Raw genomic sequence first — 230,686 nt, forward strand, 5'->3', positions numbered from 1 at the left:
AATCAAGTACAACTTCCAAAGTACCGCTGCTGCAGACATCAATCCTGCATTGGCAGATGGTTGTGCTAATATGACAAATGGTCAGGTAGAAGATTACACAATTGATTACAAAGATGCGCTTGCAGTTTCTGATGTAACTAAAGCTGGTATCTCTGTATATCCAAATCCATTCGCTGATGTTCTTAGAATATCTGACGTGAAAGGTGTTAAATCTGTAACAGTTAATGATATCTCTGGAAGACAAGTTAAAACACTTGCTCCTTCTGCAGAACTTAATCTCTCTAACTTGAAATCTGGATTATACATCGTTAACCTTCAAATGGAGGATGGAAGCGTAAAATCTTTCAAAGCGATCAAAAAATAATTCTTTAGAATAAGATCAATATGAAGCCCACTCGATCGAGTGGGCTTTTTTTTGTTTATAATTACAAAAGCAAGCTTGTTATCATGTAATACAAAGCTTACTTTGTGTAAAGACTACGCTTACTTTTACATAGAAGTAAACGTACTTTTATAAGATCAGTAGCTTCACGTCTATACATGGGTAGCCTTTCATCCTTCAATCGCACACGTGCCATCGACCAACGCCACCTGTGCCATCGACTTATAGTACCTGTGGTTTGACACAAGATGCGGTGTGGTTTTTATTAATAAGCTCCTGAAAAAGTAATATTTAAAATTGACATTGGCATTAATTCAAACAAAAAAAAGTCCCGCGAAATTCACGGGACTTTAATTTTATGATGTGGAGCTGATTACCAGATCTTCACTCTTTCTTCTGGTTTTTTGTAAAGCTTGTCGCCTTGTTTCACATCAAACGCTTTGTAGAAAGCCTCTGTGTTCACCAATGGTCCAAAACTTCTGAAGAAACCTGGAGAGTGTGGATCCGTCTTCACCTGATTGGTCATAAACTTCTCCGTAGAAAGCGTTCTCCAAACGGTTGCCCAACTTAGGAAGAATCTTTGATCCGGCGAGTAGCCATCAATTTTACCTGGATTCCCTTTATCTTTAAGATACATCTGAAGGGCGTCATAAGCGATGTTTACACCACCAAGATCGGCAATATTCTCTCCGTTGGTGAAAGTTCCATTCACGTGAACATCCTTCACTGGCGAATAAGTATCGTACTGAGCTGCAAGACTTTTTGTCGCTTTCTCGAAGTTGGCTTTGTCCTCTGCTGTCCACCAGTCTGTCAAGTTACCATCTCCGTCGAACTGTGCACCACTGTCATCAAAACCGTGCGTCATCTCGTGACCGATCACCGCTCCAATTCCTCCAAAGTTGACCGCTGCATCAGCATCAGCATTGAAGAAAGGCGGCTGAAGAATCGCGGCAGGGAAAACGATCTCGTTGTTTACCGGATTGTAGTATGCGTTCACAGTTTGTGGAGACATTCCCCACTCTTTCTTGTCCACTGGTTTTCCAATTTTTTCTAATTCCTTAGCATAATGCCAGCTAGACACGTTTTGAAGATTTCTATAAAGTGTTCCACCATCTTTTTCAGATTTCAAAGTCAATTTGGAATAATCTTTCCACATATCAGGATAAGCGATCTTAACAGTGAATTTATTCAATTTTTCTAAGGCTTTGGTCTTGGTCACAGAAGACATCCAAGTCAAGCCATTGATGTGAACGGCGAAACTTTTCTTAAGATAATCGACGTAGGTCAACATCTGCGCCTTAGCTTCCGGAGTGAAATATTTCTCGACATAAACCTTTCCGAAAGCCTCTCCCACAACTCCATTGATCAAGCCAAGCGCTCTTTTGTTCATCGCTCTTTGCTCTTGCTGGCCTTGTAGATATTTGCTGTAGAAATCAAACTTCATCGTATCCAACTTTTGGTTCAGATAACCTGCGCTTCCAGAGACCAAATTGAATTTAAGATAATCTTTGATCAAAGGAATATTTTTCTCCGTCAGGAACGTATCAAGATTTTTGTAATAGCCAAGCTCTCCGATGATCACTTTGTCGGTTTTAACACCTACCTCAGCCAAATATTTTGGAAGGTCGATGTTTTTCACCAATGATTTTAGCTCCGGTAAAGTCTTAGGATTGTATTGTAAAGTTGCGTCACGCACCTGTTCGTTGGTCAGTAAGGTCTTAGCAATTTTCTTTTCAAAATCGACGATCTGACCAGCTACAGCAGCAGAATTTTTGTATCCGATCTCAGTAAGGACCTGAGCTACATATTTCTTGTACTCCTCTATGGTTTCTGTATTCTTTGGAGAATCTTTTTGGTAATAATCTCTACCAAGCCCAAGAGATGCATCGCCTAAATAAACGGCGTTCATCTTAGAATCTTTAAGGTCGCCATCAACACCCCACTCGTAGAAAGAGTTGTCGCCTCTTTTCGTGGCGTCGATCAGATATTTTTGAAGATCAGAAAGATTCTTGATCCCATCGATCTTTGCAAGATCAGCCTTTATTGGATTCAGACCATCAGCATTACGCTTGTTCATATCCATGTAAGTCTGGTAAAGCGCTTGGATCTTCTGACCTTCGGAACCATTTTCGAATTTTTCTTTTAGAATATTGTCCAAAAGTCCAAGAGAATTATTATCTGTCGTCTCTCTCAATTGCGTGAAAGAACCCCAGCTTGGCTTGTCTGCAGGAATCTTGGCAGTCTTCATCCAAGTCCCGTTGACATAGTTATAAAAATCATCTTGCGGACGAACAGTGGTGTCCATATAGGTCAATTCCAAAGCGTTTTGCTTTGATTGGGCAGAAACGGTGCTTACCAAAGAAGCTAACATTAATGCTGTAAGTGAGATCTTTTTCATTTCTTGATAAAAATATTTGTTCTATATGTAGTTTTAAAGCGGAGTTTGTTACAAATTAACATCCTAAATTTCGAAAAACTAAAATTAAGACTTATTGCCTAAAATACTTCTATAACTGATTAATAATTAAAGTTTTAATCGAATCAATAACAACACTGCATTTAATATTATAATTAATTGATCTATGATATAGGAATTTAGTAGAGAGAATGATATTTTTACAGCTTCATTCAATACAATTCTTACACAGATGCATCATAATTTATTATTGGTATTAGCCCTATTGTTCTCAGTTTTCATGATGGTAATGGTGGCCCGGAAAATGAAGATCGCCTATCCCATATTCTTGGTCATTGCCGGACTGGCCATCAGCTTGCTTCCCGGGATTCCGGAAATAGAGCTGGATCCAGAATTGGTCTTTTTGATCTTCCTTCCGCCATTGTTATACGAAGCTGCTTGGTACACCTCATGGAATGACTTCTGGAAATGGAAAAGACCGATTTCCCTCTTGGCGTTCGGCTTGGTCTTCGCAACTTCTATGATCATTGCCTATCTTTCTCAGGCTATGATTCCAGGTTTTACTTTAGCGTTAGGATTTTTGCTTGGTGGGATCATTTCGCCGCCTGATGCTGTGGCTGCTACTACAGTTTTGAAGGGATTACCTGTTCCAAAGCGTATTGTGAGCATATTAGAGGGTGAAAGTTTGGTGAATGACGCTTCATCTTTGATCGTCTTCCGATTTGCTTTGGCGGCAATTCTGACTGGCAGTTTCTCTATGCACGAAGCTGTGGGACAATTCTTTTTGGTTGCCGGGATGGGAATCGTTTGTGGTATTGTGGGTGGCGGGATCATGTATCTCATCCACCGCTTTCTCCCAACCACCTCAGCTATTGATGCGGCATTAACGATCATGACGCCTTACATTTTATATCTTGGTGCAGAGCAATTTCATTTCTCCGGCGTGATGGCGGTTGTGACAGGCGGACTTTTCATCTCCTACCGGTCGCACGAGATCTTTAAAAACGGAAATACGCGACTTAATATGCTGGGCGTTTGGACAACCGTTATTTTTGTGATGAATGCCATGGTTTTCATATTAATTGGACTGTCGTTGCCATCCATCATTCACGGACTGGAGGAAGCGTCGTTGATTCAAGGGATCAAATATGGTGTGATCATCAGTATTGTCGCTATCGTGATCCGGTTTTTGTGGATCTATCCAGCGGCTTTTGTTCCCAGATGGCTTTTCAAATCAGTAAGAAAAGAACAAAATCCTGGTTGGAAAGGGCCACTCGTGATTGGCTGGGCAGGAATGCGTGGTGTGGTTTCCTTGGCAACAGCACTCTCAATCCCTTATCTTTTGCCCGATGGCTCGCCTTTTCCTCATCGTAATTTGATCTTGTTGATCACATTTGTTGTCATCTTTATTACCTTGGTTGTACAAGGATTGTCTTTGCCATTCCTAGTTAAAAAACTGGACATGCCAGCGATGGATGTTGTACTACCACAGGAACAGCAGGAAGCGCAGATTCAAATCAGACTCAACAGATTGGCATTGAGTCATATTAACAATAATTACAGCGAAGCATTGGAAAAAAGTAATCTGCTGAAAAACTACAGAATGCAGATCTCATTGGAAACAGAAAATACAGAAAATCAACTGGACTTGATGGAGTGCAATAATTGTACGACCCAAGAGATTGATAACTTCGAAACTATATTGAAAGAGATCTATGACAAACAGAGGGTAGAGATTTTCCAAATGAGAAGAGAAAAATATTATGAGGATGAGGAGATCAGAAAAGCCGAACTCCAATTAGATCTGAACGATCTAAAGATCAATCCGGATTTTCATTCGTAAAAAGTTAACATAAAAAAACTCTTCCATTCTTAGGAAGAGTTTTTTATTTAAATTGAAAGTGAAGTTTGCAAAACTGAATTTATTTCAAATTCATATAGTGCGCTACTTTCTCTTCAAGATCTTCTAAGTTAAAAGGTTTTGCAACAAAATCATCTGCCTGCGCACTTTTTGCCAATGTTGCAATATCGTTGTTTGCTGTCACGTAGATCACAGGAATATCTTTGAATTCCTCATGGCTTTTCAGAAGTTTTGTAGCTTCTACGCCGCCGATATTCGGGATCCAATTGTCCATCAAAATCACATCTGGGCGGAACTTCGCCACTTTTTCTATGATATCATGCGAGGTCTCGGAGATCTCTACTTTGTAGCCATTCTCTTCAAAAATGATGCTGATGACCTCGAGAATGCTTTCGTCGTCGTCAAAAATTAAAATCTTATTCATTGTCTATATAGTTATTTATTTTAATTGGTTAATACGCTTCGCCAGATCATCCGGTTTCACGATGAGATCATACTCCACATTTTGGACCGCTTGTCTCGGCATATAATCTACATCGGCGGTTTCCGGATCTTGGATCCAGACCTTGCCATGATTTTTCTTGATATATTTCAATCCTTCCACACCATCCGAATTGGCGCCAGATAAAAGCACACCTACAACACTTTGTCCGAAGATCTCGGCAGCAGATCTGAAAGTGACATCAATCGACGGTCTCGAATAATTCATTTTTTCTGAACCATCCAGAGAGACCGTATTTTTGTCCTCAAACAAAAGATGATAGTCCGACGGCACTATGTAGATCTTATTATTCTTGATTTCAGTTTTGTCCTCAATCTCCAGCACATCTATCAAAGAGAACTGTTGCAACAACCTCGGAAGAATACTTTCGGCCTGAGCCTTGCGATGCAGGATCAAAACAATCGGAAAGTTGAGATCGCCATTCAGATTTTTGACCATTGTCAGGATCACCTGCAGACTGCCTGCAGATCCGCCAATGACCACTAAATCCGTTATGAGACCTTTCGTTTCCATCTCTTAATTCTGATCTACTTTTTTCCAAATCTTCTGATCATCGATCTGATGGTAAAACTTACCCAAATTTGAAAACCTCAAAGTTTCCTTGGATCCTAAAGCCAAGTAGCCAAAATTCTCCAGGCTTGCATCAAAAAGGGTGAAGACACGCTCCTGCAGTTCCTTATCAAAATAGATCAACACATTTCTGCAAATGATCAACTGAAAACTATTGAATGAACTGTCTGACACCAAATTGTGCGTAGACAAGATCAGTTTTTCCTGAAGTGCCTTATCAAATCTGGCACTGTCGTAGTTGGCAGTGTAATAATCAGAGAAATCTCTTTTACCACCCGAAAGCATATAATTCTCCGAATAGGTTTTCATATGATGCATTGGGAAAACGCCTGATCGTGCACTTTCCAATACAGATGGATTGATATCTGTTCCGTAGATCAGACATTTATGATAAAGTCCAGCTTCCTTCAACAAAATAGCTATTGAATAAGCTTCCTCGCCTGTGGAACAACCAGCAACCCAAATCCTGATCAAAGGAAAAGTACCTAACTGAGGCAGGATCTTCTCTCTAAGTGATTTGAAAAAAATGGGGTCGCGAAACATCTCTGTCACATTGACCGTGATCTCTTCTATAAAATGTTTGAAATAGTCCGCGTCGTTCAAAACCTGATAGCGCAGTTCTGCATAGCTGGTAAATCTATCTATCATACATATCCGATTGACCCTTCTGGTGAAAGAAGCGCGGCTGTACAGCGAAAAATCATAACCGTAAGATTCATAGATATCTTTGATCAGATGTTCTATTTCGTTATCTTTTACGATACTTGGTTCCAGCATTAGCAATGTTTTTCTATAGCCGTCAATAACAGATCAACGTCTATGGGTTTCTTTATATAATCTTGTGCGCCTGCCTCCAGACACTTTTCGCGGTCGTCGTCCATTGCCTGTGCTGTGACTGCAATGATCGGCGTTTCGCTGATCTCAGGTGTATTCCTAATAATTTTGATGGCCTCATATCCATCTATTTCCGGCATCATCATATCCATCAGTACGACACAGAAATCTTTATCTTCTTTCAGAATTCGGATCGCTTCGTCTGCCATCATACAACTTTCGAGTTGGTATTTTCGGGCTTTCAAGGTTAATCTTAGGGCAAAAATATTGTTGGGATCGTCATCCACAATTAAAATTTTCTTACTCATAAAAAATTCAAACAGTTTTTAATTCTCATATAACCAAACACGTAGCAAAGATAGCAATTGATCGATATCCACAGGTTTGGTAATGTAATCCGATGCACCAGCCTGCAGACATTTGTCCCGATCGCCGATCATCGATTTTGCAGTGACTGCAATGATCGGCAACCTCTTGAAGCTCGGCATTTTTCTGATTTCCTGGATTGTTTCGTAGCCATCCATCTCCGGCATCATCATATCCATCAAAACGACATCGATATCAGGATTCAGTTTGATCTGATCCAAGGCCTGCTTGCCATCCATCGCCAAAACCACTTCTACCTTGTATTTTTCCAGCGCTTTGGAAAGTGAAAATATATTGCGGACGTCATCATCTGTGATCAGGATCTTCTTCCCACTCAGGACTTCCGTCAATGATCCCAAAGTTTTATTTCTGATGGTCTCCACAGAACTGTTTTTCTCCTCCACCAAATGTAGGAACAAACCGACCTCATCTAAGATCCTTTGGTAAGAATGGGCAGTTTTCACCACTATAGAATCTGCGTACTGTTTGATCTTCAGTTCTTCTGATTTAGATAAATTGCGCTCGGTAAAAATAATAATGGGTAGGTTTTCCAGACCTTCGTAGGTCTTTATCGATTCGATGATCTGATAACCATTTCCTCTGGCTGGTCCAATATCCAAGATCACACAATCAACCTCGTTGGAGGTCAAAGCTTTCACACTGTCTTCCAAATTATCTTCGACAGACAATGAAATATTAAAATTGCTCAGGAAATATGATAATGCATTCGCGTGTCTTGCATTTTCCTCCACGATCAATACTTTCTGCGGTGACCGTTTCAGTGCATCTTCGATCTTGGCAAAAACCTCCGACATCTGTTCCATCGCGACAGGTTTATTAATAAAATCGATCGCGCCTTTCATCAAACTTTGTTGTCTTACGTGCAAGGAAGACATCATATGGACAGGAATCGGTTTGGTTTGAGGATTGGCCTTCAGCTCGTCCATCACTTGCCAACCATCTTTCACAGGAAGCTGAACATCCAACAAAATTGCAGCTGGACGATATCTCAAAGCTGCAGAAATCGCATGATCACCTCTCACAGCTACAATGCCCTTATAGTCCTGACGTCTTGCATATTTCAGTAACGCTTTGGCAAAATTGGTGTCATCTTCTACAATCAGAATGACTTTATCATCTTCCTTAATGTTATCCCGATCATCGGCAACATCTTCCGGGATCTGCAAATCATTGATCGGCGTTGAAATGCCGTATTCGTTGTAATCGATGATGTTTTTCACTTCCTCTACATCTTCCTGACGGATGACCTGATCGGTGATTTGGTCCTTTTGAACTTTGTTGATCTTCGTTTTTTCGTTTTTTGGAATGATTAGACTAAACTCGCTACCTTCATTCACTTCACTTTCCAGAACCAATTCGCCTCCAAGTAATTTGGCAATCTCACGGCTGATGGAAAGTCCGAGACCTGTTCCTCCGAATTTCCTTTGCGTCGATCCATCGGCTTGTTGGAAGGCTTCGAAGATCACCATTTGCTTCTCCTGTGGAATTCCAATTCCGGTATCTTTTACAGAGAAGATAATGAGGTCTTCATTCTTCGGATCTTGTTTAATACTCAATTCAACGCTACCTTCTTTTGTAAATTTCATAGCATTGGAAAGAAGATTCCTCAACACCTGATCCAGACGCAAACGGTCTGTCTCGATTGTTTTTGCGAGATCATTTTCAATATTGATATTAAATTCGATGCCTTTGTTTTTGGCTACTGGACCCATTAGATTTTTAAGGTCTCTCAAGACATTATCCAAAGCTACTTCCTCATATTCGAGGGACATTTTTCCAGATTCGATTTTCGCCAGATCTAGTATTTCATCAATTAAGGTCAATAAGCTTGTTCCTGAACTTTGGATCACTTTTGCAGATTCGACCTGGTCTTCGTTTAGATTGTCATCAGAATTTTCTGCCATCAACCTGGACAAAAGTAGAATGGAGTTCAGCGGTGTTCTCAACTCGTGGGACATATTCGCCAGGAACTCAGATTTGTATTTGGTGCTTAATTCAAGTTCTTCCGCTTTCTTCTGAATTTCTGAATTTCGTTCAGCGATCAGGTGATTCTTTTCTTCCAACAATTTGGATCTTTCCTCCAATTCTGTATTGGTCTGCATCAGTTCTTCCTGCTGCACTTTTAGTTCTTCTTCGGAGGCCTGAAGTTTTTGGGTCTGCGCTTCCAATTCTGTATTCAGATTTTCCAATTCGGAATGCTGCACTTGCAACTCCTCAGATTGTGCTTGGGTTTCTTCCAACAAACGCTGCTCTTTCTCGCGGCCTTTTGCAGCATTGAGTGCGATAGCAATGTTTCGGCTACTTTCAGCAAAATACTCGATCTGTTCTTGTTCAAAGTTTGAATTAGAGCTTAGTTCCAGAATTCCTATACTGTCGTTATTCAACATGATCGGGATCAAAGCGATTCCATTGATTTTCACTTTTCCGGTTGCAAAGGTTACGGCGAAATCATTTTCATCAAGGTCATTATAAACCTTTGGTGTTTTTTGAACAAAAGCCCGACCGACCATTCCTTCTCCTGGATCAAAGGTCTGCTTCATATTGTTTTCCAATCCGAAAGCTGTGGTAAGTCTTAAAACACCTTCTTCGAACAGATAAACGGCTCCATTGGTACAATTTCCGTACTCAATCAATTGGTTTAAAGAATCGATGGTTACTTGGCTTACAGACTTGTTTCCGACCAAAGATTCATTGATCAAAGCCAAACCTTTCTGATGCCAATCACTTTGGTTGATCTTGTCAAATGCTTCCTTCAAGGAATCTGTCATATGATTCAGAGACTCAACGAGGTCGCCCAAGTCACCATCAAAATCATCAGTTAATCTTTGCGTATAATCGCCATTTGAAACTCGGTTTGCCACCTGTTGAATGACACTGACACGTCTGGAAATCTCCAGGTCTTTTGCCTTGAGTTCCTTCTCAAGTTTTTCTCTCCTCAGTAGATCGTTGCGGAGTTTGATATAGAAAAACACGGTAACAGCGATGGCTGCCAGTGCAGAAAATAGGATGAATAAAACGGTTGTATTGGATGAACTGTCGAGGTCCTTGTTCTTTTGCGCCAACTGTGCCTCTTCGAACTGTACGAAATTATGGACAAGAATTCTGCATTTGTCCATATACACTTTGCTCAGCATCATCTGATCCTGGGTCATCGCGATGCCGTTGCGCTTGTTCTGGACAAATTGTTTCAGATTGCTCATATTGCCATCCACATTCTGCTCCAGACTTTTCAGGCGTTCAAGCTGTTCTTTGTTATCAATATCAAATGACTTGGCCAGCGCTATCGCTTTAGAATATTCTTTGATACTGCGGTTGTAAGGCTCCAAGAAGCCTTCTTTTCCCGTTAGTTGAAATCCTCTGTTCCCTGTTTCGGCATCCAAAAGCGCGATCAAAACATCCTTCACAGCGGTCATAGACTTTCTGCTTTTGGAAACGTTTTCCCGATGCTGCATTTGTTTTTGGATGCTCCAATACGATGCAATTGAACTCGCAATTAATATAAATAAAGAAAATCCAATCCCAACTTGTAGATTTCTGATAACTTTTCTCGGCATAAAATTAATTTAAAGGTAATGTGAAATAAAATGTAGAACCTTCCTCTACCACACTGGATAATCCAATCGTTCCATCGTGTTGCTTGATAATTTCGGAACAGATGTAAAGACCAATTCCCATTCCCTGGAATTGCAGGGAAGACTCTTCCACACGGTAAAATTTCTTAAAAACAGCATCCTGTTTGAAATCTGGAATCCCGATCCCGAAGTCTGTTACGCTGACTCTCACTTGCGTCTCATCTACAAACGTTGTGACAATCACCTGATTGTTTTCGGGCGAATATTTGATAGCATTGGTCAAAAAATTAATTAAGACCTGCTCAATTCTTATCTCATCAAAAGGAATTTCGATATCCGGAATGAAGCCGTGTCTGCTAATTTTGACTTTATCATCGTGTGTCTGGATGATTGTATCGATTGCATTATTAATCACATTCTCCAGATTGCCTCGTTTTTTATTGATCTTCAGTTTTCCGTTATCGATTTTGGAAACATCCAAAAGATCAGTGATCAGGCTATTAAGTTTTTCCACCTGTGACAAGGCTTTGCTAACATAGTTGACCTCCGCATTTTCTTCATTGGTCCTAAGTTTACGTTCCAGCAGCTGCATGTAAGCCTTGATACTCGTCAGCGGTGTTTTTAGCTCGTGGCTAGCGATACTTAGGAATTCGTCCTTTTCTTTTTCAACTTTCTTTTGATCGTCGATATCCGTGAAAGTTCCGACCCAGTTTTTAATAGATTTCCCATCGAAAACCGGCGACATTCTCAATAGATGATAGCGGAATTCTCCTGTTTTAATATTCTTGATCCTGATCTCTAGTTGTAGAGCTCTTTTATTTTTTCGACAACGCTCAAATTCCATCAGAATGCTATGATCATCTTGATGCGCCACTGGAAACACCTTTTCGGAAACCGAATATTCGTACCATTTGCTGTTTACAAAAGTCACTGCGCCGTCTGCATCCAAAGTGAAGGCGATCTGTGGCAACGCTTCCAACATCAGGTGGAAGTGGTCGATCTCAGATCGCATGGTCACTTGGGCTTCCCTTCTGCCTTGCACTTCCAACTCCAGACTTTGCTGGCTTCTGCGCATTGCAATATTATTCTCCTGAAGATTGTAGAATGTTTTTACCTTGAGCAAAAGGATTTCCGGATCAATTGGTTTGGTCACGTAATCGATACCGCCAGATTCGTATCCACGGGTGATAAATTGTTTTTCTGTATTGACAGCTGACAAAAATATGATGGGAATATCCTTGGTCTTGCTGTATCCGGCAAAAGATTCTGCGACTTCGAAGCCATCCATTCCTGGCATCTGAACATCCAAAATAATCAACGCGTAATTATTTTTGAGTGCTTTGACCAACGCCTGTTCGCCAGATTCCGCCGTATCTACCTGAAAATCTTTCGACTCCAGTAATTTTTTTAATGAATAAATATTGTTCTGATTATCATCGACAATTAAAATCATAATATATAGTTGGTCTAATACCTGGTTTACATTCCTTAATTTCAAAAATACTCACATATTTTCAAAAAGCACGCCATTATCACAAGTATATTTAGGAAATAAATCATTTGAATAAAATTTTGATTATTCATAATATATTATTATTCAATTATTCCAAATGCTTCCACTGAATTGATATTGATATAAAAATAAAACACGTGAAAATATAATTTAAAACGTTCCTGTAAATACTTCTTTGACTCACAACTAAATCATGTTACAGATATCAACTACACGAACAAAATGTGATTTTCCCGAAACTCATTCTAACAAAGGATTCCAAATCAAAATAAAAAATCACATTGCTTCATATTAACAATAAAATATTTTTTCACTAATTTTAACACTTTAATTAAATCTTCCTCCATTAACTTAAAATCGTTTTTTATTTTAATGGAAGTAGGCAAAAAAACGATACAATAACCACCTAAAATAGACAGACATTTCTTGAAATCATTAATGAGATATTTTCCGGATAATTTGTCTATTGTGGTCAGCTCAATCTAAATCAAATTCAAAATGAAAAAAAAATATATTTTCACAATGCTGATGATCAGTTCCTACACTTTTGCACAAGTTGGAATTAATAATGATTCCCCAAAAAGCACATTGGACATTACCGCAGCACGCCCAACTGGAACCCTGAACCCAGAGATCAAAGATGGCATCATCATCCCGAATATGGATAGAGCCAGAGCGCAGGCCATAGGAAACAACAGCACGCCTGCTACAGCACATTCTACACTCATCTACGTGAATAGCATAGCAACTGGAACTTCTTCGCAATCCGCCATCAACATTGGCTCGACTGGATTCTACTATTTTGACACCAAAGAACTTCCCGCACCTGGCTTATGGATGCCTATCAAATCCTCTGTAAATCTTGATATTTACGGTGCTCAACTCAGAATACCACCTCATAATCAATTTACAGATGATTTCACAAACCATTCTGTGAGCACCTACGATAGTGACAATTGGTTGGTGATTTCGAAATCTTCCACAAACTCCGCCGCAAATACCCCAGCAAAGATGATCATTGTTTACGAGTTCCAGGGAAGTCCATTCAATCTGACCAACCTCTATCCTCAGTTGACTGTGGGAAACAATTCTGCATTGCCAGATGCTTATGTAGCAAATGTGATCTCGATTCTTAATAATGGAACTTCGGGAAGGACAAGATTAACTGTATCTGCTGTGCGTATTGATAATTTGACAAACAGTTGGGCAGGTACTTTTCTACTCAATGTACTTCTAAGTAGAAGACTCAATTAGAAATCATAGAATTTAAAAATAAAAAAACCTTAAGCAAATTGCTTAAGGTTTTTTTTGATGAATAATGAAAATCATCTGCGATCCGGACGGGACTTGTTCTTATTTGAAAAACTCCCTATCCATAAGCTTTATGTCGTTCTCTTATTTTTAGGTCACCGAATAGGTCACTTTAATAAACAAAAATAGAGTGCGTCGTTTTTACTGGTGCAAAGATATGTTTTTTTTTATTTTTCACAAATAAATGTAGATCTTTTTTCTATCTCTTCCATAATCCACAGATTTTCAAATAACAAATATACCCTGCCCTAATCATTTTTCGCTTTTGATATAAATCCCCAAACCAAAAATCATTAATGAACTATCATCCTTTTTATCTTTGGTAAGTTTAGATGGTAAAATTGTATAATTTACAAAAAATAATTACCTACTACTATTAAGACGGTCAACCTTAGCACTTGGCAACCAACTGTTTCGTCTGGCTATTAAAATTTGTACACTAGGACTGTTCAATATCCACATTAATTTACTATGCGATAAAGGTTATTGTTTTTCAAGAAAAATATCCTAACAGCACATATCCTGAGATTAAATTCCGTTTCAAATTATCTAATCTTTATTTATAGTGTTTGCTATAAATGCACAGCAGTCATAAAAATAATTAGACATAGCGAAATAAAAAGTTAGATTAATCTAACTTTTTATTATATTTGAAAAAAAAACGTGAGCAAGAGATATATACCTATTATTATAATTTTCTATCTTCTTTTTCTGATCGTACAAGCTTGTGATAAACTTCAGCCTGAAGCGATAGATGAGAGTGAATTACTTGATGGCTCCATTGTGGGGTTATCATATGCTGAAAACCAACAATTTTTGCGAGGGGATATCGCCTTTAACGATGAAACCTTCACGGTCGGGAAAGGTCTTGGTCCAACCTTCGTGGCAACAAGTTGTGGAAGCTGTCATGCTGGTGATGGAAAAGGGACTCCCTTTACTACTCTTATACGTTTTGGACAGACTGACGAAACAGGAAATTTATTTTTGCTTTTAGGTGGTCCTCAATTGCAAAATAGGGCGATACCAGGTTATACTCCGGAAGCAATTCCTCCCGGAGCAACATTTTCTAAATTTACTCCGCCTGCCAATACCGGATTAGGTTTTATTGAATTGGTTTCTGATATGGATATTTTGGCAATGGCTGACCCTTGTGATACAAATAATGATGGCATCTCAGGAGTCCCCAATTATATTGATCTTCCGGCATATCAAGCACCATTCTTCTTTGCTGTAACAAAAGGAGGGAAGTATATCGGAAGATTTGGTAAAAAGGCATCCACATACAGTTTACTACAACAAACCGTTAATGCTTACAATCAAGATATGGGCATTACTTCAACTTTTAATCCTCACGATGTTTATTCAGGAATGAATGTTGATCCCGAAGTTTCTGATAAGACCATCGCAGATGTTGTATTTTATCTTCGTACATTGAAAACACCTATTCAGCGAGACGCAGAAAATAGTATCATTAAACAAGGTCAGACTATATTTTCTCAGATAAGTTGTAATAAATGTCATGTCCCGGAACTGAAAACTTCATCCTCCTCAATTTCACCATTATCCAATAAAAAGTTTTATCCGTACACAGACTTATTACTTCATGATATGGGTGCTTCTTTGGATGACAACTATACGGAAGGCACTGCGAAAACTTATGAATGGCGTACGCCTGCACTGTGGGGGTTAGGTTTATCTCCAAAATCACAAGGCGGTCAATACTTCTTAATGCATGATGGCAGGGCAAAAAGTATAGAAGAAGCAATACAGCTTCACGGGGGAGAGGCTGCAACCAGCAGAACCAATTACACTCAATTACCAGTCCAAGAAAAAGAAGCTATTATTAAATTTTTGAAATCCTTATAATTATGGACAGACTTGAATTTCTCAAAAAATGCAGTTTGGTCTGTTTAGGCTTTACTGCAATTCCTCCCATTCTTTCAGGGTGTATAAGCAATAAAATGATTTCAGGAGCGATTAAAGACGATTATATCATATTGCCTTTGGAGGATTTTATGGATACAAAATATCCTGACAAAAAATTATCCTATGTAATTATTCAAAATGAATCTCTCAAATATCCCATTTGTGTATTTCGTTTTTCGGAAACTGAGTATGAAGCATTATGGATGCAATGTACCCATCAGGGTAGCCAGTTACAAGTATTTGGAGATAAGCTACAGTGTCCTGCACATGGTAGTGAATTTTCCAACCAAGGTTTAGTACAAAACGGTCCTGCTGATCAGACCTTAAGAAAATTTCCAGTATACATAGAATCGGATTTTTTGAAAATTTCTTTAAAAAAACCGGTATGAAAAAAATTATCTATCTAATTATAATTTTAATTTTTCAGGAAGCCACAGCACAGATAGATTCTGAATTACTAAAAAGAATACCTGTAGACAGTTCTCGCTCTTTGAACATGGATGCCGTTTACAAGCGTCCCTTCTTAGGATTAGGGAAAGTGCCTGTCTCTATTGGTGGCTATGCGGAAGCCAATTGGCAGCATATCAGCACTGATGGTATATCTGATGGACATCAATTTCAATTACGTAGGATGACACTTTTTGTATCTTCTACAATTTCCTCAAAAATTAAATTTCTGAGTGAAATAGAATTAGAAGAAGGAGGTAAAGAGATTAATATTGAATTTGCTGCCATTGATGTAGAGTTTAATCCCTTGCTTAATTTGAGAGGAGGAATTATTATGAATCCAATTGGTGCTTTCAACCAAAATCATGACGGTCCGAAATGGGAGTTTACCGATCGTCCTATATCTGCTACAGAAATGTTGCCTGCTACATTCAGTAATGCTGGTTTCGGATTTTATGGAAAAATGTATAAAGCCGAGTGGATGTTCGGATACGAGGTATATCTATCAGGAAATTTTGATAATTCAATTATTGACAATAATCAAAACAAAACGTACTTACCTGCTGCCAAAAGTAATCCTGAACGTTTTGAAGAAATTAACAGCGGTGTTCCTCTTTTAACAGCAAAAATTGCCACAAGACATGAAAAAGCAGGAGAATTTGGAGTCTCTTATATGGGAGGAATCTATAATAAATTTCAGGATGAAGGTCTTCAGGTTGACGATAAAAGAAGGGTTCGGGTATTTGCATTGGATTATAATAATACACTTCCAAACCTTGGAACTTTAATTACTGCAGAATGGGCTTGGGTTAAAGTAGATGTCCCGGAAACTTATACACAACAATATGGAGACAGGCAGCATGGAGGATTTATAGACATTGTTCAGCCAATAATTAAAAGAAAAATTTTGGATTGGGAAAGAGCAACCGTTAATCTTGCATGCCGTTTAGAGTATGTAGATTGGAACGTAGGTCATTTCAGAGAAGACAACAGCAAAATTGGAGAAGATTTATGGAGTATTATGCCTGCAATCAGTTTTAGACCCAATGCACAAACTGTTTTTAGACTTAATTATAGATTTCAGAAACAGAAAGACATTTTTGCGAACCCTGCGGCAAAAACTGTAGGCTTCAGCTTTGGTATTTCAACGTATTTCTAATAATTTGCCTCCGCAGATCTTAGGATTGAGCAAAAAGTCATTCTTGAGTTAATACTCCGTGGATATTCTTTATGTTTTTGTTAAGGGACAAAAAGCAAGAAAGACTGTTTCGTAGGATTACTGGAATTAGCGAATTCAATCTAGATTTTATACATAACGACTCAATTAAATATTAATATTTGAAAATGCTCACTTATGAAGAAAGATTAAAATACGGTACATTATATTATTAAAAATATACTGAATTCCAGTATTGAAATTCAGTATTTATAAGAACTATGCTATTTACTTCTTATTCTCATCATGATGTTCTTTCTCATCGTGATGTTCTTTTTCTTGATGATGCTCGGCCTCATCGTGATGCTCCGGCTCATCTGCATGTTCAGGACCCTCGTGATGTTCCTTGTGCGGATGATGTTCTTTGTGTTCGTGATGTTCTGGATGGTCGTGTGTCTCTTTTTTTTGATCTTCGCTGTTCATAACATTTTAATTTAAAGGTGAATATTAATTTATATATGTTGTTATTTGTGAAAGGCAAATAAGATGCCAAAACAAAGCTATAATCTACTGATTTTAAATACTTTCCATTGTTTTAAACAATATTGCTTCAAACATCTAAATAATTTTAAATGTCCTTTAAAAACGTGATATGTTAAAACATTACTCTAAAAAAATATTATTTCTATCTGTCCATAGTTAACTATTGATCGTTTTAGGAAGTAGATTGATTAGTTTTTACTTTGATGATATTTAAAATGATGGTCTTTGACAGGATGAAAATATTTCTTAAATCCATATGTTATAAGAGATAGTATCAGGATACTAAAAACTATCAAATAGAATATATCTTCTGACGCAAGCCGATGCTTTCCCCTCCTGATTATTCGTCTCCTAAATCGTCTTTTAAATCCCATAATTTCTCATTTAAAAAAATAGCTGGTAATTCAAACCCAAACTTTTCTGCTGATAACTCTTCTGGAAATAAGGAGAAATCATAGATAATGTTTTTTCATTCTTACTTTTAAATAAAGTTTTGATCTTTGGATATAACCAATATGCTATCTCAGTAGAAAAAATTCCGATACCAGCACCAGACAGGACATCTGTAACCCAATGCTTATTATTGATGATTCTGTACACACTAGTAAAAATGGCAAACGGATATCCTGACAGACTGATCCAATAATTGCTGTCCCTATATTCTCTGAACATAAACTGTGCAGTTGAAAATGCGATCGCTGCATGACCTGAGGGAAATGACATATAATTTGATTGATCAGGCCGCTCCCTGCCGATCAATGATTTTGAAGGAATAACTATTGCCAATAAGATAGCTTGTGATGTTGCTAAAATGATCGTTCGATCTTTTAAGTTATGTTTCCCTCGAACACCCGCTATGTTTAAACCATAAACGAGCGCAGCTGGTACAAATAAGGTATAGTTGTCTAATTTTGAATTGTTTAATGTATGATCGTTTACCTCCCTTCTCACATCATAATCAAACTTTTTGATTTCAGGAATTGTAAAACCAATTGCACCTGCCGATATCAAGCTAACCGGAACAATAAGTTTTTTATAATCCAAAGTATCATCTCTTATTATTAAAGAATCTTGTTGAGCAGTTTTTTGCAATGACAAACTATCCTGAGCATAAATACTTAGAGAGAATTTCAGTAAAAGGATTAGTATTGAGTTTTTTTTTACATAAGTCCACATAAAAATTATATTTCTGATTTTTATTGTTCGGATCTAACATTAATAGTATTCAATTTTATATCGTAAAATTGGATGTAACTTCCCTGTTCCCATCTTTTATGGGAACTCAATCTTAATAATATGAGTGGAGGCAAATTTTCCTTAGAATTGTAATATCCTAAGGAAACAGGATACTAGAATTTGCTCTATTTTTATCTGTGATAATCTCTTTTAAAATTTCATTCTTTGAATCCTGACTGCATTGAGTATTGCAATCAAAGCAACTCCCACATCAGCAAATACAGCTTCCCACATCGTAGCCAGTCCACCAGCTCCAAGTACGAGCACGATGGCTTTTACAACAAAGGCAAGAATGATATTCTGCCAGACGATCCTTTTGGTCTTCTTTCCAATATTGATCGCCATAGGTATTTTTGATGGTTTATCATCCTGGATCACAACATCGGCAGTTTCGATGGTCGCATCGCTGCCAAGTCCACCCATTGCTATTCCAACATCACTTAATGCTACTACAGGCGCATCATTTACACCATCACCAACAAAAGCCACACTTTCATTTCTTGCTTTGATTTCTTTGACCTTGTTGACCTTATCTTCCGGAAGCAGGTCTCCAAAAGCATTGTCAATACCGATCTGCTCAGCCACATATTTTACTACAGTTGTCTTGTCACCACTTAGCATAGTCGCTTTTACATTCAAGCTATGAAGTTTTTCAACTGCTTGCTTTGCATCGTCCTTGATTCGGTCGGCAATCGTAATGAATCCTGCAAATTTTCCATCATATGCGATAGCTATCACCGTATATACGATTTTGGATGGGTCTACATCATAACCGATCTTAAATTTATCCAATAGTTTAAAATTACCCACCAGGATTTCCTTCCCATTAGCTCTCGCTTTAAGCCCATGCCCTGCAATTTCTTCAGTATCCTCTAAATTGATCGAATTGTTGATCTCTCCTACAAACTCGTGAACAGCAGTAGCCACAGGATGGGTACTTTTACTTTCAACAACATTGACCAATTGGAGAATCTCATCTTTGTCAAATTCCTCTTCAATGGTAACGTCCTGAACTTTGAAAACACCCTCCGTCATAGTTCCGGTTTTATCCATTACCACATTCTGAATCTCAGCGATTTTATCCAAAAAGTTGCTTCCTTTAAATAGAATACCGTTGCGGCTCGCGGCTCCGATACCTCCAAAATAGCCAAGCGGAATAGAGATCACCAATGCACACGGACAAGAGATCACTAAGAATATCAATGCTCTGTACAACCAATCTCTGAAAACATAATCATCAACAAAGAAATAAGGTACAATGCAAATCAAAACAGCTAACGCTACTACGATCGGTGTATATATTCTCGCAAATTTTCTGATAAAAAGTTCAGTTGGAGCTTTTTGAGCTGTTGCATTCTGTACAAGTTCGAGGATCTTGCTGAGTTTGCTGTCCTCATAAGCCGTATTAACCTTAACCAAAGCTACACTGTTCATATTGATCATTCCGGCTAAAACTGTTTCCCCTTTATTTTTAGAATCAGGTTTGCTCTCTCCAGTTAATGCTGCGGTATTGAAAGACGCAGAATCGGAGATCAGTTCTCCATCCAATGCCAGTTTTTCACCTGATTTTAGCTGAATAGTATCCCCGATTTTTGCTTCGGCAGCTTTGATTTTTTTAGGCTGATTATTTTCAATAATCGTTACCTCATCAGGACGTTGATCTAAAAGAGCCTTAATATTGGTCTTAGCTCTCGACACAGCCAGAGTCTGAAAAACCTCTCCTACTGCATAGAACAACATAACCGCTACTCCTTCAGGAAATTCTCCGATAATGAATGCTCCAATTGTTGCAATGCTCATAAGGAAAAATTCTGAAAACACGTCACCTTGTTTGATACTCTCAAAAGCCTCTTTTAAAACAGGTAGACCTACCGGTAGATAAGCAACACCGTACCAGACAATTCGTACCCAGTCTTTAAACCATTCAGGCTTAATGTAATTGTCCAATGCAATGCCTGCTAATAACAATACCAAAGAAATAATCGCAGGCAAGAACATCTGAAACGCTGTTTTATCAGTTTCTGCATGATCATGTCCATCATCATCTGTATGTTGATGATCTTCCGTTTTCTTCTTTGGAGCGCAGCATCCGTCTTCTTCAACTAATTTTTTGGCTCCAGCATCTTTATAGATTTTGCCTTCCTGTGGAGTACAGCAGAGCTGCTTTCCATTTTCGTCGTAGATGTGTTTATGTTCCATAATAATATTATTTTTATGATTTTTAGGTTACTTTATATATATATCCTGGTCTGATTGTCTTCCGGTTTTTAGAATTTTTTTATACCAGCCAAATTTGTTAATACTTAAGATGAACAAGGTAAGAACAGTTGCTAAAAAAGATAACAAAAACATGTTCAGTGCAAGGGCAGATCCTATTGCCGATGCAGCCCATAAAGCAGTGGATGTTGTAAGCCCCTGCATGCTTTTGGAACTATCTTTAAATGCCAGTCCAGCTCCGATAAATCCTAAACCGGCAGGTATCGCCGCCAACATTCTCGCTATTGCAGATTTATCATCTGTAAGATGCGAGGCAACTGCCACAAATAAGCAAGAAGCCATACAGAGAACGCCAAAAGTGCGAACCCCTGCATCTTTATGGGCAGTTTCTCTTTCGAAACCTATTATCGCGCCAAAAAACAGTGCTAATAATAATTTTCCGGCAAGTAAAAGTTCAAATTTTAGATCCATTTTATATCACTTTATCTAGTTGTGGTTATATTTCCCTTTTTAATCCGCTTCTGTTTTAATCCTTCATTCTTGAAAAGATAGTAGGCCGACTGATAATTTGCTATCGCTTTTTTTACATACTGTTCAGACAGCATCTCTGGATTTTGTTTATTTTTCTCCTTGTCATACAAATACGTCTCTGTTTTTTGCTGTGGACCTAGAATAACCAATTTGTTGTTTTCCATATATCCAAGTTTCTGATAGGTACTTACAAATATTCTTGGAATATAGCTTTCGCCTAAAACATTTTTACCATAAAGATTACTCTGATATGTCCAACCTAAAAGTGCGAAAAGTGTTGGATACAAATCGATCTGAGAGCACATTTTTTCAATTCTGAATGGTTCGTTGTCGTTCAGGTTGACAATCATTGCAGGGATATGGTATTTTGCGACATCGATATCGTTCTTGCCCGCACTGCTGGCACAATGATCTGCAACAATTATAACAATGGTATTTTTGTACCAGGATTTATTCTTTATCTTTTTAAAAAACTGACCGATCGCATAATCTGTGTATTTCACGGCGCCTTCCCTTCCCGATCCCGAGGGAATATCAATCTTTCCTTCAGGATATGTATAAGGACGATGATTGGAAGTGTTCATTACAAAATCGTAAAAAGGTTTCCCCGCTGCAAATTTTTGATCTGCTTGCTTTATCACCTGATCATAAAGATTTTCATCACTAATACCCCAGGCATTTTCAAAAGTGACCTCCTTGTCTTCTATTGGTATTCTTGGAGACTGATAATCTTCCCCTACAAAAGAATTTCTTTTCCGGTCTACAATTGTGTATCCATTATTACCGAAATAATTATTCATATTATCAAAATAACCATCACCACCATATAAGAAAGAAGTATCATATCCCTTTTGACTGAAGATCGATCCTACAGTGCTCAGATTATCATTTTCTTTCCTGCGGACAATACTATTCCCCGGTGTAGGCGGAACGGCAAGTGAAAGTGCCTCCATTCCTCGCACGGTTCTTGTTCCGGTAGCATACATATTGGTAAATAAAATGCTTTGATTCGCCAATGAGTCCAACGTAGGTGTCAGATTCTGATTGTTGCCAAATGTTTTCATAAAGTCTGCACTGAAACTTTCCAATGTGATCATAATAACATTGGGCTTCTCATAGGAGTCAGCTCCCTTAATGTTACGTAAGATTGAGAAATCATTTGATAAGTAATCTGAGTTAGATTCCTGGAGATCAGTTCTCACAATATTAAACGCCACCCTATTATCGATGAGTTTATAGAAGTGTTCATAATTGATCTCGTTATTTTTATATGCAGAAAAAAAAGAATAGATTCCTGATTTTGACAGCTCATTCCGATACCTGTTTTCGCTATTCTCTGCTAAACTGTTGTCAATAAAAAATGCATAAATGACTGAAATGAAAAGCAATCCGAAAAAGATAAAGAATCTTTGTAAAAAAGGTGTACTGCCCTTAAAATTATCTGTGAAGTAATGCCTTTTATAGAAAAGTAAAAACACCAAAGAAGTCATTATTAACATGGCTGTAATGAGCAATGGCAAAGGATATGATTCATTAATATTATTGATTACTTCATAGGTATAAACCAGATAATCAACTGCAATAAAATTAAACCGGCTTTCAAATTCCTGCCAGAATGTTACTTCAGCAAAAAATGAAAACAACAATATAAGCACAGCTACATTAAAGCAAAAAAAAGTCATAGCTCTATTGAAAAGCGAATTATTATATTTCTGAGGAAATAAAAGCAGGTACAGACTGTACGGTAGCACAAAAAACACCCCTACCCCTATATCAAATAAAAATCCCAGAGCAAATACATTCAGCAATGAAAGAAAACTAATCTCTGCCTTTTGAAGGCTGGCAATAGAAAATCCTATCCTGAGGACAAAGGAAAAAATTATATATAATAAGAAAAAATTAATGAGCAGGCTATAACTGCTTCGCTTAATTTTAATTAGTTTCATAAACAAGTTTTATAAGTGATTACATCATTAATTCTTTAGAAATCAATTTTATTTGATATAGAAATAATCATTTAGATTTCATTTCATTTTCAATCTATTCTGATCATTCATCTACAAGTGTATTTCAGTTTCATCATAACCTTCATATTCGATTTGAAAAGTGGTATGGGTTATTTTAAAATCTGTCGTTGCTTTATCTATTAATATTTGCAGGAGTTCATTGCGATTTTTGTTATCATCTGCAATCACATGTGCGCTCATGGCATTAACGCCTGATGTAAGCGACCAGACATGTAGATCGTGGATTTCCTTGATTCCCGAAAGTTCTTCCAGTGAAGATCGAAGCTTGCTGATATCTACATCTTTCGGTGTACCTTCCAATAAGACATTAACCGCTTCCATAAGCAACTTTAAGGTTCTGGGAATGATTAATAGACCTATTGCCGCAGAAATGATCGGATCTGCGTAATACCATTGTGTTGTCAGCATTATCACACCTGCGATCATTACTCCTACGGATGTCAGCATATCCGACAAGACCTCAAAATAAGCACCTTTCATATTAAGACTTTCATTGGAGTCCTTTCTTATGATAAGGATACCGATGATATTGACCACAAAACCAATTCCTGCAACGATCATCATGGAGCCACTTTGCACTTCAGGAGGATTTTTAAATCTTTGAAATGCCTCATATAAAACAAATAATGAGATACCCAATAGCACAACAGCATTAATCACAGCAGCCAAAATCTCTGTGCGATAGTACCCAAATGTTTTTTCAGGACTAGCCTTTCTCTCACCAATTTTGATTGCAATAAATGCTAGGAGTAAACCGACAACATCTGTTAGCATGTGAGCAGCATCCGCAAGCAATGCAAGACTTTTTGTTGCAATTCCTCCAATGACTTCAGCAATAAGATAAGTACCACTTAGTGCTAGGACGATGAGTAAATTTTTCTTATGTCTGCTTGATGCAGATCCAGTCTGTTTATTTGTGTCGCTCATAATTTTATGTATTTACTAGATTGACTCTACATTTCGAAGTAAGTATTATTTTCTTTTTTAACAGGAATATCATTTTCTTTGATCATCTGTAAAATATTGATTTCTATAGTTTGTGCAATAGATGTCATTGGCGTATCCACAGGAGTATTCTCGAAAGGATCCTGCATGATGATTGCTGTTTTCTCAATGGCTATAAATAGCAGAGGAATAGTGATCGTTGTAATAATTTCCAAGGTGAGCTGGGAATCTTCCAATCCGAAAGGGAGTATAAAAGCAAAAACATATATAAGAGTATGCAGTAAAATACTATAGGCACGTGGAAATACCGTATTTTTCAATCTTTCACATTTTCCCATATTGTCACACAGCCTCATGAGAACTTCGTTAAGCTGAACCTCCTTGAAATCTGATACCAATCCTTTTTCGGCTATTTGTCTTAAGTGATAAGAATGTTCATCCAAAATTGCATTGGGTATATTAACAGCGTTAATCTGATGCATATTCAAATACTCCCCTACTTTACCGGAAAAAGGCTGTTTTCTTAATGCTTCGCCTAACGCATAGACCCATACGATTTGTCTTTCTGCAAATATTTTAACGTCCGCACTATCCTGAGGAATGAACTGAATAATTAATCGGATAAGAGACCTGGAATCATTAACAATAGCACCCCAAACGGTTCTTGCTTCCCACCATCTCTCGTATGACTGCGCCGTCCTAAATGCAAGTAGCAGTGATACAGCAGTTCCTAAAATTGCGGGAATGCTTAATGGAATTGATATTTTTTTGAAAATAGGATGCAGATCCAACAAACCTATACCTACAGCAAGTATAACAATCAGTAATATTTGGCTTTTAATTTGATCAATAAAATACCAGATTGAAATTTTCTTGTTTAGTAACATAACTTTTGTTTATAGATTTGATATAACATTATGATACGTAGTTCACGATTTAATTCGATTCGTAGCATAATGTTATTTTTTATTACAGCTGAAACTTTTATATAAAGGCTTTCGTAATAATAAATCTAATCTTCATGCCCTCCTGAATTAGATAATTTAGCATTGACGAAGAATGCACCTTTTACCACAATGTTTGTATCAGGTGCAATTTTGGTCACTGGAGTGATTGCAGTATAACCTAGATCTGAAGAACCTTTAACAATTTCTATTTTCTCAAAATTCAATGTTTTTCCTTGATTCTTGGTATGCGCTGCCTCTTTTGTACCTTCCTCTTTCTCACCCCCTTCTTCCTCTTCAGCATGTTCTTCAGGCTTTTTAGAAGTCTGTATGAAAACATAGAATTTACCGTCAGCTTCCACGATTGCTTCATCAGGAACGGCAGCGGTGCTTGAGTTTCCAAGGCTTACCATTCCGGTAACATTCATCCCATCGATCAACCCCACTTTATTTCCTGTAACACTCGCATGTACAGAGATCGTTTTACTCTCATTTTCGAATGACGACCCGATACTAAATACGGTAGCGTTATACAAAGTTTCCGGATTATTGGTCAGCTTAAACTGTACAGTTTGTCCAACTTTCATTTTAGGTAGATCCTTTTCAAAAACCTGAAGATCTAAATGGATAGAACTATTATCAATAATATCAAGAACTGGTGATGCCACATCAACATAACTTCCAATCTGCGCATTGATACTGCTTACGGTTCCACTGATCGGTGAAGTTATAACCAACCCAGATCGTAGATTACCATTGCTTACTTTACCCGGGCTGATCCCCATAAGCTGGAGCTGTCTCTGTAGTGATGATCTTTGGGTTCTTAAACTTTTTAATTCAGCATCAGAGCTTTGCAGATTCTTTTTTGCTCCGGCATCATTATCAAATAGTTCACGTTGCCTTCTATATTCCTGTTCAGCAAACGCGATCCTGCTGTTCACTGTAAGATATTGCTCCTGAAGCTGAATATACTCGGGATTATTGATTGATGCAATTACCTGCCCTTTCCTCACATGATCTCCTATCTGTACATTTAATGTCTTAATCACCCCACCATACAGAGAGGTAACGGTAGCTTTTCTATTGTTGGGAACACTCAATACACCATTGGCTTTAACAAGTGAGGTCAGATCTTTCATCTCAATTTTACCTAAGGAGATTCCGACTGCTTTCATTTGTTCTTCTGTTAATGCCGCGATCGTTTGCGGTGCCTCTTCATGAGCCTCCTCTACCTGTTCGGTTTTTGCTTTTACTTCCGTTTCCTCAGAGGCTTCTTTTTTTCCACAGCTTAAGACTAAAAAAGAAATTAACAGCGTAGATACTATATTATATTTAATTTTCATTTTATTTGTTTATGATAGAATTAATGGTAATAACAGATTGATTAACCTGTTGAATCGATTCGAGATACTTTAATTGAATATTGGTAGAAGTCTGAAGCGCAAAAAGATATTCAACGTAGGAAATTTCTCCTGTTTTATATCCCAATTGTCCGGCTTTAGCTATTTTCTCAGCATTGGGTATAGCCTGATTAATATAATAATTATATTGCTCTACATCCTGCTGATATTGATTCAAAGCGTTTTCCAGTTGCGCTTCCAGCTGTTTTTGCTGTAATTTTGCATTAGATTCCGCTACTTGCTTTTGGAACTCCCAAGATTGCATTCTCGCTTTTGTAGCACCGAAAGTCAGGGGAATCGTAACGCCAATAGTTGCTGCGTGAAATCTATTTCCCGCATTAAAATTCCGATCCATACCATTGATCGTCTGGGTACCGATTAAAGACTGATTGGTGTAACCTATACTGAAATCAGGTAGGCCCAGAGACCTTTCAACGTTTTTATTTTTTTCTGCTATGGTCATCTCCTGATAGTAAGACCTTACTGTTGGATGATTCGCTATTGACGCGCTGTCAAATACATAATTAGCTTTCAGGGGCTCATAATTTGTGTTATAAGGAACCGAGATGTCTCCCGAAGTATTCAATAAGGTTTTTAAGTTTTTGTATGCATTATTCAAATAAACTTCATTTTGCTTCAACAACAAATTGATCTCCCCTTTCTGAGTTTCTGCAGTATTGATCTCTATCTTTTTAATATCTCCTGATTTAAATCTGACCGTAGCAATTCTTATAAAATCCTGATATAAACTATCCAGATTTTTTAATTTTGACTGGTTAAATTGCAGATATTCGATCTGATAGTAATAGGTCCTAACCTGTCTTGCAAGTTCGTTGACCGAAATCTCCTTATTGATCTGCTTTCCTTTGATCTGTTCAGCGATAAGTTCTCTTCTTGCTTTAAACAATGTTGGAAACGGAATACTTTGAGATATAGAAAAAGATTGATCGAATTTTTTACTGTTGTATTGGCCTAACTGAGCATCTAAACTCATTTTTGGAAGTTCTTTAGCAGTAGGTTTCAGTGCCTCTGTTACTTTAATATCCAAATCTTTCGACCGCATTAAATTATTGTTGGTCAATGCGATGCTCGTAGCTTCCTCAACTGTAACAGGGGTACCTTGTTGTGCGTTAAAGGTCTGTCCAATGAATAAAAAACCTAAAACTAAAACCGCTGTCAGTGGCTTATTACCTGAAGGCTTTTTGATTTTTAGTTTAGTACTGAAGATAATGTATAACATCGGTAAAACAAAAAGAGTCAAGAAAGTTGCTGTAACCAGTCCCCCGATTACAACGGTCGCCAAAGGTTTCTGAACTTCTGCCCCGGCTCCGGTTGAAATTGCCATAGGTAAAAATCCTAATGATGCGACTGTGGCTGTCATTAAAACAGGTCTCAGACGAGTTTTAGTTCCTTCCATCACACGTTTTAAAATATTGGTTTCACCTTCCTTCTCTAACTCGTTAAATGTTCCGATCAACACAATACCATTAAGTACCGCTACACCAAATAATGCAATAAACCCAATTCCCGCGCTGATACTAAAAGGCATACCGCGAAGCATTAACGCGAATATACCGCCGATAGCACTCATTGGAATTGCCGTAAAGATCAAGGCAGCCTGCTTTAGCGAACCAAAAGTAAAATATAACAGCATAAAGATCAAAAATAATGATACAGGTACAGCAATGGTCAGTCGTTTACTGGCAGCTTTAAGATTCTCAAATTGTCCGCCATATGTATAATAATATCCTGATGGTAATTTTTCTTTATTAAGCTTCTGCTGGATTTCTTCTACTACACTTTCTACATCTCGGCCTTTTACGTTAAAACCAATGACGATTCTCCTTTTACCTGCCTCACGACTAATCTGTGCGGGGCCAAGTTTATAATTGATATTGGACACCTGTGAAAGCGGGATCTGTATTCCTGTCTTCGTAGACACCATCAGATTGTTGACATCATCAATACTGGTTCTATGTAAACTATCCAAACGAACCACCAGATCAAACCTTCTTTCATTCTCAAATACCTGACCTGCAGCCTGACCTGCAAAAGCAGTACTTACAGCAGTATTTACGTCTTCAATATTCAGCCCGTAATTAGCCATTCTTGTGCGGTCATATTCAACATTAATTTGCGGAAGACCACTAACACGTTCGATCTGTGGAGCACTCGCACCATTAACAGACTGAATAATTTTTGCTGTTTTATCCGCATATATCGCTAAAGAATCTAAATTTTCACCGAAAATTTTAACCGCTACATCTTGTCTGATTCCTGTCATCAACTCATTGAAACGCATCTGGATCGGTTGATTTTTTTCGAAAAATACCCCGGGAATAGCTTCAAGCTTTTCAGAGATCTCATCTGCTAATTCATCATATGATTTTTTTGTTTTCCATTCACTTTGCGGTTTTAAGATCACCATCATATCAGTAGCTTCAGGAGGCATTGGATCAGTAGGCACTTCAGCAGCACCGGTCTTCCCTACAACCATTTTAACTTCGTCAAACTGCTTGATCAGCCTGGAGGCCTGCATAGAGGTTTCAATACTCTGACTTAATGAACTTCCCTGTGGAAGAATACAGTGAAAAGCAAAATCACCTTCTTGGAGTTGAGGGATAAACTCGCCCCCCATTCTTCCAAATATAAATAATGAAACTGCAAATAATGCAACAGTAACACTTACTAACCAATATTTTACTTTTAAAGCTTTCTCTAGTAGAGGTTGATAGATTTTTTGGAGTCGGTTCATCATTTTATCTGAGAAATTTTCTTTATGCGAGATTTTCTTCGATAAAAAAAGTGCACTCATCATTGGAATATAGGTCAATGATAATATCAATGCACCAAAGATTGCAAAACCTACAGTTTTAGCCATCGGAGTAAACATCTTACCCTCAACACCTACTAACGTTAAAATAGGAATGTAGACAATCAAAATAATAATCTCCCCAAATGCTGCGCTGCTTCTGATTTTAGAAGCTGAAAGAAATACCTCTTCATCCATCTCAGACTGGGTAAGAAGACGTGTTGTTTTCCGCAATCCTAAGTGATGAAGAGTCGCTTCAACAATAATAACAGCTCCGTCGACAATTAATCCAAAATCAATCGCCCCTAAACTCATTAAGTTGGCACTTACTCCGAAAACGTTCATCATTCCCAAAGCAAAGAGTAAGGACAACGGAATGGCAGATGCCACAATAAGACCGGCTCGTAAATTACCGAGAAATACTACCAGCACAAAAATCACTATCAACGCTCCTTCGATAAGATTTTTCTCGACAGTATCAATAGCTCTGCCAACTAGATTAGTTCTGTCTAAATAAGGCTCAATAATCACATCAGTAGGTAAAGATTTTTGAATAGTTGGTATTTTTTCTTTGATTAATTGCACTACCTCATTACTATTAGCACCTTTAAGCATCATCACCACTCCACCTACAGCATCCACCTCACCATTAAATGTCATGGCACCATATCGAACCGCACTTCCCAAACGAACCTCAGCAACATCTTTAATGAATATAGGCACACTCCCTGTTTCATTTTTAACTACAACATTCCCAACATCTTCAAGAGAGGTCACAAGTCCAATTCCACGGATAAAATAAGCATTAGGCTTTTTGTCAATGTAGGCTCCGCCTGTGTTCTGATTATTTTTTTCAAGAGCTGCAAAAATATCAGAAATACTAACTCCCATCGCTCGTAGACGATCAGGGTTAACAGCGACCTCATATTGTTTTAGCTGTCCTCCGAAGCTGTTAATCTCTGCAACTCCGGGAGTACCATTAAGCTGTCTTCGAACGATCCAGTCCTGCATTGTACGAAGTTCTTTGGAATCGTATTTTTTCTCACTTCCTTTCTTTGGATGAAGGATGTATTGATATACTTCCCCAAGTCCTGTACTTACCGGAGCCAACTCTGGTGTGCCAATTCCTTTTGGAATTTCTTCAGCAGCCTGCTTCAGCTTTTCACTGATCAATTGGCGGGCAAAATAAACGTCAACCTCTTCTTTAAATACAACAGTGATTACAGACAAACCGAATCGTGAAATACTTCTGGTCTCCTCAATATCAGGAACATTAGCAATACTCTGTTCTATAGGGAATGTCACCAACTGTTCAACTTCCTGACCGGCCAAAGTAGGACATACCGTGATTATTTGAACCTGATTGTTGGTGATGTCGGGTGTGGCATCGATCGGAAGTTTGGTTGCGCTCCAAACTCCCCAAATAATCAACAACAAGGTCATTATACCAATGACAATCTTGTTCTTGATGCTAAATCTTATGATTTTATCTAACATGAGAATATAATTTTTATTGAATGTCACAACTACCTTTTGGAACAACTATTTGTTCTAAAAATCGAGCGACAAAAATGAGTAAGAATACAACGCAATGCTATTGCAATGTTTCCATAACTGTTTTGACGAAAGACAATTCTTCCGTCTGATTAACAAAAATTATATTTTAGGAGGTTGCCATATCTGATCGTACACCAAATATGCAAAGTCATTCTTTATGAAAAGAATTTTTTTAGAATAGTACTCTTTTATCTGTTTACGATATTCTAAAACAGGATTTATTTTGAGCGAAGTAACGCTGATTCTGCAGCAATTACAATAACAAAAAGGAGAACAAGAATCTGTTTTTGAATGAGCATCGTTTTGCTCAGATTTTATATAGGAATATGATACATTTTCATTTTTTGATTGCGCTTTTGCAACATCCATGCATGGCATTAATGATAATGCCATGAAGTAGACTGTAAAAAGCAATCTTAGAAAATTCATGCGACAAAGTTAATTATTTTATATTTATAAATATATATTAAATTTTATCTATTTTTTTAAAATTTATTACTAACAAGACTTTTAAAAAAAATTATTTATACTACAGTATCTTACAAAGCACAAATCTCTTTTAATAATCCGTACTAAACAATCAATATAAATATATCTTACTAAGCTATATACAAATAAATAACTACCTTCTTCGGACAACATTCTGAAAATTATCTAAGTAAATATTCTCTTTTTGGTTTAATACTTTATCTATAAAATCTACTGTTGTTAAATTGTTATATAAAACTGTATTTTCCCTCGCTCTTTCTCTCACATAATTTCTATTTTCATTCGCTTTAAGCTGTTCCTCTTTTTCTATTCTGTATTGAACTACTAAATTTTCTCTAACTGCTGGAAGCTCTTCCAGCTTTTTATCCAGTTCCGCAATTTTATCTTCAGTCATTTTGGTTTGATATTCAATTTGAGTAACATCTATTCCTTTCTGAGCTAAATTTTCAATTACTTCTTGTACTTGAACTTTATGAAGTTCAATTGTTTTTTGATATGATGGTAATTGGGTTGCCCAATATTCAGCATTTGCATCGCCATTTTTCGAATAGCCTTCAATTCTATTATATGAATGCTCGGCTTGGGTTACCAATTCTTTTACTTTCAAAACATCTTCATATTTTCTCAGAACAAATGCACTATCGGCCAAATGTTTATTTTTTTCACTTTCAATCTTCTTTTTAATGAGTTCGATTTCGATATTGGCTCTGGTTTCGGGATTGGTAATGATGGAGGTTTTTAATTCTTGAGTCCTGATGTCTGAAATATCCAAAACATCGGCTCCTTTTTTCATTGCTTCTAAATATCTTGCCTGTTTGGATTGCAGTTTTTGAAGCATAAACACATCAATACTGTCATTGGTCAGCATAAAATTAACCCGCACATTTTCGTTCTTGTTTCCTTGCCTCCAGGCTCGTCCTTCCACTTGTCGGAGTGACGTAAAATTATATGGCAACGTAAGCATATAAACATCGGTTGTGTTTTCCTGAAGGTTCATTCCTTCCTGAATGGCTTCACTTCCAATAACTACTTTTATTTTTCCTTCATTAAAATCATTTTGAATAGAAATTCTTTGGTTTTTATTGGTCGCCCCGGTAATGATTCCGATTTCTTCGGGTTTGTAACCAATTTCTGTTATGAGATATTCTTTTATTTTTGGAAACTGAGCAACTGCTAATTCAGAATACACAATTTGTCCTGAGTCAGGAAGATCTTTTTTGTTCTGCCTTATCAAATCCATCGTGTCTTTTAACTTCGGAGAATTTTCTATGAATTTTTTTATTGAAGGTTCTTCGCCATCATAAAATGGCGATAAATACGGTGAAATAGCAATCAATCTGGCATTGAGAATATGTGTTAAAATTGCTCCTTTTTCAGTCTCACTGAAATTTTCATTGAGCAGCTCATACTGTTCTCTTGTGAGATCATTCTGTTCAATTTTATATTCTTTGTTAATTTTGTTGGGACGAATTAATTCAGGATTGTCTTCTTCTCCTTTTATATCAATGAATTCCGAAAGTAATTGTTGAAACAGCGAATTATTTTTAAATCTCCGAACGTTGGCTTTAAATTTCACATCACCCTTTGCATCAATTTCCATATCATTATCCGCTTCCATAAAGGTCTCGAAGAAAGTATTGACGTTGAAATATCCCGATTCTTCTAATCTTTTATTTGCTATTAAAGAAAGAATGGAATAATATTCCAAAGGCTTGTTGGTAAAAGGCGTTGCGGAAAGCAAGGTCACATTTCTTCCGTCGTTTTTGTCTTGAATGTACTGAGCTGCCATCCAGGTATTGATTCCCAGTTTGGAAGTCTGTTGGTTTTGACTTCTAAAATCGGACGCAAATCTTCGGTCCTCAATTTTTACTTTTCCTACAATATGATTGGCATTGTGAACTTCGTCGTAAGTCAAATGGTCGAATCCAAAATCTTCCCAGTCATAGATTTTACCACGCTTCATTTTTCCCTCAATCTCCTTTTCTTTCTGAAACTCAATTTGGAGGTCTCTTTCGGTATTGGTAACGCCCTTCATTTCACTTGCAGAGATGTAACTGAATTTTGACGAAAGTTCTTCGGTTATTTCTGATGAAAATCCAATATTGTTAAAACCTTCATAAGTAACGATGGTTATTTCTCCGTCTTTATTATCAAATTTTGAAAGGTCATAATCTTTCCCCAAATTCCCTAAAACATTAACTTTCGCGTTGGGAATCGTTTCAAAAATCGTTTCCACCCATTGTTTCATAATGCTGTCATTCGGAACTACGATGATTGGTCTTTTCGCATTTCCTCTTTCCATTGCTTCGTGCATTGAAAGGATTCCGGACAATGTTTTTCCATAACCCACTTCGTGCGCTAAAAGTCCTACGCCTTTTGTGGTCTGTCTTCCGATTCCCGCCTTCTGAACCTCTGCTAATCTAAATTCCTTTCCTTTGAAATTCTTATGAATCTTTGAAAACAATGGGAATTTAGAATAATCCGGAACGTGGATGTTATTGTAATTGCGGTTAAAATCTTTTACAAAACGAGTTCTAATGTCATCTGATAATTCTTCACGTACAAATTTGTAAAACAAATCATTCGCAGCAGCTTTTCGTCTTTCTCTGACTAACGCATTTCGCTCTTTATCGCTTCCTGTAACCGTTTCATTATCTACAAAGCTTCGCACTTCCCAAGCTGAAGAACCCGCAAAGGCTTCACTTGACAAAGTGCCTACAAAGTCTTTGAATCTTTCCGCAAGATTGTAATCTACAATGACTGATTCGGTACGTTTTGTAATATGATTATATTGGTCTTTTTCTATTTGGCCTAACTCAAATTTGTGCACGAACTCGTGGTTCGGACTGATATAAATTTCATCTAAAGATTTCGCTTTTGGTAGAACATTTTCTAATAATGCTTTTTGTTTTTCGTACTGATTTTCCGTTCCACCAACAGCATTTTTATCTGCAAAATCTTTTTCGAGCTGCTCTAACTTCGCATAAATATTTCCTTCTGCATAATAAAAATCGTGAATCCAAACTCCATCAGAATAATTTGAAAATTTGGAATGTTTTTCGTGATTGTTGAGCGTTCCATCGTAAGATGTATCTCTGAATGCTTCAATTTGTTCTTTCGTAATGTTTGAACTATTTTGCAAGGAAGTATTTACAATTTCATCCTGTTTGGAGAATTGATATTTTAAAATTCCTTTCTTTATGGAAGGCTCCGTTTGGACTTTATATTCCTTCTCAGTTCTCGTATTGTGAATAGAAATTATTCTATCACTTTTTTCTATCAATTCTTTTAATTTTTCTTCTGAAAACGATGCTGGTTTTGTGATTAAATCTTCGCGCAGTTTTTCATACTTTCTTATTTCAGTCGTAATGGTGGGAGATTTAAACTTGATGTTATTGAGTTTAGAAAGTACCAATTCAATTTTTTCTTGAGTTTCTGTTAAATTCAACTCATCTATTTTCTCCGCAATAATTTCTTTTTTTACAGGAACTTTTGTAACAGAATTGGACTCAGTATTTTCTAAAAACAAATCTTCAAAAAGATTTCCGATTCTCTCGGTTTCTTTTTTATTTTTAAATTGTTCAATCTTAAAGAGAGCTTCATCCAAATTTCCGTGGATATAATTTTCCAAACGCCCAAAACGATTGGTTTTCTCACGGTTTTCCCCGAGAACTCTTGTGTGATTATTTTCAAAATATTTGGAAATATCCGCAGAAATCTGGTGATTGTTTTTTTTGAGAATGATAATATCCGTTCCGATTTGTGTTCCTGCAAAAGCGCCATTGGGTAAACGGAAACCTTCCAAAACACTAGCATTCTGTAAATTCTTTTGTCGGTTGAGCCAACCTGATGGAAGAACCATCGCCAAAACGCCGTTGGGTTTCAAAGAATCTAATGACCGTTTAACAAAATAATCTTCGTATTTTGAAATTTTAGGTTCTTCGCCTAATCCTTTGTAAAGCCCACGATGTTCGCCATAAGGCGGATTTCCGATGACCAAATCATATCTTTCTGAAAAATCTTTTGAGTCTTTTTTATTACCTCTGTCATCAATAAATTCAGTTTCAAACGAACGAAGGTTGATCTCGACTTCGGGATGTAGAATTTTTGCAATTTTCGCCGTGGTTTCGTTGATTTCAAAGCCTGTAATTTTAGAATTTACAGATAATTCGCGAGTGGCATAGATAAAATTTCCTGTACCAACGCTGGGTTCTAAAACAGAAATTTCTTTTTGAGTTTTGAAATGGTCTTTGATTAAATTGCGGACTGCATCGACAATTTTATCTTGTGTGTAATATTCATCTAAAATCCCTCTGCCTTCTTTTGCGGTTCCGCCACTTTGGAATTGATTGCAGATTTCTTTTAAATCATCCGTGACTTTCAGATTTTCTTTGAGAAGAATTCTGTTGTCATTAGAAACAAAACAAGCTGCAGAAACTACTTCCGCAACTTGTTCATTATTAAGTTTTCGCCCTTTATATTTTGAAATGAGAACATCTAGCTCTACCTTATTTGTTGAATTTTCACTTACCTCGGAAGGTCTTCTATCGGATCTTCTTCTATCGGATATAGCTCTCCCGGATACGATTCCGCCCAAGGAATATTCTCTTCCCTCATTTTTTTCATCATTTTGCGGTTGTGTTCCTCCATTGGATCCTCTTCCTCGGTTTCGGTTTCCCAAATCGCTCCGTTCTGTGCCTGCAAGTCCATTTCCAGCATTGTTGCTGCCCACTGCTTGTCCGCTTTCGTAACTTCCGTTTTGCTCGGATTGGATTTTTGAGCCAAGTTCTCCAGTGTTTTGTTCAGGTGTTCCGTTTCCCACTTGCTGAGGATCGGATGTTGTTCCGGATTCAATTGCATTGCTTTCATTTTCAGAAATTTTTGGTTCAACTAAATTAGTATTTTTATCTTGAAAATTGAGTTTATTCTCTAAATATTCGGTCAGGTCTTGATTCCCATTTTCAGAAATTTCATACAACGGACGAACGTCTTTGATATTTTTGCCATTAAATTCTGTAAGAATTTTTCTGGTTATTGCATTTCCTGTTCTGTCCCCGCTCAGACATAAAAACATTTTGCCATCATAATTCTGGTATCTATTGAGGAACTTTTTGCTATTGGAACCGGAATTTAAGGTAATAATTGTTCTATTATTGACTTGCTTGTTCAATTGAAGAAGCTCCAAGAATGAAAGCATATCCTTACTGTTTGTGAAAACAATAAGTTCCTTTTTATTTCCTTCAACTACAGAAATGTCATCATTTATCTCATTAAAAAAATCTTCATCTTTCACTTTTTTCTGTTTTTTATGAAGTGGTTAAATTCAAAAATTTCTTTGGCTTCACTGTCCCAGTTTTTTCTTGATATTAATTGAAGCGTCACGAATATGTCCGTCTTTTTATTGTAAGAATCAATCCTTTCGAGCCTTCCGTGGTAGTCCTTTTCCGCGTGTTTGTAAATAGAGTACGGTAAAATAGTATCCGTTGGATAAATGTAAAACCGGGTGTACATCCAAGGTGAGTTGATTTCAAATCGTTTGTATTTTTTCTTAAACAAAACCGTATCATTCAGATTTTTTCTGTTTCTGTAATTGGGGATTTTTTCCTGAGAAAACAATGTTCCTCCTTTTTTCTTTTCAACCGAAAGCGGCTTTTGTTTCTTTATGATGTCTGACAGAATAATTTTGCCGGGATTTTCATTTTCAATAGTATAGCACAATGAATCTTTAATGAAATAAATCTGTTGGGTTATTTCGGGAGCATCAACATCCGGAATCCTTTCTATTATGGAATCTCCTGAATAATTAAGGCTTGACAAATGAAAACTTTGGATATTGTTCAGATTTTTGGAAACATCAAAATATACATTGGAGACAACATCGATTCCTCCTTTTTCGGATTTGATTTCTTTGTGGCAGGAAGTGCTTACAAAAAGAAAAAACAAGCTGGGTAGTATTAAAAGTTTTTTCATAGATATAGGGTTTAAAAAAGCGGCAGCCTAATTAATTTGACTTACCGCTGGGAAATAAATGATTGGTTGTAAGTGTTATCTATCGTTTAATACTTTGTTCTTTCACGTTATTTTTTTCGTGCTTGTTGTCTTGTTCCAAACCTTCTAAAGGCTTGTTGGTATTGATTCTGTTCATATCAGAATCATACAGATTCAGATTTTTGTATTGCGGATTCAGCACCGCTTTGCCTTCTATTACTTTATCATCCAATTCAAATTTTACCTTCACGATATTTCCTTTTTCCAAAGATTTTATGGTACTTTCCTTCCATTCCGGCTTATCGAAGATCAGTTTGGATTTTTCTACGATCTGAGCCGTATCAACTCCATAATTTTTGTAAAAATTCTGGAAATTGTAATTTCCTTTTTCGGTTTTGGGTTCGTTAAAATTCAGTTTGGCAAATGCAGGTTCTATTTTTTCTGTTTTCGGATTGTGAAATTGTATTTTTACCGTACGCCCTTCCAAAAGGTTGACTGCTTCTTTAGCAGTAAATGTATTCACCCTGTTAACAGGAAAATTGTGGGAGATAACGTCGCCATTTGCTTTAGTGAGTTTAGCATTATAAAAATTCATAAAGACACTTCCATTTTCTATCTTATTGAATTTTAACGTGAATTCCATTTCATTTCCGGGCATCGTTTTGTCGGAAGTGGTTTTAATTTCGAACTCTTTTTCGGGAGCATTAATTCCGTTTTCTAAATCTTTGTGCAGTTGTTCTCCTTCTCCGAAACCAAGATATTTTAATTGAAATTTCGGATACTGAGATGGTTCATATTCGTTCTGTGTTTCCATAATGTTTGGGGTTTGATTGTTAAATTTTATATCATTCATTGTTAATATTCTGTTTCTTGAAAAAACATTTTCATCCAGATAATTTTTTAGAATTTCACCGCTATCCAATAATTCGTAGGATTCCCCATATAGCTGTTTTTCCAATAGGCCGAAAGCCAATTCGTATTTGTCATTTTTTGACAACGTATGACCATCAATAACATTTGGGATTGTGTCCATTTGTGCCTTTGTAAGAGAATAATCTCCATCTGTTGTTCCGAATTCCATTTTCTCTGAATAAGCTTTTCTTTGGCTCGCTGTGATCTGCAAGTTCTCCAGTATGAATTCGTTTTCTTTCATAAAGATCCTGTATTTGAGAATATCATTTTTTTCCTCTTCGGAAAGTTTCGGATAAAGATTATTTTGCACCGCTTTTGCTTTTAAGTCGTTTTCGACATAGCTTTTGAATTCGTTCAAACTTTTTGGAGCATCATAAAAATCTCTCATACCTGTCCATTCTCGCCGACCGTACGGTAATGTATATTCCTGAGTTTGCAGATCATAGCTGTAATACCTATGACCGCTTGGACTCTTCAGCGAGCCACTCCCATCATCGTAATCGTTCCAGGTCCAGCCGTCCGGAAGGTCAGATGCAGGGGTTAAATTTTCTTCAAAGCCTTCATCTGAAAAAAAGTCTGCATTTTCTTCCAGATCAGTCATTTCAATTTGATGAACCCCTTCTAATGATAACTTTACAGCTTCAACTTCATAATTTCGATAATGATGAGCTTGCTTTTCATCAATTTGCGTATAGGTCAATCCGGAACTTAAATCAGTTTTTTTCTCCAATTCCTGAGCCCAGAGATCAGAGAGAAATTTCTGTTTTATGGACTCATTACTTATAGCAATTTCAGTAGACTCCCTGTTATTTTGCAAAATCAAATGTTTATTGGCTAGTTGCTGCTTTTCAATAAATCTGACTAATTCAGCGGTAGTATTAAATTTATCCTCAATAGGGAAACCCTGATTTGAATTGAAAAATGTTTTCAATGTAAAATTTGAACCTTGAATAAATTCTTTTCCCTTAGATTGATGAATTGCCATAAACTTTTTCTCTCTATCGGTAAACAGCCTCTCTCCGTCCCGAAAAAACTGTTCAGGTGAAGTGTTTTCAATTTCCTTCACAAAATTTTTATAAGCCTTCGTTCTGGGAACTATATTCTTATCAAACCAGGTTAGATTGTCTTCCATTTTTTCCACCTATTAAGCTATCTTCTAAAACCTCTTGACTTTGGTATTTCCTCGTCCTGCTCTTGGCTTTCCTCATCTCTCATTCGATTGGCATCCTGATAGACATCAGGGTCGTTCACATTTAGTTGTAAATCTGATTTTTCCTGCTTTTGAGAGTGATTTTGCTTTTCAGAGATTCCAGCAACTGTATTAAATTCTTTGGATACAATATTCAAATCATTCGTAATTTCTTTTGCCATTTCTGGGAACTGAACAATTTTATCTTGCAGAAAAGATTTAAGTTTTAGAAGTTCTGCTATGTAACGGTTAAGTTCTTCTGTATTTTTTTTATCTGCAATAATTGCGGTCAATTCTCTTGCATTTTTAATGAAATCAAATTCAACTACTTTTTCGGTCTCTTTGTCAAAAATGAAAGCTTTTTTTTCGAAACTCAGTTCATTTTCAGATTTAGAAACATTCTTGACATCAGTATATTGAATATTATTTTTACTGTTTTCGAGGATGTCAGAAATACTTTTATCTCTTTCCAAAAAGATGACCTTCAGTTTAGTATTATTATCAGTCAGCTGAAAAGTCGCCCTGTTTTTGTCGTGGTCTGCAACGATGGTATATCCTTGCAGAAATTTCTGAACATCCTCTATATTTAGCTTTTTAGAGAAAGAATTATCCTCATTAATAATTCCGTATTTTTTCAGTTCATCGGTAGGTAAGGTTATGTTATTCATTGTATGTTGCTATTAAATTGTTTACTTTTATGAGGTCATTTAAAAAATGAGAAGGATTGATGTTTTGTCCGAATTCTTTCACCGAAAAATGCAGATGTGGTCCTGTGGAGTTTCCGGTATTCCCGCTTTTTCCGATGACAAATCCAGCTTTTACTATTTCTCCAGCTCGATAATACATTTCTGAAAGATGTAGATAGGAAGTTTCGAAACGGTTAAAATGTTTTACCTTTATGAAATTCCCTCCGCCTTTAGAATCCCAACCGGTTGCTGTAACAATTCCATCCATTACAGAATAGACATTCTCATAACTGGCTTTAAGGTCGATGCCGTTGTGCGTTTTTTTTGTTCCGAAAATAGGATGAGTTCTTGTCCCATAAGAAGATGTAATGGTGATCTTGTTTTTAAGAGGCATTACAATTTTTGAAAAAGATGCTGCAGGTTCGTCTACAAAATCATACGTTGTAAAAAAGTTTTGTTTTTTTGATGCTTTCTTTGTTTCTTCTACTCTATTTTGTGCTTGCAGCATCAAAGAATCTTTCAGTTTTTCAAACTCATTTTTTCGTATTTCTTTTACACTGCTATACTCTTTAATCAGTGTTTTCAGTGAATCTATTTGACTCGTTAACCACTTCGTCGAACCTTTGGTTTCATTTTTTAAATCTGATTTTGTGGTGATATTTAAAACTTGCTTCCAAGATTTCTTAGCCTTCTTTTGTTTTACCGGATCTTCAATATTAGATTTTTCGGATACCTTTGGATTTTCAGATTTTTTCGGTATTGTTGGTGTAATCGTATTGAATTGGGCAAAGCATAAGCAGCTGTAAAACAGCGCCATCAATGTAAATGTGTATTTTAGTTTTTTCATTTTACGCAGCTTTAATATTTTCATTCACAATGAGTTCCACTTCTTTGTTGATCTTTCTAAAGTTGGTCATCAGCACTTCTTCTTTGCGGTTAACCCCTTTTTTATCTACAAAAGAGTAATAAGATGGCATTTTAACATAGTTTTTTTCTTCTTCTTGAATCGCTTTCATATCCAGGTTAATTTTACCACTAATTGCAGACGTTTTATATTCCTCAGCATCATTTTCTTCTCCCTGTGCGATCATTCCAACCATTTCTCCGGTTTTCAGAGCCGCAATTTTTCCGGCAGGAATCATATTGTCCATCTTTTCATTAATACTGGTGGTCGTCCCTTGCTGTGAAATTGATTGTGAGTATGATTTCTGTTTAATTTTCCCAAATAGTTTTTCCAACCAATCCAATGTATTTTTGTCTCTGGCAGAACCGGAAATAATATTTCCAACAATCGCAGAAATAGTATCTGCAACTTCTTTTTTGTAGAACTGTCTGAGCTGCGGAATTTCTTGTAATCCAAGCATTACAGCAACTTTATTGCTTCTTGCAGTGGCCACGATGTTATCAATTTTATGAATATAAATCGTCGGAAATTCGTCTGCGATAATTCCTCCCGGTAAATTGTGCTTGGAATTGATCAATCTTAAAGTCCTGTTTAACACCGAGGAATAAAGGGCTGAGTTAATATCCTGTGTTCCCGGATCTGATGCTAATATGATAATGGATGGATTTTCACGATCAGTAATCTTCAATTCCACTTCATCTCCCGAAAACACCCAAAAGCTTTCTTTAGTTGCCAATCGGGAAAGGAATATTTTCAAAGTTCCAATTTGTCCTTCCAGCTGATCAAACGCTTTGTTGTCATACGCCGTTTTGAAAGGCGAAAGCAAAGAGAAAATTTCTTCGTTGGTAAAAAGTGTGTCAAAAATTTCTTTATAACTGCGGTTCATAAAGGAAAGAATATGAGGCAGATCAGAATATTTTCCATTTTCAAATGTTGCAAAAAAATAAATACAGGAAGACAGAAAATTGATGGCGGATTGGGTAAAGAAAGCTTCAGAACCACCTCCGGAACTCGAACCTCCCTTCTGTAGAGATGAAACCATTGATTCTGCCATTTCCTGGGCTTCTGCTAAAGTTTGGATGTACTTTTTGTGAAATGGATTGACTCGTTTTGATTTTTCAACCTCTTTCAGATTAATGACGTGGAAATTGTAATCGTAGTCTGCTTCCTTACTTTTTTTCAACAAATAATGGTAGTATGCAATCTGTGCTAGATCAGGAAATTTAAAATCGTAGATGCAGAGACAGAAACCTTTTGCAATCATTTGTCTTATGGCAGGATTGATCACACCAAAAGATTTACCAGAACCTGGTGTTCCAATGACCATCGTTCCTCTAAAAGGATTGATGTTCATCCAACCTTTATTGCTTTTGTTTTTGTAACGGAACAAGTATGGAATATTGATTGTGACATCCGATGTTACCAATTCCTGATTTTGGTCGAAAGATTCTTCTTCAACATTCCATCGGTCTTTTCCCATTTTCTGCTGCATCAGTTTTGAAATACTATCTGCACCCATTTGAAGAATAACTGCCCCTAAAAAAGAAAGAACTGCATAGATTCCCTGATAGAGATTAAATCCGGGAAACACTCTTGGAAGTTTTTCATTTCCTGCCTCATTCTGCCAAACCAGTGAAGAAAAAATCATCAGCAATCCCAAAATCATAGGAGCAATAATCTCTTTACTAATATTAAGGTCTTTCTTTTTCTTGGCTTTTGTTCCGACAGCCACTAATCCAATCAGAATCAATGTTGCAAATTTGGCATTGATAGGAGGGTAGATAAAACTCAACTTTGAAAAATTTTTCAACAAGTTTGATACTACCGGAACATTGGCATTAAGGTAGAAAAGCGAAGCACAATCGAGTGCTACGACTGCGTACACCGCTTTTTGTAGAAAGCCATAGATCTTTATTTGGTGTTGTTGCTCTTGCATTAAGAATAATTTTCGAAATATTGATTCAGTAATTTGTGTTCTTCCAGTAAACTATCGTGTAGCTTCTGTTGCCGTTCCTGCAAATTTTTATGATGTTCCTGTATTTTAACAAGTTTGGCATTCAACAGATTCAATTTATTTATTAATTCATTTCCTCTTTTTTCGACACTCTCGATAATGTATGAGTGACCTGGCTCTTCAGATATTTTATCACACCAATCTTTAAGGTTTAACACCCTTTTATAGGCAATGATAAATTCTTTTCGTTTTTTATAAATAATAATTATAGCAACAGAATGGTAGGTAAATAGTAATATCACCAGTGCAAAACACAGCATAACTGTAAAATTTTCCATAGTCTTAATATTAAAAGGTATCTGCTTTCAGAATATCTGAATAGTTGACTTTCATTTCTATGGTGCGCCCCGAGAGCTGTTCTTCAATCAAGCGAATCATCATCACTTTACTGTTTGGGTAAGTGAATTTTTTGAAAACATAAATATTCCTGAAATTTTTTCTGAAGTGTTTCTGCGGATTGAGCTGTAAAATGGGTGTTAGATCTACACTTTGGTTATTGGTGGCTTTGTGTATTTTTTTGTCTTCCAAGGAGAATTTCAAATCCTCAATATCATAGTTCAGATTAGAATTATTCTTGATGGTCATATCTAAAAAAATATAAGCACTCATCACATAGACATTATTGAGCTGGAAGCTGAGTTTTAGATTTTTTTCTTCTCTAATCGGATTTTTTTCAGATTTTTTTCGAATAATATCCATCGAAAATTTTCTCAGTTCAAGATTAGAGAACACCATTTTATCAAATTCTACAGGCTGCATCGCTTCGGGCTGTATATGAATATTGGTAATCGTATTGAGGTTATCCTGATTTCTATGCACCACTTTATACTGTGCAATGAAAGATTGTGCGACAACGGTAATGATCCCAATAGTATTTCCATTAACAAAAACGGAAGGTATATTGATTTTTCCTTTCTCGTCAGAATCAGGATGGTCTGTGATCTTTATTCTGGCAATGTTTGTAGAAGGCAAATCTCCAGTCAGTTTTTCTGTTGACAAATCCACGTACTGAATGGGCTCAGGCGAGATAATATGCAGGTTGATGCCTTCGGTAATTTCAATCTCAGGTAAATCGGAAACAATCTGTTCTTTGGTTGCAGTTTGAGCCGTGAAAAATTGAGCTGTGAATATTAAAAGGGTGTATAATAAAGTTCTCATTGTTTTATTTTTTTTGTTGGTTTTGTGAATCTTTCAATTGATTTTCGTCGATCAAAAAGACATATGAGTTGTATTTCAGTTTTGCTTTATTTTCTTTGATCAGGTTGGCAATAGATTTAGATGTTGATGTAAACAGGCTGGATCCAATGCTTGAGAAAAATCCTTTTCCGCCCATATCCATCTGAGTTCCTTGTACTGAGTTACTTCCCATTTCCCGCATCATATCTCTGAAAACGCTTTGCGGAACGTACAATCCCTTCATCCCGTCAACATCATAAATCGAAAGATTGACAGGATAGATTTCTCCTTTTGTGAATACAGATACAATGTTGAGATTGACTCTCTGCATTGAAAATCCTGAGATTTGTCCGTATAATATCGAACCTTTGATTATTTTTTTGTTCCCGACAAAGATGTCTTCCAACAATCGGAACCTAATCCTGCTTCCAAGAAAGCCTTTGTTATTTTCGTCAATGACCGCTTTGATAAAGCTGTTTTCTTTCTCCTTATAGAAAGCATTGAAACCACTGTTGATTCCGGATTTGCTCACATTGAAAGTTGAATTAAGAAAATCTTCCATTTTCTCTTTATTGGACTTCAGTTTTTGTTCTGCTGCGAGTTTACTTTGGTACTCAGGATCACGGGATTTTTCTAAAGAATCCATCACGAGCATTTGTTCTTTCAGATATTTTACAGGGTCTGGTTGGACACTTTGTGTCTTTTCTTTTGGTGTATCTGCGTATTTATCTTCTTGGTTCCCGTAAGATTTGTCATTCAGCATTTTAATGATTTCTGAAGACCTGTTGTAATCTTTGTCATCCCTCTGTGATTGATTTGGTTTGTAATACGAGGATTGATTTTCTTTTGCCTGGTATCTGTTTTGTCTTCCGTTTTCTGCTTTTAAGGAGTCAATTTTTCTTTTTTGGTCCAGTGACAATTGGTCATCATAGTTCAATAAACTATCTTCTTCTTTATCCAAACCACCAAGCATCGTTCTGTTATCCTCTTTTTTGAAAAAAGCATCATACGCATCATTTTTGGTCATAATGGAATCTTGCGTATCGCCGAGTGATAGTGACAATTCTTTTGGTTTATTTTTTTCAGAAGTATCTTCTTTGAGAAACTGTGCTCCTACGTAGCCGAAAAGAAAAAGAAATGGCAGAGCCAAAAGAGGCAGAACATATTTTTTTTCTTTAAAATTTATTTTTTTAATGTCCATTTTTTAATTTTTGGTATTGGTTGAACAAGTAGTCAATTCGTAAACTGTCTTCTTTTTTCAGTGCGTTTTTGTCTCTTTTCACTTTTAAAGTTTTCAGTTCTTGTACTATTTTTTCCATCTCTTTATCATTGTTGACAGATAGATTTTGACTCGACTTATTTTTAGAATAGAGAACCGGAGGTCTTATTTTAAATGCTGTTTCGGAAGGGAAAAAGATACCTTGAATTAGAGACCCTATAAATGAAACCGACAGTAGAATCATTGAATACGTGAAGAATTTCTTTGGATTTTGAACTGCCCACTGCAGCCATTTCTGACCCTTTTGTTTTAATGTAGTTTCCATTTTAGTAAGAATTTTTATTTTGATTGGACAGTTCCTCGTTATTGATGATTCGCCAGTTTTTAAGAATCACACCGTGAGGATTATTGGGACTTCTGATGATGTCTTCAAAGAAACCTTCGGTGATGAGCTTCCTCGTAATGACAGAAGATTTTCTTGTGATCATCTGCTTACCGAAAAAGCTAAATTTCTTTTGTTCCATACTAAGCGTAATCGAATCGGTATGGATACTGACCATCGAACTGGAAGCTATTATTTGATTGTAAAATCCTTTTTCCCTTAGGTTCGTATATTCCTTTTTTCCGCTGTCATCAATAAGATACAATGACTTTTGAATATTATCCTTGATATAGGTATCATCGGGAGCGAGTGTGAAAAACAATCTGTGGAATAATTCAATTTGAGCTTTATATTCAACAGGTCGGTTCAGCAGGACATCAGTCTGCTTGGCAAGAACCGGAACGCCATTGTCTAAAATGTAAATTGATTTTCTGGAATCCTCGATCATTCTGTATGCAAAGAAAAATCCGGCAATGACAATGAAAACAGCAAAAGCAATGGTGGATAAAGAAATGACCTTGTTGATCTTGATTCTTTGTTCTATATTTTTGATAAGCATCTTTATTTTAGTTGTTGGTTGATAATGTTTGGTTGTTGGTCATTCGTACAACATTTATTTTCCTTTTTTCATCGCTCTTTGAACTCTGCCTGATGCTGAACCTGCTGCTGCACTTGCTGCTACAGAAGCTCCTCCTGTTTTGGCAGCCAATATTGCTGTTTTAGCACTGCTTGCCATTTTTCCTGCTGCACTTTTCATTTTCGTCATTGCTCCCGCCCCTCCTGCAGAAACAATACTGTCTGCAATGGTTGGGGTCATTAGTACTCCGATTCCCGTAACAACATAGGCAACACAGGTGAAAAGCTGATTGTAGATCATTCCGGAGTTGCTCACATAGACCATCAAAGCGTCTAAGTTGGTAATGGTTCCATTGGATAATAAGGTATCATACCTTTCGATCTCCATTGTATAACCGGAAGCGATCAATTGCTGACCGATGTTGATGATCGTATAGGCAACAAAAGTGTAAAGATTAATGTTGATGAATTTTGATACCCAACTGTATAATGAATTTTCAAATCCGGGAATAAGAGCCATTCCAACAGCTATCGGCCCCAAAATAATTAAAATGTAAGACCATATTTTTTGAATGAAGAAAATGAGATATACACAAATCCGAAGAATGGAAAGACAACAAAATTCAATGAGTTCTGCTACTAATTTTTGCATTTGGAACTCCATTCTTATCGACCATTCCTTGATGGGCTGAATGAGTTTATCCAATCCTTCGCTGATGTCATACCACGAATCATCCGCATCTTCAGTAGTATTCTCAATGACTTCCTGTTTGGCATCTTCTTCCGCCTTTAATTTGATGACAGCATCCAGTAATTGTTGCTGCTTTTTAAATCTCTCGACCCGTAAATCATTGACTTCCGATTCTATATCGTTGAAAATTGAGATTCCGGGTTCGGCAATGGCCTCAAATGGCGCTTGAATCATACTGACAAATCCACTCCAGTAAACAAGGGTAAATCCGATAAGAATTGGTTTCAACATCGGTGTGATTTCCCATTCTCTATCTCCGGCTGCCATTTGCCAACCCATGTACCCGAGGTACATCAGAGCGCCTAAACCGCCTATTGCTTTTCCTACCAAAGCTGAACCGGCGGCGCTATCCTGCACACTGTTGTCCAGTTTTGTAAAAACTTCCATAAACCACTTTTCAAAGGCACCATCTCCCTTTAAAAATTGGAGTAGATTGCTGTAATCACCGTCTGTCTGGGCGAAACCCATAACAGGTAAAAGAATTGTTAATAAGCAAAAAGTTAATGTTATCGTTTTATTCATTTTTAAAATCGGTGTTTATAATGATTCATCAAATTTTGAACAATTTGCTGGTCTGAAGCGGGTGTCCAACCAGGTGGCAAAGCATAATTTGAATGGTTCTTTAAAATATTTTTGTAATCTGTAAGAAGTGTTGTCTTGTTATTGTAATCCCTTAACTCTCGCACAAATTTTCTCCATTTAATAAGGGTTTCGTGGTACATAATGAACCGTTTTCCTCTTGGCATATCCATACTTCTGGACATTGCGTATTTTTCTTTGATGAGATCCAGCTCTTCCTTAAGCCTTCTAATGGTTCCTGTCGTATTGAGCGTTTCAAACGTTTGTTGGTCTTTCAATCTCCATTCAATAAAATTTTGTGGATGGTCGGGGAATTCGGTAATTGGTTTTAACATTCGTTTGTAATACAAAAGCCAAAGAGGATCGGCATCAACAGTAGCGGACGTCCAATGGGCAAAATCCTGAACACTTCTTTTATGAATGGTATCTGAAGCTGCTTTTATTTTTTTTGCTTCTTCCTCCTGAAATTTTAACTGGGCGAATCTCTGATTTTGCACCCCTGTAGGTTTTAATGGTCGAATATCTTCACCGTCTTTATAATCCCTGTTGATCTTTGGAGCCCATATTCCCCAGACTGTTGCGTAGGCAAAATTGGTTTGGATTCCCAAAAAATATTTTGGATATGGTCTCCAATCTCCCCAATCTTGAAAGACAATTCTTTTATGTTGAGCAACAATGGAAGGGTCATTCAATCTCTTTACACTCAATTGTCCAAACACAGTGGCTGTAAAAAAGAGCAACTGAAATAGACTGATTTTTTTTAGTAGATTTCCCATAATTTTTTAATTAAAGAGGTAATGGTATTTAGTGATGATGTCGCCAACAATGGCTTTGTCTATATTGATGTAATTGCGGAGAACCGGAACCTGATACAGATAAGGGATTTTCTTGGCATTCTCTAACCGTAAATTGATGTACAGAATATTTCCGTTGATATTTCTGACACGGGTAAATATCTTTTCAATAAGCATTTCCCTATCCATTGCATCCATCAGAAAATCTTTGTCTTCATTGAGAATATCCTGGGTAACTTCCTGCTGAAGCTTCATCGTCTGCTTGCCTATTTCAACATAATATTTTGAAATGAGTACGGAATATTCAGGATGCTGCGCTGATAGATCCAGCATTTTATTGGAGTTCGTCACTATTTTACCTAAATATTGATAGAGATAAATAAGTTTCTTGCTCTGGGTCAAAGCTGAATTCACATTTTTCAGTTGTTGATAGATATACTCCTGAATGGCTATGATCTGCGTGATTTTATTGTTGATGTCATCATACAATTCTTTTTGCTTTTCATAGGAATCCAAAAAAGCTTGTTCGCTTCCCAATCGAACACCGTGATTTACGGTGATCTGCGAAAGGAGTTTATCATTAATGACTATTTGCTGGCTTTTTACCGATGCAACGGAGAAGAATAAAACTCCGGAAAGAAATATTTTTTTCATTTTAGAAAGATTTGATGTGACTCATTATGTTCTCAACCACCTGCTTATCTTTGTTGACATAATATTGAAAGGCTCTTTTATTGCGTTTTACTTTGGCTTTAATATCCCTTATCTTCAGAAGCATATGCGTGGAATTCCTGCTCAATGTTTTTATTTCGCCCAAAGCATATTCTAATAATACTTTACGTTCTGATTTTTCCATTTGATTGATGGCTCCGTAAGACAAAATGATCCCGGTTACAAGCCGTGTTACCATTTGCAGATCATCAACAAACTGAACTTGGGAAGGCAAAACGGATATAATGGAATAAGGAGCATCGTTTATTTCATTGATAATAGCAGTCTGATTGTTGGTTATTTTTGTTATTTCCCTGCTCATTGCTATTCCTGTTGGTATGGCTTGAATGGCAAATGAAACAATTCGCAATCTGTCCTGAACTTTGGTGATTTTTTCTTTAAAATTGTTCCATTGGTTTCTATTGGCCGTTTCTACGGTGGCATTCGCAATTTGTTTTTGTCGCATTTCTTTTTGCCTGTCGTGTTCTTTCATCGTGGCATTGATTTCTATATCCATCATCGGAAATGATACATTTTCCTGTTGCCATGCTGGTGTAGAACCACCACCGGAGGATGTCAACACAAGATAAACAGCCGGAATAGATAGGCTAAGAAGAATCTTCTTTAACATTTTGTAATTTTTTAAAAATTCCGTTTGTACCTGTTCATTATATTTTCAACAATAGCTTTGTCTGTATTGATGTAGCCTGCAAATGGATTAATGGAATTCCAGAATCCTAGTCGATTGGCTTTTTCCAGTCTTAATTTAATCGCCAAAAGCCAAAGCTTCAGATTTTTGACGTTCCCGGAAATATTATGCAAGATTTTATATCGATCTCCTGCAGTAGCCAGATTCAGCTCTCCGGATGCGAGAATATCAGATACATCTGTCACGATCTTTAGACTTTGCTCATAGGTCTTTTGTGAAGCTTTCACCCCAAAAATGGCATACTCAGGATGTTCTGATGCTAGTTGTACCACTTGTGAGGAATAACTATAACATTTATTGAGATCTGAGTAGATCTCCTGTGCCTGAATTCCGTTTTGTAATGTTCCTGAAACTTCTTTCAAGCCTTTCAGAATTTTATTCTGAATGTCATTGGCTGCCACCATCTGTGTTCCTACCCAGATCTGAGCATCTTTTAACTTTGAGGTCTCTTCGATTACTTCATTTTGTTTGGCTTTTAGATTTTCAGAATACAGAATCATTGCCGCCGTTACGGTAGGGTCGATGTAAGTGTTTTGAGCGAATCCAATTGTCCCCCATAGGGAGAAAATGAGTAGAAAAACCTTCAATCTAATGTGGTTCGCCAGAGATGAAACGTAACGAAATCCTCTTGGAAAATTTATAGCTTTAAAGGTTTTCATAAGCGTAATTTTGTTTACTGATTAATTCTGAAAAAGTGATTTGGCGGTCTTCTAATTCCTGTGAGATGACTTTGAAAACATTCTTCCCTTTGTGTTCTTTTTTCATTATTCTGTAGAAAGAATTGATTTTTTTATCTAATGGATTTTGATATAAGTTCACGAGTGACACTAAGTTTTCCAGACTGTCTCCGAAGACTTTGAGATCACCAACTATTCTGCGCAATGCTTCATCATAGTCGCCATATTGATGTACATAATATTCAACTGCCGATTTCTCCGGTTTTTCTGTGGTATAGGTTAAATATTGCTCCAGAGATACTTCATTCCCATAGACCTCTCCTTTCGAACCTCTCTTTAAATAGAATTCTTTGAATCGGCTTCGCCCGAATTTGTTGTTGAGATTGTTGATGGTGAAAATCTTGTTTTGCTCTACTTTATTAAGTGAAAGAAGCGAAGCTATCTTGTCGAAATTATCTTTGAACTTCGTCTGATCCAGCAATATAAAAGTGTCCGAATTATTGATGATGGAATCTTTAACCACCGCATTTCCAATAATATCATCCAGTTCCTGCGTTACCACCACCGCTTCTCCCCAAAATTTCCTCACCGTTTTGTACAAATAAAGGATGTATCCTCCCATCAGTTTACTCGCAATGGCCTTCCACGCTTCTTCGATGATGAGTGCTTTTCTACGGTCTTTTCTTAACCTCATTTTCTGAATAAAGGTGTCCATAATAATGAGCGTTACTATCGGAAACAGTTTGGGATTATCCTTCACATTATCAATTTCAAAAACAATAAAAGATTCGTCAAAAAGCGTATTATCGGCACTTTCATTTAAAGTCGTTCCATACCTTCCGCCTTTGTAAAAATCTTTCAGGACAAATAAATAGGTGCGCAGATTGAATTCCTTCTCTATAATATTGTGTTTTTTATTATTTAGGTAAATAGGAAGAAATTGATCACAATAATCATAAAACCCATTGAACGAAAGTTCTGTTACAACCAGCTTTTCTTCCAGTTCTTTTATTTTTCTGATAATGGCTTTTCTAAAGGATTCATTCCATTCTTCAGCTGATCTGGGTTGCCTGATGATGTCATTCGACTTGATTAAAATTAACTGTGTCTCATTGTATATTTTCCTTCTTTCTTCATCGTTCAGCGTGTCATACGCTTCATAGACTTTATAGAAATTTTCACTTTCATATTCAGGATTATTGATGTTCTTATCGGGATGATAGAATTTTAACAATTTTCTTCCCGCTTCTTTTATTTCATCGGAACTGGCATCGAAAGTAATTCCCAAAATGTCATAGTAAGTATGCTGTCCTTTGGCTTCATTCTCATATTCAGAAAAAAGATCATCTTCGTGAATGTTGTATTTTCCGAGATATAGAATCAGTTCTTCAGAAGTTTTATTTTCATACCATCGAGTTCCAGCATTGAAATACCCGTGGTAAAACGACATCAACACATTGTCTAAAATGGATTTTTGTGCGGAAGACATTGAAGAATCCGGACCTTGCCAAATCAAGAAGATCAGGTTGGTTAAAAATTCTATTTTTTCGATATTAAATTCTTTTTGATCCATAAGAAAAGGATTCATCGTGATTGGTTTTTCTTCAGTGTATTGGATGTATCTGCCTCCCTTATATTTGCACGTTCCCGAATACGAATCTCCTGTATCAACAATGACCACGTCATAATTGTAGGTCAAATACTGCTCAATAATATTGTTCATCAGGAATGATTTCCCCGAACCTGACGGTCCTAATACAAACTTGTTCCTGTTGTTTATTCTTCCTGTTTTCATCGGTAGATCCGATGGGTCAACTTTTAGCGGAACACCTTGTCTGTCGGTGAATCTCAGGTAGAAATTGGACTCTTCATTGACGGGGTAACTTTCCTTAAAAAAAAAACACAAGGCCGCTTCGCTTGTCGTCATAAATAAATCATACTCCCTAAGTTCTGTTCCATTGCCCGGAATAGCTGACCGAAAGAGTTCCAATTGGTTATAAGCGTTTTTAGAAACAATGATTCCTTTCGTAAAAAGCTTGTTTTCAATCATTGACTGAATATTTTCCATTTTCTCCAGTGTCTGTGCTGAAAAAAGGATTGAAAAATGAGCATTGACAACGAGCTGTCCGTCAATGGCTATGTTATGAAGCAGGGTCTGGATTTCATCTGCTATAATGGCGTTGGACGGAGAATTGTTGGCTGCTCCTTCGTGCTTTTTCTTTTTTTTGTCGAGTTCCCTCTGCTGTTGTGCCTGAAGCGGAATCGTAATGATCTGATTGTAGACAATGGTCTCATAATCTTCTAGTTCATTGATAAAACTAAAATTATCAACTGCTGTTTCTGCTGCTGCACCGTTACCGCCGAGAACAGAGTAAGGCTCAATTTCTGAAGGAAGATCAATATTTTCTACATCCACGTAGGAAATATTTTTTACAAACCTGTTTCCGATCTGCAAAAATTCGTTGGTGCTTTTGATATTATCAAATATGGGAGAATCGGAAAATTGCATCGACAAAACACCTGATATATAATATTCAAAATCTTTCTCAAACAAAAACTGCGGTTCAGAGTCATTCTGCTTCAAAAGCATCAATACTTTCTGACATTTGTCCCGTAGTTCTTTATAGCTTTTTTCAGAGAAATTGTAATGCTTATTTTTCTTTTTCAGCTTGTCATCAATAATATCGGTAAAGAACAGAACCGTTTCAATGGTTTTGAAAAGTCTGCCGTCAAAATGTTCCGAATATTTTTGTTGTAGAAATTGGTTGGATTGTTCGGCTGAATATTTCTTTTTTGAAAAAATATCGAGCTTCTGAACAATTCTTCCTTCTCCAATGATTGATACCACCTGATTTAAAACCGTGTGGAAAGTGAGATAGCTGTCAGGATCTGCCGAATATTGCTCGACAATGTTTTTTATCTTGATCCCGATAATAGGGTTTCCGTATTGTCCGAAAAGTACATCAAAATCCCAATTGAAATCCTTTCCAAGATCATATCCGATAAAAGGAATGCTAAATGCCTGTTTTTTTGTTGTTGCCATTCTTTAAAAGTTTATTACTGTCTAACCTTTTGGGAAAAATTAAGATGTGATCGAAGTTTTTGGTTTTGTCATACAAACCATATTTGTCCTGTCTTCTGAAGATAAGATAAACTCCGCCTGCGGTGACTGCAAGACCAAGTAAAGAGCCTAAGAGACCGAACTTCGAGAGTACCAATGCTGAAATGACCCCGCCTCCGATGACACCAACTGCGTAAAAGATATATTTCCCTTTGAGTCCGAAGAATATAAGGGGCTTTTTCAGCCCCTTATAAAGGTAGAATCCCATATTAGGCAAAGAATGCTGTTACGAATTCCGGAACTACAATCAAGAAGATCATTGCTCCCCCATAACCAAGGATCTCTTTGTTGACGTCCTGGTCACCATTCGTCCATTTATTATACACTCGGAGACCTCCGATAAAACCGACCAATCCTCCTACTGCTTTCAAAATCAGCTTGACCGGATCCCAATAATCAGTGATATCACTTGCGGCATTTGAAATAGCGGTTGCACCACCTTGTGCAAATGCTGGAGTTATCGCCATAATTGCCAAGGCTAGGGTTAGAACTTTCTTTGTTGTCACGTTTTTTGTGAAAAAATTTTTCATCATAATTCAAAAAATTTATAAAGGGTTAATAATCAATTGAGTGTTAAATTTTGGGCATAGAAGTCCCGGACAACGGATGGAAATCCGCTGTTAAGTCTAATAATCAGTACGTTAGATTTTGTTTAAGTTGACTAACTACATAATGGATTGATAAACCTTATATCCATCGTGATTTGCAACCAATTGAACCAGGGTTTCAGAAAGATTCAGCATCGCCTTCCAATCTTTAATTCTGGAAGTTTTCTGGTCTGCACTAACCGTGATCGGGTTTTCGCTAATCACTTCATTAGGTTTCTGATTTTCCTTTTCGGTTGATATTTTTTCCTTTTGTTCAAAATACTCTTCGCTTGATTCAGCATTTTCAGGATGTGATTGGTTTTCAATTTCGGTAAAATCCTTTTTTGATGGATTATCGAATTCATCCAGATCTTGTTCAGATTCAAATTGTTTTCTTAAATACTCCAGATCTTGTCGTTCTTCATTTCCTTCAGTGATATCAGAATGGATTACATTTTTATTAAAGGACTTGGGAGTGTTGAGATTTTCTACATCTTCAATCCCTATAGTTGCAGTAAGATCTTCGTACTGTTCGGAAATTTCGGACAAAGAAAATTCCTCCGTCTCTTCTTTATAGGTTTCTCTTTCTTTTTTCAGAAACAGATCGTATAAGATATTACCTGCATAATACATCAGATAAACAGCCAGAATGGTAAGTGAGATTTTTATCATTTTTTATTGATTTAGTTGTCAGTCGATCGTTGTTTTATGTTGGTATTGAATCTTTTATTTTTTCCTTCTTTTTAATCACTTGTATTTTGATTTTTGAGGTTTCATTGATGTATTTTATAAGTTCATCGAATGTATGTTCTACTGCATATTTTTGTTTGCTTATCAGGCTTCTGGTATTAATAGTTTGTAGGCAGTTTCTTTTGAATACCGGACTTGGCAGCAGCATTCCATATTTTGCGAGCTCAATGTCCATTGCTTCCTGATTCAGATACTTGTAGCCTTTATCATATTTGGAACGGATAAATACTCTTTCAGCCTCACTTTCCAATAGTCCCAGCATATTGATAAAGACCAAAGTCGATTTTACAGAAACATCGGAATACTCAAAAGGTGTTACGATAAAATCACTGTATATGAGCAAATCACTGTATTTTGCATCGAGCGTTCCGGCCAAATCAAAGAGGTTAATCTCATCGCTTTCTTTTAAATTAATGAGAGTTTCAAAGTCTGAAAAAGGCTGATCTTCTTCCTCGCCAATAATTTCTACATCGTACAATTTTGGAATGTCCAATAGCTCATCATCTTTCCATTTGTAGTAAAATGATTTCTGATAATCAAAATCGAAAACATTGATTTTCCTTTCTGAAATAGCGGTAATGTAATTGGCAAAAGCGATGGCTAATGTCGTTTTTCCGGTTCCTCCTTTTTGGGTAGCAAATGTGATGATCATAGGTTTTAGTTGATTTTTATTGGACTGAAGATGATTTTTCCATCAACTTTATCGTCTCTTTTTTCGTCTTTTTTTGAGTTCATTTTCGGCAGGGTCTTTTGCAGTTCCCGAACTTTTCATCAACTCAAAAAGCATTTCGTTGACGGCTTTGTTTAATTCTGTTTTTTCATTATTTTCAGTCCGGTTTTCTGTCTGCACTTCATTGACGCTTATGGGATTCAGAAATTTTTGATATTCCTTTTCTCCGATTAATGGTTGAAGTTCACCCACGTAATGAAATCTGGTATGAACAGCATACAGCTTTCCATCTTCGCCTTTTGTTATAGAAATATCTTTTTTTTCATCATTTGTGTTTTTGTTATTTCTAATAAAGTCCTTTACTTCAAACTGGACTTTTCGGTAGGTTTCCAAATCTTTCTTCCCTCGGTTTTCAAAAAGCATAAAGTCCTTGATTTCTGCTTCCGGATTATTCTTCTTAAAAAATTCAAGCAGGATCTTTTTTGTTTCCTGGCTGCGAATATTATAATCCTTCAGTATTTCAAAAGTCTTCTTATCCACCTTGTCAGAAGTAAATTCAAATACTTCATTCATTTTCATAATATCACTTCCTTTGTATACTTCTCCTGTTTTATGGTCGATCACGGTGTAGCCGAAAGGATTTTTATCTTCTTTATGATGAAAAACCATATCGATCCCGAAAACATCTTTCAGCTTTTTTTGGAGCTCGCTTTCAAAGGCAATCTTCATTTTTGAATCATTTCCTCCGTCAGTAGTCTTCTCTTTTGGAAGCACTGCTTCATTTTTTCTATTATCCACCACTTTAAAAACCTTATTGGAATACAATTCTTTGTATTTGCTTAATATGGCTTTCATCTGCTTAGCCCTTTTTTCATTTTTGCTGTTATCAAAAACAATCTGATCCCCTCTAATAGATTTTTGGTTTACTCCGTTTTTTAAAATGTTAAAAGAATTTTCATCACTTGTGTTTTTGCCTATCTTGTAACCATTTCTGCTGAGTAGAGTTTCCAACTGATCAAGCGAACTTATTTTGTAGTTCAGCAGCTTTTCCAGTTCTTCTTCCGGTTTCTGACCATATAATTTTTCCATTGTAACGCTTAATGCTTTTTGGGCTTTAAGCCTTTCATAACTGTCATTGATCTTTTTCCCTGTCTGTTTATCAACCCGGGTTGAAACAATGTGTACGTGATTATTATCTGTATCCTTATGAAAAACCACAATGAAAGGCTGTTCGCCATATTTCATTTCATCCATAAAATTCTCCGTTATCTTAGTAAGCTCTTCTTTCGAATGCCCTTGAAATTTTGTAGAGATCATCGCGTGAAATTGAGGCTTCAACACTTTTTTATTCCCGATTGAAATAGCTCTTAAATAGTTTCTTACTTCTTGCTTGCTGCTTGATTCGTTAATGAATGAAGGAAAATTTTTCATCAGCATTAATTCTCCAATGCCTTTATCAATTTTCTTATCGTTATAATGAACTCCTGGAAAACTCGGACCTGCCGGATCCATGATCTTAACAATCATCTTGATAGCTTTGCATAGATTTTTGTAAAGATTTCGTTCTGTTCTTTTTTCAGAATTATGATCTCTGATAACTTATCCGAAAAATTTCTGAGTTTATTTTCGCTGATAAATTTTTGACCATTTGCTATTTTTGCTACCTGATTGATATTATTTTCAATTTTTCCGAAGATGTTATCCTGTTTTTCAATGAACGCCAATACTTTTCGTCTCTCGTCATCCATCATTCTATTCTCTACGGAATTGATGATTAGACTAGTCAGGGAAATTTGTTTATTGGAACAGATTTTTTTCCAATCTTTCTTCTTTTCACTCTTAATTCTGAAAAAAATAACTTCATCTTTTTGCTCATCAATATTCATCTTTCAAATTCAAATTTGATTTTAAAAATGTTGTTTTCTATATTGGAACAAAGATGACCGCCGCAATTGCCATAATGCCTACAACGATAGAACTAACGACTTTTACTTTTTTCACTTCCCTGATTTGTTTTTTATCTATTGAAATCGTCTCTCCTTTTTTGGAAATACCATAAATATTGTTGCCATCAACTGATGTGATTTTTATTTTGTGGATTTTTGCAGTGAAATCCTGAACGTCATATTTGTGATTTAATGCTAAAGAATTATCTTTTAATGGTTTGCCAGGATTCGAAACAATAGACCTACAAGATGTTAGTGAAAGAGTGATCATCAGGCATAAAAATTTGAAAAAGTTTTTCATAGTTTATGATTAAGGTGTTACCCAACTTGTCAAACCGTTTACGCTTTTTAGAATATATGTTCCGGTAGCAGGCGGAGTTGGAACTATCTCTGTTGCAAAACCAAATGAACCATCTGTTTTGGCAACTACTTTTTTCGTATAGGATGAATCTCCGTCTGCATTGGGCATTTGGGAAGGTGTAACGCTGAGCTTGCCATTGATATTTAACCATCTTTCAGAAAAATCCCCCGAAATCAAAGCAAATTTGTAATCCGTATAATTGTTCGTGATACTATCCCAAAAGCTGGTTGAACTTGTTGTAACGCGGGTTGAATGTATAGCTAGTTTATTACTTACGCTTCTGTTTCCTGTGGCCGGGCTACCAGCGCCAATGCCGATGAAAATATTGTTAGACCCTGTTCGGTTTCCTGTTCCTGACAGATAGCCAATAGAGATGTTATCATTTCCTGAAGTAATGTAGGACATAGCTCCCGGACCAATTCCAATATTTCTACTACCGGAGATTACGCCGTTTGCGATGCCATTCAAAGCAGAAACTCCTGCAGCATAATTAAGTTTGCCTGTAACTTCTCCTTGAGACATTGCATAAGCACTAGCGGAATTTCCTTTTCCAGAGGTTATATTAGAGTCGGTTGCAAAAATAGAATTGTAGTCACCGGTGATTGGACTTCTGGAATTTCCCAGTATGTAATTTTCTTTCTCATCAAAATTAAGATGCAGACTGTTCTTGACAATAAGTTCAACCGTAGAAGTGTTGCCCTTGAGTGCAACTGTATTTAGTGGGTCTTCTTTTATAAATGACTTCCATAGATCACCGTCAAAATAATACAACCCGGACTTTGTGATATGAATAACCTGACCGGATAAATTAGTAGCTGGAGATGTTACAAACACGACAGCTCCTTTTTTTGCAGATGAATATGTTTTTGCTGCGAGTTGGTTACCTGTAATCCTTGGAGGAATAATCCCGTCATAATGATTGGTGTCATTTGGTTTCCCTACAACTTCTAAAGTAGCCTCGGGCGTCTGGGTGTTGATGCCAATCTGTCCCTGTATTGTTGTTGCTATGAAAGGCAGAAAAAAATAAATTAATGTTTTCATTTTATTTTTTATTAAAATTCATTTGGTCTTAAGAATCGTATTAACTGTGTATAATTTGTATTAATTGCTATAATTTTAGCGTCCTAGTGTAGATAGGGTCTGATCCAATTTGAGTAGCCCTGAACTTCTCCATAAGTATAATATGATGTTGATATTGCGCCTAAAGAAGCTTGAGGAATTTTTATGGTGAAATTTTCAAGCAAGGCAGGAATAAGCATTGTTGAATTCTCAGGATGTAAAAAAACAATCTGGTTAGGAATATACCCTATGTCACTAAAGATATCCGGAATATTTATAAGTGCGTCGGAAGTAATTGGTTCTGAATCAGTCGACCTGAATATTTGAAATTTTACATTGACGATACCATTAACTTTTCTGAATGATACGGATCCTTTTAAGCCTCCATAATTTTTGGTCCCAATGGTATAGTATTTAGAAGCGGTTAAATAATTATTTGTATTTCCATTATAATTAACCGGAGCGGACCATGTAGAAGTTGCACTAAGAGCCGCAGTACTGGTATGGTCAAACGTCAATAGAATTCTATATTCAGTGGGTTGCTTTTCTTTTGAAAATGTTTGCCACAAATTGCCATCAAAATAATATAATCCGGGTTCAGTTATTTGAATGACTTGTCCTGATAAATTGTTAGCCGGAGATGTTACAAAGACGACAGTTCCTTTTTTTGTAGATGAATATGTCTTTGCAGCGAGTTGATTTCCTGTAATTCGTGGAGGAATAATTCCGTCATAATGATTGACATCATTTGGTTTTCCTACCACTTCTAAAGTCGCCTCTGGAGTTTCGGTATTGATGCCGACCTGACCTTGGATTGATACTACTATTAATGCCAGTAGAAGATGACTCAATTTTTTCATTAGTATTTTGATTAAAAATTTTGTGACAAAATTGGGCGTTAAAACCTTCTAAAACAATAGTATTCAATGGGTTTGGGCTAAATAAGAATAATCTGGATTAGTTTGGAAACTTCCCAGGATTAAAAAAGAATGATTTGGATTAATTTGGATTCTTGTACCAAAATTTAATTAAAAACAAAAAAACAAGTTCCGCAGTTTTTTTCCCCTTTTTGAAAAAAAGGCAAGATCGTCTTTGGATATAAAACTTGAAAAGTTTGTATATACAAAGACACATCTTGCTCAAAAAAAGCCGCTTATTTTTCGGAGTTCTGAAAAACGATTAATAGTATTGATAATCAGCAGTTTTGATTCTTTTATTGTTTTTATTGGAAATGTGTGGAAGTGAAGTCTGAGCATACGAAAGTAAATAATAAATCCTTTCAAAGTGATAATTTATCTATCGTATTGTAGATCAAATCGTAAGGATTTTGACCTGTACTTATCTTAAGCAGGTGACCTGTATATGATTTACGCAGGTATGAACTCCAGCTGTATGTGTATTACGCAGGTTTGATGATCGGCATGATTCTATTTTATGATGATGATCTGTATCTTATTTACACAGGTATGAATTTAAAGCTGTATTTATTTTATGCAGGTTGATGACTAGTATAATCCTTTTTATACAGTTTGCAGGGAAAGCTACAGCAGAGTTCACAATACATTCCGTCAAATTAAAAAAGGGAAGAGAACCTGACATCCCCTCAAAGCTTTTTTGTTCGGAAAAACGTAGGACTTTAGACTTTGGAATTGCGTTTTGCAAAAAAGCGAAGTGGCTTTGAAAGGACATCCAACAAAACCAACCCTAAAAGCAACCGCCATCATTGCCCGGAAATCAACAACAGGATATCTTTACTGAATTACCGCCAGATAAAAATAAACATTGTAAATATTATTGAAAATGAAAAAGAGCGGATAAAAAAAATGATCCGAATTTGCAACATTTGGTGCAACAGGGGTAAACTTCACTAAATATTTTTTTAAACAATTTTGGTAGTTAAAATATTAATCGTAATATTGCGATGTATAATTTTTGATAAAAATGGGAGTTACAAAAACTGAAATATACACGGAACAGCAGAACCGTTTAGCAACTTCGCTAAAGGCATTGGCTCATCCTGCACGCATAGCTATCCTGCAATATATCATTAAACAAAATGCCTGTATTTGTAATGACTTGGTAGAGGAATTGGGATTGGCACAAGCTACCATTTCGCAGCATTTGAAAGAACTAAAAAACATTGGTATTATCAAAGGAAATATAGAGGGAACCAGTGTATGCTACTGCATTGATGAAAATGTCTGGCAGCAGATTAAGAAGGAACTCAATACTTTCTTTGTTGACGATATAGGTATTGATAAATGTTGCTAAGCATTTATTTTAACCAAATCAATCGTAATAATGCAATATAACAATTAAATAATGAAATTATGAAACTATCAAAAATCAAAGAAATCTTACCAACATTAGAGCATGTTGAATTTCAATTAGAGAACGGAACGTTTGTTCCCGAACATTTCCACGTTACCGAAGTTGGGCAAATCAATAAAATTTTTATTGATTGTGGTGGTGTAATCCGCAATGAAAAAGTTGTCAATTTCCAATTATGGAATGCTGACGATTACGAACATAGATTGAAGCCAACCAAACTATTAAATATCATCAAACTATCCGAAGAAAAATTAGGTATGGAAGATGCCGAAATTGAAGTAGAATATCAAATTGATACTATCGGGAAATATGATTTGGATTTCAACGGAAAAACATTCGTACTGAAAAGTAAAACAACAGCTTGTCTTGCTCAGGATGCTTGCGGTATTCCTGTCGAAAAGCAAAAAATAAAATTATCAGCGTTGAATAATGCTTCCTGCACACCTAATTCAGGATGTTGTTAAACCCTTTAAATCAATCAAAATGTATAAGAATTTAGTTGAAACAATAAACAATGTTACTACTTTTCAAAACATCAGTGAAGAACGCAAAAATATATTACGACCACTGATAGATTTTGTACAGCAAAAAGTAAACAATAGTCAGGAAATAAGTATCAACTTCATTTGTACCCACAATTCCCGAAGAAGCCATTTATCGCAGGTTTGGGCACAGGTAGCAGCAGCACACTATGTTATCCCAAAGGTACATTGTTATTCGGGTGGTACAGAAGAAACGGCATTATTCCCGAAAGTGGCAGAAACATTGACACATCAGGGATTAAGTATTTTCAAAATAGCAGATACCGACAATCCTGTATATGCCATAAAGTATAGTGATAATTCTTTGCCGATTGTTGGTTTCTCCAAAAAATATGATAGCCCTTTCAATCCTGTATCAGCGTTTGCAGCTATTATGACCTGTTCACAGGCAGACGGCGGATGCCCTTTTATTGCAGGAGCAGAAAAGAGAATACCTATCACATTTGAAGACCCTAAAATTTCAGACAATACACCGGAACAATCAAAGGTCTATGCTGATAGAAGTTTACAGATAGCAACGGAAATGTTCTATGTTTTTTCAATGATTAAAATGTAGCCGATGCAACCAAAACTAAAATTCTTAGACAGATACCTTACCTTATGGATATTCCTTGCAATGGCAGTAGGTATAGGATTGGGATATATTTTTCCCGGTATTTCAAAAATTACAAATGCGCTATCCGTAGGCACTACAAATATTCCGTTGGCAATAGGTTTAATATTGATGATGTATCCGCCATTAGCAAAGGTTGATTATTCATTATTGCCTATGGCGTTTAAGGATAAAAAAGTAATTGGTATATCCTTATTGCTGAATTGGGTTATCGGTACAGTGCTAATGTTCGGGTTAGCCGTTTTATTTTTAAGGAATGAACCCGATTATATGACAGGTTTGATACTGATAGGTTTGGCAAGATGTATCGCAATGGTAATCGTTTGGAGTGATTTAGCTAAAGCAAACAGAGAATATACAGCTATGTTAGTTGCATTAAACAGTATCTTCCAGATATTTACTTACAGTTTTTTAGTATGGTTATTCATCAACGTATTACCTGCAAAATTAGTATTAGCCAATTTCAATGTAAGCGTATCAATGAAAGATGTTACCGAAAGCGTATTGATATATTTAGGTATTCCTTTCTTGGCAGGTTTTTAAGCCGATACATCCTTGTAAAATCAAAAGGTATAGAATGGTATAACCGGAAATTTGTACCCAAAATATCGCCCATTACATTGTATGCTTTACTGTTTACTATAGTATTGATGTTCAGTCTGAAAGGCGATAAAATAGTAGAGTTGCCAATGGATGTAGTAAAAGTAGCAATACCGTTAATCATCTATTTTATACTTATGTTTTTCGTGAGCTTCTTTATCAATAAATCTCTTAAAGTTCCTTACGATAAAAACGCATCCATCGCATTTACAGCCACAGGAAACAATTTTGAATTGGCAATAGCCGTAGCGATATCGGTTTTCGGTATTCATTCGCCACAGGCATTTGTGGGCGTTATCGGCCCATTGGTGGAAGTTCCTGTACTGATATTATTGGTACGTGCAAGTTTGTGGCTAAAGAAGAAATATTATGACCAAAATGCTCATTGATGCTTTGAATAAAGAAATGATATAAAGAAAATCAGCAAACTACTTGACCAGTTTTCCATTTGGCAGATACAAATTTAAGCAATATTAAAAATGAAGAATTGGACAACGCAGTGGATAAATACATCAATTGACAACTGTTCTACAATTACAAGAAAATATTAATTGTAATTTTATAGATCCTATTTTAAGCTAATTTCAAATAAAGCACAAAATATATGACAACACTCTTTATAAAAAATATGGTTTGCAACCGTTGCATTATGGTAGTGCAGAATGAATTGGACAAGCTTGGCTTAGACGTAAAAAATATAAAGCTCGGCGAAGTAACATTAGATAAAGAGCCAACAACCGATGAAAAAAATAAATTGGATAAAGCCTTAATTCTATTAGGATTTGAACTCATTGATGATAAAAAAAGCAGGGTTATCGAAAAGATAAAGAACGTCATTATTGACTTGGTTCATCATCAGGACAACAATACCAAAACTAACCTTTCAGATGTATTAAGCAGTCAATTGCACCACGATTATAATTACTTATCCAACCTGTTTTCAGAAGTAGAAGGTTCTACTATTGAAAAGTATTTTATTGCCCAAAAAATAGAGAAGGTAAAAGAATTATTGGTATATGATGAACTATCTTTGAGTGAAATTGCTTTCCGTTTAAATTACTCAAGTGTAGCCTATTTAAGCAACCAATTCAAAAAGGTAACAGGACTTACCCCAAGTTATTTCAAGCGAATACGAGAGGATAAAAGAAAACCTTTGGATAAGGTCTAAGTAAATCTTACAAATCATTCCCAAAATTCCACAACGAAAAAATGGAAACAATACGGAACTTTGTATCATAAAACTCATACAAAATGGTACACAAATATCAAGTAACAGGTATGACCTGTGGAGGTTGCGAAGCAAAGGTGAAATCGGCTTTATTAAAGGTTGAAAATGTGACAAATGTTGAAGTTTCAAAAGATGAAAACTCAGCTACCCTGACAATGGATAAACACATTCCAACTACACAATTGCAAAAAGCATTAACCGCTGTTGGAAAATATACCATAGAAATGAGCAATAACAAAAGCCCACAACATACCACGACAAATGAACCAGTGGCAAAATCCTGCTGCTCTGCTCATTCTCACGATGATAAAAAAACAATCGAAGTGACTAGCAATATAAAAGGCAAATACTATTGCCCAATGCATTGTGAAGGCGATAAAACTTATGATAAAGCTGGCGATTGCCCTGTTTGTGGAATGCATTTGGTAAAAGAAGCAGAATTGAATGTAAAGAAAACGATGTACACCTGCCCAATGCATCCCGAAGTTATTCAAGATAGTCCGGGTTCATGTCCTATATGCGGAATGGATTTAGTACCCATGGAACCAAGCGATTCCGAAGAAAAAAAAACCTATCTGGATTTGCTTAAAAAAATGAAAATTGCAACCCTCTTTACGGTGCCAATTTTTATTATTGCCATGATGGAAATGTTACATAACAATCCGTTATTTCAAATAATGGACAGCAACATGTGGAACTGGGTGCAATTTCTGTTTTCAATTCCTGTTGTTTTCTATGCTGGTTGGATGTTTTTTGTACGAGCTTGGAAATCCATAATCACTTGGAATCTAAATATGTTTACCCTTATCGGAATAGGAACTGGAGTTGCATTTTTGTTTAGTATTGTAGGAATGCTGATTCCGAATATCTTTCCGGAAGAATTTAAAACCGAACACGGAACCATTCATCTTTATTTTGAAGCAGCAACAGTAATCATTACACTGGTCTTGTTGGGACAATTGTTAGAAGCAAGAGCACATAGCCAAACCAGTGGAGCTATAAAAGCGTTATTACAATTAGCACCAACCGAAGCTACTTTGATTGGTGAAGGGGGCGATAAAGTGATTTCCATTCATGATATTAAGAAAGGTGATTTATTACGCGTAAAACCAGGAGATAAAATTCCAGTTGACGGAAAAATAACCGATGGTGAAAGCAGTATTGATGAAGCAATGATTACAGGAGAACCAATTCCCGTTGACAAAAAGAAAGACGATAATGTAATTTCGGGAACAATCAACGGGAACAAATCATTTGTAATGATGGCCGAAAAAGTAGGTTCTGAAACATTACTTTCTCAAATTGTACAAATGGTTAACGATGCTTCTCGTTCAAGAGCACCCATTCAAAAATTAGCCGATAGTATTTCTAAATATTTTGTACCCATTGTAGTAATCATTTCAGTAATTACCTTTTTTGTTTGGGCACTATTTGGTCCAGAACCAGCGAAGGTTTATGGATTTATAAATGCCATTGCAGTTTTAATCATAGCTTGTCCTTGTGCTTTAGGTTTAGCCACGCCGATGTCTGTGATGGTGGGTGTGGGCAAAGGAGCACAATCTGGAGTATTAATTAAAAATGCCGAAGCCTTAGAAAATATGAATAAGGTGGATGTTTTAATAACAGATAAAACAGGAACGCTAACTGAGGGAAAACCTTCTGTAGAAAAAATTTACGCATCAACTAATAACGAGGATGATTTATTGCAAAATATAGCTTCCTTAAACCAATACAGTGAACATCCATTGGCACAAGCAGTAGTCAATTATGCCAAAACAAAATCTATTTCATTAATTGGAGTCAAAGATTTTGAAAATGTTACAGGAAAAGGAGTTACAGGAACGGTTACCAATAGAAAAGTAGCATTAGGCAATAAAAAACTAATGGAACAGGTTAAGGCAACTATTTCTGACGATTTAGAAACCAAAATTATTGCAGAACAAAAACTTGGTAAAACGGTTTCTTACATTGCTGTTGATGATGTTACAGTTGGTTTTGTTTCAATTACCGATGCGATAAAAACTTCGAGTGCAGCAGCGATAAAAGAACTAATGCTCCAAGGTGTAGAAGTAATTATGCTTACTGGCGACAATGTTAATACAGCCAAAGCAGTAGCGGATGAATTAGGTTTATCTTCCTATAAAGCAGGATGCTTACCCGAAGATAAACTCAACGAAATTAAACGTTTACAAGCAGAAGGGAAAATTGTAGCTATGGCTGGTGATGGTATAAATGATGCTCCGGCATTAGCACAAGCCAATATCGGAATAGCTATGGGAACTGGAACTGATGTAGCCATAGAAAGTGCCAAAATAACTTTAGTAAAAGGCGATTTATTAGGTATCGTTAAAGCAAAAAATTTGAGCCATGCTGTTATGAAAAACATCAAGCAAAATTTATTCTTTGCCTTTTTCTACAATGTGCTTGGTGTTCCAATTGCAGCAGGTATTTTATATCCGTTTTTCGGAATTTTATTATCTCCAATGATTGCAGCTTTAGCAATGTCTTTAAGTTCTGTATCGGTAATCGTAAATGCATTGCGATTACGCAGTTTTAAACTTTAAATGAATTATTCAATAAACAAAATGGAAAAGAATAATCAAGACTTACGATTCAAAACAAATATTAACTGTGGTGGATGTGTAGCATCTGTAAAACCTCATTTGGATAATACCATGGTATAATATGCCATTGGGAAGTAGATACAACTAAAGACAAGGTGCTTACCGTAAAATCAGAAGGAATTACACAAGAACAGGTAATTGAAACTGTACAGAAAGCAGGTTTTAAGATAGAACCATTAAACAAAGATAATTTCCTTATCCTAATAACCTGTTTAGTTATTTAACTTATAACAAACACTTTAGGTAATTAACTGTATATTTATTTTAATAAGCATAAAAAGGACTATGCAGACTAGTGATTTAGATATTTTATCTATAATTCTGTGTTTGCAGTTCACGAAAGTGCAAAATATAGCAATTAAAAGAAATAATTTCATAATTTTGTAGTGTTGAAAAATTTGAGTAAACATATCAGCTTTGTCATCTTACTATGTTTGGGCTTTTTCCTAATGCCAAGCATAAGCTATGCTTGTGCAAAAAAAACAACTAAGACAGAGCAAAAGTCCTGCTCAAAAGATCAATCTGCAAAAGCAGAACATAAAAGCAGTTGCAAGGACAAGTCCTGTAAAAAATGCAAAAATGGTCACGACTGCGACGGCAATTGTAAGCACAGTTCATGTGGATGTAGCACTTCTTCATCTTCTGTAAGCTTACCAATACCAATAGATTTAAAAACAGCTAACCCTTTTGCTGAAATTAAAAAGCAAAAATTCGGTTTCAAAGAAGCCTACTATTCTTCAGGCTACTCTTCCATTTGGCAACCACCTAAAATAAGCTAAAACGATGGCTTGTTAGCCATACGTGTGCCTTGTCGAAAGCTGAATCCAGTTTTCGCAAACTCTTCGTATATCTTATTAAATTAAAAAAAATAAAAATGAAATCAATATCAAAAATATTGATGGTAATCATCGTATTACTATCAGCCGTAAACAGTTTTGCACAAATCAAAAATGCAAAAACAGAAACTGTAAAAATATATGGCAACTGCGAAATGTGTAAAACAACCATCGAAAAAGCAGGAAATTTAAAAAATGTAGCCACGGTAGATTGGAATAAAGATACCAAGATTGCTACACTCAACTATGATGGTAAAAAAACAAATCAGGACGAAATATTGAAACGCATTGCCTTAGCAGGTTATGACAGTGAGAAATTTTTGGCTCCAGATGATGTATATGCAAAATTATCCGACTGTTGCCAGTATAAAAGGGAACTAAAACCAGTTGCAAAAACCAGAGATGCAGGTATGGATATGAAAAATGAACACGCCAACCATAACCAAAGCGATATGGCTCAAAAAAATACCACTGAAACACAAAATGTACCGCAATTAAAAGCCGTTTTCAATAACTATTTTTCAGTGAAAGATGCGTTGGTAAAAACTGATGCAGGTACTTCTTCCGCAAAAGCTACCGAATTGGTAAAAGCCATTAAAGCAGTAGAAATGACAAAACTTTCCAACGAAGAACATACCGTTTGGATGAAAGTAATGAAAGATTTAACTGCTAATGCAGAAAAAATTGCTATAGCAAAAGATGTTACCAAACAAAGAGAAATTTTCGCTTTACTGGCTAATAATATGTACGAATTAGCCAAAGTTTCAAAACAAGAAACACCTGTTTATTATCAACATTGCCCAATGTACAATAATGGTAAAGGAGCAAATTGGCTAAGCAAAGAAGAAGCAATTAAAAACCCGTATTACGGCTCCAAAATGCTTACTTGCGGTAGCGTACAGGAAACTATTAATAACAAATAAAACGCTATTGTTATGGAAAGTATGGAAAACCAACACGAAATGCAACATAACCATAAGAATGAAAAGCATAATACTAATCACTCTTTAGCAATGTACAAACGCTTTGCTGTAATGGCTGTTGCTATGTTCATAGCTATGTACTTCATTATGTATGCTATGATTGACGGCTTACAGAACCTTATCCTGAACATCAATAATTTGTATATGACTTTGCTGATGGTTTCTGCAATGTTGATTATAGAACTATTGATAATGAAAGGAATGTATGAAAGCAAAAAAATCAACTGGGCAATCATAACGGTTTCCCTTGCGATTGGTATCTTTTCTTGGTTTGGTATTCGGGAGCAATTATTTGTGGGAAATAAAGAGTTTGTAAAAGGTATGATACCACATCACGCAGCAGCAGTATTGATGTCTGAAAAAGCTAAGCTTACCGACCCCGAATTGATACAGTTACAAAAAAACATACTGGAAACACAGGCACAAGAAATCGAATTTATGAAGCGTAAGCTAAATGAATTTGAAAACAAATAAATAAGACAAATTTCTTCAATAATATCAAAAATAAATAAAATGAAAAATATAATTTTCTCAATCATTACATTAGTAACAGTTGCAGCGGTAACAATTTCCTGCAATCAATCTTCAAATAAAAATAGCGACCAGCAAGCTAATGATAGCACAACAATTGCTGCAACTCCGGAGTTACAATCACCTACACACAATGATACGGTAGCAACTGTTACTTCAACGGATACATCTTCTCAAGAGGCAGAAAAGTCCGATGTGAAGCAAGCTCAAAAGTTTACTGTCGCACCTATAATTAAGGATTATTTGGCTTTAAAAAATGCACTTGTTGCAGATAATGACAAAGCAGCGGCTAATGCAGGAAAGCAATTGTTTACTACCTTAAAAAATGTGGATATGAACGCTATCCCAGCGAATAAACATAAAGAATATATGGAAATAGCGGAAAATGCCAAAGAAAATGCAGAGCATATTAGTGACAATGCTGGTAAAATAGACCACCAGAGAGAGCATTTAGCATCGCTAAGTAAAGACGTTTCTGACCTTATCACATTATTTGGAACTACCCAAAAATTATATCAGGACTACTGCCCAATGTACAATGATGGTAAAGGTGCGGTTTGGATTAACGAAGCTAAGACTATCAAAAATCCTTATTATGGCAGCAAGATGCTTACATGTGGCTCTGTAAAAAAAGAGTTCTAAAAATGAAGAGAGTATTAAAGATAATGTTGACAATAGTGCTGTTTATTTTTATTGCTATTCAATTTTATCAGCCTGCCCTTAATGTAGATAAAGGGCAGGTTTACACAACCGATTTTACCCAAGCGTATAAAATGCCTGTTGAAGTAAAAGCGATGCTTCAAACCTCTTGCTACGATTGTCATAGTAACAATACTAATTATGTTTGGTACGACTATGTGCAACCTATGAGAGCATTAGTAGAAAACCACATAAAAAACGCAAAAGAGGTTTGAATTTCAACGAATGGGGTACATACTCAAATAGGAAGCAGGAAAGATTATTAAACTCAATTAAAGAACAAATCGAAACTAAACAAATGCCCTTAGCATCATATACAATGATGCATAAAAACACAAAACTGAATGATGAGCAAATCAAAGTTTTAACCAATTGGCTAAAAGAGCAGGATTAAGTTTCAAGAAAAAAAATATCAAAATGAATATACCTAAAAATGTTACGATCAGGTTGCTGCAAGCAGTTTTTATACTGTTATGTTCGCAATCTCTCTTTGCACAAAAAGTAGTTCGTTACGAGTTGTATGTAAAAGATACGCTTGTAAACTACGCAGGCAAAGAAAAAAGAGCCATTTCCGTAAATGGTCAAATACCAATGCCAACGCTCACTTTTACCGAAGGCGATACAGCCGAAATCGTTGTACATAACCAATTAAAAGAAAGTACCTCATTGCATTGGCACGGAGTGTTCCTGCCCAACAAAGAAGATGGTGTGCCCTGGCTTACACAAAAACCTATTAAGGCAGGCACAACCTATACCTATCGCTTCCCAATTATCCAACACGGAACGCATTGGTATCACTCACATTCTGGTTTGCAGGAGCAAATTGGGATGTATGGCAGTTTTATAATGAAGAAAAAGGATGATGATAAAACCTTTAGAAAAGGAATTGACGATTTGCCGACTGTACCCATCATTTTAAGCGAGTGGACAAATCTTAATCCCGACAACATCAACAGGATGCTGCATAATGCCAACGATTGGGCAGCTATTAAAAAAAATGCAACACAGTCTTATGCAGAAGCTATTAGAGAAGGACATTTCAAAACAAAACTAACCAACGAATGGAAACGGATGTTGGCAATGGATGTAAGCGATGTGTATTATGACAAAATTTTAATCAATGGAAACCATACGACCGATTTAAAAAAGGTGGACGGCAAAACGCTAAAAGCGGGCGATAAAGTACGATTGCGAGTTTCAAACGGTGGTGCTTCGTCCTATTTTTGGTTGCGGTATGCAGGCGGTAAAATTACCGTAGTTGCAAATGACGGTAATGATGTAGAACCTGTGGAAGTAGATAGATTAATCATTGCGGTTTCTGAAACTTACGATATTGTAGTAACAATTCCTGAAGATGGTGTTGCTTATCAGTTTCTAGCTACTACTGAAGACAGAACACAATCCGCAAGTTATTTTGTGGGCAATGGCATCAAACAATTAATATCACCACTTCCTAAATTAAAATATTTTGAAGGGATGAAGATGATGAACGATATGATGAAGATGAATGGAGATTTGGACGATATGGGAATGAAAATGAGCCTGAACCAAATGGATATGAACGTGGTAATGTATCCTGAAATTACTGGAGAGGCAAAACCAAAAGAAGACCATAGTCAACACAATATGAATATGGAAAATGATCCCAACCGTTACAATGCAAATGCTTTGGGAGAAATCAAAACGCTGAATTATGCAATGCTACAATCTCCTTCCAATACGGAACTTCCTAAAGATGCGCCAGTAAAAGAATTGAAATTTACCCTTACCGGAAATATGAACCGTTATGTGTGGAGTATGGATAATAAAATACTTTCAGAAGTTGATAAAATACCTGTGAAAAAAGGAGAAATTCTTCGAATTACCATTCATAATAACTCAATGATGCGCCATCCAATGCACTTGCACGGTTTTGATTTCAGGGTAATCAATGGCAAAGGCGAAAAATCACCACTAAAAAATGTTATAGATATAATGCCAATGGAAACTGATACCATTGAGTTTTTAGCAAACGAAGAAGGAGATTGGTTTTTCCACTGTCATATCCTTTATCATATGATGTCAGGAATGAACAGGGTATTTGCAGTTGACGATTATCAAAATCCGAATTTACCTAACAAAAAACAAGCATATAATATGTTGCAAAGAGAAAGCAATATGCCACACTTAATGGCTCAGAATGATTTTGCTAGCAATGGAAATGATGGTGATGCGATGCTTCAGAATTCAAGATGGAGTTTAGGGACAGAATGGCGATTAGGCTATAACGATATGCACGGTTATGAAGTAGAAACACATTTAGGAAGGTACATTGGAAAAATGCAATGGTTTATGCCGTTTATAGGTTTTGATTGGAGGTATCGTAAAATGGGTATGGATGAACACGAAACCAATTTATTCGGACAGAAAAATGAAAAAGATACACGTAGAGCTATTAGCTTGGGCTTTATGTACACATTACCAATGTTAGTAAACTTTCAGGCAGAGGTATATCACGATGGAATTGTACGTCTTTCTTTAATGCGTGAAGATATTCCCATCACAAAGAGATTGAGGGCTGGTTTTATGGTCAACACCGATATGGAATATATGACAGAGCTAAAATATATTATCAATAAAAATGTGGGTATTCGTACACATTATGATAGCGATATGGGCTGGGGTATTGGGTTATCTTTAAATTATTAAAACAAAGGATAAACAGCTAAGCCAGGAAACCGAAAACGTTTTTTCAATCCGTTTGAGCTGTCTCAACTATATACCACAATATTACAATTTAAAATTGCACATGACAATGATAGAACTGATAAAGGCAACACCCGCATTTCCTGTCAGGGAAATTGACAAAGCAGTTCAATTTTACAAAGACAAATTTGGTTTTGATTGTCGGCACAAGGAAGACACTTTTGCAATTTTGGTTCGGGGCAACATAGAACTGCATTTGTGGGCTTCCTGCAATTATAGTTGGAAATGGAAAAGCATTTTTCTATTTCTAAAACCGATTAGTAGTGGGGCAGAAAGCTTTTTAGCAGGAACACACAGTTGCAGAATTGAAGTAAAAGGAGTTGAAGAGCTGTATAAAGAGCTAAAAGAAAAAGAGGTGCTTCACAATGAAAAAACAGAGATAGAAAGTACCTATTATGGCACAAGAGAATTTGCAGCATTAGACTTATACGGAAATCTTTTATCCTTTTATGAAAATGTATAAAAAGATGTTTTTGTATTTTAGTATTTGCTTAAATAAACAATTTGCTTATCTTTGTACTTATGGATAATCTTTCTTGTATAAGGCAGCAGGCGGACGTTAAGCAGATAATGCGTTGCAAAGACCGGATTAGTGAAATCAAAGGAACAGTTGATTATTTATCCAGCGGACTTGAGTTAGCGGGTAACAATGTAAGACTGAAAATACTTTTTCTTCTTTATGAAGAAAAGAAACTTTGTGTTTGCGACCTAAGCGATATTCTCAGTATGACCATTTCGGCAGTTTCTCAGCACTTGCGAAAACTCAAAGACAGAAAACTCATTGAAACGGAAAGACAAGCGCAAACTATTTTCTATTCGTTGGCAAAAGAGTATGAAAAAATGCTCAAACCTTTTTTCAAAATCCTTAACGAAAACAAAATTTTGGAAGCAATATGAAAACAGAAAAAAAATTAATCGGTGCAGGACTTTTGACAGCAATTGCTTCGTCCTTGTGCTGTATTACGCCAATTTTGGCTATAGTTGCGGGTTCAAGCGGAATTGCTTCTACCTTTTCGTGGCTCGAACCTTTTCGACCTTATTTTATTGGTATGACTGTTTTAGTTCTTGGCTTTGCTTGGTATCAAAAACTGAAACCTCAAAAACAAATTGACTGTAATTGTGAAACAAATCAAAAACAAAATTTTATGCAAACGAAATCATTGTTAGGAAGTATTACCGTAATATCAGTTTTACTTCTATCATTTCCGAGTTATGCTCACATCTTTGTTCCGAAGACAAAAATCACGGCAATTGTTACTTCGACTTCTAAAATTCAGAAAGTTGAATTTACTATTAAAGGAATGACTTGTTCAGGATGTGAACATCATGTAAAGACAGAAATTAGCAAACTAAAAGGCATTGTTGAAGTTATTGTTTCTTACGAAAAAGGCAACGCAATTGTAAAGTTCGACAACAAACAAACCAGCATCGAGCAAATCGAAAAAGCTATCAACTCTACTGGTTACAAATCACTAAAAAGCAAAATTATTTCATAATGGACATCATTTTAATATCCGAAATAACTTGTCCAACCTGCGGACATAAGAAATCCGAAGAAATGCCAACTGATGCTTGTCAATTTTTCTATCAGTGTGAGAGTTGCAAAACAACTCTAAAACCTATAAAGGGAGATTGTTGCGTGTTTTGTAGTTACGGTACAGTAAAGTGCCCACCTATTCAAGAGGGAAATGCTTGTTGTAAATAACTAAACCACTATGGACTTTCAGTCCATAGATTTGAACAACGAATGAAATTCGTTTAAAAAACTCCACAGATGCACAGATAATAAAATATTAAAAAATTCATTTTATTATCTGTGCATCTGTGTCGAATAAAAAATTTATAGAAACTGAAATTCTTGCACTGAAAGTGCATAGTTTCAACTAACTATTTTAATGCTTAATTGAAACTATGCACAACGAGTTTTCTATAGTCAGTTAATACTTACAACCTTTTTTCTAAAACAAACCAAAGCCAAAGTCCGGAATTGTTTTAGAAATGGGGTTGTTCCGCTTTCCGCAAAAATACGTTTCCGACCGCAGGGAGGAATTGCATTTTTGCCGCCCAACTTTTGGTCAGGCGGTTTTTTATATTTTTATCAGTTGAGAATGGAAATTTTTTAGATTAAGGAAAAAACCTCTGTTTTCAGTCAGTCCGTTGCGAAACAAGTTCCACAATAGAGAACATCCCATTTGTGCTAATGTAGAATTAATAAACAAATCCTGCTTTTCTAATGCTTCTGCTAAACTGCAACTTGGTGTATCATCTTGCGTTTCAGACTGCAAAAGCAGTTCTCCAAATTCTTCCGTCACATAAGGAAGATTCGACGTTGTTTGATATTTTTCGGAATCAGGTTGTTTTATATTCTCAACTGTAGAAAGCAAAACCTGTCCAGAATATCGGTTGTTGCCAAAATCCATCCAATATTTAGCCTGGTTTCTGTATAATCTCCTACCCTCTTTCAATTCATTCAGAATATCAGCAATTTCAAATCGTGATTTGACATTATCAACACACGACATATAAATTGCGGACTGCATATTCTCTTGGATTCTTCCTAAAGAATCTCTTTCAAACTTTCTGACTTCGGCTTTCAAATTCGTTCCAGACCATCGGTTTGCCCGATTTATCAGTGCAACTGCCTTTGGTAATCCTACTTCACATTCTGCAAAACGCTGTCTGCCTTGATTCGCTTCTGTGACAATATCATCATCCCACAACCGCACCTGTAATCCTGCGTGTCCCAATTCAATCAATGAATGGTTCATTTCCATCAAGGCGGTCAATACTTTTGAACCTGTTCCACCTGCACCTATGAGGTTTACCATTACAGGATTGGTAGGATTTAAAAGGCTATCATCGGTAAAATGGACTTTTGTTTTTTCAGATTGTATCATTAGAGTAGATTTTTTAAAGTTAGATTTGAATTGATTAGAATATCTGTCGGAAACGGCTCTTTTGAATCAATAAGGCTTTTCCAAAGGATTACCAAGTTTCCTTTAATCGGATTATGGCTGTTGACCAAATGGCTGAAATAAGAATTGAAAAAATAGTTTTCCCATTTCTTAGTAAACTCTTCGAGTGATGCGGAACTTTTAATGTTTACGTCGACCGTTCCCATACAAACACTTCCGCTTTCGTAAACATTAAAGAACGGAGCGTGAAATAGTGGTGTATCTGTATTGGGGCGTTGGTCTGTCTCCAATGCGAATATTTTCATTCCCTGCTTATTAGCACACCATACCAAAGGTGGCACATTCGCTAATCCGTTTGGAATCGAAAGCTTCTCGGTAAATAATAAATGTCGTTCCTGTGCTTTTGTGTACCAGACCACTTTTCCATTTTCCGACGTATCTATTAAAAGTATAGTTTCAGAAATAACTCCACTTGGTCTTAGAAAATCTTTGTCTTTCTTATTTTGGATATTCAGCATTTTCGATAAACGCTGTGCTTCCCTTAAGGTCAAAGGATGGGAATTGATGGGATTTCCATTGCGGTCAATATCAAAATGTTCAACATAACCATCGGGATTATAATCTTCTGTCTCATAAAAGACCAATGCTGATTTAGGATGGTAGAGTGTTCCAAAATTATTGGTTATGTCAGTTTCTTCATTTTCAGTTGTATTGATTGTATTTCTCATAGCTTGTTATTATAATTTGCTTTATTTATATGTTTGACAGATTAGTTAAGCAATCGACACAATTCGTTCAAGACCTTAAATAGCTGATTTTCAAAATCAAGATTTTTATCGGTTATATCACTTCCGTTAAATGTTTTAAAAATCATTGGTTCCTGTGTTTCAGCATATTCGTTGAACTCGTTATTGACCATACTCGTTAGATTATCATAAATTAATCCGTCACTCTCGGCAAAAAAGGAAATATATTTATCCATTGCGATAACAGTTTCCTCGTTGTAATAGTCATCTTCGTCCATATCTTCGGATTTGACCGCATTGTTATAGTGGGCATTTCTGAAAATGCTTTCATTAGGGTAATCACAATAAAGTTTAAAGGCTTTTTCTGCCAATTGAAGGCATTCTTTATCAAACCTGTTTTTCGGTCTAAAACGTTTCAGCCGTTGCTCAAAAAAGATAAGATTTCTGCAGTCGGCAATCTTTTGTCCCATCATATCTCCGATGATTTCTGCACGTTGAAGGTCTTTTTTGCGGTTGTGACTATCCTCTATTTCTTCGTCCTGTTGAAGCCAATCGTTAAGCATTTCGTAATTATAATAGAGATAAGAATCCTCCTGCCTATAATATGGAATATCTGCATTTCTATACAGATAAGCGCATACTGATAACAGTAAACAGGCTGCTTTTCTGTGTACCTTATTGTGGAGAAATTGATAAAGCGGTACGACAGGAACATAAAACAAGGTTGCCCCTGTGTTGCATCTCTCTTCTATTGCGAAGTAGGTCTTACTAGCCTTTTCTATCAGTCGGATACTCTGCCAATTTTCACTCTTGGTTTTCAACTGCGCTTCAATATCTCTCAAAGCAAGGCTGATATTATAAGGATAATTAAAATGCTGTGTCGGCATCGTAGTTATATCATAATGCTTTGCTAATTGAGAAAGGGACTTATAAAAATCCCTTTCTATTTTAGCAGACTTACGTTTGGTCTGTTTTATGGTTATGTCATTCTCCTCTAATTTCGGCATAAAGCAGGTTTTCAGAAAAGCATCGGAAGTTGAGAGATTGGAACTGATTTCCGTTGGTCTTTCTGAACTTCCGAGCTGTCTTTCATTTGATGCATCCACTCTGCGTATTCCCTTAGTTGTCGGTGCAGTTGTTTTTGTTTTTTTTCTTCGGGTGGTTGAATTGTTCCCGATATTGTTTTTCGTTGCATTCATTTTTTGTTAATGGTTGTTGGTTGATAGTTGATAACCTTTTAGCAACAGCTTTTGGCGGACGGCTTTATACAGTTCTCATTTCGTTAATCTAAAAGCTATCCACCATTTGCCTGTTATCCTTTTGTTCCAACTACACTCTCAAATTGGTATTCAACGGCATCATCCTTGATTTTCGGTGCTGAAATTTTTGAAGTGGTTAGAATCGGGTATGTGTTGGCGTAAAAATTCATTACGGCTTCTACACTCCATTTTGGTTCGGGGTCGGTCAAGCGGATTTCCTGCCCGTTATCTTTTAATATAAAAACTCTGTCTAATAGTGTTGCGAGTAACATAATTTTTGATTTTTAGTTTAAATTTCGGTTGATTGAGGTTGATTTTCAGAGAAAAGACTTGGGGCAAAATGCCCTTCGTATTCATCCTGCTTTTTGCGGATTTTCTCAGCATATTCAGGAAATTCCGAACCTTTCGGAAGTGCAGACCACGCTTCTTTATACTTGCCCTCCTTTTCGAGTTCTTCAGCTTTCTGTAAGGCTTCGCCGTACTTTTTATCTTTGACTTCCTTTTCTTTTTTCTCCTTATCAGATTTCTCTTTTTCCATTGCCGATTTCTTCTTGGCTTCTTCGACCTGTTTCATAAAACTTTCCATATCTACCATTAAACCCGATGCGGTTTGTAATGGAGTGGAAATATTCTCAAAAAATCCATTGTCCAAATCTTCTGCTGTCCCACGCAAATTAAGGGGCGGAATCGTTTTCCTTGCATCGTCTCCGCATTGCTCATTGGTGAGCAATACGGAAAGAACAAAGTTGTTTTCTGTGGTCGGTCGGAGTGTGATTTGCAAATCTCCTGTAAGATTGAGTTTGGCTATCTGTCTGAAAAAATTGGTTTGCATAATTGTAGGTTTAAAGTTGATGGTTGTTGATGTTTCCTGTTTGGACTATTTTGTCAGTTCCCATAATGAAAATTCTTTAGTCCAAAACTCTTCCCCTGTATATTTTCCAAAAGCATTATAAATAGCGTTTCCATTCTTGAATACCTGCATTTGATAACAGTTTAGATTATTTTCGGGTTGAAGGAGTTTTTTTAATTCGTCAGTTTCCAATTCAATGAAAACGCTGTCTTTTTCAGAAAGCCATTCTTCTATTTCGGGGTGTGTTTCCTCCGAAAACCTGAAAAATTCGACATTGGTATCAGCATAATTCAGCCATTTTAAATCATAGTCATTTTCCAAAGGCTTTACAGCTTCGAGCCTTTTCTTTTGGGTTTCTTTCCATTCTCCCGTAATGTGGATAATGGCAAAATCGCCATTATCCCATCCGCTGTTGGTCATTGTTTTTATCAGTAAATATTCTGTTTGTTGAAGTGATCTTTTCATTTATGCAATTTTTTGTTTGTTATTATTTATTTTCCTGTCTAATAGGATTCTCATAATCTCATCTTGGTAATCATAGCTTGTACCCTCAAATTCGTAACAATCCGTATCTACATTGTAGATACAGTCTTGAAAGTCACATTGATTGAGAAAATAATCCTGTAAGATTTCGTTTTCGTAAATGGTCTTGCCGTAAACCATACAGCCAGATTCTTCGTAATCCAATACAAATCCGACATTGTAGTGAGTTGCAACCATCCATAACGATTCAATATTTGGACTCCATCTTGTCTCATAATGGAAAGAACATTCATCAGTCTCATCACAATAAATTTCAAAGAAGTAACCGTTTTTGCTCTCAATAAAATCGGGTAACTGCCCGATATTTCCTTTACTTTCCTTTTCAATCATTTCTTTAAACAAAGCCAAAACTTTGTTTAAACTGTCCTTATCTCCATTGAATGTTACTTTATTGTTGCACCAATTTGCCATAATATTTGTTGTATTAATTGTTGTTTTCGTAAATGTATGTTCCACTCGTTTTCAAAGGGTCTTTTCCCTCTGTAAGACGGATTTCTGATTTGAATTTTCTTGAAAGACTTTTTGCATACCGTATTGCTGTCGTTCTCTCGCAATAGAATTGGGAAAAGACCTCCACCTTTTCCCAATCATTCTTATCACTTTTCGGCTTCATCTGAAAGTTATATTGTGCTTCCATATTTGTGAATGCTTTTAGAATGGTAAATCATCATCTGTATCTTCTGCAAAAACATTGGATTTCTGTGGTTGTGAAGCTGGTTGTTCATCTGTGTCAGACTTTTTCCCACCTCCGTGTACTTTGATGTTTGAAGTATGAAAATTCAGTCCCGACTTTATTTCTCCATCTTTTCCAATCCACCCACTCGAACTCGCCCTGCCTGTCAATTCAACTAAAGTTCCTTTGGTTAAAATCTTAGCAACATTTGGACTTAGCCAATAAGAACAGTTGTAATAGGTGGTCTGCTCTCTTCGTTCGCCTTGCTTAGTCTTGTAGCTGTCATTGATGGCTACTGAAAAATTAACGACCTGCTTGTCGTCTTTTAAATGGTTGATTTCTGCGTTTCTTGTAATTCTGCCAACGATGTTCATAATGTTAATTTTTGATTGTTAATAATTGATTTGTTGTTAATTGTAAAATTTTCGATTAAATTGATTTGGTTTCGAGGACACTCGTTTTTTTTCTTTTTTCTGCTTATATCCAATTGGAAAACAGTATTCTTTGTTGTTGTTTTGTTTTTTTTCCGTTGATGTCAATGACCGTCTTCGATTTAATTGATTCGTATAACTGAGGTTCCGTCTTTTTCTTTGCCGATGATCATAGGAAAGTAACAGGCATATAAAACCACAATCCTCCAAAGCTTTGGAGGATTGTGGCTCGAAATATTTTTGTCCGAAGGATTCAGGAGTGTCTGAAAAAATTATTGGAACTCGTGGAAAGAATTTTTATAGAAACCCAAAAATATTTTTTTAGGTGAATGATGCTGTCCTACATTTGCAATAGTAAAAAGCCAAACATCAGTTAGAAGTGATTAACTAGACGGTTTTGACGCCGGTAAAATCAAAATAAAACATTCGATAATTAGTTTGTCTAATGATTTGAATTGCAATATTCATTTAATTTTGGGTTAATAATTCTTGAATAAAAATACTTTTTTGATAAATTTTACGGAGTTTATTATTACTTTACGGATTTTCTTAATTTTCTCTCACTTACTTTGATTATATTTGTCAAAATCACAAATAGATAGCTGGATTTATGAATATTCAAATACTTACCATCGTATTAAAAATCAATGTTGATTTTTAACTTGACTAGTTTTTTGCCTTTGATATATTCTATGAGCTATAAATCATAATAAAATTACACTGTGAATGAAATTTGAAATTCTACTAAATGAAATTTTTGATGACGTCAAATTAGACGACACTTTAAAAATCACCAACAACAAATCAGTTCTTGGAATAATTAACGATTTTGAAAATGGAGAATGGAGATATGATAAATTTCAAAAATTCATATGGAACAACATAAAGGAAACTGCATTAAGTCATAGTGAAAGGAAAGCACTTTTGGATGATGGAGAAGGTTCAATTTTAACAGAATCTGCAAAAAAATTACGTTTAATTGAGTCTGTTGATGCAATTGGAAGAGGTAGTGAGATTGCAGAAATTGTACTTTACGGAATAATGAAAAATCACTATTCTGCATTGCCAATTGTCCCTAAAATTTTTTACAAGCAAAATCTAAAAGATGAAGCTAAAGGTTCAGATAGCGTTCATATTGTTGTGGAGTCAGAAGATTCTTTTTCATTATGGTTTGGGGAATCAAAATTTTATAACAGTATAGAAAATGCGAGGTTAGATACAATTGTTGCTTCTGTAAAAGACTCTATAAGTCTAGATAAAATCAAAAAAGAGAATAGCATAATAACGAATTTAAGTGATATCAATGATTTTGATGAAATCTCTGAAGATTTGAGAATTAAAATAAAAGCTAGTCTTTCACAAGAGGAATCAATTGACAACATAAAGCCAATATTAAACATTCCAATATTATTGTTGTATGAATGTGAACAAACAAAACTTGGAACAAGTTTGACCGCAGAATATAAACAAGGTATTATTGATTATCACAAAGACAGAGCAACTCAATATTTTAAGAAACAAATTCAGAAATGTGCTGACGTACATTTATATGAAAAAATTAATTTTCACATAATTTTATTTCCAATTGCAGACAAGGAAAAAGTCGTAGATAAATTTATTCAAATCGCTAAAGCTTATAGAGATTAGTTATGCAAGAACAAGTTTTTGACAGATGCCATATAATTAATGGACTTTTAATCGATAACCAAGAAAATGAAGCAAGACAGGAGCTCATTAAATTGTTAGATTTTCACAACACTAATCAATTAGCTTACAATCCATTAGTTAATCATTTAATAAGAGAAACAGGTCTTTTTCCATACTTGGAGTTAGAAACCTCTAATTGGGAAGAAAGATTTATCTATAATGCCTTTAAAGTTGATGTCGGCGAAGAAAATCCCTTAACTCTACATAGAGAACAATCTTTTTTACTTAAAAAGCTTTTGGAAGGAAAAAATATTGCTGTAAGTGCACCAACAAGTTTCGGTAAAAGCTTTGTAATTGATGCGTATATTAAAATTAAAAAACCAAATAATGTTTTAATAATAGTTCCAACATTAGCACTAACAGACGAAACTAGAAGACGATTATATAAAAAATTCGCTCACGAGTATAAAATCATAACAACCTCTGATGTTGAATTGTCAGATAAAAACATATTCATATTTCCACAGGAAAGAGCTATGAATTACATTAACATCGTGGAGTCATTTGACATTATGATAGTTGATGAATTCTATAAAGCCAGTAGTAAATTTGATAAAGAAAGGTCGCCAAGTTTAATTAGAGCGATGATTAAACTTGGAGCAAAATCAAATCAAAAGTATTATTTAGCTCCAAATATCACGTCATTAGAAAACAATCCATTTACAGACGATATGGAATTTATAAGGCTTGATTTTAATACCGTTTTTTTAGAGAAACACGAACTATACAATCAAATCAAGAATAATGATGAAAAAAGCGAAGTACTCTTAGAAATCCTATCTAAAAATAAAGGAAAATCTCTGATTTATGCTGGTACATATTCCAATATTGATAGCCTAACTATTTTATTTCTTGCGACATATGAGCCAGTTAAAAATGAACTTCTTGAAATGTTTGCAAATTGGCTTTCTAAGAATTATGATTTCAATTGGAGCTTAACAAAATTAGTTAGTCGCGAAATTGGCGTTCACAATGGCCGACTACATCGTTCTTTAAGTCAAATCCAAGTAAAACTATTTGAAGAAGGAGAGGGAATACGAAATTTAATTTCAACATCTTCAATCATAGAAGGCGTTAATACATCTGCTGAAAACGTGATAATTTGGAGAAATAGAAAAGGAAGTGCAAAATTGGACGATTTCACTTATAAAAATATTATTGGAAGAGGTGGCAGAATGTTTAAGCACTTTATAGGTAAGATTTACATTTTAGAACAACCACCAGAAGAAGGCTTAACTCAATTAAGCATTCCCTTTCCAGATGAAATACTAGGAGATTTAGAAGAATCAAAATATGATGGATTATTAACTAAAGAGCAAGTTGCAAAATTAAAGTTCTATAATGATGAAATGGCTGAGCTTGTTGGAGCTAAAGTCTATGAAGAACTAAAATCAGAATCCATTTTTCAATCGAGTAACTCTGATTTGATAAAGGCTATAGCAATTGATTTGACTAAAAATCCTGACGAATGGAATGGCTTATATTACTTGAATGAATTTAAGCCTGAAAATTGGGATAGACTTCTTTATAAAGTGATAAAGTTACAACCAGGAAACTGGGATTGTAGCTATAAAACCTTTGTCGAATTTATAAAAATAATGGCTTACAATTGGACTAAATCTATTCCCGAACTGCTAAAAGAACTTGAAGATTATGATGTTGGGATTGATACTTTTTTTCTACTAGAAAGAAATGTCACATATAAATTTTCAGCACTTTTAAATGATTTAAATACGTTACAAAAACGAATTTTAAAAAATAAGCAATATGATATTTCTAAATTCATAAAGTGGTGTTCAAACGCATTTCTACCTAAAGTTGTATTCCAACTTGAAGAATATGGTTTGCCTAGAATGATTTCAAAAAAAATTCACGAATCTAAAGTTATTGACTTCTATGATAGTGATTTAACCATACATAAAGTAGTTGAAAAATTTAACGAAATAGGAAAAGAAATGACTATTGAAAAAACAAATAATTTGGACGAATTTGATAAATATATTTTGAATTATTTCTTTGACGGAATAAAAATAATGAACGCCTAAATTAAAATTTATTTTCCGTAGTATTCATACAAAACCATTCATTCAAATCTATAAAATCCTTGTACACCAAAGAACAATCTTCTACATTTTTATACTTTTTTTGAATAGTTTCTCTAGTTGCATTTCCATTTGGGTCATTGTCCAAGAAAAGTGAAATTCTATCATATTCTTTCAACGATTCTTCAACTCTGAAAAGCATCGCCGTAGAATTGAGAATCAAACAATCTGAAATTGAACTTTCTGCACTTTCCAAATTTTTAAAAGTCAGATAATCAAAAAAACCTTCAAAAACTACAATTTCATTGGAAGTATTCAAATCATTTTTTATCAAAGTGACATCTTTTTTGCCCAAACAGATTTTTGAATATTTACTTCGGATTTCAACTCCTCCTGAATTATTAAAAAATCCGATTCCAAAATATTTCTTACCATTCAACATATACTCAATTTGTTTTACCAAATCTTTTTGTTCGCAAACTTTTCGGGATTTTAAATATTGAATTAAAGCAGGGTGCTTAATTTCATTTACTTTTATGATTTGATAATTTTTTACTTGGACAGTATCTTCAATCCGAATATGATTTTGAACTGAGAAGTCAAATTTTTCAAGATACTTCAAAGCATCAGAAACTGAACATCGATTCATTTGCTGAACGATTGAAATCACATCATAACTTTTCCCGGTTCCGAAATCAAATGCTTTATTTTTAACGAAATCAACCGAAAAACTCGGGATTTTTTCTTCCCTGTCAAGCGCAAAGTACAATGCAGTTTTCCGATTCTCTTTAACAGGAAAAAGGCTGAACGATTCCAAAACTGTTCTTATATTCACTTTTTCTTTTACTTCTTCGCAATTCATTTTTTTTCTTTTTTAAAGCAAATTTTTTATCCACATTTTCCTTTTTAATAAAAAAAAACTTTTTAATTACTTTTAATATACTTTTAATGAGGCTTTGTATCCTCTTATGACAAAGGTTTTGAGCCGCTTTTAGGGTGAGCGCAATTCCGAATTCTGGTGAGTGCAATTCCGAAAATAGAGTGACCGTAATTCCGAAAAGACAACTGTTTTAGGGTGAGTGCAATTCCGAATTCAACTTTCTATTTTCATTCATTTTTAATACAATACTCGTAGTTATCCACATTTTTTTATGGTTATCCATATTTTTAGTGAGTTTTGAATTTCGGAGTGAGCGCAATTCCGAAATATCACTCAAAAATTTTGGCACTTTAACACTTTCTTAACCTCAGTGACCGCAATTCCGAATTCCGGGTGAGCGCAATTCCGAATTCAAATAATTATCGGGTAACCATTTGGTAATAATTCTCCCATTTTTGTACGTCGATAAATTTGTATAATGTGTTCCTGAATTTCATTCAGAAACAAGTTTCCTTGAAATTCCGTAGATTTAATTTCTTTCAATCGAGCTGTTCGGATAAATTCTTTGAATGCCTTTTCTATCAAAACTCTGGTTTGTGGAACGTTTCTGTATTGATGGGAAAACTGTAGCATTTCATTAGCGTGCAGACCATATCTTTTTCTGATGTAACTTAATCTTTGGGCAATTTTTTCACTATGGTCAAGATACGCTTCGCTTGATTCCAATTGTTCTCTTGTGTTTCGAGATAAATTGTTGTTCGAAATGGTTTTGGTTAAATAAGGAATAATAAAAATTGAATCCCCTCTGTACTTGTAATTGAAGGAAAGCGTATTGAATGTATTCAAACTGATTCTTGCAGGTTTTAAAAATTTGAAGCAAAAATCCTTGGAAGTTTTATACTTCAATCCAAATTTCTTGTTCAGTGTTGAGAGTTTTAAAACAGCTCCATTTTCAGGCAGTTTTGCAAGCCAGATAGCGAAAATAATATGCTTATTGTTCCTGATATTGTACACCAAATTGTACAAAACGTAATTGTATTCCGGAATAACCATCAGTTTTTTAAGCCAATAACTACTGATTAAAAACGTGGTGTAACCTCTCTGGTCATAACTAGGTATAGAAATTAGTCCACCAAAAGTTTTGATTTCCTTGCCTTTGGAATTAGTGGATTTATACCAGCTCATTTTGAACTTCGTAAGAAATTCATAAGCATCTACCACCTGCTTTGTAGATCCGCTTGGCGAAATTTTATTGTTCCTGATTTTTATGGAAGCGAAAATATTGTTCTCGGTTTCAAACTCTTCATCGAATAAGGAAAGTTGTTTAGGTCGGTCTTCCGGACGAAATTGCTCATTGCTGATAATAGAAACAATATTAAATATCACCCTAAGAGCATTGATGGGAATATCCGCAGCCTCGTGACCTTCGAAAATAAAATCGTCCACGAAATGGTTTCCCAACCGAATTCTCTCAGGATTTACTTCATTATTATTTTCAAATTCCTTGCGGATTAACCGTAAATCCTTTTCCGGGACAGCCATAACATTGCTTTAAATTGGGATTGAAATTTTTATTCTTCTTGATACATTTTAAATGATTACTCGATTAGTAATTTTATATCAACTCGATTTTCTCGCTTACGAGGGTTTTGGCTCCTTCATTGAGGTTATAATATTTGTAAATATTAATGCCTTGACCTTGGAAGACCCTTTTCTCGACTTTACCGAAATTTGGGATCTTCACTTTTTGAATTCCTTTGTACTCGGCAAGCATTCCGTTGATGGTTACTTTTTGACCGGGTTTTAAATCTGATATTTTCATAATTTAATTTTTTAGTGTGTTTTTACCCTAGACATTTGCCTAGGCTTCAAAGGTTGCCGTTTTGGGATTTAGGACGTTTGATATCCGGAATGGATTGAAGTGAAAGTTGATGGCTTTCCGTTTGACTTTTCATAAAAGGTAACGTACTTTTCAATGAAGATCTCCAGTTGGTAATAGGTCTATCAGAACTATTTTTCCATCCATTCTTTTTCCAATTCTCATATTTCGATTGTATTTCAGAATCTAACTCAGGCTCGTAAATTTTTAATGTTTCCGCATACGTCATAAATTCTTCCAAAGACGGAATATTTTCATCGTTCCCTTTTTGATTTGTTGGTTGTGGTTGTGAGGATTGTATTGTTTGCGATAAATAGCTTTCAATTTCCTGATCAATGGTGTTTTCAGAAAAATTTTGAACGGGACGATCTGTAAGTAATGAAACTCCGGATTCTACTGTTTTTTGAATAGATTCCTCCTTTCCAATTTCTTTTTTTCTTACCATTTCAGGCTCAGAAATTTGTGAAGGATAATCTCCTATTAACCTGTATTTACACGCAAGTCCGCTTGTTGTTTGGTATTGAATCAATCCTAAATTCCGGAGTTTTTCTTTAGTGGATTTTACCGTTTTTCTAGTCACCCCTAATTCTATGCTTATGACAACATCAGAAATTTGAAAATCACAAGAGTCATTGTCAGAACCAATTTTCAGCAGGTATAGGTACATTGAAATTCCCGTTGTTCCAATTGATTTTTTTTGGTTAAAATCCCAAAACCGCTGCATTAATTCAAGGTGATGCATCTTATTTTTGTGCGAAAAGCGCTAATGCCTTTTCCTTATCAATGATGATAATGTTTCCTTTTTGAATGATGGCGTCATCCAACAGTCCTGAAGATTTTATTTCTGAGGCTTTCGAAATAGAACATCCCAGCATTTTCGCCAAACCTTTCAATCCATATTCATATTTTTTTTCCGAATTAATTTTTTTGGAAACCTCCAAAAATTCTTCAACAGTTAGTCTCCATATCGGAGTTTTGGGATCTATATTCTTCATTTGTTCTTAATTTATAGATTTTTTCAGTTCAGAGATCCAATTCCTCGCAGCAGCCTGCCAGCATTTCATCGGTTTCTCATTACTCAATTTCCAGTTTTTAAATCGATAAAAAGAAAAAAAACGATCTGCCTCAGCAGATGGGAGATCCCGTTCAGTAAAATATAACTCAACTTCATTGAACACCGGAACTAAAAACCGAATCTCATCTTTTAGTAAGAAATTTTGATTTTGAGATATTTTTTTTTCACCTGCTTTTTCAGTGCCAAAATCAATGATCTCGACCAAGCTTCCTTTGTATGAGTTATAACTTGGTGAATACCGTATAAATCCTGCGCGATAAAGTTCTCTGATGCATTTATGGTAGGTAGCGATTGACCTGATCTTACTTAACTTCATCACATCTTCCCTGCTGATCCGAAAAGGATTCTGAAACCGGTTCAAACTCCAGAACTGGAAAAGTGAAACATACATACTGATATGAGAGGGATACAATCGATCATCTTCAATAACACGCTCAAAAAAGCCGATGATATTTTTATTATTCTTCATAATTCCGTATTAAAAATTATTGTTTTTTATCCGCGAGTAATTTTTGGATGTCTTTATAATTGTAATACAAGGAGCCTCCTATCTTGCTGTACGATAATGTTCCATTGATCCTCAGATTTTGTAAGGTTCCTGAAGATATGTTAAGAAGCTTCTTGACCTCAGAACTCCGAAGCCATAATTTTTGCTCGGTCGTCTTACCCTTGAGTAATATTTCAATGCCTTCCAATAGTTCAATTTTGAATTGCTGAAGGTCTTCTTTGGTGATAATAGATATTGCCATTTGTCAATTATTTTGTTCGACAAAATTTCAAAATCACGCTTAATATCTTTCGGTAGTTTCTCGGTACTACCGAAAGACTCTTTTGTACATCCTTTGAATACAGAGTCTTAGATCAATGGTTACTGGTGATTAAACTGATTTTTTTTGAAATTGGAAAAAAAACCTCCAATGCATTGCGATAAGCAACACTTTTATTGGATTATAATTCAATATTTATATAAATTTTTTATTCCTTCCCATTAAGACTATAGTTTTCCCGACATTTTTAAGAATTAGCTTGATCGAATTCAAATTAGCTTGAAGTACTTTTAACTATCATCTAAGTAGAAATCTCTTTGATAATGGTGTGTGTAAAGTTTCTCTATGAATAAATCACACAGAAGATCTTTCGGTAGCTTATCGATACTACCGAAAGATTACAATTACAATTCCTATGAAATACTATTTCATAGGTCAATTGTTGGAATTATAAACGATAAGGACTCTTAATTTATAGTACATCAAGATTAAGGCAGCTTAAGATGTTATAAGTTTTAATAGGTGAAAATAGAATATGGTCTTATTTGAAATTGGAGAATTATGTGTAGAAACTAATTGTTCTCCTATAGGTCTAAGTCATCCAAATACTGATTAAAATTATGCTGAAGCAATGACAGAAATTTTGTTCTATCCGTTTTTCTTAACCGTATTTCGCTGAATGTTTTATGATAATTCCCTAAACCAATATTTAATGAATTTTCTGCCCAACGGAAAATTTCCGCCAGATCTGAATGACCTCCATTAAAACACTTCGTTTGATGAAGTGCATACAACAGCTCAATAAGGGCAACTTTCGGGGCTGTCCATTCCAGATTCTTAATATGGTCAATAGAGTTTTCTTTACTGTCTTTTGAATCAATTTTATTTGTTAAATATTGTTCAAGAAGATCATTTGCCATTATTTGAGACACAATATGGTCGTGGGAAGTGGAAAATTCCTCATCATAACTGTACAATTCCGGACTGAGCTTCAACTTAAAATCAAATTTGAACCGAACGAAATATTTTTTGTCCAAGTATGTAGATTTACGACGATAATAACTGATGAATTCTCTTTGCTCATTATAGAAATATAAAAGATTGGATCTCTCGTTTTCATAATACGATCTTAACGCCTGCGAATCAGCATAGGGTTTTGAGGCTTCTATGGCAAGCACTTTGGAGTAGTAAATATAAACTGCTACGAACTGCGGTTTGGTATTTTTAAAGAAATATATTTCGTTACTCCAGTCCGGAAATTGATATTGGCGCAATAGGTCTTTCAATTGTCTTATAGAAGCGTCTGTTTCCATCAGAATTTCTTCTGCCCGAATCACAATATCATTCTCACTTCTGTTGATCTGATCCACTGCCGTTGTAAGATCTTTCCAAAGCTGATCCACTTTTTTTTTAAAATTTTGTCCGTTCATACGTTTTTCAATTTTTTGTTAACGTAAAAATCGGGCTAAAAAATAATAAAGTCAGGTCTTCTTTAATTCTTCCTGTCTCATTCTAATAAAATCTCTAGGCCTGATACTGTTGATCTCGAGAAAGTGTGCTGAGAAGATCTGCCTGTTCGCCATCCCGCATATTTTGGCGAGTGTTTCAATTTTATAACTAAGATATATAGTTTCCTCTACAAGTAAATTGGTGATATATTTGATTCTTAAAGCTTTAAGGTATGTTGGAAATGTTACATCAAAGTGTACATTGAGTACATACGATAAATGGGTGCGGTTGCTTCCTATCATTTTGGCAACAATGTCAAGTGTTAAATTCTGCTGAAGAAATTGTTTTTCGTCTTCAAAAATCTTTAGATTTGTTTTGATGTCCTCGATAATTTCTGAACTGTATAAGTCTAAACTGTTTTCATCAGATGAAGCGGGTGCTATGACGTCGAAAGTAATGGTTTCTTTTGAGGTATTTAATTTTTCCAGCACTTCCTGATACCTGGCATTCAATTCCTTTTCTCTTTTCCTGAACCTCCAAATTAAAAAAAACAAGATTACCAGTCCCGCACCAATGAAAGAATATAAAATAACTTGATGACCTCTGATCATCTGCTTCTTCTCTTCTATTAAATTGTCCGTATCATACTCGCTATAAATTTTGTCCGTGAGCATCACAAAGTCAGCATTAATAATGGAGTCGGCCTTTAACAACTGATCCGCGTAATATATCTTCCGTTCAGAATTCCCATTTTTTTTAGCATCATCGATCAGATACAGGTAACTTGATCTGATCTCAGGGGTAATAAACCAAAATTTATTAACCAGCGAATCAACTTTATTAAAATAGTTTAACGATTCAGCTCTGTTTCCCTTTGATCTATATAGTTTCCCTATATAAAAATAGACGCTCGTCAAGGAAGCGTAATCCTGATTGTTGCTCAGAATATCTTGAGACACTTTAAAGTGCTTCAATGCTTCATCTGCTTTTCCCTTTCTAAGTAACTGCACTCCCCTTCCTTTCTGGAAGTACCCAAACTCAATCATCAGCTCGCTGTTGTTATGAAGCCTTTCCAGCCCAATATTAATGAGGGAGTCTTCCTTATGATATAATTTCAGATTTCTATAACAAGTGCTTAAGCGATAAATACTGTTAAAATAACCTGATTCATTATTGAACCTGATGTTCCGATCTAAACTCTGTTTGGCATTTTTTTCAAAAAAATCAGCTGTCTCTTCAAAATGTAAGGCTGCATATTTATAGTATCCCAAATAGCTTTTGATCATTCCCAAATGATAGATGATCTTATTTTTAAGGTAACCATCTTTTGAATTTTTTGAATATTTGAATGCTATTAAATATTCTTCTAAAGCTTTTTTATATTGTCTTAGATTATAGTAATAAATAATTCCTTTTCCTGCGTAGGCTCTTGCGATCTGATCCTGGTCGTTTGATTTTACAGCGGTGACAATGGCACTGTCAGCGTATGATAATTTTCTGCTGGTTTCTTTGCTGTAATAGATGGCTTCTTCGTAACCTCGGATTAGTTTTTTAAGGTTATGGTCATTTTTTGCTTTGTCAATGTACATTTTGACAAAAACCATTGCTCTTTCGTCATTCTCTGAGTAGGAATTGATCAATCGGGAAATCTCCTTGTAAGATTGTTGTTGTATCTCTTTACCTTGTGTCATAAACACAAACAAAGTGAACAATAGTGGTAAAATTCTATTACAATAATACATTATGATAAGATATATTCAAATTTAATAAAAAAGACACAATTAAACGCTTTTTCAAACTTTACAATCAAAACAATAAACTGATTATCAATGATATACAAATAAATTTTGTTGGTAGAATTGATCAATAGTGACATTTAATGTATCAATTGATGCAACAATAGTTTTTTTTAATTCCCTAACCCTCCTAATTTCGACATCAGAATTCTAATCAATATCAACAACCGGCCGGGATAAATTTTAAAACCATTATTAAAAAAATGAAAAAGTATATCTCACTTTTAAGTCTAACAGCTATGCAGTCTTGTGAAAGAACCGAATCTGTTTCTGACATGACAGAACAGAAACAACAAAGTATTGAAATTCCAAACAATAAAGAATCTTCAAAGAATGCAGATGGATCTTCAGAAACAAATGGCTCTAATAATTTTGAGACCGGTGATGATGATGAACCAAAAAAAGATAAGCAGCACTGGAGGATAGTGAAAGATACGATCTGATAAATACGACTTCTGCTAAACTGAAACAGTTTCAAAAAATGGAAAATCAGAAAGTGATCTTAAGTACCGGAAAGAAGTGTACCGAAAGTGGAAAATGGGAGATTGAAGGAAGAATAAGCACTGCAGTTTACGTTTCAAAAGGCGAAGTAATGCCCGCCTACTGTGGAAAAAATGTCAAATGGATTTTAGTCAGAAAAGGATAAAAAAGAAAACTATGAAAACCTTCAGAACAAGATTTATAGAATTTGTCAGCTATTTTTTCATATTGCTCTTCTGCTATGCAAGTATCAGTAAAATGATGGATTTTGAAAATTTTCAGATTCAGATTGCACAATCTCCCCTATTGAGTGCATTTTCAAATGTCATGTCTTACGGAGTTCTAGTCATTGAACTTGCAATATGTATTTTATTGATCTTTGAGAGATCCAGAAAAATCGGATTATACAGTTCTTTTGTTCTGATGGTTTCATTCACTGTATATATCTACATGATACTGAAATATAGCGAGTTTATTCCTTGCTCTTGTGGTGGAATCTTAGAAAAAATGGATTGGAAAACCCATCTGATCTTTAATATTGCCACTGTTATCATAGCTGCTTTTGCAGTTATTTTATATTCAGATTCTAAACGACAGGAGATTTTTAAATCTGTGAGTCTGCTGCTCGTCTTATCAATAGTAAGTTGTTCAGCAATTATTCTGATGTACAGACAATCAGAATTTATGATCAAAAAGGAAAATAATTTTACACGAAGGTTTTTACAGCATCCGATAACAGAAGAAAAACGGTCCAATCTTCAGATCAACTCCTATTACTTTGCGGGCATTTCAAAAGATTCAGTATATCTGGGGAACTATACCGCTCCATTTCTACTGACATCAACTGATTTGAATTTTAAAGCAACGAAAGAAAACAGGGTATTACCGGATCGTTACAACTTTGATTTTAAAAGAGTACAGCTGAAAGTGAATGCCCAGAATTATTATCTGTATGACGGAAGTGTTCCTGTAATCTATCAGGGAATCTTGGGAAATCATCAAGCAAAGACCTTGAGCTTAGGACAGGCGTACTTTAGCCAATTGGTGAATATCAGTAAAGATGCCTTTGCAATCAGCACTTATTTCAAAGATTCAGAAAAGCAGACTTTAGGATTGTTGAATCCTTTGCAGAAAAATCCTCTGAATCTGAAATCGGGAATTCTTGGAAAAACCAATGACGGAATCTTTGATACTGATGGACAACTACATTTTGACCCGCTCACTCAGATTGCTGTTTATGTACACTATTACAAAAACCAGCTCTTGATAATGGATGACCATCTTACCGTCAAAGCGAAGTATAAAACCATTGATACGATAAGCATTCCGCAGATTAAGGTTTCTGAACTTTCGGACGGAAAAAAGAAGATGAGCAAACCCCCATTGAAAGTCAATAAAAAAGCATTTGTATATGCAGGTCTGCTATTCATAGAATCAAATCTCATCGGAAAATTTGAAGACAGGGACCGATGGAAAAATTCTTTTATTATTGATGTTTATTCAACTGTAAAACAAGGATATATCGGAAGTTTTTATCTACCAAATCCCAAAAAGGAAAAAAAGGTACAGTTTCATATTACAGATCAGCATCTTTATGTATTAACAGGAAATGAAATCATTAAATATCGTTTTGCGCAGAACATCACTCAACATTTCATTGCAGGGGAAGCCGAAAACCTGAACCAAGAGTAGGCACCAAATTTAATTTTACATCATGAAAAAAATGAGAAAAATCGCATTGCCCTTAGCAGTTTTGCTTTTAGGCGCAGGGAGTGCGTACGCTACAAGCGTTGTGAAAAAAAACAGTTTAGTGGAAAACGGTTATCGTTTTGATCCGTTAGCACCTGTTGAAAAATGTATTATGACGGAAAAGTCATGTCAGGCTGATATTTTAGGTGAAGTATGTACCTGGTCAGACGGAGTCAACACTCATAATCTATTCCAAAATGCAGGCGGAACCTCGTGCGGGAATCCACTGTATGAAATTCCTAACTAATTAAAAAGGTGAAGGGTGCTACAACGCACCCTTCATTTGTTTATCAATCCATTCAACACCATTCTTACCTTTCAGAAAATAATCCAGCCATTCAAGCATTCTTACAGATAAATCTTTTTGTGCAATTTGTTGAAGAAGCGAATGACCTTCTTCCTGATAGAACAATGCTATCACAGGTTTGCGGTATTTTCTTAGAGCAACAAATAATGAGCGGGTTTCCTCACGGTCTACATTACTATCTTTTTCGCCTGTCCAAAGTAATATGGGTGCTTTAACCTCCGAAGCAAAATACAACGGATTGTTATCCATGTATTTTTGTTTATTTTCTACAAAGCTGCCACCCATACGCATTTGACCATATTCATACCGCCAATAGTCAGGACTTCCAAAATCGTAATTGAAAGAAAAAGGAGTATGAACAATGTCCGACACCGATGCTCCCGAAATAAATGTAGCAAAACGATCTGAGTGCGTTGCGATAAAGTTGGTCTGATATCCCCCGAAAGACTGTCCTGTCAATGCAATTCGCCTCGCATCTACTTGTTCTATTTTTACCAATTCATCCAGAACATTATGAATAGACTCAAGTGCTGAAAGACCTGATCCTTTATCTGCGTATGTAATATCCGGAATGAGCACCATATAGCCTGATTCCAATAGCAACCTTGCATTAAAGCCTCTCCCGTTTTTTAATGTCGGAAGCAAAAAGGCTGATGTACCTTTCTGCTGTTTTTCGTAAATATTAAGTACGACAGGATATTTTTTACCCGGATCATAATCATGTGGTAAAAATAAAGTTGCAGTTAAAGATTCTTCTGTTGCTCCTTTGTAAAACAGCTGAATTTTTCTTATTTTTTCTGCAGTTTTGTCATGAGCATTGGAAGTGAATACGATATGATCTTTCTTTCGTTTTTGTTTAAATACAATGGATGGCGCTTCATTGTAATTTTCTTTCGTCCACACAAAATTTGAATGATTATCTGTATAGGTGAAATTTCGTATTTTATCTGTAGTTTCAGCTATAATTTTTTTTATTGTACGATGATCCCACTCTACATATGATTTCAACAAATCACCTTTTGAAATGCGAAATAAATAATTATTGTCAGGCACTGAAATAATTTCTCTAGGAAGCCCTTCCGTAATCTTTTGGTGTTGACTGTTGATAATTTCAACATTGTCACCATCTAAAGTTACTTTCCTCTCCAGTTTGCCGTTCAAAATATTTTGTTGCCATACATTATTACCTTTTACCCAGGTAATAAGCTCAGTTCCTTTAAAGTATGGCGAAGCTTCAGGATCTGATATTTGTTTTTTAGTTTTCAGGGTAAATGTGTTTACAAGATTCCAGCCATTATTATCAGCCGTAAGAACCCATTTTCTATCAGGTGAAACATACAGTCTTTCATCAATCACGCAAAGAAAACGATGTTCATTTGATCTTGAATTCCATACAAACAAGGAATCTCTTTTGGGCATGAAAAAATCATCTTTCTTATCTACAAATGATTGGTCTTTCTTTATCTTCAAAAAATTACCGGAATTTCCAATCGCTATTTCTGTATGAAACATCGAATCCATCGGAATTACTTTACCTGTTTGGGGATACCACAAAAAATTTTCTTCAACCTGCATATCTTTAATATGATGAGTGAGATCTTTTTCAACGCCGTACCAAAACTCTAAAAGTTTTTTTTCTTTCGGAATCTTTCTGATTAGCTTGATAAATAATGCATCAGGATCTGATGAATAGTCAAGATTTACGTAATGGTAATTTTTACTCCGCATCAAATCAAGGTTTCGAGGAATCTGTAAACCATCAACACAATGCTTCAATGTATATTCATGCTTGTCTTTACCAAAGACGGTATATCCTCCTTCCGTAGCAGTGCCTTTCCATACTTTCAAGACTTCATCGAACGCGCGGGCTATGATCTTTTTATTTTTTGTATCAACCCTCAAAACGTCAGTCTCATTTTGATCATTTTTCTGAAAAACAATGAGTTCTTCATCAACAGTGCTATATCTAATAACATTTTCTAACTCATGAATCTTTCTGCCGTTTTTACCGTAAACTTCCAGTCTGTTATTTTGATGCTCATCATAATGAATCAAAAATAAAGATTGCGGTTTCATCTGATCAATCGTCTTTACATGATCTTTTGTTTCAATAGTTTGATCTATTAGATTAATTAGTTCTAATTGCTCACCACTCAAAAAAGCGAATTTTTCACTACCCATAAAAAATGAAGTCCTGATTGATTTTCGTTCAAACTTTTGAGTCTTATCATGTACATTTTGTAAAATGTACATCGGCGATTTACTTTCATATTTCATCAGCCAGCTTACCCATTTTCCGTCATCAGACATTTTCAGAAAATCAGGAACTTCAGCTTTTTCTGCCAATGCTTCCAATTTTTTCAAATCATGTTGCCCGTTGAGTGGTAGTGGTAACAATAGAAAAGTAAACACAATGAGGAGCAACAATATTTTTTGAATCGTATTTACTGTCTTATTACTTTCAAGTATGTTTTCCCTGTTCTTCATCATATTTTTCCAATTTCTATTCATCATCAATATCCTGTATTTTGGGGATTAAGGTTTGGATTAAGCAGCAGTTCTTTCTGGGGTATCGGCCATTGAGCATGGTAGCTTTTCCAATTGGTTTTTACAGGAATCAACTGATCAAGCAATCCCCATCTTTTCAAATCAAAAAAACGGATGCCGTGTTCCACAAAAAACTCCCTGCGTTTTTCTTCTCTCAATTCTGCGGTTGCTGCTGAAACCGTCAGTGAAGTGCTCAATGCTGGTAATCCTGCCCGTTGGCAGGAACGGTTGATATACGGAACGGCTTCTACTGCTTTATTTTGCTCGATCAGGCTTTCCGCCATCATGAAATTGACTTCGTCCAGACGATAGATTATTGAATATTCATTGGGATTATTGACCGCAAGGTTTTTATATTTTGAAGAGCGGTAATTGAGCTGTTGGTTAAAAGGTACTGCCGTGATATAATGCTGTCTCCGCAAATCTCCCGAAGAAAATGTATTGATGAGATTCAGATTGAGAACAAACGATAAAGGTGCGCCTGTAAAGTTATACAGTGATGCCTCTTTGGTCGCATCATTCGTGTTTTTTGGCTTCAATTGCCAAATGATATGGGTTCCATTTTTTTGAAATACTTTTGAAGGGTCGGTTTGAAATGTATATTGAGATGATTGCAATACCGTACTGCAAAGCACTTCTGCTTCCGCCCATTTCTTCAGTAGCATTTTCATCTTTGCCAATGCCATATATCCTGCAAATTTGTTGGGATAGATTCTTTCTGCATTTCTGTAAGCGGATGGTAAAAGATTAACCGCCTCAGACAAATCGGTTTCTAGTTTTATGAGTAACTGATCTTTATTCATTCTGCCCAATTGGCTGTTGATGACATAATTGGTTGTTTCTGTGTAAGCTATTTCTCCAAAAATCTGATAGAGATTAAAGTAGATGATAGAGCGCACGAATAATGCTTCACCTTTGATTCGGTCTTTGGATGCCTGGCTTAATGATTTTGAATTGGTTACCCCTTCAATGATGCTGTTGGCAGCATAAATCTGCCCATAAGCATTCGTCCAAGCCGTCGTTACAACGGTATTTGTAGCCACCTGCTGATTGTTTGCTATATCTAAAATACCGTTTGATCCTGATGTGTACACACAAGTCAGATCATCAGCATACGTCCCCATCAAAGCACCCATCCCGTCGATGCCTCCCGAAATAAGTGAGTTAGTCCAAAGTCCTGCATACAGTCCTGCCAATGCCGCTTCAGCGGTTTGCTCGTCTTCAAAAACAACTTCTGTCGGAAGCTGGTTATTGGGAAAATCGGTTTCTACAAATTTTTCGCAGGAAATTGTGGTAGTTAGTACAGCAGATAATATTGCTGCCACAATAATATGTTCTATTCTTGTTTTCATTTTTTCAATTTTTTAAAGATTTAATTTTTATTCAATTCTTAGAATGTGAAATTTTTACATCATCTGACTTTTAATTTTCACAGAAAACCTACATTCAACAAGTCTCAAGTTCTTAAAGGATTAAATTTTACAGTATCTAATTATTGCTTCTATAAAACTTTACCTTTTTACATTGTCAGATTCTAAAAAGTTTAACATTTTAAAAGGTTAGCTGAAAGCCTAGTGAGTAGGTCTTCAGTGGCGGTAAATATCCTGTCAGTACAAATTCAGGGTCGACCCCAAAATATTTAGTAAAGGTCAAGAGGTTTTGTCCCTGCACATAAATCATCGCTTCTCTGATTCCGAATTTCTGAACGGGAATGCTGTAATTAAGTTGTACATTTTTCAGTCTGATGAATGATGCATCGCCAATGGCAGCAGTAGAATTTTGGAACAAAACGTGCGAAGCATTTTTCTGCGCATTCGCTCCTGAACTGTACGGCATATACATTCCCGAAGGATTTGAAGGTGACCAAACATCCAAAACTTCTACAGGCTGATTGTTCATAGAACCCGGTACCAGCATCTGACGATTATAATTCCAGTTTCTCTGCTTCACAAATTGCCAAAGAAATGATGCCGACCATTGTCCGTAGCGGAAATTGCTCAACCAGCCTCCGAAAAATCTCACGCCTATTCTTTCAATCACTTTATTGTCATTGGGAGAATTGATCTTTCCGTCTCCGTCAAAGTCGGTAAATTGGTATAATCCTGTTGCCGGATTAACCCCTTCAAACTGATAGACTTTAACAAGTGACATCGGATATCCTAAAACATACTGATTGGCATAGGTTGATCCTTCCAGATTGGGAAATTCCAGTAGCTTACTCTGCGGAACAGAAAGATTGAATGACGTGTCGTATTTGAACTTGCTTTGTCTCAAAACCTGCATCGATGCTTCAAACTCCCAGCCTGTATTCTGAACCTTTGCAGGAAGATTCGACTGTATCGTAACAAACCCTGTCGTCGCAGGCAATGGAATACCGACCAATTGATTGGATGATGTATTGTTGTAATACGCCGCTGAAAAATTAATTCTGCTTTTCAGAAATGATAATTCCAGTGCTACTTCTTTTTTGAGTGTTTTCTCCCAGCTGAAATTGGGATTGTACAGTCTTGAAGGATTCAGAGCGGTGATGTTGTTGTAGATATTGGATGAAATCGTATAGGTATTGAGATACTGATAATCTCCAATCCGGTCATTGCCGGAAGTTCCCACACTTCCTCTGATTTTGGCAAAGTTTAACCACGGGATATTTTTCATCCAGCTTTCCTCTGAAACAAGCCACGCTGCACCCACTGCACCAAAGTTTCCGAAACGGTTGTCGGGACCAAAACGGCTTGAACCGTCCCGTCTGCCTGTAAGGTTGACAATGTATCTTTTCATGAATTGATAATTGATTCTTGCAAACGCAGCATTGTAGTAATACTGGTTTCTAACCTGATCACTGATGACTTTTGTTTTGGCTGCTCCCAAATTCTGAATCAGGGCATTGCTCTCAAAGCCATAACCTTGTATTGAACCCTGATTGGTTTCAGATTGCTGTAATGTGGTTCCCAACAACATTTCGAGGCTGTGGTTTCCCCAGCTTTGATTGGCAACCAATTGCGGTTCCAGAATATAAGAGAATGTGGAACTGCTGTTTTTAAATGAAGTGGAACTTGCGCTCGTCAATCCTGATGAGGGATTGTACATCGTATGGGGCTTGAGTGAAAACTCTTCAAAATTCTGATACGTTAAACCTCCGTTGAATTTTAGTGTAATGAACGGAAATAAGCGGTACGAAATCTGCGCTCCGCTGTTTATAAAGTTGGAAGAATTGAGATACTCGCTTTTAAAAACACCCAGAGGATTCGTAAACGTATTGTTCTCCCAATTCAATGAACCATCCTGATTGTAGAGTGCTGGAGCATTCGGACTAAGAGTTAAACTTCTCTTTGTTAAATCATCATTCAGGACATTGTTACTTTGAAACGAAAAGGTATTGCTGAGATTGACTTCCAGTTTTTTATCAGGTGTTCTGTAACTGAAATTCCCTGTTAGATTATTAGTTTTGTATCTGAAATCTGCAGGAAATACCGTTGTCTGTTCGTTATGTCCGTAGCTGATTAAGTAGGAGGTGTTTTCAGAACCTCCGCTTAAAGAAAGCTGGACTACAGACGCATCTGCCGTATTACCAATGAGTTCTTTTTGCCAGTCGGTGTTTCGGGTCTGATCCCACACACCGTTGAAATCATACGCTGCCGCAGGAATTGTGGAGATGCCGTCATTCTGAAATGCTTCTTTTCTGATCTTAATATACTCATCAGTGTTCAGCAGCTTCAATCGGTTGGCTACCGTACTGAGAGAATAAGAGGTATTAATCTTGAAATCGGTTCTTCCTTTTCTTCCTTTTTTGGTCGTCACAATGATGACTCCGTTGGCACCTCGTGATCCGTAGATTGCCGTGGCATCGGCATCTTTCAATACCTCGAAGCTTTCTATATCATTGGGATTGATGGAATTTAGAGGATTTATGGTAGCGTATGGTAAAATTGCAGCACTGTACAACGAGGGAGTTTCTGAAAGAATTGGAACACCATCAATAATATACAATGGTTCATTTCCTTCTCTTCGGATGCTGTTCTTCCCTCTGATCTGAATATCAAATCCTCCGCCCGGAACTCCTGAATTTTGGGTAATGCTCACGCCCGACATTCTACCCTGTGCAGCGGAAAGCACATTGATAACAGGTTGGTTTTCGATGTCTTTTGAAGAGACTTTGGCAATGCTTCCTGTTCTTTCTTTGTCTTTGACTTTATAATACCCTGCGTTGAGAACGACTTCCTCTATCTCTTTTTCTTTACCTAATGAGATATTGACGTTTATCCTACTGCCTAAAGTGATTTTTCGTTCGGGATAGTCCGGATGGCGGTAAATAATTACGGGTTTCTCTCCCGATACCTGAACACGGTAAACGCCTGCTGCATTGGTCACAGCCACTTCTTCACTACCCTCCTGGAATACGGAAACTCCTTTGACTGGCTGGTTATTTTCCGAGACAGTGCCTGTAATGGTGCGCATCTGCCCTATTGCTACGCCGGAGACGAGCAAGGTGAAGCCAAAAGCCAATTGAAGATGACTTAGGCTGCAAAAGTTTTTTTTCATACTTTTGAATAGGTTTAATTCGTTAGACTTTGCTCTTTCCTACGCTAGCGGTCAACTTTTGTGGAAAGGGCTTTTGTTTTTCTATGGTTACATTCTACTTTCTGTTTCTTGAATATGTTTTCAGCGTATCTACTTGATGATGCTTGGGAGGAAGCTTCAGTAAGGACATATCAAAACCTCCTTCCCAAGCACATCTTGAAATAATATGAATGAAATTGTGTCCCGTGTAAGCTGTAAAGCCGCAATGAGTTTACTCATTGTAAAGTGTCATTTCTAATAAGAAAACATTCTATTGAAATCTAAAAACAGCCGTAACCATCTGCATTATTCAGACCGTTGAATTTTTTTGTCTTCAGTATTAAATTCCCTTCGTTCTGAAAATAATTTGGAATATCAAAAGAAAGCGAGTACTTTTAATGTGCGAGATTAAATTGTAGTCTGGCTTTCCTTTTACTTTTAAAGGAATTTCGGAGTTTGTCGATAATAGCCAGGTAATACCAATCCAGCATTTTGCAAGCAAAACTGGCATAAAGCCGTATTTTTTTTCTGTTATGCTGGCGGACTACTCCGGTGGGCAAATTAGAAGAATGGTTGAAAATGTCGTCCTCATAAATATTATTTTTATATATGGAACGATGCTTTTAGATATGAGAATTATACGCAAAAATAGCATGCGGCGGTCTCACACTCTAGAATCAGGGCGACCAACCCACTTTAAACCGAAGATTAAAGTTTCCACCTAAAGTATACGTGAGAACCGCTCGCATGCCGTATACAAAAGTAAGAAACTTTTAGACATGGAGCGATTTCACGAGGTTCTCGATGGAAAATTGGTCTTTTTGATTCGAGATACATCGTTCATTTTACCTTGTTGAAGGTTAATGATTTATTCGCTAAAGCAAAAATAATAAATATTTATTTAACACCCAACATATTGGGTTATTTTTTTTAAAAATATATGGAACAAATTACTTATTTAGAAACAACACAATTCGATTTGGATTTTATTAATCACGTAAGAAACATTCGCAAAGCAAAAAAACTAAGCAAAGATCAGCTTAGCCTAAAAATGGGTTTGGCCAAAAGTTTTGTTAGTAATGTGGAGTCATTAACACAGCGACATAAATATTCTACTCGTCATATAACATTACTTTGTAAAGCCTTTGATTTTAAAAATATTTCAGATTTAATGAATTTTCCTACTCCTAAGAATGATAAAATTAAAGTTACAATTAGACAGAAGATGAATGATACAAATACAAAAGTGGTTAGTAGTGAGGTAGTAAAAATCGAAGTTATTTAAAGTTAATGAAAAATAATACGGATAACTAATGAACATATATACATACTCTGGAAATATTGAGCATCTAAAAGCTTTTGATAAGGATTATCAATTAAAAAGTATGTATACTCCTCCAATAAATAATCAAAGGCGTCCTCTAAAAAAAATATCAGAAAGAATCTGTCGCTTCTGTGGTAAAAAGTCCGATGCAACAACCTTTAAAAGCAAGCCTCACATTATTTCAAGATTATTTGGAAATAATTCTGGGGTGTCAGATTACGAATGTGATAAGTGTAACAATCATTTCTCAGGTTTCGAAAGTGATATGGCAAATTTTTTAGGTTTGAATAGAAGTGTTAATGCCTTAGGAGCACAAACTCCTCCAACATTTAAATCATACGATGGTAATATTGTAGCTAAAAAAAATAGTTTTAATGGTTTTCATGGCATTGATATAGAATCAAATAAACAAGGGGTAATTAAAAAAAATTAGATGGAGGTATTATAGAATTTAACGTTATACATAATCCTTATATACCGATTAACATTTTTAAATGTTTACTGAAAATTGCCTTGACTGTAATTCCTGATGTTGAAGTAGACAACTATAAATTCTGTTTTGATTTTCTGATGAGAAATAACAATGAGGCTTATTTTGTACAGCATGCCAAACAGATTCATAGGGGGGCATCTGGTTTTAATGTAAAATTTCCCTATGTATTAATTTTCAAAAAAAGAAATTTAGAAAGTAAATTGCCTTCTCACTGGATTAAACTTTATTACCAAGATTCGTACATTCAGTTTTACATACCTTGCCATAAAGAAGATGAAGTTTTACTTCAGGGTGAAGAATTAATTTATTCACTTTGCCCACCATTAATTTTCGCTGAAACACAGCCACAAGGAATTGCAAAGTATTATGAAAAGTTAGATCTATCTTCAAATGTTATGACTAAGGGAAAGACTTCAAAACTCAATTTAACTTTTGATGAAAATCTTTCAAGGGAAGGGAGTAACAACAATCAGGAAACACACAATTCTGATAATTTTAATTCAGATGAAATTATAAAAGTTTTTCTTACCAAAAATTCAGGTTTATTAGAAGAATAAGACCGGCTCATATTATTACTGTGTGTTACCTTGCATATTAGTAAAACACAATTCTTTTATTTTGCCAAATTTAAATATTCTGGTTGCGTTATTGTCGCGACAAACTTTTTTCATATTGAGAGGAAACCGTAATTTTCTAACAATATCTTTTGTATATTGAGGTCTAAAGTGATGGAGAATATCAATATCGAAAAACACAAGTTGATTGTTTAAAGGTTATCCTTTTAGGTAATCAGAATAGCTTGCAAAATTCTAATTTTCTACATTTTATCAACGAATATTTTAAAAACATCCAAAATCGACTTAGATATATGAAAACATTAGCAATTATAATTGGCAATAACAACTACTTTAAAGGAAATGAATTAACTAACGGAGAAAATGATGCAAATCAAATTGCTGGAATCTTTAAAGATTACAATTATGAGGTAAAATTATATCTAAATATCGATCAAAAAAACATAGTTGAAATTTTACAAGAATATAGCGACTTACTAAAAGATTTTGATGCATCTATTTTTTATTTTGCAGGTCACGGATTCGAAGTAGATGGAGAGAATTTTTTGGCGAGTATCGATTCGCAAATTCCTCCTGAAAATAAATATGTGGCAAAACAAAATTGTATTACTTTAAATGATTTATTTGACATATACAGGCAAAATCCTACTAAATTAAACATAGTGATATTAGATGCTTGCAGAAGATCATTTGGTCGCGGGACTGCACTTGGATTTAGTCCAATTATAGCTCCTAAAGGATCACTAATAGCATTTTCAACATCTCCAAATGAAGGTGCTTTAGATGTCGGATATGAGAATAATAGTATTTATACGGGCTCACTAATAAAGCACCTCTCGTCCGAAAGGATAGCTGTCGAAGATCTATTTAAATCTGTAAGAAAGACAGTTTTTGCATTGTCAGGAGGAAGACAAACAACTTGGGAACACACCTCATTAATTGGTGATTTTTACTTTTACAAACATCAAAAGCTAAATATTTTAAGCCTACCTTATAATCCGAATGTTTTGAAAGATGAAAATTATTATGAAGATTCAGAATTTTACAAAAAAATTAAAGAACTAAAGACCTACAATTGGTACAAACAAAATCCTGCAATTGATTATTTAATAACAATACCAGTAAGTCAATTAGATAAGGACCAAATGTTCATTTTAGGAAGAAATTTATTACAATGCGCTATTGGTGGGGCAAATTCCGCTATGACATTTTTTGAAAATCTTAATAGGTCACTACTAGATTTTCAAATAAACTCCGAGAATCATATTCTAAATGGAATTCTATTTGAAATGTATTACGACAGCAAAGGTGAATTCAGATTTAATAATTTTAAAGGAAATTATAGAGAAGAAATTTTTAAATTAAGAGATAATCCAGCATTCAATCAATCATTCGATTTCATAAATGGTATTTTAATTCAACAGGATTACTCTGTATTATTTTTACCAAATTCGCAGACAATAAATATTGAAATTAAATGCAGCCAAAAAACAACAAACGATGGTTTTGGAGATAGAATAGTCCAGGTGATCGAATCAATAATCTTTAACGGAAATGATATTAAAAAAGAAATATCGAAGTATTATATTGATGGGTATAATGAAAATGGATTAAAGACAGTCCTAGCCAAATATCTTAATGCGCCAGTTGAATCGATAAGAATTAATTCGAATTTTGAACTTAGATACATTAGATTTATTATATAAAAAACACATTAAAATAGTTTAAAATTATTTTATCTAAATCATTGAAGATGCTTAAAGCCGGAAAATGAAAACCCAACTACCTGCATAAAAATAGAATATGAATATTGAAAAATACAAAGAAAATGCCCTGAAAATATTATTTCCAATAAAGCAAGTCGATGATAATACAAAAGCAAACGAAAAACTATTATTTTTTGCTGAAAGAAGTGATGCAGGAAGGGAGATACAGGATTACTACTTAGTTTATTTTCTATTTGTAAATTTATTAGGTTTCAAAGACACAGGAAGATCTGAAAAGCTGGCTTGGTCTATTCCAATTGATTTTAATGGTAAAGCATTTCTGATTGAACACAGGAAAATGGGAGTTGGGGTTTTTATTCAAAATAAGGAAGATGAAGAAGATGCGAAAATAATTACTAAGAAAATTAACGGTGCGATAAAATCTTCAAGACCATATTTTAACCACTTGGCAGCAGAGGCTATCAAGAGTTCCGAAATAAATATTGTAAATAATAATGGATATTTATTTGAACGATTTAACTATTTTCTAAATCTATATAAATCAGAAAATAAGAAACTAGAAAAATTATCTAAAGAAAGGATTTCTATTGATGGCACTTTTGTTCTAGGTTCCAAAAATTACTACAAGATACGGCAAAGCACAAAATGGTTAGCAATTTCAACTATTGAATCATTTTTTAGCTGGACAGAACATCTATTTATTCATCTTGCTATCCTTACACAAAAAATAAAAACAGGGGAAGAAGTCACAAAATTAATCGATGCCGAATGGAAAACTAAATTCAATACTGTCATATCTGACGATATGTTAAAGGAATATTATATTGAATTACTGATGATAAGGAATCAGGTAAGGAACTTTGTTGCTCACGGTGCATTTGGAAAAGACGGCAATGCATTCCACTTTCATTCCGGAGCCGGTGCTGTACCAGTAATGATGAACTTTAATAAGACTAAAAATAGGTTTTCTTTTCAAGGCACACTGGAATTTAAAGATAATGAAGTTATATGTTTGATAGAATCTTTTATCTCTGATATGAATAGCAGCAATTTAAAACCTGCACTCACATATACCCAAGGGCAAGGTTTGATCACAATATTACCTTATGCAAGCAATGGGATGTATGAATCTGCAATGCACGATAATGATATTATGGAAAAATTTTGTGATCATTTGCAGGGAATATTTGATAACTCAGCAAATATGGATTGGTAATCTAAATCTATAAATAAACTTACAAGCCAATGACAAAAATTGAAAGGGTAGAGCAATACTTACACGAATTTTTTACATATAATATTTTTGAGTTCAATGATTTTTATAGGAAGTTTATTACTAGAGACTCGTTGTAGTTTATCTCTTAAAAAAATATTGTGGAAAATTTCAATTTGAACGATTAATATCTCACAGATTTCCTACGATATAAAACCTACTTTATTTTTACAAATATTTTTAGATTATATTAATAATAAAACAGACTGAACTTGAATGATGCCGCAGACGGATCAGTCATCACTCTAACAGGATTTACTAATCTGGAAAACTTTATCAACAGCCTGATCTTATAGCAACATTCAATCATCGTAATTGCCCAGCACATAAAATAAAAGGCAGAGGATCTTCGGATCTTCTGCCTTTATTTCAGACCAAAAGAAAAGAATCTTCAGATCTTTCAATGTGAAAATTATTCTCAAGATAATATGTCATTGCTGTTATGGCATTAGATCCTGTCTCTGTGCGGTTTTTCCCATATTTCTTTGGAACATCCTGCTCGGTGAGGAAAGCAACTTTGTAAACCTTGTCTTTTTGTAAATGTCTTCCCTGAAAATAGATTTCCTGAATTCTGTAACCCGGCGGATTTTCAATGCGCATCAAAATTCTCAATCCGTTGCAACGCTTAACATAACCTCCCATTTGTTTCATCGGCTCTGCGGAAAAGGTCCGCTCCAGATTTTCTTCTAACATTTCAAAGATCTCTTTTCCAGTAAGCTCTGTGGTGGAAATAGGCGGATTCATCGGCACGATTTTGTATAAGTCCCAGAGGGTAATATTTCCGACATTTATAGGTGCACCATAGCGCCATCCGTTGGAAAAGGAGATCTCAACGTCCGTCGCAAAATTGACGGCAGACAGAAGAAAGTCATCCATAGTAGAAGACAGCGTGGAATAGCGGTGCAAAATATGTTCTGTCGTCCCCAATACTGTACTTTTCATTTCAGCAAAAGACTGTAGACTTTTTTCCACCAGATCTTTAACTTCTACATCTTCATCAATACTGTCGTCAGTTTCAATGATCTTGTAATCAAAATGTGTAATCATTCCATTTTGACATCAAGCTTTAGATTTCCTACAAATGATCCGTGGCAGCCACATTGGATGATAATGCAGTTTCCTGCTTTTTCTGCTTCGTACATCCTGTTATGGGTGTGTGCACTGAGACAAATATCGATTCCTTCCACTTTTTTGAGCAGTTCGATATCTTGCGGATAACCATTGTGCGACAAAAGAATAATAATGTCCACAGCATCCTCTCTTAATTCTCTGACGCATTGATTCGTCTCTTCAATTCCATCGGTCACCGTTATGCCTTCACTGAACTTCTCCGGCATTGTCTTATCGATAATATTGGAACAGATCCCGATTATACCAATTTTGAGTCCTCCAATTTCAGATATTTTGTAAGGTAGTAGAAATCGTTTTCCCTGCTCATCAAAAACATTGCAGCCCAAGACGGGATAATTGAGCTGGCTTTCCAGTTTTAACAGATGTCTTGGTGTATAGGCAAAGTCCCAGTGTCCTACCATTGCATCAAATCCAAGTTGGTTAAGTATGGGAATCAAGACCTCTCCTTTCGACTGTACCACCGGAACTGTTCCGTGAAACGTATCCCCTCCGTCAAAGAGCAATGCGTTCGGATTTTCTGCCCTGATCTTTTTGAAGATGGTCTGAATTCTGGCATAACCTCCTGCACTTTTAACATATTCTTTCTGATAGTCATAAAACAGCTCTGGATGGGGTTCCATATAGCCGTGCACATCGTTGATGAATCCTATTGATAATTTCATAATTTCCAATTTTAGGGTTTAACTATTGCCCATCCTTCATCCTGTCTCAAAATCATTTCCCCGTTTCCGCTGGGGGTGTAATTTACAAACTCAAATAATTCGGACTTTTCGATCTTTTTTTCACGAAGGGTATTTTCGCACTGTACCATCACTACCCCCTTATCTTGCAGACCTGTAAGAAGTTCCCCGTAGGGGTTTTTCTTTCTGAACATTTCCACTCCGCCCCCAAAGGCCAGCAGTTCGACCTTCAGTTTGCCTTTCAGCCTGGGATCTTCCATCGCGTTATTGATATTTCTGATAATGACTCTGATTTTCTGGTCATCACCTTCATTGATCACATACAAAGCCTTGTACTCCTTATTAATAGATTTTGCAGGTTCGTAAACTGTTGCCTTTTGCGCAAAACCCATAAACCCTGTCAGGAAAACTGAGAAGGTCAATATCTTAATTAAGTTTTTCATTATTTTTCATTTAAAAGTTGATTGATTTCTTGATAGAATGATTCTTTGCTGTAGTCTGCCATTCCCGCATGATGCATCCTAATTTTTCCTGATCTGTCCAAAACGACGGTCGTAGGAAGTGAACCATTAAAAAAAGCAGTTGGAATCGAACCTTCTGCAACTAAAAACGGAACAGTGAATTGTTCTTTTTCAAGATACATCTTACCCAAGGCGGTCTGCTCATCCAGATTGACTGTAAGAAAAACAAGATCTTTATTGGATTTAAATCGGACGTAGAATGTCTGAATCGAAGGGAATTCCGCACGGCAAGGCGGGCACCAGGACGCCCAGAAGTTAATAAATACCACTTTTCCCTTGAGGTCAGAAGTATTGATGATCTCACCTTTATCATTTCTGACACTGAAGTTTTCAGTACTGGACAAAGGAGTCGACTCAACGGCCGGCTCTGTTTCCTTTTCTTCAATCTTTGAGTTCATAAGACCGGTAGAGATGATCTGGCGCATCAGCCAGGCTTTTGCATCGGGACTCACAAGCAACACGATGAATATTGACACCAAAAGTGCCGTACTCCAGTTCTTCCGAAGCCATATTTTAAATTTTTCCATTGTTCTTATTTTAATAAATTATTGTCCGGTTAACTTTTTCAGCGCTTCATAAATCTCAGGTCGGTCAAAATCTTGCCCTCCCTGCATCTGTGCTTCGAGTTCTCCTTTTTTATTAAAGATCAAAGTCGTCGGAATTGCTCCCTGAAAGTACTGCGAAGGAATAGTGTCTGCTGCTACATACACCGGAAGATCGTAGTTTTTATCCTTCATAAATTTCTTAGACTTTGTCAGGTTGGCTTCCACATTGAGAAGGACAAAAACGATATTGTCATTTCCCTTGAATTTGTCTTTCAGGTCTCTGATGCTCGGCATTTCTTCGACACAAGGCCTGCACCATGTGGCCCAGAAATTTACAAAGACCACCTTCCCTTTCAGTTCACTCAAAGCAATTTTCTTTCCGTTCTCATCGATTAAGATGATATCCTCATTATCATTTACATTATTTTGTGGGATGGGCCCATCCTGATTCTCAACTCTTGATTGCATCGCACTCAAAGAAAAAGAAAACAGGGTCATCATAAGAATGAAAATAGGTGTTTTAAATTTTAAGGTCGTTATCATTATTTATTTTTTTTTGGGGTTGATATCTTTCCTTCCTCAATTTCTTCGGAAGGTTTTACTAGAACTTTGTCATGGCCGAATAGTGCACCAAAGACCTCGGTCATTTTTTCGTAGGTGATTCCTTCTTTCACAGCAACTCTGCTTACCGTATTATCATTGAAGGTCATCACAAAGGTTCCGGATTGAGTCTGCAGAATACTTTTCGTGGGTACAAAAAATGTAGGTGCACTTCTTTTCAGATTGAGCTGGACCTGTGCATATTCCCCCCCTTTTAAGACAGTGCCCGGATTTGGAACGTCAAACTCAAGGGTCATCGAACGGTTTTCCTGACTGATAACACCGGAATTCCTTGAAAGATGCGCTTCAAAATTTTTTCCCGGGATAGAGTTGACCGTAAATTGCGCCACTATCCCCTCATTGACACTTGATGCATGTTTTTCAGGAAGAGATACCGTCAGTCTCAGCTTATTTTTCTGAGCAATACTGAAAAGAGCCATTCCTGAATTGGGACCAACCAAGGCTCCTACCGACAGATTCCTATCCATTATCACACCACTGAAAGGTGCCGTGATCCTAAGGTACTGATTCATCTGTGAAGACCTACCGGTGCCCGCTTTTGATGCCTCGTATGTTGCTTTGGAACTCTGCATAATGCTTTTAGCCCTATCCAGTTCTATGTCGGCAACAGCTCCTTTTGTACTGGCCGCGTCCTGCAATCGCTCAAAAGCCTGTTTAGCATAAAGATAGTCGGTGTATGTTTTCTGCTGTGAAGATTTATCGGATAGGTAATCCTGATTCATTTCTGGTGCTTCCAGAACTGCAAGAAGCTGACCTTTGGTCACAACTGAACCTCTGTCAACATAAATTTTCTTGATAAATCCGGCAACCTTCGCAAAGATCTGCACCGATTCATAAGGTTTCAGTTCGCCTGGAACGGAAATCTGATAAGTGGGATTTATCAGCTTGATTTCTGTGGTCACGAAAGACCGAGCAGGCTGAACTGTTTTTTTTGTTTCATTTTTACTTTCCTTTTCGCCCGAGCAGGAAGCCATTCCCAAAAGAACGACCGGAATGAAGATGTATTTTATTTTATTGATGATTTTCATTATTTTTTAATTATTTAAGATTGTACGAAAAATTTACTTTCCTCATCTTCCGGATCCAAGGAAGGATTTGAATGTCCTGCATTGGACATTACTGCTGCAAAAAAATGCGGAACCAAAAGCAGAATGGTAAGAGTGGATGCGATGATACCACCGATAACAGCTCTACCAAGTGGAGCAACCTGCTCAGAACCTTCCCCGATACCGATTGCCATAGGAATCATCCCGGCAAGCATCGCCAAAGCGGTCATCAGTACAGGGCGGAGTCTGGACGCCGCTGCCATTCTCGCAGAATGAAGCGCACTGATATGGTAATGTTTACGGTAGTACTCTGCCTGATTGATAAGTAATACGGCATTTGAAACCGAAACACCGATGGACATAATCATCCCCATATATGACTGGAGGTTGAGCGTACTGCCGGTAATGAAAATCAAAACAAGACTTCCCACGATCACGGAAGGAATCACGGAAAGAACAACAAAAGGTACTTTAAATGACTGATAATAAGCAGAAAGCATTAGGAATATCGCTAGTACTGCCGCCAAAAGTCCCATTGCAAGACTGTCGAGTGTATCATCCAGTAGCTGCAGTGTGCCTTCTGTCCAGACAGAAACACTTTTTGGAGGTTTTCCGGTCTCACTGATGGCATTTTTTACCGCTTTGGAAGCAGAGCCCAGGTCTTTTCCGTACACATTTCCGATAATTGTTACATATCTCATAGGTCCCTTTCGGTTGACCTGTGCAGGTGCGGTCGTTTTTTTAACTGTAGCGATATCTTCAAGAACGGGTCTCGGGCTGTCTTTTTTCAGTGGAAGTGATTTCAGGATCTCTTCAGAGTTCATTATACTTTCTGGAATCTGGACCTGTGTCTGAAAGACAAGTCCTGATTTTGGGTCGACCCAGAGGTTCTTGTCGGTGTAGCGGGTTGAAGAGGTAGCGGTCACAAGACTGCGTGTCACATCCTGCATCGTCAGTCCGAACTGCGCAGCGAGATTTCGGTCTACGTTGATCTGTAACGTCGGATATTGAAGTGGCTCTGCAATGCGGACGTCTCGCAGGAAATCGTTGCTTTTCAGCTTTTCCTCTATTTTTTTTGCGTGAGATGCCGCCAGTTTCAGATTCGGAGATCCTACCTTGATTTCTATCGGGGTCATCGATCCCTGTCCAATAATTTTTTCGGTAAGTTCCATCGGTTCAAAATTGATTTGTGCTTCAGGATGCTTTTCAGCAATCTTCTTGCGGATCTTTTCTTTCAGATCTTCCATAGACCCTGAAAAGATCTCCTTATTTACAGAAACCTGCAAAACAGACTGGTGTGTTCCGTTGGTGAAAAGAAATATGGGATTGATCGGCGTTGCTGCCGGATGTAAACCGACATAGGCCGAACTGATGCTGACCGCATTTTCCGGCAAAATACCTTCAATATCTTTGAGAATATCCTTCACCAGCTTTTCAGTTTTCTCCAGACGGCTTCCCTGTGGCGCATCAATTCTCATCTGAAAATCACCGCTGTTGGAAAGAGGCATAATATCGGTTCCCAATGAGCGCATCATTAAAAATATTAAAAGGCCCGAGAAAATGATATAGGCCGAAAACAATACCAAAGTCCTTCCCGACCATTTTCTCATTTTGTGACTGTAGCCCGTTCTGAATCGATAGAAAAAACTCCTGTTTTTAACATAATGCTTCTCAATATGCTTATTCTTCATCATCCAGTTAGCCAGGATCGGAACGAAGGTCTGGGATGCCAGAAAGGAAGCTATCATTGCGAATGCAACTGCAAAAGAAAGCGGAAGAAACATATCTTTTGGAATGCCCGTCATAATGAAGGCAGGCGTAAGAACGGCCAGAATACATAATAATATCAGCACCTTCGGAATGGAAATTTCAAGTACTGCATCAAGAATGGCTTTGGGTTTGGTTTTCCTCATTTCCATATGCTGGTGGATATTCTCGATCGTGACCGTAGCTTCATCTACCAAAATTCCGATGGATAGGGCTAACCCACTCAAGGTCATTATATTAATAGTATATCCTGCAAAATAGAGCACACAGACGGCTGTTAATATTGCTATGGGAATTGTAAAGACCACGATCAGTGCACCTCGAAGGTCACCAAGGAAAAGAATAATGACCAGTCCTGTAAAAAGTGCACCCAAAAGTCCTTCATGAATTAGATTTGAAAGGGAACGTTCAATATATTTTGACTGGTCAAATTCATAACTCACCTTCGCATCATCCGGAAGCTGATCTCTCAGTTTTGGCATTGCTTTTTTTAGATTTTCAACTGCTGTCAGTGTTGAAGCATCTGATTTTTTGATCACCGGGAGATACACAGAGCGTTTCCCATTGACCAATGCATATCCAGATGTCTGGTCAGCTCCATCCTGAACATTGGCTACATCACCCACGTAAAGAGTTCTACCGTCTTGGGTCTTTATCGGGATTTTAAGAAACTCCGCAGGATCTTTGGCTATGGAATTGATCGGTGCCATATAATTCGTTTCGCCCATTCTGATATTTCCTGCTGGCGAAGGATGGCTGCTTTTTGTGATCGCCAAAGTAATTTCTTCCGGACTTAGTCCGTTACTCTGCATTGCAGCCGGGTCAATATTTACAACGATCGAACGGATGTTACCCCCAAAAGGTGCCGGAGCCGTAATACCGGGAATCTCAACAAACATCGGCCGGATTTTGGTTAGGACCATTGTCTGAAGCTCTGTTACAGAGTGATTGTCACTTTCAAAGACAAGTTGACCGACCGGGAGTGAATTACCGTCAAACCGCACAACCATAGGCGGTACTGCACCGGGTGGTAAAAATCCCATTGCCCGTGAAACCTGCGTGGAAACCTCACCTGCAGCCTGCGCCATATCGGTGCCTGGATAAAAGGTCAGTTTCATTAAGGTCAGTCCCTGAACACTTTTGAAATCAATATTCTTGACACCATTCACAAAGAGTAAAACTTTTTGAAATTCATTGGACATAAAACCATCCATATATTGAGGTGAAAGCCCTCCGTAAGGCATCGCAATATACATTGACGGCAACTCTACCTCCGGGAAAATATCTACTTTTATTTTTTTTATAGCTGTAAGCGAAAGCACAATGACCGACAGGAAAACGACCATGACGGCAATGGGCTTTCTGAGCGCAAAACGTATTAAATTCATTCTAAAATTTTAAAGTTGGGTAAATAAATAATCAAAATCGCCGGTGAGTTCAGCCTTTGCTATGACCTGCTCCCAGAATTCTTTTGCGGCATCGATCTGACTTTTTTCTGCATTTTCAAGAATCTGACGGATCTGTAACAGTTCAGTGAGGGTAATAAGACCACTCTTGTATCTTGCTACATACATTTCGTAGGCATCTGATGCGCCTTTCACAGAAGCACTTTCTTTCTTAAGTTGTTTTTGCTGTTCTACAATCCTGCTTTCAAGGGCTTTAATCTCAGTCTGCATTGATAGCTGATACTGGTTTTCGAGATAACCCAGACGTTCCGCTTCTTTTGACAGCATATTGGCTTTTTGCCTGTTCGTATGAAGACTGCTGATATTCCACGTCAATCCAAGTCCAACAAGAGCATTGTTGGCAGAATTGGAGAAACCATCGGTAAATTTCCCTGAGACATTGCCATATGGATCGGATCCTGAACCTCTGTAAGCATAACCTCCCAAGATCTTAAGCGACGGAAGTGATGATCTTCTCTCTGTTTCCGCTTTGGTCTGATAGTATTCGGACTCCTGATGGATGGACTTTAAAAAAGGATGTGATGGATTAACCTTCTCACTGTTAAAAGAATTTATTTCAGGGTCAAGAAAATGACTGACCTGGTAATCCTCTACTTTAAAATTATCAATGTAAAATTCCTTAAGTTTTTCTGTGGCTGCCTGCTGCTTTCCAAACCAATTATCTTGCATTGCCAATGCCTGAACGTACGATGAATAGGTAAGTACAGAATCTGCTTCCGGTTTGAGACCGGCACGCGAAAGGGCTTTGCTTGAACTGTGGATTTCTTCGAGCCTCGTCGAGTTTCTCTCTGCCCATCTGAGCTTGGCGCCATTAAAGACATAGTCAAGATAACGTTGTGATAGCAATTTTTTGAGCCTCAGCAAATAGGATTCTTTATCTGTCCTGAGCTTTTGTGTGAACTCATTTGCTGATCTTTCCTCGGATCTCTGACGCCCGAAGTTGTAGATCTCGTACTCCGCAATGGCTGAGCCGAAATTGTTTGAGGATAAAGAGGAGCCCGAATTCCTGTTTCCGGAAACATTAAAAAAACCGGACTGTGGGAAAAAACCACCACTGCTTCCCTCTAATGTTCCGTAGGTATTTTGATATTGAAGCTTTACCTGTGGTAATGCCTTGGATTTTACTGTCTCTTCGTTATATTCTGAAGATTCTATTGCAGACTCGGCTGCACGGATCCCTGAATAGTTTTTTTGTGTTTCTGTCCATATTTTACCCAAAAGTGATTCTTGCTGGGCATAAAGGACAGACTTCTGAGTAATCAGCCCAAAAATAAGGACTGAAAGACTTTTTCTTATCATTGTATGAAAGATTAACAGTTACCGAAATGATTCCGATAAGGATTAATAAAAATTTAAAATCAATCGTTTGAGTCTCTACAAGAAGAGACCAATTAAATTTTAAATCAAATGATAAGTTTGCGGTATTGTATGAAGATGGGAACCGTAATTCCAATTTTGGAAGTACTGTAAAATGGATGTTCTCTAAGATTTATAAACAGAAATGCCCCTGCAAATAGAATGAATGTAAATGCAGCAAGCTCCTGAAATTCCGCCACTGAAAAATGGGTATCATTTTTAGCGGTAATTTCTCTTTCCTTGCAAAAGTTGCAGACAGAGGCCGTGGTTGTGTTGGTGGTAAATTTCTCCTTTGGTGCGGAGGTATGACTTTTAGCGGAAGGCTGCAGACTGAGTAGGTTTTTGATACCGTATTTTACAGCGCAGGAAGAAATTAAAATACATATAATGAAAAACATTGCAATAACGCTTTTCATTATATGATTGGTATTTAATTTCTGATAAGTCATTCCTGCAAATATAAATTTTTAATTACTAAGGTCAAAAACATTAACAGAATTTATATGAAATACATTATTGTGCAATCTTGTTTTTCACTTCCTGCTCTGTTGCAAAACCTAAATTATCCCAGACTAATTTATCGTTTTTATACAGCTTCAGGACCGGTAGTGCAGAAACATTCAGTTCTTTGCAGAGTTCTGTATTTGCATCTGCATCTATTCTTAAAATTTTCACCTTATCCGGCATTTCAGCAGCCATCTTTTTAAGGTAAGGCTCCATCTTTTTGCAGGGAGCGCACCATTCTGCATAAAAATCCACCAGAACGGGAGTATTGCTTTTCAACATTTCCTTATACTGGGCAAGACTAATTCCTGTAGCAGTTGATGCTTTGATCTCCGGAAGCTCAGCGTTCCTCCACTTCATCATTCCTCCCTGCATTTCATATACATTTTTAAAACCGATTTCCTGAAGTTTTGCAGCGGCGGCCGTACTTCTGGGTCCGCTCATACAATACACAAATACAGGTTTATCCTTATCGAGCGCTTTTGCTTTCTCTGTGAAGTCATCTGCATTCCAGTCGATGTTCATTGCACTTTTAAGATGACCGTTACGAAATTCTCCAGGTGTTCTTACATCAACCAATTGTGCATCTTTGGTCTGGTCCAATTTTTTAGAAAATTCTTTGGCAGGAAGACTGCTCTCGCTTTTGTTACTCTGAGCTTTTCCGCATCCTGTAATTGCGATGAGAAAAAATACAACGATTAGGTTTTTATACATTTTAAAGGTTTTGCTTGATTAATCTTTCCAGTTCATCCGCCTGAAAAACACCGGATTGTTTCCATTTTACTTCTCCATTTTTCAAGATCATCAAAGTAGGAACACTTCGGATTCCGAATTGCGAGGCAACCGCCTGGTTTTTGTCGATGTCAATTTTAACAATGCTTGCTACATCACCAATATTCTTTTTGAGATCCTGAAGAATAGGCGCCTGCATTTTGCATGGACCGCACCATTCTGCAAAGAAATCTACCAATACGGGTTTCTCCTGACTGATTAGTTCCTGAAATTTATTCATTTTTCAGATTTTATTTGATTTCTTCATATTCAACCTTATCCCCATTTTTTTTTGAATTTCTTGTTGGGACAGAACAGTTTCCCGCAGCACAACAGCCGATATTGAATAGTGGCATTACAACAAAAACCATTCCGACAGCCACCAAAATCCACATTCCAGATTGTGTGGCTTCTACAACAAGGAAAATTCCCATTGCCAGACGAAGCAACCTTACAAAGTTCCAGTTTTTAAATAAATTATCCATACTTTTCTTTATCTTTTTGTACCAAAAAAGCGTACAACCGAAGCTTTTCCTTTGTGATAAGCGCCTTCACTCAGTATGGTTTCGGAAATATATGCTTCCTGAAAATCGAAATCGGAAAAATCAGTTTTCAGTTCTTCTAAATCATAAAGCATTTCCCAATGTTTTGGTCCGCCTGCATTTGGATTTTCGTCTTGAAATTTAGAATGCTCTTTACTGAAACCTTCCAGAATAATTCCCCCACCTTTCTTCACAAGCGATGAAAACCATCTGTGCAAATCCCGCCTCAATATTTCAGGAAAATGGGCAAAAACCATTACTAAAAGGTCAAAACTTTCTTTTTTATAACCTATTGTATCTGCCGAAACCGTTGTGTAATTTATTTTCACCGAGTTTATTTCAGCAAGCTGCATCGCTTTCTTTTTGCCTTCTTCACTTTGGTCAAAAGCCTCAACTTCAAAACCCTGAATTGCCGCATAAACAGCATTCCTACCCTCTCCTTCAGCAGGAAAAAGAGCTTTTCCGGGAGTGAGTTCAGCCAATTTTTCGGCAAAATAGATATTTGGTTGATCTCCGTACACAAAATCTGACTGGCGGTATCTTTCGTCCCAAAAATCTTTCATTATTGTTCCGTTAGTTTTATCATATTCTGTACACTGCCACCGTTGAGAACATTCGTGATTCCGTTTCGTTCCAATGTTCCTTTTGCCATTGCGCTACGGTTTCCACTTCTACAGAAAACAATGATGTTTTTCTTATTCCTGAACTTGGAAATCTGGTCTTTGACGACATCCAAAGGTATATTAACAGCCCCTTCAGCACTTCCCGAAGCAAATTCTACGGGCGTTCTTACATCTACCAAAAAAGCACCTTCTCCCAACGCAGTTTCCAGCGCAGCATTGTCTTTTTTTCCGAATAACATTGATAATAAATCCATCTTAATTTTTTACAGGGTTTGCTTTTTCTGTCCATTCTTTCATTCCGCCAGAGAAATTTTTGACGTTCTCAAAACCGTTTTTCTTCAGTAGAGAATAGGCAATTGCTGCTCTGTCGCCACTTTGACAATGAATTACAATTGGTTTTTCATGGGAAATTTTATCCAGATTATCCTCCAAAGTTCCCACAAAGACATTCTCAGCATTCTCAATACGTCCTGCGTCATATTCGGTTTTATTTCTTACATCAACCACCTGAATATTATCTCTGTTCAGATAAGATTTGAATTCCTCAATATCAATAATATCGGCAGTCTGTAATTCTAAGTCTAAATTTTTCACGTCATCAATATAGCCCATCATTTGATCCATCCCGATTCTCATCAGTTTTCTGGTAAGATCTTCCATTTGTTCTTCCTGAGCAACCAAAATAAACGGCTCGGAATAATTGACAATCCATCCCATCCACGTGGAAAATGAATTATTACCCTGAATATTGATGCTGTTTGGTATAAAACCTTGGGCAAAATCTACTTTATTTCTCGTGTCTATAATTTTAACTCCATTTTGATAAGCTTTCAAAAATTCTTCTTTGGAAAGTTTCGGATGTTTTGGAACTTCTTTTAATAAAGGTCTTTCCACTTTGTTGAGTTTTTTCATCATTGCAAAATATTTTGGAGGTTCCGGCTGTCCTTCCAGCAGATATTCTACAAAACCTTCCTCATCTTCTTCATATTGAAAAGCCCAGTTTCTGATTTTTTCATAACCTACCGTTGAACTCGGAACTGCACCCAAAGCTTTTCCGCAAGCCGAACCTGCACCGTGTCCCGGCCAAACTTGGATAAACTCCCGCAATCTGCTAAAATCCTGAACAGAATGAAACATTTCTTTCGCTCCTTTTTCCTGAGTTCCTGTAATTCCGGCCGCCTTCTCCAATAAATCTGGTCTTCCTATATCTCCCACAAAAACAAAATCTCCTGTAAAAATCATCACCGGTTCGTCCGTTGCAGGATGATCGGTCAATAAAAAGCTGATGCTTTCCGGCGTATGTCCCGGCGTGTGAATGACTTTTAAAGTTAAATTTCCAACTTTAATGATATCTCCATTCGTTAATCCGGTATGTGGAAACTGATATTGCCAATCTTCACCACCTTCATCCGAAAGATACATTTTTGCACCCGTCACTTCCGCAAGTTCTCTAGAACCCGACAAAAAATCGGCGTGAATATGAGTTTCTGTAATATGTGTAATCGTGAGATTATTTTCTTTGGCAATCTGAAGATAGGTATCGATATCTCTTTTGGCATCGATAACAATGGCTTCACCTTTTGCCTGACATCCTATTAAATAGCTAGCCTGCGCAAGGCTCTTATCATAAATATGCTGAAAAAACATAATGTAATTTTTTAGGGTTATACTTTTTTAATATTATAGTACAAATTTCGGGGTTTACAAAGTGTTATACCGCTACTTTTGTTACATAAGTTAAATTTTTCAAAACCAATAATTCGTAATTAAATTTAACTGATTATAATTGGTCTTTTGATAGACTGCAATTGGGTTTGAGCTTTGCAGATTTCTTTTAAAAATGTAAAGCAAATCAACTTCCAGTTTATGACTGACTTTGTAAGCGACAAAGCTATTCCATTGCAAAAAATCATCTGTATTGTACTTATTATTTTTAAAATCATTTTCGGAAACTCCGTTGCTGATGCTAAAATCTGAGTGAGCCGACCATTTTCCATGATGAAATAAGACCGAAACTTTTATAATATCAACATTTCCAAAACCTTCCAATCTGCTTCTCGGAAGCGATGTGAAAAACTGATCTCTTCCCAATTCTTTCGGAAATAAAAATCTGCCGGTATCAAATGCTTTAGAATAAGCAAACTCCAAAGCGAAATTTTTGATCTTATATCGAAACAAAAAACTTGCAACCTGACCGTTTTCATCTGGCTGGACATATCTTTCGTAATATTTTAATCGACTTTGGTAAGAATCCGGAATCTGATAACTGTAAATCAACCCAAAATCCCATTTAGGAAAATTTAAACCCAGCTGAAACCAAGATGTATTGAGTGTTTTATCTAAATGTATGTTGTAAAAATTAATATCTGCAATTCGAAATTTTCTTCCGTAGTGAAAGATGGCAACACCTGTGCTGTTATTTTCACTGAGATAATCTGCTTTTGAGCTGTCTGGTTGAAATCCGTTATCCAATACTCCGATTGCGTCTTTCATTTTTGACCATTCTGAATTTGAACGCATTGAAACAGAATTCAGCAATGCTACATCAACCTGTGATTTACCGGAAGTAAAATTCCAGCTCAATCCGCCATATTCTATAGGTAACATTCTGCCGTCACTTGGATTGATAAGCGGAGAATATTTAATCGGAATTTTTCCTATCGTAAATTTTGATTTCCCTTTCTCGTATTGTAAATACAACTGATTAAGCCTTGAAACGGCATAAAGATTCTGAGGAGAAGATAAGTCAAAAAGTTCCCGTTCCCACTTGGAAGATTTTCCGGATTTCAAATCCTTTTCTTCCAAATCTGATGATGCAACTTTAGAAAGATACGAAGCAGAAACTCCAATGGAAATACGTTTTACGGGTTTGTATTCAACCTTTAAATTTCCTGCTAAAGCATCTGCCCAATAATCGGTACCTGTAAGATTGTCTGTTGACATCAAAAAGTTTCGTAGATTTCCTGAGATGATGACTTTATCACGATTATCTAAATTAACAGATTGCGTTTTAACCATTGAAAAAGCAAACACCAAAATTATTGACGTAACTTTTTTGGTATACATTTCAAACTTCTTTTCCTTTCAGCATTTTGTTCCAATAGAGATACGGGAGAATATATTTCTTGAGAATCCAAAGTCTCCAATGCTCTTTTGAACTGTCTGAAATGAGCATCTTTTTGAGATTCGGGTCTGGTGTGAACTCATTTTTATAGTTAAATTCTGCCAAAACCATTTTTCCGTAACCTGTTACAAGCGGGCACGAAGAATATCCATTATAAGATTTGTTATCTGGTTTTGCACCTAAAATCATATTGATGAGATTAGAAACCACTACAGGAACTTGTTTTCGAATTGCAGCACCAGTTTTTGCAGTTGGAAGTCCGGCTACATCTCCTACTCCGAAAATATTTTGAAATTTATTGTGCTGAAGACTGTTAATATCAACATCAAGCCAGCCTGCCTCATTAGCTAAAACTGAATTTTTAATAAAACGTGGAGCTTCCTGTGGCGGCGCAAGATGAAGAAAATTAAACGGAATCTCAACAATACGATCTTCGTTTTTGAAATAGGCAATTTTATTCACCGGGTCAATCTTAAAAAGTCCGTGCAGTGTTTTTAAATCGATATGGTAACGGTAAATGACTTTCATCAACGTTTCAGCGACTTCTTTTACGCCAAAAATAACACCACCGGGAAGCGCAAAAGTAATTTTTACCTTATCTGAAATACCTTTTCTCCTAAAATAATCTGCGGCAAGATACATTATCTTTTGCGGCGCGCCTCCACATTTGATGGGCGTTGTAGGCAAAGTGAACAGCGCATTTCCTCCTTTAAAGCTCTGAAGAGATTTCCACGTAAACTCGGGATCTATATAGTTACTGCAAACAATACCCGTTTTCACCGCCTCTTCTAAACCTTCTACCAGAGAAAGATTATTCACCAGCCCAGGTGCAACCACGAGATATTCGTAAGAATAACTCGTGCCATTATCTGCAGAAATCTTGTTTTGTTCGGGATGAATTTCTGTAACCTTGTTTTTAAGCCAGGTTACACCATTGGGAATTAAATCTTTTGTCTGTCTTGCTGTGTCTTTAAAATCGTAAGTTCCAGCTCCTACGAGAGTCCACGCTGGTTGGTAATAATGTTTCTCGGAAGGGTCTATGATGAGAACATTGAGGGATTCATTGGTATTTATGAGAGAAGCAGCAGTCATAATTCCTCCTGTTCCTGCTCCGATAATGATGATTTGAAAATGATTTTCCATAGCCAGACTTTTTGATGATTTGTAAAGCTAAATAATCTGATAAAAACAGTAAGTAACATTTGTTACATAAGCTAAAAACTAAGCATAAAATATAAAATAATTTAAAAATAAACTCAAAATACCTCAATATTAACAACAGTCATCAAATAATATTGTAAAAAAGAGACTGATTCAAAATTGAATCAGTCTCTTACGATTAGATTTTTACTGAAAATATATTAGTGGGGCAATTTATCCCTCAAATATCCATAGACCCAAGTTCCAAAAATGGCACTCAGCAAAGTAACTCCAACAGCCAATGCACCTGTTCCAATCTGTGCGAAAAGAGGTCCCGGACAGGCACCCGTCATTGCCCAGCCAAATCCAAAAATCAGCCCGCCATAGATTTGTCCTTTGTTAAATTTCTTCGGTGTAATTGAAATCCTTTCCCCGTAAATTGTTTTGATGTTGAATTTCTTAATAATAAACACTGAAATCATTCCTGTAAGAACTGCACTACCGATTACGCCGTACATAAAAAACGACTGCAAACGGAACATCTCCTGAATCCTGAACCAGCTGATGATTTCTGCTTTTACAAATACAATCCCAAATACAATTCCTACCAAAAGGTATTTAAGATTGTAATACCATTTGTGAGTAAGATGACTTTCGTTGGTGCAAACGCTGTCCTGATGACGTATATCTTTTTCTGTTGCCATATTTTTTTAAATTAAAGTGAAAGAATTATCGGCAAAATCACGTTCGCCATTAGAAAACCTCCTGCCATAAAGCATATTGTGGCAATAAGTGATGGTAACTGCAAATTTGCCAATCCCATAATGGCGTGTCCACTGGTACAACCACCTGCATAACGGGTTCCGAAACCTACCAAAAATCCACCGACAACCATAGTAATGAAACCTTTTATCGTTAAAAGACTCGCAAAATTCATCAATTGAGCAGGAACGAGATTGCTGTAATCGGTAATTCCGTAGGTTGCAAGTTCGGCTTTCAGATTCGGATTAATCGATAATTCTCCAGGATTCATAAGGAATTGAGATGCGACAACTCCACCGAGCAAAATCCCAAAAACGAAAAACAAATTCCAGAGTTCTTTTTTCCAGTCGTATTTGAAAAAAATAATGTTGGCTGGAATACACGCTGCGCAAATATGCCTTAAAGATGAACTGATTCCAAAAGATTTGTTACCCAGTATCAGCAAAGCCGGAACTGTAAGCCCTATTAACGGACCCGCAATATACCACGGCCAGGGTTGTTTTATAACTTCTATCATTTTAATTAATTTATTTCAAAAATATATGTTTAAGATTACATATACGGTTACTTTTGTTACAGAGCAGTTTATTTCTCTTTTCTAAAATACAAAATAGATTTTTCGAATAAAAATAACTGAATTCTTTTATTGAGAATCAGCGAACCTGGATGCAATAATTTTCCGACAAACTCACGCTGCAAAAGATGCTCAAAAGCTACATTAAAAGCTCTCTTACAATAATGTAAATTCCCATTATTAAGATGAACCAGCCGAAAGCAGGTTTGAGTTTTCTACCGTCTATTTTTTTTGACAATTGTGCTCCTATAATAATCCCCACTATGGAAATGGATGAGACCGTTGCAAGTAGTTTCCAGTTGATCGGGACGTTGTGCATTGAAGTGAAAAATCCGATAAGGGAATTCAGGGAAATGATGACAAGCGAGGTACCGATGGCTACCTTCATTGGTGTCTTGAGCAAATTGACGAGTGCAGGAATAATCATAAAGCCACCACCCGCACCGACCAAACCAGTAAGCACCCCGACAACCGACCCTTGCCCTGCTGCCAAAAGATTGTTATTTTTATTAAAATGAATCGATTCTATCTGCGGCGCTACTCTACTTTGAATCATTTTGTACGATGCGAGAATCATTAATAATGCAAAAATCAGAAGTAATAAGATATCTTTGGTAACCACTAAAGTACTGATTGTAAGAACTTCATCAGGAATCAGAGGCAAAATAAAATTTCTGGTCAAAAAAATAGATATTATTGACGGGACACCAAAAACCAAAGCTGTTTTTATATTAACCAGCCCTTTCTTAAAGTAGGAAAATGAACCTACCACACTGCTGATTCCAACTATGAAAAGTGAATATTCTGTGGCTACGAAGGCATCTATACCAAAGAGATATACTAAGACAGGCACAGTAAGAATACTTCCCCCTCCTCCTATCAGCCCTAAGGAAATACCAATAAATATTGCGGCAATGTATCCGAAAATTTCCATCTCTTTAATTTTATATGACAAAAATGGATATTTCTATTTTACTGCACCGCTACTTTTGTTACATAAGAAAATTTTAGTTCAGATCTGAAAAAATAATTTTGTTTCTTCCCAATTTCACTTTTCCAGAATCTTCCAATTGCTTTAGAAGTCGGGAAACAACAACTCTTACTGTTCCAAGTTCATTCGCAAGCTGCTCGTGAGTAACGACTATAGTATTTGAATTTGCTATTTCTGCTTTTTTAGTAAGAAGATTTAGTAGTCGCTCATCTACCTTTTTAAAAGCTATAGCATTAATAATATCCAGTAATTCTTCAAAGCGTTTGTGATATAGTCTGAAAATATAGTCCAGCCATTCCGGATATTCTTTGATAAAGAGCGAAACCTTTTCTACAGGTAAGAAAAGTATCTCGGAATCTTCTTCAACTTCTGCCTTTACAATACTCTTTTCATTATGCATTCCACCAAGAAAAGACATAATGCAGCTTTCACCTGCTTTAATATAGTATAATAATATTTCTCTTCCATCTTCTTCCGTTCGTATTACTTTCAACAATCCCTTCATTACAAGTGGTATAGATCGGATCGAAGCATTTTCATCTAAAATGATTTCACCTTCCCGGTAGGTTTTTATATTACCATTTTGGTAAAGCTTATCAAGTAATTCCTGTGAAGAAATGACATCGGAAGAAAATTCAGTATGTTCCATTGCAAAAATATTTCTTCTAATATAATATATTTCTTCTGAATATAAACCGTCAATATGTAACCTAGAACATTTTATTTTGTTGCAAATTACTAATAGATAAAAAATCTATTTCAAACTTAATTTGTAAATTTGGTATTGTTAGCTATTGTAGGCATAAGATAAATTTTGAATAAGATATGAATAAAGATAAACCAAATCATACCAGTGAACATTTGGCAAATGAAAGAACATTTCTTGCGTGGATGCGAACATCGATAGCATTGATGGGTTTCGGATTCATACTAGTTAAATTTTCCCTATTTCTTAAGCAGATACCTTTAGTTGCAGAAGCTAAAAACACAGTGCACGCTCAAAATGGACATTCCAGTCTTGTAGGGATTGTAATTGTCATTGTTGGAGCTATAGTTTTATTATTTTCATATATTAATTACTACAATAACAAAAAACGTATTAATAATAATACATTTTACGAGAACAACATTTTCTTGCTCATAGTCACCACTGTTTTATTTTTGCTGAGCATTTTTTTAATACATTACTTATTAAATAACATATAAATGATACTCACAGATTTCAATTAATTAGCTATTATAAATCAATAAAAATCGAAAGAGTGTTTCACATAGATGATGGGAAAACGCAGTCCGATTTCCTTGAAATTAAGGTTTTTTCCAGAGTTCAGTAGATAATCTTTATTATTACAATTATCAAGAATCCTTCAGCAAAAATGAGTTACCTAAAAAATTACAACAATTTCCTTATTAGTAAATTTTTGCTTCAATTCCATCATATCCTCACTGACTTTTTTATCAAGTATTTTCGCATAATGCTGTGTTGTCTTAATGCTCTTGTGACCTAGCATTTTACTAACACTTTCAATGGAAACCCCATTAGATAAAGTTATCGTTGTTGCAAAGGTATGTCGTGCAATATGATAGGTCAATTCTTTGTTAATTCCGCACAGGTCGGCAATCTCCTTAAGATATGCATTCATCTTTTGATTACTCAGAATAGGCAGCAACTTTCCATTATTAAGACATACTGGATGATTTTTGTATTTTTCAATAATTTTCTCTGTTTGAGAAAGTAAGGGAATATTAGAAGTAGTTTTAGTTTTCTGACGTTTTGTATAAATCCATTGAGAGCCATCAAGTCCCAAATTGATATTTTGATATGTTAGTTTTTGAGTATCAATGTACGCTAGTCCGGTGAAACAGCTGAACAGAAAAATATCTCTTACCAAAGACAATCTCTCATTTTTAAAATCTTTGGCAAAAAGTACTTCTATCTCCTTTTCATTAAGGAACATTCTTGTCACTTCATTAAACTTAGAATGATAGTTCATAAAAGGATCTCTTTCCATCCATCCATTTGCAAGACAGATACGTATAATCTTACCAAAATTCTTGATATATTTTACTGCAGAATTATTATTACAGGATCTTTCAGTCCTTAAAAAAAATTCAAAATCGTTTAGAAAAGCATAATCGATCTTTTTTATTTCAATGTCGGTAATACTATATTTCCATTTCAAAAAATCTTTGGTATGTTTCAGACAGGTCTTATAACGGGTTAACGTTCCTTGGGCAAATTCTTTGTCTATAAGTTTCTCCATTCGATCATTATGATCCTGAAAAACGGGAATGAGTGTTCGGGTTATTCTACCTCTACCTACTAACTTATTCTTAATAGCCTCAGAAGTTACGGCTTCCTTATCTCTGATTAATTCGTGATAGGTATCGTAAACTTTTTGCTCAAATGTTTTCAAATAATAATTAAGGGATCTGCATTCTTCCGAAGAGCCACTAACCTTCTGCATTGCAGAATTCCATTTCGTAGGCTTTACTGTACGCTTTGTGCTTATTTCGGTTATTTTGCCGTCGATGGTAATCCGCAAATAAATAGGAGACTCTCCTACAGAATTGATTTTCGATTTCTTCACATAGAAAAGTAAATTGAATGTCTTGTTCATATCGTTTAGCTTTTGAGATTTAAAATTAACCTTAGTAAAAACTTAACACAAGATGTTCAGTTGCTGAACCAGCTGCTGAAAAGGGTTTGTCTGAATTTCCAGTGACCTTTTTAACCTATTTCAACAGGTCACTGAATAGGTCACTTTCAGATTATGCTTTTTTAGTTCTCTTTGAACAGACATAAAACAAAAAAAGCTTTAAAACATACGTTTTAAAGCTTTTTGTACTACTTTGATATTGTAGTTGCGATCCGGACGGGACTCGAACCCGCGACCTCCGCCGTGACAGGGCGGCATTCTAACCAGCTGAACTACCGGATCAATTTTTTGAAAAGTAATTGATAAAACTTTATGCGATCCGGACGGGACTTGTTATTTTTTCAAAAAAGCCCTATCCATAAGCTTTATATTGTTCTCTTGTCTAAGAGGTCACCGAATAGGTCACTTTTTTAAACAATCTAGAGATCGTCGTTTTTACTGTTGCAAAGATATAGATTTATTTATTTTTTGCAAATAAATTTGATCTTTTCTTTCGCAACATATTATAAACAATAGATTTTCAGATACTAAAATTTAAAAAGCATACGAGTCAATCAACCAAAGAAATCTTCCTGAGCTTTTTTTCTACAGCTAGATTATTTTTCAAAGCTAAAAATCCTTCCTTAAGATCCAGATAAGGAAAACCCGTTTCGTGGTTTTTTCTACTGATTTCTGCCATTATTTTCCAGTGTTTGGTGATTTCTTTCCAAGCAAAAAATAAGGAGTGTTTTGGGTCGTACATATGTGTTGGTTCGCTTTTAGCACCGTTTATTTCTATGATTTTAAAGCTTGTACCTTCTTGTAATAGTTCCAAATTTTCATGCATAACATCAAGCCTTCCGAAATAAAAACCATTCACTTTTGTACAAATTTCATCTATTTTTTGCTCTAATTTTCCAGTAACTTCACTTGAAACATCAATAAACTTTGCACCCCTCGTATGACTTCCAAACGGAATGAGAATAATTTCCTCATTTTCAGGAATTATTTCCTGCATCCCATTTACCATTTTTTGTTCTATGGCTTTGATTTGGAAGGCACTTCTCGGATTTTCCAGCACCAGTTCTCTCAAGGTTTTTTCACCATTTCCTTTTACGGATAGAAATTCTTTTTTCACCATTCCTGTGATTTTTCCTGATTTTTGGTCTGGAAATCTGTGGTAAAAAATGCCGACTTCATTCTGATAATTTATTTTTTCCTGAATCAGAAAATCGCAATCGCTGTTGTTCTGATAATCTTCCAATTCATTTAAATCTTCGAGCTGAACAACTCCTAAACCTTTCAATCCGATGTTTGGTTTTACAATAACAGGAAAGTTAATGACTTGTGATTTTAATTCAGATAAAATCTTCTGAAATGGGATTTCTGAGGAAGCAAAAATGGTTTTCGGAATCCAGTTTTTGGGAATCAAATCGTAGATTTCTTTTTTGCTTTCCATCGCCATTCCGCCATATTTTATAGAAGGATTCGCACCGTGGAAGAACAACAGTGTTCTTGCTTTATATGCACAGTACAGCCAAACCGGAAAAAGCGGCAGGTAAATGGAAAAAGTAGACCAGTATTCCCAATGTGCAATTTTATGAAGGCGATGTTTGAGTTTCATTTTTAAGGGAAATTTTTTCGGGTTTTGAATCTGGGTTCAGTCGGTCGTAATGTTTCAGTGTCATTTCATCGGAAATAACGAGCTGTGTCGTACTGATGGTTTGTATCGTATTTTGCCTTTTGATAGTAATTCCGTTTTCCAGATCATCGGTTTTCTGATGGTGGAAATCTAAAATATCTTCATCGGAAATCTTCTCGTTTTGCAGAAATTTCTGAAAAATTTGTTCCCTTTTTTCTCTTGCCGATTTATCATACAATGTTGCGGAAGACCAAATATGTGGACAATTTATATCTAACATTTTAAAATATTTTCCACTTCCATCCCAACGAAATTCTGCCAGTTGGTTTTCCTGAAAAATGACCAGTGTAAAAGGTTCAATGTTTTCCAAATCAATTAATTCCATTGACTTGAAAATGTTCTCTTCCTCTATCAAATCCAAAACAATCAGTCCTCGGCTTTTCTGGTAATTCGTTTTTTCCGGATGATTTTCAAAAGCACCGTTTAATAAAATTAGGGCATTTCCGCTTTCGGAAACCGCAAACCAAGTTCCGTTTTTGGTGGCATCTTTCGGATAAAAAACACCTTTTTCACTATGGATTTCTTGTGCAGAACGATTGGGTTTTTCGTCCCGGTTGGAAGTCAGAACAATTTTATTTTTAAGCGGAAAATACGTTACAGTACACATTTAGTTTAAATTTTGAGTTTCTCTGTATTGAATCGTTGAAGGGGCAATTCCGAAATTTTTGTTGAGTAAATGACTCATTTTCATTTCATTAAAAGCTACTTTTATCAATGCTTGATGATGAATGCAATGCTCAATATTGTACAATAATTCCCGATAGAAATTAGTCGGAATTTCTAAAGAAACAGTTCCTACGGTTTGCTTTAAAATTAAATTTTTGTTCGGCAAATCGATGTTGGAAAGTATTTCGAAAATCACTTCCATCGCTTTTTCAGGATTTTTTTCTAATTCCAGATTTCTTTGTCTTTCGTCATAATTAATCTGATTCGTATGATAAGAGTTCCGTAAAATTTCCAGAAACTCAATAATGTGTCTCGTGTGTCCACCAATCGTAGAATTGTCTAAAGATGGAATTTGATGAGTGTATATTTCTGTTGAAACTTTTTGCAAAAGCTCTTGTTGCTCGGTAAGAATCTCGTGTAAGATGACATAAACCGATTCGTCTTTATTCATACTTTAGCTTTTTTAAATTTAAACAGAAGAATTACACAAAAAACAAGAACGGTAAGCGCAAGATAAAATAATTTTCCGCCATCGTCATTGGTGTCAATTCCTAGAATGAAAATGTGTGAGGCAATTGCTCCAATCATCGTTACAAATCCCAGAACAGCTCCCCAAAAAGTGGTTTTCGGGTTCAGAATCAAAACTGCAGTGATGAGTTCCAGAATACCTGAAAAAATTCTTCCAAATGGTTCTGCGTGAAGTTTAGAAAAAATAGCAACAGAATCAGGATGTGCCGTAAACTTAAAATACAATGTTTGCAGTAAAATAACGGCGGGAATTAATCTTAATGCCCAATTGATATAGTTTTTCATCGTTTTATAATTATTTTTTTTCTAATAAGGCGTAAGAAAACAGATGATTGTATTGTTGACAATGAACGACTGCGTATTTGTACTCATCGAAGTTTACGGAACCCGTAAAAGTGTAGGTTTGTCCGCCGTTCACAGATTTTAGCAAGCCCAAAGAAATAAACTGCGACGGTTCCTGTTCTTTGCTTACACAAACGTATAAATCCGGACCGTTGCTAACCGTGAAACCATCATTAAAAACCAAAGTATAAATTCCGTTTTTTTCATAGATTTCGGCTTTTCCGTTGACGTTATTTCCGTAAGGTCCCTGAATAAAATTTCCGGAATATTTCAGAGTAGCATTTTCGGGAGCCATTTCCATTAAATCTTCTGTTGCGGTGTTTTCTCTGATGCAGGAAACTAAGAGAAGAGAAGAGAAAATAAAGGTGATCATTGTTTTCATCATTTTAATTTTTTAGTAATAATTAATTGGTCAGTTTCTTCCAGTTTTGGTCTGCGCTTTTTTTCAGTTTGACTTCGTTCTTATTCCACGAAGTCAGCGTATTGTTGAAGAATTTATTGTAGAACAGATGCGTTTTTCCGTCAATTATTTTAAAAGTCGTAGGATTGATTTCCACTTTTTCGCCATAATCTCCCAATGCAAAAGCGCACCAACCGCCGTAAACAGGTTCGTATTTGGCTGGATCTTTTTTGAGGAGTTCTTTGTTCTTTTCCGAAGAAGTATAATAAATGGCTCCGTTTACATTAACTGCGAATTCTTTTTTACCTTTTACCGCTTTTTTCTGTTCGATGTAAGAAACAGGATCATACCCCTGAATTGCCAGTTTGTTTTCTAAATTTCGGTGTTCATTTTTTTGAGCCAATACAAAAAAAGGAAGCAGAAAAACGAGAATGAGTGTAAATATATTTTTCATAATTTTTAAATTAAAGTTGTTTTAAAATATCTTCCAATGAAGCTCTTTCTTTATAATCAGGATTGAAATGTCTCCAGATAATTTTTTGATTTTCATCTAAAATGTAGGTCGCAGAAACTGGTAATCTTCCAGACTCATCGGAACGGCTTTTCTTGAAATCATCTCCTAAATGTTTTTCGTAGAAATCAATCGTTTTCTTTTCTGGTGTGTAAAGCACATCAAAAAGTTCAGCAATTTTGTAGTTTTCATCATACAAAACGGAATATGAGGTTTTGGTTTTGCTGATGGTTTTCTCTATAAATTCAGGCTTTTCGGGAGAAATGATTACCAATCTTGCGTTTTTAGATTGTAATTCGGGAGCAAGATTTTGAAGACTTTCGATGTATTTGTTACAGTACGGACACCATTGTCCACGAATGAAAACCAGCACGGTTTTCTTTTTTTCTGCCGACAAGGAGAAGTTTTTGTTAAATTGATCTTTTGCTGTAAATTGGAAATAGTTTCGCCCACCATTTTTCCCTTTACCTCATCTAATGTTGGTGTTTCTTTATTTGCGGATTTCTTTTTAAGAACCGATTGTCCTACATTCAGAAATTGAGTTGCGTTGTAATATCCATATTCGTACTGCACCAATTCGCCGTTTTGGTCTAGGAAAAGAAAGGAAGGATAATTAACAATTTTGAATTTTTTTGCAAGTTCTGTCCCTTCTTTTTCAGCATCAATATAAAGGCTGATGAAATTTTTATTGAAAAATTCTCCCAGTTCAGGATTCGGAAACGTATTCTTTTTCATCAGTTTGCACGGACCGCACCAAGTTGTGTACAGATCGATGAAGATGAGTTTATTTTCCTGTTGTGCCAGTTTTTTGGCTTCATCTAAATTTTTAGCCTGAAAATCGATTCCGGTTTTGCTTTGTGCGGAAAACGAAATGGCAACTAAGAAAAAGAATGTATAAATTATTTTTGTGAACATAAGATAAAGTATTTACTATGAAGTTCCCAAAAACAAAAAAAATCACCCTGTGAAAAGGTGATTTTTTTAACAATTCTATTTAAAGTATTGATAATCAGTTTAAAAATTATCTTATTTTTTTTTATTTTCCGGATTTGCTCTACACATTTATGCTTTTGGTTTTGCGCATTGTGCTTGCTGGAATACTTGTATTTTTCCTGTATTTCTTCGATATTTTTATTCTTCATAAAAATATCCTGGATGAGGTTTTGGCAGTGCGATGAGATTTCATTAATATAATCATTGAGTTTGTCCCAATAATCTCTCTCGTTTTCTATAGCTTGGTTGATTTCTTCTTTGTTTTCAAAATAATAGCTTTCGTGAATTTCCACAAAAAAGTTTCGGTTGCGTAATTTTTTCAACCACAGGTTTTTAGAAATTCCGGTGACGTAATTGGCAAGACAGGTGTAAGCTTTGAAATCATCATCGTACAATTTCTCATACAAAATAATCAAAGCATCCTGAAAAACATCTTCCGCATCTTCCAGATTTCCTTTGTTTCCAAGAACAAATTTCCGTGTATAGCCAAAATATTTTTGATACAGAACACCAAAGGCAACATTATTGTCTTTCTGGAAATCTTCCACTGCTAAGGCGTTTGTTGTTCTCTTATTCATATCAATTGATAAGTTTGAAAATACAAAATATTTTTCTTAATGGCGACACGTATTAATTATGTTTTTTAACGACTTTAATTAATTCCTATCTAAGCATTCTTAATAGCAATTATTAACGGAATGAATTGATTAAATCAACTTAATGCTTATAAGAATTAATAAAATCTTCTATTCTATGTTTTTATTCTTCTTCAATCAAAATTAAAATCTAAAGAATAAGCCTGACTCCTCCAAGTTCATCAACTCTGTAACTGAATTTTTCCCCGGGACTGCTGATAAACATGAAGTTCTTTGGGATTCCCCATTTGTTACTAAGCTCTTCCACAAGTTCAGGCGTAAAGTTGCCCAAAATGGTAATATACTCCATATCGACCTCAGGATAGGCACGGTCCAAAGTGTCAAAATCAGCGAGGAATTTTGGATCCGGTTGCTGTTGTTCTTTTAATACCGTAACGATCTTCATATTGTTTGTCACCTCATTTTCGTGCAGGTACATCATCACCTTATTAAGGGTTGCTATATCATCACCTTTTGAGAAGAAAACAAAATCCTGCTCATAGAGTTTTTTCAGGCTTCGGTACAAAGATCTTTGTCTTGTGAGCGTGTATTTTTTATAGTTCTTCGACAGCGACTGCAGCAGATTAACAATAAAATGCATAATATCCTTTCGCAGCAGCATAGCCAAAATGATCAGTACCGAAGGAATAAAATATTGCAGAAAGGTGACAAGATATTGTGGCTTGGTCATGATGTTCCCATATAAAGCAATGATTATGGCTGCAAAAGCCAACAGCACAACTCCGGGTTTGGCGTATTCCGGACGTGGCAGACGAGACCTTCTGAGTTTAAGCAGGATATTTCCTAACGCAAATGATGCCATGACAGTCAGGAAAGACAGGGCATAAACAGCGGCAAGTGGTGCCAATTGTCCTCTGGTCACCAATAGCACTGAAAGACATAACAGAAAGAAAAGGATCAGGATCCTGTATGTACTGCCCCTTTTATTTTCCTTCAGAAAATAATTTGGTAATATTCTATCCAAAGTCATCCTTTTGATAAGACCATTGACCCCAACAAATGAAGTTAATACCGCACCACTTAAAACAGAGACCGCATTGATCGAAATGATCGTAGCGAGCCATTTTCCACCAGTCAAAGTCCCAATATAACTTAAGAAAGAATTTTGGTGTGATTCTACTGCCGATATGGGAATGATGCATATCACAAGAAATGCAATCATCGGGTTTAGCACTGATACTGCGATCCACATATTTCTTAATGTTTTCGCAAAAACACCTCGCTCCTGCTCCTCCACAAAATTTGAAGAGCTCTCAAAGCCTGAGATCCCAAGCATAGCAGCTGAAAATCCAAAGAAAATAGCGGTTAAAATACTTCCATTTCTGGCAGGAAGATGGAAATTGTCGATCAATATTGAGAATCCGTGCTGCCAGACAAAGAAAAAGCAGGAACCAATTAACAGTCCCATTGTTGCAAGATGGAAAACAAAAATGACCAGGGCAACCACTGAACTTTCAGAAATTCCTAAAATAGTCAGCTCTAAAAATATGAGCAAAAGCACGAATGTTGCTATATTCACATTGAAATATGGCAAAATATGATGTAGGTAGTGCATCGCCTCGCTTGAGGAGATCACTGCCGTTGCCATGTAAGATAATATGGTAAGACAGGCTGCAATAGACGCATTACTTTTCGTTGTAGTATTTAACAATACGTTATATGCACCACCATTGAGGGGCAATGCTCCGACCACCTCGCCATAGATCTTTCTGAATAGAAATAGTACCACGGCCACCATCAAAAGAGCGACCCATGCATACTGACCTGCCGCTACAATAGCCAGAGCCGAAACATACAGACAAGATGAAGTTATATCATTGCCGCAGATCGCAGTGGCATACCATTCACTAAGCTTTTTTGTTGACATTTTTTTATAGATTAATGAGATTTCAAGCGTATAATATTAAACAAATTAATTTTAAAACGTTCATTCTTTTCTGATAATTAACTTTAAAATTACAATTGACCACATATGACATATTCTTTTTAATTCTTTACAAATTTCCGAGCTAAATATCTAAGTATATTAAAAATAACTTTCGCAATGTTCCTCTATTTTTCCCTTTAGTATTCATAAATTTGCAGTTATCTATTTTATTAAACTATGATCAAAAGTTACCTCACAAAGCCGATCGACAAGATCACACAGCCCGTTCAGCGATTTATCCAACAGGAAAAGTCGGGAGGATTACTTTTAGGGATCAGTGTGATCATTGCTTTGATTTTGGCCACTTCACCATTATCCGATGGCTACCATCATTTTCTGGAGCAGACCTTTGGATTTCAATGGAATGGAGAAAGCTTCTTCGATTTCAGTGTACATCACTGGATCAACGACGGATTGATGTCGGTTTTCTTTTTCGTGGTGGGGCTTGAGCTTAAGCGGGAGATCATCGGTGGTGAGCTTTCCAATCCGCGAAAGGCCATGCTGCCCATTGTTGCGGCAGTTGGGGGAATGGTAATGCCGGCATTGATCTTCCTGCTACTCAATACGACCGGGGAAATGCACAAAGGTTGGGGAATACCTATGGCCACGGATATTGCTTTTGCATTGGGCGTGCTTTTTCTGTTGGGAAAGAAGATCCCACTTTCCCTCAAGGTATTTTTAACTGCCTTGGCAATTGTGGATGATCTGGGAGCAGTCCTGGTAATCGCATTTTTCTATACATCGAACATTGAAATGACGTATTTGCTGATAGGACTTGGCATTCTTGCAGTGATGTACCTGGGGAATAAGCTTGGCGTCAGATCGATCCTTTTTTTCGCATTCCTTGGCATCTGCGGTGTATGGACATGCTTTGTAATTTCAGGCGTTCACGCCACGATCGCTGCTGTCTTGGCTGCTTTTACCATTCCGGCAGATGTGAAGATCAAGGAAAATCTGTTCATCGCCAAGATCAGCAGCTATCTGGAAAGGTTTAAAAATTTAGACCCTACTGAAAATACACCTACATTGACCAACGACCAGCTGCATGTTCTGGAAAAGATCAATGAGGCGACAAATGCCGCCACTCCTCCCCTTCAGATACTGGAACACGCGATGCATCCCGTTGTAACTTTCGTTATCATACCGATTTTTGCAATAGCCAATGTCGGTGTATCTTTAAATATTGACCTTAACAGTTTATTTGACACCAATATCGCATTGGGTGTGGCATTGGGATTGTTGGTCGGAAAGGTCTTAGGTGTTGTAGGCTTCACTGCTGTTTTTATTAAACTAAAAATTGCTCAATTACCTGAGGGGATGAATATCCGTAATCTGCTCGGACTTGGTTTTCTGGCATCCATTGGATTTACAATGTCCCTGTTTGTAACCTCCCTTGCCTTTAGCCACGAAGAATACCAGACACAGGCAAAGATCGGCATATTTGCAGCCTCCTTGATCGGAGGAATTATAGGCTATATCATTCTTAACCAAGATTCTAAACCAACTCAAACCGATGAATAATATCTTTAATTTTATTAATCTTCACAATGGTGAAGAGAAAAAGGATAAGGTACTGGAAAATGTCACGTCCAATATTTCATTCAGAGGTTCCAATCTCTGGATCCTAGCCTGTGCGATCATTATCGCATCCATAGGCCTTAACGTCAATTCCACTGCGGTTATTATTGGGGCCATGCTTATTTCTCCGCTAATGGGTCCTATTGTCGGAGCAGGATTTGCGCTTGGAACCTATAATTTTCCTCTGCTTAAGAAATCTTTTAAGAACCTTCTTATTGCAACGGTAGTAAGTTTATTGGTTTCAGGATTCTATTTTTACATAAGTCCCTTCAAAGATGTACAATCAGAACTTTTGGCAAGGACTGCACCCAACATCTACGATGTTCTGATCGCTTTTTTTGGAGGACTGGTAGGTGTCATAGCCATAACAAGGGTAGAAAAAGGAAATCCTATTCCCGGTGTTGCCATTGCAACGGCATTGATGCCTCCCCTGTGTACGGCCGGATTTGGTCTTGCTACTTTTAATTTTTCTTATTTCATCGGCGCATTCTATCTTTACAGCATCAATTGCTTTTTTATATGCATTGCTACTTTTCTTGTCGTGAAATATCTGCATTATCCTTCCTCTATTGTCGACAACAAATATGAAAAAAGGATCAGATACAGCATATCGCTGTTAATACTGGTAATGATCGTTCCCAGCTCGTATTTAGCCTACAACCTGTACAATGAAAAGAAATTCACGAAGACCGCAGAACTTTTCCTCCAAAAAGAATTTGAAAAGAATGGATATACATTGATCTATAAAAAGATAAACTACAACGCCAATCCCAAAACCATCGACGTTGCATTCCTAAATAAAAAATTCACTACTGAAGAGATCAAGTCTTACAACAAGATGCTTTCTGATAACGGGCTTGCAAACACAAAGATCAACATCAGGCAAAACAATTCCGATCTGAAATCAGAGATACTGAGTGAGATCAACAAAAACAATACAAACCTGTCAGAAAAGGACATAGCTTTATCCAGCCTGCGGTCAGAACTCGACAATTATAAAGTTTCAGACTCCACATTACGCAAAGAGATACAAATCCTATATCCGGATATGTCCGGCGTTTCCTACGGAAAAATTGCCCAATATCCTGAAACGGACAGTGTAAGGCTGCAATTCGTGATGATTTATTCGGGAAAGAAAGTGAATGAATTACAGCTTAAAAGCTGGCTTGAAAAAAGGCTGAATGAGAAAAATGTCAAACTTTTAAACAATACTGAAAACTAGATTAAAATAGCCTTCAAAAAATGCCATTCCAAAATTGGAATGGCATTTTTTCAATTGATAGATTTTAAGATAACATATCTGGAGTCTGAGCGAAAAAGTAAGGTCGCAGGATGTCTTCAAAATTATATAATCCTTTCAGTTTGCTTTTAAGGTTCTCAGCGACAAATAATGCACCGCTTCCAAATGCTTCCCGTGATATGGATTCGTGGACAAGACGAACGGTCTGGTAGGGAAACCCAAATATGACCTCGTGTTTTCCAACGATACCGCCAGCCCTGACAGAGTTGATGCTTTCTGTCTCTATATCCAAAGTTTCCGCAATTTTCACTGCTGTTCCCGACACGCCGGATTTGGCTTTGAAGTGTTCCTCGACCACCTCTATATCAACACCAGGCGCTATATTTTTTAACAGCGATGCCGCAAACAGCAGGTAGTTGACGCCTAATGTGATGTTTGGCGACCAAAACACCACAGTGTCAGTTGCAAGTTCTTTCAGAACTTTGATCTCATTTTCTCCGTAATGCGAAATGGCTGAGATGATCTTGATCTTTTTACGGGCTGCGACCTTGCCATAAAGATGAATGCTTTCTTCGTTGGAAAAATCAATAACAAAGTCTACAGGATGATCCTCAAGTAATGTTTCAATGTCCGTGCTGCTTTGAGAATAGATCAATGCGTCATCCGATGCTGAGATTCCAAGAATATCTTTTGCAGAAAGCTTATTCAGCATATCAGTTTTCTTCAGAACCCATTCCAATGAAAAATCCTTGTGCTGAAGAATAACATTTGCAACCGCTTTACCTGCCTTCCCAAATCCTAATAATCCTATTTTCATAATTACAATTTTTATATTTTTAATTGATGATTTCGAATAATTGACCGTAGTAAGATACAAAAAAAATGAAAGATCGTTTTCTACCATACTTTTAGGATACAGATCTTATTGATTTCGCAGATATAGAGATGCCTATCCCATAAGCTTTTGGTATATTTGCAATAACCCTAAAAATTGCGCATTCTAATCAAGATCCTAGCGCAAATAAAAGCGATTATAGTAAGTGAATATCAACAATAAAAAAAGATATATAAGTTTTCTCAGGTTCAAGAGGGACTTCCAAAAATATGGACTTGAAAAGGCCCGCAGCTATGAATTGATCCTCCACTGGCTCAACAACAGGCTCAGCCGCAGCCAGTTTTTACTTCTCTCCGGAATTCTAGTGGGCTGTACAGCAGGTCTGGCTGGTGTCCTGCTGAAAACAATAGTACACAATATCCATTTCTTTATCACGAACAAGGTTCATTTTGAATATCAGATCCTGTTCTATATCATTTTTCCGTTTTTGGGAATCGTATTGACAACCAGCATCGTATTGACGATATTCAAAGGACAGGACAGAAAAGGGATAGGTGCCATATTGTATGAGATCGCTCAGAATTCGAGTATCGTCTCATCCGTGAAGACCTATTCACAAATTGTCCAAAGCGCAATAACCGTAGGCCTCGGAGGATCTGCCGGTTTAGAAAGCCCTATCGCTGTGACTGGTGCGGCCATTGGTTCCAATTACGCGCAGACCTACCGCCTGAATTACAAGGAACGAACACTACTTTTGGCAGCCGGAGCCACAGCTGGTGTTGCCTCGGCTTTCAACGCTCCTATCGCAGGGGTCATGTTTGCCTTTGAAATCCTACTGACAGGCGTGGTCTTTACGGATTTTATCCCGCTGGTAGTTGCTGCGGTATGTGGTAGCCTCTTATCCAGAATTCTGCTTCAGGAAGATATCCTTTTTAGGTTCCATACCAGAGAAGCATTTGATTACAGGAATCTTCCCTACTATCTTATATTAGGTATTGTCACAGGACTGTATGCAAGATATTTTTTAATGGTTACCCAAAAGGTAGAGCATTTTATAAAAGGTTTGAAAATGTCCAGATTGCGGAAGGCAATGCTGGGCGGTGCCATCCTATCGTTACTCTGCGTGCTTTTTCCGCCACTATTCGGCGAAGGGTATGACACAGTCAAGGCCTTTACCAATGGCAGTACAAACTCGATCATTGAAAACAGTCTCTTTAGATACTTTGATATCAAAGAATAGACGATCATTGTATTTCTGGTTTGTGTATGTCTGTTAAAAGCTTTTTCAACATCTTTCACCATTTTCAGCGGTGGAAATGGAGGTAATTTTGCACCATCACTTTTTGCAGGAGGAACCGTCGGATTTTGATTTGCCGTAATCTGCCAGCAGATCGGCTTTAAGGACGTTCCTGTATCAAACTTAGTTCTGGTAGGAATGGCCGGTGCGATGAGTGGTGTCCTTTACGCCCCGCTAACTGCCATCTTTCTAATTGCTGAGTCCAGTTTTGGATACGACCTTTTTATACCTTTGATGATCGTTTCAGTGATCTCCTATCTCATTGCAAAATGGTTTTCACCAATATCCCCAGAACTAAAATCTTTGGCCGACCAGGGTAAGATTTTTACGAATCAGCATGACGAGAATCTTCTTTTCTCACTCCATACAGAAGATTTCATTGATAGATATTCCCAAACAATTAATGAAAATGCTTCAATAGAAGAATTGTCTGATTTAGTTAAGAACGGGAACAAGAATTTTTTTGCAGTTATCGATAATGATAAAAAGTTGAGAGGTATCTTAACTTTAGACGATATCAGACCTTATTTTTTCAATGATGAAAATTATTTGCCGCTTACGATAACAAAAATAATGAGAGCCCCGGCAGCTTTCATCCATCCCGAAGATAAGCCGAGAGAGATTCTCCAGGTCTTTGACAATACGGGTACGTGGAGCTTGCCTGTCGTCGATCAGCAGAATATCTTCCTAGGGTTTATTTCGAAATCATCGATTTTAATGAGTTACAGGCAGTTGCTGAAAGGATACTCCAATTAAACATTACTATCAAAAGGATCTTAAATTATGTACCTATTAGTAGACAATTGGAGTAGGAATGAATTTTGTTATGATTGAGAAAAAAAATGGAAGGAAAGCAATTATTTAATTACGAAGACAGCGAAAGTAAAGATAATTCAGCTGAAGACAGACAGAAACCTGATGTCAATATTTTTTTAAAAGTCATTCAAATTATCTTGAGCATCATCTTAGGCGCAATGCATGTTTAAAAATTTAAATATTTCATATTGGTTTATTGGAGGGCTTATCATTTGGGGAATTATCGCATTACTGAGAAGGAATGGAATAATCGTACCTCTCAATGATCATCTTACTGATCTATACAGTGTCCCTATGTTCAGCTATACTACAATGAAAATCATGAAGCTCACCTATTATCCGGATTGGAGACCGGATCTGAAGTTTTTGCTGGGAGCAGCACTTAATCTGACCATTGTATTTGAAATTATATGTCCGTTACTATCAGCAAGATATACAGCTGATTTTATGGATATTATCTGCTACTTTTCAGGTGCGCTAATATATCATTTAGTATTACAGAGAATTTATTATGTAGATTCAAAATCATTGTAATTGAATTCAAGGCCATCAATACGCTAAGGATACGTTACTGTGGTCAGGAACAATGTATTTCTTAAAATGTGAGGCTCTTTTCTGTAGAACCCTGTATTACTGATCCTATGCTTCTCTTTTAAGATATTCCATGACACGCGTCGCCGTAAGGCCATGAATCAAAATTGAAAAGAGGATCGTTAAAGAAACAGCAGCCCACAATTCATCCTGATGGTCAAAATTATATTTGCTGAAAGCAAATGCAAGATAGAATATCGAACCCATTCCACGGATGCCAAAATCCGATCGCCAGCCTTTCTTTGTTTTTCATTTTTGATGAATTCAATGCCAGCCATCCAAAGACAGGTCTTACTATTAAAAGGAAAGCTACTCCGTCATTTAGTCCAGGCTCTGATGTGAGCGCAAATTTGGTCTCTGATTTCATTCCCTCATTTGGAGGCCCCACCTGTACATCCGATGCGAGAACAGGATCGGTTGGAGCAATAACAGTACCCAGCAATACTGCCGACGCAAGACCTAAACCTAAACCTAAAAAATAATACCCCGTTGCCGTTGCTGCACCAATACATAATAACATGGTAAAACCTACCAGTATCAATGGTGATGATCAGCTCTTGAAAGAAAATTTAAGTTCGATCTTGATACCCGTACCCATAAGCGAGATAATAACAATTAATTCGGCTAAATGAAGAGTCAGGTTTTCATTTTTTTGAGAGAGCGGATATATGCCTTTTTTTAGTTTTTCCAAAAAAAAGATAATTTTCGAGTTATATATTTCACTAAACCACAGACTATCAAAGATAAAAATTTCCTATTTTTTTTAGATTTATCACTTTAGACCAAAGCGATAGAAATAAAATTAATATATATTACCCATAAAATATATACTTATTAGTTGTTCTTTTGTTATTAACGCTTATTCCTCTTTTAAAAGCTTTAGCCTTCGGTTTATGTAGATTAAAGTATTTTCTCTAAACTCTTCATACCAAGAATCAGACAATATATCTGCAGGGTCTACTTTTTCAAATCCGAAATTCGCACTAATTAATCCTACTTGAATACCAAATTCGCGAACTGCTATATTAGGATATTCTAAATAAGTATGCGTCATTATTGCTACTGCTTCATCTTGAGTGTATTCTTCATCGGGAATCAGTTCAAAAATGGCACTAGGCAAAAAAGACAGTGCGTTCAATATCGCTTCGCCAATTAGATTCATATTTCCAACTTTATAATATTCTTCAATAGCATCACTAAAACCTTTTGCAAAAATCAAATCCATTATCTCATAAAATTCTGACGATATTGAGTGATTTTGGGACATAAGATGATTCAGATACCTGTTCAATGGATAAGTTTGTCGAAGGGTTAAATATTTATCATAATGCAATAGAAATTTTAATAAGTCTTGTAATTTTAACACACATTTTGTAAGTGTACTTGAATCAGCAAATTTGACGATTGGAGTATACTTTTTAAGCAATACAAGAATTGTTTTTTCGTCATGAATTTCTTTAGCTTTAATCAAATAGTATAAGCTTTTGAAATGGTTATCTAATTCAAGTCGATATTCAAAAAATTCAATAGCAGTATTCTTTAAATTATCATCTTTCTCAAAATTAGAAGCTAATAAATTAGTTTTAAAATCAAGCATAAATAAATTCTCGGGATCAATGCTCAAACCTTTATCAATAAAGTATAATGATTCATCAATCTTACCGAGTTTCTCATAAGTATATGCAATCCAAAAATATCCAACCGGATATCCATTCATCATTTCTTCTTCCTGTTCATTTGATTTTAACATGAGGGATAATCCCTCGGTATGTTTTTTATAAATATGAGAGAGGGTTACACCTTTGCTAAATAATGCCTGTGGAAGTTTGGGATTAATTTTTAAAGCTTTGTCATAACAAACAATTTCTTCCTCATGATTATGTAAGTCATAGTATATTGAGCCTAAATTTTTCCATGCTTGGGCATTGTTTGGATTTATCTTTAAGCATAGTTTATATTGTTGAACAGCTTCTTCCAGTTTACCCAAACTTTTTAAAGTATTAGCAAAATTGTAATGTCTAACTTCATTATCATTTCCCTCTAAAAGATACTTATAAAAAATATTTTTCGCTTCAATGAGCTTGCCTTTGCTTCCTGTTGCAGCACCATCTTCTGCCAAAATACAAGCTTTTGTTAAATATTGATTTTCTGTACCAGCATTTTCAATACATTTATTAATCGTTTGTAATGCATCCTTGTAATTAAAGGACATATATTGACTATGTGCCAAACCTTCAAGTATTACTACATAATTTTTATGTTCTTCCTTTAAAAGGCTTCTAAAATAGAAAGAAGCATCCTCATATTTACCAGCATAATAATTTCGCCAAGCTAAAACCTCTGTATTCGACAATTCTGTATATTCTAATGCTCTTACGCCGTCAATTAATGTTTTTATGCTAAAAATATCTTGAACATATTTTGTAACAACATTCCAATCAATCTGACTTAACTTATTAGCCCTTGGAATATTAATCCTAACCATTTTTTGTACTTTAGTTAGGTCAAGATTTAAATCGTTGTACCAATACCAATAAGCTTCCTTGTCCTCTTGCACGTATGCAACCAGCAAGACAGGTTCAAGTTTAGTATTAAACAATCCTAATGTTGACTGTTTAATAGATATTGAAACATGTTCTTTGTTAGATTCTTTCTCTTTGCTTTTTAATTGTACAGAAAAATTTAATCCTGTCACTTGTCCATTTACAGATATGTGGGTTATGTAATCTATTCCATAGTCGTGGTCTGGTTTATCTGCAAACCATTCATTCGGCAAATAATTATTATAAAACTTGTTGGACTCTGTTTCTAAAATGTGGTTTCTATGTCTGTTTGGTTTGCTCATTGGAATAAAGTTCTCGACTCAATTAGTGATGAGCATAAAAATACATATTGCGGTAAACATATAAAAATTATCTACAGGGTATCATAGTGTCTCAACTTTATTTTGCATCCGATCGAAAAGATAAGTGGGATAATTGCATTTCCTCAAAAGATATTTTTTTCCACAAAACAAAAAAATTAATTTTATTGTTCATAGAGAAGTAAAATTAATTTTTCAGTGTAAAAATAGGTCTGGTACGTTTAAGTATATAGTAAAAAATAGTTTTGCAAACTTGATTACGCATTGTTATTAGGAGAAAAGTCCAAAGTACGATAAGATATTTTAGGATTTTTGCTTAGCAAAACATAGCTTAAATACCATATAATACGTTCAAAATATTATCAAGCAATTCCAATAATTATTATTGCCTCATTGGGTTTTGTTGAACTTAAATTGGCGAGATAAAGAATGTAACAGATAAACTATCTTAACAATTTTAAAATATTTATCTTAAACATTTTCCCAATTGGAATTTGGTAATTTGAAATAAATATAATGTTTCCTTCTATACTGTTAATCTGCTTTGGAGCAACGGCAAATGATTTATGAACTTGCACAAAATCGTTTTTGGGCAATTGTTCTAAAAAAGTAGAAAATTTTTCACGAATGGTAATGGTTTCAGTCGTGGTTATTATTTTGGTATAGTTGCCCGTTGCTTCTATGTATAAAATATTTTCTGTTTCCAGTTGAATGTGTTTTTTATTGCTTTGGACAAAAATTCGGTTAGAACCCTCACTTTTTTCATTAGTTACAACCTTTTGATTAACAGAACCAATCGCTTTATTTACAGCTTTTAAAAACCGTTCAAAACCAAAAGGTTTTAGCAGGTAATCCGAAATGTTGTATTCATATCCTTCCAGAGCGAATTCCTGATAAGCAGTTGTTACGATTACCTTGGGTGGGTTTTGCAAGATTTTCAGAAATTCAAAACCTTTCAAAACAGGCATGTTCAAATCTAAAAAAATTAAATCTACTTTGTTTTTGCTCAGATAATCAAAGGCTTCCAAAGCATCATAACAGTTTTTCATCAACTGCATATTCGGCAATAAATCGCAATATCCTTTAATGATGTCGTGGGCAATATGTTCATCATCGATGATTAAATAGCTTATCATAATTGTTTTAAAATTAGTTGGGCTTGATATACATTTTCTGTTTCCGAAAAAGTCAATTCGTATTGATTGGGATAAATTAATTCTAATCTTCTTTTCAAGTTTTTCAAGCCAATTCCTGATTGGTTTTCGGCTTTATCATAATTATTTTCAATGGTGAAACATATTTCTTTTTGAGATGTAGTCAAACTCATTTTTATATACGCATCCTCTCTTAAATTTTCTACGCCGTGTTTGAACGCATTTTCTAAAAGAATGATAAATAGCAGTGGAACAACTTTCCGATTTTCATCAATTTTACATTTAAAATCAACGTTTATCTGTTTGTGGTAACGCATTTTGTGGAGTTCGATATAGTTTTTCAAAAAATCAATTTCTTCCTGTATTGTAACTGTTTCTTTTTCGCCTTCATAAATGCTGTAGCGCATCATATCTGAAAGTTTCAGTATCAATTCTTGTGCTTTTTTGGGGTCTTTTGCAATCATACCGTACAAATTATTGAGCATATTGAAAAAGAAATGCGGACTGACCTGGCTTTTCAAAAGCATTAATTCGGCTTTGGTTTTTTCGTTTTTCAGTTTGGAAATAAAAATAATCTGACGAACTAGCCAAAAAACACCCAAACTAAATAGAAACAAGTAATAAAAAACAACAAGAAATACGACATTTGGATGGTAATTTCCTAAAAACATAACGGATTTATCTCCCGTAAAAATCACTTCATAAACCGTGATTATTACAGGAACAATTGCCATTAATAAAAGCGCAATCACAATCCATTTATTATTTTTTTTCAGAATCATCATACTGCAATATTACAACTATAAATTGCCCAGCGCAATAACGTTGACAAACAACCCTTACAATGTTTTGAACCTTTGAAAATGAGTGATAAAAGCAATTTGAGTTGATGCAAATACTGTTTGTCCAATTGCAGAAGTCGTTTGTCACAAAGGTTTTGAAAACGGAATCAGCTTTTTTAGGTTTGCTGAAATTAAAATTAAAGAAAATGAAAAAACGAATTTTTAGATATTTAAAACATATTGTAGTTACCTTTCTGATACTTGGTGTTTTGGCAATCTCATTTGGGTTGTATCACGGAGCCAGTTTTCGGTATGCAGAAAATCCTGAAATGATGAATTGGGATAAAGATGGCCCATATATTTTTGATAAAAATGACAGCGTTGTAACTGAAAATTACGTCAGAGGAAATCAAGATGATGGATTTTATTTACACCAAAAAGATTATCCTTTGGATTCAAAAATCTCAACCTATTGCTATTTTCCATTAGATTCAACACGATTTGAATTTACCATCAACAACAAAATCGAAATCCCGAAAAATACCTATAATGACAACTCTAAAATTTTAGCTATTTCTGATATTGAAAGCGGTTTTAAAACTTTTCGTGATTTTTTGATTACCAATAAAGTCGTTGACAATAAGCTAAATTGGACATTTGGAAATGGACATCTTGTTTTGCTTGGAGATTTTGTGGACAGGGATTTTTCTACTACGCAAGTTCTTTGGTTTATTTACAAATTGGAGCAAGAAGCAAAAGAAAAAGGTGGAAATGTTCATTACATTTTGGGAAACCACGAACTGAAAAATATGCAGGGAAATTTTGAAAATACTTCACCGAAATATTATCACGTTTCTTCTATCCTAAAGAAAAAACAAACCGATTTATATGGAATTAATTCCCATCTTGGAAAATGGATGTCGAGCAAAAACGCGATTGAAAAAATCAACGGAATTCTCTTTGCCCACGGCGGAATACATCCAGATTTAGCAGGTTATAAAACAAATCTGGACGATATCAATCAAATTATCCGTAGCAATTATTATAAACCTTACTATCCGAATCCGCAGAAAAACTTGGAGCAATTGTTAATTTCTTCTCACAAAGGAATTGCTTGGTACAGAGGTTATTTTAAAGATAATTTGACCCAGGAAGAAGTAGAACGAGGATTAAATAAATTCAGTGCAAAATCAATCGTTGTTGGGCATACACTACAATCAAAAGTCAATAGAAAATACAAAGAAAAAGTAATAGGAATTGATGTAAAACACCCAAAAGATTACTCTAAAAGTCTTCCCAACCAAAAATCAGAAGGTCTGTTGATTGAAGGAAATAAATATTACAGAGTTTTGCATAATGGAGAAAAGAAAGAGATATAGAATGAACATTTTTATATTGAATCACCAAAAAACACTATTTAATCTAAATGTGTTTGCATTGCAGGTGTATTTACTATTGGCATTGATTTATCTTAGACCAGTTAAATCCGTTGCATTCGTAGCACGCAACGGAAACTAAACTACTAACCATTTTTTTATTTAATGGTTTCTAATTTCTGAATCATTGTTTTTGCAGCTTCTGAATTTGGTTCTAACGCTAAAGCTTTCTGATATGATTTTAAGCGACGATATACTTTATTGTATCAATTCAATATCAATAGAATTTCACCAGATCATCACAAAAAACGGAGATTTTGTTTTAATTATTCACGTTGAATTATAATTTAAACATCATATAATATCCTCAAAATGTTATCTATATCTGTCAATAAATGATTTGAATAAATTCCTTTGGAGCTCACCAACAGCCAAATGGCGCCTGCGGAAGACAGTTGGCGCTATTTCTTGTTTGTGTTAATAGAAATTTACATAATTTTATTTCCTAATTGAAAAAAATGAACAACCCCGTTTTATTAAAAGAATTTCCTAATTCAAAAGATTTGCTGGATAAACTCTACCAAAACGGTATTACAAAGGCCTACCGCGAAGGCGACATCATTCTCGATGAAAACGCTTCTATCCGCTCTATTCCTATTGTGATGAAGGGAATGATAAAAGTAATGCGTACCGAGGAAGATGGTCGGGAGATTTTGCTGTACTACATCAAAGCCGGAGAAAGCTGTATTATGTCTTTTCTTGGCGGTATGCATAAAGAAAAAAGCATCGTAAAAGCCGAAGTGGAAGAAGATGCCGAAATTCTGTTTTTACCGGTGGATAAAGTTTCGCTTTTTATTAAAGAATATCCCGAATGGCTCGACTATATTTTCAGACTGTATCACAAACGCTTTGAAGAATTGCTTGATATTATCAACGCCATAGCCTTTAAAAAAGTAGATGAAAGACTTCTTAATTTATTGTATAAAAAATCGTCAAACCTTAGTTCAAAAACTATTATTATAACCCACGAGCAGCTTGCCAACGAATTGGGAACGGCAAGAGTGGTGGTTTCCAGACTCTTGAAACAACTCGAAGATTCAGGAAAATTAAAACTTGGACGTAACAAAATCACACTTTCAGAAAATTAATTATTCTTATGTAACAAAAGTAGCGGTACGTGTTCTACAAGATTTTCAATTTTGCATCATAAATAAAAGCAAATGGAAATTTTTGGCTATATCGCTTCAGTTTTAATTGGGATTTCTTTAGGATTAATTGGCGGTGGAGGAAGTATTCTTACCGTTCCGGTCTTAGTCTATCTTTTTGGATTGGATGCATTTTTAGCAACTGAATATTCACTTTTCATCGTCGGAATCAGCAGTATTGTAGGTTCTTTTGCTTACTTTAAAAAAGGTCTGGTCAATCTGAAAAGAGCTTTCATTTTTGGAATCCCTTCTATTATTTCAATTTTTCTAACCCGAAATTATCTTGTTCCACTTATTCCTGATGAAGTTTTCAGCATCAGCAATTTTGTGGTGACCAAGAATATTTTTCTGCTTCTCATTTTTGCTGGTTTAATGATTTTAGCATCGTATAAAATGATTAAAAAAAGTCCAAAATTAGAATTACAGGCTGTAGAAATTGATAAAAACAAAACAATTTTGGCCGCAGGTGAAGGCTTTGTAGTGGGAATTCTTACCGGACTTGTCGGCGCAGGTGGTGGATTTATGATTATTCCCGCACTCGTTAATTTGCTGAAGACACCAATGAAAGTAGCCATTGGAACTTCTCTGGTGATTATTTCTCTCAATTCTCTTATCGGTTTTTTCTTATCTATAAAAAATATCGAAATCGACTGGAAACTTCTGGCTACTATTTCTTCCATCGCCATTATCGGGATAATTATTGGTGCTCAACTTTCGAAAAAGATTGACGGAGAAAAACTGAAACCCGCTTTTGGATGGTTTATTTTGATAATGGGCATTTACATTATTGTGAAAGAATTATTCATCTAAAATACTTATGTAACAAAAGTAGCGGTACAGAAATTTCTAAACCGAGAACTTTGTATCAATAAAAAATTTAAAAAAATAGAATAATGAATATAGAACAAATTTATACCGGATGTCTTGCCCAGGGAGCTTACTATATTGTTTCAAACGGAGAAGCAGCGATTATTGACCCGTTAAGAGAAACCCAGCCTTACATCGAAAGATTGCAAAAAGACGGCGTTGTTTTAAAGTATATTTTTGAAACCCACTTCCATGCAGATTTTGTGAGCGGTCATGTCGATTTAAGTAAAAAAACAAAGGCACCAATCATCTACGGACCAACCGCAAAACCAGAGTTTGAAACTATTATTGCAGAAGACAATCAGGTTTTTGAATTGGGAAATATCAAAATAAAAGTGCTTCACACGCCAGGTCATACGATGGAAAGTTCGTCTTTTTTATTAATGGATGAAAAAGGAAAAGAAACAGCACTATTCAGTGGAGACACTTTGTTTTTGGGTGACGTCGGTCGTCCGGATTTGGCTCAAAAAGCGGCGAATCTTACGCAGGAAGAATTAGCAGGTTTGCTTTACGACAGTTTATACGAAAAAATATTGCCATTAGAAGATGATATTATTGTATATCCAGCGCACGGAGCAGGTTCTGCCTGCGGAAAAAATATGCAGAAAGAAACGCTTGACAGCTTAGGAAATCAGAAGAAAACAAACTATGCGCTTAACCAAAAAGATAAGAAAAGCTTCATAAAAGCAGTTACAGATGGGCTTCTGCCGCCACCTGCTTATTTTGGGGTGAATGTTGCGATGAATAAAAAAGGCTACGAAAGTTTTGATGAAGTTTTATCTAAAGGACTTCACGCATTGTTTCCTGACGAATTCGAAGAAACCGCGGAACACACCGCAGCTTTATTGTTAGATGTACGGAACAATAATGATTTTGCTAAAGGCCTCATTCCGCAATCTGTAAATATTGGTTTAGACGGAGATTTTGCACCTTGGGTTGGAGCTCTTATTGTAGATGTACAACAACCGATTTTATTGATTACAGACGAAAATCAGGAGCAAGAAGCAGTTACAAGATTGAGTCGTGTAGGTTTTGATAATGTGATTGGTTTTTTAAAAGGCGGTTTCGATGCGTGGAAAAACAGCGGTAAAGAAATCGATACTGTGAATAGAATTTCTGCTAAGGAATTTGAGAAAGAAATCTCGGGAAAAGAGGTAAAAATTATCGATGTGAGAAATGAATCCGAATACAGTGCAGAACATATGGATGAAGCTTTCAACAAGCCTTTAGCTTATATCAATCAATGGATTAACACATTAGATTCTAAAGAACATTTCTACTTACATTGTGCAGGAGGATACAGAAGTATGATGGCTGCGAGTATTTTGCAGGCAAGAGGATACAGGAATTTTAGCGAAATTGCAGGTGGTTTTGGCGAAATTGCAAAAACGGCAGTTCCGAAAAGCGATTTTGTTTGTCAGAGTAAAGTTTTAAAATAAAAATAAAATTAATGTTAGAATTAATAAAAGAACCTTGGCCGTGGTATGTTGCAGGACCTCTCATCGGCCTTACAGTTCCTGTTTTGCTGATTTTAGGGAATAAATCTTTCGGAATAAGCTCTTCTTTGAGACATATTTGTGCGGCTTGTATTCCTGCGAATATCAGTTTTTTTAAATATGACTGGAAGAAAGAATTATGGAATCTGTTTTTCGTTTTCGGAATTTTTCTGGGTGGAATAATCGCTTCTCATTATCTCATCAACAACGCAGAAATTTCGGTAAATCCTAAACTGAAAGCAGAATTAGCGACTTACGGAATTACGGATTTCAGCAATCTCGTTCCCGCTCAGCTGATGAATTTTGCAAGTCTGTTAACTTTGAGAGGTTTCATTACAATGGTAGTCGGAGGTTTTCTCGTAGGTTTCGGAACCCGATATGCAGGAGGTTGCACCAGCGGTCACGCTATTATGGGATTATCCAATTTACAATTACCGTCGCTTATTGCAGCAATCTGCTTTATGGCAGGAGGTTTTTTAATGGCAAATGTCATTCTGCCGATTATTCTTTCACTTTAATAATTTTAAAAATGATAAAAGAAACAGAAGATATACGTCATCAGGACACCATTTGCGTTAACGAAAGTGAACTGAAACACAACTGGTACCAAAATCTCAAATACCTCATCGTCGGAATTATTTTCGGGATTGTATTTGTAAAAGCGGAAGTTATAAGTTGGTTCAGAATTCAGGAGATGTTCCGTTTGCAGTCTTTTCATATGTATGGCGTGATTGGAACTGCAATTCTCACAGGAATGATTTCCGTTTGGCTCATCAAAAAGTTCAACATTAAAACCATTCATGGCGAACCCATCAAAATTGCGCCAAAAAAATTTAACAAAGGGCAAATCTATGGCGGATTGATTTTCGGTTTTGGCTGGGCAATTACAGGAGCTTGTCCTGGACCTCTTTTTGCACAAATCGGAACCGGAGCATTAGCAGTTATCGTAACTTTGGCAAGTGCCATTTTGGGAACTTGGGTGTATGGTTATTTCAGAGAAAAATTACCTCATTAAAATCTTAAATAGATAAAGACTGTAATCCAAAACTACAGTCTTTATTTTTTATTTAATAATATTACTTACGCCACAGAAACTCCGAAAAGATGTCCAATCAAAGCCGTAACGCCCATTGCGACAGTTCCCCAAAAGCAAATTCTCAAAATGGCAATTCCCATCTTGGAACCGCCTGTTCTCGCAGAAATCGCTCCCAAAATCATCAAAAACATAATGGAAAATCCGTATTGGAAATAGACCATTTGTTTGATAGGTGCCAAAAGTGAAACCGCAAATGGAAGCAACGCTCCCAAACCAAAAGAAGCAAACGAAGCCATGGCCGCCTGCAAAGGTTTTGCCTGTGTGATTTCGTTAATTCCTAATTCATCATGAGCGTGAGCTGCCAAAGCATCGTGATTAGTAAGTTCTGTCGCCACTTGTAGAGCAGTTTCCTTACTTACACCGCGCTTTTCATAGATTTTAGCCAATTCTTTCAGCTCTACTTCCGGCATTTCTTTAAGCTCACTTTTTTCTCTCAATAAATCCGCCTTTTCGGTATCTTCCTGCGAACTTACAGAAACATATTCACCTGCAGCCATCGACATTGCTCCAGCAATCATTCCGGCTAATGCGGCAAGAATTATCGTATTTCTATCCGGAGAAGCAGCCGCAACTCCAATCACGATACTCGTCGTTGATAACAAGCCATCATTCGCACCCAAAACCGCTGCACGAAGCCATCCTACTCTATTGACGTAATGTTTTTCTACTTGATGATGCATACTTTACTCGTTTAAAAAATTACTTGTCAAATATCATTCAACAAGTCAAGTATTACAATTCTATTTGAATCTTAAATTTAACGAAATAATATCAGAAGTCATCCCGACAGATTTCGTGTAATGGCCATACCTGATTTCCAACATATTCAACCTTTGTACTCCAAACAGACCATTTTTAGGATTAAATCTAATTCCTGCACCGTAAAAATTACTGTTGAATTTAGACAAATCATAATTGCTCGTGTAATAATCGTCGAAAGCCGTATGTTGTTGGTAAGGTGAAAAATATTTCGCTGCAGTTTGCGAATAATACCTGTAAAAAGGCGTAACAGAAACAAAAGGTGAGATTTTAACAGGTGTTTCCAGACTTACAGTGTTCGATTTCAAACCCCAATCGTCGGTGTAATATCTGTAGTACGCTCTCAGAATCACTTTATCTCCAAGAAAATAATTCGCTCTCACACCAACCGGAAGTTTAAACCTCTTATCCGGCAACGTTTCCTGATGAACCGAATTATCATTAAAATAAACCCTGTGAAATGGCAAACTTAAATAACCCGTCTGTTGAACGGCATCGGTAAGAAATTCCATCTGGAAATTCATCATATTAAGATTTAAAAAAATTTAATATAAATTAGTTGCAACAACAACTATTGTTTAATTAACTTTGTTCAATAAATAATTTTTATATGAAAGCTGAAAAAATATTAACTGAACAAGATCGATACAATCTGCTTACTGGCAATGTACCTATGCTGTTTAATCGTTTTTTGGGTCAGCAATTCAAATTGAATAATATTGACCTGACCCGGGAACAATGGTCGGTGCTGGTACCGCTATGGAAAGAAGATGGATGTTCACAACAGGCAATAGCAGATTTTACCCACAGGGATAAGCCCAGTATAACCAGACTTATCGACCAATTGGAAAAAGAAGGCTACGTAGAAAGAAGGCCCCACCTTACCGACAGAAGGCAAAACCTGATATATTTAACAAATAAAGGAAAGGAGATAGAGGAAAAAGTAATGTATATTGTTAACAATGTAACCGAAAGGGCAACCAAAGGACTTTCAGAAAATCAAATCATGGAGATAAAAAACTTCTTTCAGCATATTCAAAAAAATATTCAAAACGAAATGGTATGAAAAAAATAACGTTAGCCATTACTTTGATCCTATTCGGCACTATCACAAAAGCACAGATTCTTATAAGTAAGGATTTGGATTACGCTATCGGAAAGGCATTGCAAAAAAACACTGAAATAAGGAATCAAGATCTTGAATTACAAAAATTAGAATTGGAGCGTAAAAGTGTATTGGCCAAATACATACCGAAGATCGAGGCTGCAGGGTTGTATTCCTACATCAGCAGCGATGCAAAATTGGATTTAGCTACCTTGAACTTACCCGTCACAGGATATCCGGTTTTTGCGGGATCTTCCGATTTCAGCACAAATGCGAATATCCTTTATGGAGGTCTTACCGCAAAAGCTGTACTGTTCAGTGGCGGACAAATCCTAAATGGAGCCAAGGCTCTCAAAGAAAAAAATACAGGCACAGCTTTTATGATGGAAAATCAGAAAGATGAGGTCATAAAAGATATCATAGGGAGCTTTGACCGTCTCAAACTTCTTGAAACCGCCGAAACACTCATCGATAACAGCGAAAAGAGATTGAATAAGGAAAAAGAAAGAGTAGAAAAGGCAATATCCGAAGGGTTAGCAATTCCTTATGACCGAGATAAAATCAAACTCTCCACTCTGGAATTGGCTTCCAAACGTGCAGATGTTCAAAATAAAAGAAAACTTTTGATACTCAAGATAAAACAGTCCACCAATCTTTCTGAAGAAGAAATTCTTAAAACTAATCATCAGTTGGAACCCATCATTATTTTGGACAGCCTGAGCACAGCAGAACGAAATGAGATAAAAGCACTGGAATCTTTCAAAAAAGCTTCCGAATATGCCCTTAAAAAAGAAAAAGGAAGCCTTCTTCCCACAGTTGGGGCTTTTGCGGGATATAGCTATGCATCATTATATAATGCCAATACAAAAGTGCCGATTGAACAATTAAATACGACCGCCAATTTGAAACTAAATGAATTGACACTACATCCTAACTGGATGTTGGGCGTGGCTGTGAAATGGGAACTCTTCAGCGGATTTGAACGTAAACATAAAATAGACGAAGCCAAAATAGGACTCGCCCAGGTTGAAAATAAACTGGCTGACACCAAAGAAAAAGTAGATCTTGAATTGGAAAAAAACAAGGTAGAATACAATACCACGTTACATAAGGTAGATATTGCGATCCAAAGGGAAAAAATAGCACAAAATAATAATGAAATAGCATCAAAGCAATACAGATTAGGGCTTATTAACGTCACTGAACGCCTTGGAGCGGAAAATGATATATACAAAGAATCCTTAAACAAAGTAGAAACCGTGATTGAACAGCGGAATGCTGCTATTGAAGTTTACCGTGCATCGGGAAAATTATCAAACTTTATTAAAATCCAAAACTAAGCAAAATGAAAAAAATTATTTACATACTCAGCATTGCAGGCATTTTAGCTTCTTGTGAGAATAAACCGAAAGTATCACAAACCATCCAGGGAAAAACCGAGCGGGAAGAGATTGCAGTAGTAGGCAAAATAGCAGGCAGGATAGATAAAATTCTGATCAGCGAGGGAGCTCTTGTAAAAAAGGGAGATACATTGGCGATATTGGAAATCCCGGAAGTAGACGCAAAAAAATCACAGGCACAGGGTGCCGTAAAATCTGCTCAGGCACAGTACGATATGAGTGTACACGGTGCTACTGCCAATCAGTTGGCACAGCTCTATGCCAAAAAATCGGCTTTGGTAGAGCAATATGAGTTTGCAAAAAAATCCCTGGCAAGAATGAATGCCATGGTAAAGGATTCATTGGTTCCGCAACAGCAATATGATGAAGTATTCGCAAAGTATCAGGGAGCCAAATCACAAATGATAGCCGTAGATGCAGAAATTGCCGATGTTAAAAACGGGGTCCGCATAGAACAGCAAACAATGGCGTTGGGACAAAAAGACCGTGCACAGGGAGCTTTGGAAGAAGTACAGGTTGCCGAGAAAGAAAGGTATATCATTGCACCACAGGATATGAAAATAGAATCGATCACATTGAAGCTGGGGGAACTGGCACTACCAGGATATACGCTTTTCAAAGGTTCTCTTAATAATTCCATATATTTCCGTTTTACTATTCCTGAAAGTCAATTGGCAAATTATGCAGAAGGAAAAGAAATCAATGTGCATATACCTTACAAAAATCGGGATATCAAAGGGAAAATCAGAAATATAAAACAAATAGGTGCCTATGCTAATATTGCTACAGCATATCCTGATTATGAAGTGCAGGACGCTTTGTATGAAATATTAATAGACCCTATTAACATCCAACAAGCAAACGATATCCTAAGCAAAACAACAGTAACGCTAAAACCTTAATAATGAAAACATTTCTCAATCTGATCAAACGGGAGTTCGGTTTGTTCTGGAGCAACAAGGTTCTCCGAATTTTGTTTATTGGGGCTCCTTTGATGTACGGTGTTTTGTTGGGATATGTGTACAGCAAAGGGAAAGTGACAGATTTACCAATCATAGTGGTAGATTATGACCAAAGCGCACTCAGCCGGAAAGCAATCGAAATGATGAATGACAACGAAGTTTTGTCTGTTGCAAGGCTGCAGTTTGATGAGACAAACCTCAATCGTTTGATGATTGAGAAAGATGCAACCTGCGTCGTTATTATTCCAAAAGATTTTGAGAAAGATGTGCTTACAAAACGATATCCTGAAGTCACTACCATAGTCAATACAGCAAATGTATTGACCGCAAATTATTCTTCATCAGCCCTTCAGCTGGTCTTAGGAACCCTCAAAGCAGGAACACAGGTCGAAACCTTACGTAAACAAGGAGTTCCGGAAAATTTGCTGATGAGTCAGTATGAGCCATTTAAAACCACATTTATAAAAAAGAACAACAGAAGCACCAACTATATGTATTTTTTGTGGCCTGGTGTTTTGGCTACTGTGCTTCAGCAGGTATTACTATTGGGACTGGCTCTTTCTTTTGCTTCCGAGTTTGAAAACGGCACTTTCAAATATCTGGTACATAAAAGCCGTTCTGCATTTATGCTGATGCTGGTTAAAATCGTGCCTTATCTCATAATGAGCTTCGGGATATGGCTGATGTACTGGGGTTTTACGAAGTGGTTCAGAATTCCTTTTTATGAAAACATTTTTCCGCTTACCCTAATAGCGGGTGTTTTTGTAATCTCGGTCTGCTTTATAGGAATTTTGGTGAGCATCCTTGTTCCGAACCAGCTGAAAGCTACGGAAATCCTTATGGTTATTGCCACACCCAGCTTTATCCTGTCAGGATTTACCTGGCCGCTCAGCCAAATGCCAGTTTGGGTTCAGTATATTGCAAATATCATCCCGCTTACGCATTTCCTGCCTGCCTTTAGAATACTTATCATAGAAAAAGGCGCTGTAGACCTCACCTATCCTTATGTTATAAAAATGATAATCATAGGAACAGTAAGCGCCATTGCCAGTTATAGTGTTTTATTTTACAAAGTCCGAAAGATTAAAAGAGAGGAGCTGTAGCGAGATAAATATAAGGCGAAAAATATATCTTCCTGCATAAATCCACTAAATAAGAAGCTATGAAAGCTTACGAAAGTATTAAAGAAATATTATCTTTTTATCACGTACATTGTGAGAAACCTTACTTTATATCGTCAGGAAAACTCATTTTTGAATTCCCAAAAAGACTCTTCCGAATGGATTTTTATGCATTCTGCATCTGTGTTTCTGGTAGTATAGATTTAGAAATTGATAATCAGCATTACAAGATATCCCAAAACGGATTCCTGATATCTGCTCCATCAACAATTATAAAATTTGTAAATAACAGCAAAGATTTCCGTCTGAAAGTTCTTTTCTTTGAAAAGAATTTCCTGCTCAAGAACATTTCTAATCCATTTTTTATCGAGAATCTGTCTCTATTCAATAAAAATAGCTTTAACGTAGTAATTTCCAACGAATCAAGTAGTACGCACTTAATCAATTTATTGGATTATCTTCAACAGCAGACCACGAGAAATGGTCGTTTTACAGAAGATATTGTTCGTACTATTATTATTAATATTTTATTGGAAGTTGCCGTCCTAACTGATGAAGGCAGAAAAGACAACGCATATCCCACTCCACAGGATAACAATCATATTTTTTTTAAATTCAATGAATTGGTGAAAGAAAATATTTTGCAGCATAAGGACGTACAATACTATGCGGACAAGCTATTCATTACCAACAAATATCTTATTCTGATTGTAAAAAAAGCGACCGGCAAAACGCCACATCAGATTATTGACGAGGCCTTATTAAAAGAAGTATGCGTTCTGCTCGGCTATCCAGAAAAAAATATTTCTCAGATTGCATTTGAAACGGGCTTTAATTCTACCTCTGCATTCGGCCGTTTCTTTAAAAAGCATGCGTCAATATCGCCCCAAAGGTATCGAAGACAACAGCATTTTTAAAAAAGAAATTCCGTATATGATTTTCGAATTTAGGGATACCAAGGAATTAATGTATATCAATACCTTTATTATATAAAAATAACCTAAAAAAAATATCATATGAGCAATTCGAACAAACATGCATATTTCATCGGAGGCGGATTGGCAAGTCTTGCCGGTGCCGTATATCTGTTAGAAGACGGTGACTTTAAAGGCGAAAACATTCACATCATTGAAACCCTGCCGATTTTGGGCGGTAGCAACGATGGTGCGGGATCTAAAGAAAAAGGGTTCATCTGTCGTGGCGGGCGTATGCTCAACGAAGAAACCTATGAAAACTTTTGGGAATTAACATCCCGTATCCCTTCTCTGGATGTCCCGAACATTTCCGTAAAAGACGAAATTCTGGCATTTGACCACGCGAATCCTACCAATGCAAAGGCGCGGTTGATTGACAAGAACGGAAACATTTTACCCGTAACGGATATGGGTTTCAACACTCAGGACCGGATGAAATTTTTGAAATTGTTTTTTGCCGATGAAAATGATTTAGACAACATTACTATTCGTGATTGGTTTGACGATCATTTTTTTACGACCAACTTCTGGTATATGTGGCAAACCACTTTTGCCTGGCAGGAATGGAGCAGTATTTTTGAATTTCAACGCTATATGAAACGTATGCTGTTGGAATTTTCAAGAATCGAAACACTCGAGGGGGTTACCAGAACACCATACAACCAATATGAATCCGTTATCTTACCGTTGAAGGCATTTTTGGAACAGCATAAAGTGGACTTTTCATTAAGAAAAACCGTTACCGATTTGGATTTTGCCGATGATGATGGCATTACCGTGACGGAAATAGAATGCATCAATGCAGAAGGAAACACAGAGAAAATAACCGTAAATGAAGGCGATTTGGTATTCTTTACCAACGGATGTATTACAGACAATTCTAATAACGGCGATTATTACACGCCTGCAAAATATTTGCCGTCAAATCCGCCAAGTTTTGCATTATGGCGTAAAATTGCCAACAAGAAACCCGGCACGTTGGGTAACCCAGACCCGTTCTTTACCAAACCGGACGAAACAAAATGGTATTCATTTACGCCAACATTCAAAGGAAATAAATTTCTGAAACTTATTGAAGAATACACTGGAAACAAACCGGGCAGCGGAGCTTTGATGACGTTTAAAGATTCATCGTGGCGAATGTCAATTGTGGTGGCCGCACAACCGCATTTCAAAGCGCAAGGCGATGATACTACCATCCTTTGGGGCTACGGATTATATCCAGATGCAGTGGGAGATTATGTGAAAAAGCCGATGATTGATTGCACGGGCGAAGAAATTTTGACAGAGTTGATTCATCATTTGCATTTTGAAAAACACGAACAGGAAATAAAAGATAGCGTTATCAATGTTATTCCGTGTATGATGCCTTATATCGATGCTTTGTTTCAGCCGCACGCTAAAGCAGACCGCCCTGCAGTTGTTCCTGAAGGCAGCACCAACCTAGCAATGATTAGTCAGTTTGTAGAAATACCGGAAGATATGGTTTTCACAGAAGAATATTCGGTACGTGCAGCACGTATCGCGGTATATACCCTACTCGGCCTCGATAAAAAAGTAACACCAGTAACAGAACACTGGAAAAAACCAGACGTTTTGGCAAAAGCCATCCATACCTCTTACAGAAATTAAATATAAAAAAAAGAGCTGCCTTTACACTTTATCGAAGTTCTTTCTTGCTAAAGGCGTATCTCTTTAACCGATAAAAGAGATTGTCTATAATAACCAATTTATCTAACTTTATTCTGCTCTTGCTTTTATCAAGGGCAGAATTTTTATTTTTGTACAAAATCAACCGACTATGGCAAAACATTCATCAGGCTATATAAAAAGGCAAAAAATTGCCAACTCAGGTACGCACCAACTTTTTTATGAATTATTTGAACCAATAAATGAAGCTCCGAAAGCTACTGTCCTCATTCTACACGGGATGCAGGAGCATAGCGGTCGTTATAAAAATTTTGCGGAATATCTGGCGAACAAAGGTTTTGCAGTTCTATTATACGACCATCTCGGACACGGAAAAACGGCGGTAAACCGGGAAGAACTTGGTTATTTTCAAAAAGAAAATCCCGAACAGCAACTGATAGACGATGCAGCAACGATGGCAGCATTTTTAGAAAACAAATACCCTAACATTTCTCACTTTTTATTGGGGCATTCTATGGGGTCTTTCGTTGCAAGATGCTTACTTCAGAATCAGGAAGCTGATTTTAAAGGCGCGGTCATCGTGGGAACGGGAGGAAAAATCAACGGAATCGGTTTGGCTAAATTTTTCCTGTCCATCAGCAATATTATTGCACCAAAACACAGGAGCAAACTCATCAACCGAACTTTTTCAATAATTAATAATCAACATTTTAAAGGCGAGAAAGATGGCGACCTTACCAGTTGGCTAAGCCTCAGCAAATCCAACCGTGAATCATTTTGCCGGGACAGCCTATGCGGAGTACCTTTTACCAATAATGGTTTTTGCGCATTAGTTTCTCTAAATCAACAGGCAACGGAAAGAAAATGGGCAGAAAAAATACCAAAAGAATTTCCTTTTCTTTTTGTAAGCGGAGGTGATGATCCCATAGGAGACTTCGGAAAAGGTGTCGAAAAAACGGTAACACAAATGCAAAAAGATGGTTTTACAGATGTTAAAGCAAAAATTTATCCTGCTATGCGACACGAAATACTTAATGAGGATATTAAAGAATATGTATATGAAGATATAAGGGATTGGCTCAATAAAAAAATACAGCAATTGGAAAAGTAGACTAAAAATATTTTAATTTAAAAAAATAATTTGTTAATGATTAAAATACGTAGTTTTTTACAGGAAACAGGCAATATCACACAGTTTACCAAAAATTACTTTCTATTAGGTTTCCGTCCACCATATGAAATAAAGGAACTGCTCGCACAATGCTATCTCATAGGTTACAAATCTTTGGGGCTTATTGCCATGACAGGCTTTATCATCGGCTTGGTTCTTACGATGCAGCTGCGGCCAAGCCTCGTACGCTATGGTGTGGAATCCCAGCTGCCTGTAATGGTAGGCATTGCCATCATCCGTGAAATAGCACCCGTAATCGCCGCTCTCATCTTTGCAGGTAAAATTGCCAGTAGCATCGGGGCAGAGCTGGGCTCGATGCGGGTTACCGAACAGATAGACGCAATGGAAGTAAGCGGTACACATCCTTTTAAATACCTTGTTGCCACACGTGTCCTGGCTACAACATTTATGCTTCCCGTACTTATCATCCTGGCGGATGCCATTTCACTATATGGTGCCTGGATAGGTGTTAACATTGGCGGTACAACTAGCCTGTCACTTTTCTATTCACAGGTTTTTGACTCCTTGGATTTCAGTGACATCATACCAGCTTTTATCAAAAGCTTTTTTTTCGGTTTTGCAGTGGGAATTATGGGTGCCTATAAAGGCTATAATGCAGTAAAAGGAACACGGGGCGTGGGGAACGCCGCCAATTCAGCGGTCGTGCTCTCCTCTATCCTTATCTTCGTTTTGGACCTGATTGCGGTACAGATAACCGGCATTCTCGGATATAATTAAATCATCATTATGGCGGAAACAAAAACAACAGCAAACGGCAATAATGACAATGGACCGGCCATCGTCATTGAAGATATTTATAAAAGCTTTGGTGAAAAAAAAGTGCTTAACGGTTTTAACCTAACGGTCGATAAGAACGAAAATGTTGTAGTTCTCGGAAAATCAGGCACGGGAAAATCTGTGCTTATCAAATGTATCGTCCGGCTTTTAACACCTGATAGCGGTAGGATAATGATTTCCGGGCAGGATATTGTCCAACTGGAAAATCAAGAGCTGGACAAGGCACGCTCAAAAATAGGTTTTCTTTTTCAGGGAAATGCCATCTATGACTCTATGACCATCCGCGAAAATCTGGAATTCCCTTTAAGAAGACGGTGGTTCCGGCTGAAGCAGGTTGAAATTGACGCACGGATTGAAGAAGCACTCGATAGTGTGGGGCTTAAACATACCGTAGACCTTATGCCATCCGAATTGTCGGGAGGGATGCTGAAAAGAATAGCTCTGGCACGTACTGTCATCCTCAAGCCGGAAATCATCCTTTATGATGAACCTACCACCGGACTTGATACGGTAACGGCAAAAGAAATAGACAGCCTTATCATGGATATACATAGAAAATACAAAACATCATCAATCATTATCTCACACGATATGAACTGTGTGAAAAATACGGCTGACAGAGTAGTCTTGCTGCTTGACGGAAAATGCTATGCACAAGGTACTTATCAGGAATTTGAAAGTTCTGATGACGAAAACATTAAACAATTTTTTGATTAAAATATGAATAAAAATAATATCAAGCTCGGCTTATTTGTAATTTCGGGGCTTATACTTATGATGGCTGTTTTCTTTTACATTGGCAGCGGTTCGGGTATTTTTACCAGCAAATTTGAGCTCAGGGCAAAATTCAAAAACTCTAATGGGCTCAGGGAAGGAAGCAATGTGCTATTTTCAGGGATGCAGGCGGGTTCTGTAAAATCTGTAAAATTGTCCGAAAGGGATGATATAGAGGTCATTATGCTTATAGACAAAGATATTGCAAAGCATATAGACAATAGTGCCAAAGCCTCGATTGGAACAGAAGGCATTATCGGCAATGCGGTGGTCAATATTTTACCTTACGGGAAGCCGGGCAGACCGGTGCAGGAAAAAGAATATCTCACGGCAGATACCAAACCAGGTGTGGATGAAATACTCAACACGCTATCGGCAAGCAACAACAATATACACGATATATCCAAATCTCTTAAAAACACTGTGCATAAAATTGACAGCAGCCAGATTTTAAAATTAATTAATGACAAGGCATTTGCCGAAAACTTAAAATTATCCATCCTGAAAATACGCCAAAGCACGGAAAATATAGAAAACCTGAGCAGTACTGCAGAAGCCATCATTACGTCTACACGCCAGGGAAAAGGAGCAACGGGACTTCTCCTTGCCAACAAAGATTTTGAGTCCCAGCTTAAGCAGACTTTCAATAACGTCAATGCCGCCAGCAATAATCTTAATACAGTAAGCAATGAACTTATCACAGTTGGTAAAAACCTGCAGACATTCAGTAAAAATATAGAAAATGGAAAAGGACCGGTAAATGCCCTTATCACTGATACCGTTCTTACAAAAAACATCAATAACAGCCTTTACAATATCGAAAAGGGAACCGAAGGCTTCAACCAGAATATGGAGGCTCTGAAGCATAATTTTCTCTTCAGAGGTTACTTCCGCAAACAGGAAAAAAAGAAAAGGGAAACCGAAAAACAGAATCTCCAAAGATAACATTATTGGAATATCAGCACATACAATTAGAATTTTGGGATATATAAAGTGAAAGCAATATGTGTAACTTTATTAAACAAAAACAAGGTTATTTTATCATATATTATAAACTAAAAAAATCTAATTATGTATTACAGTAATGGGAATTACGAAGCATTTGCCCGCCCGAAAAAACCGGCAAATATTGAACAGAAATCTGCCGTACTTATCGGTTCTGGATTAGCTTCATTGGCCGCCGCAGCTTTTTTGATACGCGATGCGCAAATGGAAGGAAACAAAATCCGTATTCTGGAAGAATTAGCTTTACCCGGTGGCAGTATGGACGGTATCTGGAATGAGCAGAAAGGCTACATCATACGAGGCGGACGGGAAATGGAAACACATTTCGAAACCCTCTGGGATTTGTTCCGCTCGATACCCTCATTAGAAACGGAAGGCGTTTCCGTACTGGACGAATATTATTGGCTCAATAAAGAAGACCCTAGCTTTTCCCACGCCCGTGTTATCGAAAACCGTGGAGAAAGACTGCCCACGGATGGCAAGCTTACACTTTCCCAGAAAGCCATCCACGAACTTATAGCGCTGGTTCTTCTTCCTGAAGAAAAACTACAGGATGTACAGATAGACCAGGTATTTACAGAAGAATTTTTCCAATCCAACTTTTGGACCTACTGGGCTACGATGTTCGCATTCGAACCCTGGGCAAGTGCGATGGAAATGCGCCGATATGTTCTTCGTTTCATCCATCACGTTGGCAGCATAGCAGATATGTCCTCACTACGCTTCACGAAATACAACCAATATGAATCACTGATTCGTCCGTTGGTAAGCTATCTTGAGTCCCACGGTGTTACCTTCCAGTATGATAGCCAGGTTCAGAACATACTTGTAGAAAATGAAAACGGCAAAAAAGTAGCGAAGAAAATCGAATATATTAAGAATGGCAATGCAGAAAGCATCAGCCTGACCGAAAACGACCTGGTGTTTGTTACCAACGGCTCCATTACCGAAAGCAGTACATACGGTGACAATCATAACCCTGCTCCTGTTGCTGACGGCATTGGCGGAAGTTGGCAACTTTGGCAGAATCTGGCAGACCAGGATGATGCCTTTGGAAAACCCGAAAAGTTCTACAAAAACATTCCCGAAGCCAACTGGGTAATCTCCGGAAGCATTACCTTCTTCGACGAAAAAGTGATTCCGTATATAGAAAAAATAACAAAAAAAGACCCAAGAAGCGGTTCTATAGTGACTAGCGGACCTGTCACAATAAACGATTCTAACTGGTGGTATGGCTTTTCCATCAGCAGACAGCCCCACTTCAAGGCTCAGAAAAAAAATGAAGTAATTGTTTGGGTTTATGGGTTGTATTCTCATAAACCAGGAAATTATATCCAAAAGAAAATTACGGAAGCCACGGGGATAGAGCTTTGCAAAGAATTTTTATACCATATTGGTGTTCCTGAAAATGAAATTGCAGAAATTGCACAAGCTGCCAACAGCATCCCTTGCCGTATGCCTTATATCACATCTTACTTTATGCCTCGTGCATTGGGAGACCGCCCATTGGTGGTTCCGGAGGGTTCTGTGAACCTTGCTTTTATCGGTAATTTTGCCGAAACTGGAAAAGACACCGTATTCACGACCGAATATTCCGTGCGTACAGCAATGGAGGCAGTTTACACCCTTTTGGATGTAGACAGAGGTGTCCCGGAAGTTTTTGCTTCTTCATATGACATCAGGGTACTGCTGAAATCCATCTATCACCTTAATGACAATAAAAACCTAAATGAAATTGAATTTCCTTGGTTGATTTCAATCCTTGAAAAATATGGTGTCAAGAAAATAGAAGGTACTTATGTTGAAGAGATTTTAAAAGAAGCCAAGTTGTTATAAAAGATTTTTTTAATTTAATTATTTATACAATTATAAAAAGAGGCTGTTACAAAGCAACAGCCTCTTTTTATTTTGAAAATGAATCTACATATACTTTTCTAATTCCCCTCTGTTGAAATCCATTTCTCATCTTTAAAATAAAAGGGAAATTTCCTAGAAATAGCAGTATCACATAAATTTCCAGGATATTAGCATTTGATTTTCGATTTTCTTATTTATAATATTTTACAATTTATAAAACTCCGGATTGAATGCTTCCTCCAAGTTCTTTGGTTCTTGACGTTTTTTGTGGTTCAGCTCGTGTCTTGAGGTTGAAGATGTTACATACGCTGACTGTCGTGAACGCTGTAAATTTCCAATCGGTGAATTTTCTTCGATGGTTCTGAACGGTGTAAACGACATATTTTCCATAATTTCGAAATTACCGTCCTCAGGAACTGTTTGTTTCGGTATTTTGATTTTTGCTACCGTTCGGAATGGTGATAATTCCTGCGACCATTCTTTTGTGAGGTCGTTGACAGGCATTTCTTTCAGGTCTTTGCAAAGTTGTATTTGCAGCTCAAACGTAAGGTCATTTTGGGCTATTTCTTTGATAATTCCTTTCCTGTAAGGCCATTCTGCGCTGTCTATATCAATATCTTTTTCCGTGATGGCGTTCTTTGTCTGCTCAGTTGGGACTACCCTTACTTTGGCAATATAATCGCCGTGGCGAACCGCTCCCATACTGTAAAATTCGTAAAGAAAACTGTTGATGGAAGGGATTTTCTCAAAAGTTTTAAGAGCGCCCAATTCCTTCAAAGCCTCAAAATTCGGGAATGCTTTTTTATTTTCGGTGACCCAAAGTGCGGCAAATTCCAATTTTCCCAAAGCTCCCCTTTCAAAGAAATCATTTAGTTTTAAAAAGAGCTTTGAAATGAAAACATAATGTTCTGCCGAGTTGCAGAAAAACACAGGGTTATTAATCAGGTTAAAATCCACATTGGGCGAATCTTCTTCTCCGGAAGATAATTTTTTGCCTTCTACCTCAAAAATCTTTAAAGCAAATCCCTGTGCATTACCGCTCAGTTTATCGGGCAAAACTCTGGACGAACCATTGGACAGGCGAACTGCCGCCTGGTGCTTTCCGGGCTTGGCGTAAATGCCCTGCGCCAGTTCTTCGGGCAGATTATCCAAAATTTCTACCTCTGCTTTCAACACTGCGTAGCCGTTGGCGTGCGCATCTCTTGTATGTTGCGTTGCCCTGCTCAGGTGCGGCGTATTTTTGATGTATTCCCGGATGTCGTTATTAATGGTGGTAATATATTCGTCGAAATTTTCGGGAATTTCTTCCAGCTCGTAACTGTATTTGATGTATTCTTCCATAATTCTTTTTTTTAGGGGAGTTCGCTAATCCATTTTAATGCGGAAATGCTTGGGATAAAACAATATTCGCCGCCTTTCACGATGTTGTAGGTCTGCAAACCACGGTATCTTTTGATGAAAGGGTCTGCCGGTGCAGAAAACAATGCGTCTTTGTCCTGAACACCGATTACAGGGTCTTTTTCTGTTCCCAGATTTTGGGCATTACCATCGTTCGCCCATTGTTTTTGAAGAAATTCCAGTGTTCCCATTGCATTGGCACTAATGCCAATAAAGTACTGGCCGCGTTCCTTACCGTCATTTTTGGTTATATCCGGTGGAACAATATCGCCAAAAGTTACACTTCTTCTGATAATCCTGTGCAAACGTTCATCCTCCAAAACAAAAGATTTGGAATCTCTCGGGTTCATCCTACGGATATGCGAACTGAACGGGCATTTTTTACCGTATTCATCATCTTTGAAAGAAAAGTCATTGTTCTTCTGCAAATCATCGCCCAGCTTTTCATCGTCTTTTTCGGGAGCTAAAACCAAAGGTGCACCACTTCGCCAGCGACCCACCATTTTAGCGGCCAAAAGTTCGCCTTCTTCCGGCGAAGAAGAATTTTCCTTAACGAACTGATTAAATTCCGCCACTTGGCTCTGGTACTTTCTGAAAACCATAAAAGAACCGTTCTTCCCTAAAACTTCAGGCTGTGGAAACGGCTTTATGGTGCCGGCTTCTCCAGGATAGCCCAGTATAAATTCGCCTGCTTTAAGCGGGCGGTCAAATCCAGGCGGAACTTCTATCCCACTGCCTTCAATTTCCGGGTTGCTAATACCGTCTCTGAATCCGAACACATTTTTAACCTCTTCAGATACGCTGAAATTGTGACTCAAGATTACTTCTATGCCTCTATTATCAGCCAATTTAGACCGAAATTCCTCCAGCTTGCTTTTCCACGCCTCTTCATTGTTGGCGATAATCGCCGCAGCGATGTGAATATGCGACCTTTTAAAAACCCTTTCCCAGTTTTTGGGGTCATTGACACCAATGTCATATAGAAAACGGGAGCGGTCTGCCATTCCTTCCTTGAAGGATTCGGGGAAAGTCTCAAGCGACTCTTTAGGCACGCCGATTTTTTCCAGACCTTTATAAGTGAACGTCAACGTAACCGATGCCCCTTCATTCTTATGCCAGTCTTCCGCAGAACTCACAATCGGCAAGAGTTTTTGGAGCATTTGTCTGGCTGCCACAGCATCTTTGATTTCAATGATTGCCACCGTTCCGAAATACGGAATAGGGCGGCTTCTGAGAATTAAGGCCTGTATTTCGTTCAGCTCAATTTCTACTTTATTGGGATTGAATATCCGCTTTAAAAATTCCAATGCCATACTTAGATTTTATTTGCTTCGTCAATCGCCCTATTAAGTCCGGTAATGATTTTATCATTTCTCCTCACATCATTTACAGTAAGATGCGGAACACCAACATACCAGCCGGTCGCGGTAATCTGATGGTCTAGAATGAACTGTTTTACACTCGGGTCTTTTATGCCCGGCCAGCCTTCCACATTACCGAAAATGATGTCCATCAGCTGCGGAATTTTTGTGGCGAAATCATCAATATAAGCATCCCAGTCGCCATCATAAGCCGTGCAGAAAAGAATCTTGGTATCGTTATCAAATAAAACGATACGCAGGTCGTGCAGTGTTCCTACTTTGGTTGCCCCTTTCAGGTTTCCGCCTGCAATTTCCATTATGGTCCTGAGGTTTTCTGCACCTCCCGGTTTAAGGTCTGCCATCGCCGTTAACTCAGATACACGCCCAGAGCGTAACCCTTTTTTGCCGGCAGATGTAGTGGAATGGTCGTAACCATCATCAATACCTTCACTGAAATTCGCCTTTGCCAATTCGGCAGTCAATTTGATTTTGTCTATGAAACCCATAATTCAGATTTTTGATTAATTATTCACATTGTTTTTTGAGATAAAAACAATAATTTTCAAGAGTGTACTACAAATGTAAAGCCACAGGCAGCCTTAAAAATATACCAAAATTCGTATATTATGTACTAAAACTCCCTAATCCCACCTATTTGCTTTAAAAGCTTCAATTGATAAAAGGAAATATCTTATCTTTAATCTTGTTGTAATTTTGAGAGAATAAAACCTATTTAACTATAAAAAATCAATCTTTATAATTGAGATTTCTCAATATTTACTCAATAGAACATTCAAAACAAAAACCTTCCTCAAAACAGGAAGATTGCAACAATTAAATTTAATTATAATGGATTTTTTGTAAGAATAGTTAAACGCAAAAATACAATGAAATTTGCCAATATTAAATTTTTAATGAAACTGTGCTGTTTCTGTCGAATCTCTCATCGCCACTGTTGCTGCCGAACCATTGGTTACAATATTTTGAATTTCATCAAAATATCCTGTCCCAACAAAAGACTGATGTTTTACCGCTCTGAAACCCTGCTTCTGCAAAGCAAATTCGCGTTCCTGCAATTCAGAATAACCTGCCATTCCTTTTTCTTTATATGCCAAAGCTAATTCAAACATCGCAGTATTCAAAGCATGAAAACCAGCCAATGTAATAAACTGGAATTTGTAACCCATTTTTCCCAATTCTTCTCGGAAATTCAGCATTTCATCGACACTTAATTTTGCAGCCCAATTAAAAGAAGGTGAACAGTTATAAGCCAACATTTTATCTGGAAATTTTGTACGAATTCCTTCTGCAAATTTTCTTGCCATCTCCAGATCCGGATTTGACGTTTCCATCCAGATCAAATCGGCATAAGGAGCATAAGATAAACCTCTGTCAATTCCCTGCTCTACACCATTTTTCACAACATAGAAACCTTCGGAAGTTCTTTTCCCTGTCACAAACTTTTTATCCCTGTCATCAATAACTGAAGTCAACAAATCTGCCGCATCTGCATCTGTTCTAGCAATAATTACAGTCGGTACTCCCAAAACATCTGCTGCTAAACGAGCCGATATTAGCTTATTAACCGCTTCTTGAGTCGGAACCAAAACTTTTCCACCCAAATGCCCACATTTTTTCGCAGAAGATAACTGATCTTCAAAATGTACTGCTGCCGCTCCCGCCTCAATCATTTGCTTCATTAATTCATAAGCATTTAAATTTCCGCCAAAACCTGCTTCTGCATCGGCGATTATTGGAACTAAATATTCTTTTTCTCCACCTCCGTTTACGGATTGAATTTGATCTGCCCTTAATAATGCATTATTAATTTTCTTCACAACAGAAGGTACTGAATTCGCTGGGTACAAAGATTGATCGGGATACATTTCACCAGACAAATTAGCATCTGCTGCAACTTGCCAACCTGAAAGATAAATTGCTTCCAGTCCCGCATCAACTTCCTGAACCGCTTGATTTCCAGTTAAAGCTCCTAATCCGGCAACAAAATCCTGAGAATTGAGTTTTGTCCAGAATTTCTTTGACATTTCGGTAGCAATCGTATAATCTAATTGGTAAGAACCTCGAAGTTTCAGTACATCTTCGGCTGTGTAAGGTCTTTTCACGCCATTCCAACGTGGATTATCCAGCCAGTCTTTTTCTAATTCCTGAATTTTTTCCATTTTTGTTTTTTTTGTTTGGGCATTAATACCTGAGCTGACCGCAAGTATGATTAATGCTGTTACTGACATTATTATCTTTTTCATTTTTCAATTTTTTGCAGTTTATTTGGGATTATTTTTTAAAACCTCATTTAAAACTGTTTTAACTGCACTTGATTTTTCCTTATTAATTGTAGAGCTTACAACAGAAACAAATTCAGTCAATTGCTCTGGCTTCCATCCAACCTTTAAAGAAATACCTAAATGAGATTGCAACATTGGTTCTGCATCACCGATGGCGCTGATTACAGAAATCGTCACCAATTCTCTTTGAGCATAAGTCAAAACATCTCTCTCAAAAATATCGGCGAACAGATGTTCCTTTAGAAATATATCTATTGCTGGTGCAAATGCTGAATAACCCGAAAGTTTGTCTGGTTGTTTTGTTTGGGTAAGTTCACCAAGAATTTCCTTTCCTCGTTCATACTTACTTTTGTTATCTTCTATTGTTGAAGCTTCTTTTCCAACGACATCATTAATGCCTTTTGCCTTTCTTTCATCAAGAACTTCCATAAAAGTTTGTAACCCTCTGATGCTTCTTGGAAAACCACAATAAGCATAAGTGTGAACCAAAATTTCTTTTATTTCATTAATGGTTAGACCTGACTCAAGTCCGGAATTTAAGCTACTTTTTAATTCTGGTAATTTACCTTGCGCTGTAAATGAGGAAATGGTGATGATATTTTTATCTTTTTCGCTTAACTGTTGATTGGAGGTTTTCATTTTTTGTGCGTATATGGTATTTGTAAACAGTGAAGCAGTTATTAATAATGCTATAAAACCAAAATATTTCAATTGTTTCATTACTTTACTTTTAAAGATTAATTCAATGGCTTTATTTTCGACATTCCGATTTTAGTCATCCATTCTTTCACTTTTTTTTCTGCTTCTACTTTCTTTTTTCCTTCCATTACGAATAAAATTCCGTCACGTTCTATTCCTCCTCTGATGGTAAATCCTTCTAATACTTTACTATTTGGAGCTAATTTTTTCACCGTTTCAAAACTGCTTCCTATTCCGTAACCTGCATTGGTATTAAATGGAATAATTGTTTTTCCTTTAAAATCATTCTGGCTTAAAAAACTTTTTATAGGTGGAGGCAATTGCATTCCCCAAGTGGGAAATCCTAAAAAGATAACATCATATTTTTCTATATCCTCAATCTTTGTTTTAAGCGGAGGCAAAAAATTGGCTTCATTTTCTTTGGCAACCTGATCAACGATTGACTTATAATTTTCAGGATAAGGATTTTGTAATTCCAGTTCTACTAAAGTTCCACCAACATTTTGATGAATGATTTCTGCAACTGTTTTTGTATTTTTTGTTCTCGATAGATAAACAATCAATACATTTTTGTCTTTAGATATTTCCTTTTTTTCGGACATCGATTCCTGAGCTTTAGAACAAGATGACAATAGGAAAAGTACTGCACAAAACCATACACTATAATTTTTCAACTTTTTCATATCTCTTATTTTATTATTACAAAGTTCAGAAAAGAGCATATTAAAATCGGTAGACAGATTACGGATAATGCAACCAAAATTACTTATCCAAACCTTTATCTTTCAGCCACTTTGACATCAAATCAGCTACTTCTATATTATTCAAATCTGAAAATGGAAAATGTGTATTTCCTTTGAGACCAACTTCTGGAAGATGGACAACAGTTACATCCCCACCATATTTATTAACAACATCCCGCCATAATCTCGCCATTTCCAAACGGGCTCTCCAACCATCTGCACCTAAATTTTCAGACGGTTTTTCTGGGATATTATCTCCGTAATAAATCACAATTGGGATTTTAGTCAACTTCATAAAATCTTGCATTGGCACAGTTGAAGCTTCTAAAGCTCCAGCAGAACTTGCAATTGGTTTTGGTGCTTCTCCTTCAGGAAATAAAAATCCGCTTCCCGGTTCATACGATACTATGCCTTTAACATTCTGATTTTTGATAGCAGTTATCCAACCCATTCCGCCAGAATGTGAGTGAGTAACCAAAATTGCAGGACCTATTTTACTAAATAAAGCAGAAGCAGCATCTGTTGTCACATTAATATCAATCGTCCCAAGATTAGGAGTCATAGAACGGAAATATTGATTAAGTGTAGCCGAATCACGTGCAAACTGTACATTGTCGTAATATTTCGGCCACAATCCTACACGAAAAACATTGAACCACTGCTGCTCATCGGGAACTGGGTCAATTTTTGAAGAAACTGTACTCCTTCCTGCATTTCCGCGTCTTGGCTGGTCGATGATGTAAACAGGGAAATTTCTTCGCAAGAAAATATTTTGATATCCTTCTCTTCCATCAGGTGTTGTTTCCCAGGTTTTAGAAAACTGCCCGATGCCGTGCCACATTACCAAAGGATATTTACGGGGTTTTACAGGAATTTGGTAGAAAAGATAGGCGTGGTCGCCACGATAGGTTTGTCCTTCAAGTAGGTTTGGAAGGATTAAATGTTCCGGGATTGGTAATTACTGTTCCACCCACGGCAAAACTTCCCTGTTCAGCAATCATTAAAGGTTGCCTTTGAGTTTTTTGAGCTTGAATATTTATCGTGCTGAGAAATAATAAAATTCTATCTTTCATATTTTTATTTTTCGGATGTCATTAATTTGGTAAAAGACAATGAACCCAATTTCCATTCTTCATTCTCTTTGATGTAAACTTCTGTTACCATAAAAGGATTCGTAACTTCATTTCCGCCGACTACCGCCAGTAATGTAATTCTGTTTAAAACAATTGCCGTGTTTCCTATCAATTTTACAGAAACATCGTGGATGTCTGCTTTTTTGTACCAAATACCTCCACTTTTAATGATATTTAATTCCTGCTCTTTTCCCCAAGCGCCACCCATATGAACAAACATAGACTGAGCATCAAATAAATCAGCGAGTTCCTCTGATTTTTTGTCAGCCATCCACTGCCATTTTTGTTTGGATAGATTGATAATTTCTTGTTCTGTAGGATTATTTGAACTTTGTGCAGATAATAGATTCATATTTGCAAGAATTAAAAAAAGGCTAAGAATTAGATTTTTCATAGTGATGGTATTTAATAATAAAATTTTGTTTAGAGATAATATATCGGGATTCTACTTCCCTACTCTCTCTTTTAAATGCTGTGGATATCGTTCTCCAACAACTTTAATTGCAGAAAGAGCCTTTTCGATTTCAGATAAATCCTGAGAAGTCAGTTTCAAATCAGCTCCACCAATATTTTCGTTTAAACGATTTAGTTTTGTAGTTCCAGGAATCGGTGCTATGAAAGGTTCTTGAGCCAAAAGCCAAGCCAAAGCAATCTGAGCAGGCGTAGCTTCTTTCTCTGTTGCGATTGATTTTACCAAATCTACTAAAGCCTGATTTGCCTTTCTGTTTTCTTCTGAAAATCGAGGGACGATATTTCTAAAATCTGAGTCTTCAAATTTTGTTTCTTCATTAATCGCTCCCGTTAAAAAACCTTTGCCTAATGGACTGAATGGTACAAACCCGATTCCAAATTCTTCCAATGTTGGAATGATTTCTTTTTCAGGTTCTCGGTAAAATAAAGAATATTCACTTTGTAAAGCGGTTACCGATTGTACTGCGTGGGCTCTTCGAATCGTTTCTATACTAGCTTCTGAAAGTCCGAAATGATTTACTTTTCCTTCTTTAATTAAATCTTTTACCGTTCCTGCAACATCTTCAATCGGAACATTGGGGTCAACTCTATGCTGGTAAAATAAATCGATATAATCGGTCTGCAATCTTCTCAAAGAATCTTCAACTACTTTTCTGATTCTTGCAGGGCTACTGTCCAGACCTTTTGTAGAATCCCCATCCTCAAACCCGAATTTCGTTGCAATCACAACATCTTTTCTGAATGGTTTCAATGCTTCACCTACTAATTCCTCATTAGTAAACGGTCCGTAACATTCAGCGGTATCAAAAAAAGTTACACCATTTTCAAATGCGGTTCTTATCAATCGAATGGCTTCTTCTTTTTCAGTCACTTTTCCATAACCAAAACTTAAGCCCATACATCCTAATCCCAATGCGGAAACTTCTAATCCATTATTTCCTAATATTCTTTTTTTCATTTTTTTACTTTTTGCTAAATTTTATTTTGTTTTTAAAGGCGCTTCCACATCAGAAAACTGCTGTACAAATGGAGGAAGTCTGTCTCCCGCTATTTTAATAGCATCTAATTCTTTACTAAATTGCTGAAATTCAATGCTTGAAAATTTGACATTATCCGCTCCTGCATTTTCCAGCATATGTTCCATCTGTGTCGTTCCCGGAATGGGTACAACCCAAGGTTTTTGATGAAGTAGCCACGCTAAAGAAATCTGTCCAGGTGTAGCATTTTTCTTTTCAGCCCAGTTTTTAAGAACTTCTACCATTGCCAGGTTTTTAGTAATATTTTCTGGCGAAAAGCGAGTTTCACCACCTCGAATATCACCTTGGGCAAATTTTGTATTAGCATCGATGGCTCCTGTTGTGAAACCTACTCCAAGCGGACTCCAAGCCACAAAACCGATACCCAGTTCTTCACAAAGTGGTAATATCTTTTGTTCCGGTCCTCTCCACAACAACGAATATTCATTTTGAATCGCTGTTACAGGATGAATTTTGTGTGCGCGTCTGACGGTTTCAACGCCTGGTTCTGAAAGTCCGTAATGCAGAACTTTTCCTTGTTTTATTAAATCCTGTATTGTTCCCACTACATCTTCAATTGGAACTTCAGGGTCAACACGATGCTGAAACAACAAATCAATTCTGTCGGTTTTAAGACGTTTCAACATTCCTTCGACCACCAATTTGATATGGTCCGGTTTACTGCTTAATCCCGGTAAACGAGCTCCAGTCTGCTGATCGATGTTCCAGCCGAATTTTGTTTCAATAACAATTTTATCTCTAAAAGAGGATGTTGCTTCTCCTAAAATCTTTTCGCACTCAAAAGGTCCATAAGCTTCTGCCGTATCAAATAAAGTCACTCCATTATCAAATGCTTTCTGAATGATACTGTGCATCTGTTTTCGGTTCGGTATGGTTGTCTGATACGTTCTGCTCATATTCTGAACGCCTAATCCAACAGAAGAAACTTCCAGAGATTTCCCTAATTTTCTGCGACCACTTAAAAGACCTGTCTGATTATCGTTTTCAGTTAATTTATCATTTGTTGGAACTGCTCCCTTTAACAAAGAGTCAAAAGGCATTAATGCACTTCCCACTGCTACAAGACCTGCGGTTTTCAAAATATCTCTTCTGTTCATTTTATTCGTTTTTATTGATTAATAGAATTATAAATCTAATTTTCTTTCGCTAAGCCATTTAACCATATTCGGGTCTCTGTGGTCAAAGAATAGACTTGAAGCAGTATCCAAAGTTGCAATAGCATTCATATCCTCAGAAGAAAGCTCAAAATTGAAAATGTCGAAATTTTCGGCCATTCTTTCTTTTCTTACAGACTTTGGAATAACAATGACATTTCTGCTAGTCAACCAATTTAAAATGACCTGAGCTACCGATTTGTTATATTTTTCTGCTATTGATTTTAAAACCTCATTATTAAAAATATCATTCTTTCCCTCTGCAAAAGGTCCCCAAGATTCTATCTGAACATTATTTTCAGTCAAGAATTTTTGAGTTTCTGTTTGTTGATGAAATGGATGAGTTTCCACTTGATTGACTGCCGGAGTAAATCCACTGTTAGCAATCAAATCTGCAATCCTGTCGGGGTGGAAATTTGAAACGCCTATTGCTCTTATTTTTCCTGCATTATATAATTCCTGCATCGCTTTCCAAGAACCGAATATATCTCCGTAAGGCTGATGAATAAGGTATAAATCCAAATATTCTAATTGAAGTTTTTTCAGCGATTTTTCGAAAGCCTTTAAAGTATTTTCATATCCTGCATCCTGAACCCAAAGCTTTGTCGTTATAAAAAGTTCTTCTCTGGCAACACCGCTTCTTTTAATTGCGTTTCCTACTGCTTCCTCATTTCCATAAGATGCTGCTGTGTCAATCAATCGGTAGCCTGTTTCAATTGCTTCAACAACAGCTTTTTCACATTCTGCCAAATCTGCCACTTGAAATACTCCAAATCCTAAAACTGGCATTTCTACACCGTTGTTTAATATTACTTTTTTCATTTTTTTTATTTAAATTATTATTGCTTCAAAAAGAAGTAAAATTGTTTATCAACTTGTTATTGCAAATTTCCAACCTATTAATATGTATAATGGTAGATAGATTACGGAACTTATTACCAATATTACTGTTTCGGGACAGAAGATAAAAAAGAGGTCGTTTTTATATTTAGATTTGCATTACAAAATGATACCGTTATGAATCAGTCCATCTATTTTGAGACCGTCGATGATTATAATAAATTCAATAATCACGAGACACTTCATCCTTTGGTAAGTGTGATAGACTTTTCAAAAGCGCATAAAAGAACAGGGTCTAAAATGTATTTTAATTTGTACTGCATTTTTTTAAAAGATGTAAAATGTGGTGATTTAAAATATGGCAGAGCAACATATGATTACCAAGAAGGAACATTGGTATTTGTTTCTCCGGGACAGGTTGTTGATGTAGAAAATAAAGTCGATATCTACCAACCATTAGGTCACGGATTGGTTTTCCATCCAGACTTGATTAAAGGAACTCCTCTCGCTAAAAGTATTTCAGATTACGGTTTTTTTGACTATCAAACCAATGAAGCACTTCATCTTTCAAAAAAAGAACAGCAAATGGTTTGGAAATGTTCGCTAATATTCTATTTGAACTTAATCGACCTGTGGATAAACACAGCAAGAAAGTTATTACCTCCAACATCGAACTTTTTCTCAGTCATTGTGAACGTTTCTACGACCGCCAGTTTATTACGCGGGAAAACGTCAATAAAGGAACATTAGAAAAATTTGAAGAACTACTCAATGGTTATTTTTCTTCTGAAAAGCCTAATTCGATTGGACTTCCATCTGTTGCTTACTGTGCTGATGAATTACATTTTTCAGCCAATTATTTTGGAGATTTGATAAAAAAAGAAACGGGAAAAACAGCACAAGAGTTTATCCAAAATAAGATTATTGATGTCGCAAAAGAAAGAATTTTTCACGTTGATAAATCCATCAGCCAAATTGCTTATGAGTTAGGATTCAAGTATCCACAACATTTCATTAGGCTCTTCAAGCAAAGAACCGGTGTCACTCCGAATGAATACAGAAGTTTGAATTAGGAAAATGGATGATTAAAATAACAGGTCAATAATATACTCTAATGTAAAATTATAAGTTTTTACATTAGAGTATATTGCCACCTTAACTAATCAATAGTGCTACCTAATTCAAATAAGACAAACTCTTAGATTCCTTATTTTCATTAAGAGAAATTCCCCAAAAATAGATTTTCAATATAGCGTCTGTATATTTATCTCTTTGAGCTTTATTGATACTCTTCCTTCCCAATCGTTTTATATGAGTGCGTAAATCAAGAAATTTACGCTCAATATGATTGGTTTCTCTTCGTTTTGTACTGTGGAGATGCTTTGGAATTAATTTAGGATAGATATTCAAGCGATCACTGTATATCTTTTTTGGATTTGCATAAAGTAAAGTATTTATAATACATTGTATTGTCTTGGTCGTTCTTCTCCCAAGCTTATAGTCAATAACTTTCTTTGTTTCCCTGCAATAAGCTGCAACTACCCACCGTTCATTGGTTTTACTTTGAGTGTATGTTTTTAACTCATCAATTTCGATTGTAATATTCTTAGGAATTGGTGGCTTAACAACTTTAGAAGCAATCTTTAAAATCTTTCTAAGTACAGTTGTTTTGCTGACATCAAGTAATCTGCTGATACCTCTAATACCAACTCCTTCTTTTATCAGTTGTTGAATATTATGATTAGTATTTTTATGATATGCACGATAAGAATAGTTCCCAATGAACTTCTTTTTACATTTTTTGCACTGATAGCGCTGCTTATTTTGTGATGTTATTCCTGCCTTGATACAGTAGCTGTAATTACAGTGAATACATTGATTTCGCCGTTTATTCATAATGATTTAAAGTAAATTAGTAACTCCACATCTGAACCATCAGCTTTTGGACTAATGCATTCCGGAGTCGCTATTTTGCTTTTTTAGTCGGCAAAAATAAAAAACGATGCATTATAATACATCGTTTTTTCTATTATATCTTTGTACAGTATTGATAATCAATGAAGTTAATTAAAAACTCCACATCTGTACCATTACCCTATTTTGATTTAATAGCTGCGATCCGGACGGGACTCGAACCCGCGACCTCCGCCGTGACAGGGCGGCATTCTAACCAGCTGAACTACCGGATCTCTTGCCCAACAAACTAAGAAGAACTATCGTCGTTTATTGTGGTTGCAAAAATACAACAATAATCCACAACTGCAAATTTTATATAAAAAAAAACGCCTTTCCAGAGGAAAAGCGTTCATTTTCAATTATATTAATTTCTTATAGGTAAGCATTCAGCTTCTCAGCGATCACTTCTTTTGGTGCCACACCTACGATCTTATCTACAACTTCGCCGTTTTTGAAGATCAAAACTGTAGGAATATTTCTGATCCCGTAATCTACAGAGATCTGCTGATTGTTATCAACATCTACTTTTCCTACTAGAGCTCTACCTTCAAAGTCGTTTGCTACTTCTTCGATGATCGGGCCAAGCATTCTACAAGGTCCACACCAAGCTGCCCAAAAGTCAACTAAAACTGGTTTATCTGAATTTAATACTGTTTCCTGAAAGGACTGATCTGTGATTTCTACTGCCATGATTTCTTTTTCTTTGTTAATTTGTAATACAAAATTACAAAATTTATATTCTATTTTTTCTGTTGATTATCTATGTAAACTATCAGCTTTTTCTATAACGAACTGACTGCCTATTTCCTCCAAAGCTGCAACCAACGCATCAATATCCGATTTTTTGGTATAATGACTGAAGGAAACCCTTAATGGTGTTTTATTATCCAGATCATCTTCTGACAACACGGACATCAATACCATTGATGGTTTGGAAGCTCCGGAACTGCAAGCGCTTCCTTGTGAGATAGCAATGCCTTTCATATCCAATTGCAAGCCTATCAAGGGATTTTTGTACGGGAGCAAAACGTTTAGAACCGTGTAAAGGCTTTCATCGCCTGCACTTCGGCCATTGAATTTGATTCCGGATATTTTCTCTGTTAATTGTTGGATTGCGTAATGTTTGATGTCAAGGATATGGTTTTTATATTCCGACATTTTTTCCTGAGAGATTTCCCAAGCTTTGCCCAAACCTGCAATTCCAGTCACGTTTTCTGTACCAGCTCTCAAGCTTCTTTCCTGTGGTCCGCCAGTGATAATTCCCTTCAACCCAGAAGATTTTCTTACGAATGCAAATCCAGCGCCTTTTGGACCGTGGAATTTGTGCGCGCTACAAGAAGCGAAATCAACTGGGATTTTAGAAAAATCCAAATCAAGATGTGCCATTGTCTGAACGGTGTCTGAATGGAAAAGTGTATTGTTTTCTTTGCAAAGATGCGCTACTTTTTCGATATCAAGAAGATTCCCGATCTCGTTGTTGGCGTGCATCAATGTGACCAAAGTTTTCTTGTCTGATGACTTTAAAGCTTCTTCTAATTTGTTTAAATCAAAATCACCGTTGGAATCTGGTCTTAGATAAACCAATTCCACGCCTTTCAATTTTTTCATTTCGAGGCAAGTTTCGGCTACACATTTGTGTTCCAAAGCAGAAGTGATGATTCGTTCCACGCCAAGATAGTTGACCGCGGATTTGATGATCATATTGTTGGATTCTGTTCCACAAGAGGTGAAAACAATCTCTCCAGGTGTTACTTTCAAAGAATCTGCGATCTTTCGCCTTACTTCTTCCAAAACGGTTTTGGCCTCCTGTCCCAGACTGTGCGTGGACGACGGATTGCCATAATTGAATCTTAAAACATTCACCATACAGTCTATCACCTCATCGTCGAGAGGCGTAGTTGCAGCATTATCCAGATAAATTCTTTCCATTTTAAATTTAGATTTTGAAGCCGAAAAAGTTCGAAAAATTAAGGTACTAAATTAGTGAAAAAATCGGTAATGCGATTCATTGGCGAACTTAAACATTGGTTTGTCCCCAGAAGTGTCTCCGAAAGCTATGATCTTATCGAATTTCTTATCACCAAGTTCGGCTTCTATTCTGCAGACCTTCTCATCTTTATTACAATTTTTGCCGATGAACTTCCCTGTAAAAATATCATCTTTGAACTCCGCTTTTGTAGCCAGCAAAGTCATATCAAACTTCTCCGCAAATGGTTTTACCCAAATATCCAAAGACGCTGAAACGATGTAAGATTCCGTATTTTCTCTGTTGATATTATTAATGAAATCCAAAGCATTTTCTCTGAACAAACTTGGATAATTCTCCTCGAAGAACAGTTTTGCTTTTTTCTCGATTTGATATTTGGATTCACCTTTCAAGATGGATGAGATGAAACTCTTTTTCACCGCTTCTGCGCTGGCTAATTTTAATTTTAATAAGACAAAAAGCGGCACGTGTTTCAGAAATTGAAACGAATATTTGGCAGGATTATAAAACTTCAAAAACAAAAACATCGTGTCTTTGTGAGTGAGCGTTCCGTCGAAATCGAATAAATATAATTTTTTCATAAGTAAAAATGGAAGATGGAAGATGGATGTAAACTTCAATCATCCAACTTCCATCTTCCCTCTTTTAAAGTTTTAACTTCTTAAAAATAAACTCAGGAATATTTCTAATGATCAGCATGATGATTGCCCAAATTGGTAAAACGTAGGCGACGTTCTTTTTATTTTTGAAAGCTTTGTAAATTCCTTCGGCTGCTTTTTTTGGAGAAGCTGTCAAAGCTGGATTCAATGGTAAACCTTCTGTCATTTTGGTATCCATAAAACCAGGTTTCACGGTCAACACGTGAACTTTTTTATCAAACAAATAATTTCTTAGTCCGCTCAGATAAGCTGTTAATGCCGCTTTTGCACTACCGTAAATGAAATTGCTTTGTCTTCCTCTTTCGCCTGCGACAGATGACAAAACAATCATTGTTCCAGCTCTTTTGGATTCCATTTTTTTGGCGAATAAGTTGAGGACAGGAACTAATTTCGCATAATTGACATCAATAATTCTTTCAGTATTTTCATCATCGTAAAGTCCTTCTTCTGTTCCCAGACCAAGATAGCCAGTCGCGCAAAACAGAACATCAGAATTGATAGTTTCCAAAGTTTTATAATCGATGTCATTCATCAGATCCAAAGGAATGATCTCGGAATGCTGAAAAAACTTCACCTGAATATGTCCAGCAAATTTCTCCGTCGTTTCCGGATTGGAACTTAGGAGATAAATGGTCTGAAATTTTTCGCCTTTCGCCAAACATTCTTCTACAAATGCCTGTGCAACTTCGGAATTGGAACCTAATATGATCATAGTAATTAGTTGTCGGTTGTAAGTTGTCAGTTGCTGGTAGAGAATAGATTTCTATCAACCATCAACAAAAAACTATCACCCATTATTAATAATTCTCTTATGCTGAAGTGAAACAAACTTCGAGGAATCAACGTTTTGAAGATAATTCGTGAGCGATGAACGGCTCATACTGTCTTTGGTCAAATATATTCTTCCGCCGAAATTCTCGACAATTGTATCGAGTTGGTCAACCAGCTTTCGAAGTCCTTTGTTCACTTTAAAGTCCAAAGCCAAAGTGTAACCTTCGACTGGAAAAGAATTGTAGGCTTGTGGATTGTTTTTTCCGAACAATTTCAAAACTGCTAAGAAAGAACCGTTTCCACTTTTTGCAATGGTATCAAGGATTTGTCGCATTCCTTCTTTCCCGTTTTCTTTCGGAATGACCATTTGATATTGGATAAATCCACTTTTTCCGTAGATCTTGTTCCAATCATTAATGACATCCAATGGATAGAAAAACGTTTCGTAATCAATGAAATTATTGAGTTGCTTCTTCGTCTGTTTGTTGTAATAAAGGAAATTGAAAATCTTTATACTCAAAGAATTAAGAACGAATCCTGGAAAATAAAATGGAATCGTTGGCTTTGGTTTCTCTTTCAGCTTCAAAGTTTTCTTTTGAAGGTTGACAGGTAATTCGGCTTTCAAAGCGTGTTCGCCTCTCATCAAAATTGAACGACCAAGATTTTTTCCTTTCTGAAAACAGTCGATCCAAGCGACGTTGTAGGTCCAATCTTCACTTTCATCAAACAATCGGAAAACCTCATCCAGATTTTCAGCTTTGATGCTTTCTTGCTTGATGTAAACAGATTCTATATTTTTCAGTTTGAATTTGGCTGAGAGAATAATTCCCGTCAATCCCATTCCACCGATTGTAGCCCAGAACTTGTCCGCGTTTTCTTCGCGCGAGCAAGTGATGACTTCGGCATTTTCGTTCACCAATTTAAATTCGATCACGTATTCCGAAAAGCAACCTTCTGCGTGGTGGTTCTTCCCGTGAACATCAGACGCGATGGCGCCTCCAACGGAAATATATTTGGTTCCCGGCGTCACGTAAAGAAAGTAACCTTGAGGAACAGAAACTTCTAAAACTTCTGACAACAAAACGCCGGATTCACATTCGATAACGCCGTTGAGTCTATCAAAAGATATAAATTTGTTGAGTCTTTTGGTTGAGAAAATATGTTCGCCAAGGGAAGCATCGCCGTAGCAACGTCCGTTTCCCCTTGCAATCACTTCGTTGTGATCTTTTACAAATTGTTTGATCTTCGAAACAGAATCTTCCGACTTCATCTCCTTCTCTACCACTGGGAAATTTCCCCAATTGGTTACTTTCTGAATAAAATTCGGTTTCATCTTTTATTGGTTTTAAAGGTCAAACTTGATCTCCATACTCTCTTCGTCATTTGTTTTATGTTTTTAATCTTGTGGTGATCACCCTTTTTTAAAATAGATCTGCAATAGGAAAGCAATGACCCAAAGTACAATCGTCAACTGAATATATCGGTCTTTGTAAACTATTTTGGTGGGCGACTCGGTCTTGTTGTAAACCAAGGTCTGCTGCAAATATCTGAGAAATGCGAACACTACAAATAATACAGTGTAGAAAACCCTCGGGTGAAATCTGTCCTGAACTTCTGGCGACAACGTAAACATCAAATAACAGATAATTGCCAAAGTACAACTGATGGACAATGCAATGTCTGCAAACTGAACATTATAACCGTCTAGCGCTTTTCTGGTTTTGCCAGACACTTGTGCATTGATCAATTCGCCTCTTCTTTTCCCAATCGCTAAAACCAAGGCCAAAACGAAAGTTAATAGAATCGCCCAATTGGTGACGGCAATTCCGGTGACATATCCGCCGGCTAAAACCCTTAGAACAAATCCTGTTGCAATGATACAGATATCTACAATCGCCACCTGTTTCAGTTTGAAAGTGTAGAAAAGATTCATCACAAAATAGAAGGCGATAATCACACCGAACTTCCAAAAATTGGTCTGGAAAATGTAATTTCCTAAGAAAATAGAAGCAACGGACAATATTACCAATAGCGCAAACAAAACCTCTGCACTTCTCTTGGAAACCGCACCGCTGGCCAAAGGTCTGTCTTTTTTTTCCGGATGCCTTTTATCTGACTCTATATCAAAATAATCATTGATAATATAGATTGAACTTGCCGTAAATGAGAAAACTAAAAAGGCAAAAATACTTTCGTAGAATAGGTGGGAATTGGTAATCTTCCCGGAAAAAAACAATGGTGCAAAAACAAATAAATTCTTAACCCATTGTTCTACTCGTATTAATTTTAAATAGTTTTTCATTAAATGTTCAATAATCTTACAAAAGTAGCATTAAAATAAAAAAACCGCAAATTGCGGTTTAGTATTTATTTATAAAATGAATGATTATTAATTTGACCCAGTTTTCGCTGCATCATTGATCATTTTTTCATTCGCAGTGATTGCAAATTCTACACGTCTGTTCTGTGCTCTGCCAGCGTCTGTATCATTGGAAGCAATTGGGCTAGATTTCCCTAAACCTTCTGTGAACAATCTAGAAGACGAAATACCCTGAGCTGTAAAATAATTTTTAACAGCTGCAGCTCTTTGTGCAGAAATCCTCAAGTTTACCGCATCTGTACCTACACTGTCTGTATGTCCGTAGATGTTGATGTTCGTATCAGGATTATTTCTGAGAACCGTTACCAATTTATCCAAGTTGGTTTTAGCTAAAGAAGTCAGGTTTGAAGAGTTGAAGTCAAAATTCACGGTATTTTCGTGAAGCGTTACTTTGATTCCTTCTCCTACTCTTTCCACCTCAGCGCCAGGCAACACATCCTTAATCTCTTTTGCTTGCTTATCCATTTTGTTACCGATGACACCACCAGCAACACCACCTACAACACCCCCAAGAACCGCACCTAATGGCGCATTTCCACCTTTTCCAAGATTGTTTCCTAGGATTCCTCCTAGTACTGCACCCGCAGCTGTACCGATTGCGGCACCTTTTTGTGTGTTATTGGCATTTTGTACAGCTTCACAACTTGTGATCAATAGAGATCCAGAGATCATAAAGGCTGCAATATTTAATTTAGTAAATTTCATTTGATTTTTGATTTTTAATATTATTTAGTTCTTACAAAGTTGTAACGGATGTCCATTGGTGTACCATCTGCGTTCACAGACTGAACCAACGTGAAGGTATTGGCAGTTGGATTTTCCAAAATCAATTTGTATCCAGAACCTACTTTTTTTGCTTTTTCGCCCTCTCCGACTTTTTTGATAGAAACTACATTGTTCTTATCTACACTGAAAGTAATTGCTTGAGTTTTTTCTGGACAAGCAGAAGTCCCATGCAAATTGTAAGTTCCAGTATAATTATTTGGGATAAGTGTCCAAGAACTACCAACAAAACAGCTGATGCTAACGCCTTCGTCAAAAGGTTTAACGCTGAATTCTCTATTATAATCGATGTTAGAAATATCCCATTGTCCTTTCAGTTTCATCACTTCGGCTCTCAATGTTTGCGCTTGACCAGCGGAAACTCCGGTTTTGTTTGAAGAACAAGAAGCTGCAATCAAAGAAGCGCCTACAAGTCCTAAAAAAAGTGTTTTTTTCATAGTTTTAAAATTATTACCAAATGTATCATAAAAAAGTATGCCAAAGAATAAAAAACAAAAGATCCGAGAAAACTCTCAGATCTTTTTGTCTTTCATAAAAAGTCTAATTCATTATAGCTTAGACTTTTCTATCGCTTTATTTGCTTTTTGTTTTTTTGCAGATTTCTTTACAGAATTCGAAGATGAGTTGGCTCTGTAAAAATTACTGTAGGCATACTCTGCCGCCTTCGCAACATCGATAACACCCGCAGATCTTGATAATTTATCAAATCCATTGGTAGCGTTCGCGTTCGAAGTCTTCACCAAAGATTCGATGATCTGCTCTGGCTTCAAGTTTGGCATGTAAGCCAACAAAACCGCTGCAGCTCCTGCAACTACCGGCGAAGCCATGGAAGTTCCTTGCAGATATTCGTATTTACCATCTGGAACAGTAGAATAGATCTTATCTCCCGGCGCAAAAACGTCTACCATTTTCGCATCATAGTTGGAGAAGCTCGCTTTCAACATATCCGCATCGTTGGTATTGGCACCAACCACAATCATATTGTTGATGAATGGTTTCTCATCTGTTGCTGCTTTAAAATTGGTTGGGAAATATTGGTGTTCCGCAATATCCTCATTTTCATTTCCTGCAGCTTTCACAAGAAGCACACCTTTACTTTCTGCATATTTGAAAGCATCCCAAACCACATTTTTCCCTGGAGAAACTGGTTTTCCGAAACTCATGTTCAGGATCTTCGCACCATTGTCAACTGCATATCTTACGGCGTTGGCAACATCTTTATCTCTTTCGTCTCCGTCTGGAACCGCTCTCACTGTCATGATCTTCGCAACTCTGGAAGCTACACCATATTGGTTTTCGGAACCGTTTACCAATCCAGCGATGATCCCTGCAACGTGTGTTCCGTGTTTTGCGTCTGGACCTTCGTAATGGTTGTTACCATAGCTTTTTTCAGAATAATCATCATAATTGTCACCAACGATGGATGCTCTAGGGTCAAAGTCCAGGTTAAAGCCTTTCTCAGCTTGCGGCGTGAAATAATCCAAAGCTTCTTTCATTTGAGCTTTCAAATAAGTTTCAACCTCAGCTGCTGGTTTTCCTGCCACTTGCGGATCATTGGAAACCTGAGCAAGAACCTGCATTGCCATCGCATCTTGCTGAGTTGCTGGTTTGATGCCTGCCAAAGTCTCTTTGGTCAGATTTTTACCATTCAACAATTTGATCATATCTGGAATAGCGTTGTTGATCATCGTGTACAGTTGAAGGCTTTGTTTTGCCTCTTCGCTTTTTTTGGTGAAGATGTCCTTGGACTTCATGTACATTGCAAATTCCTCAGGCATTTTGGTTTGATTCGCTTTGTTTTTGGTAGAATCATCGCCTTCGAAAAGTGGTTTATATTTTTTTACCACTCTGGTAACTTCCATGTTGTCAACATCTACATCGCCGTTTTTTCCACCTAGGAAATTCCAGCCGTAAACATCATCGATGTAACCATTTCCATCGTCATCTTTCCCGTTGTTTGGAACTTCATTTGGATTCTTCCACATATTTTTCACCAATCCTGGATGATCCACCTCTACACCACTGTCCAAAACGCCTACAATAACTGATTTTGGTTTAAGGCCTTTTGATTCCAAGAATTTATAAGCATTCTCCGTATTCACACCATAAACTTTTGTTGTCGCGTAATCTTTGTGATACCAAGTTTTCAGGTCTTTATCATTTTCCGGAGCTACTGCTTGTGCCGCCATCATTGCAAATCCACCGTAGAATGCAGCTGCTATCAATATTCTTTTCATATTTCTAATATTATTAATTGATTTTGATATTTTTAATATATGTCAGACTTTCTGGTCCAATGTTACAGATCAGGTCCAAAATTGAGAGATCTTTCAGAAAACCATGCTTATCGGAAAAGCTTTGATAATATTCTGAAAACGCTACTTCCGACTCGGATTTGGCGGAGAACTTTTCTCTGTAATTCTCCTGCTCGGGTGCTTTGAAATATTCTTCCGTCAGCGTGAATTCCTTTTCTGTTTTGAGGATATTAAGAATGATCTTCAGAGCTTTGAGGTTGAAGTCTATCAATGAATCCACCTTGCCTTCGAAAATGGTTTTCAGTTTATCCTCGTAATATTCGAAGTAAGGTGTGCTTTGGTAGGCTGTTTTGATGGATTTCCAGTGGAGTTTCTGCCAATCTTCTACAAACGAGATCTCGATGTCTTTGAGTTCTCTTTTTCCAGTGTGCTTGATCGGGATGATGAGTGGCAATTTTCCGTTGGCGCCATAGATCACCGCACGGTTCCTGTAAGTTTGTTTTGGAAAATTCTCGAACTGCTCGAAAGTGATTTCATTTTCAGGATCAAGGAAAACCGAGAACCACGAAATGGGTGGCAAATAAAATATGGGTAAAAGAATCTTGTTGTTCATATTTGTTAAAACTAAAAAACTTTGTCAAAGGTTTGAAACTTTGACAAAGTGATGATTTTTATTGCTTGATAGAAGTTGAAAAACGTTGTCCAAGCGTGGTCATTTTATTTGGAAGACAAATCCCATAGCCCCGATAGAAGCGGCATCCTTTTTTGCTTTCTCTACAAATATTCCTTTGAAGACCAAACGTTGTGAAGCAAAAAAGATATAGCGGATAGCGGAATCAGCTCCTAATTTATATTAATCTTCTTCTTTTTTCTTTTTGAATAAGTTGGCAAAGAAATCCCATCCGAAAAACAGGACCAAAATAAGCACGGCTACCCACCAATATGAGGTTTTGTTAGCTTCGCCTGTGTTGGTTGCTTTGAACATTCTGTCCCAACGGATCTTCTTTCCTGGCGCTTGATACGTCGAGTTGGCATCGGCAAAGAGACCTTCTACACTCATCCATGTAAACATTGGGCGACCTACGATATTCTCCTCTGGCACGACTCCGAAGAATCTTGCATCCAAAGAGGCATCGCGGTTGTCCCCGATCATCATGTAATAGTTTTGTTTGATGGTATATTGGTTGGTTTCCTGACCATTGACGTATATCTTTCCACCTTTGTTCTCCAATTTGTTGTGCTCATATTCTGAGATGATCCATTTGTACATTGGCAGTGTTTCCTGATCCAACTTCACCACATCTCCTTTTTTCGGAATTCTGAGCGGGCCGTACCAATCTTGGTTCCATGGTTTGTTGACAGGATAGATACTATTAGAAGAATCAATTCGTGACGCTGGTATAGGCTCTCCATTTTTATCACGAAGATAATTGCCCTCACTTCCAGTTGCGTATTTATAATATGCTACGGAAGCTTTACCTTTTTGCATTATATCTTCTTCAATACTTTCTACACTTGGAATTTTTTTAATTTCATCTCTCATCTCATCCGTGAGGCCTTGAAATTCATAGAGAAATCCATTGTCTTGACTTTCTCGAACTGGTAAAAATCCAAATGCTTTATATAATTGTGGGATATCTAACTGTGTATTAGATCTTACAATAAATCTATGTTGCTGATATTCGTCACCAAGAATTTTCTCAGGCGCATTGTTCACAAATAATCTTCCAGCGCGGAACTCGATGACATCGCCAGGAATCCCGACACATCTTTTGACATACGGATCTTTTCTATCGATCGCCGTGTGAACGGAATCTTGAGGATAATTGAAAACCACGATATCGTATCTTTCCACTTCATCGTAACCTGGAATTCTTAGGTATGGTAATTTAACAGCGTCAACGTAAGATTTTGGATCGTCCTTTGGATTACCTTTTTGACCCGTATCGAAGATAGTTCCCTGCAAGAATGGTAGAGCCACTGGTCTCATTGGCATTCTGTAGCCGTAAGCCCATTTGTTCACGAAAAGGAAATCTCCAACAAGAAGCGTTCTTTCCATAGATCCTGTAGGAATCCCGAAAGGCTGTGTGATAAAAGCATGAATGATCGTTGCAAAAACCACCGCGAAGGTGACAGATCCCACGAAAGTCTCTTTTTTCTTACCTTCTTCTTCCTCTTCTTCGGTTTCGACCTGTGGATCTTTGCCATAGTTGACCGTTGCCATGAAAATGAATGGCAAGATCACAGTCAGCAAACCATCCAGCGCGCTTCTCTTCCCAAACTTCTTCATCAAGAAAATATGGAAAGCCGACATCATGATAGGACCAACAATTGGCAAATAAGATAAGATCGCCCACCACTTTGGATGCTCTGTCTCCGTTAGAATAATATAATAATTATAGAAAGGTACAAAGGAAAACAATGGATTGTAACCCATCTTCTTGAATAACTTCCATGTTGTAAGTCCCATCAAAACACTGATGATGAGGACATAAATGGTATAAGTAATGATGTAATTCATATCTTGGCTTTTGGCAATTGGCTATTCGCTTCTTGCTATTTTGTATAATTAGTTTTTGATGTGGTGATTTTGTTACAGAAATATTGAGATGAAATTAATTTTTGCCCCAACCCTAAAGGGAGAATTAATTTTCAAGAACATTACAATCCTAATACATCTTTCATTGCAAAAACGCCTTTTTTATCAACAATCCATTCGGCGGCGATCACAGCACCCAATGCGAATCCATTTCTGTTGAAAGCGGTGTGTTTGATCTCTATCTCATCTACTTCTGACCTGTAGAAAACGCTGTGAGTTCCTGGAACTTCATCTTCGCGGATGGCAAAAATCCCCAAATCTTTTTCTTTGGTCTCGTCCAATTTCCAAGCTTCGAAGTTTGAATTGTGAATAATTCCTTCCGCTAAAGATATTGCTGTTCCGCTTGGTGCATCTAATTTGTGAATGTGGTGGATCTCTTCCAATTGACAATTATATTCAGAGAACTTGTTCATCATCTTTGCCAGATTCTCGTTGAGAGCGAAGAAAAGATTCACGCCAAGACTGAAGTTGGAGCCGTATAAAAAAGCCGTCCCATTTTCCATGGCGATTCTTTCGACCTCTGGTTTTTTATCGAGCCAGCCAGTTGTTCCGCAGATGACAGGAATTTTATTTTCGAGGCAAGTTTTGATATTTTGAAAAGCGACCTCAGGATTGGAAAACTCAATCACAACATCGGGATCATTCAGGTTTTCTATCGTTGGTGTTTCGCGTAATCTTGCTACGACTTCGTGACCACGACTTTGGGCGATCTCATCAATGATCTTTCCCATTTTCCCGTAACCTACCAATGCTATTTTCATTTTCTATTTGTAATTTATTTGAACGATGTGCTCAAAATGTTTGTTTTAATGTTAAAATCTAAAATTCAGGCTAAATCCTGCTTTCGCATAGGAGTTGGTGAATTGATCATTAATAATTGTTGGCGTAATGGCCAAATCCGGATCGTGGCGACCTTCGTAAAGATGCGCATCCACCACTGCATCCACGATATTTAGAATGTAGATCAAAGCCGAAATCCCGATGGCATAATCACGTTGTCTTTTTGATCGATCTTGGGCATTTCCTAGCACTATTTTATCAACTCCATTGATGTTGGAAAACTCGTGAGGAAGTCCATTGAGTTCAGAAACAAAGGCATTTCTGTAGCGTTTATACTGTTTGTCATTCCAAAGAGCAATTCCAATACCTGTTCCCACTGCGCCCCAAACAATTGGAATCTTCCAATATTTTTTGTTGTAGAACTGACCAAGTCCCGGAAGGACCGCAGAATAAAGACCGGCTTTTGCAGGACTCAATTTGGTAATTTTGGGAGGCGCATTCTTTTGGTCGATGTCCTCGATCACCTGAGCTTCTGACAAAGGTTTCGCTGCCGGAATACTATCTTTTGGATGATTCTCTACGCGGATCGTATCATTCGGATTCACCTGTGAAAAAGCAAAAGAGAAAGAACACAACAAGAAAATTATAATAAATCTCTGCATTTATCTAATGTGTGCAAGAATGCTTTCCAGCTCTTCTTCATTTTTAAAATCTAGGACGATCTTTCCTTTTTTTCCATTAGCCGAAGTTTTGATCTCGACGTTCACATTAAGAATATCGGACAAACTTTTCTGAGCTTTCTTGAAATGGTTGGGAATGATGGATTGCTTGGCCACTTTTTCTGTATCCTGCGCATTTTTCATCAGACTAGCCAATTGCTCAGCCTGTCTTACGTTCAGTTGTTCTTTGATGATCCTGTCAAACAAAATCTGGCGTTTCTCTTCAGAATCCAATCCCATGATCGCACGACCATGACCAGCGGAAATCTGACCACTGCGAACACCTTTCTGAATATCCGGAGACAATTTCAAAAGACGAACACTATTGGTAATCGTACTTCTCTCCTTACCAACACGTTGGCTAAGATTTTCCTGGGTCATCCCAACCTCATCTAACAATCTTTGATAGGTCAAGGCCACTTCGATAGGATCCAGGTCTTCTCTCTGGATATTTTCCACCAAAGCCATTTCCAGCAATTCCTGATCATTGACCAGACGAATGTAGGCAGGAATTGTTTCCAGACCTGCGATCTTCGATGCGCGGTAACGTCTTTCCCCAGAAATGATCTCGAACTTCGGACCGTCTTTTCTAAGCGTAATCGGCTGAATGATACCTAAACTTTTAATCGATTCGGCAAGATCATTCAATGCTTTTTCGTCGAAGTAAGTTCTTGGCTGATTTGGGTTTGGATAGATATCTTCGATGGAGATCTCTACGATATTCCCAACCAAGGATTTTGCACCTTCGTCCGACGCGGAGTTGATATTGGTCTTGCTTTCGGCATTCAAAATTGCGCCCAGGCCACGACCCATTGCTCTTGTTTTGTCTTTCATATTTATAGGATGGAAGATGGAAGTTTGAGGATGGAAGTTAAAAAACATCCCACCTCGAGCTTCTGACTTCCGGCTTTTTTTTAATTTTTAACTAATTTCTCGTTTCTCAGCAAAACTTCTTCTGCCAATTGGATGTATTGTATCGCACCTTTGCTTTCCGCATCGTAACTCAGGATGCTTTCACCGAAACTTGGTGCTTCACTCAATCTTACATTTCTGCTGATGATCGTTTCGAAGACCATTTCCGGGAAATGGGAGTTCACCTCTTCCACCACTTGGTTTGATAATCTCAGTCGGCTGTCATACATGGTCAAAAGCAAACCTTCGATATCCAGATCTGGGTTGTGGATCTTCTGAACATTCTTGATGGTGTTCAATAACTTACCCAAACCTTCCAAAGCGAAATATTCACATTGGATCGGGATGATCACAGAATCTGCAGCCGTTAATGCATTAATGGTGATGAGACCTAAACTCGGTGCACAGTCGATGATGATGTAATCGTAATCAGCTCTGATCGACTTCAAAGCTTCGCGCATCATATATTCTCGGTTTTCACGGTCCACCAATTCTATCTCTGCTGCCACCAGATCGATGTGAGAAGGAATAATGTCCACGTTTGGTGAAGTGGTAGGCAAAATACATTTTCTAGCTTCTGCACTATGCTCCAACAAATGATAGGTAGAAAAATTGATCTCTTCAACACCCAAACCAGAACTTGCATTAGCTTGCGGATCGGCGTCTATCAAGAGAACTCTCTTTTCCAAAACGCCCAGAGCTGAAGCTAGATTGACGGCAGTCGTTGTTTTTCCAACGCCACCTTTCTGATTTGCAACACCTATAATTTTTGCCATAAACATTAATTTAATCTTCAAAAATACGATTTTTTACTACTTGGAAAGTTTTGAAAAAGTCGCAAAGCCGTTAAAGTATTGTTAATTAAACGATTGGCTTCAAAAAAAATTATCCACATTTCGCGATGAAATGTGGATAATTATAAAAATCCTGATGTTCAGTATTTACATAGTCTTGATTGTCAGACTATTCAATTTTCATGGAAATAGGCATTCTGAAAGACGATCTTACAGTTTTGCCTTTTAATTGTGCAGGCGTCCATTTAGTTTTGATGGCTTTCACCGTTCTCTCTGCTTCGGAATTGAATTCTGAGCTGGCGCCTGTAACTTTTAGATTGGAAATGCTTCCGTCTTTTTCTACGACGAATGTGATGACTCCGGAAACCATTCCTGTTCTGTCCACAGATTCTGTATCGAAATTCTGCGCCACTTTTTCACGGAATGCGTTGATCCCACCTTTGAAATCTGCTGCCACATCCACCTTCGCTCCATCAATTACAATATTTGGATCTTCAATTTTCGCTGGTGGTGCAATTGGAGGTGCAACAGTTGGTGGACCTACTTTGATCGCAGGTGGCGCAACAGTTAGTTTTGTTTCTTCTCCTGCAGAAGTTTCGGAGCTTAATGCCGCACCTTTTTTATCATCATCTGTTGGAAGTGGTTTATTTTTTTTAACCTCTCTTACCGGCGTATAGCTTGTAGATTCTACTGTTTTTACCTTTACCGGAACCGTACTTGCTGGGATCGGTTTAGAGACATCAATAGGTTCCTCGATAGCTGTAATTTCATAAGGTCCAAAATCTTCTGTTGGAGCCACAGTTTTATCCTGAAAAGCAGAAACAACAAGCGGAATTACTGACAGTGAAGCGAAGAATGCAACACCTACAAACAATGCTTTTGTAAGCTGGCTAGAATATTCATTTCTAAGTGCGTAAGCGCCGTATGCTTTATTTCTGTTTGAGAAAACAATTTCGTCTAGGTTGTCTTTCACGAAGAAAGTAGATAGATCTTTCATGATGATAAAATTAAATAATTAGTAATGTTTTGAAATATTACTTAAAAACACATCAAACAACATTCCATTTTTTAATCTAATTATCAAATAAATTATGAATAACATAGGTATTTTACAAAATCAATATTCAAAATAATTGGAAATGTGAGAAATTAATGTAATTTAATGTTATGAAATTCTTGATCATCTTTAGTTTGATATTCAATATTTGGACAAAGGCCCAGGACGGTTTTGTTTTGGATAATGCCGACAAGACCGTCATCAAATTCCAACTGATCAACAACCTCATCTTCCTTCCCATGACGGTAAATGGTGTAGAATTGAATTTCCTGTTGGACTCTGGCGTTGCAGAAACATTGCTTTTCAGCTTGGACAACAAGGAGGTGGATTTCAAAAACATCGAGAAAATCACCTTCAAAGGTTTGGGAGAAACAGTGGATATCGAAGCTTTGAAGTCCATTAAAAATAATGTGAAAATTGGTAAGAATTTCACAGATAATTCTCACACAATATTCCTCGTGTTGGATGAAAGCTTTAATATCTCACAGGATATTGGAATTCCTGTGAATGGCATCATTGGCTATTATTTTTTTAAGAATCATCCAGTCGAGATCAATTACATCAAAAAAACATTGACCGTGTACAAAGACAGATCCAAGTTCCCAAAGAAGATCAAAAGGTATTCGGATTTTCCGATGAGTATAGAATTCAATAAGCCTTACCTGAACGCCGATGTGGAAATGAAGCATGACAAGCAAAGTTCAAAGCTGCTTTTGGACCTTGGCAACACAGATTCTGTTTGGCTTTTCCCTGCTCTTATCAAAAACTTCATGTACAATAGACCAAATATTGATGATTTTCTGGGACGTGGTTTCAGCGGTGATATTTTTGGAAAGAGAAGTAGGATCTCTTCGCTTTCTATCGGAAAATTCAAATTCGAAAAACCAATTGCTTCGATGCCTGATGAATTTTCTATTCAGCATTTGAAGTTGGTAAAGGACAGGAAAGGCTCCATCGGCTCCGAGATCTTAAGGCGATTCACGGTCATTTTTGATTATGCAGACAACAGGATCTACTTCAAACCCAACAGATATTTGGACGACCCATTCCTGATCGACGGCAGTGGACTGGAAATAAAACAAGATGGATTGCTTTGGGAAAAAGAACAAGTGAAAGTGCAAACCTCCAAGACCAATAGAGCCTCAAATGAAATCAGCGTCATTGATAATTCACCAGACAGTTTCCAGTACAAATTCGCACTGAAGCCAAAATTTATCGTATCCGGTACCAGAAAAGATTCGCCCGCGCAAAAAGCAGGACTTATTAAAAATGATGAACTCATTAGCATCGATAATAAAAATGTGAAAGAAATGACGCTGAACCACATCCATCGCATCCTCAAAACCAATGTATCCCGAAAAATAGAGCTGGAAATCAAAAGGAACGGCGTCCCAATGACATTCAAATTCATCTTGGAGGATCCAATCCCTTACATTGAGGAATGATTTTAGTAATGAATGATAATTGAAAACTGATATTAAGATGAGCGAAACCCTGAACAGCATAAGAAACAGACCGAGATTCAAACTTTACACCGACCTTTCTCTGGAAGAATATGAAGCAAACCTGAGAGACTATCTCGAAAAGCATCATGACCAGTTTTTTGGAAATATCAACAAGGAGGTCGCGACCATCTTTGTAAGAACCGAGGAGGAAAGCTATTGGAAACCCAATCTGGCATTGAGGATCGAGAAGGAAGATGAAAAGACCGTGATCCGTGGGATTTTTGGACCAAGCTCATCTGTGTGGACATTTTTCATGTTCATCTATTTCTTCCTCACCGTTTCTTGGATGACGTTTTTCACTCTTTTCTATGTGGAAAGACAGATCAACACCAACAATTATCCGTGGGCATTGCCTTGTTCATTTATAGTTTTGGGACTTATTGCGCTAACTTATACAGCAGTGAGATTCGGACAATCAAAGGCGAAATATGAGATGTTGGAACTGAGAAGATTTGCAGAGGAATCGACTTTCCACACGGAGAAACAGGATTAATTCCTGATCTTTCTGGCTTCGATGAAATGTTTGAATTTGAGACCAAGGCTCATCAATAGATATTGGAATGGCTTCTGTTTTCGATAATACTTTTTGATGAAAATATCCATAGCACCGAAAAATCGCTCCAGATAGACCTTGTCTTTCAATGTACTTTCTCCTTTGTAATGAAGAATCGAATATTTTCCGTAATAGAAATTCGTGAATCCATTTCTAAGGATCGTATAACAGAGATCGATATCTTCGCCGTACATGAAATACTGCTCATCAAAACCACCAACTTGCTCATAAACAGATTTTTTCATCAGAAGATTGGCTCCTGTCATTACCTCCACTTCAGCAATATCAAACTCTCCAATATCATTCCTATAGTAGGTTTTGGAATCGTTGCTCAGTTTTGTGAATAGCTTTTCAAATGAATTGACCAGTGCGGGAATCGATCTTTTACTTTCTGGCAAAAATTCCCCTTTTGCATCATGCATCCGAAGACCCAAAGCTCCAAATTTTTCCTGCGCATCGGCAAAATCCAGTATCTCCTGAAAATAATGGCCTTCAATTTCTGTATCTGGATTTAGGATGTAAACATATTCTCCTCTTGCGGAACTTACACCAATATTATTAGCTTTCGAGAATCCATAGTTCTCTTCCAATGCTATGAACTTGACATCTGGATAATGACCGATCAGCTCTTTCCACTTTGGATCGGGTGAATTATTATCCACGACAATAATCTCATAATCAATTCCCTGAATATATTTTTTGATAGAAAGGATGCAATTTTCCAACAGATCCTTTACTTGATAATGAACAATGATAAAGCTTAATTTCATCAGCCCGCTTCGTTATAGGTGGTTCTGTTTGTTATCGATCTTCCGAGTGATATCTCGTCTGCATACTCCAACTCATCACCAACAGCGATCCCTCTTGCGATGCTGGAAAAAACAACGTCTTGGGATTTGAACTTCTTATAGATATAATATGCCGTCGTATCGCCCTCCATAGTTGCACTTAGCGCAAAAATCAATTCTTTTACAAAACCGTTATTAAGTTTTTTTTCTATGCTTCCGATCCTTAATTGACTAGGACCAATACCTTCCATAGGAGAGATTTTGCCACCAAGGACCAAGTACTTCCCTTTGTATTTTCCTGTATTTTCTATGGCCATCACATCGCGCACATCTTCTACGATACAAAGCAAATCATCAGTGCGCTTGTGGTCGTTGCAAATATCACAGATGTCTGAGTCCGAAAAATTATGACACTCCTTGCAATATTTGATATCCGTGACCAGATTCTGGATAGAATTCCCCAAAGAAATCCCTTGAGAAGCTGGCTGACGCAAAAGATGCAAGGCAAGGCGAAGCGCTGATTTTTTCCCAATGCCGGGCAAACCAGATATTTCTTCTACGGCTTTCGATAAAACTTTACTTGGATAATCCATAATTTAAGAAACAGGAATCAGGGGAAAAGATTCAATACAGCTACTGATCTTTATTGATCTTCTCGTAGGTCTGGAAATAAAAATCATGATCATTCTTCTCGTCTTTCTGATGGAATTCCTCATTCACCTTTTGCCAGATCTTGAGATCTATTTTTGGGAAAAACGTGTCAGCTTCAAAATCTTCTTCTACAAGTGTGATCTCCAACCTATCTGCTAACTCCATCGTCTGCTTGTAGATCTCTCCACCACCAATGATGAAAACCTCCTCATCTATCTTTTTTGCAAATTTGATGGCCTCTTTCAACTTGGAAACGATCAGGATATCTTCCGCAAACCAGTTCTCCTTTCTGCTCACCACGAGATTTGTACGGTTGGGCAACGCCTTACCAATACTCTCATAAGTTTTCCTTCCCATGATGATGGGATGATTTTCTGTAAGCGATTTGAAATGTTTCAGATCTTTTGGAAGACGCCAAAGCAATTGATTGTCTTTTCCTAAGGCATTATTTTTTCCTATGGCTGCAATTATCGTAATCATAATATCTACAAATCTACATTTTTATGTTTAATTAAGAAAAAATTATGAGATGTTAGTTTCCATATTTTGTATTTTTGGCGAAATATGGAATTATTTTATATTAGAAATTAATATTCTATAAATCCTGATGGTCAATTTTTGGATTCCAATTGGAAACATTGCCCATCAAAAATTAGTTTTAAATCAAGACAGACAATTTTCTCAATGAAAAAGATTTTTATTGCCTCGGCCTTTACACTTCTATTTTTAGCAAGCTGTACCAATGACAAAGACATCCTGAATTCTTTAAATGATTACAACCTAAGTAAGCAAAGCCAAGGCTATCACTTTGGTGACAAGCTTCAAATCCCTCAAGATGTTTTGGATTATTCAGAAGCCATCACGATCAGTTTTGGAGAGAAGGAAACTAGCAGTTTGGCAATCGATCCAAAATTTTTCACTCTGGGAGAAAATGATGTGACCTTCAATATCAAAACAAAAGACGGTGAAGTGCTGCAACAAGACGCAACCATCAACGTCTTTGCAAAGGCAAAAGCAAGAACAATTTCTTACCAGGTTTTGAATCAATATCCGCATAACCAAGAGTACTTCACCGAAGGATTTGAACTACACGACAACACGATCTATGAAAGTGTAGGTCTGGAAGGGAAATCCAAATTGGTAAAATATACTTTGGGAAGCACCACACCTACTCAGGAAGCTGCGCAACCCACCAACATTTTTTCCGAAGGCATCACCGTGTTTGGAGATAAGATCTATCAGTTGACCTATAAATCAAAAAAAGGTTTCATTTATGATATGAATATGAAACTCATCAAAGAGTTCGAATATCCGAACGTGATCGGCGAAGGTTGGGGAATGACCAATGATGGCAAGAATCTGATCGTTTCTGATGGAACCAAGAACATCTATTTTTTAAATCCAGAAAACCCGTCTGAAGTCGTAAGGTACATTTCTGTTGCAAGCGACAAAGAAGGTTATGACCTGGTAAATGAATTGGAATACCATGATGGATCCATCTACGCAAATGTTTGGCAGAAACCTATCATCCTGAAAATAGATCCAGCGAGTGGTGAAGTCACAGGAATCTTGGATCTGACCAATATCACAAAACAGAATACAGCAGGCAATGACGACGTTTTGAATGGCATCGCCTTCAAAGGAGAAAACATGCTGATCACCGGGAAAAACTGGAGCAGGATCTACGAGATCTCTGTGAAATAACTTTTTCGCATCACCGCATAAAAAAGAGAGCTCTAGTCTGACTGGAGCTCTCTTTTGTTTTTAACTGAATCGTTGTTATTATATTTTCAGTCTGAATTTGATGTAAGTGATCGTCTTTCCTTTGGAAGAGAACAATTCCTCATAATAAGTTCTAATTTCTCTAAGCAATGGTGTGGTGTCCGGCTGATACTCTGGCGCACCATAGATGTCGTGGTGAGCAGTCAAGATCTCATGACCAAGACCTTGCAAAAGACCTAGTGTGTAGCCATGCAGATATTCTGAATCCGTTTTCAGGTGAATGACTCCATCATCTTTCAGGATATGTTTGTAGCGCGCTAAGAATTCCGGATTGGTAAGTCTGTGTTTTGTTCTTCTGTATTTGATCTGTGGATCGGGGAAGGTGATCCAGATCTCGGAAACCTCATTTTCTGCAAATAGATTTTCTATCAATTCGATTTGCGTTCTTAGGAATGCTACATTCTTCAAATCCTTTTCGACAGCTTCTTTGGCACCGAACCAGAATCTGGCACCTTTGATATCTACACCGATGAAGTTTTTCTCTGGAAAAGCCTTTGCCAAGCCTACAGAATACTCTCCTTTTCCGCAACCAAGTTCCAAAACGATTGGATTATCATTACCAAAAAACTCTTTCCATTTCCCTTTGTGCTCAAACTCGTTGATGGCTTGGTCTCGGGTTGGCTGGATGACGTTTGGTAATATTAGATTTTCTCGGAATCTTGCTGCTTTATTCTTGCCCATTTTTTTGTAAAGGTTGTTTTTGATCTTAAAAACCGAACAATCTATTCAAACTGAATAGGATCGTTGTTTTATGTTGATAATTTATTAAATATTATTTTGACACTTCCGAAGTGGCCTGCATCAGATTGGAATTCTGTAATCTCCTCAGGTAAATAGGAAGATACTTCTCGATATAGGTTTTCGTTGCTTCGTAATTGTTTGTTTCCAGATAGTCTGTGATGTTGTCCGAACTGTAGATGAACTGAAGGAAATTCGGTATCAGCTCTTTCGGGATCTTCATTTTAATAAAGTAATCATCACCAAAATAATCCTGAAGGTTTTTGATATTGACGCTCATTCGCTCGTACTTGTAATAGCGTTCTTTCTTCTTCTTCTCGCCAGAGATCAAATCGAAAATACTATCGATACTGAAGCTAAGACCTTGATTGAATCCCAAGATCGGAATCTCTGGAGAATTGCCATCGCCTTTTGGTTCCGGAAGACCGATCATCTTTCTCAGTTCAAAAGCCTTATCCGAAGATTTCAGCATCGCAACATCTCTTCGAAGGTTTCCCGTAGGTTTGAAAGAACTTAGAATAACCTCTTGGATCTCGTAGTAGGCAATTTGCAGCTCGATGAAATTTTTCTTCATTCCCAGCATCTGCTTTGTAACCTCCACATCTTTTCTCTCCGTCGCAATAGAAGTAAATCTGAGGACGTCGCCTTCTTTCACCGCAATTTTGAATTCACCGTTGTAGTTTGCCAAAACGCTTTTGTGCGCATTGATATTGGTCACATACACTTGGTTGAGATAAAGGCTGGACTTATCTCTGATAAAGATCTCACCTTCTATATCTTGTCCGTAAACAAAAGATAAAAAGAGCAATAAAAAAACAGTAAATATCTTCTTCATAATATTCCGGCAAATTTATAGAGAATTACAAAGAGAATCATTACAAACGAGAATCTTATATGGTTAAAATTTTATTAAACTTTATCAGCTTTTTGTTAAGTAATTTTAATAATGATCTTATTTGGAAACCAATATGAAAATTAATTATCACAATCTATTTTTGAGAAGTATCCAACCGGTCAGTTGCACTCTTTTTGCATTTCCGGACTCGTTCCATTCCAAGATGTACCAGTATGATGACGTTGGCAAAATCTTATCGTTGTAAGTTCCATTCCAGATGAAACGGTTGTTCGTATCTCCTTTGAAGATCAAAATGCCGTTTCTGTCATAAACTTCAAATTTCGGATCTCGCTTGCTCAATAGTGATGAATAATCAATGACATCATTGACTCCATCATGATTTGGCGTGATCGCGTTTTGAGAATTGACGAGCGTAAATTCTTTTGCAACCACACTGCAGCCATCCGCACCTTTGACATAGATGATATGCGTTCCAAGATCGACATTCATATAGATATTTGAGCTTTGATAAACGCCATTGTCCAAGGCATAAATGTAAGGCGAAGTTCCGCCAGAGACCAAAATGGTCACAGTTGTTCCGTCAATCAGCACATCGTCTATGACAGGTTCTTCTGCTTCTGAAATTTTGAAGTATTGTTGATAAACACAATCGTTGGAAGTCAGTTTCACCCAATAATCACCGACAGGAACATCATTGATCTCATTTGCTGATGCACCTTCTACACCGTTGCTCCATTCATAATAATCGAAATCCGTTTCGGCCTTCAAATCTATCGTCGCGCCTTTGCAAATGACCTCATCTTTTATTAATGAGGATCTTTTCGGTTGCTTGAACAGGAATTTGATCTCTTTGTAATTAGGACAAAACCCCGATTTTTCCAGCCTGATAAAAACCGATCTATCAGCAGTGATCGTTTGAGAACTTGAAATCGTAGAATTGCCACCAGCTTTTGCTTGGTCCTCTGTATCAAAGTAGGTTGCAACAACGCCAGTTTCATCCGTAATCGACTGGATATAATCTGACACATTAAAAGTCTCGCTTCCACTGATTTCACTATCACAAATATCTACATTGGAAACAGAATTGAAGTTTACCTTTGTTCCAAAATAAAATTGAATAGGATAAACCGTTGGTGTACAACTGTAAGCGCCTACACTCACATACAAGATCTGAGGATTTTGAGTGAAAACAAAATTCACATCCTGATCGATAGGTGCTCCACCAGAAGTCAATGAATAAGAAATATTAAAATCTCTCGTGAAGTTTTTGATGATCCGACCATTAAAAGAAGACAACTTCGCAGCATAATTCCCGCTGAAATCATTGTCACATACTTGGATGGGAGAAGCGTCGACCTGAGCAACTGGCGCTTTTTCAATGCTGACATTACCTTCTAGTGTACATCCACTTGATAAAACAACTTTCACACTGAAATTGCCTTCATCATTCACAACGTCATAATAACTTTGAGAGACAGGAATCCCTAATATTGGCTGACCATTTTTGAACCAAGAATATTGGGCAGAAGCATCTCCAAGATCGGGAATTGGCTGTATTCTGTAAGGCACATCTTCACAAAGTGGATCTTCATTGTCCAAAGTAAGATCTTTTCCAATATTGATATTACCCGTGAAACTTCCTGATTTCAGGAAAACAGCGGAATCATAAAGGCCATTGGCATCACCATGATCGGCAATGACCAGTTTGATATGATAAGTCACACCTTTCTGTATCGTTGCGCTGGCTTTCAAGACCCTCGTCTGTCCATTAAAGTTGGTAGGACTTATCGTATTATTAAATCCACCAAAATAATCAGTATTACGGGGACAGTTTGTCGCGCCATTGATAGAAAGCGAAGTAACAGGCGTGTTGGTTCCTGGGACAAGCGCAATATTCTGATAAGGACCTGTTGTGCCCGCTTCTTTGATCAAAAATGCGAAAGCATCGGAATAACGGCAATTGCTATCACGATATTCCTCTGACAGGAACATATAATCGAAGCTGATCTTGTCACTTTGTAATGATACAAAATCAAATTCCAGATAGGTTGCATTTAGAATATTATCAGTTGGCAATCCAGCCTCATTTAGCGTGTATATAAGATCATCATCACCGCCCCAACTTCTGTCAAAATTGCTTTGTAGCGTATTATTAGGACCTTCTGCTTCTCTAGCAATACCTGTGGAAAGAATGATTCCTTCGTCTATGTCAAATGTACTTCCATTTTTACTAAAATATCCATAGCTGGGATTGTTCCCTGAGAAATTCCATCCTGATATTGCAACATTGGAAACCGTAATGCAACTTGCGTTTTGAGCACCAATGAATCTATTCACCAATTGCTGAGCATCCAGACTTGTATCTACGCTGATATTTTGCGCTTTGGTCTGATCGATGAAAAGAAGGGCTAAAAGAAAAAACAGGAATTGGGAAAATCTGGAGAATTTCATTCTATATAATATGGAGTGCAAATTTACTTCTAAATATCATAACAAAAAATCCTGCTATAAAAATATAGCAGGATCTGATTTTATTTGTTTTGAATCTTAATTAAGAAAGTGCAACTCTTACGAATCCAGTTACTTTAAGATCTCCGTTCACAGACTTCACATAGTCAGCAACACTGATTCCAGCATCTTTGATGAAAGACTGGTGTACCAAAGTGTTGTCTTTGTAGAATCGCTGCATTTTACCTTTCAAGATATTATCGATGATGTTTGCAGGTTTTCCTTCTTTTGTCAACAATTCTCTTTCGATCTCCAATTCTTTGTCAATAGTCTCCTGAGAAACCTGAGTTTCGTCTAGAGCGATTGGGTTCATTGCAGCAACTTGCATAGAAACAGATTTTGCAGCTTCATCAGCACCGTCTACTTTTGCAGAAAGTGAAGTGATAGAAGCGATCTTGTTTCCAGCGTGGATGTAAGCTCCCAAGAACGCACCTTGAATACTTTCAAAAGCACCGATCTCGATCTTCTCTCCGATGATCCCAGTTTGCTCGATCAATTTATCAGCAACAGATTGTCCGTGGAAGTCAGAAGCCAAAAACTCTTCTTTGTTAGAATATGCAACAGCTTGCTCAGCCAATTCGTAAGCCAATTCTACGAAAGCATCATTCTTAGCAACGAAGTCAGTCTCACAGTTAAGAGAGATGATCGCTCCTAATGTGTTGTCTTGGTTTACTCTTGCGATCACAGCACCTTCAGAAGAATCTCTGTCCGCTCTGTTAGCAGCTACTTTTTGACCTTTTTTTCTAAGGATGTCGATTGCTTTTTCGAAATCTCCTTCAGCTTCTGTAAGAGCTTTCTTGCAATCCATCATTCCTGCACCTGTGGTGTTTCTTAGTTTTGCTACATCTGCAGCTACTGGTGTATACATAATGAAATTATTTTTTTATTATTTGTTTTGATTTTACGCTTTCACGTTTTTCAGCGTGCAAATATAGTGATTTTTATAAAAAAATAATGCACATTATTATTCTTAATGAAATAGAAGCGCCATATTATTTTTTGATATTAATAGACGAAGCAATTATTTAATTATCATAAATTTTTTAATCATTTCACAAGATTTAATTTATTTTTACGTTTCAAATTCAATCAGATATTTATTTTACAATGAAGAAGATATTTTTACTTTTGTTTTTCACGATCGGGATCTCTGTATTTTCACAAAGCGTTTTCGAGGCCAAGCAGACGACGGACAGGGCTGTTGTTGAAAATTTTATCAAAAACAATCCAAACCACCCCGCTGTCCCTCAATTAAAACAAAGAGCACTGAGTCTCAAATATGCTGCATCTTCCTCCTCATCAACCGTTGCAAAACCTACGATCACCCAAATGAGCGAAAGGAAAATCGAAAAAACGTCTAAAGTAGGAACAACAGCAACAAAGGGAGAACCTTCCGAACAAGCAAAGAACACCGCTGCAGTTCTGACAAGCCTTTTCAACAACGATCCAAATAAAAAAGAAGCGATTGTACAGTTTGTGAACAAATCCAAATGTATTCTTTTGATAAAGATCAGTGGTAAAAAATTCTATAACCTGACGGTTCCTGCCAATGGACAAAACTATATCTTAGTAGACAAAGGCAACTACGCAGTGACAACCTCGATCTGCGATGCAGCGTACAACACAAACAAATCATTCACAAAAGATATCATCATCACGCTGAATGGTGGCAAAAAATAAATTTCCTCAAATCAATCGAAACACAGCATTATTGAAGTTCTTATCGATCATATTAATATTAAGTTCAAGCCTATTTTTTTCCCAGAAGAAAATAGGCTTGGATTCTTTGAATACCAAAGATGTGCAGGAATTGTTCGGCGACGATTATGGCAGCATCTATCTATACAAGAACAAAGATCTGAGTTTCACAAAATATGATTCGCTCGGAAATCAACTTGGGAAACTGATGTTGACCTTTCCCTACAAGATCCAAAGTGTCAATAATCCGCTCAACATTGTGATGTTCTCTGAAAATGCTCAGGAGATCAAATTCTTTGACCAAAATCTGAACGAGATCCAAAAGATCAACCTGAGTATGAATTTTGGTTTCATCAAAGCCGTTTATGCAGAAGACCTTCAATTTGCGTGGATGATAGACGAAAGCAACAAAACCCTTATCCAATATAATTTTCGCAGCACCTCTGTGATCAGCTCTTTTCCTTTTAATATCAATCTTCAGTCGCTGAAGGATTTCGTGGTCTACAACAATCGGATCTATATTCTAAGAGAAAACACGTTCGACGTTTACAGCACAAAGGCTACACTACTCTATTCGACGCCCATTTCCAATGCCCGAAAGATCAGGAGGATCAACAATGATATTTTGATATTCGGAAGCCAAACCGTAAGCAGATTTGACGGCAAAGACCTCACTCAAATCTTCCAAAATGAAAGCGCAAAGATTGTGGATAAAAATAACGCAGGATTTTTGGCACTCATAAAAGACAAACTTTATCTTTACACCAAATAAATGATAATCGATAAGCGATAAATGATTTTTCACTTTCTTTTTATCAATATTATCATTCATCAATTATCACCTATCAATTATAATTAGAAATGCATATCGCTGTTACAGGAAATATTGGAGCCGGAAAAACAACCCTTACGACAATGTTATCAAAACATTACAATTGGGAAGCACAATTTGAAGATGTAGACCACAATCCTTATTTGGACGATTTCTATGGCGATATGTCAAAGTGGAGTTTTGCACTTCAGATCTACTTTTTGGGAAGCAGATTCCGACAGGTAAAAGAGATCCGTGAGAGTGGGAAAAACGTCATCCAGGACAGAACGATCTATGAAGACGCCCACATTTTTGCAGAAAATCTAGCTGAGATGAATCTCCTTTCCGAGCGCGATTTTAACAATTATTTATCAGTTTTTTCACTGATGAAAGACTTTGTTTCGGCACCGGATTTGCTAATCTACCTGAGAGCAGATGTTCCGACTTTGGTGAGACAGATCTCCAAAAGAGGACGTGAATATGAAGCCGGGATCAGCATAGATTACCTATCAAAACTGAACAACAAATACCAAAGCTGGATAGAGAATTATAAAGAAGGAAAACTTCTTATAATCGATGTTGATGATCTGGATTTTGTAGAAAGACCAGAAGATTTCGGGTACATATTAGAAAGAATTGATGCAGAGTTGAACGGTTTGTTTTAGATTATTTTTGGCGAAATAGTTTAGCAGATCTCAGAAAGTTACAATCGCCAAAGTTTTAATTTAAAGCATCACTGTTATGATCAAAGTAATCCACAACAACAGCTGTCCGAAGTCCAAAGCCATTTTGGAATATCTGGATGAGAATGATATCAAATTTCAGATCATTGATATCAAGAAAGATCCGCTCAGCCTTTTTGAGTTGAGAACACTTTTCAAAAAACTGAACAAGAATCCAAGCAGGTTGCTAAGACACTCCAAAGAACTTTACAAAAAATATTTCTCGGATTCCGAATCTGTGAATGATGAGCAAGCCTTGGAAGTGATTGCTTTAAATCCCGAATTGATACAATGTCCTATCCTGATCAAAGGAAAGGTGGCAATGCCGGGAAATCCGTTGGAAAACGTCAAATTCTTCATAGAAAACTAAATTACACTGTATATACAAAGAAGCGAACGTGGAATATCAATTATCAAATATTTCACGTTCGTTTTTTTATGAATTATTTTTAAAATAATTTGCCTATCCGGAAAATAATCCTTTATTTTGCACTCTCAAATATTCATTAGTCAAAAGAACATCGAGATATGTCAAGAATTTGCCAAATAACAGGTAAGCGTGCAATGGTAGGAAACAACGTTTCCCACGCTAATAACAAAACGAAAAGACGTTTTGAAATTAATTTACTAGAGAAGAAATTTTTTCTTCCTGAGCAAGATAAATCAGTAACCCTGAAAGTTTCTGCACACGGATTGAGAATTATCAATAAGATTGGTATCGAGGAGGCGCTTGAAAGAGCAGCTAGAAATGGATTTATTAAAAACACTACTAAGTAATGGCTAAAAAAGGTAACAGAGTTCAGGTAATTCTAGAATGTACTGAGCACAGAGAAAGCGGCGTAGCAGGAATGTCAAGATACATTACTACAAAAAATAAAAAGAACACTACAGAGAGATTGGAGCTTAAAAAATTCAATCCGGTTCTTAAGAAATATACTGTTCACAAAGAGATTAAGTAATCTATAAAAATATTTTACAATGGCAAAAAAAGTAGTAGCAACGCTTCAAGGTGGTGCTGGATCAAAAAAAATGACCAAAGTTATCAAAATGGTGAAGTCTTCTAAATCTGAAGCTTACGTTTTTGAAGAAAAAGTAATGAACGCTGACGAAGTTGAAGCTTATCTTAAAAAATAATCTCTCAACCGGATACAATATAGAAAACTACTCTTTTTAAGGGTAGTTTTTTTGTTATATTTGTTTCCGGTAAAATCATTTATCGATCATCATTAATCATTTATATATCAAATGAGTTGGTTTAAAAAAATATTCAAAAAAGAAGATAAAGAAACACTTGACAAGGGATTGGAAAAATCCAGCCAAGGTTTTTTTGATAAAATATCCAGAGCCGTTGTCGGCAAAAACACAGTCGATGATGAAGTCCTTGACAATTTGGAAGAAGTTCTCATCGCTTCCGACGTTGGCGCAGAAACGACCATCAAAATCATCAAAAGAATCGAGGAACGCGTTGCAAGAGACAAATATGTGAATGTAAGCGAACTCGACGAAATTCTTAAAGAAGAAATCTCTGGGCTATTATTAGACAATCCACATCTTGACACCGATAATATTGATATAAGCAAAAAGCCATACGTCATTATGGTTGTTGGCGTCAATGGTGTTGGGAAGACGACGACAATCGGGAAACTAGCTCATCAATTCAAATCTCAAGGCCTGAAAGTGGTTTTGGGCGCAGCGGATACTTTCCGTGCAGCAGCGGTAGACCAGTTGGTCATCTGGAGCGAGCGCGTTGGTGTTCCAATCGTGAAACAGGAAATGGGATCCGATCCTGCTTCTGTGGCATTTGATACCGTACAATCCGCGGTTGCTCAGGATGCGGACGTGGTGATCATTGATACTGCAGGAAGACTTCACAACAAAGTGAACCTGATGAACGAACTTTCGAAAATAAAACGTGTGATGCAAAAAGTTTTACCTGATGCTCCACACGAAGTTTTATTGGTCCTGGATGGCTCGACTGGTCAAAATGCATTTGAACAAGCAAAACAATTTACTGCCGCAACAGAAGTTACCGCACTGGCTGTTACAAAGTTAGACGGAACAGCGAAAGGTGGTGTTGTGATCGGGATTTCCGATCAATTCCAAATTCCTGTAAAATATATTGGCGTAGGCGAAAAAATGCAGGATCTTCAAATTTTTAATGGTATGGAATTTGTAAACTCATTCTTTAGAAAGAGATAAACAAATTTCACTATTAACATTAAAAAATTTAAACTATGGGTATTTTAACTTGGATTATTTTCGGTCTTATCGCCGGAGCAATCGCAAAGGCAATCCACCCAGGAAATGATCCTGGCGGTTGGGTAGTTACAATCATTATTGGTATTTTAGGAGCTATGCTTGGAGGCTGGTTAGGTTCTATGCTTTTAGGCGTAGATGTATCAGGTTTCAACTTTTCCAGTTTCTTGGTAGCAATTGGAGGATCTGTTCTTCTGCTATTTTTATACAGGATGGTCACGAACAAATAACTTACTTTCTAAGTAATTTACAAGAATAAAGGGTTATATTTATAAATGCGTCATTTTTTATGACGCATTTTTTTATTTTATTCAAAGAAAACTTCTATATTTGATTTAAAATTAAATTAAAGTATGAAGAAAATCTTTACCACTTTTCTTTCATTGGGTATGATCACAGGTGCATTTGCGCAGTGGAATCCGACGTCCATGAAGGGAGAGAAATTACGACAAACCAGAGCTAGCAATTTCTATTCTTTAGATATTGATCAGATCAGAACACAACTTTCTCAAGCTCAACCAACAGGAAAAAGCAGCAAACCTGTCATTATCAACCTTCCAACGCTGGATGGGAAAATTGAAAAATTTGTTGTCTATAGCCTACCAGTTGTTGAAAAAGAACTGGCAGACAAGTATCATTTGGGATCTTACACCGGATACAAAGTTGATGACAAAAGAGTCTCCGTTAGATTTAGTATCTCTCCGTATGACCTGCAGGCTATGATGTTCCGCAACGGACAGTATGAGTTTATCGAGCCAGTAAACAAGGAAAGAACGGTGTATGGTGTGCTACCAAAAACAAACAAGGCATCTGGAGACAATGCATTTGAGTGCAAGTCCACCGAACCTATCCTTAGTAAAAAACAAATATCCAACTTAAAAAACTCGACTGACTTTACACACGATCAGACCGACTTCAACAAGGCCAGTGATAAAAAATATAGAACTTATCGCTTAGCCATATCCGTTACTGGAGAATACACAACTTACTTCGGTGGTGTGGATCAAGCGCTATCAGCTATCAATGCTACGATGACGAGAGTGAACGGTATCTTCGAAAGAGATTTTGCAATACACTTGAATGTTCAGAATTTCCCGCAATTGATCTATTCCAATGCATCTACAGACCCGTACTCAGTTGCTTCTACAGGAGCAGGAGGCGCATGGAGCTTGGAACTTCAACAAACCCTCACTTCTACAATAGGAAATGCGGCTTATGATATCGGCCATCTTTTTGGAAGATCTGGTGGTGGCGGTAGCGCTGGAGACGTAGGTAATGTTTGCCGAAATCCTGCCAACAACAGTGACGACACTTCCAAGGGAGCGGCCTTCACTTCTCCAGGATCAGGCGGAACACCCGAAGGTGACAATTTTGACATCGATTACGTAGCTCACGAAATGGGACACCAGTTTGGAGCGCACCATACTTTCTCGCACGGACTTCATGCTGGCGTAGATGCACACATGGAACCAGGTTCGGGATCCACAATTATGGGATATGCGGGAATTACTAGTGCCGATGTACAACCACATTCTGACGCCTATTTTCATGTAAAAAGTATAGAGCAGGCTCAGGCCTATGTCAATACACAGTCTTGCGGCGTACAGACCCCAATTACAAACAATCCGCCGTCCATCACTGCAATGGCTGACAAAACCATTCCCAAAGGGACAGCGTTTGTTTTAACAGCAGCGGCAACAGATGCGGAAAATGACGCCATCACTTACACTTGGGAACAGTATGACACTGCCACAAGCCCTGTAACCACAGTAACTGGTAACAATACGACCGGTGCAAAATTCAGGTCATTAACTGGTTCCGCTCTACCTTATCGCTATTTCCCTAAGTTGAGCAATGTGCTGAATGGAAATCTATCTAGTGCTACAGATTGGGAAGCTGTGTCTAATGTTGCCCGAACAATGAACTTCCGAGTCTTGGTGAGAGATAACAATCAGGACATCACACAACAGCAGACCCAAATCGGTGCGCAGAAAATAACTGTAGGAAACGAAGGACCATTCAAGGTGACTTCTACCAAAGTTTATAACAATGCTCCAGGCGCTTTTACATGGGATGTTGTAGGAACTAATGCAGCTCCTTATAATGTAGCCAATGTAAAAATAGACTACACAACAGATAACGGTGCAAATTGGAGTGTGTTATCCGCATCAACACCAAATGATGGGTCCGAAAGTTTTGACTTTGCAGCGTTTGCTACCAATTCTGAGATCCTCATCAGAGTTTCAGCAATTGATAACGTTTTCTATGCAGTTGGCAAAGTCACTGTTTCCGCAATGGTAAATTGTGATGGAACTGCTCCAGCAGGATTAGCAACGTCTTCTATCACACAAACAGGTGCAAAAGTTGATTGGGATGCTATTGCAAACGCTACATATTCTTTAAGATATAAAAAAGTGGCCGATGCAACTTGGACAACAGTTAACAATATCACGACCAACACTTACACGCTAACTCAACTAGAAGAAGATACCAACTACAATGTAGAAGTAGCTTCCGTATGTACTGGAACTACAGGATCATATGCTGCACAGACCTTCAAAACATTAGGACTTTCTTATTGTACAGTTTCTTCTTCTGATGCTGGAGATGAATACATCTCTAAGGTTGTAGTAACGCCAGCTAGCGGTGGAACTGTGATGACAAATACTTCTGGTGCTAGTACTTACACCAACTTCGGTGCAGACAGCACAAAATTGGTTCAACTGGTGAAAGGTGCGACTGGAAACACGATCGCAGTTACCAAAGCTTGGACAGGAACTACCTATAGTGAAGCTGTTGCCGTTTGGATCGATTTCAACAGAAATGGGACTTACGAAGCTTCTGAAAAGGTCATGACAAGTGCACCAAGTACAACTGCTACAGTTACAGCGACATTCACTGTTCCTGAGACAGCTTACATAGGCGACAAAACTGTTGGAATGAGAGTGATCTTAAGATACAGCACTGCTCCAACTGGACCTTGTGACGCTTTCACTTACGGTGAAGTTGAAGATTACAGCGTTAAGATCTCAGAATCTCTTGCGGTGACAGATGTTAAGAAAAACAACATCAGCGTTTATCCAAATCCAGCAGTAGATGTGATCAATATCTCTAATGTTTCTTCCAAGACTAAGTTTGAAATATATAACGTAGGTGGTCAATTGGTAAACCAAGGAACTACTGACGGAAAAGTAAATGTTTCTAAACTGACCAAAGGTGTTTACATCTTAACAGTAGAATCTAACGGTGAGAAATCTCAAACCAAATTCATCAAGAATTAAGATCAGATCTCACATAAATAAGAAATCCCCGAAAGTTAATTTCGGGGATTTTTGTTTTTTAATATTAAAATCAATTAAGTTCTGCGATAAAAATATCAGTTTCAGACTCCAAATTATTTCTATCAGAATTGTTGTAGATGATGTAATTGGCCAGTTTCATTTTATCCTTTTCCGGCATTTGATTTTGCATTATCGTCTCGATTTCTCTGTAAGTCTTATTGTCACGATCCATCGTTCTCTTGATCCGAAGATTATCGTCGGCGGTCACCAGGAGCGACTTATAACATTGCTCATTCAGTTTCAGTTCAAATAGCAAAGCTGTTTCTTTGAAAACAAATTCTGAGGTCTGGGCAGCCACCCATTTTTCAAAATCGATTCTTACTGCTGGATGTATCAAATGATTCAGTTGTTCTAACAAATCGGCATCATTGAAAACTTTCTCAGCAACATATTTTCTGTTGTAAACGCCATCCAAATAAGACTCACGTCCTAAAAGTGAAATGATCTTTTCTTTCAATTCAGGATCGATGTTGACAATATTCTTTGCCTGATCATCTGAATAGTAAACCGGGAAACCTTTCTGCTCCAATAATTTTGCAACCGAGGTCTTCCCTGAGCCAATTCCGCCCGTTAACCCAATGATCCTGGGAGGAGGAACATCCTCCTGATTTTGATTTATATCTTGTATTTCCATATTCTAATTAATATCCAAAAACTTCATTAAAGCTAAAGGTCTGATCCAGCTTCACGCCTCTTTCTGTCATCTTCAAACTTGCCAATTCATTGTGGGCGTCATGTTCGAAAAACAAAAGGTAGTCATTATCTACACATTGTTTCAAGAATTTTCCTTTTTCTTCCATTGTCAGCATTGGTCTTGTATCGTAACCCATCACATAAACCTGTGGAATATGACCAGCGGTCGGGATCAGATCAGCTGCGAAAACAATGGTCTTTTCCTGATATTGCAAAACCGGAAGCATTTGTTTTTCCGTATGCCCATCCACGAAGATCACATCCATTTTAAGGTCTGGAGCAAATCCGTAATTGCCTGTTTTTGGTAAAGGTAAAAAGTTAAGTTGTCCACTTTCCTGCATCGGCAGAATGTTTTCTTTCAGGAAACTTGCTTTTTCTCTTGGGTTTGGTTCGGTTGCCCATTGCCAATGGTTTTCATTCGTCCAAAAGTGTGCATTTTTAAACGCCGGTCTGTAACCAGATCGATCATCATTCCACTCCACAGCGCCACCGCAATGGTCAAAATGAAGATGTGTCAAAAATACATCCGTAATATCATCTCTTACAAAACCGAATTTCTTCAAATTCTTGTCTAAGGAATCATCGCCCCAAAGGGAATAATGTCCGAAGAACTTTTCGTCCTGTTTGTCTCCAAGTCCACAATCGATAAGGATCAATTTTTTGCCATCTTCTACAAGAAGAGAACGCGTTCCAAGTTCGATCAGATTTTTTTCATCGGCTGGATTTGTTTTTTCCCAAAGTGTTTTTGGGACCACGCCAAACATAGCACCACCGTCTAATTTGAATTTTCCGCACTGGATTGGATATAGTTTCATAGTTTTATAATAATTAATAATGAAAAGATCAAGAACGAAGCTGTCTCATTTTTTCACCGATTTTCACAGAATTTTCATTGTTTGATTCTCCTAAATTAAGAATAATATTTTCAAAATCAAATTCATTTCGGTTTTGACTTAGCTTATTGGCGATAAAAATTTCTGTCGGAATGATATTGATCCCAAAAGCACCTTTCATTTCTTTTCTTACCAGGTCTTCGCCCATATTCTCTACAAACATTGGACACTTCTGAACTTTTTCATATTTAAAAGTAAGCTTTTCCAAATGCCGATATAATTCTTCATCGGTCATTAATTTAACTCTTCCCCGAATTTGAACGGCTTCATAATTCCAAGTCGAAACATTCGTTTTCTCGTACCACGACGAAGAAATATAAGAATGAGCACCCAGAAAATCACACAGAACCTCATCGCCATCTTTCAAAACTTTAGCTTGAAAATTAGCTTTGGAAATATGCGTTTCCAGATAAAAGTCACCATCAGTTTCATTCAACAAAAACATCGAATGTGTTGCTGACAATTTTTCTTTATCAGAGATCAAAAGCGCAAAAGCATTTTCACTGATGATTTTTTTCATCAATTCTTGGTCTTCGGATTTGTAAATTTTTGGGATGAACATTAAAACTAAACTTTATATTTATTTATGAATTCAATCGCATCTCCCATATTCTCTGGAATTTTCACATAACTATTTAAGTCATCATCATAAATATGTTCATATCTAAACCCATTTTCAAATAAGAAAATAACAACGTCCCATTTTTTAATATCATCTTTTCTTGGTGGTCTAAATCTGTGTGGAAGCAATTTTAATTCTGAATTACATTTAACACAAAATTTACTGTTAGATTCCCAAGTTGAAATATCTAAACTTAAATTTTTTGAAATTCTACAATTAAAACAAACAAGTTTATGTCCCATGGTTTGTCTATCAAAACAATTGATCTGGTCTCCTAGGAATAGCAATATTCAAATGCTTATAAGCCTTTTCCGTTACTTCCCTTCCTCGTGGCGTTCGGATAATAAAACCTTCCTGTATCAAAAACGGCTCATAAACTTCTTCCAAAGTTTCCGGATTTTCCCCAATAGATGTTGCCAAAGCAGAAATCCCAACTGGTTTCCCACGGAAATTCTCAATCATCACACGCATGATCTTATTGTCCATGTCATCAAGTCCAAACTCATCCACGTTCAGGGAATTAAGTGCGTATTTTGTGATTTCAATTTCTATTTCACCGTTTCCTTTGATTTCGGCAAAGTCACGAACTCTTCTCAAAAGTGCATTCGCAATCCTGGGTGTTCCTCGACTTCTTCGTGCGATTTCTAGTGCGGCGTCTTCGTATATTTTGATTCCTAAAACTCTTGCGCTTCTTTCGATGATCATTCCAAGAAGTTCAATGGTGTAATATTCCAGTCGGCTTTGAATCCCGAATCTGGCGAGCATCGGTTTGGTCAACATTCCGGAACGAGTTGTGGCACCGACCAATGTGAAAGGATTGAGTCCGATTTGCACAGAACGTGCGTTTGGTCCCGTTTCCAACATGATGTCGATCTTGTAATCTTCCATCGCGGAATATAAATACTCCTCAACAATCGGAGAAAGTCGGTGGATCTCATCGATGAAAAGGACATCATTTTCCTCAAGATTGGTCAATAATCCCGCTAAACTTCCGGGTTTGTCCAGAACAGGACCTGATGTGATCTTGCAACCAACACCCAATTCATTCGCAATGATGTTTGCCAAAGTCGTTTTTCCCAGACCTGGCGGGCCGTGCAAAAGGACGTGATCCAAAGCGCCACCACGATTCTTCGCAGCAGCAACGAAAACTTCCAGATTATCCAAGGTTTTTCTTTGTCCTGCAAAATCATTGAAACTCTGCGGACGGATTTTTTCCTCCTGAATCAAATCGTCATTGGAATAATTTTCCTTATCGGGATGTAAAAAATCGGGCATTGTGATCAATTAATAATTAAGAATAAAAAATTAAGTCAAGCTTAATTTTAGATTTAAAGTTGAGAGTCAAAGATAACGAAAAATTAAAGGACTCAATGTTTGAGTTTCTCGGTTTCGGCGATGATTTTTTTCAATTGGATCTTCTCTTCAACAGAAAGTTTTCTTTGAAAAATACCTTGATGAAGATTTGTCCCTAAATATTGCGGGAAAATGCCGTAGTAATCGTAAAGCCTTAAATTATAGATATTGACCGTTGGAAAAGTTGCTTCGCCACTAAAACTCTTAGAAACTTTGAAGCTGAAATTTCCAATCCTAAATTCCTTATTTGTATGAGTTGTTTTCAATTCTTTTGGTCTGTAAAGTTGGGAAAAACTAAAATCCGACATTCTCTTCCCCATATTGAACTGTTGCACAAAGACAGGAAATGTAAAAACTACCAAAATAAAAATGGAAAGAAAAACCGCCGTGAAGACCGATTTCTCCTCTGAAAAATCCTTAACGAGTAAAAATAAGGCAATCACATAAACATCAATAAAAAATCGATATTGCGCTGAAAATGAAATGATAAAAATCGATTTTATAATTAAACAGATCAATAATAAATAGTAAAAGCGACTCTTTCTTCTCCATGCAAAAAATCCGACAATCGATAACGAAACAATCACACCGATATTCAATATCGATTTGTAACCAATTGTAAACCAATGATAAACACTATCCATTAAATCAAATCCCATCACTTGCTGGTAAGAATACTTCATATCATAAGATTTCATCAGACCGATTTGAGACGAATAGTTAAGAATCTCTTGGCTTGGTTTCCACGGTAAATCAAAATCAACCAGTGCAGCAGGAAAAATAGGAAATCCAAAGAGCCAAAGATTTTTCATCATCAATAAAATCCCAAAAACAAAAACTGGAATTATAGTTTTAAAATCAAATTTTCTCTGATCGATCTGATTTAAAATCACAAAAAGTGGCAACCAGAAAACAATCGGCTTGATGCAGACTGCAAACAATGATAGATAAAGTAGGATTGAATTTTCTCGAGCATTCATCAATTCATTAATGACAATTAGAGTGATGATTACAATCGGCAGATCTGGACTCGGCTGCTGAACGAACAATAAAAACATAGGTAGAAAAACCAACAGAAAATATTGTTTTCGCTCGTAAATATAAATCAAAAATAAAACGGCCAAGTACGAATTTATTTTCAAATATAGATCTGCAAAATGTGAAAATCCGGCCTGATAAATATGCCAAAAGGAAGTCTGACCTAACAACAAATCAAAATTTGAAATTCCTTTTACAAAACCTAACTCCTTCAAATAAGAGATGGTCGGGAGATAATAGCTGTAATGGTCGTACAAATACGGTGAAAATGAACTGGCAAAAATAATGATGAAGCCGAAAAAGTAAAACCAAAAATTGGTATTGATCTTTAATCTTGATTTTTCTTTTGTCATGAAAAACAGAACTGTTCCTAATAATCCTATAAAAATAAATAGAATCTCAACCGAAGAATTCAGCGGAAAAAAGAAGGCAAAAACAGTTTCTAAAAGCGCAATGCTGATCATTCCCAAAAATGAGGTCAGAACGAAACTCCGAGTCTCAATTTTGAGCAGATTCCTGATGATCATTCCGTTTCCGAAATTGACCATAAGCAACATCAACACTGTGAGGAAAATTAAAATCATAAAAAAAGATTGCTTAAAAATAAGCAATCTTTCTGTTTAAAGTATATATGAAGAAAATTTACTTCTGAACTCGGCCAGTTTTTCTGTCATTGGCTCTACCGATCGTGTAACCCGTTGCACCACCGGCAACACCACCAATCACGGCACCAAGACCTGGATTTTTCTTAGAAATAATGGCCCCTGCCGCAGCTCCACCAACTGTACCGATCACAGTACCTTTCGCAGCACTACTCCATCCTTTTTTCTTAGTTGCGGTTGTTGTTCCCGCAGAACTTGATCCAGAATTGGAAGCTGTTGAACCAGAAGATGAACCACCTCCAGAACTACCGGATGATGAGCCTCTGGATGTCGAAGACTTTCTAGAAGCAACCCGTTGGTTTGCTGCTTTTCTCTCCGCTTCTTTCTCTGCTGTTACTTTATTAAGACTATCTTTTTGTCTCTCGAAAGTTATTTTTTCCTTTTCTATCGCTAATTTTTGTTTCTCAAGGTCGATCTGCCTCGCTTGATAATCCAATTTCTGCTGTTCCAAGGATGCAGTTTGTATCTTTTCGTCTTTGTTGCAAGAGGTCAAGATCAATGTTGCTGCAAATCCTGTTAAAAATAATTTTTTCATAACCATTCATTTTTTCACAAATAGTGAATTGTTGACATAGTCTTTTCAATTATTATTCCAAAAAATAAAATCGTTGTTAAAGTTTGTTAAAGCAAAAAAGCTTTCCCTTGATGAGAAAGCTTTTAAAATATATTTTACTTTTTTAGAAAAGTTCTTTTCTGATGATATTCTGAGAACGCTCTGGCCCAACAGAAACCAAATAAACGTTGATTCCCAAATGCTCCTCGATGAACTCGATATACTTCTTAGCATTGACAGGAAGTTCGTCGTAAGTTCTCGCATTGGTAATATCTTCGTCCCAACCTTCCAATTCTACATACTGAGGTTCGTAATCGTACAATTTGGTAGTCGAAGATGTGAAGTAATCGATGATCTTCCCGTCTTCTGTCTTATATTGTGTAGCAATTTTCAAAGGCGAGATCCCGGACAAAACATCCAACTTGGTGATCACCAAATTATTGATCCCATTGATCATCGTCGCGTGTTTCAATGAAACCAGATCCAGCCAGCCTGTTCTTCTTGGTCGTCCAGTGGTTGCACCGAATTCGAATCCAATTTGACGAATTTTCTCACCCAATTCATTATCCAATTCTGTAGGAAATGGCCCCTCTCCAACTCTAGTGGTGTAAGCTTTTGCCACACCGATCAGATTTTGAAGACTTGTTGGCGGAACTCCCGCACCAGAACAAACACCACCAGTGGTAGGCGATGATGAAGTGACGTATGGATAAGTTCCGAAATCAATATCCAACATTGCAGCTTGCGCCCCTTCGAACAAAATGTTTTTTCCGTCGTGGATCGCTTGGTTCAGTTCTACTTCTGTATCTACAATTCTATCTTTCAATTGCTCTCCTAAAGCTAAAAACTCATTGTAGATCTCATCAAACTCCAAGGTTGGCTTCTCGAAATATTTTTCGAAAAGGGAATTCTTTATTTTTAGATTTTTTCTGATCTTCTCTGCCAAAACTTCCGGATTCAGAAGGTCGATCATTCTAATACCAACTCTCGCAATTTTATCTTCATAGCAAGGTCCGATCCCTTTTTTGGTCGTACCAATATGGGTTCCCTCTTGCTCTTCTTCTCTATAAGTATCCAACAAAATGTGATAAGGCATGATCACATGCGCGCGTCTGCTGATGAAAACGTGGTCTGTTTTAAGACCTTTGGCCTCGATCTGTCCTATTTCTTTTAGAAAAGCTTTTGGGTTTACCACCACGCCATTGGCAATGATACATTTCCCTTTGCACTGAAGAACACCGGAAGGTAGAAGGTGCAACACGAATTTCTCATCGCCCACATAAACCGTGTGACCAGCATTGTCGCCGCCTTGGAAACGAACGACATAATCGGATTTCGCCGATAGAACGTCCGTGATCTTTCCTTTTCCTTCGTCCCCGTACTGAAGACCTACAACTACGTAAGTTGACATATTTTTTACTTTTTTTAGATTATTGACAAAGTTAAATCTTAAATATCGGCTGGCAAAATCGATTGCACAAAAAACCCTCTTACTAATGAAAATAAGAGGGCAAAAACACAAATGATGAAAAAAATTATAAATGCATTTTGAAGTAATTGCTTACTCCACATTTACAATACAATTTTCGGTGCAAAAATCGTACTTTTTTTTATAAGTAATCCTAATAAAAAGTAAACTTTATTTTTAATGATTGATATTTTTAATAATTAAAAGTCTTTTAATGAAAATATTTAAATTAAAAATTCCAAATTATAATTTTAATTAAACAGAAATCAGAAAACGTTAAACAGCATGTCATTCTTAAAAAAAATAAAGAATATTCATCCTATTTTATCGAAAATGAGAAAAATATAAATCAATTATAATTTATTAATTCGTTTTATTTAATTTTAAAGTAATTTTAATTTCATTTTTGAATTAACAAGTTTACTTTTGTAATATAATTTTAATCAAAATCAAAAAAAACAAATAAACAATGTGTGGAATTGTATGTGTGTTTGACACCAAGCAAAAGAACGAAGCCATAAGACCTCAGATCTTGGAAATGTCCAAAAAAATAAGACACAGAGGTCCGGATTGGTCTGGAATCTATCAGCACGATAAGGTCATCTTCTCTCACGAGAGATTGGCAATCGTGGATCCTACATCTGGGAAACAACCTTTATTTACCAAAGATAACAAAGTCGCATTGGCGGTAAACGGAGAAATATACAATCATCAGGAACTTAGATCAGAATTCCCTGACTATGAGTTCCTGACGCAGTCTGACTGTGAAGTGATCCTAGCATTATACAGAAGGGACGGAAAAAACTTCCTTGAAAAACTAAATGGAATTTTTGCCTTCGCTCTGTATGATGAAGAAAATGACGCTTACCTCATCGGTAGAGATCATATGGGAATTGTTCCACTTTACATGGGCTGGGACAAGCAGGGAAGTTTCTACGTCGCTTCTGAACTGAAATCCCTTGAAGGCGTTTGCAACAAGATCGAAGAATTCCTACCAGGACATTTCCTTTACAGCAAAGATGGACAGGAACTTCAGCAATGGTACAAAAGAGACTGGACAGAGTTCGACAATGTGAAAGATAATGCAACCGATATCGCAGCGATCAGAAAAGGCTTGGAGGAAGCTGTTCACAGACAGTTGATGAGTGATGTGCCTTACGGTGTTTTACTTTCAGGTGGTTTGGATTCTTCTATCATCGCAGCGGTGACCGCAAAATATGCAAGACAAAGAATCGAAAGTGGCGACACGCAGGAAGCCTGGTATCCAAGACTCCACAGTTTCGCAGTTGGACTAGAAGGCTCTCCGGACCTGGCAGCTGCACGAAAAGCGGCGGACCACATTGGTTCGGTCCACCACGAGATCAAATACACCGTTCAAGAAGGTCTGGACGCTATAAAAGATGTGATCTATCATTTGGAAACTTATGATGTAACCACGATCAGAGCTTCTACGCCAATGTACCTTTTGGCAAGAGTCATCAAATCGATGGGAATCAAAATGGTACTTTCGGGCGAAGGATCGGACGAATTGTTCGGAGGTTACCTCTACTTCCACAAAGCACCATCTGCACAGGCTTTCCATGAAGAAACGGTAAGAAAATTAGGAAAACTTCACCTTTACGATTGCCTGAGAGCCAACAAATCTCTGATGGCTTGGGGAATTGAAGGTCGCGTTCCTTTCCTAGACAAAGAATTTATGGACATTGCGATGACCATCAATCCAAAAGATAAAATGATCACGCCGGAGAGAATGGAAAAATGGGTTCTAAGAAAAGCTTTCGAAGACTTATTGCCGGAGAGCATTGCCTGGAGACAGAAAGAGCAGTTCAGCGATGGCGTTGGCTACTCTTGGATCGATACTTTGAAACAGGTGGCAGAAGATGAAGTGACGGACGAAATGATGGCGAATGCAAGACACAGATTCCCGATCAATGTGCCGATGAGCAAGGAAGAATACAGATACAGAACCATCTTCGAAAGTCATTTTCCAAGTGACTCTGCCGCAAGTTGTGTTCCTTCTGTTCCATCCGTCGCTTGTTCTACACCAGTAGCCTTGGAATGGGATGAAGCTTTCAAGAAAATGAATGACCCAAGCGGAAGAGCGGTGAAAGTGCATGAGACTGCTTATTAAGAATTTATTAAAACTAACATAAACTAACTACAACGAAAAACCACAAGTCTAAACTTGTGGTTTTTTATTCATATCATATGACAAAGATCAACAGTCTCTAAAAGACTTTAAGACAATTTAAATATAATTTTTCCGGAAGTTTAACCTCTACATCAACAGCAGTTAACGATTTCAACATTTGCTCTTTTCCTTTTTTACCATTGACATAATACTCTAATTTATTGACTGAGTAGCTCTTGTCTTTTTCTATATTTTCAACAAATTTTTCTAACAATTCAAAATCTATTGTATGCAAGAGTGCTAACTGATTTGAGTTTGTTTCTTCCATTTGAAACCTGACTTCAAAATATGGATATTTGGATGTTGAAGAATCATATTTCCCCAAGATATATTGGTCGTTAGCTGCTTTTCCAATTCTGTAATCACGACCCGAATTTTTGATATCTTCGTGAATCTCTCTTTCGTCACAACTTCTTTCATAATTAAAGATCAACTTATTGTCAGCCCGCTTCACAACATTGAAGAAATGTCGATGAAAAGTTTTTTGGTCTATTAGTTCCACATTGTTATCTGATTTAAAATCCATGGAATAATATACATCTCCAGAGTTGGTTAATTTCTGAATTTTAGAAATAACCTTGTTTTTCCCAACCAATTCAAACGTTGAAAGCTGATCAAACTTATAAATTTGGCAGTAAACATAATTATTTACAAGAAAAAGAATTAGAAAAGTTAAATATTTCATCATACAATTTTTGGTTATTTTCTACCCAGATTTCTTAGGCTGCATTGATTCTCATTTTCTAAAATATGAGAATATTTTGTGACATTTTTACATTGTATAAATATAATGAATTACACGTATTAGACCTTATAATCTAATAATTTAAACCTAATTAAAAAAGAAAAACTGAAAAGCCTTTAAAATATACAACCTTAAATAAATCAGATATTTATACAAATTATTAGATAAAGTATTAAGTATAAATCCTCTTCTTAATAAAAAACCACAAGTCTAGACTTGTGGTTTTTTATGTTTCGATTGTAATTGTTTTTCTCGTTTTTTCCGTCTTTCATAGATGACCTCGGTGATCTTGCCGCCGATCCAGGAAAAGGGAAAGAAGATCAGAAAGATGGATATCTTGTAGAAGACCGGATGATAGGGATAGATGATGATATCCAGCATCGCAATGAACAACATAATGAAGCCTATCAGGATCGCGTACGCCACCTTGGCATATTTCACAATCACTGCGGTCACCACGCCGCCAAAGGTAACACCCAATCCGCCAAAGAACAGCAGGGCGATAAAAAAGGAATCCTTGTGCTGCACCGATCTGAGCAAGGTTTCCCAATGGTCAAACGGCGCGAATTGTTTGTAGGTCACCCACGTGGAGTCTATCTTTATCCCTAATGTGATAATGAGAGCAGCGACCGTCAATCCGGCCAAAACACCTATGGTATTCCTACAGAAATTCATGTTTAATCTTTGAAGGCGATCATAGAGATCTCCACGTCAACATTTTTTGGAAGACAAGAGACCTGAACGGTTTCTCTCGCAGGGTAGATCTCGTTTTCGAAATAAGAAGCATAGATTTCATTCACCTCAGCGAAGTCGTCCATACTTTTCAGGAAGATAGAAGCTTTTACAGCATTGCTGAAATCCATATCGGCCGCTTTCAGGATTGCTTTCAGATTTTTCATCACTTGGTGGGTTTCTTTCTGGATGCCCTCTATCAGTTTACCGTTTTCCGGGTCCACTGGGATCTGTCCTGAGATGTACAAAGTGCCGTTCACCAAAGTGGCTTGCGAATATGGTCCAATTGCAGCCGGAGCTTCCGACGTATGAATGATCTTCTTCATTTTATTATTAATTTTTACAAAACTATACAAATTTTCATTAAATCCTAAAAAGTACTGTTGGGTTGCGTGAAACTTCTTTCCTTGTACTTCACGGCATCTTTCAGGATATTGGCTTTGATCCCGATGAAGAAATCATAGACCTTATATTGTCCAAATGGCACCCAGTTGAACGTGATCGTAAAACTACGCTGATCTCTTGCAAATCCAAGACGTGTGTAGCCCAGTTCTTTCTTCTCGACATCATAATTGGTGCTACCATTGATGTTCCAGTATGGCGTCAGCTTGATGCTACCGTCCAATCCTACGGTCGAAGATTTGACAGGAATACGGGAAAGACCTTTGACATAAGAATAGTTGGCATTCACGTTGAGCGTCCAGGTTGGCGTATAGTGGGAATAATTGTCATCATCAAAGAAATAATTCTCATTCCGGATCTCGCCTTTCTTTTTATATTTTTTTGATAGCTCTTCTTTCTTCCCAAAGATGGCCTCGCTCATTGGATAAGATAATTGGACATTGAAACCCTGCAAACTAAAACGGCCAAAATCCTCAGTCCTAACACCGATATCGCTGCCATCGGTATAAGCGATCCTATAGGGTTCTAATGTAAGGCTGGAATTGACATTCAATTTATTATTAAAGAAAGAAGATTGACCATTGACGGTGAAAACCGACCATTTGTTTCGCTCAGCCGCGAAATTGTAGCCTCCTGTCACATTTAGATTTTCAAAGATCTTTACTTTTTTGACACCTGTAGAATCGCTCTTCGATCTGATCTTCATCTCCAGGTTGTTATTGATGTTAAAGCCTACACTTTGGGTAAGACCAGCGGTTGGCGCACCATAGATTCCATTATCGAAGATGGAATATGGCGTCATCTCGCCTCTGGCATTGGAGTAATTTCTAAAATAGCCCCAACTTCTTGCCCCAAAATCTGGTGAGTAGGTGAAACTCATACTTGGTGTCACCATGTGGCGGATGGCAACGATCTTCGAGGTTTTGCTAAAGTTCTTTTGTCCGTACAAGACGGTTTGCAAACTTGCACTTGTAGAGAAAGTGGTATATCCTGCGATGCCTTTTTTAAAATTATCATCCACCACATTGGTCAATGGATTATAAGATCTTTCCAATGTTTTTGTCGTAAGTACGTTGTCTGCATTGGCAGCCAAAGTAAAAGTGAAGTATTTCGCAAGCGTCGTATTGGTGGACATGGAAATATTATTCTTGACCCCGGTTTTCAGCTCGTCCCACATTTCTTTTTTGAAAAGTTTATCTTCTGTCGTGCTCACATAATTGCTTAATGCCAATCCTGTATTTACATTGATGTTCTCCAACAAACCTGTCCTCACCCCAGTTTTTGGTTTGAAAAGATAGAACTGATTGATCGCCACCGTCATATCCGGCAAACGAAGATCCGTAAGTCCAGTTGCAAAGTTCTGAGAATACGCCATACTCGCACTAATGGTTACCGGAAGTTCCAGAAAACGCTTGGTGACATTCACCCTCGAGGTTTGTTGGGTGTTCAGGACATTCTGATTAAAGATATAATTATTGTTGACCGTGTTGTTATAGAACTTGCTGCTCACAATATCCACACTGGCATTGAAGGTAAAGTAAGGATTGGCCTTGGAATCCTGAGAATGACGCCATGCGATCCTGAACGTTTTGGTTCTGGAGTAGTCATCCAGACCTTTGATACCACGAACCGTGTAGCCATAGTCTGCGGCAAAGTTCCCAGAGTATCTGTATTTTTTTAGATAATTAAGTTCTGGCTTTATGTTCCAGCTTCCTTTGGTATAGAGGTCGGCTAGGATCTTCAAATCGAAATGGTCGCCAATTGGCTGATAGTAGCCCAAGCCATTCAAGAAAAATCCAACATCCTGACGCTCTCCAAAACTCGGGATCAAAATACCAGCCGATCTTTTATCCGAAAACGGAAGAATCGCGAACGGAAGTACCAATGGCGTTGGCACCTGTTCTATGTACATCTGGATCGGCCCTGTGATAATCTGGGCATTATCCTTGGTTTTAAGAAGTTTGATCATTCTGGCAGACATGTGATAATCTGCAAGGGAATCTTTTTTCTTGAGGAAATATTCATCCGTAGTGTACATCGCCCTACTCATGACAAACACAGAGTCATCATATTTCTTGGTCTTCTGTGCTACGATGACACCTTCACTCTCCTCGGTCCTGGCATTGAAAGCAATGGCCTGTTTGGTCTTTATATTATAGATGACCTCGCTGTATTCGAATTGCTTGCCGGCTTGCGTGGCCACAGCAGGTTTTATGATTTTTCCCTTCTCATCCTGCTCTCCTCTTGCATAGATCTTCCCGGTTTCCCATTCGAACCGGATGTAATCTGCATCGATCTGCATATCCTGATAGATGATCTGTGCTTTTTTGCTAAGGGTGGTCTGCTTGTTGGAAATGGAAGAACTGTTCCTATATTCTGCCTTCATCTTCACCACATCCTCCAGTTGTTCTTTGGGGATGATGGTGTCTTTCTTTAGATTTAAGGAATCTTTGCCTATATTTAAAGAATCTTGAACACCGCTATTTTGACCAATATTTTGAGGCACAGTTTGTGCTAAAATATTGTTAAAAATTAGGATATTTAAAATTAGTAATATACTTTTGAAAATACTTCGAGCCAATGCAGTCATTCTGAAATTGGGTTCAAAATTAATTAAATTTTAAAGATTAAAATGATTAGGTCAACACTTTATAATAAATTTTTTTTTCTGTTAACATTTTTTATTGGTTTTAGCAGCCTCCATTCACAGAAAAAATTCACATTGGTGCTGGATGCAGGCCACGGTGGAAGTGATATTGGAGCCAACAGGAACTACTCGGACATCGGATCTGTACAGGAAAAAAATGTGACCTTGGGAATCGTCCTAAAATTGGGACGAATGCTAGAAAAAAACAAGGATTACAAGGTCATCTACACCAGAAAAATAGACGAATATCCGTCTTTGACCTACAGAACAGACCTTGCCAACAGAAGCAAAGCCGACCTTTTCATCTCAGTTCACGTGAACTCTTCTCCAAGTAAAAGTGCAACCGCACAGGGAACCGAGACTTTCGTACAGGGACCCAATCAAAACAGAGCAAACTTAGACGTTGCAAAGGCAGAAAACGACGTGATCTTTTTGGATGAAAGAGACAAAGAAAATTTTGCCTCCTACAATCCAAGCTCTCCCGAATCTCTTATCGCACTGAAGATCCAGCAAAGCAAATATCTGGAAGCCAGCCTTATCATTGGCGGAATGGTAGAGGACAACTTTGTAAAGAAGGACAAGAGACTCTCCAGAGGTGTAAAACAAGAAAACCTGCACGTTTTGAGGATGAATGCCATGCCTTCTATTTTGATAGAGACAGGCTTTGTCAACAATTACGACGACGCACATTACATCTCGACGGAAGATGGGCAACAGGCGATCGCAGAAAGTATCTACAACGCCATCGTGAACTATAAAAAATTGGTAGACAGAAATGTGAAGGAACCTGAACCAGAGAAACCAGTTGAGCAGCCATTGAAAAATGATTTCAGGATCCTACTGATGAGCACGCCTAATAAATATAATGATCAAGACCCAGCTTTAAAGGGCTTAAAGTATATTCTTCCTATCAAAGAAAATGGAGCTTATAAATATTATTATGGCACTACCAACTATGCGTCCGTAAGAGATACCAATTTGAAAACCGCGAAGGATGCAGGCTTCAGAAACTCCATGGCTATCAGCTTTGTGCCGAATCAGGCTTTAGGAACTGGATATTACACCTTGGAGATCTACACCGGAAAAGACAAATTGGATTCTAAATCTATGATCTTGAAGATGATCCCAGATATTATTAGAAATAAAGAAAATGGTGTTTTCTATTACACCTTCGGGAAATACAAAACATTGGAAGATGCCATCAAGGCTCAGAAAGAACTTGACGGCAAAGGAATCAAGAACACGATCATCGAGAAAAGATTGAAATAGACAGAATCATTTGTCAGAACTGTAGAAAGTCAGTATTTTTGCAGTCCACAATACCAAACGGCCTATTCGTCTAGTGGTTAGGACTCAAGATTTTCTTTCTTGCAACAGCGGTTCGATTCCCCTATAGGCTACAAAACCGGAATAGCAAATACAATTTTTGCTTTCCGGTTTTTTTATTAATTGTCGTTAAAATATTGTGAGACTTAGCAGATCAAGAGCAGTCGGTATTCGCCATCGTTCTCTTTCGGTGCTCTGTGGATGCAGGGCAAAACCTTTTGCTCAGGATTGTCGACAGCCAATTTCCAGAGATGACCTTGTCCCAAATTAACCGGAACAGCATCAGGCTTCGGCTCATAATGGAGGTCAAAATAATTTTCTTCCAAAAACGCTTCAAAGCCTTGCTCGGAACCTTGATATAAATGTCCCAGTTTTTCCCGGATCTCTGGAATCAAGATCTTTTGAGTTGCCTGGTTATTAGGTAAAATATCACTGGCTGCACCAGCATAAGTACACAAAAAGGTACTCGTCCCAACAGGTGAACGATCGACGTGGAAAGAATAAACATCGGTCGAAATGAAATCAAACTCATCATCGCGTTCATAATTCTTCAGCAAATTGAGTGATGGCTGCGCGCCAAAATCGGACAGCAATTGTAGATCTTTGAGAATAATATCTCTCGCTGCATTGCCATTCCCGGATAACTTCAAAGCCAAAAGATCTTTCGCCGTGACCTCTGTGATATTTTCTTCCAACCGAAGTTTGGAGACTATTTCTTTAAAATCCCCGACCAAATCCCTTTGCCAGCAAACCGCGTTGATCGCATCTTCAAAATTCGTGTTTACAAGCTCAGCAAAAGAAGAGACCTTTGCCATCTGTTGACGGTCCGGAATTCTATCGTTCATATTAAAAGTATATCTATAATGACTACAAAACTAACATATAACTTTAAAATCATCACTGCGGCGATTTATAAATGATAACTTTACAGTAATTTAAAAATTGTTTACGAAAGCTTATGTTTGATGTTCTAATATCCCACATTCAGGAAAAAGTCGATATCACAACGGCGGAAATTGAATTGTTGAAATCATTCTTCAATCAGAAAAAACTCAATAAAAAGGAATATCTATTGCAAGAAGGACAGATCTGTAGAGATCTTACATTCGTCAGCAAAGGCATTCTAAAATCTTATATTCTGGATGACAAGGGAAATGAGCGCATCAATCTTTTCGCATTTGAAGGTTGGTGGATCTCAGACTTCAATAGTTTCCTTAATGAAGAAAAAGCGTACCTTAATATAGATGCGATCGAGGAATCTGAGTTATTAACCATAAGTCGTGAAAACTATGAAGCACTGACTTTAAAGATTCCTATTATGGATCGGTATTTCAGAATACTTTACCAAAATAGCCTGGTCACAAAAGACCAAAGATTGGTGATTTCCAATAATTTCACAGCAGAAGAAAAATATCTTCAATTATTGGAGAGCAATCCCAAGATCACCCAAAAACTTTCGCACAGCTTGATTGCATCTTACCTTGGCTTAAGTCCTGAAACCATTAGCCGAATACGAAAGAAAATTGCTTTGAAATAATTCTCCATTTGATTCACATCAAGACCAACTCATGATCTACATCAAGTTTTTTTGGTGCCGATGAGCCTAACTTTGTAGTCAAATAATTTAATTATGGAAAATATTGCATTGGTTGTCGGCGCTACCGGTATCACGGGAAGCAATCTCGCGCAGGAACTGATCTCAAATGGTTGGACGACTTACGGATTGGCAAGAAATCCGAATACCAACATTTCGGGTTTGATTTCTGTAAAAGCGGATCTTTTAGATGTAGAAAACCTTGAAGCAGCCTTGGAACAAATCTCCCCTACTCATATATTCTTCACGACGTGGATGAGAAATGACACCGAGGAAGAAAACATCAAAGTGAATAGTGCGCTGGTAAGAAATCTACTAAATGTTCTATCTCCTAAAAAAAGCATTCAGCATG

The 230,686-nt window shown here is 36.8% G+C and carries 221 protein-coding genes, 3 tRNA genes and 5 pseudogenes (2 of these 229 cut by a window edge); 75 read left to right on the forward strand and 154 right to left on the reverse strand.

Annotated features, from left to right (window positions below):
- On the forward strand, positions 1–364 hold the 3' portion of the coding sequence (locus BMW39_RS12490; protein ID WP_034975881.1) for a T9SS type A sorting domain-containing protein. Its footprint begins 1,229 nt before the window's first position; only the last 364 of its 1,593 coding nucleotides appear in the window; the start codon falls outside the window, past its left edge; the stop codon is at positions 362–364.
- 391 nt (positions 365–755) lie between these two features.
- Here the strand turns inward: BMW39_RS12490 and BMW39_RS12495 are convergent, their stop codons facing one another.
- Entirely contained in the window at positions 756–2,780 is a 2,025-nt protein-coding gene (locus BMW39_RS12495) for a M13 family metallopeptidase (RefSeq protein WP_034975884.1), read from the reverse strand.
- A 250-nt stretch (positions 2,781–3,030) separates the two neighbouring features.
- Between BMW39_RS12495 and BMW39_RS12500 the strand changes: the two genes are divergently transcribed.
- Positions 3,031–4,641, forward strand: coding sequence for a Na+/H+ antiporter (locus tag BMW39_RS12500; protein ID WP_034975887.1), 1,611 nt, complete (start codon positions 3,031–3,033; stop codon positions 4,639–4,641).
- Between the two features lie 79 nt (positions 4,642–4,720).
- Here BMW39_RS12500 and BMW39_RS12505 read toward each other — a convergent pair whose 3' ends face one another.
- From BMW39_RS12505 to BMW39_RS12530, 6 genes are read right to left on the reverse strand one after another with little or no spacing between them, the layout of a single operon-like run.
- Positions 4,721–5,083, reverse strand: coding sequence for a response regulator (locus BMW39_RS12505; protein WP_034975889.1), 363 nt, complete (start codon positions 5,081–5,083; stop codon positions 4,721–4,723).
- A gap of 15 nt (positions 5,084–5,098) precedes the next feature.
- On the reverse strand, positions 5,099–5,674 hold the full coding sequence (locus BMW39_RS12510) for a chemotaxis protein CheB (RefSeq protein WP_034975891.1): 576 nt from the start codon (positions 5,672–5,674) through the stop codon (positions 5,099–5,101).
- 3 nt (positions 5,675–5,677) lie between these two features.
- A complete protein-coding gene (locus BMW39_RS12515; RefSeq protein WP_034975893.1) occupies positions 5,678–6,508 on the reverse strand; it encodes a CheR family methyltransferase in 831 nt (276 codons plus the stop codon).
- Complete coding sequence (locus BMW39_RS12520) at positions 6,508–6,873, reverse strand: response regulator (RefSeq protein WP_034975895.1); 366 nt, start codon at positions 6,871–6,873, stop codon at positions 6,508–6,510. The genes BMW39_RS12515 and BMW39_RS12520 overlap by 1 nt, the downstream gene beginning before the upstream one ends.
- A gap of 18 nt (positions 6,874–6,891) precedes the next feature.
- Positions 6,892–10,506: a response regulator gene (locus tag BMW39_RS12525; protein ID WP_034975897.1), complete on the reverse strand. Its 3,615-nt coding sequence runs from the start codon at positions 10,504–10,506 to the stop codon at positions 6,892–6,894.
- Between the two features lie 4 nt (positions 10,507–10,510).
- On the reverse strand, positions 10,511–11,977 hold the full coding sequence (locus BMW39_RS12530; protein WP_034975898.1) for a hybrid sensor histidine kinase/response regulator: 1,467 nt from the start codon (positions 11,975–11,977) through the stop codon (positions 10,511–10,513).
- A gap of 558 nt (positions 11,978–12,535) precedes the next feature.
- Between BMW39_RS12530 and BMW39_RS12535 the strand changes: the two genes are divergently transcribed.
- From BMW39_RS12535 to BMW39_RS12550, 4 genes are all read left to right on the forward strand, one after another.
- A complete protein-coding gene (locus BMW39_RS12535) occupies positions 12,536–13,291 on the forward strand; it encodes a hypothetical protein (protein WP_034975900.1) in 756 nt (251 codons plus the stop codon).
- Positions 13,292–14,011: 720 nt separating this feature from the next.
- Positions 14,012–15,214: a di-heme oxidoredictase family protein gene (locus tag BMW39_RS12540; protein WP_034975902.1), complete on the forward strand. Its 1,203-nt coding sequence runs from the start codon at positions 14,012–14,014 to the stop codon at positions 15,212–15,214.
- 2 nt (positions 15,215–15,216) lie between these two features.
- A complete protein-coding gene (locus tag BMW39_RS12545) occupies positions 15,217–15,663 on the forward strand; it encodes a QcrA and Rieske domain-containing protein (RefSeq protein WP_051879933.1) in 447 nt (148 codons plus the stop codon).
- Positions 15,660–16,880 carry a hypothetical protein gene (locus tag BMW39_RS12550; protein ID WP_034975904.1) on the forward strand — a complete coding sequence of 407 codons (1,221 nt, stop codon included), beginning with the start codon at positions 15,660–15,662 and terminating at the stop codon, positions 16,878–16,880. The genes BMW39_RS12545 and BMW39_RS12550 overlap by 4 nt, the downstream gene beginning before the upstream one ends.
- Positions 16,881–17,165: 285 nt before the next feature.
- On the opposite strand, the gene BMW39_RS12555 is transcribed toward BMW39_RS12550, so the two are convergent.
- From BMW39_RS12555 to BMW39_RS12730, 36 genes are all read right to left on the reverse strand, one after another.
- Complete coding sequence (locus BMW39_RS12555; protein WP_034975906.1) at positions 17,166–17,360, reverse strand: hypothetical protein; 195 nt, start codon at positions 17,358–17,360, stop codon at positions 17,166–17,168.
- Positions 17,361–17,804: 444 nt separating this feature from the next.
- The gene (locus BMW39_RS12560; protein ID WP_034975909.1) at positions 17,805–18,596 is read right to left on the reverse strand and encodes a phosphatase PAP2 family protein; all 792 of its coding nucleotides are present in this window, start codon (positions 18,594–18,596) and stop codon (positions 17,805–17,807) included.
- 210 nt (positions 18,597–18,806) lie between these two features.
- Entirely contained in the window at positions 18,807–20,855 is a 2,049-nt protein-coding gene (locus BMW39_RS12565) for a heavy metal translocating P-type ATPase (RefSeq protein ID WP_034975911.1), read from the reverse strand.
- 27 nt (positions 20,856–20,882) lie between these two features.
- Positions 20,883–21,344, reverse strand: a complete 462-nt coding sequence (locus tag BMW39_RS12570) for an MgtC/SapB family protein (RefSeq protein ID WP_034975913.1) — start codon at positions 21,342–21,344, stop codon at positions 20,883–20,885.
- 11 nt (positions 21,345–21,355) lie between these two features.
- Positions 21,356–23,350 carry an LTA synthase family protein gene (locus BMW39_RS12575; RefSeq protein WP_034975916.1) on the reverse strand — a complete coding sequence of 665 codons (1,995 nt, stop codon included), beginning with the start codon at positions 23,348–23,350 and terminating at the stop codon, positions 21,356–21,358.
- A 111-nt stretch (positions 23,351–23,461) separates the two neighbouring features.
- Entirely contained in the window at positions 23,462–24,358 is an 897-nt protein-coding gene (locus tag BMW39_RS12580) for a cation diffusion facilitator family transporter (RefSeq protein WP_034975918.1), read from the reverse strand.
- A gap of 26 nt (positions 24,359–24,384) precedes the next feature.
- Positions 24,385–25,263, reverse strand: coding sequence for a bestrophin family protein (locus BMW39_RS12585; RefSeq protein ID WP_028123473.1), 879 nt, complete (start codon positions 25,261–25,263; stop codon positions 24,385–24,387).
- Positions 25,264–25,388: 125 nt separating this feature from the next.
- Positions 25,389–26,663: an efflux RND transporter periplasmic adaptor subunit gene (locus BMW39_RS12590; RefSeq protein ID WP_028123472.1), complete on the reverse strand. Its 1,275-nt coding sequence runs from the start codon at positions 26,661–26,663 to the stop codon at positions 25,389–25,391.
- Position 26,664: 1 nt separating this feature from the next.
- Positions 26,665–31,029, reverse strand: coding sequence for a CusA/CzcA family heavy metal efflux RND transporter (locus BMW39_RS12595; protein ID WP_072410604.1), 4,365 nt, complete (start codon positions 31,027–31,029; stop codon positions 26,665–26,667).
- 159 nt (positions 31,030–31,188) lie between these two features.
- Complete coding sequence (locus BMW39_RS19655; protein ID WP_072410597.1) at positions 31,189–31,518, reverse strand: DUF6660 family protein; 330 nt, start codon at positions 31,516–31,518, stop codon at positions 31,189–31,191.
- Positions 31,519–31,711: 193 nt separating this feature from the next.
- Complete coding sequence (locus BMW39_RS12605; RefSeq protein ID WP_042279187.1) at positions 31,712–36,871, reverse strand: helicase-related protein; 5,160 nt, start codon at positions 36,869–36,871, stop codon at positions 31,712–31,714.
- Positions 36,868–37,548 carry a hypothetical protein gene (locus BMW39_RS12610; RefSeq protein ID WP_034975921.1) on the reverse strand — a complete coding sequence of 227 codons (681 nt, stop codon included), beginning with the start codon at positions 37,546–37,548 and terminating at the stop codon, positions 36,868–36,870. The genes BMW39_RS12605 and BMW39_RS12610 overlap by 4 nt, the downstream gene beginning before the upstream one ends.
- Positions 37,549–37,627: 79 nt before the next feature.
- Complete coding sequence (locus BMW39_RS12615; RefSeq protein WP_051879934.1) at positions 37,628–39,610, reverse strand: hypothetical protein; 1,983 nt, start codon at positions 39,608–39,610, stop codon at positions 37,628–37,630.
- A gap of 17 nt (positions 39,611–39,627) precedes the next feature.
- Positions 39,628–40,335, reverse strand: coding sequence for a hypothetical protein (locus BMW39_RS12620; protein WP_034975922.1), 708 nt, complete (start codon positions 40,333–40,335; stop codon positions 39,628–39,630).
- A complete protein-coding gene (locus BMW39_RS12625) occupies positions 40,328–41,200 on the reverse strand; it encodes a M23 family metallopeptidase (protein WP_051879935.1) in 873 nt (290 codons plus the stop codon). The genes BMW39_RS12620 and BMW39_RS12625 overlap by 8 nt, the downstream gene beginning before the upstream one ends.
- A gap of 1 nt (position 41,201) precedes the next feature.
- A complete protein-coding gene (locus BMW39_RS12630) occupies positions 41,202–43,193 on the reverse strand; it encodes a type IV secretory system conjugative DNA transfer family protein (protein WP_034975924.1) in 1,992 nt (663 codons plus the stop codon).
- Positions 43,193–43,549: a hypothetical protein gene (locus tag BMW39_RS12635; protein WP_028123307.1), complete on the reverse strand. Its 357-nt coding sequence runs from the start codon at positions 43,547–43,549 to the stop codon at positions 43,193–43,195. The genes BMW39_RS12630 and BMW39_RS12635 overlap by 1 nt, the downstream gene beginning before the upstream one ends.
- Positions 43,550–43,559: 10 nt before the next feature.
- Positions 43,560–44,429 carry a DUF4138 domain-containing protein gene (locus tag BMW39_RS12640; RefSeq protein ID WP_028123306.1) on the reverse strand — a complete coding sequence of 290 codons (870 nt, stop codon included), beginning with the start codon at positions 44,427–44,429 and terminating at the stop codon, positions 43,560–43,562.
- 4 nt (positions 44,430–44,433) lie between these two features.
- Positions 44,434–45,642 carry a conjugative transposon protein TraM gene (gene traM, locus BMW39_RS12645; protein ID WP_028123305.1) on the reverse strand — a complete coding sequence of 403 codons (1,209 nt, stop codon included), beginning with the start codon at positions 45,640–45,642 and terminating at the stop codon, positions 44,434–44,436.
- Positions 45,638–45,991 (reverse strand): hypothetical protein, encoded by a 354-nt coding sequence (locus tag BMW39_RS12650; protein ID WP_028123304.1) that lies wholly within the window; start codon positions 45,989–45,991, stop codon positions 45,638–45,640. Before BMW39_RS12650 ends, traM begins: the two co-directional genes overlap by 5 nt.
- Before the next feature lies 1 nt (position 45,992).
- Complete coding sequence (gene traK / locus BMW39_RS12655; RefSeq protein ID WP_034975926.1) at positions 45,993–46,607, reverse strand: conjugative transposon protein TraK; 615 nt, start codon at positions 46,605–46,607, stop codon at positions 45,993–45,995.
- Positions 46,608–46,661: 54 nt separating this feature from the next.
- Complete coding sequence (locus BMW39_RS12660; RefSeq protein WP_034975928.1) at positions 46,662–47,897, reverse strand: membrane protein; 1,236 nt, start codon at positions 47,895–47,897, stop codon at positions 46,662–46,664.
- Positions 47,898–47,899: 2 nt separating this feature from the next.
- Positions 47,900–48,730, reverse strand: coding sequence for a hypothetical protein (locus BMW39_RS12665; protein WP_034975929.1), 831 nt, complete (start codon positions 48,728–48,730; stop codon positions 47,900–47,902).
- Between the two features lie 6 nt (positions 48,731–48,736).
- Positions 48,737–49,402, reverse strand: coding sequence for a hypothetical protein (locus tag BMW39_RS12670; RefSeq protein ID WP_034975931.1), 666 nt, complete (start codon positions 49,400–49,402; stop codon positions 48,737–48,739).
- Between the two features lies 1 nt (position 49,403).
- A complete protein-coding gene (locus BMW39_RS12675; RefSeq protein WP_034975933.1) occupies positions 49,404–50,090 on the reverse strand; it encodes a hypothetical protein in 687 nt (228 codons plus the stop codon).
- Between the two features lie 11 nt (positions 50,091–50,101).
- The gene (locus BMW39_RS12680) at positions 50,102–50,827 is read right to left on the reverse strand and encodes a hypothetical protein (protein ID WP_228374833.1); all 726 of its coding nucleotides are present in this window, start codon (positions 50,825–50,827) and stop codon (positions 50,102–50,104) included.
- Complete coding sequence (locus BMW39_RS12685; protein WP_034975936.1) at positions 50,814–53,888, reverse strand: TraG family conjugative transposon ATPase; 3,075 nt, start codon at positions 53,886–53,888, stop codon at positions 50,814–50,816. The genes BMW39_RS12680 and BMW39_RS12685 overlap by 14 nt, the downstream gene beginning before the upstream one ends.
- Positions 53,860–54,174: a DUF4133 domain-containing protein gene (locus BMW39_RS12690; protein WP_034975939.1), complete on the reverse strand. Its 315-nt coding sequence runs from the start codon at positions 54,172–54,174 to the stop codon at positions 53,860–53,862. The genes BMW39_RS12685 and BMW39_RS12690 overlap by 29 nt, the downstream gene beginning before the upstream one ends.
- 1 nt (position 54,175) lies before the next feature.
- Positions 54,176–54,496, reverse strand: a complete 321-nt coding sequence (locus BMW39_RS12695) for a DUF4134 domain-containing protein (RefSeq protein WP_371462110.1) — start codon at positions 54,494–54,496, stop codon at positions 54,176–54,178.
- A 135-nt stretch (positions 54,497–54,631) separates the two neighbouring features.
- A complete protein-coding gene (locus tag BMW39_RS12700) occupies positions 54,632–55,225 on the reverse strand; it encodes a hypothetical protein (RefSeq protein WP_123902439.1) in 594 nt (197 codons plus the stop codon).
- 34 nt (positions 55,226–55,259) lie between these two features.
- A complete protein-coding gene (locus tag BMW39_RS12705) occupies positions 55,260–55,955 on the reverse strand; it encodes a ParA family protein (RefSeq protein ID WP_051879936.1) in 696 nt (231 codons plus the stop codon).
- Between the two features lie 48 nt (positions 55,956–56,003).
- Complete coding sequence (locus BMW39_RS12710; RefSeq protein WP_034975946.1) at positions 56,004–57,500, reverse strand: relaxase/mobilization nuclease domain-containing protein; 1,497 nt, start codon at positions 57,498–57,500, stop codon at positions 56,004–56,006.
- Positions 57,497–57,859, reverse strand: a complete 363-nt coding sequence (locus tag BMW39_RS12715; RefSeq protein WP_034975947.1) for a hypothetical protein — start codon at positions 57,857–57,859, stop codon at positions 57,497–57,499. The genes BMW39_RS12710 and BMW39_RS12715 overlap by 4 nt, the downstream gene beginning before the upstream one ends.
- Before the next feature lie 37 nt (positions 57,860–57,896).
- Positions 57,897–58,220, reverse strand: coding sequence for a bacteriophage spanin2 family protein (locus tag BMW39_RS12720; protein WP_034975949.1), 324 nt, complete (start codon positions 58,218–58,220; stop codon positions 57,897–57,899).
- Between the two features lie 9 nt (positions 58,221–58,229).
- Positions 58,230–59,321, reverse strand: coding sequence for a hypothetical protein (locus BMW39_RS12725; protein ID WP_034975952.1), 1,092 nt, complete (start codon positions 59,319–59,321; stop codon positions 58,230–58,232).
- 83 nt (positions 59,322–59,404) lie between these two features.
- Positions 59,405–60,199, reverse strand: coding sequence for a hypothetical protein (locus tag BMW39_RS12730; protein ID WP_034975954.1), 795 nt, complete (start codon positions 60,197–60,199; stop codon positions 59,405–59,407).
- Between the two features lie 1,081 nt (positions 60,200–61,280).
- Between BMW39_RS12730 and BMW39_RS12740 the strand changes: the two genes are divergently transcribed.
- From BMW39_RS12740 to BMW39_RS19505, 16 genes and pseudogenes are all read left to right on the forward strand, one after another.
- Entirely contained in the window at positions 61,281–61,610 is a 330-nt protein-coding gene (locus BMW39_RS12740) for an ArsR/SmtB family transcription factor (protein WP_028122609.1), read from the forward strand.
- A 59-nt stretch (positions 61,611–61,669) separates the two neighbouring features.
- The gene (locus tag BMW39_RS12745; RefSeq protein ID WP_028122608.1) at positions 61,670–62,134 is read left to right on the forward strand and encodes a DUF6428 family protein; all 465 of its coding nucleotides are present in this window, start codon (positions 61,670–61,672) and stop codon (positions 62,132–62,134) included.
- A gap of 19 nt (positions 62,135–62,153) precedes the next feature.
- A complete protein-coding gene (locus BMW39_RS12750) occupies positions 62,154–62,768 on the forward strand; it encodes an arsenate-mycothiol transferase ArsC (protein WP_028122607.1) in 615 nt (204 codons plus the stop codon).
- A 3-nt stretch (positions 62,769–62,771) separates the two neighbouring features.
- Positions 62,772–63,814, forward strand: a pseudogene (arsB, locus tag BMW39_RS12755) (ACR3 family arsenite efflux transporter).
- Between the two features lie 215 nt (positions 63,815–64,029).
- Positions 64,030–64,593: a helix-turn-helix domain-containing protein gene (locus tag BMW39_RS12760; protein WP_034975956.1), complete on the forward strand. Its 564-nt coding sequence runs from the start codon at positions 64,030–64,032 to the stop codon at positions 64,591–64,593.
- Between the two features lie 83 nt (positions 64,594–64,676).
- Positions 64,677–67,217: a heavy metal translocating P-type ATPase gene (locus tag BMW39_RS12765; RefSeq protein WP_034975958.1), complete on the forward strand. Its 2,541-nt coding sequence runs from the start codon at positions 64,677–64,679 to the stop codon at positions 67,215–67,217.
- Positions 67,218–67,742: 525 nt separating this feature from the next.
- Positions 67,743–67,925, forward strand: coding sequence for a hypothetical protein (locus tag BMW39_RS12775; RefSeq protein ID WP_028122604.1), 183 nt, complete (start codon positions 67,743–67,745; stop codon positions 67,923–67,925).
- 226 nt (positions 67,926–68,151) lie between these two features.
- On the forward strand, positions 68,152–69,036 hold the full coding sequence (locus tag BMW39_RS12780; protein WP_034741366.1) for a DUF3347 domain-containing protein: 885 nt from the start codon (positions 68,152–68,154) through the stop codon (positions 69,034–69,036).
- A gap of 12 nt (positions 69,037–69,048) precedes the next feature.
- Positions 69,049–69,570, forward strand: a complete 522-nt coding sequence (locus tag BMW39_RS12785) for a DUF305 domain-containing protein (RefSeq protein ID WP_034741369.1) — start codon at positions 69,049–69,051, stop codon at positions 69,568–69,570.
- A 39-nt stretch (positions 69,571–69,609) separates the two neighbouring features.
- A complete protein-coding gene (locus tag BMW39_RS12790) occupies positions 69,610–70,269 on the forward strand; it encodes a DUF3347 domain-containing protein (protein WP_034741371.1) in 660 nt (219 codons plus the stop codon).
- Between the two features lie 23 nt (positions 70,270–70,292).
- A pseudogene (locus BMW39_RS12795) lies at positions 70,293–70,720 on the forward strand (heme-binding domain-containing protein).
- A 23-nt stretch (positions 70,721–70,743) separates the two neighbouring features.
- Complete coding sequence (locus tag BMW39_RS12800) at positions 70,744–73,014, forward strand: multicopper oxidase family protein (RefSeq protein ID WP_034742681.1); 2,271 nt, start codon at positions 70,744–70,746, stop codon at positions 73,012–73,014.
- 106 nt (positions 73,015–73,120) lie between these two features.
- Complete coding sequence (locus BMW39_RS12805) at positions 73,121–73,534, forward strand: bleomycin resistance protein (RefSeq protein ID WP_198417452.1); 414 nt, start codon at positions 73,121–73,123, stop codon at positions 73,532–73,534.
- A 59-nt stretch (positions 73,535–73,593) separates the two neighbouring features.
- A complete protein-coding gene (locus BMW39_RS12810) occupies positions 73,594–73,968 on the forward strand; it encodes an ArsR/SmtB family transcription factor (protein ID WP_027381139.1) in 375 nt (124 codons plus the stop codon).
- On the forward strand, positions 73,965–74,567 hold the full coding sequence (merTP, locus tag BMW39_RS12815; RefSeq protein ID WP_034975961.1) for a mercuric transport protein MerTP: 603 nt from the start codon (positions 73,965–73,967) through the stop codon (positions 74,565–74,567). The genes BMW39_RS12810 and merTP overlap by 4 nt, the downstream gene beginning before the upstream one ends.
- Positions 74,567–74,776: a GDCCVxC domain-containing (seleno)protein gene (locus BMW39_RS19505; protein WP_072410579.1), complete on the forward strand. Its 210-nt coding sequence runs from the start codon at positions 74,567–74,569 to the stop codon at positions 74,774–74,776. The genes merTP and BMW39_RS19505 overlap by 1 nt, the downstream gene beginning before the upstream one ends.
- Before the next feature lie 382 nt (positions 74,777–75,158).
- Here the strand turns inward: BMW39_RS19505 and BMW39_RS12825 are convergent, their stop codons facing one another.
- From BMW39_RS12825 to BMW39_RS12865, 9 genes are all read right to left on the reverse strand, one after another.
- Positions 75,159–75,965, reverse strand: a complete 807-nt coding sequence (locus BMW39_RS12825; protein WP_034976223.1) for a PRTRC system ThiF family protein — start codon at positions 75,963–75,965, stop codon at positions 75,159–75,161.
- A gap of 2 nt (positions 75,966–75,967) precedes the next feature.
- Positions 75,968–76,714 carry a PRTRC system protein B gene (locus BMW39_RS12830; RefSeq protein ID WP_042279175.1) on the reverse strand — a complete coding sequence of 249 codons (747 nt, stop codon included), beginning with the start codon at positions 76,712–76,714 and terminating at the stop codon, positions 75,968–75,970.
- Between the two features lie 41 nt (positions 76,715–76,755).
- On the reverse strand, positions 76,756–77,931 hold the full coding sequence (locus tag BMW39_RS12835) for a hypothetical protein (RefSeq protein ID WP_034975962.1): 1,176 nt from the start codon (positions 77,929–77,931) through the stop codon (positions 76,756–76,758).
- A 113-nt stretch (positions 77,932–78,044) separates the two neighbouring features.
- Complete coding sequence (locus BMW39_RS12840) at positions 78,045–78,263, reverse strand: PRTRC system protein C (protein WP_034975966.1); 219 nt, start codon at positions 78,261–78,263, stop codon at positions 78,045–78,047.
- A gap of 17 nt (positions 78,264–78,280) precedes the next feature.
- Positions 78,281–78,823 (reverse strand): PRTRC system protein E, encoded by a 543-nt coding sequence (locus BMW39_RS12845; protein WP_034975968.1) that lies wholly within the window; start codon positions 78,821–78,823, stop codon positions 78,281–78,283.
- A gap of 45 nt (positions 78,824–78,868) precedes the next feature.
- A complete protein-coding gene (locus BMW39_RS12850; RefSeq protein WP_034975970.1) occupies positions 78,869–79,306 on the reverse strand; it encodes a hypothetical protein in 438 nt (145 codons plus the stop codon).
- Positions 79,307–79,840 carry a DUF1281 family ferredoxin-like fold protein gene (locus tag BMW39_RS12855; RefSeq protein ID WP_228426431.1) on the reverse strand — a complete coding sequence of 178 codons (534 nt, stop codon included), beginning with the start codon at positions 79,838–79,840 and terminating at the stop codon, positions 79,307–79,309.
- Positions 79,809–80,021, reverse strand: coding sequence for a hypothetical protein (locus BMW39_RS12860; protein WP_034975977.1), 213 nt, complete (start codon positions 80,019–80,021; stop codon positions 79,809–79,811). The genes BMW39_RS12855 and BMW39_RS12860 overlap by 32 nt, the downstream gene beginning before the upstream one ends.
- 14 nt (positions 80,022–80,035) lie before the next feature.
- Positions 80,036–80,431, reverse strand: a complete 396-nt coding sequence (locus tag BMW39_RS12865) for a single-stranded DNA-binding protein (protein WP_034975981.1) — start codon at positions 80,429–80,431, stop codon at positions 80,036–80,038.
- Between the two features lie 783 nt (positions 80,432–81,214).
- Between BMW39_RS12865 and BMW39_RS12870 the strand changes: the two genes are divergently transcribed.
- Positions 81,215–82,135 carry a HamA C-terminal domain-containing protein gene (locus BMW39_RS12870; protein ID WP_034975984.1) on the forward strand — a complete coding sequence of 307 codons (921 nt, stop codon included), beginning with the start codon at positions 81,215–81,217 and terminating at the stop codon, positions 82,133–82,135.
- A gap of 2 nt (positions 82,136–82,137) precedes the next feature.
- A complete protein-coding gene (locus tag BMW39_RS12875; RefSeq protein ID WP_034975986.1) occupies positions 82,138–84,240 on the forward strand; it encodes a DEAD/DEAH box helicase in 2,103 nt (700 codons plus the stop codon).
- 1 nt (position 84,241) lies between these two features.
- Here BMW39_RS12875 and BMW39_RS12880 read toward each other — a convergent pair whose 3' ends face one another.
- The 9 genes from BMW39_RS12880 to BMW39_RS12920 form a co-directional block, all read right to left on the reverse strand.
- Positions 84,242–85,099 (reverse strand): toprim domain-containing protein, encoded by an 858-nt coding sequence (locus tag BMW39_RS12880; RefSeq protein WP_034975989.1) that lies wholly within the window; start codon positions 85,097–85,099, stop codon positions 84,242–84,244.
- A 429-nt stretch (positions 85,100–85,528) separates the two neighbouring features.
- A complete protein-coding gene (locus BMW39_RS12885; protein ID WP_034975993.1) occupies positions 85,529–86,659 on the reverse strand; it encodes a hypothetical protein in 1,131 nt (376 codons plus the stop codon).
- 73 nt (positions 86,660–86,732) lie between these two features.
- On the reverse strand, positions 86,733–86,939 hold the full coding sequence (locus BMW39_RS12890) for a hypothetical protein (RefSeq protein ID WP_034975996.1): 207 nt from the start codon (positions 86,937–86,939) through the stop codon (positions 86,733–86,735).
- Positions 86,940–86,985: 46 nt separating this feature from the next.
- The gene (locus BMW39_RS12895) at positions 86,986–87,738 is read right to left on the reverse strand and encodes a ribonuclease H family protein (protein WP_034975999.1); all 753 of its coding nucleotides are present in this window, start codon (positions 87,736–87,738) and stop codon (positions 86,986–86,988) included.
- Position 87,739: 1 nt separating this feature from the next.
- Complete coding sequence (locus BMW39_RS12900) at positions 87,740–87,991, reverse strand: DUF3853 family protein (RefSeq protein ID WP_034976002.1); 252 nt, start codon at positions 87,989–87,991, stop codon at positions 87,740–87,742.
- A 6-nt stretch (positions 87,992–87,997) separates the two neighbouring features.
- Positions 87,998–88,540 carry a hypothetical protein gene (locus BMW39_RS12905; protein WP_034976004.1) on the reverse strand — a complete coding sequence of 181 codons (543 nt, stop codon included), beginning with the start codon at positions 88,538–88,540 and terminating at the stop codon, positions 87,998–88,000.
- A 16-nt stretch (positions 88,541–88,556) separates the two neighbouring features.
- On the reverse strand, positions 88,557–88,820 hold the full coding sequence (locus BMW39_RS12910; RefSeq protein ID WP_034976006.1) for a helix-turn-helix domain-containing protein: 264 nt from the start codon (positions 88,818–88,820) through the stop codon (positions 88,557–88,559).
- A gap of 602 nt (positions 88,821–89,422) precedes the next feature.
- Positions 89,423–90,268, reverse strand: coding sequence for an RteC domain-containing protein (locus tag BMW39_RS12915; protein WP_034976009.1), 846 nt, complete (start codon positions 90,266–90,268; stop codon positions 89,423–89,425).
- A 51-nt stretch (positions 90,269–90,319) separates the two neighbouring features.
- On the reverse strand, positions 90,320–92,029 hold the full coding sequence (locus BMW39_RS12920) for a helix-turn-helix domain-containing protein (RefSeq protein ID WP_131474322.1): 1,710 nt from the start codon (positions 92,027–92,029) through the stop codon (positions 90,320–90,322).
- Positions 92,030–92,286: 257 nt separating this feature from the next.
- Between BMW39_RS12920 and BMW39_RS12925 the strand changes: the two genes are divergently transcribed.
- Genes BMW39_RS12925 through BMW39_RS12935 form a run of 4 tightly spaced genes read left to right on the forward strand, consistent with a single transcriptional unit; the run spans position 92,287 to position 94,559 of the window.
- Positions 92,287–92,526 carry a hypothetical protein gene (locus BMW39_RS12925; RefSeq protein ID WP_040995566.1) on the forward strand — a complete coding sequence of 80 codons (240 nt, stop codon included), beginning with the start codon at positions 92,287–92,289 and terminating at the stop codon, positions 92,524–92,526.
- Between the two features lie 38 nt (positions 92,527–92,564).
- Positions 92,565–92,729 carry a hypothetical protein gene (locus BMW39_RS19325; protein ID WP_155859112.1) on the forward strand — a complete coding sequence of 55 codons (165 nt, stop codon included), beginning with the start codon at positions 92,565–92,567 and terminating at the stop codon, positions 92,727–92,729.
- An 11-nt stretch (positions 92,730–92,740) separates the two neighbouring features.
- On the forward strand, positions 92,741–94,255 hold the full coding sequence (locus BMW39_RS12930; RefSeq protein ID WP_034976018.1) for a MauE/DoxX family redox-associated membrane protein: 1,515 nt from the start codon (positions 92,741–92,743) through the stop codon (positions 94,253–94,255).
- A 31-nt stretch (positions 94,256–94,286) separates the two neighbouring features.
- The gene (locus BMW39_RS12935; RefSeq protein ID WP_123882498.1) at positions 94,287–94,559 is read left to right on the forward strand and encodes a hypothetical protein; all 273 of its coding nucleotides are present in this window, start codon (positions 94,287–94,289) and stop codon (positions 94,557–94,559) included.
- A gap of 18 nt (positions 94,560–94,577) precedes the next feature.
- Here the strand turns inward: BMW39_RS12935 and BMW39_RS12940 are convergent, their stop codons facing one another.
- The 3 genes from BMW39_RS12940 to BMW39_RS12950 form a co-directional block, all read right to left on the reverse strand.
- The gene (locus tag BMW39_RS12940; protein ID WP_081780172.1) at positions 94,578–97,133 is read right to left on the reverse strand and encodes an alpha/beta hydrolase family protein; all 2,556 of its coding nucleotides are present in this window, start codon (positions 97,131–97,133) and stop codon (positions 94,578–94,580) included.
- Complete coding sequence (locus tag BMW39_RS12945; RefSeq protein WP_034976025.1) at positions 97,133–98,518, reverse strand: RagB/SusD family nutrient uptake outer membrane protein; 1,386 nt, start codon at positions 98,516–98,518, stop codon at positions 97,133–97,135. The genes BMW39_RS12940 and BMW39_RS12945 overlap by 1 nt, the downstream gene beginning before the upstream one ends.
- 199 nt (positions 98,519–98,717) lie before the next feature.
- Positions 98,718–101,705, reverse strand: a complete 2,988-nt coding sequence (locus BMW39_RS12950; RefSeq protein WP_034976027.1) for a SusC/RagA family TonB-linked outer membrane protein — start codon at positions 101,703–101,705, stop codon at positions 98,718–98,720.
- A gap of 958 nt (positions 101,706–102,663) precedes the next feature.
- Here BMW39_RS12950 and BMW39_RS12955 point away from each other — a divergent pair.
- The 5 genes from BMW39_RS12955 (at position 102,664) to BMW39_RS12975 (ending at position 107,058) form a co-directional block, all read left to right on the forward strand.
- Entirely contained in the window at positions 102,664–103,008 is a 345-nt protein-coding gene (locus BMW39_RS12955; RefSeq protein ID WP_034741419.1) for a helix-turn-helix domain-containing protein, read from the forward strand.
- Positions 103,009–103,036: 28 nt separating this feature from the next.
- Positions 103,037–103,480 carry an HNH endonuclease gene (locus BMW39_RS12960; protein ID WP_034741422.1) on the forward strand — a complete coding sequence of 148 codons (444 nt, stop codon included), beginning with the start codon at positions 103,037–103,039 and terminating at the stop codon, positions 103,478–103,480.
- 80 nt (positions 103,481–103,560) lie between these two features.
- Entirely contained in the window at positions 103,561–104,097 is a 537-nt protein-coding gene (locus BMW39_RS12965) for a hypothetical protein (protein WP_034741425.1), read from the forward strand.
- Positions 104,098–104,408: 311 nt separating this feature from the next.
- Positions 104,409–105,821: a caspase family protein gene (locus BMW39_RS12970; protein WP_034741428.1), complete on the forward strand. Its 1,413-nt coding sequence runs from the start codon at positions 104,409–104,411 to the stop codon at positions 105,819–105,821.
- Positions 105,822–105,918: 97 nt separating this feature from the next.
- Positions 105,919–107,058, forward strand: a complete 1,140-nt coding sequence (locus tag BMW39_RS12975; protein ID WP_034976031.1) for a hypothetical protein — start codon at positions 105,919–105,921, stop codon at positions 107,056–107,058.
- Between the two features lie 426 nt (positions 107,059–107,484).
- Here the strand turns inward: BMW39_RS12975 and BMW39_RS19510 are convergent, their stop codons facing one another.
- The 21 genes from BMW39_RS19510 to BMW39_RS13075 all read right to left on the reverse strand — a co-directional run bounded on the left by BMW39_RS19510 (position 107,485) and on the right by BMW39_RS13075 (position 125,928).
- A complete protein-coding gene (locus BMW39_RS19510; protein ID WP_228412860.1) occupies positions 107,485–108,162 on the reverse strand; it encodes a 5'-nucleotidase C-terminal domain-containing protein in 678 nt (225 codons plus the stop codon).
- Complete coding sequence (locus tag BMW39_RS19515) at positions 108,159–108,908, reverse strand: metallophosphoesterase (RefSeq protein WP_228412861.1); 750 nt, start codon at positions 108,906–108,908, stop codon at positions 108,159–108,161. The genes BMW39_RS19510 and BMW39_RS19515 overlap by 4 nt, the downstream gene beginning before the upstream one ends.
- 11 nt (positions 108,909–108,919) lie before the next feature.
- Positions 108,920–109,369 carry a DsrE family protein gene (locus BMW39_RS12985; protein WP_034741435.1) on the reverse strand — a complete coding sequence of 150 codons (450 nt, stop codon included), beginning with the start codon at positions 109,367–109,369 and terminating at the stop codon, positions 108,920–108,922.
- Positions 109,369–109,974, reverse strand: a complete 606-nt coding sequence (locus BMW39_RS12990) for a TlpA family protein disulfide reductase (RefSeq protein WP_034976033.1) — start codon at positions 109,972–109,974, stop codon at positions 109,369–109,371. Before BMW39_RS12990 ends, BMW39_RS12985 begins: the two co-directional genes overlap by 1 nt.
- An 18-nt stretch (positions 109,975–109,992) precedes the next feature.
- Entirely contained in the window at positions 109,993–110,535 is a 543-nt protein-coding gene (locus BMW39_RS12995) for a TlpA family protein disulfide reductase (RefSeq protein WP_034741440.1), read from the reverse strand.
- Positions 110,535–111,641, reverse strand: a complete 1,107-nt coding sequence (locus BMW39_RS13000; RefSeq protein ID WP_042279168.1) for an efflux RND transporter periplasmic adaptor subunit — start codon at positions 111,639–111,641, stop codon at positions 110,535–110,537. The genes BMW39_RS12995 and BMW39_RS13000 overlap by 1 nt, the downstream gene beginning before the upstream one ends.
- 14 nt (positions 111,642–111,655) lie before the next feature.
- A complete protein-coding gene (locus BMW39_RS13005; RefSeq protein ID WP_034976035.1) occupies positions 111,656–114,814 on the reverse strand; it encodes an efflux RND transporter permease subunit in 3,159 nt (1,052 codons plus the stop codon).
- A 9-nt stretch (positions 114,815–114,823) separates the two neighbouring features.
- Complete coding sequence (locus tag BMW39_RS13010; RefSeq protein WP_034976037.1) at positions 114,824–116,191, reverse strand: TolC family protein; 1,368 nt, start codon at positions 116,189–116,191, stop codon at positions 114,824–114,826.
- 104 nt (positions 116,192–116,295) lie between these two features.
- Positions 116,296–116,646: a hypothetical protein gene (locus BMW39_RS13015; protein ID WP_165569346.1), complete on the reverse strand. Its 351-nt coding sequence runs from the start codon at positions 116,644–116,646 to the stop codon at positions 116,296–116,298.
- 115 nt (positions 116,647–116,761) lie between these two features.
- Complete coding sequence (locus tag BMW39_RS13020; protein ID WP_034741451.1) at positions 116,762–117,466, reverse strand: thioredoxin domain-containing protein; 705 nt, start codon at positions 117,464–117,466, stop codon at positions 116,762–116,764.
- 1 nt (position 117,467) lies between these two features.
- Complete coding sequence (gene trxA / locus BMW39_RS13025; protein WP_034976039.1) at positions 117,468–117,764, reverse strand: thioredoxin; 297 nt, start codon at positions 117,762–117,764, stop codon at positions 117,468–117,470.
- A gap of 10 nt (positions 117,765–117,774) precedes the next feature.
- Positions 117,775–118,008: a hypothetical protein gene (locus BMW39_RS13030; protein ID WP_034741459.1), complete on the reverse strand. Its 234-nt coding sequence runs from the start codon at positions 118,006–118,008 to the stop codon at positions 117,775–117,777.
- A gap of 8 nt (positions 118,009–118,016) precedes the next feature.
- On the reverse strand, positions 118,017–118,628 hold the full coding sequence (locus tag BMW39_RS13035) for a class I SAM-dependent methyltransferase (protein WP_034741462.1): 612 nt from the start codon (positions 118,626–118,628) through the stop codon (positions 118,017–118,019).
- On the reverse strand, positions 118,628–118,942 hold the full coding sequence (locus BMW39_RS13040) for a rhodanese-like domain-containing protein (protein WP_034741465.1): 315 nt from the start codon (positions 118,940–118,942) through the stop codon (positions 118,628–118,630). Before BMW39_RS13040 ends, BMW39_RS13035 begins: the two co-directional genes overlap by 1 nt.
- Position 118,943: 1 nt before the next feature.
- Complete coding sequence (locus BMW39_RS13045; RefSeq protein WP_034976041.1) at positions 118,944–120,335, reverse strand: MBL fold metallo-hydrolase; 1,392 nt, start codon at positions 120,333–120,335, stop codon at positions 118,944–118,946.
- Between the two features lie 99 nt (positions 120,336–120,434).
- Positions 120,435–121,631 carry a hypothetical protein gene (locus tag BMW39_RS13050; RefSeq protein WP_040995549.1) on the reverse strand — a complete coding sequence of 399 codons (1,197 nt, stop codon included), beginning with the start codon at positions 121,629–121,631 and terminating at the stop codon, positions 120,435–120,437.
- A 124-nt stretch (positions 121,632–121,755) separates the two neighbouring features.
- Positions 121,756–122,955, reverse strand: a complete 1,200-nt coding sequence (locus tag BMW39_RS13055; RefSeq protein WP_034741473.1) for an NAD(P)/FAD-dependent oxidoreductase — start codon at positions 122,953–122,955, stop codon at positions 121,756–121,758.
- A gap of 218 nt (positions 122,956–123,173) precedes the next feature.
- Positions 123,174–123,656: a DUF6691 family protein gene (locus tag BMW39_RS13060; RefSeq protein WP_034741476.1), complete on the reverse strand. Its 483-nt coding sequence runs from the start codon at positions 123,654–123,656 to the stop codon at positions 123,174–123,176.
- An 11-nt stretch (positions 123,657–123,667) separates the two neighbouring features.
- On the reverse strand, positions 123,668–124,231 hold the full coding sequence (locus BMW39_RS13065) for a YeeE/YedE family protein (RefSeq protein ID WP_034741478.1): 564 nt from the start codon (positions 124,229–124,231) through the stop codon (positions 123,668–123,670).
- A 196-nt stretch (positions 124,232–124,427) separates the two neighbouring features.
- Positions 124,428–125,222 carry a sulfite exporter TauE/SafE family protein gene (locus tag BMW39_RS13070; RefSeq protein ID WP_034741481.1) on the reverse strand — a complete coding sequence of 265 codons (795 nt, stop codon included), beginning with the start codon at positions 125,220–125,222 and terminating at the stop codon, positions 124,428–124,430.
- A 73-nt stretch (positions 125,223–125,295) separates the two neighbouring features.
- The gene (locus BMW39_RS13075) at positions 125,296–125,928 is read right to left on the reverse strand and encodes a Crp/Fnr family transcriptional regulator (RefSeq protein ID WP_034976043.1); all 633 of its coding nucleotides are present in this window, start codon (positions 125,926–125,928) and stop codon (positions 125,296–125,298) included.
- 176 nt (positions 125,929–126,104) lie between these two features.
- On the opposite strand from BMW39_RS13075, the gene BMW39_RS19755 reads away from it, so the two are divergent.
- On the forward strand, positions 126,105–126,485 hold the full coding sequence (locus BMW39_RS19755) for a YidH family protein (RefSeq protein ID WP_034741488.1): 381 nt from the start codon (positions 126,105–126,107) through the stop codon (positions 126,483–126,485).
- Positions 126,486–126,664: 179 nt separating this feature from the next.
- Here BMW39_RS19755 and BMW39_RS13085 read toward each other — a convergent pair whose 3' ends face one another.
- The 12 genes and pseudogenes from BMW39_RS13085 to BMW39_RS13140 form a co-directional block, all read right to left on the reverse strand.
- Positions 126,665–127,900 carry a site-specific integrase gene (locus BMW39_RS13085; RefSeq protein ID WP_034741491.1) on the reverse strand — a complete coding sequence of 412 codons (1,236 nt, stop codon included), beginning with the start codon at positions 127,898–127,900 and terminating at the stop codon, positions 126,665–126,667.
- Between the two features lie 247 nt (positions 127,901–128,147).
- Positions 128,148–128,221 (reverse strand) — tRNA-Asp (locus BMW39_RS13090).
- Positions 128,222–128,489: 268 nt separating this feature from the next.
- Positions 128,490–129,542: an ATP-grasp domain-containing protein gene (locus BMW39_RS13095; RefSeq protein ID WP_034976046.1), complete on the reverse strand. Its 1,053-nt coding sequence runs from the start codon at positions 129,540–129,542 to the stop codon at positions 128,490–128,492.
- Positions 129,517–130,227: an NRDE family protein gene (locus tag BMW39_RS13100; RefSeq protein ID WP_051879939.1), complete on the reverse strand. Its 711-nt coding sequence runs from the start codon at positions 130,225–130,227 to the stop codon at positions 129,517–129,519. Before BMW39_RS13100 ends, BMW39_RS13095 begins: the two co-directional genes overlap by 26 nt.
- Positions 130,228–130,737, reverse strand: a complete 510-nt coding sequence (locus BMW39_RS13105; protein ID WP_034976048.1) for a hypothetical protein — start codon at positions 130,735–130,737, stop codon at positions 130,228–130,230.
- Positions 130,734–131,099 (reverse strand): DoxX family protein, encoded by a 366-nt coding sequence (locus BMW39_RS13110; protein ID WP_034976052.1) that lies wholly within the window; start codon positions 131,097–131,099, stop codon positions 130,734–130,736. Before BMW39_RS13110 ends, BMW39_RS13105 begins: the two co-directional genes overlap by 4 nt.
- A 10-nt stretch (positions 131,100–131,109) precedes the next feature.
- Entirely contained in the window at positions 131,110–131,541 is a 432-nt protein-coding gene (locus BMW39_RS13115; protein ID WP_083391923.1) for a DM13 domain-containing protein, read from the reverse strand.
- A 19-nt stretch (positions 131,542–131,560) separates the two neighbouring features.
- Positions 131,561–132,010, reverse strand: coding sequence for a YHS domain-containing (seleno)protein (locus tag BMW39_RS13120; protein WP_034976058.1), 450 nt, complete (start codon positions 132,008–132,010; stop codon positions 131,561–131,563).
- A 10-nt stretch (positions 132,011–132,020) separates the two neighbouring features.
- Positions 132,021–132,464 (reverse strand): peroxiredoxin-like family protein, encoded by a 444-nt coding sequence (locus BMW39_RS13125; RefSeq protein WP_074719342.1) that lies wholly within the window; start codon positions 132,462–132,464, stop codon positions 132,021–132,023.
- Positions 132,465–132,607: 143 nt separating this feature from the next.
- Positions 132,608–132,982: pseudogene (locus tag BMW39_RS19520) on the reverse strand (thioredoxin family protein); the annotation flags it as partial.
- Positions 132,967–133,638 carry an RNA polymerase sigma factor gene (locus BMW39_RS13135; RefSeq protein ID WP_074719343.1) on the reverse strand — a complete coding sequence of 224 codons (672 nt, stop codon included), beginning with the start codon at positions 133,636–133,638 and terminating at the stop codon, positions 132,967–132,969. The pseudogene BMW39_RS19520 and the gene BMW39_RS13135, both read right to left, overlap by 16 nt.
- 208 nt (positions 133,639–133,846) lie before the next feature.
- Positions 133,847–135,583 (reverse strand): APC family permease, encoded by a 1,737-nt coding sequence (locus BMW39_RS13140; protein ID WP_034976060.1) that lies wholly within the window; start codon positions 135,581–135,583, stop codon positions 133,847–133,849.
- Between the two features lie 237 nt (positions 135,584–135,820).
- Here BMW39_RS13140 and nhaA point away from each other — a divergent pair, with 237 nt between their 5' ends.
- Both nhaA and BMW39_RS13150 read left to right on the forward strand, forming a co-directional pair.
- A complete protein-coding gene (gene nhaA / locus BMW39_RS13145) occupies positions 135,821–137,164 on the forward strand; it encodes a Na+/H+ antiporter NhaA (protein ID WP_034976063.1) in 1,344 nt (447 codons plus the stop codon).
- Complete coding sequence (locus tag BMW39_RS13150) at positions 137,157–138,443, forward strand: DUF389 domain-containing protein (protein WP_066436416.1); 1,287 nt, start codon at positions 137,157–137,159, stop codon at positions 138,441–138,443. Before nhaA ends, BMW39_RS13150 begins: the two co-directional genes overlap by 8 nt.
- Positions 138,444–138,507: 64 nt before the next feature.
- On the opposite strand, the gene BMW39_RS13155 is transcribed toward BMW39_RS13150, so the two are convergent.
- The gene (locus BMW39_RS13155) at positions 138,508–139,278 is read right to left on the reverse strand and encodes a 4-hydroxy-tetrahydrodipicolinate reductase (RefSeq protein WP_034980039.1); all 771 of its coding nucleotides are present in this window, start codon (positions 139,276–139,278) and stop codon (positions 138,508–138,510) included.
- Between the two features lie 382 nt (positions 139,279–139,660).
- Between BMW39_RS13155 and BMW39_RS13160 the strand changes: the two are divergent.
- The 3 genes and pseudogenes from BMW39_RS13160 to BMW39_RS19330 form a co-directional block, all read left to right on the forward strand.
- Positions 139,661–140,848: pseudogene (locus BMW39_RS13160) on the forward strand (chloride channel protein); the annotation flags it as partial.
- Positions 140,828–141,349: a CBS domain-containing protein gene (locus BMW39_RS19760; RefSeq protein WP_262483973.1), complete on the forward strand. Its 522-nt coding sequence runs from the start codon at positions 140,828–140,830 to the stop codon at positions 141,347–141,349. The pseudogene BMW39_RS13160 and the gene BMW39_RS19760, both read left to right, overlap by 21 nt.
- Positions 141,350–141,435: 86 nt before the next feature.
- Positions 141,436–141,579 carry a hypothetical protein gene (locus tag BMW39_RS19330; RefSeq protein ID WP_157450504.1) on the forward strand — a complete coding sequence of 48 codons (144 nt, stop codon included), beginning with the start codon at positions 141,436–141,438 and terminating at the stop codon, positions 141,577–141,579.
- A gap of 584 nt (positions 141,580–142,163) precedes the next feature.
- Here BMW39_RS19330 and BMW39_RS13170 read toward each other — a convergent pair.
- From BMW39_RS13170 to BMW39_RS13185, 4 genes are all read right to left on the reverse strand, one after another.
- Positions 142,164–142,541 carry a hypothetical protein gene (locus BMW39_RS13170; RefSeq protein WP_123902433.1) on the reverse strand — a complete coding sequence of 126 codons (378 nt, stop codon included), beginning with the start codon at positions 142,539–142,541 and terminating at the stop codon, positions 142,164–142,166.
- A 318-nt stretch (positions 142,542–142,859) separates the two neighbouring features.
- Complete coding sequence (locus BMW39_RS13175) at positions 142,860–144,845, reverse strand: tetratricopeptide repeat protein (RefSeq protein ID WP_051879764.1); 1,986 nt, start codon at positions 144,843–144,845, stop codon at positions 142,860–142,862.
- Between the two features lie 461 nt (positions 144,846–145,306).
- Positions 145,307–145,999, reverse strand: a complete 693-nt coding sequence (locus BMW39_RS13180; protein ID WP_034972688.1) for a LytR/AlgR family response regulator transcription factor — start codon at positions 145,997–145,999, stop codon at positions 145,307–145,309.
- Positions 145,996–146,802, reverse strand: a complete 807-nt coding sequence (locus BMW39_RS13185) for a sensor histidine kinase (RefSeq protein WP_245750484.1) — start codon at positions 146,800–146,802, stop codon at positions 145,996–145,998. Before BMW39_RS13185 ends, BMW39_RS13180 begins: the two co-directional genes overlap by 4 nt.
- A 203-nt stretch (positions 146,803–147,005) precedes the next feature.
- On the opposite strand from BMW39_RS13185, the gene BMW39_RS13190 reads away from it, so the two are divergent.
- The 6 genes from BMW39_RS13190 to BMW39_RS13215 all read left to right on the forward strand — a co-directional run bounded on the left by BMW39_RS13190 (position 147,006) and on the right by BMW39_RS13215 (position 152,758).
- Complete coding sequence (locus tag BMW39_RS13190; protein ID WP_034974110.1) at positions 147,006–148,178, forward strand: metallophosphoesterase; 1,173 nt, start codon at positions 147,006–147,008, stop codon at positions 148,176–148,178.
- Positions 148,179–148,693: 515 nt separating this feature from the next.
- Positions 148,694–149,323 (forward strand): Crp/Fnr family transcriptional regulator, encoded by a 630-nt coding sequence (locus tag BMW39_RS13195; protein WP_034972690.1) that lies wholly within the window; start codon positions 148,694–148,696, stop codon positions 149,321–149,323.
- A 72-nt stretch (positions 149,324–149,395) separates the two neighbouring features.
- Positions 149,396–150,190 (forward strand): sulfite exporter TauE/SafE family protein, encoded by a 795-nt coding sequence (locus BMW39_RS13200; protein ID WP_034972692.1) that lies wholly within the window; start codon positions 149,396–149,398, stop codon positions 150,188–150,190.
- Positions 150,191–150,273: 83 nt separating this feature from the next.
- On the forward strand, positions 150,274–151,686 hold the full coding sequence (locus BMW39_RS13205) for an MBL fold metallo-hydrolase (protein WP_034972694.1): 1,413 nt from the start codon (positions 150,274–150,276) through the stop codon (positions 151,684–151,686).
- Between the two features lie 11 nt (positions 151,687–151,697).
- Positions 151,698–152,261: a YeeE/YedE family protein gene (locus BMW39_RS13210; RefSeq protein ID WP_034972696.1), complete on the forward strand. Its 564-nt coding sequence runs from the start codon at positions 151,698–151,700 to the stop codon at positions 152,259–152,261.
- A gap of 11 nt (positions 152,262–152,272) precedes the next feature.
- A complete protein-coding gene (locus BMW39_RS13215; RefSeq protein ID WP_034972697.1) occupies positions 152,273–152,758 on the forward strand; it encodes a YeeE/YedE family protein in 486 nt (161 codons plus the stop codon).
- Between the two features lie 65 nt (positions 152,759–152,823).
- On the opposite strand, the gene BMW39_RS13220 is transcribed toward BMW39_RS13215, so the two are convergent.
- Both BMW39_RS13220 and BMW39_RS13225 read right to left on the reverse strand, forming a co-directional pair.
- Positions 152,824–153,519, reverse strand: coding sequence for a VIT1/CCC1 transporter family protein (locus BMW39_RS13220; RefSeq protein WP_034972698.1), 696 nt, complete (start codon positions 153,517–153,519; stop codon positions 152,824–152,826).
- 60 nt (positions 153,520–153,579) lie between these two features.
- The gene (locus BMW39_RS13225; protein ID WP_245750485.1) at positions 153,580–154,125 is read right to left on the reverse strand and encodes a DUF3570 domain-containing protein; all 546 of its coding nucleotides are present in this window, start codon (positions 154,123–154,125) and stop codon (positions 153,580–153,582) included.
- An 83-nt stretch (positions 154,126–154,208) separates the two neighbouring features.
- Here BMW39_RS13225 and BMW39_RS13230 point away from each other — a divergent pair, with 83 nt between their 5' ends.
- From BMW39_RS13230 to BMW39_RS13280, 11 genes are all read left to right on the forward strand, one after another.
- The gene (locus BMW39_RS13230; RefSeq protein ID WP_051879765.1) at positions 154,209–154,664 is read left to right on the forward strand and encodes a MarR family winged helix-turn-helix transcriptional regulator; all 456 of its coding nucleotides are present in this window, start codon (positions 154,209–154,211) and stop codon (positions 154,662–154,664) included.
- Complete coding sequence (locus BMW39_RS13235) at positions 154,661–156,043, forward strand: TolC family protein (protein ID WP_034972699.1); 1,383 nt, start codon at positions 154,661–154,663, stop codon at positions 156,041–156,043. The genes BMW39_RS13230 and BMW39_RS13235 overlap by 4 nt, the downstream gene beginning before the upstream one ends.
- Positions 156,044–156,048: 5 nt before the next feature.
- Positions 156,049–157,005 carry an HlyD family secretion protein gene (locus BMW39_RS13240; RefSeq protein ID WP_034972700.1) on the forward strand — a complete coding sequence of 319 codons (957 nt, stop codon included), beginning with the start codon at positions 156,049–156,051 and terminating at the stop codon, positions 157,003–157,005.
- Positions 157,006–157,007: 2 nt separating this feature from the next.
- The gene (locus tag BMW39_RS13245; RefSeq protein ID WP_034972702.1) at positions 157,008–158,168 is read left to right on the forward strand and encodes an ABC transporter permease; all 1,161 of its coding nucleotides are present in this window, start codon (positions 157,008–157,010) and stop codon (positions 158,166–158,168) included.
- A 59-nt stretch (positions 158,169–158,227) separates the two neighbouring features.
- The gene (locus tag BMW39_RS13250; protein ID WP_034972703.1) at positions 158,228–159,103 is read left to right on the forward strand and encodes a helix-turn-helix domain-containing protein; all 876 of its coding nucleotides are present in this window, start codon (positions 158,228–158,230) and stop codon (positions 159,101–159,103) included.
- 99 nt (positions 159,104–159,202) lie between these two features.
- Complete coding sequence (locus tag BMW39_RS13255; RefSeq protein ID WP_034972704.1) at positions 159,203–160,792, forward strand: oleate hydratase; 1,590 nt, start codon at positions 159,203–159,205, stop codon at positions 160,790–160,792.
- Positions 160,793–160,961: 169 nt separating this feature from the next.
- A complete protein-coding gene (locus BMW39_RS13260) occupies positions 160,962–161,921 on the forward strand; it encodes an alpha/beta fold hydrolase (protein WP_034972705.1) in 960 nt (319 codons plus the stop codon).
- Positions 161,922–161,957: 36 nt separating this feature from the next.
- Positions 161,958–162,719: an MlaE family ABC transporter permease gene (locus BMW39_RS13265; RefSeq protein ID WP_034972706.1), complete on the forward strand. Its 762-nt coding sequence runs from the start codon at positions 161,958–161,960 to the stop codon at positions 162,717–162,719.
- A gap of 9 nt (positions 162,720–162,728) precedes the next feature.
- Complete coding sequence (locus tag BMW39_RS13270) at positions 162,729–163,496, forward strand: ABC transporter ATP-binding protein (protein ID WP_034972708.1); 768 nt, start codon at positions 162,729–162,731, stop codon at positions 163,494–163,496.
- Between the two features lie 3 nt (positions 163,497–163,499).
- Entirely contained in the window at positions 163,500–164,498 is a 999-nt protein-coding gene (locus BMW39_RS13275; RefSeq protein WP_034972710.1) for an MlaD family protein, read from the forward strand.
- 126 nt (positions 164,499–164,624) lie between these two features.
- Positions 164,625–166,394 (forward strand): oleate hydratase, encoded by a 1,770-nt coding sequence (locus tag BMW39_RS13280; RefSeq protein ID WP_034972712.1) that lies wholly within the window; start codon positions 164,625–164,627, stop codon positions 166,392–166,394.
- Between the two features lie 225 nt (positions 166,395–166,619).
- Here BMW39_RS13280 and BMW39_RS13285 read toward each other — a convergent pair whose 3' ends face one another.
- The 12 genes from BMW39_RS13285 to BMW39_RS13335 all read right to left on the reverse strand — a co-directional run bounded on the left by BMW39_RS13285 (position 166,620) and on the right by BMW39_RS13335 (position 177,536).
- Positions 166,620–167,756 carry a catalase family protein gene (locus BMW39_RS13285; protein ID WP_034972714.1) on the reverse strand — a complete coding sequence of 379 codons (1,137 nt, stop codon included), beginning with the start codon at positions 167,754–167,756 and terminating at the stop codon, positions 166,620–166,622.
- Between the two features lie 11 nt (positions 167,757–167,767).
- The gene (locus BMW39_RS13290; protein WP_034972716.1) at positions 167,768–169,126 is read right to left on the reverse strand and encodes a Dyp-type peroxidase; all 1,359 of its coding nucleotides are present in this window, start codon (positions 169,124–169,126) and stop codon (positions 167,768–167,770) included.
- A gap of 2 nt (positions 169,127–169,128) precedes the next feature.
- Positions 169,129–169,680, reverse strand: coding sequence for a hypothetical protein (locus BMW39_RS13295; protein WP_028122560.1), 552 nt, complete (start codon positions 169,678–169,680; stop codon positions 169,129–169,131).
- A gap of 405 nt (positions 169,681–170,085) precedes the next feature.
- Complete coding sequence (gene aceA, locus BMW39_RS13300; RefSeq protein ID WP_034974114.1) at positions 170,086–171,354, reverse strand: isocitrate lyase; 1,269 nt, start codon at positions 171,352–171,354, stop codon at positions 170,086–170,088.
- 102 nt (positions 171,355–171,456) lie between these two features.
- Entirely contained in the window at positions 171,457–172,197 is a 741-nt protein-coding gene (locus tag BMW39_RS13305) for a carboxymuconolactone decarboxylase family protein (RefSeq protein ID WP_034972719.1), read from the reverse strand.
- A 17-nt stretch (positions 172,198–172,214) separates the two neighbouring features.
- Positions 172,215–172,898 carry a flavodoxin gene (locus BMW39_RS13310; RefSeq protein ID WP_245750486.1) on the reverse strand — a complete coding sequence of 228 codons (684 nt, stop codon included), beginning with the start codon at positions 172,896–172,898 and terminating at the stop codon, positions 172,215–172,217.
- A gap of 40 nt (positions 172,899–172,938) precedes the next feature.
- Complete coding sequence (locus BMW39_RS13315; protein WP_245750487.1) at positions 172,939–173,760, reverse strand: alpha/beta hydrolase; 822 nt, start codon at positions 173,758–173,760, stop codon at positions 172,939–172,941.
- Between the two features lie 76 nt (positions 173,761–173,836).
- The gene (locus BMW39_RS19530) at positions 173,837–173,992 is read right to left on the reverse strand and encodes a hypothetical protein (RefSeq protein WP_245750488.1); all 156 of its coding nucleotides are present in this window, start codon (positions 173,990–173,992) and stop codon (positions 173,837–173,839) included.
- A gap of 4 nt (positions 173,993–173,996) precedes the next feature.
- Complete coding sequence (locus BMW39_RS13320; RefSeq protein ID WP_034972722.1) at positions 173,997–174,446, reverse strand: nuclear transport factor 2 family protein; 450 nt, start codon at positions 174,444–174,446, stop codon at positions 173,997–173,999.
- A 51-nt stretch (positions 174,447–174,497) separates the two neighbouring features.
- Positions 174,498–175,481: an aldo/keto reductase gene (locus BMW39_RS13325; protein WP_034972724.1), complete on the reverse strand. Its 984-nt coding sequence runs from the start codon at positions 175,479–175,481 to the stop codon at positions 174,498–174,500.
- A 21-nt stretch (positions 175,482–175,502) separates the two neighbouring features.
- Positions 175,503–176,657: an aldo/keto reductase gene (locus BMW39_RS13330; RefSeq protein ID WP_034972726.1), complete on the reverse strand. Its 1,155-nt coding sequence runs from the start codon at positions 176,655–176,657 to the stop codon at positions 175,503–175,505.
- Between the two features lie 27 nt (positions 176,658–176,684).
- The gene (locus BMW39_RS13335; RefSeq protein WP_034972728.1) at positions 176,685–177,536 is read right to left on the reverse strand and encodes an aldo/keto reductase; all 852 of its coding nucleotides are present in this window, start codon (positions 177,534–177,536) and stop codon (positions 176,685–176,687) included.
- A 195-nt stretch (positions 177,537–177,731) separates the two neighbouring features.
- Between BMW39_RS13335 and BMW39_RS19765 the strand changes: the two are divergent.
- Positions 177,732–178,627: pseudogene (locus tag BMW39_RS19765) on the forward strand (helix-turn-helix domain-containing protein).
- 103 nt (positions 178,628–178,730) lie between these two features.
- Here BMW39_RS19765 and BMW39_RS13345 read toward each other — a convergent pair.
- The 18 genes from BMW39_RS13345 to BMW39_RS13430 form a co-directional block, all read right to left on the reverse strand.
- Positions 178,731–179,450, reverse strand: coding sequence for an IS1 family transposase (locus BMW39_RS13345; RefSeq protein ID WP_051879767.1), 720 nt, complete (start codon positions 179,448–179,450; stop codon positions 178,731–178,733).
- 219 nt (positions 179,451–179,669) lie between these two features.
- A tRNA-Asp gene (locus BMW39_RS13350) sits at positions 179,670–179,743 on the reverse strand.
- A gap of 139 nt (positions 179,744–179,882) precedes the next feature.
- Complete coding sequence (gene trxA / locus BMW39_RS13355; protein ID WP_034972729.1) at positions 179,883–180,200, reverse strand: thioredoxin; 318 nt, start codon at positions 180,198–180,200, stop codon at positions 179,883–179,885.
- A gap of 66 nt (positions 180,201–180,266) precedes the next feature.
- Positions 180,267–181,439: a cysteine desulfurase family protein gene (locus BMW39_RS13360; RefSeq protein WP_034972730.1), complete on the reverse strand. Its 1,173-nt coding sequence runs from the start codon at positions 181,437–181,439 to the stop codon at positions 180,267–180,269.
- A 51-nt stretch (positions 181,440–181,490) separates the two neighbouring features.
- Positions 181,491–182,078, reverse strand: a complete 588-nt coding sequence (locus tag BMW39_RS13365; RefSeq protein ID WP_034972731.1) for an HAD-IB family hydrolase — start codon at positions 182,076–182,078, stop codon at positions 181,491–181,493.
- Positions 182,079–182,142: 64 nt separating this feature from the next.
- Complete coding sequence (locus tag BMW39_RS13370) at positions 182,143–182,868, reverse strand: SDR family NAD(P)-dependent oxidoreductase (RefSeq protein WP_034972733.1); 726 nt, start codon at positions 182,866–182,868, stop codon at positions 182,143–182,145.
- Positions 182,869–182,943: 75 nt separating this feature from the next.
- Entirely contained in the window at positions 182,944–184,260 is a 1,317-nt protein-coding gene (locus tag BMW39_RS13375) for an FAD-binding oxidoreductase (RefSeq protein ID WP_034972735.1), read from the reverse strand.
- A gap of 78 nt (positions 184,261–184,338) precedes the next feature.
- Positions 184,339–185,229 carry a decaprenyl-phosphate phosphoribosyltransferase gene (locus BMW39_RS13380; protein WP_034972737.1) on the reverse strand — a complete coding sequence of 297 codons (891 nt, stop codon included), beginning with the start codon at positions 185,227–185,229 and terminating at the stop codon, positions 184,339–184,341.
- A gap of 87 nt (positions 185,230–185,316) precedes the next feature.
- Positions 185,317–186,012, reverse strand: a complete 696-nt coding sequence (locus BMW39_RS13385) for an OmpA family protein (RefSeq protein ID WP_034972739.1) — start codon at positions 186,010–186,012, stop codon at positions 185,317–185,319.
- A gap of 20 nt (positions 186,013–186,032) precedes the next feature.
- Positions 186,033–186,527, reverse strand: coding sequence for a lipocalin family protein (locus BMW39_RS13390; protein WP_034972741.1), 495 nt, complete (start codon positions 186,525–186,527; stop codon positions 186,033–186,035).
- Positions 186,528–186,638: 111 nt separating this feature from the next.
- On the reverse strand, positions 186,639–188,327 hold the full coding sequence (locus tag BMW39_RS13395) for a S8 family serine peptidase (protein WP_034972743.1): 1,689 nt from the start codon (positions 188,325–188,327) through the stop codon (positions 186,639–186,641).
- Between the two features lie 13 nt (positions 188,328–188,340).
- Positions 188,341–188,958 (reverse strand): WbqC family protein, encoded by a 618-nt coding sequence (locus BMW39_RS13400; RefSeq protein WP_034972744.1) that lies wholly within the window; start codon positions 188,956–188,958, stop codon positions 188,341–188,343.
- 240 nt (positions 188,959–189,198) lie between these two features.
- Positions 189,199–190,866, reverse strand: coding sequence for a signal peptidase I (gene lepB / locus BMW39_RS13405; protein WP_034972745.1), 1,668 nt, complete (start codon positions 190,864–190,866; stop codon positions 189,199–189,201).
- Positions 190,867–191,006: 140 nt separating this feature from the next.
- Entirely contained in the window at positions 191,007–191,705 is a 699-nt protein-coding gene (gene dapB / locus BMW39_RS13410; protein ID WP_034972747.1) for a 4-hydroxy-tetrahydrodipicolinate reductase, read from the reverse strand.
- A gap of 51 nt (positions 191,706–191,756) precedes the next feature.
- Positions 191,757–192,386 carry a DUF5683 domain-containing protein gene (locus BMW39_RS13415; RefSeq protein WP_051879768.1) on the reverse strand — a complete coding sequence of 210 codons (630 nt, stop codon included), beginning with the start codon at positions 192,384–192,386 and terminating at the stop codon, positions 191,757–191,759.
- Positions 192,387–193,277, reverse strand: a complete 891-nt coding sequence (locus tag BMW39_RS13420) for a ParB/RepB/Spo0J family partition protein (RefSeq protein WP_034972749.1) — start codon at positions 193,275–193,277, stop codon at positions 192,387–192,389.
- A gap of 80 nt (positions 193,278–193,357) precedes the next feature.
- Complete coding sequence (locus BMW39_RS13425; RefSeq protein WP_034972750.1) at positions 193,358–194,131, reverse strand: ParA family protein; 774 nt, start codon at positions 194,129–194,131, stop codon at positions 193,358–193,360.
- Positions 194,132–194,318: 187 nt separating this feature from the next.
- Positions 194,319–195,146 (reverse strand): energy transducer TonB, encoded by an 828-nt coding sequence (locus tag BMW39_RS13430; RefSeq protein WP_051879769.1) that lies wholly within the window; start codon positions 195,144–195,146, stop codon positions 194,319–194,321.
- A gap of 170 nt (positions 195,147–195,316) precedes the next feature.
- Here BMW39_RS13430 and BMW39_RS13435 point away from each other — a divergent pair, with 170 nt between their 5' ends.
- Positions 195,317–196,651, forward strand: a complete 1,335-nt coding sequence (locus BMW39_RS13435; RefSeq protein ID WP_034972752.1) for a PDZ domain-containing protein — start codon at positions 195,317–195,319, stop codon at positions 196,649–196,651.
- 37 nt (positions 196,652–196,688) lie between these two features.
- On the forward strand, positions 196,689–197,204 hold the full coding sequence (locus BMW39_RS13440; RefSeq protein WP_051879770.1) for a hypothetical protein: 516 nt from the start codon (positions 196,689–196,691) through the stop codon (positions 197,202–197,204).
- Here the strand turns inward: BMW39_RS13440 and BMW39_RS13445 are convergent.
- From BMW39_RS13445 to BMW39_RS13455, 3 genes are read right to left on the reverse strand one after another with little or no spacing between them, the layout of a single operon-like run.
- Positions 197,201–198,034 (reverse strand): glycosyltransferase family 2 protein, encoded by an 834-nt coding sequence (locus tag BMW39_RS13445; protein WP_034972754.1) that lies wholly within the window; start codon positions 198,032–198,034, stop codon positions 197,201–197,203. The genes BMW39_RS13440 and BMW39_RS13445 overlap by 4 nt on opposite strands.
- The gene (recR, locus tag BMW39_RS13450; RefSeq protein WP_034972756.1) at positions 198,034–198,645 is read right to left on the reverse strand and encodes a recombination mediator RecR; all 612 of its coding nucleotides are present in this window, start codon (positions 198,643–198,645) and stop codon (positions 198,034–198,036) included. Before recR ends, BMW39_RS13445 begins: the two co-directional genes overlap by 1 nt.
- 40 nt (positions 198,646–198,685) lie before the next feature.
- Complete coding sequence (locus BMW39_RS13455) at positions 198,686–199,183, reverse strand: dihydrofolate reductase (protein ID WP_034972757.1); 498 nt, start codon at positions 199,181–199,183, stop codon at positions 198,686–198,688.
- A 204-nt stretch (positions 199,184–199,387) separates the two neighbouring features.
- On the opposite strand from BMW39_RS13455, the gene BMW39_RS13460 reads away from it, so the two are divergent.
- Entirely contained in the window at positions 199,388–200,407 is a 1,020-nt protein-coding gene (locus BMW39_RS13460) for a glutaminyl-peptide cyclotransferase (RefSeq protein ID WP_034972758.1), read from the forward strand.
- Between the two features lie 78 nt (positions 200,408–200,485).
- Here the strand turns inward: BMW39_RS13460 and trmB are convergent, their stop codons facing one another.
- The 4 genes from trmB to tsf all read right to left on the reverse strand — a co-directional run bounded on the left by trmB (position 200,486) and on the right by tsf (position 205,455).
- Entirely contained in the window at positions 200,486–201,166 is a 681-nt protein-coding gene (trmB, locus tag BMW39_RS13465; RefSeq protein WP_034972759.1) for a tRNA (guanosine(46)-N7)-methyltransferase TrmB, read from the reverse strand.
- 91 nt (positions 201,167–201,257) lie between these two features.
- Positions 201,258–202,058, reverse strand: coding sequence for a hypothetical protein (locus BMW39_RS13470; protein ID WP_034972760.1), 801 nt, complete (start codon positions 202,056–202,058; stop codon positions 201,258–201,260).
- Between the two features lie 147 nt (positions 202,059–202,205).
- Positions 202,206–204,530, reverse strand: coding sequence for a choice-of-anchor L domain-containing protein (locus BMW39_RS13475; protein ID WP_034972761.1), 2,325 nt, complete (start codon positions 204,528–204,530; stop codon positions 202,206–202,208).
- Between the two features lie 100 nt (positions 204,531–204,630).
- Positions 204,631–205,455 (reverse strand): translation elongation factor Ts, encoded by an 825-nt coding sequence (tsf, locus tag BMW39_RS13480; protein WP_034968910.1) that lies wholly within the window; start codon positions 205,453–205,455, stop codon positions 204,631–204,633.
- Between the two features lie 239 nt (positions 205,456–205,694).
- Between tsf and BMW39_RS13485 the strand changes: the two genes are divergently transcribed.
- The 10 genes from BMW39_RS13485 (at position 205,695) to BMW39_RS13530 (ending at position 213,355) form a co-directional block, all read left to right on the forward strand.
- Positions 205,695–206,267 (forward strand): DUF6759 domain-containing protein, encoded by a 573-nt coding sequence (locus BMW39_RS13485; protein ID WP_034972762.1) that lies wholly within the window; start codon positions 205,695–205,697, stop codon positions 206,265–206,267.
- Positions 206,251–207,057 (forward strand): hypothetical protein, encoded by an 807-nt coding sequence (locus BMW39_RS13490; RefSeq protein ID WP_051879771.1) that lies wholly within the window; start codon positions 206,251–206,253, stop codon positions 207,055–207,057. Before BMW39_RS13485 ends, BMW39_RS13490 begins: the two co-directional genes overlap by 17 nt.
- An 89-nt stretch (positions 207,058–207,146) precedes the next feature.
- Positions 207,147–207,761, forward strand: coding sequence for a deoxynucleoside kinase (locus BMW39_RS13495; protein WP_034966236.1), 615 nt, complete (start codon positions 207,147–207,149; stop codon positions 207,759–207,761).
- A 76-nt stretch (positions 207,762–207,837) separates the two neighbouring features.
- A complete protein-coding gene (locus BMW39_RS13500) occupies positions 207,838–208,188 on the forward strand; it encodes an arsenate reductase family protein (protein WP_034972763.1) in 351 nt (116 codons plus the stop codon).
- Between the two features lie 158 nt (positions 208,189–208,346).
- Positions 208,347–208,595 (forward strand): 50S ribosomal protein L28, encoded by a 249-nt coding sequence (gene rpmB / locus BMW39_RS13505; protein WP_028123136.1) that lies wholly within the window; start codon positions 208,347–208,349, stop codon positions 208,593–208,595.
- The gene (gene rpmG / locus BMW39_RS13510; protein WP_028123137.1) at positions 208,595–208,777 is read left to right on the forward strand and encodes a 50S ribosomal protein L33; all 183 of its coding nucleotides are present in this window, start codon (positions 208,595–208,597) and stop codon (positions 208,775–208,777) included. Before rpmB ends, rpmG begins: the two co-directional genes overlap by 1 nt.
- A 19-nt stretch (positions 208,778–208,796) precedes the next feature.
- Complete coding sequence (locus BMW39_RS13515; protein ID WP_064506456.1) at positions 208,797–208,952, forward strand: DUF4295 family protein; 156 nt, start codon at positions 208,797–208,799, stop codon at positions 208,950–208,952.
- A 111-nt stretch (positions 208,953–209,063) separates the two neighbouring features.
- On the forward strand, positions 209,064–210,017 hold the full coding sequence (ftsY, locus tag BMW39_RS13520) for a signal recognition particle-docking protein FtsY (RefSeq protein WP_034972764.1): 954 nt from the start codon (positions 209,064–209,066) through the stop codon (positions 210,015–210,017).
- Between the two features lie 35 nt (positions 210,018–210,052).
- The gene (locus BMW39_RS13525) at positions 210,053–210,304 is read left to right on the forward strand and encodes a GlsB/YeaQ/YmgE family stress response membrane protein (RefSeq protein ID WP_034966230.1); all 252 of its coding nucleotides are present in this window, start codon (positions 210,053–210,055) and stop codon (positions 210,302–210,304) included.
- A gap of 123 nt (positions 210,305–210,427) precedes the next feature.
- Positions 210,428–213,355 (forward strand): zinc-dependent metalloprotease, encoded by a 2,928-nt coding sequence (locus tag BMW39_RS13530; protein ID WP_034972765.1) that lies wholly within the window; start codon positions 210,428–210,430, stop codon positions 213,353–213,355.
- A gap of 70 nt (positions 213,356–213,425) precedes the next feature.
- Here the strand turns inward: BMW39_RS13530 and coaE are convergent, their stop codons facing one another.
- The 8 genes from coaE to BMW39_RS13575 all read right to left on the reverse strand — a co-directional run bounded on the left by coaE (position 213,426) and on the right by BMW39_RS13575 (position 220,640).
- Positions 213,426–214,049 carry a dephospho-CoA kinase gene (gene coaE, locus BMW39_RS13535; protein ID WP_051879772.1) on the reverse strand — a complete coding sequence of 208 codons (624 nt, stop codon included), beginning with the start codon at positions 214,047–214,049 and terminating at the stop codon, positions 213,426–213,428.
- A gap of 7 nt (positions 214,050–214,056) precedes the next feature.
- The gene (locus tag BMW39_RS13540) at positions 214,057–214,923 is read right to left on the reverse strand and encodes an MBL fold metallo-hydrolase (RefSeq protein WP_034972767.1); all 867 of its coding nucleotides are present in this window, start codon (positions 214,921–214,923) and stop codon (positions 214,057–214,059) included.
- Between the two features lie 28 nt (positions 214,924–214,951).
- The gene (locus BMW39_RS13545) at positions 214,952–215,563 is read right to left on the reverse strand and encodes an FMN-binding negative transcriptional regulator (RefSeq protein ID WP_034972769.1); all 612 of its coding nucleotides are present in this window, start codon (positions 215,561–215,563) and stop codon (positions 214,952–214,954) included.
- Between the two features lie 5 nt (positions 215,564–215,568).
- Positions 215,569–215,865: a hypothetical protein gene (locus BMW39_RS13550; protein ID WP_034972771.1), complete on the reverse strand. Its 297-nt coding sequence runs from the start codon at positions 215,863–215,865 to the stop codon at positions 215,569–215,571.
- A 10-nt stretch (positions 215,866–215,875) separates the two neighbouring features.
- A complete protein-coding gene (gene ruvB / locus BMW39_RS13555) occupies positions 215,876–216,898 on the reverse strand; it encodes a Holliday junction branch migration DNA helicase RuvB (protein WP_034972773.1) in 1,023 nt (340 codons plus the stop codon).
- A gap of 92 nt (positions 216,899–216,990) precedes the next feature.
- Positions 216,991–218,598 (reverse strand): LIC_10190 family membrane protein, encoded by a 1,608-nt coding sequence (locus BMW39_RS13560; RefSeq protein WP_131474262.1) that lies wholly within the window; start codon positions 218,596–218,598, stop codon positions 216,991–216,993.
- A gap of 58 nt (positions 218,599–218,656) precedes the next feature.
- Complete coding sequence (locus tag BMW39_RS13570; protein WP_034972775.1) at positions 218,657–219,211, reverse strand: YMGG-like glycine zipper-containing protein; 555 nt, start codon at positions 219,209–219,211, stop codon at positions 218,657–218,659.
- 142 nt (positions 219,212–219,353) lie between these two features.
- A complete protein-coding gene (locus BMW39_RS13575; RefSeq protein ID WP_034972777.1) occupies positions 219,354–220,640 on the reverse strand; it encodes an adenylosuccinate synthase in 1,287 nt (428 codons plus the stop codon).
- 526 nt (positions 220,641–221,166) lie between these two features.
- On the opposite strand from BMW39_RS13575, the gene asnB reads away from it, so the two are divergent.
- Positions 221,167–222,828 (forward strand): asparagine synthase B, encoded by a 1,662-nt coding sequence (gene asnB / locus BMW39_RS13580; protein ID WP_034972779.1) that lies wholly within the window; start codon positions 221,167–221,169, stop codon positions 222,826–222,828.
- Positions 222,829–222,925: 97 nt separating this feature from the next.
- Here asnB and BMW39_RS13585 read toward each other — a convergent pair whose 3' ends face one another.
- From BMW39_RS13585 to BMW39_RS13600, 4 genes are all read right to left on the reverse strand, one after another.
- Positions 222,926–223,573, reverse strand: coding sequence for a hypothetical protein (locus BMW39_RS13585; RefSeq protein WP_034972781.1), 648 nt, complete (start codon positions 223,571–223,573; stop codon positions 222,926–222,928).
- 270 nt (positions 223,574–223,843) lie between these two features.
- Positions 223,844–224,308 carry a hypothetical protein gene (locus BMW39_RS13590; RefSeq protein WP_034972783.1) on the reverse strand — a complete coding sequence of 155 codons (465 nt, stop codon included), beginning with the start codon at positions 224,306–224,308 and terminating at the stop codon, positions 223,844–223,846.
- 2 nt (positions 224,309–224,310) lie between these two features.
- Complete coding sequence (locus BMW39_RS13595) at positions 224,311–224,691, reverse strand: RidA family protein (protein ID WP_034972784.1); 381 nt, start codon at positions 224,689–224,691, stop codon at positions 224,311–224,313.
- 44 nt (positions 224,692–224,735) lie between these two features.
- Positions 224,736–227,357: a putative LPS assembly protein LptD gene (locus BMW39_RS13600; RefSeq protein ID WP_034972785.1), complete on the reverse strand. Its 2,622-nt coding sequence runs from the start codon at positions 227,355–227,357 to the stop codon at positions 224,736–224,738.
- 42 nt (positions 227,358–227,399) lie between these two features.
- On the opposite strand from BMW39_RS13600, the gene BMW39_RS13605 reads away from it, so the two are divergent.
- Both BMW39_RS13605 and BMW39_RS13610 read left to right on the forward strand, forming a co-directional pair.
- Positions 227,400–228,683 carry an N-acetylmuramoyl-L-alanine amidase family protein gene (locus BMW39_RS13605; protein ID WP_034972786.1) on the forward strand — a complete coding sequence of 428 codons (1,284 nt, stop codon included), beginning with the start codon at positions 227,400–227,402 and terminating at the stop codon, positions 228,681–228,683.
- 59 nt (positions 228,684–228,742) lie between these two features.
- Positions 228,743–228,814, forward strand: a tRNA-Glu gene (locus tag BMW39_RS13610).
- Between the two features lie 72 nt (positions 228,815–228,886).
- On the opposite strand, the gene BMW39_RS13615 is transcribed toward BMW39_RS13610, so the two are convergent.
- Positions 228,887–229,585, reverse strand: a complete 699-nt coding sequence (locus tag BMW39_RS13615; RefSeq protein ID WP_034972788.1) for a DUF1826 domain-containing protein — start codon at positions 229,583–229,585, stop codon at positions 228,887–228,889.
- A 113-nt stretch (positions 229,586–229,698) separates the two neighbouring features.
- Between BMW39_RS13615 and BMW39_RS13620 the strand changes: the two genes are divergently transcribed.
- Positions 229,699–230,277, forward strand: a complete 579-nt coding sequence (locus BMW39_RS13620) for a Crp/Fnr family transcriptional regulator (RefSeq protein WP_034972789.1) — start codon at positions 229,699–229,701, stop codon at positions 230,275–230,277.
- A gap of 93 nt (positions 230,278–230,370) precedes the next feature.
- Positions 230,371–230,686, forward strand: partial view of an SDR family oxidoreductase gene (locus BMW39_RS13625; protein ID WP_034972791.1) — the beginning only. 752 nt of this gene lie beyond the right edge of the window; the window shows 316 of its 1,068 coding nt (coding positions 1–316); the start codon lies at positions 230,371–230,373; the stop codon falls past the right edge of the window.

Origin of the sequence: Epilithonimonas lactis (genome assembly GCF_900110605.1) — a bacterium.
Taxonomy (GTDB): domain Bacteria; phylum Bacteroidota; class Bacteroidia; order Flavobacteriales; family Weeksellaceae; genus Epilithonimonas; species Epilithonimonas lactis.

What these genes read in the sequence shown, in the direction of transcription:
- BMW39_RS12495 (WP_034975884.1), bottom strand. Translation starts at nt 2,780, where the DNA reads ATGAAAAAGATCTCACTTACAGCATTAATGTTAGCTTCTTTGGTAAGC.
- BMW39_RS12500 (WP_034975887.1), top strand. Translation starts at nt 3,031, where the DNA reads ATGCATCATAATTTATTATTGGTATTAGCCCTATTGTTCTCAGTTTTC.
- BMW39_RS12505 (WP_034975889.1), bottom strand. Translation starts at nt 5,083, where the DNA reads ATGAATAAGATTTTAATTTTTGACGACGACGAAAGCATTCTCGAGGTC.
- BMW39_RS12510 (WP_034975891.1), bottom strand. Translation starts at nt 5,674, where the DNA reads ATGGAAACGAAAGGTCTCATAACGGATTTAGTGGTCATTGGCGGATCT.
- BMW39_RS12515 (WP_034975893.1), bottom strand. Translation starts at nt 6,508, where the DNA reads ATGCTGGAACCAAGTATCGTAAAAGATAACGAAATAGAACATCTGATC.
- BMW39_RS12520 (WP_034975895.1), bottom strand. Translation starts at nt 6,873, where the DNA reads ATGAGTAAGAAAATTTTAATTGTGGATGACGATCCCAACAATATTTTT.
- BMW39_RS12525 (WP_034975897.1), bottom strand. Translation starts at nt 10,506, where the DNA reads ATGCCGAGAAAAGTTATCAGAAATCTACAAGTTGGGATTGGATTTTCT.
- BMW39_RS12530 (WP_034975898.1), bottom strand. Translation starts at nt 11,977, where the DNA reads ATGATTTTAATTGTCGATGATAATCAGAACAATATTTATTCATTAAAA.
- BMW39_RS12535 (WP_034975900.1), top strand. Translation starts at nt 12,536, where the DNA reads ATGAAAAAAAAATATATTTTCACAATGCTGATGATCAGTTCCTACACT.
- BMW39_RS12545 (WP_051879933.1), top strand. Translation starts at nt 15,217, where the DNA reads ATGGACAGACTTGAATTTCTCAAAAAATGCAGTTTGGTCTGTTTAGGC.
- BMW39_RS12550 (WP_034975904.1), top strand. Translation starts at nt 15,660, where the DNA reads ATGAAAAAAATTATCTATCTAATTATAATTTTAATTTTTCAGGAAGCC.
- BMW39_RS12555 (WP_034975906.1), bottom strand. Translation starts at nt 17,360, where the DNA reads ATGAACAGCGAAGATCAAAAAAAAGAGACACACGACCATCCAGAACAT.
- BMW39_RS12560 (WP_034975909.1), bottom strand. Translation starts at nt 18,596, where the DNA reads ATGTGGACTTATGTAAAAAAAAACTCAATACTAATCCTTTTACTGAAA.
- BMW39_RS12565 (WP_034975911.1), bottom strand. Translation starts at nt 20,855, where the DNA reads ATGGAACATAAACACATCTACGACGAAAATGGAAAGCAGCTCTGCTGT.
- BMW39_RS12570 (WP_034975913.1), bottom strand. Translation starts at nt 21,344, where the DNA reads ATGGATCTAAAATTTGAACTTTTACTTGCCGGAAAATTATTATTAGCA.
- BMW39_RS12575 (WP_034975916.1), bottom strand. Translation starts at nt 23,350, where the DNA reads ATGAAACTAATTAAAATTAAGCGAAGCAGTTATAGCCTGCTCATTAAT.
- BMW39_RS12580 (WP_034975918.1), bottom strand. Translation starts at nt 24,358, where the DNA reads ATGAGCGACACAAATAAACAGACTGGATCTGCATCAAGCAGACATAAG.
- BMW39_RS12585 (WP_028123473.1), bottom strand. Translation starts at nt 25,263, where the DNA reads ATGTTACTAAACAAGAAAATTTCAATCTGGTATTTTATTGATCAAATT.
- BMW39_RS12590 (WP_028123472.1), bottom strand. Translation starts at nt 26,663, where the DNA reads ATGAAAATTAAATATAATATAGTATCTACGCTGTTAATTTCTTTTTTA.
- BMW39_RS12595 (WP_072410604.1), bottom strand. Translation starts at nt 31,029, where the DNA reads ATGTTAGATAAAATCATAAGATTTAGCATCAAGAACAAGATTGTCATT.
- BMW39_RS19655 (WP_072410597.1), bottom strand. Translation starts at nt 31,518, where the DNA reads ATGAATTTTCTAAGATTGCTTTTTACAGTCTACTTCATGGCATTATCA.
- BMW39_RS12610 (WP_034975921.1), bottom strand. Translation starts at nt 37,548, where the DNA reads ATGAAAAAACTTTTAATACTACCCAGCTTGTTTTTTCTTTTTGTAAGC.
- BMW39_RS12615 (WP_051879934.1), bottom strand. Translation starts at nt 39,610, where the DNA reads ATGGAAGACAATCTAACCTGGTTTGATAAGAATATAGTTCCCAGAACG.
- BMW39_RS12620 (WP_034975922.1), bottom strand. Translation starts at nt 40,335, where the DNA reads ATGAATAACATAACCTTACCTACCGATGAACTGAAAAAATACGGAATT.
- BMW39_RS12625 (WP_051879935.1), bottom strand. Translation starts at nt 41,200, where the DNA reads ATGAAAAAACTAAAATACACATTTACATTGATGGCGCTGTTTTACAGC.
- BMW39_RS12630 (WP_034975924.1), bottom strand. Translation starts at nt 43,193, where the DNA reads ATGCAAGAGCAACAACACCAAATAAAGATCTATGGCTTTCTACAAAAA.
- BMW39_RS12635 (WP_028123307.1), bottom strand. Translation starts at nt 43,549, where the DNA reads ATGGAAAATTTTACAGTTATGCTGTGTTTTGCACTGGTGATATTACTA.
- BMW39_RS12640 (WP_028123306.1), bottom strand. Translation starts at nt 44,429, where the DNA reads ATGAGAACTTTATTATACACCCTTTTAATATTCACAGCTCAATTTTTC.
- BMW39_RS12650 (WP_028123304.1), bottom strand. Translation starts at nt 45,991, where the DNA reads ATGGAAACTACATTAAAACAAAAGGGTCAGAAATGGCTGCAGTGGGCA.
- traK (WP_034975926.1), bottom strand. Translation starts at nt 46,607, where the DNA reads ATGCTTATCAAAAATATAGAACAAAGAATCAAGATCAACAAGGTCATT.
- BMW39_RS12660 (WP_034975928.1), bottom strand. Translation starts at nt 47,897, where the DNA reads ATGAATAAAACGATAACATTAACTTTTTGCTTATTAACAATTCTTTTA.
- BMW39_RS12665 (WP_034975929.1), bottom strand. Translation starts at nt 48,730, where the DNA reads ATGGGAAATCTACTAAAAAAAATCAGTCTATTTCAGTTGCTCTTTTTT.
- BMW39_RS12670 (WP_034975931.1), bottom strand. Translation starts at nt 49,402, where the DNA reads ATGAAAAAAATATTTCTTTCCGGAGTTTTATTCTTCTCCGTTGCATCG.
- BMW39_RS12675 (WP_034975933.1), bottom strand. Translation starts at nt 50,090, where the DNA reads ATGTTAAAGAAGATTCTTCTTAGCCTATCTATTCCGGCTGTTTATCTT.
- BMW39_RS12680 (WP_228374833.1), bottom strand. Translation starts at nt 50,827, where the DNA reads ATGAAAACCTTTAAAGCTATAAATTTTCCAAGAGGATTTCGTTACGTT.
- BMW39_RS12685 (WP_034975936.1), bottom strand. Translation starts at nt 53,888, where the DNA reads ATGGCAACAACAAAAAAACAGGCATTTAGCATTCCTTTTATCGGATAT.
- BMW39_RS12690 (WP_034975939.1), bottom strand. Translation starts at nt 54,174, where the DNA reads ATGGGATTCTACCTTTATAAGGGGCTGAAAAAGCCCCTTATATTCTTC.
- BMW39_RS12695 (WP_371462110.1), bottom strand. Translation starts at nt 54,496, where the DNA reads ATGAAAAATTTTTTCACAAAAAACGTGACAACAAAGAAAGTTCTAACC.
- BMW39_RS12700 (WP_123902439.1), bottom strand. Translation starts at nt 55,225, where the DNA reads ATGATAAAAATCTCACTTACCATTCTGGCTGTTTATCTGATGTATTAT.
- BMW39_RS12705 (WP_051879936.1), bottom strand. Translation starts at nt 55,955, where the DNA reads ATGATCATCACATTTGCTACCCAAAAAGGAGGAACCGGAAAAACGACA.
- BMW39_RS12710 (WP_034975946.1), bottom strand. Translation starts at nt 57,500, where the DNA reads ATGATTGTTAAGATCATGGATCCGGCAGGTCCGAGTTTTCCAGGAGTT.
- BMW39_RS12715 (WP_034975947.1), bottom strand. Translation starts at nt 57,859, where the DNA reads ATGAATATTGATGAGCAAAAAGATGAAGTTATTTTTTTCAGAATTAAG.
- BMW39_RS12720 (WP_034975949.1), bottom strand. Translation starts at nt 58,220, where the DNA reads ATGAAAAACTTTTTCAAATTTTTATGCCTGATGATCACTCTTTCACTA.
- BMW39_RS12725 (WP_034975952.1), bottom strand. Translation starts at nt 59,321, where the DNA reads ATGAAAACATTAATTTATTTTTTTCTGCCTTTCATAGCAACAACAATA.
- BMW39_RS12730 (WP_034975954.1), bottom strand. Translation starts at nt 60,199, where the DNA reads ATGAAAAAATTGAGTCATCTTCTACTGGCATTAATAGTAGTATCAATC.
- BMW39_RS12740 (WP_028122609.1), top strand. Translation starts at nt 61,281, where the DNA reads ATGGGAGTTACAAAAACTGAAATATACACGGAACAGCAGAACCGTTTA.
- BMW39_RS12745 (WP_028122608.1), top strand. Translation starts at nt 61,670, where the DNA reads ATGAAACTATCAAAAATCAAAGAAATCTTACCAACATTAGAGCATGTT.
- BMW39_RS12750 (WP_028122607.1), top strand. Translation starts at nt 62,154, where the DNA reads ATGTATAAGAATTTAGTTGAAACAATAAACAATGTTACTACTTTTCAA.
- BMW39_RS12760 (WP_034975956.1), top strand. Translation starts at nt 64,030, where the DNA reads ATGACAACACTCTTTATAAAAAATATGGTTTGCAACCGTTGCATTATG.
- BMW39_RS12765 (WP_034975958.1), top strand. Translation starts at nt 64,677, where the DNA reads ATGGTACACAAATATCAAGTAACAGGTATGACCTGTGGAGGTTGCGAA.
- BMW39_RS12775 (WP_028122604.1), top strand. Translation starts at nt 67,743, where the DNA reads ATGCTTGTGCAAAAAAAACAACTAAGACAGAGCAAAAGTCCTGCTCAA.
- BMW39_RS12780 (WP_034741366.1), top strand. Translation starts at nt 68,152, where the DNA reads ATGAAATCAATATCAAAAATATTGATGGTAATCATCGTATTACTATCA.
- BMW39_RS12785 (WP_034741369.1), top strand. Translation starts at nt 69,049, where the DNA reads ATGGAAAGTATGGAAAACCAACACGAAATGCAACATAACCATAAGAAT.
- BMW39_RS12790 (WP_034741371.1), top strand. Translation starts at nt 69,610, where the DNA reads ATGAAAAATATAATTTTCTCAATCATTACATTAGTAACAGTTGCAGCG.
- BMW39_RS12800 (WP_034742681.1), top strand. Translation starts at nt 70,744, where the DNA reads ATGAATATACCTAAAAATGTTACGATCAGGTTGCTGCAAGCAGTTTTT.
- BMW39_RS12805 (WP_198417452.1), top strand. Translation starts at nt 73,121, where the DNA reads ATGATAGAACTGATAAAGGCAACACCCGCATTTCCTGTCAGGGAAATT.
- BMW39_RS12810 (WP_027381139.1), top strand. Translation starts at nt 73,594, where the DNA reads ATGGATAATCTTTCTTGTATAAGGCAGCAGGCGGACGTTAAGCAGATA.
- merTP (WP_034975961.1), top strand. Translation starts at nt 73,965, where the DNA reads ATGAAAACAGAAAAAAAATTAATCGGTGCAGGACTTTTGACAGCAATT.
- BMW39_RS19505 (WP_072410579.1), top strand. Translation starts at nt 74,567, where the DNA reads ATGGACATCATTTTAATATCCGAAATAACTTGTCCAACCTGCGGACAT.
- BMW39_RS12830 (WP_042279175.1), bottom strand. Translation starts at nt 76,714, where the DNA reads ATGAGAAATACAATCAATACAACTGAAAATGAAGAAACTGACATAACC.
- BMW39_RS12835 (WP_034975962.1), bottom strand. Translation starts at nt 77,931, where the DNA reads ATGAATGCAACGAAAAACAATATCGGGAACAATTCAACCACCCGAAGA.
- BMW39_RS12840 (WP_034975966.1), bottom strand. Translation starts at nt 78,263, where the DNA reads ATGTTACTCGCAACACTATTAGACAGAGTTTTTATATTAAAAGATAAC.
- BMW39_RS12845 (WP_034975968.1), bottom strand. Translation starts at nt 78,823, where the DNA reads ATGCAAACCAATTTTTTCAGACAGATAGCCAAACTCAATCTTACAGGA.
- BMW39_RS12850 (WP_034975970.1), bottom strand. Translation starts at nt 79,306, where the DNA reads ATGAAAAGATCACTTCAACAAACAGAATATTTACTGATAAAAACAATG.
- BMW39_RS12860 (WP_034975977.1), bottom strand. Translation starts at nt 80,021, where the DNA reads ATGGAAGCACAATATAACTTTCAGATGAAGCCGAAAAGTGATAAGAAT.
- BMW39_RS12865 (WP_034975981.1), bottom strand. Translation starts at nt 80,431, where the DNA reads ATGAACATCGTTGGCAGAATTACAAGAAACGCAGAAATCAACCATTTA.
- BMW39_RS12870 (WP_034975984.1), top strand. Translation starts at nt 81,215, where the DNA reads ATGAAATTTGAAATTCTACTAAATGAAATTTTTGATGACGTCAAATTA.
- BMW39_RS12875 (WP_034975986.1), top strand. Translation starts at nt 82,138, where the DNA reads ATGCAAGAACAAGTTTTTGACAGATGCCATATAATTAATGGACTTTTA.
- BMW39_RS12880 (WP_034975989.1), bottom strand. Translation starts at nt 85,099, where the DNA reads ATGAATTGCGAAGAAGTAAAAGAAAAAGTGAATATAAGAACAGTTTTG.
- BMW39_RS12885 (WP_034975993.1), bottom strand. Translation starts at nt 86,659, where the DNA reads ATGGCTGTCCCGGAAAAGGATTTACGGTTAATCCGCAAGGAATTTGAA.
- BMW39_RS12890 (WP_034975996.1), bottom strand. Translation starts at nt 86,939, where the DNA reads ATGAAAATATCAGATTTAAAACCCGGTCAAAAAGTAACCATCAACGGA.
- BMW39_RS12895 (WP_034975999.1), bottom strand. Translation starts at nt 87,738, where the DNA reads ATGCATCACCTTGAATTAATGCAGCGGTTTTGGGATTTTAACCAAAAA.
- BMW39_RS12900 (WP_034976002.1), bottom strand. Translation starts at nt 87,991, where the DNA reads ATGAAGAATATAGATCCCAAAACTCCGATATGGAGACTAACTGTTGAA.
- BMW39_RS12905 (WP_034976004.1), bottom strand. Translation starts at nt 88,540, where the DNA reads ATGAAGAATAATAAAAATATCATCGGCTTTTTTGAGCGTGTTATTGAA.
- BMW39_RS12910 (WP_034976006.1), bottom strand. Translation starts at nt 88,820, where the DNA reads ATGGCAATATCTATTATCACCAAAGAAGACCTTCAGCAATTCAAAATT.
- BMW39_RS12915 (WP_034976009.1), bottom strand. Translation starts at nt 90,268, where the DNA reads ATGAACGGACAAAATTTTAAAAAAAAAGTGGATCAGCTTTGGAAAGAT.
- BMW39_RS12920 (WP_131474322.1), bottom strand. Translation starts at nt 92,029, where the DNA reads ATGTATTATTGTAATAGAATTTTACCACTATTGTTCACTTTGTTTGTG.
- BMW39_RS12925 (WP_040995566.1), top strand. Translation starts at nt 92,287, where the DNA reads ATGAAAAAGTATATCTCACTTTTAAGTCTAACAGCTATGCAGTCTTGT.
- BMW39_RS19325 (WP_155859112.1), top strand. Translation starts at nt 92,565, where the DNA reads ATGGAAAATCAGAAAGTGATCTTAAGTACCGGAAAGAAGTGTACCGAA.
- BMW39_RS12930 (WP_034976018.1), top strand. Translation starts at nt 92,741, where the DNA reads ATGAAAACCTTCAGAACAAGATTTATAGAATTTGTCAGCTATTTTTTC.
- BMW39_RS12935 (WP_123882498.1), top strand. Translation starts at nt 94,287, where the DNA reads ATGAGAAAAATCGCATTGCCCTTAGCAGTTTTGCTTTTAGGCGCAGGG.
- BMW39_RS12940 (WP_081780172.1), bottom strand. Translation starts at nt 97,133, where the DNA reads ATGATGAATAGAAATTGGAAAAATATGATGAAGAACAGGGAAAACATA.
- BMW39_RS12945 (WP_034976025.1), bottom strand. Translation starts at nt 98,518, where the DNA reads ATGAAAACAAGAATAGAACATATTATTGTGGCAGCAATATTATCTGCT.
- BMW39_RS12950 (WP_034976027.1), bottom strand. Translation starts at nt 101,705, where the DNA reads ATGAAAAAAAACTTTTGCAGCCTAAGTCATCTTCAATTGGCTTTTGGC.
- BMW39_RS12955 (WP_034741419.1), top strand. Translation starts at nt 102,664, where the DNA reads ATGGAACAAATTACTTATTTAGAAACAACACAATTCGATTTGGATTTT.
- BMW39_RS12960 (WP_034741422.1), top strand. Translation starts at nt 103,037, where the DNA reads ATGAACATATATACATACTCTGGAAATATTGAGCATCTAAAAGCTTTT.
- BMW39_RS12970 (WP_034741428.1), top strand. Translation starts at nt 104,409, where the DNA reads ATGAAAACATTAGCAATTATAATTGGCAATAACAACTACTTTAAAGGA.
- BMW39_RS12975 (WP_034976031.1), top strand. Translation starts at nt 105,919, where the DNA reads ATGAATATTGAAAAATACAAAGAAAATGCCCTGAAAATATTATTTCCA.
- BMW39_RS19510 (WP_228412860.1), bottom strand. Translation starts at nt 108,162, where the DNA reads ATGATTACACATTTTGATTACAAGATCATTGAAACTGACGACAGTATT.
- BMW39_RS19515 (WP_228412861.1), bottom strand. Translation starts at nt 108,908, where the DNA reads ATGAAATTATCAATAGGATTCATCAACGATGTGCACGGCTATATGGAA.
- BMW39_RS12985 (WP_034741435.1), bottom strand. Translation starts at nt 109,369, where the DNA reads ATGAAAAACTTAATTAAGATATTGACCTTCTCAGTTTTCCTGACAGGG.
- BMW39_RS12990 (WP_034976033.1), bottom strand. Translation starts at nt 109,974, where the DNA reads ATGGAAAAATTTAAAATATGGCTTCGGAAGAACTGGAGTACGGCACTT.
- BMW39_RS12995 (WP_034741440.1), bottom strand. Translation starts at nt 110,535, where the DNA reads ATGATAACGACCTTAAAATTTAAAACACCTATTTTCATTCTTATGATG.
- BMW39_RS13000 (WP_042279168.1), bottom strand. Translation starts at nt 111,641, where the DNA reads ATGAAAATCATCAATAAAATAAAATACATCTTCATTCCGGTCGTTCTT.
- BMW39_RS13005 (WP_034976035.1), bottom strand. Translation starts at nt 114,814, where the DNA reads ATGAATTTAATACGTTTTGCGCTCAGAAAGCCCATTGCCGTCATGGTC.
- BMW39_RS13010 (WP_034976037.1), bottom strand. Translation starts at nt 116,191, where the DNA reads ATGATAAGAAAAAGTCTTTCAGTCCTTATTTTTGGGCTGATTACTCAG.
- BMW39_RS13015 (WP_165569346.1), bottom strand. Translation starts at nt 116,646, where the DNA reads ATGTTTTTCATTATATGTATTTTAATTTCTTCCTGCGCTGTAAAATAC.
- BMW39_RS13020 (WP_034741451.1), bottom strand. Translation starts at nt 117,466, where the DNA reads ATGTATAAAAACCTAATCGTTGTATTTTTTCTCATCGCAATTACAGGA.
- trxA (WP_034976039.1), bottom strand. Translation starts at nt 117,764, where the DNA reads ATGAATAAATTTCAGGAACTAATCAGTCAGGAGAAACCCGTATTGGTA.
- BMW39_RS13030 (WP_034741459.1), bottom strand. Translation starts at nt 118,008, where the DNA reads ATGGATAATTTATTTAAAAACTGGAACTTTGTAAGGTTGCTTCGTCTG.
- BMW39_RS13035 (WP_034741462.1), bottom strand. Translation starts at nt 118,628, where the DNA reads ATGAAAGATTTTTGGGACGAAAGATACCGCCAGTCAGATTTTGTGTAC.
- BMW39_RS13040 (WP_034741465.1), bottom strand. Translation starts at nt 118,942, where the DNA reads ATGGATTTATTATCAATGTTATTCGGAAAAAAAGACAATGCTGCGCTG.
- BMW39_RS13045 (WP_034976041.1), bottom strand. Translation starts at nt 120,335, where the DNA reads ATGTTTTTTCAGCATATTTATGATAAGAGCCTTGCGCAGGCTAGCTAT.
- BMW39_RS13050 (WP_040995549.1), bottom strand. Translation starts at nt 121,631, where the DNA reads ATGTCAACAGACAATCTTACAGGTACCGATTATTGGGCAGATGCTTTA.
- BMW39_RS13055 (WP_034741473.1), bottom strand. Translation starts at nt 122,955, where the DNA reads ATGGAAAATCATTTTCAAATCATCATTATCGGAGCAGGAACAGGAGGA.
- BMW39_RS13060 (WP_034741476.1), bottom strand. Translation starts at nt 123,656, where the DNA reads ATGGCAACAGAAAAAGATATACGTCATCAGGACAGCGTTTGCACCAAC.
- BMW39_RS13065 (WP_034741478.1), bottom strand. Translation starts at nt 124,231, where the DNA reads ATGATAGAAGTTATAAAACAACCCTGGCCGTGGTATATTGCGGGTCCG.
- BMW39_RS13070 (WP_034741481.1), bottom strand. Translation starts at nt 125,222, where the DNA reads ATGGAAATTTTCGGATACATTGCCGCAATATTTATTGGTATTTCCTTA.
- BMW39_RS13075 (WP_034976043.1), bottom strand. Translation starts at nt 125,928, where the DNA reads ATGGAACATACTGAATTTTCTTCCGATGTCATTTCTTCACAGGAATTA.
- BMW39_RS19755 (WP_034741488.1), top strand. Translation starts at nt 126,105, where the DNA reads ATGAATAAAGATAAACCAAATCATACCAGTGAACATTTGGCAAATGAA.
- BMW39_RS13085 (WP_034741491.1), bottom strand. Translation starts at nt 127,900, where the DNA reads ATGAACAAGACATTCAATTTACTTTTCTATGTGAAGAAATCGAAAATC.
- BMW39_RS13095 (WP_034976046.1), bottom strand. Translation starts at nt 129,542, where the DNA reads ATGAAACTCAAACATCGCCTTCATAAAATTGCACATTGGGAATACTGG.
- BMW39_RS13100 (WP_051879939.1), bottom strand. Translation starts at nt 130,227, where the DNA reads ATGTGTACTGTAACGTATTTTCCGCTTAAAAATAAAATTGTTCTGACT.
- BMW39_RS13105 (WP_034976048.1), bottom strand. Translation starts at nt 130,737, where the DNA reads ATGAATAAAGACGAATCGGTTTATGTCATCTTACACGAGATTCTTACC.
- BMW39_RS13110 (WP_034976052.1), bottom strand. Translation starts at nt 131,099, where the DNA reads ATGAAAAACTATATCAATTGGGCATTAAGATTAATTCCCGCCGTTATT.
- BMW39_RS13115 (WP_083391923.1), bottom strand. Translation starts at nt 131,541, where the DNA reads ATGATGAAAACAATGATCACCTTTATTTTCTCTTCTCTTCTCTTAGTT.
- BMW39_RS13120 (WP_034976058.1), bottom strand. Translation starts at nt 132,010, where the DNA reads ATGAAAAATATATTTACACTCATTCTCGTTTTTCTGCTTCCTTTTTTT.
- BMW39_RS13135 (WP_074719343.1), bottom strand. Translation starts at nt 133,638, where the DNA reads ATGAATAAGAGAACAACAAACGCCTTAGCAGTGGAAGATTTCCAGAAA.
- BMW39_RS13140 (WP_034976060.1), bottom strand. Translation starts at nt 135,583, where the DNA reads ATGTCAACAAAAAAGCTTAGTGAATGGTATGCCACTGCGATCTGCGGC.
- nhaA (WP_034976063.1), top strand. Translation starts at nt 135,821, where the DNA reads ATGATCAAAAGTTACCTCACAAAGCCGATCGACAAGATCACACAGCCC.
- BMW39_RS13150 (WP_066436416.1), top strand. Translation starts at nt 137,157, where the DNA reads ATGAATAATATCTTTAATTTTATTAATCTTCACAATGGTGAAGAGAAA.
- BMW39_RS13155 (WP_034980039.1), bottom strand. Translation starts at nt 139,278, where the DNA reads ATGAAAATAGGATTATTAGGATTTGGGAAGGCAGGTAAAGCGGTTGCA.
- BMW39_RS19760 (WP_262483973.1), top strand. Translation starts at nt 140,828, where the DNA reads ATGATCGTTTCAGTGATCTCCTATCTCATTGCAAAATGGTTTTCACCA.
- BMW39_RS19330 (WP_157450504.1), top strand. Translation starts at nt 141,436, where the DNA reads ATGGAAGGAAAGCAATTATTTAATTACGAAGACAGCGAAAGTAAAGAT.
- BMW39_RS13175 (WP_051879764.1), bottom strand. Translation starts at nt 144,845, where the DNA reads ATGAGCAAACCAAACAGACATAGAAACCACATTTTAGAAACAGAGTCC.
- BMW39_RS13180 (WP_034972688.1), bottom strand. Translation starts at nt 145,999, where the DNA reads ATGATAAGCTATTTAATCATCGATGATGAACATATTGCCCACGACATC.
- BMW39_RS13185 (WP_245750484.1), bottom strand. Translation starts at nt 146,802, where the DNA reads ATGATGATTCTGAAAAAAAATAATAAATGGATTGTGATTGCGCTTTTA.
- BMW39_RS13190 (WP_034974110.1), top strand. Translation starts at nt 147,006, where the DNA reads ATGAAAAAACGAATTTTTAGATATTTAAAACATATTGTAGTTACCTTT.
- BMW39_RS13195 (WP_034972690.1), top strand. Translation starts at nt 148,694, where the DNA reads ATGAACAACCCCGTTTTATTAAAAGAATTTCCTAATTCAAAAGATTTG.
- BMW39_RS13200 (WP_034972692.1), top strand. Translation starts at nt 149,396, where the DNA reads ATGGAAATTTTTGGCTATATCGCTTCAGTTTTAATTGGGATTTCTTTA.
- BMW39_RS13205 (WP_034972694.1), top strand. Translation starts at nt 150,274, where the DNA reads ATGAATATAGAACAAATTTATACCGGATGTCTTGCCCAGGGAGCTTAC.
- BMW39_RS13210 (WP_034972696.1), top strand. Translation starts at nt 151,698, where the DNA reads ATGTTAGAATTAATAAAAGAACCTTGGCCGTGGTATGTTGCAGGACCT.
- BMW39_RS13215 (WP_034972697.1), top strand. Translation starts at nt 152,273, where the DNA reads ATGATAAAAGAAACAGAAGATATACGTCATCAGGACACCATTTGCGTT.
- BMW39_RS13220 (WP_034972698.1), bottom strand. Translation starts at nt 153,519, where the DNA reads ATGCATCATCAAGTAGAAAAACATTACGTCAATAGAGTAGGATGGCTT.
- BMW39_RS13225 (WP_245750485.1), bottom strand. Translation starts at nt 154,125, where the DNA reads ATGATGAATTTCCAGATGGAATTTCTTACCGATGCCGTTCAACAGACG.
- BMW39_RS13230 (WP_051879765.1), top strand. Translation starts at nt 154,209, where the DNA reads ATGAAAGCTGAAAAAATATTAACTGAACAAGATCGATACAATCTGCTT.
- BMW39_RS13235 (WP_034972699.1), top strand. Translation starts at nt 154,661, where the DNA reads ATGAAAAAAATAACGTTAGCCATTACTTTGATCCTATTCGGCACTATC.
- BMW39_RS13240 (WP_034972700.1), top strand. Translation starts at nt 156,049, where the DNA reads ATGAAAAAAATTATTTACATACTCAGCATTGCAGGCATTTTAGCTTCT.
- BMW39_RS13245 (WP_034972702.1), top strand. Translation starts at nt 157,008, where the DNA reads ATGAAAACATTTCTCAATCTGATCAAACGGGAGTTCGGTTTGTTCTGG.
- BMW39_RS13250 (WP_034972703.1), top strand. Translation starts at nt 158,228, where the DNA reads ATGAAAGCTTACGAAAGTATTAAAGAAATATTATCTTTTTATCACGTA.
- BMW39_RS13255 (WP_034972704.1), top strand. Translation starts at nt 159,203, where the DNA reads ATGAGCAATTCGAACAAACATGCATATTTCATCGGAGGCGGATTGGCA.
- BMW39_RS13260 (WP_034972705.1), top strand. Translation starts at nt 160,962, where the DNA reads ATGGCAAAACATTCATCAGGCTATATAAAAAGGCAAAAAATTGCCAAC.
- BMW39_RS13265 (WP_034972706.1), top strand. Translation starts at nt 161,958, where the DNA reads ATGATTAAAATACGTAGTTTTTTACAGGAAACAGGCAATATCACACAG.
- BMW39_RS13270 (WP_034972708.1), top strand. Translation starts at nt 162,729, where the DNA reads ATGGCGGAAACAAAAACAACAGCAAACGGCAATAATGACAATGGACCG.
- BMW39_RS13275 (WP_034972710.1), top strand. Translation starts at nt 163,500, where the DNA reads ATGAATAAAAATAATATCAAGCTCGGCTTATTTGTAATTTCGGGGCTT.
- BMW39_RS13280 (WP_034972712.1), top strand. Translation starts at nt 164,625, where the DNA reads ATGTATTACAGTAATGGGAATTACGAAGCATTTGCCCGCCCGAAAAAA.
- BMW39_RS13285 (WP_034972714.1), bottom strand. Translation starts at nt 167,756, where the DNA reads ATGGAAGAATACATCAAATACAGTTACGAGCTGGAAGAAATTCCCGAA.
- BMW39_RS13290 (WP_034972716.1), bottom strand. Translation starts at nt 169,126, where the DNA reads ATGGCATTGGAATTTTTAAAGCGGATATTCAATCCCAATAAAGTAGAA.
- BMW39_RS13295 (WP_028122560.1), bottom strand. Translation starts at nt 169,680, where the DNA reads ATGGGTTTCATAGACAAAATCAAATTGACTGCCGAATTGGCAAAGGCG.
- aceA (WP_034974114.1), bottom strand. Translation starts at nt 171,354, where the DNA reads ATGGAAAAAATTCAGGAATTAGAAAAAGACTGGCTGGATAATCCACGT.
- BMW39_RS13305 (WP_034972719.1), bottom strand. Translation starts at nt 172,197, where the DNA reads ATGAAACAATTGAAATATTTTGGTTTTATAGCATTATTAATAACTGCT.
- BMW39_RS13310 (WP_245750486.1), bottom strand. Translation starts at nt 172,898, where the DNA reads ATGCTCTTTTCTGAACTTTGTAATAATAAAATAAGAGATATGAAAAAG.
- BMW39_RS13315 (WP_245750487.1), bottom strand. Translation starts at nt 173,760, where the DNA reads ATGTGGCACGGCATCGGGCAGTTTTCTAAAACCTGGGAAACAACACCT.
- BMW39_RS19530 (WP_245750488.1), bottom strand. Translation starts at nt 173,992, where the DNA reads ATGAAAGATAGAATTTTATTATTTCTCAGCACGATAAATATTCAAGCT.
- BMW39_RS13320 (WP_034972722.1), bottom strand. Translation starts at nt 174,446, where the DNA reads ATGAAAAATCTAATTCTTAGCCTTTTTTTAATTCTTGCAAATATGAAT.
- BMW39_RS13325 (WP_034972724.1), bottom strand. Translation starts at nt 175,481, where the DNA reads ATGAAAAAAAGAATATTAGGAAATAATGGATTAGAAGTTTCCGCATTG.
- BMW39_RS13330 (WP_034972726.1), bottom strand. Translation starts at nt 176,657, where the DNA reads ATGAACAGAAGAGATATTTTGAAAACCGCAGGTCTTGTAGCAGTGGGA.
- BMW39_RS13335 (WP_034972728.1), bottom strand. Translation starts at nt 177,536, where the DNA reads ATGAAAAAAGTAATATTAAACAACGGTGTAGAAATGCCAGTTTTAGGA.
- BMW39_RS13345 (WP_051879767.1), bottom strand. Translation starts at nt 179,450, where the DNA reads ATGAATAAACGGCGAAATCAATGTATTCACTGTAATTACAGCTACTGT.
- trxA (WP_034972729.1), bottom strand. Translation starts at nt 180,200, where the DNA reads ATGGCAGTAGAAATCACAGATCAGTCCTTTCAGGAAACAGTATTAAAT.
- BMW39_RS13360 (WP_034972730.1), bottom strand. Translation starts at nt 181,439, where the DNA reads ATGGAAAGAATTTATCTGGATAATGCTGCAACTACGCCTCTCGACGAT.
- BMW39_RS13365 (WP_034972731.1), bottom strand. Translation starts at nt 182,078, where the DNA reads ATGAAAAAATTATATTTATTCGATTTCGACGGAACGCTCACTCACAAA.
- BMW39_RS13370 (WP_034972733.1), bottom strand. Translation starts at nt 182,868, where the DNA reads ATGATCATATTAGGTTCCAATTCCGAAGTTGCACAGGCATTTGTAGAA.
- BMW39_RS13375 (WP_034972735.1), bottom strand. Translation starts at nt 184,260, where the DNA reads ATGAAACCGAATTTTATTCAGAAAGTAACCAATTGGGGAAATTTCCCA.
- BMW39_RS13380 (WP_034972737.1), bottom strand. Translation starts at nt 185,229, where the DNA reads ATGAAAAACTATTTAAAATTAATACGAGTAGAACAATGGGTTAAGAAT.
- BMW39_RS13385 (WP_034972739.1), bottom strand. Translation starts at nt 186,012, where the DNA reads ATGAAATTTACTAAATTAAATATTGCAGCCTTTATGATCTCTGGATCT.
- BMW39_RS13390 (WP_034972741.1), bottom strand. Translation starts at nt 186,527, where the DNA reads ATGAAAAAAACACTTTTTTTAGGACTTGTAGGCGCTTCTTTGATTGCA.
- BMW39_RS13395 (WP_034972743.1), bottom strand. Translation starts at nt 188,327, where the DNA reads ATGAAAAGAATATTGATAGCAGCTGCATTCTACGGTGGATTTGCAATG.
- BMW39_RS13400 (WP_034972744.1), bottom strand. Translation starts at nt 188,958, where the DNA reads ATGAACAACAAGATTCTTTTACCCATATTTTATTTGCCACCCATTTCG.
- lepB (WP_034972745.1), bottom strand. Translation starts at nt 190,866, where the DNA reads ATGAATTACATCATTACTTATACCATTTATGTCCTCATCATCAGTGTT.
- dapB (WP_034972747.1), bottom strand. Translation starts at nt 191,705, where the DNA reads ATGAAAATAGCATTGGTAGGTTACGGGAAAATGGGAAAGATCATTGAT.
- BMW39_RS13415 (WP_051879768.1), bottom strand. Translation starts at nt 192,386, where the DNA reads ATGCAGAGATTTATTATAATTTTCTTGTTGTGTTCTTTCTCTTTTGCT.
- BMW39_RS13420 (WP_034972749.1), bottom strand. Translation starts at nt 193,277, where the DNA reads ATGAAAGACAAAACAAGAGCAATGGGTCGTGGCCTGGGCGCAATTTTG.
- BMW39_RS13425 (WP_034972750.1), bottom strand. Translation starts at nt 194,131, where the DNA reads ATGGCAAAAATTATAGGTGTTGCAAATCAGAAAGGTGGCGTTGGAAAA.
- BMW39_RS13430 (WP_051879769.1), bottom strand. Translation starts at nt 195,146, where the DNA reads ATGAAAGATCTATCTACTTTCTTCGTGAAAGACAACCTAGACGAAATT.
- BMW39_RS13435 (WP_034972752.1), top strand. Translation starts at nt 195,317, where the DNA reads ATGAAATTCTTGATCATCTTTAGTTTGATATTCAATATTTGGACAAAG.
- BMW39_RS13440 (WP_051879770.1), top strand. Translation starts at nt 196,689, where the DNA reads ATGAGCGAAACCCTGAACAGCATAAGAAACAGACCGAGATTCAAACTT.
- BMW39_RS13445 (WP_034972754.1), bottom strand. Translation starts at nt 198,034, where the DNA reads ATGAAATTAAGCTTTATCATTGTTCATTATCAAGTAAAGGATCTGTTG.
- recR (WP_034972756.1), bottom strand. Translation starts at nt 198,645, where the DNA reads ATGGATTATCCAAGTAAAGTTTTATCGAAAGCCGTAGAAGAAATATCT.
- BMW39_RS13455 (WP_034972757.1), bottom strand. Translation starts at nt 199,183, where the DNA reads ATGATTACGATAATTGCAGCCATAGGAAAAAATAATGCCTTAGGAAAA.
- BMW39_RS13460 (WP_034972758.1), top strand. Translation starts at nt 199,388, where the DNA reads ATGAAAAAGATTTTTATTGCCTCGGCCTTTACACTTCTATTTTTAGCA.
- trmB (WP_034972759.1), bottom strand. Translation starts at nt 201,166, where the DNA reads ATGGGCAAGAATAAAGCAGCAAGATTCCGAGAAAATCTAATATTACCA.
- BMW39_RS13470 (WP_034972760.1), bottom strand. Translation starts at nt 202,058, where the DNA reads ATGAAGAAGATATTTACTGTTTTTTTATTGCTCTTTTTATCTTTTGTT.
- BMW39_RS13475 (WP_034972761.1), bottom strand. Translation starts at nt 204,530, where the DNA reads ATGAAATTCTCCAGATTTTCCCAATTCCTGTTTTTTCTTTTAGCCCTT.
- tsf (WP_034968910.1), bottom strand. Translation starts at nt 205,455, where the DNA reads ATGTATACACCAGTAGCTGCAGATGTAGCAAAACTAAGAAACACCACA.
- BMW39_RS13485 (WP_034972762.1), top strand. Translation starts at nt 205,695, where the DNA reads ATGAAGAAGATATTTTTACTTTTGTTTTTCACGATCGGGATCTCTGTA.
- BMW39_RS13490 (WP_051879771.1), top strand. Translation starts at nt 206,251, where the DNA reads ATGGTGGCAAAAAATAAATTTCCTCAAATCAATCGAAACACAGCATTA.
- BMW39_RS13495 (WP_034966236.1), top strand. Translation starts at nt 207,147, where the DNA reads ATGCATATCGCTGTTACAGGAAATATTGGAGCCGGAAAAACAACCCTT.
- BMW39_RS13500 (WP_034972763.1), top strand. Translation starts at nt 207,838, where the DNA reads ATGATCAAAGTAATCCACAACAACAGCTGTCCGAAGTCCAAAGCCATT.
- rpmB (WP_028123136.1), top strand. Translation starts at nt 208,347, where the DNA reads ATGTCAAGAATTTGCCAAATAACAGGTAAGCGTGCAATGGTAGGAAAC.
- rpmG (WP_028123137.1), top strand. Translation starts at nt 208,595, where the DNA reads ATGGCTAAAAAAGGTAACAGAGTTCAGGTAATTCTAGAATGTACTGAG.
- BMW39_RS13515 (WP_064506456.1), top strand. Translation starts at nt 208,797, where the DNA reads ATGGCAAAAAAAGTAGTAGCAACGCTTCAAGGTGGTGCTGGATCAAAA.
- ftsY (WP_034972764.1), top strand. Translation starts at nt 209,064, where the DNA reads ATGAGTTGGTTTAAAAAAATATTCAAAAAAGAAGATAAAGAAACACTT.
- BMW39_RS13525 (WP_034966230.1), top strand. Translation starts at nt 210,053, where the DNA reads ATGGGTATTTTAACTTGGATTATTTTCGGTCTTATCGCCGGAGCAATC.
- BMW39_RS13530 (WP_034972765.1), top strand. Translation starts at nt 210,428, where the DNA reads ATGAAGAAAATCTTTACCACTTTTCTTTCATTGGGTATGATCACAGGT.
- coaE (WP_051879772.1), bottom strand. Translation starts at nt 214,049, where the DNA reads ATGGAAATACAAGATATAAATCAAAATCAGGAGGATGTTCCTCCTCCC.
- BMW39_RS13540 (WP_034972767.1), bottom strand. Translation starts at nt 214,923, where the DNA reads ATGAAACTATATCCAATCCAGTGCGGAAAATTCAAATTAGACGGTGGT.
- BMW39_RS13545 (WP_034972769.1), bottom strand. Translation starts at nt 215,563, where the DNA reads ATGTTCATCCCAAAAATTTACAAATCCGAAGACCAAGAATTGATGAAA.
- BMW39_RS13550 (WP_034972771.1), bottom strand. Translation starts at nt 215,865, where the DNA reads ATGGGACATAAACTTGTTTGTTTTAATTGTAGAATTTCAAAAAATTTA.
- ruvB (WP_034972773.1), bottom strand. Translation starts at nt 216,898, where the DNA reads ATGCCCGATTTTTTACATCCCGATAAGGAAAATTATTCCAATGACGAT.
- BMW39_RS13560 (WP_131474262.1), bottom strand. Translation starts at nt 218,598, where the DNA reads ATGATTTTAATTTTCCTCACAGTGTTGATGTTGCTTATGGTCAATTTC.
- BMW39_RS13570 (WP_034972775.1), bottom strand. Translation starts at nt 219,211, where the DNA reads ATGAAAAAATTATTTTTAACAGGATTTGCAGCAACATTGATCTTGACC.
- BMW39_RS13575 (WP_034972777.1), bottom strand. Translation starts at nt 220,640, where the DNA reads ATGTCAACTTACGTAGTTGTAGGTCTTCAGTACGGGGACGAAGGAAAA.
- asnB (WP_034972779.1), top strand. Translation starts at nt 221,167, where the DNA reads ATGTGTGGAATTGTATGTGTGTTTGACACCAAGCAAAAGAACGAAGCC.
- BMW39_RS13585 (WP_034972781.1), bottom strand. Translation starts at nt 223,573, where the DNA reads ATGAAATATTTAACTTTTCTAATTCTTTTTCTTGTAAATAATTATGTT.
- BMW39_RS13590 (WP_034972783.1), bottom strand. Translation starts at nt 224,308, where the DNA reads ATGAATTTCTGTAGGAATACCATAGGTGTTTTGGCCGGATTGACGGTC.
- BMW39_RS13595 (WP_034972784.1), bottom strand. Translation starts at nt 224,691, where the DNA reads ATGAAGAAGATCATTCATACGTCGGAAGCTCCGGCTGCAATTGGACCA.
- BMW39_RS13600 (WP_034972785.1), bottom strand. Translation starts at nt 227,357, where the DNA reads ATGACTGCATTGGCTCGAAGTATTTTCAAAAGTATATTACTAATTTTA.
- BMW39_RS13605 (WP_034972786.1), top strand. Translation starts at nt 227,400, where the DNA reads ATGATTAGGTCAACACTTTATAATAAATTTTTTTTTCTGTTAACATTT.
- BMW39_RS13615 (WP_034972788.1), bottom strand. Translation starts at nt 229,585, where the DNA reads ATGAACGATAGAATTCCGGACCGTCAACAGATGGCAAAGGTCTCTTCT.
- BMW39_RS13620 (WP_034972789.1), top strand. Translation starts at nt 229,699, where the DNA reads ATGTTTGATGTTCTAATATCCCACATTCAGGAAAAAGTCGATATCACA.